This window comes from Shewanella sp. Iso12 (assembly GCF_012030025.1).
Taxonomy (GTDB): Bacteria; Pseudomonadota; Gammaproteobacteria; order Enterobacterales; family Shewanellaceae; genus Shewanella; species Shewanella algae.
In genome coordinates this window covers 1-230,686 of the sequence record NZ_JAAUHW010000004.1, presented here as the reverse complement: position 1 = coordinate 230,686, position 230,686 = coordinate 1, and the positions used below count along the sequence as shown (strand labels likewise).

206 protein-coding genes and 8 tRNA genes (1 of these 214 cut by a window edge) are annotated in these 230,686 nt (G+C 52.5%); 115 read left to right on the top strand and 99 right to left on the bottom strand.

Going from position 1 to position 230,686, the window contains the following annotated elements; genetic code table 11:
* Positions 1 to 640 carry the 5' end (the start) of a CDP-diacylglycerol--serine O-phosphatidyltransferase gene (pssA, locus tag HCX89_RS09815; protein WP_144224234.1) on the bottom strand. It extends 674 nt beyond the left edge of the window, so 640 of the gene's 1,314 nt are visible here — the first part of the coding sequence; its start codon is at positions 638 to 640; the stop codon falls past the left edge of the window.
* Between the two features lie 349 nt (positions 641 to 989).
* Here pssA and HCX89_RS09810 point away from each other — a divergent pair, with 349 nt between their 5' ends.
* Entirely contained in the window at positions 990 to 1,154 is a 165-nt protein-coding gene (locus HCX89_RS09810; protein WP_093982798.1) for a hypothetical protein, read from the top strand.
* A gap of 51 nt (positions 1,155 to 1,205) precedes the next feature.
* Positions 1,206 to 2,744, top strand: coding sequence for a D-alanyl-D-alanine carboxypeptidase/D-alanyl-D-alanine-endopeptidase (gene dacB, locus HCX89_RS09805; RefSeq protein ID WP_167715857.1), 1,539 nt, complete (start codon positions 1,206 to 1,208; stop codon positions 2,742 to 2,744).
* Positions 2,745 to 2,848: 104 nt separating this feature from the next.
* On the opposite strand, the gene HCX89_RS09800 is transcribed toward dacB, so the two are convergent.
* The 3 genes from HCX89_RS09800 to HCX89_RS09790 form a co-directional block, all read right to left on the bottom strand.
* Positions 2,849 to 4,618: an acyl-CoA dehydrogenase family protein gene (locus HCX89_RS09800; protein WP_071238192.1), complete on the bottom strand. Its 1,770-nt coding sequence runs from the start codon at positions 4,616 to 4,618 to the stop codon at positions 2,849 to 2,851.
* Between the two features lie 225 nt (positions 4,619 to 4,843).
* Positions 4,844 to 6,889, bottom strand: a complete 2,046-nt coding sequence (locus tag HCX89_RS09795; protein ID WP_107004849.1) for a S9 family peptidase — start codon at positions 6,887 to 6,889, stop codon at positions 4,844 to 4,846.
* 66 nt (positions 6,890 to 6,955) lie between these two features.
* Positions 6,956 to 8,473: a fumarate hydratase gene (locus tag HCX89_RS09790; protein ID WP_025887332.1), complete on the bottom strand. Its 1,518-nt coding sequence runs from the start codon at positions 8,471 to 8,473 to the stop codon at positions 6,956 to 6,958.
* Between the two features lie 255 nt (positions 8,474 to 8,728).
* On the opposite strand from HCX89_RS09790, the gene pabB reads away from it, so the two are divergent.
* The gene (gene pabB / locus HCX89_RS09785) at positions 8,729 to 10,138 is read left to right on the top strand and encodes an aminodeoxychorismate synthase component 1 (RefSeq protein WP_167715854.1); all 1,410 of its coding nucleotides are present in this window, start codon (positions 8,729 to 8,731) and stop codon (positions 10,136 to 10,138) included.
* A 96-nt stretch (positions 10,139 to 10,234) separates the two neighbouring features.
* Positions 10,235 to 10,804: a CoA pyrophosphatase gene (locus tag HCX89_RS09780; protein WP_025010306.1), complete on the top strand. Its 570-nt coding sequence runs from the start codon at positions 10,235 to 10,237 to the stop codon at positions 10,802 to 10,804.
* 17 nt (positions 10,805 to 10,821) lie between these two features.
* On the opposite strand, the gene HCX89_RS09775 is transcribed toward HCX89_RS09780, so the two are convergent.
* Positions 10,822 to 11,157, bottom strand: a complete 336-nt coding sequence (locus HCX89_RS09775) for a hypothetical protein (protein ID WP_025010305.1) — start codon at positions 11,155 to 11,157, stop codon at positions 10,822 to 10,824.
* 201 nt (positions 11,158 to 11,358) lie between these two features.
* Here HCX89_RS09775 and asnS point away from each other — a divergent pair, with 201 nt between their 5' ends.
* On the top strand, positions 11,359 to 12,759 hold the full coding sequence (gene asnS / locus HCX89_RS09770; RefSeq protein ID WP_025010304.1) for an asparagine--tRNA ligase: 1,401 nt from the start codon (positions 11,359 to 11,361) through the stop codon (positions 12,757 to 12,759).
* Positions 12,760 to 12,831: 72 nt separating this feature from the next.
* Here the strand turns inward: asnS and HCX89_RS09765 are convergent, their stop codons facing one another.
* Genes HCX89_RS09765 through HCX89_RS09750 form a run of 4 tightly spaced genes read right to left on the bottom strand, consistent with a single transcriptional unit; the run spans position 12,832 to position 17,970 of the window.
* The gene (locus tag HCX89_RS09765) at positions 12,832 to 13,539 is read right to left on the bottom strand and encodes an ATP-binding cassette domain-containing protein (RefSeq protein WP_236574409.1); all 708 of its coding nucleotides are present in this window, start codon (positions 13,537 to 13,539) and stop codon (positions 12,832 to 12,834) included.
* Positions 13,536 to 15,377 (bottom strand): ATP-binding cassette domain-containing protein, encoded by a 1,842-nt coding sequence (locus tag HCX89_RS09760; RefSeq protein WP_096141931.1) that lies wholly within the window; start codon positions 15,375 to 15,377, stop codon positions 13,536 to 13,538. Before HCX89_RS09760 ends, HCX89_RS09765 begins: the two co-directional genes overlap by 4 nt.
* A complete protein-coding gene (locus tag HCX89_RS09755) occupies positions 15,374 to 16,435 on the bottom strand; it encodes an ABC transporter permease (RefSeq protein ID WP_146507669.1) in 1,062 nt (353 codons plus the stop codon). Before HCX89_RS09755 ends, HCX89_RS09760 begins: the two co-directional genes overlap by 4 nt.
* Positions 16,426 to 17,970: an ABC transporter substrate-binding protein gene (locus HCX89_RS09750; protein WP_238336453.1), complete on the bottom strand. Its 1,545-nt coding sequence runs from the start codon at positions 17,968 to 17,970 to the stop codon at positions 16,426 to 16,428. The genes HCX89_RS09755 and HCX89_RS09750 overlap by 10 nt, the downstream gene beginning before the upstream one ends.
* Before the next feature lie 306 nt (positions 17,971 to 18,276).
* Here HCX89_RS09750 and HCX89_RS09745 point away from each other — a divergent pair, with 306 nt between their 5' ends.
* From HCX89_RS09745 to HCX89_RS09735, 3 genes are all read left to right on the top strand, one after another.
* The gene (locus tag HCX89_RS09745; RefSeq protein WP_025010298.1) at positions 18,277 to 18,588 is read left to right on the top strand and encodes a hypothetical protein; all 312 of its coding nucleotides are present in this window, start codon (positions 18,277 to 18,279) and stop codon (positions 18,586 to 18,588) included.
* Positions 18,589 to 18,615: 27 nt separating this feature from the next.
* Positions 18,616 to 19,026 carry a nickel-responsive transcriptional regulator NikR gene (nikR, locus tag HCX89_RS09740; protein ID WP_025010297.1) on the top strand — a complete coding sequence of 137 codons (411 nt, stop codon included), beginning with the start codon at positions 18,616 to 18,618 and terminating at the stop codon, positions 19,024 to 19,026.
* Positions 19,027 to 19,411: 385 nt separating this feature from the next.
* Positions 19,412 to 21,361, top strand: coding sequence for a TonB-dependent siderophore receptor (locus tag HCX89_RS09735; protein WP_167715852.1), 1,950 nt, complete (start codon positions 19,412 to 19,414; stop codon positions 21,359 to 21,361).
* A 95-nt stretch (positions 21,362 to 21,456) separates the two neighbouring features.
* Here HCX89_RS09735 and HCX89_RS09730 read toward each other — a convergent pair whose 3' ends face one another.
* The 6 genes from HCX89_RS09730 to HCX89_RS09705 form a co-directional block, all read right to left on the bottom strand.
* On the bottom strand, positions 21,457 to 22,848 hold the full coding sequence (locus tag HCX89_RS09730) for an ATP-binding protein (RefSeq protein ID WP_071238197.1): 1,392 nt from the start codon (positions 22,846 to 22,848) through the stop codon (positions 21,457 to 21,459).
* Positions 22,845 to 23,504 carry a response regulator gene (locus tag HCX89_RS09725; protein WP_025887320.1) on the bottom strand — a complete coding sequence of 220 codons (660 nt, stop codon included), beginning with the start codon at positions 23,502 to 23,504 and terminating at the stop codon, positions 22,845 to 22,847. The genes HCX89_RS09730 and HCX89_RS09725 overlap by 4 nt, the downstream gene beginning before the upstream one ends.
* A 164-nt stretch (positions 23,505 to 23,668) precedes the next feature.
* Complete coding sequence (locus HCX89_RS09720; protein ID WP_254428379.1) at positions 23,669 to 24,601, bottom strand: FAD:protein FMN transferase; 933 nt, start codon at positions 24,599 to 24,601, stop codon at positions 23,669 to 23,671.
* Positions 24,602 to 24,658: 57 nt separating this feature from the next.
* Complete coding sequence (locus HCX89_RS09715) at positions 24,659 to 26,008, bottom strand: DUF3570 domain-containing protein (RefSeq protein WP_167715849.1); 1,350 nt, start codon at positions 26,006 to 26,008, stop codon at positions 24,659 to 24,661.
* Entirely contained in the window at positions 25,999 to 26,223 is a 225-nt protein-coding gene (locus tag HCX89_RS09710; protein ID WP_037436894.1) for a DUF4266 domain-containing protein, read from the bottom strand. Before HCX89_RS09710 ends, HCX89_RS09715 begins: the two co-directional genes overlap by 10 nt.
* Before the next feature lie 3 nt (positions 26,224 to 26,226).
* Positions 26,227 to 26,724 carry a TlpA disulfide reductase family protein gene (locus tag HCX89_RS09705; RefSeq protein WP_243882715.1) on the bottom strand — a complete coding sequence of 166 codons (498 nt, stop codon included), beginning with the start codon at positions 26,722 to 26,724 and terminating at the stop codon, positions 26,227 to 26,229.
* A gap of 320 nt (positions 26,725 to 27,044) precedes the next feature.
* Between HCX89_RS09705 and hyaA the strand changes: the two genes are divergently transcribed.
* The 18 genes from hyaA (at position 27,045) to HCX89_RS09615 (ending at position 46,271) form a co-directional block, all read left to right on the top strand.
* Positions 27,045 to 28,181 carry a nickel-dependent hydrogenase small subunit gene (hyaA, locus tag HCX89_RS09700; protein WP_062793451.1) on the top strand — a complete coding sequence of 379 codons (1,137 nt, stop codon included), beginning with the start codon at positions 27,045 to 27,047 and terminating at the stop codon, positions 28,179 to 28,181.
* 3 nt (positions 28,182 to 28,184) lie between these two features.
* Positions 28,185 to 29,888 (top strand): nickel-dependent hydrogenase large subunit, encoded by a 1,704-nt coding sequence (gene hyaB / locus HCX89_RS09695; RefSeq protein ID WP_044734538.1) that lies wholly within the window; start codon positions 28,185 to 28,187, stop codon positions 29,886 to 29,888.
* A 12-nt stretch (positions 29,889 to 29,900) separates the two neighbouring features.
* A complete protein-coding gene (gene cybH / locus HCX89_RS09690; protein ID WP_044734539.1) occupies positions 29,901 to 30,572 on the top strand; it encodes a Ni/Fe-hydrogenase, b-type cytochrome subunit in 672 nt (223 codons plus the stop codon).
* Positions 30,573 to 30,579: 7 nt separating this feature from the next.
* Entirely contained in the window at positions 30,580 to 31,179 is a 600-nt protein-coding gene (locus HCX89_RS09685) for a HyaD/HybD family hydrogenase maturation endopeptidase (RefSeq protein WP_025887315.1), read from the top strand.
* Positions 31,166 to 33,049: a NiFe hydrogenase gene (locus HCX89_RS09680; protein WP_144224248.1), complete on the top strand. Its 1,884-nt coding sequence runs from the start codon at positions 31,166 to 31,168 to the stop codon at positions 33,047 to 33,049. The genes HCX89_RS09685 and HCX89_RS09680 overlap by 14 nt, the downstream gene beginning before the upstream one ends.
* Complete coding sequence (hypF, locus tag HCX89_RS09675) at positions 33,049 to 35,475, top strand: carbamoyltransferase HypF (protein WP_167715846.1); 2,427 nt, start codon at positions 33,049 to 33,051, stop codon at positions 35,473 to 35,475. The genes HCX89_RS09680 and hypF overlap by 1 nt, the downstream gene beginning before the upstream one ends.
* 75 nt (positions 35,476 to 35,550) lie before the next feature.
* Complete coding sequence (gene hypB, locus HCX89_RS09670; RefSeq protein WP_167715843.1) at positions 35,551 to 36,408, top strand: hydrogenase nickel incorporation protein HypB; 858 nt, start codon at positions 35,551 to 35,553, stop codon at positions 36,406 to 36,408.
* Positions 36,408 to 36,656, top strand: coding sequence for a HypC/HybG/HupF family hydrogenase formation chaperone (locus HCX89_RS09665; protein ID WP_025010286.1), 249 nt, complete (start codon positions 36,408 to 36,410; stop codon positions 36,654 to 36,656). The genes hypB and HCX89_RS09665 overlap by 1 nt, the downstream gene beginning before the upstream one ends.
* Positions 36,643 to 37,767: a hydrogenase formation protein HypD gene (hypD, locus tag HCX89_RS09660; protein WP_025887312.1), complete on the top strand. Its 1,125-nt coding sequence runs from the start codon at positions 36,643 to 36,645 to the stop codon at positions 37,765 to 37,767. The genes HCX89_RS09665 and hypD overlap by 14 nt, the downstream gene beginning before the upstream one ends.
* Positions 37,767 to 38,771 carry a hydrogenase expression/formation protein HypE gene (gene hypE / locus HCX89_RS09655; protein ID WP_062793448.1) on the top strand — a complete coding sequence of 335 codons (1,005 nt, stop codon included), beginning with the start codon at positions 37,767 to 37,769 and terminating at the stop codon, positions 38,769 to 38,771. Before hypD ends, hypE begins: the two co-directional genes overlap by 1 nt.
* Positions 38,771 to 39,118 carry a hydrogenase maturation nickel metallochaperone HypA gene (gene hypA, locus HCX89_RS09650; RefSeq protein ID WP_101096803.1) on the top strand — a complete coding sequence of 116 codons (348 nt, stop codon included), beginning with the start codon at positions 38,771 to 38,773 and terminating at the stop codon, positions 39,116 to 39,118. The genes hypE and hypA overlap by 1 nt, the downstream gene beginning before the upstream one ends.
* Positions 39,119 to 40,487: 1,369 nt before the next feature.
* A complete protein-coding gene (locus HCX89_RS09645) occupies positions 40,488 to 41,117 on the top strand; it encodes a hypothetical protein (RefSeq protein ID WP_167715840.1) in 630 nt (209 codons plus the stop codon).
* A gap of 324 nt (positions 41,118 to 41,441) precedes the next feature.
* Positions 41,442 to 41,819 (top strand): hypothetical protein, encoded by a 378-nt coding sequence (locus HCX89_RS09640; protein ID WP_167715838.1) that lies wholly within the window; start codon positions 41,442 to 41,444, stop codon positions 41,817 to 41,819.
* Positions 41,820 to 42,177: 358 nt separating this feature from the next.
* Entirely contained in the window at positions 42,178 to 42,651 is a 474-nt protein-coding gene (locus HCX89_RS09635; RefSeq protein ID WP_167715835.1) for a hypothetical protein, read from the top strand.
* Positions 42,652 to 42,728: 77 nt separating this feature from the next.
* The gene (locus HCX89_RS09630; RefSeq protein WP_044734545.1) at positions 42,729 to 43,172 is read left to right on the top strand and encodes a DUF2000 domain-containing protein; all 444 of its coding nucleotides are present in this window, start codon (positions 42,729 to 42,731) and stop codon (positions 43,170 to 43,172) included.
* A 384-nt stretch (positions 43,173 to 43,556) separates the two neighbouring features.
* Complete coding sequence (locus HCX89_RS09625; protein ID WP_052658051.1) at positions 43,557 to 44,570, top strand: suppressor of fused domain protein; 1,014 nt, start codon at positions 43,557 to 43,559, stop codon at positions 44,568 to 44,570.
* Positions 44,571 to 44,942: 372 nt separating this feature from the next.
* Positions 44,943 to 45,719 (top strand): hypothetical protein, encoded by a 777-nt coding sequence (locus HCX89_RS09620; protein ID WP_167715832.1) that lies wholly within the window; start codon positions 44,943 to 44,945, stop codon positions 45,717 to 45,719.
* Positions 45,720 to 45,806: 87 nt separating this feature from the next.
* A complete protein-coding gene (locus HCX89_RS09615; RefSeq protein ID WP_025010279.1) occupies positions 45,807 to 46,271 on the top strand; it encodes a hypothetical protein in 465 nt (154 codons plus the stop codon).
* A gap of 106 nt (positions 46,272 to 46,377) precedes the next feature.
* On the opposite strand, the gene HCX89_RS09610 is transcribed toward HCX89_RS09615, so the two are convergent.
* From HCX89_RS09610 to HCX89_RS09580, 7 genes are all read right to left on the bottom strand, one after another.
* Positions 46,378 to 46,689: a hypothetical protein gene (locus HCX89_RS09610; RefSeq protein ID WP_028779971.1), complete on the bottom strand. Its 312-nt coding sequence runs from the start codon at positions 46,687 to 46,689 to the stop codon at positions 46,378 to 46,380.
* Positions 46,690 to 46,878: 189 nt separating this feature from the next.
* The gene (locus HCX89_RS09605) at positions 46,879 to 47,952 is read right to left on the bottom strand and encodes a hypothetical protein (protein ID WP_025010277.1); all 1,074 of its coding nucleotides are present in this window, start codon (positions 47,950 to 47,952) and stop codon (positions 46,879 to 46,881) included.
* A 192-nt stretch (positions 47,953 to 48,144) separates the two neighbouring features.
* Entirely contained in the window at positions 48,145 to 48,966 is an 822-nt protein-coding gene (locus tag HCX89_RS09600; protein WP_071237512.1) for a DUF4198 domain-containing protein, read from the bottom strand.
* A 6-nt stretch (positions 48,967 to 48,972) separates the two neighbouring features.
* Complete coding sequence (locus HCX89_RS09595; RefSeq protein ID WP_025010275.1) at positions 48,973 to 49,506, bottom strand: DUF2271 domain-containing protein; 534 nt, start codon at positions 49,504 to 49,506, stop codon at positions 48,973 to 48,975.
* Between the two features lie 70 nt (positions 49,507 to 49,576).
* Positions 49,577 to 50,173, bottom strand: coding sequence for a PepSY-associated TM helix domain-containing protein (locus HCX89_RS09590; RefSeq protein ID WP_025010274.1), 597 nt, complete (start codon positions 50,171 to 50,173; stop codon positions 49,577 to 49,579).
* A 102-nt stretch (positions 50,174 to 50,275) separates the two neighbouring features.
* Positions 50,276 to 52,144: a VRR-NUC domain-containing protein gene (locus tag HCX89_RS09585; protein ID WP_167715829.1), complete on the bottom strand. Its 1,869-nt coding sequence runs from the start codon at positions 52,142 to 52,144 to the stop codon at positions 50,276 to 50,278.
* The gene (locus tag HCX89_RS09580; RefSeq protein ID WP_167715825.1) at positions 52,144 to 53,652 is read right to left on the bottom strand and encodes an EAL domain-containing protein; all 1,509 of its coding nucleotides are present in this window, start codon (positions 53,650 to 53,652) and stop codon (positions 52,144 to 52,146) included. Before HCX89_RS09580 ends, HCX89_RS09585 begins: the two co-directional genes overlap by 1 nt.
* 276 nt (positions 53,653 to 53,928) lie before the next feature.
* On the opposite strand from HCX89_RS09580, the gene HCX89_RS09575 reads away from it, so the two are divergent.
* Together HCX89_RS09575 and HCX89_RS09570 are read left to right on the top strand one after the other, a co-directional pair.
* Positions 53,929 to 54,402, top strand: coding sequence for a mechanosensitive ion channel family protein (locus HCX89_RS09575; protein WP_025887287.1), 474 nt, complete (start codon positions 53,929 to 53,931; stop codon positions 54,400 to 54,402).
* Positions 54,399 to 55,001 (top strand): class I SAM-dependent methyltransferase, encoded by a 603-nt coding sequence (locus HCX89_RS09570; RefSeq protein ID WP_028779978.1) that lies wholly within the window; start codon positions 54,399 to 54,401, stop codon positions 54,999 to 55,001. The genes HCX89_RS09575 and HCX89_RS09570 overlap by 4 nt, the downstream gene beginning before the upstream one ends.
* Here the strand turns inward: HCX89_RS09570 and HCX89_RS09565 are convergent.
* The gene (locus HCX89_RS09565; RefSeq protein WP_025010268.1) at positions 54,989 to 55,267 is read right to left on the bottom strand and encodes a peptidylprolyl isomerase; all 279 of its coding nucleotides are present in this window, start codon (positions 55,265 to 55,267) and stop codon (positions 54,989 to 54,991) included. The genes HCX89_RS09570 and HCX89_RS09565 overlap by 13 nt on opposite strands.
* A 364-nt stretch (positions 55,268 to 55,631) precedes the next feature.
* Between HCX89_RS09565 and HCX89_RS09560 the strand changes: the two genes are divergently transcribed.
* Entirely contained in the window at positions 55,632 to 56,051 is a 420-nt protein-coding gene (locus tag HCX89_RS09560; RefSeq protein ID WP_028779979.1) for a secondary thiamine-phosphate synthase enzyme YjbQ, read from the top strand.
* 130 nt (positions 56,052 to 56,181) lie between these two features.
* On the opposite strand, the gene HCX89_RS09555 is transcribed toward HCX89_RS09560, so the two are convergent.
* The 6 genes from HCX89_RS09555 to HCX89_RS09530 form a co-directional block, all read right to left on the bottom strand.
* Positions 56,182 to 57,396, bottom strand: a complete 1,215-nt coding sequence (locus HCX89_RS09555) for an RsmB/NOP family class I SAM-dependent RNA methyltransferase (protein ID WP_167715822.1) — start codon at positions 57,394 to 57,396, stop codon at positions 56,182 to 56,184.
* A gap of 162 nt (positions 57,397 to 57,558) precedes the next feature.
* Complete coding sequence (locus HCX89_RS09550; RefSeq protein WP_051472708.1) at positions 57,559 to 58,716, bottom strand: PleD family two-component system response regulator; 1,158 nt, start codon at positions 58,714 to 58,716, stop codon at positions 57,559 to 57,561.
* 25 nt (positions 58,717 to 58,741) lie between these two features.
* The gene (locus HCX89_RS09545; RefSeq protein ID WP_167715820.1) at positions 58,742 to 63,403 is read right to left on the bottom strand and encodes an ATP-binding protein; all 4,662 of its coding nucleotides are present in this window, start codon (positions 63,401 to 63,403) and stop codon (positions 58,742 to 58,744) included.
* Positions 63,404 to 64,122: 719 nt separating this feature from the next.
* On the bottom strand, positions 64,123 to 65,040 hold the full coding sequence (locus HCX89_RS09540; RefSeq protein ID WP_025010261.1) for a pseudouridine-5'-phosphate glycosidase: 918 nt from the start codon (positions 65,038 to 65,040) through the stop codon (positions 64,123 to 64,125).
* Positions 65,034 to 66,125 (bottom strand): PfkB family carbohydrate kinase, encoded by a 1,092-nt coding sequence (locus tag HCX89_RS09535; RefSeq protein WP_071237420.1) that lies wholly within the window; start codon positions 66,123 to 66,125, stop codon positions 65,034 to 65,036. Before HCX89_RS09535 ends, HCX89_RS09540 begins: the two co-directional genes overlap by 7 nt.
* A gap of 589 nt (positions 66,126 to 66,714) precedes the next feature.
* A complete protein-coding gene (locus HCX89_RS09530; RefSeq protein WP_167715817.1) occupies positions 66,715 to 67,413 on the bottom strand; it encodes a DUF3334 family protein in 699 nt (232 codons plus the stop codon).
* Positions 67,414 to 67,729: 316 nt separating this feature from the next.
* Between HCX89_RS09530 and HCX89_RS09525 the strand changes: the two genes are divergently transcribed.
* The 15 genes from HCX89_RS09525 (at position 67,730) to HCX89_RS09455 (ending at position 81,792) form a co-directional block, all read left to right on the top strand.
* Positions 67,730 to 69,364: a methyl-accepting chemotaxis protein gene (locus tag HCX89_RS09525; RefSeq protein ID WP_167715814.1), complete on the top strand. Its 1,635-nt coding sequence runs from the start codon at positions 67,730 to 67,732 to the stop codon at positions 69,362 to 69,364.
* A gap of 392 nt (positions 69,365 to 69,756) precedes the next feature.
* Positions 69,757 to 70,146, top strand: coding sequence for an ACT domain-containing protein (locus tag HCX89_RS09520; RefSeq protein ID WP_025010258.1), 390 nt, complete (start codon positions 69,757 to 69,759; stop codon positions 70,144 to 70,146).
* A gap of 79 nt (positions 70,147 to 70,225) precedes the next feature.
* On the top strand, positions 70,226 to 70,483 hold the full coding sequence (locus HCX89_RS09515; RefSeq protein ID WP_028779985.1) for an HPr family phosphocarrier protein: 258 nt from the start codon (positions 70,226 to 70,228) through the stop codon (positions 70,481 to 70,483).
* A gap of 11 nt (positions 70,484 to 70,494) precedes the next feature.
* The gene (gene ptsP, locus HCX89_RS09510) at positions 70,495 to 72,198 is read left to right on the top strand and encodes a phosphoenolpyruvate--protein phosphotransferase (RefSeq protein WP_028779986.1); all 1,704 of its coding nucleotides are present in this window, start codon (positions 70,495 to 70,497) and stop codon (positions 72,196 to 72,198) included.
* A gap of 121 nt (positions 72,199 to 72,319) precedes the next feature.
* Complete coding sequence (gene crr, locus HCX89_RS09505; RefSeq protein ID WP_144128426.1) at positions 72,320 to 72,829, top strand: PTS glucose transporter subunit IIA; 510 nt, start codon at positions 72,320 to 72,322, stop codon at positions 72,827 to 72,829.
* Positions 72,830 to 73,375: 546 nt separating this feature from the next.
* Positions 73,376 to 73,906 carry a hypothetical protein gene (locus HCX89_RS09500; RefSeq protein WP_096141908.1) on the top strand — a complete coding sequence of 177 codons (531 nt, stop codon included), beginning with the start codon at positions 73,376 to 73,378 and terminating at the stop codon, positions 73,904 to 73,906.
* 444 nt (positions 73,907 to 74,350) lie between these two features.
* Complete coding sequence (locus tag HCX89_RS09495) at positions 74,351 to 74,701, top strand: ArsC family reductase (RefSeq protein WP_025010255.1); 351 nt, start codon at positions 74,351 to 74,353, stop codon at positions 74,699 to 74,701.
* Positions 74,698 to 75,831, top strand: coding sequence for a succinyl-diaminopimelate desuccinylase (gene dapE / locus HCX89_RS09490; RefSeq protein WP_045282876.1), 1,134 nt, complete (start codon positions 74,698 to 74,700; stop codon positions 75,829 to 75,831). Before HCX89_RS09495 ends, dapE begins: the two co-directional genes overlap by 4 nt.
* 3 nt (positions 75,832 to 75,834) lie before the next feature.
* Complete coding sequence (locus HCX89_RS09485) at positions 75,835 to 76,560, top strand: M15 family metallopeptidase (RefSeq protein WP_167715811.1); 726 nt, start codon at positions 75,835 to 75,837, stop codon at positions 76,558 to 76,560.
* Between the two features lie 127 nt (positions 76,561 to 76,687).
* Positions 76,688 to 77,521 (top strand): alpha/beta fold hydrolase, encoded by an 834-nt coding sequence (locus HCX89_RS09480; protein WP_054744438.1) that lies wholly within the window; start codon positions 76,688 to 76,690, stop codon positions 77,519 to 77,521.
* 103 nt (positions 77,522 to 77,624) lie between these two features.
* Positions 77,625 to 78,236: a carbonate dehydratase gene (gene can, locus HCX89_RS09475; protein ID WP_044734561.1), complete on the top strand. Its 612-nt coding sequence runs from the start codon at positions 77,625 to 77,627 to the stop codon at positions 78,234 to 78,236.
* A 237-nt stretch (positions 78,237 to 78,473) separates the two neighbouring features.
* Positions 78,474 to 79,661 carry an 8-amino-3,8-dideoxy-alpha-D-manno-octulosonate transaminase KdnA gene (gene kdnA / locus HCX89_RS09470; protein ID WP_025890027.1) on the top strand — a complete coding sequence of 396 codons (1,188 nt, stop codon included), beginning with the start codon at positions 78,474 to 78,476 and terminating at the stop codon, positions 79,659 to 79,661.
* A 20-nt stretch (positions 79,662 to 79,681) separates the two neighbouring features.
* Positions 79,682 to 80,752 carry a 3-deoxy-alpha-D-manno-octulosonate 8-oxidase KdnB gene (gene kdnB, locus HCX89_RS09465; RefSeq protein ID WP_025890026.1) on the top strand — a complete coding sequence of 357 codons (1,071 nt, stop codon included), beginning with the start codon at positions 79,682 to 79,684 and terminating at the stop codon, positions 80,750 to 80,752.
* Positions 80,753 to 80,820: 68 nt separating this feature from the next.
* Positions 80,821 to 81,558: an 8-amino-3,8-dideoxy-manno-octulosonate cytidylyltransferase KdsB gene (gene kdsB / locus HCX89_RS09460; protein ID WP_025010251.1), complete on the top strand. Its 738-nt coding sequence runs from the start codon at positions 80,821 to 80,823 to the stop codon at positions 81,556 to 81,558.
* A 21-nt stretch (positions 81,559 to 81,579) separates the two neighbouring features.
* Entirely contained in the window at positions 81,580 to 81,792 is a 213-nt protein-coding gene (locus HCX89_RS09455) for a DUF2897 family protein (protein WP_167716025.1), read from the top strand.
* Positions 81,793 to 81,859: 67 nt separating this feature from the next.
* Here the strand turns inward: HCX89_RS09455 and HCX89_RS09450 are convergent, their stop codons facing one another.
* The 6 genes from HCX89_RS09450 to zwf all read right to left on the bottom strand — a co-directional run bounded on the left by HCX89_RS09450 (position 81,860) and on the right by zwf (position 87,459).
* Entirely contained in the window at positions 81,860 to 82,192 is a 333-nt protein-coding gene (locus HCX89_RS09450; protein WP_037436899.1) for a hypothetical protein, read from the bottom strand.
* A gap of 117 nt (positions 82,193 to 82,309) precedes the next feature.
* On the bottom strand, positions 82,310 to 82,546 hold the full coding sequence (locus HCX89_RS09445) for a hypothetical protein (RefSeq protein WP_141250904.1): 237 nt from the start codon (positions 82,544 to 82,546) through the stop codon (positions 82,310 to 82,312).
* A 229-nt stretch (positions 82,547 to 82,775) separates the two neighbouring features.
* Positions 82,776 to 83,417 (bottom strand): bifunctional 4-hydroxy-2-oxoglutarate aldolase/2-dehydro-3-deoxy-phosphogluconate aldolase, encoded by a 642-nt coding sequence (locus HCX89_RS09440; RefSeq protein ID WP_096141904.1) that lies wholly within the window; start codon positions 83,415 to 83,417, stop codon positions 82,776 to 82,778.
* Between the two features lie 19 nt (positions 83,418 to 83,436).
* Positions 83,437 to 85,263 carry a phosphogluconate dehydratase gene (gene edd, locus HCX89_RS09435; RefSeq protein WP_107111540.1) on the bottom strand — a complete coding sequence of 609 codons (1,827 nt, stop codon included), beginning with the start codon at positions 85,261 to 85,263 and terminating at the stop codon, positions 83,437 to 83,439.
* A gap of 9 nt (positions 85,264 to 85,272) precedes the next feature.
* Positions 85,273 to 85,977: a 6-phosphogluconolactonase gene (gene pgl / locus HCX89_RS09430; RefSeq protein ID WP_044734564.1), complete on the bottom strand. Its 705-nt coding sequence runs from the start codon at positions 85,975 to 85,977 to the stop codon at positions 85,273 to 85,275.
* A 9-nt stretch (positions 85,978 to 85,986) separates the two neighbouring features.
* Positions 85,987 to 87,459 carry a glucose-6-phosphate dehydrogenase gene (gene zwf / locus HCX89_RS09425; RefSeq protein WP_025010246.1) on the bottom strand — a complete coding sequence of 491 codons (1,473 nt, stop codon included), beginning with the start codon at positions 87,457 to 87,459 and terminating at the stop codon, positions 85,987 to 85,989.
* 315 nt (positions 87,460 to 87,774) lie between these two features.
* Between zwf and HCX89_RS09420 the strand changes: the two genes are divergently transcribed.
* Both HCX89_RS09420 and pyk read left to right on the top strand, forming a co-directional pair.
* Positions 87,775 to 88,629 carry a MurR/RpiR family transcriptional regulator gene (locus tag HCX89_RS09420; protein WP_028781506.1) on the top strand — a complete coding sequence of 285 codons (855 nt, stop codon included), beginning with the start codon at positions 87,775 to 87,777 and terminating at the stop codon, positions 88,627 to 88,629.
* Positions 88,630 to 88,816: 187 nt separating this feature from the next.
* Positions 88,817 to 90,256 (top strand): pyruvate kinase, encoded by a 1,440-nt coding sequence (pyk, locus tag HCX89_RS09415; RefSeq protein WP_025889941.1) that lies wholly within the window; start codon positions 88,817 to 88,819, stop codon positions 90,254 to 90,256.
* A 174-nt stretch (positions 90,257 to 90,430) separates the two neighbouring features.
* Here pyk and HCX89_RS09410 read toward each other — a convergent pair whose 3' ends face one another.
* The 3 genes from HCX89_RS09410 to smrA form a co-directional block, all read right to left on the bottom strand.
* Positions 90,431 to 92,707, bottom strand: a complete 2,277-nt coding sequence (locus tag HCX89_RS09410; protein WP_167715808.1) for an acyl-CoA dehydrogenase — start codon at positions 92,705 to 92,707, stop codon at positions 90,431 to 90,433.
* Positions 92,708 to 92,717: 10 nt separating this feature from the next.
* The gene (locus HCX89_RS09405; RefSeq protein ID WP_096141902.1) at positions 92,718 to 93,365 is read right to left on the bottom strand and encodes a TetR/AcrR family transcriptional regulator; all 648 of its coding nucleotides are present in this window, start codon (positions 93,363 to 93,365) and stop codon (positions 92,718 to 92,720) included.
* 111 nt (positions 93,366 to 93,476) lie between these two features.
* Entirely contained in the window at positions 93,477 to 94,067 is a 591-nt protein-coding gene (smrA, locus tag HCX89_RS09400; protein ID WP_071237432.1) for a DNA endonuclease SmrA, read from the bottom strand.
* Positions 94,068 to 94,182: 115 nt separating this feature from the next.
* Here smrA and HCX89_RS09395 point away from each other — a divergent pair, with 115 nt between their 5' ends.
* The 3 genes from HCX89_RS09395 (at position 94,183) to HCX89_RS09385 (ending at position 96,221) form a co-directional block, all read left to right on the top strand.
* Complete coding sequence (locus HCX89_RS09395; protein ID WP_025010242.1) at positions 94,183 to 94,785, top strand: hypothetical protein; 603 nt, start codon at positions 94,183 to 94,185, stop codon at positions 94,783 to 94,785.
* Positions 94,786 to 94,905: 120 nt separating this feature from the next.
* A complete protein-coding gene (locus tag HCX89_RS09390; protein WP_167715805.1) occupies positions 94,906 to 95,598 on the top strand; it encodes a hypothetical protein in 693 nt (230 codons plus the stop codon).
* 143 nt (positions 95,599 to 95,741) lie between these two features.
* On the top strand, positions 95,742 to 96,221 hold the full coding sequence (locus HCX89_RS09385) for a YchJ family protein (protein WP_025010240.1): 480 nt from the start codon (positions 95,742 to 95,744) through the stop codon (positions 96,219 to 96,221).
* Positions 96,222 to 96,277: 56 nt separating this feature from the next.
* Here the strand turns inward: HCX89_RS09385 and HCX89_RS09380 are convergent, their stop codons facing one another.
* From HCX89_RS09380 to HCX89_RS09370, 3 genes are all read right to left on the bottom strand, one after another.
* Positions 96,278 to 98,452: an EAL domain-containing protein gene (locus HCX89_RS09380; protein WP_167715802.1), complete on the bottom strand. Its 2,175-nt coding sequence runs from the start codon at positions 98,450 to 98,452 to the stop codon at positions 96,278 to 96,280.
* Positions 98,453 to 98,646: 194 nt separating this feature from the next.
* A complete protein-coding gene (locus tag HCX89_RS09375) occupies positions 98,647 to 98,937 on the bottom strand; it encodes a DUF406 family protein (RefSeq protein WP_028781499.1) in 291 nt (96 codons plus the stop codon).
* 70 nt (positions 98,938 to 99,007) lie between these two features.
* On the bottom strand, positions 99,008 to 99,496 hold the full coding sequence (locus tag HCX89_RS09370; RefSeq protein ID WP_115390304.1) for a VC2046/SO_2500 family protein: 489 nt from the start codon (positions 99,494 to 99,496) through the stop codon (positions 99,008 to 99,010).
* A gap of 125 nt (positions 99,497 to 99,621) precedes the next feature.
* Here HCX89_RS09370 and HCX89_RS09365 point away from each other — a divergent pair.
* From HCX89_RS09365 to HCX89_RS09350, 4 genes are all read left to right on the top strand, one after another.
* Positions 99,622 to 99,706 (top strand) — tRNA-Tyr (locus HCX89_RS09365).
* A 37-nt stretch (positions 99,707 to 99,743) separates the two neighbouring features.
* Positions 99,744 to 99,828, top strand: a tRNA-Tyr gene (locus HCX89_RS09360).
* Between the two features lie 32 nt (positions 99,829 to 99,860).
* A tRNA-Tyr gene (locus tag HCX89_RS09355) sits at positions 99,861 to 99,945 on the top strand.
* A gap of 181 nt (positions 99,946 to 100,126) precedes the next feature.
* Positions 100,127 to 101,191, top strand: a complete 1,065-nt coding sequence (locus HCX89_RS09350) for a PLP-dependent cysteine synthase family protein (protein WP_167715801.1) — start codon at positions 100,127 to 100,129, stop codon at positions 101,189 to 101,191.
* A 62-nt stretch (positions 101,192 to 101,253) separates the two neighbouring features.
* Here the strand turns inward: HCX89_RS09350 and queE are convergent, their stop codons facing one another.
* Complete coding sequence (gene queE / locus HCX89_RS09345) at positions 101,254 to 101,922, bottom strand: 7-carboxy-7-deazaguanine synthase QueE (protein ID WP_144131119.1); 669 nt, start codon at positions 101,920 to 101,922, stop codon at positions 101,254 to 101,256.
* A 180-nt stretch (positions 101,923 to 102,102) separates the two neighbouring features.
* On the opposite strand from queE, the gene queC reads away from it, so the two are divergent.
* Together queC and rrtA are read left to right on the top strand one after the other, a co-directional pair.
* On the top strand, positions 102,103 to 102,855 hold the full coding sequence (gene queC, locus HCX89_RS09340) for a 7-cyano-7-deazaguanine synthase QueC (RefSeq protein ID WP_045282884.1): 753 nt from the start codon (positions 102,103 to 102,105) through the stop codon (positions 102,853 to 102,855).
* Positions 102,856 to 102,884: 29 nt separating this feature from the next.
* A complete protein-coding gene (gene rrtA, locus HCX89_RS09335) occupies positions 102,885 to 103,427 on the top strand; it encodes a rhombosortase (protein ID WP_243757090.1) in 543 nt (180 codons plus the stop codon).
* Positions 103,428 to 103,587: 160 nt separating this feature from the next.
* Here rrtA and uvrB read toward each other — a convergent pair whose 3' ends face one another.
* Entirely contained in the window at positions 103,588 to 105,600 is a 2,013-nt protein-coding gene (gene uvrB / locus HCX89_RS09330) for an excinuclease ABC subunit UvrB (protein WP_071237439.1), read from the bottom strand.
* Positions 105,601 to 106,502: 902 nt separating this feature from the next.
* Here uvrB and HCX89_RS09325 point away from each other — a divergent pair.
* The 14 genes from HCX89_RS09325 to gloA all read left to right on the top strand — a co-directional run bounded on the left by HCX89_RS09325 (position 106,503) and on the right by gloA (position 116,273).
* Positions 106,503 to 106,578, top strand: a tRNA-Asn gene (locus tag HCX89_RS09325).
* Between the two features lie 48 nt (positions 106,579 to 106,626).
* A tRNA-Asn gene (locus HCX89_RS09320) sits at positions 106,627 to 106,702 on the top strand.
* Positions 106,703 to 106,724: 22 nt separating this feature from the next.
* Positions 106,725 to 106,800: transfer RNA gene (locus tag HCX89_RS09315), tRNA-Asn, on the top strand.
* A gap of 28 nt (positions 106,801 to 106,828) precedes the next feature.
* Positions 106,829 to 106,904: transfer RNA gene (locus tag HCX89_RS09310), tRNA-Asn, on the top strand.
* A gap of 30 nt (positions 106,905 to 106,934) precedes the next feature.
* A tRNA-Asn gene (locus HCX89_RS09305) sits at positions 106,935 to 107,010 on the top strand.
* Between the two features lie 87 nt (positions 107,011 to 107,097).
* Positions 107,098 to 109,002, top strand: coding sequence for an EAL domain-containing protein (locus tag HCX89_RS09300; RefSeq protein ID WP_167715797.1), 1,905 nt, complete (start codon positions 107,098 to 107,100; stop codon positions 109,000 to 109,002).
* A 115-nt stretch (positions 109,003 to 109,117) separates the two neighbouring features.
* On the top strand, positions 109,118 to 109,696 hold the full coding sequence (rsxA, locus tag HCX89_RS09295; protein ID WP_025010232.1) for an electron transport complex subunit RsxA: 579 nt from the start codon (positions 109,118 to 109,120) through the stop codon (positions 109,694 to 109,696).
* 4 nt (positions 109,697 to 109,700) lie between these two features.
* On the top strand, positions 109,701 to 110,270 hold the full coding sequence (rsxB, locus tag HCX89_RS09290; protein ID WP_025010231.1) for an electron transport complex subunit RsxB: 570 nt from the start codon (positions 109,701 to 109,703) through the stop codon (positions 110,268 to 110,270).
* Positions 110,264 to 112,447: an electron transport complex subunit RsxC gene (rsxC, locus tag HCX89_RS09285; protein ID WP_167715794.1), complete on the top strand. Its 2,184-nt coding sequence runs from the start codon at positions 110,264 to 110,266 to the stop codon at positions 112,445 to 112,447. The genes rsxB and rsxC overlap by 7 nt, the downstream gene beginning before the upstream one ends.
* A gap of 1 nt (position 112,448) precedes the next feature.
* A complete protein-coding gene (gene rsxD / locus HCX89_RS09280) occupies positions 112,449 to 113,501 on the top strand; it encodes an electron transport complex subunit RsxD (protein ID WP_115390298.1) in 1,053 nt (350 codons plus the stop codon).
* Between the two features lie 18 nt (positions 113,502 to 113,519).
* Positions 113,520 to 114,155: an electron transport complex subunit RsxG gene (gene rsxG / locus HCX89_RS09275; RefSeq protein WP_273643269.1), complete on the top strand. Its 636-nt coding sequence runs from the start codon at positions 113,520 to 113,522 to the stop codon at positions 114,153 to 114,155.
* Entirely contained in the window at positions 114,152 to 114,847 is a 696-nt protein-coding gene (locus HCX89_RS09270; RefSeq protein WP_101060155.1) for an electron transport complex subunit E, read from the top strand. Before rsxG ends, HCX89_RS09270 begins: the two co-directional genes overlap by 4 nt.
* A 9-nt stretch (positions 114,848 to 114,856) precedes the next feature.
* Positions 114,857 to 115,498 carry an endonuclease III gene (nth, locus tag HCX89_RS09265; protein WP_025011616.1) on the top strand — a complete coding sequence of 214 codons (642 nt, stop codon included), beginning with the start codon at positions 114,857 to 114,859 and terminating at the stop codon, positions 115,496 to 115,498.
* 364 nt (positions 115,499 to 115,862) lie between these two features.
* A complete protein-coding gene (gene gloA / locus HCX89_RS09260; protein WP_107111560.1) occupies positions 115,863 to 116,273 on the top strand; it encodes a lactoylglutathione lyase in 411 nt (136 codons plus the stop codon).
* Positions 116,274 to 116,328: 55 nt separating this feature from the next.
* Here gloA and HCX89_RS09255 read toward each other — a convergent pair whose 3' ends face one another.
* A complete protein-coding gene (locus HCX89_RS09255; RefSeq protein WP_107111559.1) occupies positions 116,329 to 118,851 on the bottom strand; it encodes a TonB-dependent siderophore receptor in 2,523 nt (840 codons plus the stop codon).
* A gap of 704 nt (positions 118,852 to 119,555) precedes the next feature.
* Positions 119,556 to 119,891, bottom strand: coding sequence for a Grx4 family monothiol glutaredoxin (locus tag HCX89_RS09250; RefSeq protein ID WP_025011618.1), 336 nt, complete (start codon positions 119,889 to 119,891; stop codon positions 119,556 to 119,558).
* Between the two features lie 221 nt (positions 119,892 to 120,112).
* On the opposite strand from HCX89_RS09250, the gene sodB reads away from it, so the two are divergent.
* The 4 genes from sodB to HCX89_RS09230 all read left to right on the top strand — a co-directional run bounded on the left by sodB (position 120,113) and on the right by HCX89_RS09230 (position 125,750).
* Positions 120,113 to 120,697 (top strand): superoxide dismutase [Fe], encoded by a 585-nt coding sequence (gene sodB / locus HCX89_RS09245; protein WP_025011619.1) that lies wholly within the window; start codon positions 120,113 to 120,115, stop codon positions 120,695 to 120,697.
* A 265-nt stretch (positions 120,698 to 120,962) separates the two neighbouring features.
* Positions 120,963 to 122,897: a PrkA family serine protein kinase gene (locus tag HCX89_RS09240; RefSeq protein ID WP_025011620.1), complete on the top strand. Its 1,935-nt coding sequence runs from the start codon at positions 120,963 to 120,965 to the stop codon at positions 122,895 to 122,897.
* Between the two features lie 51 nt (positions 122,898 to 122,948).
* Entirely contained in the window at positions 122,949 to 124,217 is a 1,269-nt protein-coding gene (locus tag HCX89_RS09235; protein ID WP_025887760.1) for a YeaH/YhbH family protein, read from the top strand.
* A 12-nt stretch (positions 124,218 to 124,229) separates the two neighbouring features.
* Entirely contained in the window at positions 124,230 to 125,750 is a 1,521-nt protein-coding gene (locus tag HCX89_RS09230; protein ID WP_093982920.1) for a SpoVR family protein, read from the top strand.
* Between the two features lie 86 nt (positions 125,751 to 125,836).
* On the opposite strand, the gene fadR is transcribed toward HCX89_RS09230, so the two are convergent.
* Entirely contained in the window at positions 125,837 to 126,556 is a 720-nt protein-coding gene (gene fadR / locus HCX89_RS09225) for a fatty acid metabolism transcriptional regulator FadR (RefSeq protein ID WP_044735831.1), read from the bottom strand.
* Between the two features lie 322 nt (positions 126,557 to 126,878).
* On the opposite strand from fadR, the gene nhaB reads away from it, so the two are divergent.
* Together nhaB and dsbB are read left to right on the top strand one after the other, a co-directional pair.
* Positions 126,879 to 128,468 (top strand): sodium/proton antiporter NhaB, encoded by a 1,590-nt coding sequence (gene nhaB / locus HCX89_RS09220; protein ID WP_025887756.1) that lies wholly within the window; start codon positions 126,879 to 126,881, stop codon positions 128,466 to 128,468.
* 140 nt (positions 128,469 to 128,608) lie between these two features.
* A complete protein-coding gene (dsbB, locus tag HCX89_RS09215; RefSeq protein ID WP_107004895.1) occupies positions 128,609 to 129,121 on the top strand; it encodes a disulfide bond formation protein DsbB in 513 nt (170 codons plus the stop codon).
* Positions 129,122 to 129,209: 88 nt separating this feature from the next.
* On the opposite strand, the gene HCX89_RS09210 is transcribed toward dsbB, so the two are convergent.
* The 3 genes from HCX89_RS09210 to HCX89_RS09200 are packed head-to-tail and all read right to left on the bottom strand — an operon-like array spanning position 129,210 to position 130,978.
* Positions 129,210 to 129,650: a YcgN family cysteine cluster protein gene (locus tag HCX89_RS09210; RefSeq protein WP_167715791.1), complete on the bottom strand. Its 441-nt coding sequence runs from the start codon at positions 129,648 to 129,650 to the stop codon at positions 129,210 to 129,212.
* 47 nt (positions 129,651 to 129,697) lie between these two features.
* On the bottom strand, positions 129,698 to 130,675 hold the full coding sequence (locus HCX89_RS09205; protein ID WP_167715787.1) for a lytic transglycosylase domain-containing protein: 978 nt from the start codon (positions 130,673 to 130,675) through the stop codon (positions 129,698 to 129,700).
* A gap of 15 nt (positions 130,676 to 130,690) precedes the next feature.
* A complete protein-coding gene (locus HCX89_RS09200; RefSeq protein WP_025011626.1) occupies positions 130,691 to 130,978 on the bottom strand; it encodes a YcgL domain-containing protein in 288 nt (95 codons plus the stop codon).
* A 122-nt stretch (positions 130,979 to 131,100) separates the two neighbouring features.
* Between HCX89_RS09200 and minC the strand changes: the two genes are divergently transcribed.
* The 3 genes from minC to minE are packed head-to-tail and all read left to right on the top strand — an operon-like array spanning position 131,101 to position 132,866.
* Entirely contained in the window at positions 131,101 to 131,766 is a 666-nt protein-coding gene (gene minC, locus HCX89_RS09195) for a septum site-determining protein MinC (protein WP_129978633.1), read from the top strand.
* A 26-nt stretch (positions 131,767 to 131,792) separates the two neighbouring features.
* Positions 131,793 to 132,602, top strand: coding sequence for a septum site-determining protein MinD (minD, locus tag HCX89_RS09190; RefSeq protein WP_025011627.1), 810 nt, complete (start codon positions 131,793 to 131,795; stop codon positions 132,600 to 132,602).
* Between the two features lie 3 nt (positions 132,603 to 132,605).
* The gene (minE, locus tag HCX89_RS09185; protein ID WP_028781478.1) at positions 132,606 to 132,866 is read left to right on the top strand and encodes a cell division topological specificity factor MinE; all 261 of its coding nucleotides are present in this window, start codon (positions 132,606 to 132,608) and stop codon (positions 132,864 to 132,866) included.
* 158 nt (positions 132,867 to 133,024) lie between these two features.
* Here the strand turns inward: minE and rnd are convergent, their stop codons facing one another.
* The 7 genes from rnd to tsaB form a co-directional block, all read right to left on the bottom strand.
* Positions 133,025 to 134,134, bottom strand: a complete 1,110-nt coding sequence (rnd, locus tag HCX89_RS09180; protein ID WP_144380403.1) for a ribonuclease D — start codon at positions 134,132 to 134,134, stop codon at positions 133,025 to 133,027.
* A gap of 71 nt (positions 134,135 to 134,205) precedes the next feature.
* A complete protein-coding gene (gene fadD, locus HCX89_RS09175; protein WP_045283830.1) occupies positions 134,206 to 135,879 on the bottom strand; it encodes a long-chain-fatty-acid--CoA ligase FadD in 1,674 nt (557 codons plus the stop codon).
* 204 nt (positions 135,880 to 136,083) lie between these two features.
* Positions 136,084 to 136,977 (bottom strand): alpha/beta fold hydrolase, encoded by an 894-nt coding sequence (locus HCX89_RS09170; RefSeq protein WP_096141885.1) that lies wholly within the window; start codon positions 136,975 to 136,977, stop codon positions 136,084 to 136,086.
* A 21-nt stretch (positions 136,978 to 136,998) separates the two neighbouring features.
* Complete coding sequence (locus tag HCX89_RS09165; protein WP_223828982.1) at positions 136,999 to 137,778, bottom strand: class I SAM-dependent methyltransferase; 780 nt, start codon at positions 137,776 to 137,778, stop codon at positions 136,999 to 137,001.
* A gap of 192 nt (positions 137,779 to 137,970) precedes the next feature.
* Positions 137,971 to 138,678, bottom strand: a complete 708-nt coding sequence (locus HCX89_RS09160; protein WP_101060148.1) for a M50 family metallopeptidase — start codon at positions 138,676 to 138,678, stop codon at positions 137,971 to 137,973.
* The gene (locus HCX89_RS09155) at positions 138,665 to 138,967 is read right to left on the bottom strand and encodes a hypothetical protein (protein ID WP_025887740.1); all 303 of its coding nucleotides are present in this window, start codon (positions 138,965 to 138,967) and stop codon (positions 138,665 to 138,667) included. Before HCX89_RS09155 ends, HCX89_RS09160 begins: the two co-directional genes overlap by 14 nt.
* Before the next feature lie 59 nt (positions 138,968 to 139,026).
* Positions 139,027 to 139,743 (bottom strand): tRNA (adenosine(37)-N6)-threonylcarbamoyltransferase complex dimerization subunit type 1 TsaB, encoded by a 717-nt coding sequence (gene tsaB, locus HCX89_RS09150; protein ID WP_045283834.1) that lies wholly within the window; start codon positions 139,741 to 139,743, stop codon positions 139,027 to 139,029.
* A gap of 169 nt (positions 139,744 to 139,912) precedes the next feature.
* Here tsaB and HCX89_RS09145 point away from each other — a divergent pair, with 169 nt between their 5' ends.
* From HCX89_RS09145 to hemB, 4 genes are all read left to right on the top strand, one after another.
* On the top strand, positions 139,913 to 141,208 hold the full coding sequence (locus tag HCX89_RS09145) for a lipopolysaccharide biosynthesis protein (RefSeq protein WP_167715784.1): 1,296 nt from the start codon (positions 139,913 to 139,915) through the stop codon (positions 141,206 to 141,208).
* Between the two features lie 179 nt (positions 141,209 to 141,387).
* Positions 141,388 to 142,323, top strand: a complete 936-nt coding sequence (locus HCX89_RS09140; RefSeq protein ID WP_167715782.1) for a zinc dependent phospholipase C family protein — start codon at positions 141,388 to 141,390, stop codon at positions 142,321 to 142,323.
* A 44-nt stretch (positions 142,324 to 142,367) separates the two neighbouring features.
* A complete protein-coding gene (locus tag HCX89_RS09135; RefSeq protein WP_052678927.1) occupies positions 142,368 to 142,802 on the top strand; it encodes a hypothetical protein in 435 nt (144 codons plus the stop codon).
* Positions 142,803 to 142,953: 151 nt separating this feature from the next.
* The gene (gene hemB / locus HCX89_RS09130) at positions 142,954 to 143,964 is read left to right on the top strand and encodes a porphobilinogen synthase (RefSeq protein WP_062793790.1); all 1,011 of its coding nucleotides are present in this window, start codon (positions 142,954 to 142,956) and stop codon (positions 143,962 to 143,964) included.
* A gap of 120 nt (positions 143,965 to 144,084) precedes the next feature.
* Here hemB and HCX89_RS09125 read toward each other — a convergent pair whose 3' ends face one another.
* Positions 144,085 to 146,025, bottom strand: a complete 1,941-nt coding sequence (locus HCX89_RS09125) for an ATP-dependent DNA helicase (protein WP_167715780.1) — start codon at positions 146,023 to 146,025, stop codon at positions 144,085 to 144,087.
* Positions 146,026 to 146,576: 551 nt separating this feature from the next.
* On the opposite strand from HCX89_RS09125, the gene hisG reads away from it, so the two are divergent.
* The 8 genes from hisG to hisIE all read left to right on the top strand — a co-directional run bounded on the left by hisG (position 146,577) and on the right by hisIE (position 154,153).
* Complete coding sequence (gene hisG / locus HCX89_RS09120) at positions 146,577 to 147,473, top strand: ATP phosphoribosyltransferase (RefSeq protein WP_025011635.1); 897 nt, start codon at positions 146,577 to 146,579, stop codon at positions 147,471 to 147,473.
* Between the two features lie 3 nt (positions 147,474 to 147,476).
* Positions 147,477 to 148,835, top strand: a complete 1,359-nt coding sequence (hisD, locus tag HCX89_RS09115; RefSeq protein ID WP_167715778.1) for a histidinol dehydrogenase — start codon at positions 147,477 to 147,479, stop codon at positions 148,833 to 148,835.
* Positions 148,836 to 148,840: 5 nt separating this feature from the next.
* Entirely contained in the window at positions 148,841 to 149,944 is a 1,104-nt protein-coding gene (gene hisC / locus HCX89_RS09110) for a histidinol-phosphate transaminase (protein WP_167715776.1), read from the top strand.
* Between the two features lie 43 nt (positions 149,945 to 149,987).
* Positions 149,988 to 151,055 carry a bifunctional histidinol-phosphatase/imidazoleglycerol-phosphate dehydratase HisB gene (hisB, locus tag HCX89_RS09105; protein WP_167715774.1) on the top strand — a complete coding sequence of 356 codons (1,068 nt, stop codon included), beginning with the start codon at positions 149,988 to 149,990 and terminating at the stop codon, positions 151,053 to 151,055.
* A complete protein-coding gene (gene hisH / locus HCX89_RS09100; RefSeq protein ID WP_167715772.1) occupies positions 151,055 to 151,717 on the top strand; it encodes an imidazole glycerol phosphate synthase subunit HisH in 663 nt (220 codons plus the stop codon). The genes hisB and hisH overlap by 1 nt, the downstream gene beginning before the upstream one ends.
* The gene (gene hisA / locus HCX89_RS09095) at positions 151,714 to 152,451 is read left to right on the top strand and encodes a 1-(5-phosphoribosyl)-5-[(5-phosphoribosylamino)methylideneamino]imidazole-4-carboxamide isomerase (protein ID WP_167715770.1); all 738 of its coding nucleotides are present in this window, start codon (positions 151,714 to 151,716) and stop codon (positions 152,449 to 152,451) included. The genes hisH and hisA overlap by 4 nt, the downstream gene beginning before the upstream one ends.
* Positions 152,433 to 153,206 carry an imidazole glycerol phosphate synthase subunit HisF gene (gene hisF, locus HCX89_RS09090; protein ID WP_167715768.1) on the top strand — a complete coding sequence of 258 codons (774 nt, stop codon included), beginning with the start codon at positions 152,433 to 152,435 and terminating at the stop codon, positions 153,204 to 153,206. Before hisA ends, hisF begins: the two co-directional genes overlap by 19 nt.
* A gap of 296 nt (positions 153,207 to 153,502) precedes the next feature.
* A complete protein-coding gene (gene hisIE, locus HCX89_RS09085; RefSeq protein WP_167715766.1) occupies positions 153,503 to 154,153 on the top strand; it encodes a bifunctional phosphoribosyl-AMP cyclohydrolase/phosphoribosyl-ATP diphosphatase HisIE in 651 nt (216 codons plus the stop codon).
* 188 nt (positions 154,154 to 154,341) lie between these two features.
* On the opposite strand, the gene HCX89_RS09080 is transcribed toward hisIE, so the two are convergent.
* Positions 154,342 to 155,088, bottom strand: a complete 747-nt coding sequence (locus tag HCX89_RS09080) for a DsbA family protein (protein WP_167715764.1) — start codon at positions 155,086 to 155,088, stop codon at positions 154,342 to 154,344.
* Positions 155,082 to 155,945, bottom strand: a complete 864-nt coding sequence (locus HCX89_RS09075) for an MBL fold metallo-hydrolase (protein ID WP_167715762.1) — start codon at positions 155,943 to 155,945, stop codon at positions 155,082 to 155,084. Before HCX89_RS09075 ends, HCX89_RS09080 begins: the two co-directional genes overlap by 7 nt.
* 109 nt (positions 155,946 to 156,054) lie before the next feature.
* On the opposite strand from HCX89_RS09075, the gene HCX89_RS09070 reads away from it, so the two are divergent.
* Complete coding sequence (locus tag HCX89_RS09070) at positions 156,055 to 156,936, top strand: LysR family transcriptional regulator (protein WP_167715760.1); 882 nt, start codon at positions 156,055 to 156,057, stop codon at positions 156,934 to 156,936.
* A gap of 54 nt (positions 156,937 to 156,990) precedes the next feature.
* Here the strand turns inward: HCX89_RS09070 and HCX89_RS09065 are convergent, their stop codons facing one another.
* The 13 genes from HCX89_RS09065 to HCX89_RS09005 form a co-directional block, all read right to left on the bottom strand.
* Positions 156,991 to 157,524 carry a cell division protein ZapC gene (locus HCX89_RS09065; RefSeq protein WP_025011151.1) on the bottom strand — a complete coding sequence of 178 codons (534 nt, stop codon included), beginning with the start codon at positions 157,522 to 157,524 and terminating at the stop codon, positions 156,991 to 156,993.
* 185 nt (positions 157,525 to 157,709) lie between these two features.
* Complete coding sequence (pyrD, locus tag HCX89_RS09060) at positions 157,710 to 158,729, bottom strand: quinone-dependent dihydroorotate dehydrogenase (protein WP_044734601.1); 1,020 nt, start codon at positions 158,727 to 158,729, stop codon at positions 157,710 to 157,712.
* 61 nt (positions 158,730 to 158,790) lie between these two features.
* The gene (locus HCX89_RS09055) at positions 158,791 to 163,638 is read right to left on the bottom strand and encodes an NAD-glutamate dehydrogenase (protein ID WP_107004909.1); all 4,848 of its coding nucleotides are present in this window, start codon (positions 163,636 to 163,638) and stop codon (positions 158,791 to 158,793) included.
* A 265-nt stretch (positions 163,639 to 163,903) separates the two neighbouring features.
* On the bottom strand, positions 163,904 to 166,213 hold the full coding sequence (locus HCX89_RS09050) for an RND family transporter (protein WP_144437699.1): 2,310 nt from the start codon (positions 166,211 to 166,213) through the stop codon (positions 163,904 to 163,906).
* A gap of 12 nt (positions 166,214 to 166,225) precedes the next feature.
* Positions 166,226 to 167,266: a YCF48-related protein gene (locus tag HCX89_RS09045; RefSeq protein WP_167715758.1), complete on the bottom strand. Its 1,041-nt coding sequence runs from the start codon at positions 167,264 to 167,266 to the stop codon at positions 166,226 to 166,228.
* An 89-nt stretch (positions 167,267 to 167,355) separates the two neighbouring features.
* Positions 167,356 to 168,723 (bottom strand): DUF1329 domain-containing protein, encoded by a 1,368-nt coding sequence (locus HCX89_RS09040; protein WP_167715756.1) that lies wholly within the window; start codon positions 168,721 to 168,723, stop codon positions 167,356 to 167,358.
* 13 nt (positions 168,724 to 168,736) lie between these two features.
* Positions 168,737 to 170,791: a DUF1302 domain-containing protein gene (locus HCX89_RS09035; protein ID WP_028781454.1), complete on the bottom strand. Its 2,055-nt coding sequence runs from the start codon at positions 170,789 to 170,791 to the stop codon at positions 168,737 to 168,739.
* Positions 170,792 to 171,106: 315 nt separating this feature from the next.
* Positions 171,107 to 171,322 (bottom strand): DUF2835 domain-containing protein, encoded by a 216-nt coding sequence (locus HCX89_RS09030; protein ID WP_025011156.1) that lies wholly within the window; start codon positions 171,320 to 171,322, stop codon positions 171,107 to 171,109.
* An 8-nt stretch (positions 171,323 to 171,330) separates the two neighbouring features.
* Positions 171,331 to 173,916 (bottom strand): aminopeptidase N, encoded by a 2,586-nt coding sequence (gene pepN, locus HCX89_RS09025; RefSeq protein ID WP_167715754.1) that lies wholly within the window; start codon positions 173,914 to 173,916, stop codon positions 171,331 to 171,333.
* A gap of 125 nt (positions 173,917 to 174,041) precedes the next feature.
* Positions 174,042 to 176,105: a carboxy terminal-processing peptidase gene (gene prc, locus HCX89_RS09020; RefSeq protein ID WP_044734607.1), complete on the bottom strand. Its 2,064-nt coding sequence runs from the start codon at positions 176,103 to 176,105 to the stop codon at positions 174,042 to 174,044.
* A 30-nt stretch (positions 176,106 to 176,135) separates the two neighbouring features.
* Positions 176,136 to 176,795: an RNA chaperone ProQ gene (gene proQ / locus HCX89_RS09015; protein WP_071237465.1), complete on the bottom strand. Its 660-nt coding sequence runs from the start codon at positions 176,793 to 176,795 to the stop codon at positions 176,136 to 176,138.
* Between the two features lie 263 nt (positions 176,796 to 177,058).
* Entirely contained in the window at positions 177,059 to 177,517 is a 459-nt protein-coding gene (locus tag HCX89_RS09010) for a GAF domain-containing protein (protein ID WP_025887716.1), read from the bottom strand.
* A 13-nt stretch (positions 177,518 to 177,530) separates the two neighbouring features.
* Positions 177,531 to 177,818 (bottom strand): YebG family protein, encoded by a 288-nt coding sequence (locus HCX89_RS09005; protein ID WP_025011161.1) that lies wholly within the window; start codon positions 177,816 to 177,818, stop codon positions 177,531 to 177,533.
* Between the two features lie 196 nt (positions 177,819 to 178,014).
* Here HCX89_RS09005 and HCX89_RS09000 point away from each other — a divergent pair, with 196 nt between their 5' ends.
* The 3 genes from HCX89_RS09000 to HCX89_RS08990 are packed head-to-tail and all read left to right on the top strand — an operon-like array spanning position 178,015 to position 181,889.
* Entirely contained in the window at positions 178,015 to 178,662 is a 648-nt protein-coding gene (locus HCX89_RS09000) for a paraquat-inducible protein A (protein WP_037437264.1), read from the top strand.
* Positions 178,652 to 179,290 (top strand): paraquat-inducible protein A, encoded by a 639-nt coding sequence (locus HCX89_RS08995; RefSeq protein ID WP_025887715.1) that lies wholly within the window; start codon positions 178,652 to 178,654, stop codon positions 179,288 to 179,290. The genes HCX89_RS09000 and HCX89_RS08995 overlap by 11 nt, the downstream gene beginning before the upstream one ends.
* Positions 179,268 to 181,889 (top strand): PqiB family protein, encoded by a 2,622-nt coding sequence (locus HCX89_RS08990; RefSeq protein WP_167715752.1) that lies wholly within the window; start codon positions 179,268 to 179,270, stop codon positions 181,887 to 181,889. The genes HCX89_RS08995 and HCX89_RS08990 overlap by 23 nt, the downstream gene beginning before the upstream one ends.
* 62 nt (positions 181,890 to 181,951) lie before the next feature.
* Here the strand turns inward: HCX89_RS08990 and HCX89_RS08985 are convergent, their stop codons facing one another.
* Positions 181,952 to 183,178 carry a nucleoside recognition domain-containing protein gene (locus tag HCX89_RS08985; protein WP_071237467.1) on the bottom strand — a complete coding sequence of 409 codons (1,227 nt, stop codon included), beginning with the start codon at positions 183,176 to 183,178 and terminating at the stop codon, positions 181,952 to 181,954.
* Positions 183,179 to 183,249: 71 nt separating this feature from the next.
* On the opposite strand from HCX89_RS08985, the gene rsmF reads away from it, so the two are divergent.
* The gene (rsmF, locus tag HCX89_RS08980) at positions 183,250 to 184,653 is read left to right on the top strand and encodes a 16S rRNA (cytosine(1407)-C(5))-methyltransferase RsmF (protein WP_109247923.1); all 1,404 of its coding nucleotides are present in this window, start codon (positions 183,250 to 183,252) and stop codon (positions 184,651 to 184,653) included.
* A gap of 370 nt (positions 184,654 to 185,023) precedes the next feature.
* On the opposite strand, the gene HCX89_RS08975 is transcribed toward rsmF, so the two are convergent.
* From HCX89_RS08975 to apbC, 9 genes are read right to left on the bottom strand one after another with little or no spacing between them, the layout of a single operon-like run.
* Positions 185,024 to 185,812: a TatD family hydrolase gene (locus tag HCX89_RS08975; RefSeq protein WP_096141864.1), complete on the bottom strand. Its 789-nt coding sequence runs from the start codon at positions 185,810 to 185,812 to the stop codon at positions 185,024 to 185,026.
* A gap of 44 nt (positions 185,813 to 185,856) precedes the next feature.
* Positions 185,857 to 186,183 (bottom strand): PilZ domain-containing protein, encoded by a 327-nt coding sequence (locus tag HCX89_RS08970; protein WP_025011164.1) that lies wholly within the window; start codon positions 186,181 to 186,183, stop codon positions 185,857 to 185,859.
* 10 nt (positions 186,184 to 186,193) lie between these two features.
* The gene (gene holB, locus HCX89_RS08965) at positions 186,194 to 187,105 is read right to left on the bottom strand and encodes a DNA polymerase III subunit delta' (protein ID WP_044734614.1); all 912 of its coding nucleotides are present in this window, start codon (positions 187,103 to 187,105) and stop codon (positions 186,194 to 186,196) included.
* 25 nt (positions 187,106 to 187,130) lie between these two features.
* Positions 187,131 to 187,763, bottom strand: a complete 633-nt coding sequence (gene tmk, locus HCX89_RS08960; RefSeq protein WP_107004914.1) for a dTMP kinase — start codon at positions 187,761 to 187,763, stop codon at positions 187,131 to 187,133.
* Positions 187,763 to 188,770, bottom strand: a complete 1,008-nt coding sequence (gene mltG, locus HCX89_RS08955) for an endolytic transglycosylase MltG (RefSeq protein WP_025011167.1) — start codon at positions 188,768 to 188,770, stop codon at positions 187,763 to 187,765. Before mltG ends, tmk begins: the two co-directional genes overlap by 1 nt.
* Entirely contained in the window at positions 188,767 to 189,600 is an 834-nt protein-coding gene (gene pabC, locus HCX89_RS08950) for an aminodeoxychorismate lyase (protein ID WP_167715750.1), read from the bottom strand. The genes mltG and pabC overlap by 4 nt, the downstream gene beginning before the upstream one ends.
* A gap of 14 nt (positions 189,601 to 189,614) precedes the next feature.
* Positions 189,615 to 190,196: a dCTP deaminase gene (dcd, locus tag HCX89_RS08945; RefSeq protein ID WP_028781440.1), complete on the bottom strand. Its 582-nt coding sequence runs from the start codon at positions 190,194 to 190,196 to the stop codon at positions 189,615 to 189,617.
* Between the two features lie 30 nt (positions 190,197 to 190,226).
* Positions 190,227 to 190,865: a uridine kinase gene (udk, locus tag HCX89_RS08940; protein ID WP_167715747.1), complete on the bottom strand. Its 639-nt coding sequence runs from the start codon at positions 190,863 to 190,865 to the stop codon at positions 190,227 to 190,229.
* A 12-nt stretch (positions 190,866 to 190,877) separates the two neighbouring features.
* Entirely contained in the window at positions 190,878 to 191,993 is a 1,116-nt protein-coding gene (gene apbC / locus HCX89_RS08935) for an iron-sulfur cluster carrier protein ApbC (protein ID WP_167715745.1), read from the bottom strand.
* Positions 191,994 to 192,152: 159 nt separating this feature from the next.
* Between apbC and metG the strand changes: the two genes are divergently transcribed.
* Positions 192,153 to 194,183, top strand: a complete 2,031-nt coding sequence (gene metG / locus HCX89_RS08930; RefSeq protein ID WP_167715743.1) for a methionine--tRNA ligase — start codon at positions 192,153 to 192,155, stop codon at positions 194,181 to 194,183.
* A 68-nt stretch (positions 194,184 to 194,251) separates the two neighbouring features.
* Here metG and HCX89_RS08925 read toward each other — a convergent pair whose 3' ends face one another.
* A complete protein-coding gene (locus HCX89_RS08925) occupies positions 194,252 to 195,004 on the bottom strand; it encodes a Nif3-like dinuclear metal center hexameric protein (RefSeq protein WP_028781437.1) in 753 nt (250 codons plus the stop codon).
* Positions 195,005 to 195,241: 237 nt separating this feature from the next.
* On the opposite strand from HCX89_RS08925, the gene HCX89_RS08920 reads away from it, so the two are divergent.
* Positions 195,242 to 195,595 carry a hypothetical protein gene (locus tag HCX89_RS08920; RefSeq protein ID WP_045283860.1) on the top strand — a complete coding sequence of 118 codons (354 nt, stop codon included), beginning with the start codon at positions 195,242 to 195,244 and terminating at the stop codon, positions 195,593 to 195,595.
* A gap of 76 nt (positions 195,596 to 195,671) precedes the next feature.
* On the opposite strand, the gene HCX89_RS08915 is transcribed toward HCX89_RS08920, so the two are convergent.
* On the bottom strand, positions 195,672 to 196,127 hold the full coding sequence (locus HCX89_RS08915; protein WP_231473632.1) for a glycine zipper 2TM domain-containing protein: 456 nt from the start codon (positions 196,125 to 196,127) through the stop codon (positions 195,672 to 195,674).
* 77 nt (positions 196,128 to 196,204) lie between these two features.
* Here HCX89_RS08915 and aat point away from each other — a divergent pair, with 77 nt between their 5' ends.
* The 3 genes from aat (at position 196,205) to infA (ending at position 197,914) form a co-directional block, all read left to right on the top strand.
* Entirely contained in the window at positions 196,205 to 196,915 is a 711-nt protein-coding gene (gene aat / locus HCX89_RS08910) for a leucyl/phenylalanyl-tRNA--protein transferase (protein WP_167715741.1), read from the top strand.
* A complete protein-coding gene (locus HCX89_RS08905; RefSeq protein WP_025011175.1) occupies positions 196,905 to 197,615 on the top strand; it encodes an arginyltransferase in 711 nt (236 codons plus the stop codon). Before aat ends, HCX89_RS08905 begins: the two co-directional genes overlap by 11 nt.
* A gap of 80 nt (positions 197,616 to 197,695) precedes the next feature.
* Positions 197,696 to 197,914, top strand: a complete 219-nt coding sequence (gene infA / locus HCX89_RS08900) for a translation initiation factor IF-1 (protein WP_005500725.1) — start codon at positions 197,696 to 197,698, stop codon at positions 197,912 to 197,914.
* Positions 197,915 to 198,105: 191 nt separating this feature from the next.
* Here the strand turns inward: infA and clpA are convergent, their stop codons facing one another.
* Together clpA and clpS are read right to left on the bottom strand one after the other, a co-directional pair.
* Positions 198,106 to 200,364, bottom strand: coding sequence for an ATP-dependent Clp protease ATP-binding subunit ClpA (gene clpA, locus HCX89_RS08895; RefSeq protein WP_028781435.1), 2,259 nt, complete (start codon positions 200,362 to 200,364; stop codon positions 198,106 to 198,108).
* Positions 200,365 to 200,398: 34 nt separating this feature from the next.
* The gene (gene clpS / locus HCX89_RS08890; RefSeq protein ID WP_025011177.1) at positions 200,399 to 200,707 is read right to left on the bottom strand and encodes an ATP-dependent Clp protease adapter ClpS; all 309 of its coding nucleotides are present in this window, start codon (positions 200,705 to 200,707) and stop codon (positions 200,399 to 200,401) included.
* A gap of 396 nt (positions 200,708 to 201,103) precedes the next feature.
* On the opposite strand from clpS, the gene cspD reads away from it, so the two are divergent.
* Complete coding sequence (gene cspD / locus HCX89_RS08885; protein ID WP_025011178.1) at positions 201,104 to 201,310, top strand: cold shock domain-containing protein CspD; 207 nt, start codon at positions 201,104 to 201,106, stop codon at positions 201,308 to 201,310.
* Between the two features lie 99 nt (positions 201,311 to 201,409).
* Here cspD and HCX89_RS08880 read toward each other — a convergent pair whose 3' ends face one another.
* Positions 201,410 to 203,635 (bottom strand): NADP-dependent isocitrate dehydrogenase, encoded by a 2,226-nt coding sequence (locus HCX89_RS08880; RefSeq protein ID WP_144190658.1) that lies wholly within the window; start codon positions 203,633 to 203,635, stop codon positions 201,410 to 201,412.
* Positions 203,636 to 203,959: 324 nt separating this feature from the next.
* Here HCX89_RS08880 and HCX89_RS08875 point away from each other — a divergent pair, with 324 nt between their 5' ends.
* The 6 genes from HCX89_RS08875 to HCX89_RS08850 all read left to right on the top strand — a co-directional run bounded on the left by HCX89_RS08875 (position 203,960) and on the right by HCX89_RS08850 (position 209,804).
* Complete coding sequence (locus tag HCX89_RS08875; RefSeq protein WP_144190659.1) at positions 203,960 to 204,790, top strand: pseudouridine synthase; 831 nt, start codon at positions 203,960 to 203,962, stop codon at positions 204,788 to 204,790.
* Entirely contained in the window at positions 204,783 to 205,235 is a 453-nt protein-coding gene (locus HCX89_RS08870; RefSeq protein ID WP_144190660.1) for an NUDIX hydrolase, read from the top strand. Before HCX89_RS08875 ends, HCX89_RS08870 begins: the two co-directional genes overlap by 8 nt.
* 167 nt (positions 205,236 to 205,402) lie before the next feature.
* Positions 205,403 to 206,518 (top strand): tRNA 2-thiouridine(34) synthase MnmA, encoded by a 1,116-nt coding sequence (mnmA, locus tag HCX89_RS08865; protein ID WP_028781431.1) that lies wholly within the window; start codon positions 205,403 to 205,405, stop codon positions 206,516 to 206,518.
* Between the two features lie 3 nt (positions 206,519 to 206,521).
* Positions 206,522 to 207,139: a high frequency lysogenization protein HflD gene (hflD, locus tag HCX89_RS08860; protein ID WP_028781430.1), complete on the top strand. Its 618-nt coding sequence runs from the start codon at positions 206,522 to 206,524 to the stop codon at positions 207,137 to 207,139.
* Between the two features lie 28 nt (positions 207,140 to 207,167).
* Entirely contained in the window at positions 207,168 to 208,538 is a 1,371-nt protein-coding gene (gene purB, locus HCX89_RS08855) for an adenylosuccinate lyase (protein WP_025887690.1), read from the top strand.
* A gap of 123 nt (positions 208,539 to 208,661) precedes the next feature.
* Positions 208,662 to 209,804 (top strand): cupin domain-containing protein, encoded by a 1,143-nt coding sequence (locus HCX89_RS08850; RefSeq protein WP_071237476.1) that lies wholly within the window; start codon positions 208,662 to 208,664, stop codon positions 209,802 to 209,804.
* 128 nt (positions 209,805 to 209,932) lie between these two features.
* Here the strand turns inward: HCX89_RS08850 and HCX89_RS08845 are convergent, their stop codons facing one another.
* Positions 209,933 to 210,367, bottom strand: coding sequence for a DUF4826 family protein (locus tag HCX89_RS08845; protein ID WP_044734627.1), 435 nt, complete (start codon positions 210,365 to 210,367; stop codon positions 209,933 to 209,935).
* A gap of 300 nt (positions 210,368 to 210,667) precedes the next feature.
* Between HCX89_RS08845 and HCX89_RS08840 the strand changes: the two genes are divergently transcribed.
* Both HCX89_RS08840 and HCX89_RS08835 read left to right on the top strand, forming a co-directional pair.
* On the top strand, positions 210,668 to 211,702 hold the full coding sequence (locus HCX89_RS08840; protein WP_044734628.1) for a Glu/Leu/Phe/Val dehydrogenase dimerization domain-containing protein: 1,035 nt from the start codon (positions 210,668 to 210,670) through the stop codon (positions 211,700 to 211,702).
* Between the two features lie 173 nt (positions 211,703 to 211,875).
* Positions 211,876 to 212,214 carry a hypothetical protein gene (locus HCX89_RS08835; RefSeq protein WP_223828833.1) on the top strand — a complete coding sequence of 113 codons (339 nt, stop codon included), beginning with the start codon at positions 211,876 to 211,878 and terminating at the stop codon, positions 212,212 to 212,214.
* Positions 212,215 to 212,242: 28 nt separating this feature from the next.
* Here the strand turns inward: HCX89_RS08835 and HCX89_RS08830 are convergent, their stop codons facing one another.
* The 4 genes from HCX89_RS08830 to ppsA all read right to left on the bottom strand — a co-directional run bounded on the left by HCX89_RS08830 (position 212,243) and on the right by ppsA (position 219,142).
* A complete protein-coding gene (locus HCX89_RS08830; protein ID WP_025011184.1) occupies positions 212,243 to 212,665 on the bottom strand; it encodes a MarR family winged helix-turn-helix transcriptional regulator in 423 nt (140 codons plus the stop codon).
* Between the two features lie 447 nt (positions 212,666 to 213,112).
* Positions 213,113 to 213,562, bottom strand: a complete 450-nt coding sequence (locus tag HCX89_RS08825) for a DUF1285 domain-containing protein (protein WP_025011185.1) — start codon at positions 213,560 to 213,562, stop codon at positions 213,113 to 213,115.
* Positions 213,563 to 213,630: 68 nt separating this feature from the next.
* A complete protein-coding gene (locus HCX89_RS08820; protein ID WP_144190662.1) occupies positions 213,631 to 216,675 on the bottom strand; it encodes an FAD-binding and (Fe-S)-binding domain-containing protein in 3,045 nt (1,014 codons plus the stop codon).
* 97 nt (positions 216,676 to 216,772) lie between these two features.
* Complete coding sequence (ppsA, locus tag HCX89_RS08815; protein ID WP_101055825.1) at positions 216,773 to 219,142, bottom strand: phosphoenolpyruvate synthase; 2,370 nt, start codon at positions 219,140 to 219,142, stop codon at positions 216,773 to 216,775.
* A gap of 124 nt (positions 219,143 to 219,266) precedes the next feature.
* Here ppsA and HCX89_RS08810 point away from each other — a divergent pair, with 124 nt between their 5' ends.
* The 4 genes from HCX89_RS08810 (at position 219,267) to HCX89_RS08795 (ending at position 222,916) form a co-directional block, all read left to right on the top strand.
* Positions 219,267 to 220,079, top strand: coding sequence for a pyruvate, water dikinase regulatory protein (locus HCX89_RS08810; RefSeq protein WP_028781424.1), 813 nt, complete (start codon positions 219,267 to 219,269; stop codon positions 220,077 to 220,079).
* 242 nt (positions 220,080 to 220,321) lie between these two features.
* Entirely contained in the window at positions 220,322 to 221,386 is a 1,065-nt protein-coding gene (locus HCX89_RS08805; RefSeq protein WP_144190663.1) for a 3-deoxy-7-phosphoheptulonate synthase, read from the top strand.
* Positions 221,387 to 221,582: 196 nt separating this feature from the next.
* Positions 221,583 to 222,014, top strand: a complete 432-nt coding sequence (locus HCX89_RS08800; protein ID WP_025011189.1) for an acyl-CoA thioesterase — start codon at positions 221,583 to 221,585, stop codon at positions 222,012 to 222,014.
* A gap of 236 nt (positions 222,015 to 222,250) precedes the next feature.
* The gene (locus HCX89_RS08795) at positions 222,251 to 222,916 is read left to right on the top strand and encodes a response regulator transcription factor (RefSeq protein ID WP_144190664.1); all 666 of its coding nucleotides are present in this window, start codon (positions 222,251 to 222,253) and stop codon (positions 222,914 to 222,916) included.
* A gap of 23 nt (positions 222,917 to 222,939) precedes the next feature.
* On the opposite strand, the gene HCX89_RS08790 is transcribed toward HCX89_RS08795, so the two are convergent.
* From HCX89_RS08790 to HCX89_RS08780, 3 genes are all read right to left on the bottom strand, one after another.
* Positions 222,940 to 223,401, bottom strand: coding sequence for a hypothetical protein (locus HCX89_RS08790; RefSeq protein WP_093983114.1), 462 nt, complete (start codon positions 223,399 to 223,401; stop codon positions 222,940 to 222,942).
* Positions 223,402 to 223,564: 163 nt separating this feature from the next.
* Complete coding sequence (gene fghA / locus HCX89_RS08785; protein ID WP_062793911.1) at positions 223,565 to 224,401, bottom strand: S-formylglutathione hydrolase; 837 nt, start codon at positions 224,399 to 224,401, stop codon at positions 223,565 to 223,567.
* A 10-nt stretch (positions 224,402 to 224,411) separates the two neighbouring features.
* Complete coding sequence (locus HCX89_RS08780; RefSeq protein ID WP_028781420.1) at positions 224,412 to 225,536, bottom strand: S-(hydroxymethyl)glutathione dehydrogenase/class III alcohol dehydrogenase; 1,125 nt, start codon at positions 225,534 to 225,536, stop codon at positions 224,412 to 224,414.
* Between the two features lie 132 nt (positions 225,537 to 225,668).
* Between HCX89_RS08780 and HCX89_RS08775 the strand changes: the two genes are divergently transcribed.
* Positions 225,669 to 226,562 carry a LysR substrate-binding domain-containing protein gene (locus HCX89_RS08775; protein WP_028781419.1) on the top strand — a complete coding sequence of 298 codons (894 nt, stop codon included), beginning with the start codon at positions 225,669 to 225,671 and terminating at the stop codon, positions 226,560 to 226,562.
* A 193-nt stretch (positions 226,563 to 226,755) separates the two neighbouring features.
* Here the strand turns inward: HCX89_RS08775 and HCX89_RS08770 are convergent, their stop codons facing one another.
* The 4 genes from HCX89_RS08770 to HCX89_RS08755 all read right to left on the bottom strand — a co-directional run bounded on the left by HCX89_RS08770 (position 226,756) and on the right by HCX89_RS08755 (position 229,356).
* Positions 226,756 to 227,226 carry a YaiI/YqxD family protein gene (locus tag HCX89_RS08770; RefSeq protein ID WP_082052784.1) on the bottom strand — a complete coding sequence of 157 codons (471 nt, stop codon included), beginning with the start codon at positions 227,224 to 227,226 and terminating at the stop codon, positions 226,756 to 226,758.
* A 181-nt stretch (positions 227,227 to 227,407) separates the two neighbouring features.
* Positions 227,408 to 228,193 (bottom strand): hypothetical protein, encoded by a 786-nt coding sequence (locus HCX89_RS08765; protein ID WP_115390265.1) that lies wholly within the window; start codon positions 228,191 to 228,193, stop codon positions 227,408 to 227,410.
* A gap of 14 nt (positions 228,194 to 228,207) precedes the next feature.
* On the bottom strand, positions 228,208 to 228,687 hold the full coding sequence (locus HCX89_RS08760; RefSeq protein WP_167715739.1) for a hypothetical protein: 480 nt from the start codon (positions 228,685 to 228,687) through the stop codon (positions 228,208 to 228,210).
* 93 nt (positions 228,688 to 228,780) lie between these two features.
* Positions 228,781 to 229,356, bottom strand: coding sequence for a helix-turn-helix domain-containing protein (locus tag HCX89_RS08755; protein WP_025011196.1), 576 nt, complete (start codon positions 229,354 to 229,356; stop codon positions 228,781 to 228,783).
* Between the two features lie 129 nt (positions 229,357 to 229,485).
* Here HCX89_RS08755 and HCX89_RS08750 point away from each other — a divergent pair, with 129 nt between their 5' ends.
* A complete protein-coding gene (locus HCX89_RS08750; protein WP_167716021.1) occupies positions 229,486 to 230,658 on the top strand; it encodes a benzoate/H(+) symporter BenE family transporter in 1,173 nt (390 codons plus the stop codon).
* Positions 230,659 to 230,686 lie beyond the last annotated feature (28 nt).

Below are 230,686 nucleotides of genomic sequence, written 5' to 3'. Positions count from 1 at the left end.
AGCTTGCCGCCGACAGTCGCTGTTTAAAGCTTCTGACATCAATTTTTTCCGGCAGTACTTCCTCTTCTTCCGGACAGCTCAGGCAACTGACCGCTTTGTCGCTCAAAATGGCACTGTCAATCATCTCTCGCATGCTGGCAGCCAGCTCGGCCGACTCCAGCACATGGTAGCGATCGAAACGGTATCTATCTTTCTGCTGCAGGTAGATGTTATTGAGGCTGGCGCCGCTGTATATCACGGCATCATCGACAATAAAGCCCTTGAGGTGCAGTACTCCCATAAACTCGCGGGATTTCACCGGCACACCATAAATGTTGAAACGCTGCTGTGCTTGCGCCATCACCTGACGGTACATCAAGTTGTTGCCGCCATCACCCTTGTGGCCGATAAGGCCGCGACGGGCACGGTGAAAATCCACCAACACCTTGATTTCGAGTTCGGGTCTGGCTGCCTTGGCCGCCAGCAGTTCGGCAAGTATTTCGCGTCCGGCCTCATCGTCTTCCAGATAGAGTGCCGCAATATAGATAGCCTCTTTGGCGCAACGGATCCGCTCAATCAAGGTCTGTTTGAAGTTACTTGGGGTCAGCAACCAGTGCAATGCATCCGGCGCTATGGCAATTCCACCCAGCTTATCCAGCAAGGTATCCTCCTGTCACTGTATGTTCCGGCAATCCACTCGCTCCCTGTGTTTCCCGGCAAGAATGTCCTTCCCCTGTATGGCGAGATCGACAAAGATCCGCTGCGGGGCGAATAAGGCAATAGAAATTACCCACTTGTCCCGGCCCGGGCAAGCCTTTTCTCGCCAACAGTCGCTATTGGTTCACGATTTCGGCGCTATTTAACCCAAAAAGCGCTCTCTATAATGCGGCTTGCACTCTTAAGCCGACCCAGATCACGCTTTTGTGATGGCAGCCCTGTTATCAGCGCATTAGCCTTATACACTAATATGCCCTTGAGCCTCTCACTTACTGAACTCAAACTGGACGACAATGAACAAACAATTCTGGTTCACTCTTATTGGCACCCTGCTCGCGGCCTGGGCCCTGTTTCACTTCAAAACCTATCTCGGCCCTTTGGTACTGCCACTGTTTATCGGTCTGGTGTTGATAGTCACATTGAAACTTTATTCGCTGATGGACAAGGACGACAGCTAAGGCCCTGCAGGTTATACTCTCAAAAGCATTCACGGAACCGGAGGCTTTTCCATGCCACAGCTGTCCTTGCAGGGCTTGGCACGTCCACTGTTATTATTGAGCGCCATGGCGCTGTCTTCCCCTTTGAAGGCCGATAATACCTCTCTCGATGATCTTTTAAATCTGATTACCCCGGCCTCATCGCAAACTGCCGTCTGGATAGAAGATTTGCAAAGCGGCGAGCAACTGCTGAGCCACAACAGTGAAACCCTGATGATCCCGGCCAGTACCCAAAAACTGCTGACCGCGGTAACAGCCACCGAGCTGCTGGGAGAAGAGTTTCGCTATCACACCAGTATTCTCAGTACCGGCTCACCAAAAAGCGGCGTGCTTAAAGGCGATCTCTATTTGCTGTTCAGTGGCGATCCTACCTTAACGCGCCGGGATCTGACTGAGCTGTTCAAGCGTGTCACCGAAGCCGGTATTAGCCAGGTGCAGGGCAATCTTATCTTGATAGGAGAAACCCATGAGCAGCTGCGAGCGCCCGGTTGGGTATGGGATGATTTGGGGATCTGCTACGCGGCGCCCGTCTCCAGCTATGTGATCAACCAAAACTGTGTCCATGGCAAACTCGAGCCCACACTCGCCTCGGACAAAGCCAAAATTTCCGCGCCGGTTTATCTGCCAGTCAAACTGACCACCAACGCCATCTTCGACAAGGGCCACAAGCAGGACTTTTGCGAACTGCAACTCGACCGATTACCCGGCAACCACTTTCATTTCAGTGGCTGTTTCCCGGGATCCCAGGTATTGCCGTTGGCGCTGGCGGTCAACGACCCCGGCCAATATGCCATCGACAGCGTCGCCGGCATTATCAAGGGCAAACTCAGTATCAAAGGCAAGATACTGACCTCCAATCAGCTACCGGCCAGCTCAAGGGTGGTGGCCAGTCATGCCTCGGATGCGCTGCCCGAGCTTTTGGAAACCATGCTGCTGGAATCTGACAACCTGATTGCCGACAGCCTGCTTAAACAGCTGGGTAAACACTATTATGGTGATGGCGCCAGTTTCAGTGCCGGTGCCAAGGCCATCAGGGAAGTGCTGGCCGAAAAAGGCGTAGTGTTGGAAAGAGCCCAACTGATAGACGGCTCTGGGCTGTCACGCTACAACCTGCTCAATGCCAGACAACTGGCGCAGTTGCTGCGATTGATTGCCGATACCCCGGATTACCAGTGGTTGATGCACAAGCTACCGGTTTCCGGCCACAGCGGCACCTTGAAGTACCGCAAGCGCTACGCCAACAAACCGCTCAAGGGCAGAGTCTGGGCCAAGACAGGCAGTATGCAGGGTGTGGTGAATCTGGCCGGTTATGTTACCGATGACAGTGACAAGCAAGTGCCCAGATACCTGTTTGTGATACTGGAAAATGGTTTGAGCCCCCAGAGTAAGGAGCTTGAAGCCGCGCCCTTTGCCACACTTTTGCTGCAGGGGCTGACAGATTACCGTGCAAACAGCCGCACAGAAGGCCAACTGGCGGCAAAAGAGCAAGACAAGCCCAAACCAACACCGCAGGAAAAAGCACAGACAGAGCTTAATGTCAGCGCCCGTTAGTGAAACGCCTTCAAAGCTCTTACCTCCATAAAACAACAATAAAGCCATAAGAAAAGAGCCGCTTATCGCGGCTCTTTCGATTCAGCTTGAATACTTCTGCGTTCTCAGAACAGCTCGGGCGCAAGGGCCATCACACTGTCATCACCACTGACCAGCTGACTCAAGTGGAAATCGGCTTTGGCCAACAACTTGGCAAAGTAGAACTCCTTCAGTTGGCTCTTGACCTCGGCAAAGCCCGGCTCGAGCGTATCGGTTGCAGCAAGTGCCTTATCTGCCATCAACAGCCACAGGTAACCGTAGAGTATGTAACCAAAGGCATCCAAGGCTTCAACCGCCAAGGCGTTAATGAGCGCAGGCTTATCGCCTTTTTGCTCGTTAATGGCGGCAATCGCACTGGCAAACTGGTCAAACAGGCTTTCAATACGCTGTTTCTGCTCATTTGATACTTGTCCAAAAGTCGCCATATCGGCCTTGATATCGGCGATAAACTCATTCAGGGTCGCCAGGCGGTCACCTGTGAGCTTACGTCCCAAAAAGTCGATGGCCTGAATACCATTGGTGCCCTCATAAATCTGGGCGATACGGGTGTCACGTACCAACTGTTCTATGCCTGTCTCACGAATATAGCCGTGACCACCGAATACCTGCTGCGCCAATATGGTGGCGTCCAGACCGCGATCGGTCAGGAACGCCTTGGCGACAGGAGTCAGGAGGCCCACGTAACGACTGGCTTTGGCTTTAACCGCTTCATCTTCGGCAAACTTGGCCAGATCCAGCTGTTTACCTGTGAGCATGGCTAAGGCCCTACCCGCTTCTGTCATGGCGCGAATATTCAGCAGCATGCGCCGCACGTCGCCGTGTACCAATATAGGATCGGAATCGCTGCCGGTTGGTGAGCCGCCGGCAGCAACGCCCTGGAGGCGCTCTTTGGCATAGTCGGCCGCCATTTGATATGCGCCCTGAGCACTGCCAAGCCCCTGAATACCTATGGACAGACGTTCATAATTCATCATGGTGAACATGCACACCAGGCCACGATTGGGCTCGCCGATAAGATAACCCTCGGCATCATCAAAATTCATCACACAAGTCGCCGAGCCCTTGAGGCCCATCTTGTGCTCTATGGCACCGACGGTTACACCGTTGGCTTCGCCCAAACTGCCGTCATCGGCCACCTTGAACTTAGGTACCAGGAACAGCGAGATGCCTTTGCTGCCGCTGATTTTGGCCAGCACCAGATGCACCAGGTTCTCAGTCAAGTCCTGATCGCCACCTGTGATGAAAATTTTTGAACCACTGATAAGGAAACTGCCGCTGTCGGTCGGTTCGGCGCGAGTGCGGATATTACGCAGGTCCGAACCTGCCTGAGGCTCTGTCATATCCATGGCGCCGGCCCATTCGCCTGAGTAGAGTTTTGGCAAATATTTGGCCTTGAGCTCCTCACTGCCGTGGGCATGAATACACAGTGCAGCACCTGCGGTCAGTGCGCTGTAAAGTGTAAAGGCGTTACAGGCGCTGTAACCCATTTCATCGACCATGACACCGAGCATTTTCGGCATCCCCATTCCCCCCAGCTCAGGATCGCCGCACAGCCCTACCCAACCACCGGCGGCAAACTCGGCATAGGCCTCTTTATAGCCATCGGGTGTGATCACCTTGGCAGCCTCGAAACTTACTCCTTGTTCATCACCATTGCGGTTTATAGGATGGATAAGGTCGCGACACAGTTTGGCGCCTTCTTCGAGGATGGCAGCGGCAGTATCGAGATCGACCGCATCGGCCATCGCAGGCAATGAAGACCAGGTTTGTTCGGCATCAAAGACGTGCTCAAGCAAAAAGCGCATATCGGTTAACGGAGCTTGGTAGGGATTCATCAGCAGACTCTTTAAACGTTAGATTTAAACACTTGTTTCAATCTAACCCAGATGTCACCGCAATACAATGCGCCAAAGGTAGAATTAGCAAGACAGCGACCACAAAAAACGCCTTCAGCCAGCCCATTTACGAGTGGGACTCTTCGGCTGCAAAACACCTTTATTCAAGCCATGAAAAAACCGGCCATCAGGCCGGTTTTGTGGACTAAACGCTCCTGCCGCCTTTTATTTGGTCCAGCGGTCCATCCAGCCCAGTACCTTGGCGTACCATTGCTCAAGGTTATTGGGGTTGAGGATCCAGTGGTTCTCGTCCGGATAGATCAGCAACTCCGAAGGGATATTGTTGCGCTGCATATAGCTGAACGCGGCCAAACCCTGACCGTAAGGTACCCGGAAGTCTTTCTCGCCGTGGATCACCAGCATTGGAGTCTTCCAGTTTTCCACATAGTTGGCCGGATTGAACTTCTCATAAAGATCCTTGGCCTGCTCATAGCTGCCGCCAAACTCATGCTCAGGGAACCAGAGTTCCTCGGTTACATGGTACATGGAGCGCATATCAAACAAGCCGGCGTGGTTAACCAGGCATTTGAAACCGTCGTTCCAGTTGCCTTGGATCCAGTTCATCATGTAACCGCCGTAGGAGCCACCAAGGGCACAGGCGTTATCGGCATCGATCCACTTCTGCTGTTTGGCAACCGCAGCCAGACCTTTTTGCAAATCTTCCAAAGGCTTACCGCCCCAGTCCAGGCTGATGGAATCGGTAAAGGCCTGACCATAGCCGGTAGAGCCGTGGAAATCCACCATCACCACGGCATATCCGGCACCGGCCCACAGCTGAGGATTCCAGCGGAAGCTGAAACTGTTGCCGAATGAACCTTGTGGGCCGCCGTGTACCAGGAAGGCCACCGGATACTGCTTGCCTTTCTTGAAGTTGGCCGGCTTGAGCCAGTAACCATAAACCTCTTCGTTGTTCCAGCCCTTGAAGCTGAACTGCTCGAACTCACCGAACTTGACCTTGTCCAGCTTGGCCTTGTTGACTTCAGTCAAACGGGTCAGGTTTTGCCCTTCCATGTTGATGGAGTAGAGATCGCCCGGTTCCACCAAAGACTTATGATTGATGATCAAACGATCGCCCGCCAGACCCACCAGGCTGTTGCTGCCATCGTTGTAAATGGCGCGCACATCACCAAACTGGGTGTTGATGGCAAATACAGACACCTGCCCCAGATCCTGAGCGGTCACATACAGGGTGTTGTTATCTTTACCAAAGCTCAGCGAGGCCGGGCTTCTGTCCCACATGGGCGCCACTTCCTTGCTCTGACCCGTGACTGTGTCTTTGAGCATGATGCGGTATCTGTCGGCCTCGAATCCGGGCTTTTTCATCGCCAGATAGGCCAGATAGCGGCCATCGGCGGAAAACACCGGCTGAGCATCCCAGGCCTGGTTATCTTCGGTGAGATTCTTGGCCTTACCACCTGTGACCGGCACTTGCCAGAGATCGTAGTTGGTGGTCCAGGCCTGATCTTTACTCGGTGCCTTGGCACTGTAGACAATATATTTACCATCCGGGCTGAATGTCACCTCTTCCATGCCGGAAAATGGCTTGGGTGGGGTTTCGGTATCCAGGCCCTTGGTCACATCCACCGGCTTACCTAGCTTGCCGTTTTCAAGCTGCGCCACAAACAGGTGATTACGGGCATGGTCAGACCAGGTGTCCCAGTGACGCACCATCAACTGATCGTATTCACGACCTGTACTCTTGCGCTCGGCTTCTTTATCAAACTTGGCTTTTGAACATTCCAGGGTGTCGCACTCGGGAAAAACACGAATGCTCATCACTACCTGCTTGCCATCGGCCGATAATTTGTAGCCGTCGATACCCAGAGGCAAATCAGATACGGCCTGGGCTTCACCACCATCCAGCGGCAAGCGATACAGTTGGCTGCTGCCATCACGGGCGGCGATAAAATAGACTTGCTTGTCGTCGCTGCTGAAGGCCACATCGTGCTCGGTACCCGGTGCAGAAGTCAGCTGCTTGGGCGCCGCGTTCTTGTCACTGAGATCCAACAGATAAAGATCTGAGCCGCTGCCTTCATCGGTGACCTTCTTCAGGCCATAGATAAGCTTGGTACCGTCATTGGATACAGCGGCAGAATGGAGTTTGTTGAGCTTGACCAGATCCTGGACAGTAAAAGGTGCCTTATCGGCAGCCAGCGCCGGCAGAGCCAGACCTGCGGCGAGCAGCGCCATCAATAGTGGGTTGGTTTTCATTATAAATCTTCTTATTGGTTGTTGATTGCAATGCAAAAGGGGCCAACAGGCCCCTCAAGGTTCAGCTTAAGCCTTGGCGTTCTGGATATTCACCTTCCAGATTGCCGGGCCGGTTTCGTGCGCATTCACCCCGTTGGAGTCAACCGCTACAGTAACAGGCATATCCTTGACGTCAAACTCATAGATGGCTTCCATCCCGAGATCTTCAAACGCCACCACACGGGATTGCTTAATCGCCTTGGACACCAGATAAGCGGCGCCGCCGACGGCCATCAGATATACCGCCTTGTGCTTGCGGATAGATTCAACTGTGGCCGGACCACGTTCGGCCTTGCCTATCATGCCCATCAGACCCGTCTTATCCAGCATAAGATCGGTAAACTTATCCATACGGGTAGCGGTTGTCGGGCCGGCCGGGCCAACCACTTCATCACCTACCGGGTCGACTGGACCTACGTAATAGATGAATTTACCAGTGAAATCAACTCCTTCTGGCAAGCCTTCACCGCTTTCAATCAGGCTCTGGATCCGTTTGTGAGCCGCGTCACGGCCGGTGAGCATCTTACCCGAGAGCAGCAGAGTATCGCCGCTGTTCCAGCTTTCAATCTCTTCCTGGGTAACGGTATCGAGATTGACTCTGCGCACGCTCTCACCCACTTCCCAGGTGATTTCCGGCCAGTCATCAAGGCTTGGCGGAGTCAGCTCGGCAGGGCCGCTGCCATCAAGATGGAAATGCACATGACGGGTGGCGGCGCAGTTGGGGATCATCACCACAGGCTTGGAGGCGGCGTGGGTTGGCGCTGTCTTGATTTTAACGTCCAGCACAGTTGTCAAACCGCCCAGGCCCTGGGCACCAATGCCTAAGTTGTTGGCGCGCTCGAAAATATCCAAACGCAGTTTCTCTTCCGTGGTTTCGGCGCCGCGTTCCATCAACTCGTGAATATCCACGCTCTCCATCAAGGCTTCCTTGGCAAGCACAGCGGCTTTCTCGGCGGTGCCGCCAATACCTATTCCCAGCATACCCGGTGGACACCAGCCGGCGCCCATGGTTGGCAGTGTCTTCTCAACCCAGGCGGCGATATCGTCAGATGGATTGAGCATCACCATCTTGGCCTTGTTTTCACTGCCGCCACCCTTGGCGGCAATGGCCACTTCGATATGATCGCCGGGAACCATCTGAATATGCACCACGGAAGGTGTGTTATCGCGGGTATTCTTGCGACTGCCGGCCGGGTCGGCCACTATTGAGGCACGCAGCGGGTTATCAGGATTGGTATAAGCGCGGCGCACGCCTTCATCCACCATTTGCTGCACTGTCATATCAGTCTTGTCCCACTGCACGCCCATCCCCAGATAGACATAACAGGTCACAATGCCGGTATCCTGACACAGGGGTCTGTGTCCTTCGGCAGACATACGCGAGTTGATCAAAATCTGGGCAATTGCATCCTTGGCAGCCTGGCTCTGCTCACGCTCATAGGCGGCGGCCATGGCGTCGATAAAATCTTTGGGATGGTAATAGGAGATATATTGCAGGGCATCACTGATGCTGTCGATAAAGTCAGCTTGCTTGATTACAGACATGTTTGGCGCTCCATTAGCCTAAGGATCCGCCCCTTCAGCTCAGGATCAACGCTCAACAGAGATTCAAGCCAAAGCCTTGAATTTCAGGCTCCGCTTGTCGGTTTTGCGACACAAAAATGCTCAAAACGACAGCAAAGCCGTGATACAACGCGTTTTCACCAAGGGCCAGGGGTGGTTTTATTAGTTTTTTGTGGCCGTTATGATACTCTTTCGTTCCTTTTTGGGCTACATCACATTTTCAGATAGGGTCGTTCGATGTACCAGCAGGCTATTTGCCCTCCCGCCATTCGCGTTCTTGACTGGCAACTCTCAACCTTAGAGCTGTTTTCCCACTTCAGCGGTGAGCCTTGGGCCATGCTGCTGGATTCGGCCGATGCCCAGCACAATGACGCCAGATACGACATCATAGTTGCCGAGCCAATAGCCAGACTGGTGACCATGGCTGAAACCACCCAAATCTCTGAGGCGAGCGGCGTACGATGCTCAAGTGACGATCCTTTTGCCTTGCTGCAACAACTGCTGCAACAGTATTTTCCCAATGCCATGCAGGTCAATCTGCCTTTCAGCGGCGGCGCGGTGGGCGCCTTCAGCTACGATCTTGGCCGCAGACTGGAAAAACTGCAAAAACTGGCCGCAGCCGATATCGCTCTGCCGGAGATGAATGTCGGTCTTTATGACTGGGCTCTTATTCGCGATAAGCAATTAGAATGCTGGCAATTGGTGCACTACCGCGGCGAAAAGGCGCTGACAGCAACCCTGTCGTGGCTGACGTCCAAAGTCACAAACAGCCCCAATAAGCACCTTGACCAGAAAGCGTTCCGACTCAGCGGTGAGTGGCGCTCGCAGCTCAGCCGCGAGCAATATGGCGACAAGTTTGCCAAAGTGCAGCAATATCTTCACAGCGGCGATTGTTATCAGATCAATCTGACCCAAAGATTCCAGGCCGACTATCAAGGTGATGAGTGGCAAGCCTATCGTAAGCTCAGACAAGCCAATGGCGCGCCCTTTTCTGCCTTTATTCGCCTGGAGCATAACTGTATCCTGTCCATCTCACCCGAGCGTTTTATTGCCCTGGATTCCAATCGCCATATTGAAACCAAGCCCATCAAGGGTACCCTGCCCCGAAGTGCCGATGAACAGCAAGACAGGGAACTTGCCAAACAGCTGGCGGGGTCGGAAAAAGACAGAGCCGAAAACCTGATGATAGTGGATCTGCTGCGCAACGATATTGGCAAGGTCGCCAGCCCAGGTAGTGTGGCCGTACCGCATCTATTTGCCATAGAAAGCTTTCCGGCGGTGCACCATCTGGTCAGCACGGTAACCGCCGAACTGGCAGCGGGTTATCAGGCCACAGACTTGCTGAGGGCCGCCTTCCCCGGCGGCTCTATCACAGGCGCGCCCAAGATCCGCGCCATGGAAATTATCGAAGAGCTGGAACCCAGTCGCCGCTCACTCTACTGCGGCGCCATCGGGTATCTGAGCCAGGATGGTAAAATGGACAGCAGCATCACCATTCGAACCCTGGTTGCCGATTCCGGGCAGCTCTATTGCTGGGCCGGCGGCGGCATAGTAGCCGACTCAGATGTGGATGCCGAATACCAGGAAACCTATGATAAAGTGAGTCGAATACTGCCGCTATTAGCCCCGGAGCCCGACTCACCTTAGCCTGATACCTGCATTCAAGCTGGTTGAGAGTTCTTTGCGAAGACAGGACAATAATGGCTTTGGTTATTGATTACTTCAATCGACTTCAAGGACGCTATGGATAAAGACGAGCTGTTAACCCGTTTTCAACTCAGAGCCCTGAGTCGATACCATTCTAGCCCTTTGACCCCGGCCAAACTCAGAGCCGCGGCGGTACTTATCGCTTTGGAGCCGGGTTTGCAGGGACCGGAGCTTATCCTGACCCAGAGGCCGAAGCATCTTAAGGCTCATCCCGGTCAGGTGAGCTTTCCAGGCGGCAAACCGGAAGCCGAAGATCAGAACCTTATCATGACAGCCCTCAGGGAGGCCGAAGAAGAGATAGGTTTGGCACCGGACAATGTCGAAATCATAGGTCAACTTCCCAATCACCCCACCTTTACCGGCTTTGAGATCACCCCTGTACTTGGCTGGGTAAAGTCACCCTTTGAGGCCAAAATTGACCCGGCCGAAGTGCAGGAGCTGTTTCGGGTGCCGCTGGCTTTTTTACTCGAAGAGGAAAATCGTCACACGGCAATGTTCGAGCGCCGCGGCCATTTCTACCCAGTCACCTTTATTCCCTATCGCAGGCACTTTATTTGGGGCGCCACCGCGGCGATTATCGATATGCTCTGTCGACAACTGCGCTGACAACACAACATGAAGGCTTAGATAAAGAAACGCAGATACAAGCCGGCGGCGGTGGATGAGAGCAGCAACAGTGGAATATTGAACCAGTAACCCAAACGGCTGTGATGGGCCACATACCAGTTAAAAGCCAGACTGAGGAAACTGATGGCGGCGCAAGCCCAGATGATGTATTCCAAGAGCATGGTTTGCTGAGGGTCCCAGTACAAACGCACCGGCGCCCCTTTGCTGAAGAAGTAGCCTACGGCCCTGTCCGGCCTCGCCTTATCGAATACCAGCAGGGCATAAATTGCCAGTGACCAGCCTATAATCGATAGGCTTGCCAACAGATATTGAAAGATTTTCACCTTCTTCATCCGAACTCCTTCCGTCTGAAGGGGGATATTACCCCCAGAATACCTTTTTCAGCTTGAGAAAAGCCACCAGCAAGGTAATATAAACCTCCAAATTTTTTCCTGTGTCATCAATATAGTCAGGGATTTGCCTGATTTCTGCTCTCGAACTATTTTCGGGGCCGAGTTGAAGCATAAAACGTTTCATTGGAGAACTAAGCAATAATGAGCATTGCATCTGTCGCATCTGTATTTAAAGGTGAGCATGCGGTCGGTTCACAGGTCACTGTACGTGGCTGGGTTAGAACCCGTCGTGATTCCAAGGCCGGCATCTCGTTTCTTGCCGTCTATGATGGTTCCTGTTTCGATCCTATCCAGGGCGTGGTGCCAAATAGCTTACCCAATTACAATGACGAAGTGCTGAAGCTCACTGCCGGCTGCTCCGTGATTGTCACAGGTGAAGTGGTTGAAAGCCCAGGCTCAGGCCAGGACTTTGAACTGCAAGTGACCCAAGTGGAAGTCACAGGTTGGGTGGAAGATCCTGATACCTACCCTATGGCCGCCAAGCGTCACTCGGTTGAACACCTGAGGGAACTGGCGCATCTGCGTCCACGTACCAACATCATTGGCGCAGTTGCCCGGGTACGTAACTGCCTGTCACAGGCGATTCACCGTTTCTATCACGAAAACGGCTTTATCTGGGTCTCTACCCCACTGATCACCGCCTCAGACTGTGAAGGCGCCGGTGAAATGTTCCGGGTATCGACGCTGGACATGGAAAACCTGCCACGCACTGCCGATGGCAAGGTGAACTATGACGAAGACTTCTTCGGCAAAGAGGCGTTTCTGACCGTATCCGGCCAGCTCAACGGCGAAACCTACGCCTGTGCCCTATCGAAGATTTACACCTTTGGCCCTACTTTCCGCGCCGAAAACTCCAACACCAGCCGTCATCTGGCTGAGTTCTGGATGGTTGAGCCGGAAGTGGCCTTTGCCGATCTGAACGACATTGCCGGTCTGGCCGAAGCCATGCTCAAGTACGCCTTCAAGGCGGTGCTGGAAGAGCGGATGGACGACCTGCAGTTCTTTGCCCAGCGCGTCGATAAAGGCGTGATTGAGCGTCTGGAGAACTTTGTCAGCAGTGACTTTGCCCAGGTGGATTACACAGATGCCGTTGAGATCCTCAAAAACTGCGGTAAGCAGTTTGAGTACGATGTCGAGTGGGGCATAGATCTGCAATCCGAGCATGAGCGTTATCTGGCCGAAGAGCACTTCAAGGCTCCTGTGGTAGTGAAAAACTATCCTAAAGATATCAAGGCCTTCTACATGCGTCTCAACGAAGATGGCAAGACAGTGGCGGCGATGGACGTATTGGCCCCCGGTATAGGTGAAATTATCGGTGGTTCACAGCGTGAAGAGCGCCTGGATGTGCTGGATATGCGCCTGGCCGAGATGAACCTCAACAAGGAAGATTACTGGTGGTATAGAGATCTGCGCCGTTATGGCACTGTGCCTCACTCAGGTTTCGGTCTGGGCTTCGAGCGTCTGGTGTCTTACGTTACCGGTGTTTCCAACATCCGCGATGTGATCCCCTTCCCTCGCGCCCCAAGAAGCGCCAACTTCTAACGAACTCTTATCCAAAAAACGCGCTTCAGGGCGCGTTTTTTATTGGCTGAATATCAGTTCGGCTGCAGATTTTTACGCCGGCTTAAAGGGCTGCACTCTGTCGCAAACCGCGCCGAGCAAAGGTTTGTCGTGAGAGATCACCAGCAAGGTCAATTGCCTATCATGGGCTATCTGCAATAGTTGCTGCCAAAGCCTTTGCTGACTCACCATATCGAGCTGGGCCGTGATTTCATCACAGATAAGCAGCCTGGTTTCCGGCACCAGTGCCCTTAAAATATTGAGCCTTTGCAGCTCACCGCCGGAAAGGCCGCCGGGGCGAGATGCCAACCAGCGTCTGAGTTCAGACTCGGCCACGCCGAGCATGGGCAAGAGATGAGCATAATCACGCCCCTGCCAACTCTCATTCAAGGATTGCGCCAGGGTCAATCTGGGGTTGAACGCCTGCTCCGGCTGCTGGATAACCCACTGAATGGGTGAAGGGCGACCGCGAACCTGCCTGAGCTGCCGACAGCATTCAAGCTTTCCCGCCGCAAGCGGCATCAAGCCTGTGAGTATCGCCGCCATGGTAGACTTGCCGCAGCCACTGTCACCCCAGATCCCGAGAATTTCGGCGCGATTAATGGCTATCTCAGGCAGCTCAATCACCTTACTGCCCCGGTAAGCCAAGCCATCACTGAGTGAAAGCAGCGGCGATAAGGATGCAGAAGGCAAAGGTGCGCTTTCAAGCTCCAAAGCAGAGCCGGATTGAGCCGGTTTTGTTTGCAAAGAATTTAGACTCATGCGCGCCTCCGACAAGGCGAGTTGCTGAAACTCTCCAGGCTGTCACCATGAGACTTTTGTTGACTAGCGGCTTGACTAGCAGCTTGGTTATAGAGTTGGCTATTGAGTTGACTCTTGGGCTCGCCAGTAGATTCAGCATCAGCCAAGCGACAGCTGCCGGCAGGCCAGTTTTCCGGCAATGCCGCCAGCAAGGTTTGGCTGTAGCAGCCTTCGCGCTCACACTTATCTCCCAACTTATGCCCGGCAAGACTCACCCGCAGACTGGCACTATCCGTCACCTCGGCGAGCCGGCCGCGGCGCAGCAGATACAGCCCGGCATCCAAGGCCAGCACGGCCCTGAGGTTATGACTGATAACCAGCACCGCCTTGGGGCCGGCGTCTAAACCCAGTCGTAGCTGCAAGGCGCCACTGGCAACGTCATTGAGCAAGGCGTAAAGCTCGGTGGCAGCAAGCTCATCCAGGCCGCAACAAGGCTCATCGGCCAGCAGTAGATCCGGCGCCTGCAGCAGGGCCTGCGCCAGCAACACCCGCCGGGCCATACCGCCGGAGAGCATGGGAGGATAAGCCGCCAGGATCTCAGCTGTGATACCCAGCTCACCGTACAGAGCCTGTCGATAAGGACGCATGGCATCATCACAGTACCAGTCGAGCAATTCGCTTATCTTAATGTTGGCGTCCAGTACCTGGGTGCTTTGAGCGCAAAGCGCCGTCTTCTGTGGCCGCATCAAGCCAGAGCATTGCATGACTATCCCCTTTGGCAAACTGCCCATGATAGCCAGCGCCAGCAAGCTCTTACCGGCACCGCTCTCCCCCAGCACTGCGGTAACCTGTCCTGGAACCACCTCAATATTGAGCCCATCCAGCAAGGTTCTGCCATTGCTATCCTTCAGGGTTAAATCTGTCACTTGGGTATGAATAGCGGCGGCGGGGTTAACATGGTTTGAGGAAAATAAATCACTTTTGGACTCCATGGCATTGGTGCCCGGTAACTTAGGCGCAGCCACACCGTTTCTGGCAAACTGGATCAGATTTTCGGCAAGCTTAGACAGCAGCAGAATAAAGCTCAGCAACAAGAGCCCGGGGAACAGCGCCAGCCACCATTGGCCAAGCAACAGATAGCGATTGGCCTCAGCCAGCAGTTCGCCCATGGAGGGCGCGTTGCTGTCGAGGCCAAAGCCAAGAAAGCTCAGCGCCGCGACATGGAGCAAGGCATGCGGAAACAAGTTGAGCCCGCCAATCAGCCACTGTGGCATAATGTGAGGCCATAAGTGGCGCATGCGGGTGCTGAACCTGGAGCCGCCGAAACCCAGAGCCAAACTGACATAGGGCTGAGCCAGGATTTCATCCATTTCCAACAAGAGTAAACGGGTCAGTCTCGGCCAGTGGCTCAAAGCCAGGGCCGCTATCACCCCATATTCCTGGCCGCCAAAGGCCAACGCCAGTAAGATAAGCAGCAACAGATGTGGCAGCGACATACAGAGATCGCAACCGAGCAATACAGCCTGGCGCCATCTGGATCCGGTTTGCGCCAGCAAGGCCAGCAGCAGTGCCAGCGAGCTACTGAGCAATACCGCCAGCGCGCCTATCCACAGACTTTTGAGCATGGCCGCGCCGCTGCGTTCGGCCATATCACGCCCAAGCCAATCCGTTCCCATGGGATGAGCCCAGGATGGCCCCTGACTCTTGGCCAGCAGGTTAAGCTCACTGGCATGGTTGCCAAATAGCACGCAGAGTGCCGTCAGCAACAGAAGTCCGCAAACCGGCCAAATCCAGATGGCGACGCGGCGGCCATCCTTTACCTGAAGGGTTTTCAAATAGAGCGTTAAACCGCCCATCATGCCTGCACCCCAGCGGCATGAGTCGACCCCCCACTGAGCCTGCCGCGCTGCAATCTGGCGCTGATAAGCTCGGCGGCCAGGTTACCGCAAAACACAAACAGCGCCGAAAACAGGGTGATCCCCATCAGCAAGGGCGCATCGTTGCCGAGTCCGGCCTTGACCAAAGCACTACCGAGTCCGGGGAAGTTGAACACGGTTTCGGCGAGAATAGATCCGCCGAAAAGCTCGGCAAAAGAAGCAAAGTGCAGCACAATCGCAGGTTTCAAACTATTGGCAAAGATATGCTTCTTGAATATCGCAAGACGACCTTTGCCGTGACTTTGGGCATATCCCACATATTCGCTGTGGTAGAGATCCAGTACCTTTTCCCGGGTGTGCAGCACCAAGGGCGATAGCTGGCTCAGCGTCAGGACAGTCAACGGCAAAGCAAGATGCAACAACATGCTGCCAAGGCTCTGCTCGGTAAAACTCAGCCCAAGCGGCGCAGCGCAGCACACTGGCGTCCAGGCCAGAGTGACAGAGAACAGGCTTATCATGATCATCGCCAACCAAAATGACGGAATGCTCGAAAGCAGCCAGGCAAAGCGTCTCAGCCAGCGATCGCAGAGACTCCCTTCGGTGATTGCACACAGCAGCCCCAAGCCATAACCGAGCAGCAGAGCCAATCCCCAGGAAAGCGCCATCAACAGCAGGGACAGCGGCAAGCGCTCGGCAATCACCTCGGAAACGCTCTGGCGAAACACCAGGCTCTGGCCCATATCGCCACTCAGCAGCGCGGAAAAGTAGCTGGTGATCTGCTGCCAGAGTCCGGTGTCCAACCCCAGCTCGCGGATCATCTGGGTGCGCTGGGCATCGGATACCGCCAGCAGGTTACCGCCAAGGTAGTGGATTAAGGGATCGAGCGGCGATAATGACAAGAGCACAAACGCCAACAAACAAGCAAACAGTAACAGCAGCGCAAGCCGTATTGAACGCAGTAAGGCGCCACAACAGCAGACTGACGACCACTTTTGAGGCGCTATCGGCTTGCAGGCTGACGCTGGTGATTTCACGGACATTGCCAGCGCCACTGGTTGATATTATTGGTGATCGGCCAGCCATGGCCATGGGGCTCAACCAAGGGCTGCCCAAGGTACAAACACGGATTGGCGGCATACAGATGCTGCAGATTCACCAACCAGCTCCAGGGCACATCCTGGCTTATCTGCTGCTGCGCCTGCTGCCAGAATGCAATTGCGCTATCAACAGAATCTGCCTCGCGAGCCTTTTCCAGCGCCTTATCGACCAGCGGGTTTTGATAGTAGCCTGAATTGAAATAGCCTTTGCCGGCATTGCGACTGTCGTAGATAAGCGCCATCTCATTGGCAGAAAGGCTACCAAAGCCAAAGAGTACCGGCGCCTGATGCATCACTCGATAGATGTTTTCCCAGCTGTCCGCCTTGGGCTCCACCTCGAACCCGGCCATTCTGGCCATCTGGGCACTGGTCAGCGCCAACTGCTCACGTATGCTGTCACCGGCCAGATAGTAGAGCGGGAATGTCAGCCGTCGCCCATTCTTTTCGCGAATGCCGTCTGCTCCCGGTAACCAACCGGCATTGGCCAAGAGTTCAGACGCTTTGAGTAAACGCTGTTTCAAGTCCCAGTCGGCCCAACCTGGAACCGCGCCGCCCCATGGCAAGTCATCGGCAATTGACCAGGCAGGTCTTGCATACCCTCCCAGCAAGCCATCGACAAGTTGCTGGCGGTCGATCACCATATCGAAGGCTTGGCGCACCGCCAATTCACTGGTGACAGGGTTATCTTCTGCTCGCATCGGCCAGGCAATGCCGCGGTTATCGACGCTGGTTTGTGACCACAGGCGATAATTGCCCTGCTCCATCAGGGCATCGGCATATCTGGGTGCCAGTGCCGAGAGTTGCAACTGTCCGGTTCTGAGCATGGCAAAGCGGCTGTCTTCGTCGGCAAAGACGATGACCAATTTGTCGAAAAAGGGCTTTTTCAGCAATGGGTTGTCGGGATCGGCACTCTGATATTTGGGGTTGGCTTCCAGGATCAACTGCTGCCCCTTATCCCAGCGGCGCATTTTATAGGGCCCCGAGCCTATGGGATGCTGACCATAATCCGGGCCGTAACTGTCGCTTGGCACTATCGCCAACTCTGCCAAGGTATCGATAAAGCCAATATCTGCCTGCTTGAGGGTGAATTCGACTTGCAGTTCAGACTTTTGCTCCACCCAGGCAAGATTGGACAAGTCCTGCATGCCGGCCCCTTTTCTGGCGAGCTCAAAGGTAAAGGCGACATCCTCTGCATTAAGCGGACTGCCGTCACTGAACACCAGATTGGGCCTCAGCGTCACTGTCCATTTGAGCCTGTCCGGGCTCAGGGTCCAATCACTGGCGAGATCGCCGATAAACTCACCACCGCCGGCGCGGCGCAGCAAGGCAGATTGAATAAGCGGATTATTGTAACGCCCCCAGCCAAGGATGGGGTCAAAGCCACCATCGGGCTCGGCGCCCAGCACCATAACCAAAGGCTTTGGGCTATTGGAAGCATCTACAGAGGAAGGCAATACAGCAAGCAGCGAAGTGCACAATAAAGCGCCCAAACCAAGTAAACGACCAGGCTTTGACAATGGCTGCCCGTGCCATAGAGGAGGCTTGCCTTGATTGCGTTGGGAATTGCTTGAAAGAGATGAAAACAACACCTGAGACTCCCCGAAAATGGTGAAACCCTGCCAGTGACGCTTGTTGATTGGCTGGAGCCTTGGTTTGTTGTTATCACCCAAACCGGTAAAACCGGCTTGTTGTTACTCAATCATATAGGTGTAACAAAGGTTAAGGCTGGCAGCCTGGACACGGCCCAAGCCGAATTTGCACGACCGTAAGTTGGATAAGCTGCGATGACCTTGCTCAAAAGTACCTTTTTATTAGAGTCTCTTTATCAAGAAGGTTTGCTCACATACAAGACAGCCGGTGACTGTGCGGGTTATGTGCAACTTCAACTCCGGGTACCATGGGCTTTTGGCTATCAGGATCTGGAGATTACGGTCTGGATCCGGCCAAATATTACGAATAATTTTTTCGTAACACTACTCCCATTCCCCCCGGTGCAACAGCATAAAAAAACGCCAAAAGCAAAAAGTTTGCTTCAGATCACACCCGCCGAGAAGGAAAAAGACATTTTGTGGCAAAGCTTGTGTAAGCTCTATTGATTAAAGGTGTTTTTCAAAGAGACAGCCATGACAGATGAAACCCAACGCTTTACCGTTTCCCTCCCCCAGTCGTTATTTGAAGAGATAGAAACTGACAGCCGCGAGCGTGGCTATCAATCCCGCTCCGAGTATATCCGCGATCTGTTTCGCGACAGGATAGTCGATAAGCAGTGGAACAACAGCGTGGAAGACGTTGTCGGCGTACTGACTCTGGTGTTTGACCATCACCAAAGAGGCCTGACTGAAAAACTGATTGAGATCCAACACCACCATCTGGTGCATGTGCTCTGCAGCACCCATGTCCATATAGATCACCACAGATGTTTGGAAACCATTATCCTCAAAGGGCAAGCCTCTGAGGTGAATAAACTGGTCAACCAAATCGCCGCCCTGAAAGGCGTTAACCTTGCCCGTTTGAGCCGCGCGGGCATCATCTAGTTTCACCTCTTGGACCTTCTCCAGACACTTTTCCCTAACGCCGGGCAAAACTTCATGCCCGGCAGAAACGTCAGCGACACTGAAAACCCAACCCTTTCCACCCGTTAAACCATAAGCCTGACATGGCAGCAACTTGCAACCGAATCTTGCAACGCTGACGGCAAGGTCTGAGTATTACGAATATAAAATTTTTCATACTCATTGTTGAGAATTTGATCTGCCTCAACAAATCCCTTGGCTGAGTTTCTATAATCATCGCCGTATTAATAAGCGATGTAACTTAGCGCACTCATACAAATCACACCTTTTTGAATGCGCGGCAATGGAAAGTTAACCCTGTTAACTGTTGCCAAATCTTCACTCAGTCTTTTTAGGGACTATTGAGATGTTTATAAGTTACTCTTTTAAGCGGGCACTGCCTTGGTTGCCCTTTGGTATTATTGCCGCCAATACACTGCTGGTGCCGGTTGGCCAGGCCGATGAAGCCATGGAGATCATCGCCGTCAACGGCACCCGCTATCAGGATGATTCTGTGTTGGCCCTCAGCCATACAGGCCAGAGCCTGACGGTTATCAGCCGCGACATGATAGTGTCGGCCGGTGCGGTGGACATCAACGAAATCCTCAACCAGTTTGTGCCAGGGCTCTTTGCCAACGGTCGCAATGGCCGCCACACCGATACCGACTACTCGCTTCAGGGCAGTCGCCCTGTGGATATACTCTGGCTATTGGACGGCAACCGCCTCAATAACCGCCTCTATGGCTCCACCTATACCGACAGCATTAACCCCATGATGATAGAACGTATTGAGGTGATCAAAGGCGCTCAGGGTTTGATCTACGGCTCGGATGCCATCGCCGGAGTGGTCAACATCATCACCCGCGACAGTCATGGCGAGCAAGGTGGCGAAGTCAACTTGAGCGCCGATACCCTCACCAGCTATGATCTCGGCGCTTATGTCAGTGGCGGCAGCGATACTCTAAGCTACAGCCTCAGCGGCAGCTCCAGTCAATCGGACGGTTACGCATTCTGGGAAGATGACGAGTACTCGCCGGTAGCCGCAGAGGATAAAGACCGGGGTTATCGCATGATGAATATAGGCGGCAAGCTCAATTGGCAACCTTCTGCCCAGCACAAAATCACCCTGTTCGGCCAATACAATGATGGCGTGCTGGAGCGGCCTTTGGCCTACAGTGCCATCGTCTCGGAGAACGAGCGCAAACAGACACTGGCCTGGCTCGGTTGGCAATATCAGGCAACTGATAAGCTGAGCCTGGAGACCCGGCTTCACTATCAAAACTGGGACTCCTATTACTCTGAAATCACCCTGGAGCCGGATGGCAGCATGACTATCCCTTACCGGGATGCCTACTGGGGCTTTACCGACAAGGGCGCCAAGGTCAGCGGTCGTTATCAGGCAGATTCGGGGGACAGCTGGCTCGGCGGCATCGAGTGGCAAAGCTATTATGGCGCCGATGAAGTGATGGAGCTGCAAGCGCCCACCGACGATACCAAGGCCGCCTTTTTGCAATACAAGCCGCATTTTTCCGCCCTGCCCGGCACAGTGCTGGCGTTGGGGCTCAGGTATAACCGCCTGGCCAACAATGAAGATAAATGGGTGGCTTCACTGGGACTTGAACAGGAGCTTGGACAAAATTGGCAACTGAAAGCCGCCGTGGGCAATGGTTTTCGGCAACCCACTTCATCTGAGCTCTGGGCCAAGGTCGGTACCCTGGGCAACCCTGAACTTGAGAGTGAAGAGAGTATCAACACCAATCTGACCTTGGTCTATCAAGGCAACTTTACTTTCAGTGTCGAGGCTTACTGGCGCGAAACCGACAACCTGGTGGATAAACGGGAAATCGCCACCAATGTCTGGCAGTACGCCAACCTGGATGGCAAGGTTCGGGGTCAGGGGGTGGATATTCAATACATCATGAACCCGGCACAGGGCTGGCAACTTGAGCTATCCGGCAGTTATAACCGTGCCCGCGAGCGCGGCAAGGATCAGCAGATAGAGCGGATCCCGCAATACATGGGCTTTGCCCGCCTCAGTTGGGATGCCACTGATTCACTGAATCTTTATCTGCAGGGACGTTATGTCGGCGAGTTTACCGATTATGGCCTCAAGGCCGGCGACTATCTGCTGACAGGCATAGGCGCCGACTGGTGGTTGACCGCCAGCCAAAACCAGCAGTTAACACTGCGGATAGATAACCTGTTTGATGAGGACAACACCAGCGCTATTTTCAAACATGGGCACAAGGCCGAGTACCCTATCCCCACTCTGGGCGCACCGCGTACGGCGCAGCTAATCTACCGTTATCTGTTCTGATGTGTTGCCTTCTTTAAAAGCGAGCCGCAGCCCCGTTGGAGGCTGCGGCTTTCTCTTTCTGCTCGGCTTATTACTTGTTTTTGCTCGACTAACTCTTAGCCAGGCAAAATGATCCGCACATCCAAGCCACGTTCAGTGCCCGGTTGAATACTCAACTTACCCTTATGCAACTCGACAATTTGAGCACTGATAGACAGGCCAAGACCCGCGCCAGGAACTGACTCATCGGCAATCCGGAAAAAGCGCTCAGTCAACTGCCGACACTGCTCCAATGGTAGGCCTGGTCCTGAGTCCAGCACCTGGATAACCACTTGTTTGCTCTCTTGGCGCCCCTCTTGCCAGCAACTGACTTTGATTGGCTGATCTTTGCCCGAATACTTACAGGCATTTTCCAGCAGGTTTTTCAGCACCAGTTTCATATAGAAGGGGTCGACACTGACACTCACCTCTTCCGGCAATTCCAGCTGCCAACTGTAATCGGCAATCAGCGGCAGCAGTTGATCCAGCACTTCCTGCACCATTACCGCCACCGGCGTTTGCGCCACTTCCAGCTCGGACAGGGATTCCACCCGAGACAGCAACAGCAACTGCTCTACCATATGGGTCATCTGGCCAATGCCTGTGTCTATGGCATTGAGGTGCAGCTGCTGCTCGGCCTCAGTCTTGGCCTGTTGCCAGCCCTGACGGTGCAGTTTAATGACCGCCAGCGGGGTTTTGAGTTCATGCGCCGCATCAGCGCTGAAACGCCGCTCCCGCGCCAGATTATCGCTGATGCGGGTGATATAGGTATTGAGCGCGTCCTGCACAGGTACCAACTCTTTGGGCAGTTGCAACGCCAGCGGCCGCATATCCGCAGGGCTGCGGAGTTTGAGCCGGGCCGCCAGGCTCTCAAGCGGTTGCAGCAACCAATAGGAGAGAAACACCATCAGCAACGCCACTGCAGGTACCACCAACGCCGGGCCGATAAAGCTGTTGCCCATGATCTGCTCCACCAGCTCACCGCGCACATCGTCTCTTTGGCCGGTAATGATCCATACGCCAAGATCATCGGAGAAATAGCTGAGCAGATGCCAAAGCTCACCCTGGTAATAACGCTTGTGGTAACCACGCTCAAATGGCGCCATGGGCTCAATGTCGCTGTTATCCGACCTTGCCATCAGTTGTTTGGCCGGGGTCCACATCTGATAGGCGAGTTTCAGCTCATAACTCAGCTCAGTGGCATCGGCCTGCTCAGTAAAGGTATTAACCTTGCCCGGGTTTACACTCAGGATCAGTGGGTTTTCCAACATGTCCAGGCGATGATCCCGCCCCTGGGCACCATAGAACATCTCCAGCATCTTGGCACTTTGCAGCATCTGGGCATCGAACAGCTCTTCTATCTGACGGCGAGAGTCCTGGGTGTTGAGGTAACTGCTGATGCCTACCGAGAGACAGATGCCAAGCAGCATCAATGCCATCATCACCAGACGCAGGGATACCCGGCTCATTCTACTGCCACCAAGGTATAACCTATGCCGCGCACTGTCTTGATAAGCTCATTGGCGGTTTTTTTACGCAGGTGATGAATATGCACCTCGATGGAATTACTGCCAACCTCGTCCCAACCATAAGTCAGCTGCTCAAGCTGATTACGGCTGAGCACCCTGCCACTGGACTGGGCCAGTTCAAGCAGTAATTGATATTCGCGCCGCGACACCTGAATATGATGGCCGCGAAACAGCACCTGATGAGCATCCATATCGATAACCAGTGCCCCCACTTCCAAACGGTTTTGATTCAGACCGTGTTGCCGCCTGACGATCGCCTTGATTCTGGCCACCAGCTCCCGCACATCAAAGGGTTTGGCCAGATAATCATCGGCGCCGAGATCCAAGCAGGCAAGCTTGGTATCAAAGTCGGTGTTGGCGGTCAGCACTATAGTCGGGGTATCTATGCCGCGGCGGCGCCATTGGGTCAATAGTTGGCGGCCGTTACCGTCAGGCAAGCCCAAATCCAGCACTATGGCGCTGAAGGTTTCATTAATCACAGCCGCCTCGGCTTGTTTGATACTGGTGACGTGATCCACCTGCATATCCAACTTGGCAAGGCTAAGCAATATCCCCTGAGCCAACAACTCATTGTCTTCTATCAGCAATATTCTCATGGGTATAACATCCGGTTTAGGTTGCCCCTATTTCGCAGCAGCGGCGCGCCTGTGTCAAGCTGAAGGCATGAATCAAGCGGCCCGGAAAATCTCAAATGGCAGCATAGTTACAAATAGTCAAAGAGGAGGCTGCTGATTTCGGCAATCGCGCCTCATTGAAGCGGTTATCTGATGACGCTGTACTCCAGCTGCTGCGCCTTGAGAAAATCTTCTGCCGCCGCGCCCTTTAATATGGCGAGGGTCGCCAACATGCCTGCCGTGATGCAGCTCGCGGCCTGAACCGTCACACTACGGGGCGCGCCCTGCACAGGGTAACCGCTGCGGGGATCCAGGATATGGCCATAGCGGCGCCCCTGATGTTCAATAAAGCGGCGACTGTCACCACTGGTGGCCAATGCACCCATGTTGAGCGATATCAGTTCAGCTGCCCGGTCAAGATTGGCAGGGTCTTCAATCCCCACCTGCCAACATCTGTTACCACTGACGGCGATATCGCCACCGAGATTGACCAGCACCTCGGTGGTTGCGGCCCGGGTCATACACAGCCCGGCAACCCTATCGGCGGCATATTCTTTTACCAGGCCGCCGAAGTCCAACGCCATGGCCTCTGGCAGCATGATCCAGGGTGGCTCTGTTATTTCTGGGACGCTTTTGTCTTCGACCTTGTCGTCAAAATGGGGACTGAACTTGAGGTGTTGAAAGCCCACCCGGGACAAGGCATTTTTGATATCAGTCGAGCTCGGCAACGAAGTTTCTGACCTATTTCCCTTTTCAAAACACCAGAGCGCGAGCAGTGGGCCGGCGGTGATATCAAATAAGCCCTCACTCAGTTGCCAGCAGCGTTTGGCAAACTGCAGCAACGCCGCCGCCTCGCTGTCCAGCATAAAAGGCGCTCCGGCTGAATGATTGAGCCGCCATAGCCAGTTGCCTTCTAAAAAACGGCTGTACTTCTGCTCAAGCCTTTGGCATTCCTTGATAGCGACTTGAGTGAGGCTGAGCGCCAAACGCTCGTCACCGCTTGCAATAAGCAGCTCGCAGGGGCTGGCCATGGCGCGAAAACGACCACGGAAACCAAAGTCGGTACGGCTAAGGCTCATCTCTGGCGCTGAGGAGTGACTCTTGGTCAAAGGCTGCTTCCCTCTACTTTCTGTTGATTAAAAGCGGTAGCTGAGCTGGGCAATCACCGCCCTGAGCCTTGGAAACAGCTGCATATTGCCAAGCTCACCGGGCAATAAGGTGCCGTTGTTTTCACTCTGCTGCTGATAATATTCCAGGCGGTAGCTGAGCTCGCGACCCTCGCCGAGCTTATGCCCGAGCTTAACTCCGACAGTATAGGCTTGCAGCTCACCAAGGCGGTGGTCTGCGCTGGCGAATTCAGCTGAATAGCCGGAGATTGAGCCCTCATTCTGGAGCAACAAGGGCCGATAAAAGGATGCCGCACTCTGGCGGTAATAGCGCAGATGCAATTGGCCATAAAAGCCATCAGAGAAATAGTGCCTGAAGTGACTTTCCAGCGTATGGGAATCCAGCTGCCAATCATCAAAAGTGTAGCGCCAGGAAAGGTCCAGCACGCCCCTATCGAGCGCTCCCTTGAGCAGCAAAAACAGGCTCTGCTTTTGCCGTGAGTCCGGCCTGGATTCATAAAGGTAACTCTGGGTGACACCCAGATTGTCCACCAGGCTCAGCACCTTGTAGGGGTCAGTCTGGTACCCCTTAACCAGGGAAAAACCATAGTTGCCCTGCAGTAGCCAGCGACGGTTGAGCACCTGGGTAAAACCCAGCAGCAGATCCAGGGTTTGCTTATGATCCGAGCCGCCTTCTCTACTGGCCTCAAAGGCTTGTCTGAAGGCCGTTTCCGAGTCGTAGTCCACTCTTCTTGCCATGGTTGCAAGCGGCAAAGGTCGGCCGCCGACCGCATCTATGGTATCCAGGCCATAAGCCAACGCCAGGGATGCGGTACTGTTGTTCTTGTTGAAGCTATGCTCCAGCGCGCCATTGACGCCGAGCGAAGTGTAATCATATTCCCGTGAGCCATAAACGCCGCCGGCCAGCTGCCAGCTATTTTCGAAGAGCTTGTACCAATCGGCACTCAGTTGCAGCCGCTTATCATCAAAGCTGTCATCCAACACCTGCTCACCGGCGGCTATCTGATATTCGCCGTTACCGGAAGGCCGGGTCAGAGTTTGGCTCTGTTGCTGCATTACGGCGCCCGTGGCTGATGCGCCGCTCAGGCTGTCGAACACCAATTTGATATCCAGGCCGCTGCTATCATCAAATTCGCCTTTGGCCAGCAGTACCCCTTCAAGAGTCGTCACCCTGTCCTGCTCGCCGTAAAACATCAACGCGGCTTCCAACTGCCAATCGGTAGCCTTGTCAGCACTTTTATCCGGGAAGCTGAGGTTATTGTCTGCGGCATACGCCGCACCACTGGCAAGCAGTGAGCTGCTGGCCAGTGTCAGCGCTGCGGCAATATTGGTTTCACCATTTTGCCGCTTCAATTGCATCCGCAGCCTCCTCCGGCGAATGCGCGGCCGCCACTGGCTCCCTCTTTACTGAAGTAGATATGATCGTCCAGCGCCAAGTCCAGCCTTTCGTGTGCCAGCGACATATCCTCTCTCGCCAACTGATCCCTCTCCCAAGGTTCAACCCCGAGTTGAGCACAAGCTGTCAACCCAAGAGTGGCAATAAGCGATAAGCCCAATAAACGCATCCTACGCATCTGTTACTCCTTTAACGCACGCTTGAGTTCAGCCTCATACTGGCTTTGTCGCTCGGTGAAAAAACCAACATGGCTACCGAGCAGTTTTCCATCCCGGTCAAATAGAAAACTTGAGGGCATCCCCTGTAAATCCAGTCTGCGCGCCAGTCGCCCTTCAGGGTCATAAAGCACATCAAAGTCGGCATCCAGTTGCTGGAGAAACTCTCTACCTAATTGGGAGTCAGTGTCCAGATTCACCGCGATTATGGCGAGGTCCGTCTCTCGGTATTTGTGATGCATCTGCTGCATCCAGGGGAACGATTTGCGACATGGCGCACACCACGAGGCCCAGAAGTCCAAATAAATCACCTTACCCTTGTAGTCATTGAGGCTGACTTGAGTACCATCATCACGGCTTAACGCCAGCGCCAATGGGGACTGCAGCGTTTCTGCCTGTCCCAAACCACAAATAAGCAACATGAGCATCACAAATGGCAGTTGCGACAGTTTTTTGGCCTTCATCAGTTGGTTCCTCGACGTAAGCTTGCAGTCTGTGGCTGCTACTTTTAAAAAACAGCCATAAAACGGATAGATAAGGATTTTAAGTTTGCCAATCAGTAAATCTTAAATGCTCAAAAAGAGATAGTTGGACAATTTGTCCACTATTAACAATAGCCATTTTGATCCCGATCATGTAATGAAAAAGTAAACATATCAAAAATCACACCCAGACAGAAATCTTGATGCATATCAACTTTAATGAGTCAGTTGCGACCTACACTCATAGGCGTGATTTGTGTGAGTTAAAAGCTATTACATTCTTATAAATAAAAGGTTCAACCATGGACACACATGCAGCCCTTTACGAGCAAGGACGGCAACGGCTGGAGAAATTGCGTCAGCTGCCCGCCCGCCAGGACAAATCTTTACAGGAACGTATGCTGGATCACGGCCTGACCCGCCGTGACTTTATGAAGTGGAGTGCATCGGTTACCGCCATGCTGGCGTTGCCCTTGCCCTTCTCCAACCTGGTGGCCGAAGCTGCCGAACTGGCCGATCGGGTACCTCTGATTTGGTTGCATCTGGCCGAGTGCACAGGTTGCTCCGAATCTCTGGTGCGTGCCGACACGCCGAATCTGGATTCGTTGATCTTCGATCATATCTCGCTGGAATACCACGAGACCCTGATGGCTGCCGCCGGCTGGCAAGCAGAAGAGAATCTGGAGCACGCCCTTGAAGCCTACAAAGGCAACTACCTGCTGGCGGTTGAAGGGGCTGTGCCAACGGCCAACAACGGCGCCTTCTTAACGGTCGGCTGTAAGGGCCACACCGGGCTTGAAATCATCAAGCACGCCGCCGAAGGTGCTGCCGCGATAATTTCTGTGGGTACCTGTGCCTCCTTCGGCGGGGTTCAGGCGGCAGCGCCCAACCCAACCGGTGCCAAGGGCGTCCATGAAGTGGTCAACAAGACGGTCATCAACCTGGGTGGCTGCCCACCGAGTGAAAAGAATATTGTCGGCACCCTGATGTACTTCATCATGTTTGGCAAGCTCCCTGCCCTGGACATGTTCAATCGGCCCAAGTGGGCCTATGGTGCCAGGGTGCACGACAATTGCGAGCGCCGTGGCCGTTTCGACGCCGGTGAATTTGTCGAGGAATTCGGCGATACTGGTGCCAAAGAGGGCTATTGCCTCTACAAGGTAGGCTGTAAGGGCCCTTACACCTACAACAACTGCCCGACCGAGCGCTTCAATCACCATACCAGTTGGCCTGTGCTGGCCGGTCATGGCTGCATGGGCTGCTCTGAGCCCAACTTCTGGGATGACATGGCTGACTTTGAAAAACCTCTTGGCAGACAACTGCTGCATGGCCTGGATGCCACCGCCGATACCATAGGCGCTGTCATTCTCGGTGCCACTGTGGTGGGTATCGGCGCCCATGCGGTTGCCAGTCTGTTTGCCGGTTCGAAGGAGGATTAATCAATGAACCAACGTGTAGTCATAGATCCCATTACCCGTATCGAAGGCCACCTGCGTGTTGAGGTGGAAGTCGATGAAAACAATGTGGTGCAAAAAGCCTGGTCCTCCTCCACCCTGTGGCGCGGTATTGAGGTGATCCTCAAGGGCCGTACGCCTATGGATGTGGGCCTTATCGTGCAGCGGATCTGCGGTGTGTGTACCTATTCCCACTATCGCTGCGGCACCGAAGCGGTGGAAAATGCTCTGGGGATGAAAATTCCGCTCAACGCCCGCTATCTGCGCTCCTTGATGCACACTTCACTGTTTATGCACGACCATATAGTGCATTTCTATCATCTGCATGGTCTGGACTGGGTGGATGTGGTTTCCGCTCTTAGTGCCGATCCCGCCAAGGCGGCTCAAGTAGCACTCAAGTACACAGACAAGCCGATTGCCGCCGGTGAAGGTGAACTCAGGGCCGTTCAGGAGAGAGTCAAAGGCTTTGTCGAAACCGGTAAGCTTGGGCCTTTCGCCAACGCCTATTGGGGTAACGGTACCTATAAATTCACCCCAGAGCAGAACCTGATTGCCCTGTCGCACTATCTCAAGGCACTGGAAGTACAGCGGGTTGCGGCAGAGATGATGGCGATTTTCGGCGGCAAGCAGCCTCACCCTCAGTCTCTGGTCGTCGGCGGTGTTACCTCGGTGCGTGATATGCTGAGCCCGGCAAGATTACAGGAGTGGAAACAAAAACATGCCATTGTGGCTGACTTTATCGAGCGTGGTTACAAGGCCGATATCGTGATGGCGGCCGAAGCCTTCGGCGGCGAAGCCTCTGTACTGGGCGGCGTTAACATCAAGAGCTTTATGGCTACCAACGACTTTGTCACAGCCGATGGTGAGTATCTGTTTGAACAAGGGGTTATCCTCAAGGGCGACCTGGCCGGTGTCAGCGATATCAACCCGGACCTGATTGCCGAAGATGTCACCCACGCCTGGTACAAGGCCGACAAGCCGCAACACCCTTACGATGGCACCACAATTCCGGATTACACCGGCTTTGTAGAGCGCGACACGGTTTACGGCAAACTGCCGACCCTGGATGGTGACAACAAATACAGCTGGGTGAAATCCCCCCGTTACCAAGGTGAACCTGTGGAAGTGGGCCCACTCGCCTGCCTGCTGGTGAACTATGCCAGAGGCAATCAAGTGGTAGTCGATGCCGTCAATGGTTTGCTGCAACGTACCGGCTTGCCGATTGAAGCCCTGTTCACCACCCTTGGCCGCACCGCGGCGCGTATGTTGCAAACCTCGATTGTGGCCAAAGAGGGATTGCGCACCTTCGACGCCCTGCTGACCAATATCCAGAGTGACGACAGCACTTATATCAAGCCTGAGCTCGACAGCAACAAAGAGTATGTCGGCCACGCCATGATTGAAGCACCCCGCGGTATGCTGAGTCACTGGATCCGCATCAAGGGGGGACTGGTGGAAAACTATCAGGCCGTGGTGCCCACCACCTGGAACGCAGGGCCTGTGGATGCCAAGGGACAGATGGGGCCTTATGAGGCATCACTGATAGGCTTGAAACTTGAAGATCCCGCCAAGCCACTGGAAGTGATCCGCATTATTCACTCTTTCGATCCCTGTATGGCCTGCGCCGTACACGTGATGGATTACAAGGGGCAATCCTTGGGCGAATTCCGTATCGATCCCAATGCCCGCTAAGGAGGAAGCGTCATGGCTACATCGAGTGTTTCCTATAAACAGGAGATAGTATTCAGCGCCGCGATCCGGATATTTCACTGGCTCAGAGCGCTGGCGATTTTGGTACTTGTGATGACAGGCTTTTATATCGCCTGGCCATTTCTGGTGGCGCCCGAGTCCAGTGATGTGTTGGTGCAAGGCTGGATCCGCTTTGCCCACCTGATCTTCGGCTTTATCCTCTGTGCCATTACCCTGGCCCGAGCTTATCTGTTCTTCTTCAGCAAGAGCGATATTGAGCGGCGCTCGTTTCGGGATGTGATGAGCTTGAAGAGTTGGATAGTTCAGCTCAAGTCCTATCTGTGGATGGGTAAGCTGAACAAGGCCGGTGTCTATGGCCCACTGCAGTTTATGACCTATCTGGCAGTGTCTGTAATGGCTGCGGTGATCTGTATTACCGGGCTGGTACTCTATGCCAACGTCTACCATCAAGGTATGGGCGGCTGGCTGTGGGATATCTCCGGCTGGATCACGGCGCAGATGGGTGGCCTGGCCATGGTCAGGATCTGGCACCATTATCTGACCTGGGCCTTTGTCATCTTCGTGGTTATCCACGTTTATATGGCAGTCTGGACAGGTATCCGCTTCAAACATAACTCAGTGGACTCTATTGTCTCAGGTTATGACTATCACCCGGACAAGCACTAGAGGTCAGATGAAGATATTGCTGCTGGGTATTGGCAATGTCCTGTACGCCGATGAAGGTATCGGCGTACATTTTGTCAATTACCTCAATGAAAACTATCAATTTACTCACCCAAGCGACCAGCTCGATCTCCTCGACGGCGGCACCTTGGCACAGGGGCTTACCCCCATCATTGCCAAGTACGACGCTTTGCTCTTGGTCGATACAGTCAATGCCGCAGGCGCCAAACCCGGCGAAGTCTATTTCTTCGACTTCGATAAGGCTCCGCCTGAAATCGATTGGCAAGGCAGCGCCCATGAAGTGGAAATGCTGCAAACCCTGATCATGATGGAGATGCTTGGCGACAGGCCCCACACCATGGTGCTTGGGATCACCCCAACCGTGATTGAACCCATGACGCTTGGGCTCACACCGCAAATTGCCGCCGCCGTGCCCTTGATGGAAACCACGCTTATCAACTATCTGCAGCACCTTGGCTGGCAATGCCAAAAAACCGGTAACACTGACATAGAAGCCCTTATTCCCCACTCCTATCGCCCAAAGCTATCTGTAGCAGCAAAGGTCGATGAAGAAGACAAACTGCCGGAAACATCCCATGAAACTCGTTAGATTCGAATTTGACTGCGCCTCGCAGCAGCCTTGGTATGGGCATTTATGTAACCAATATCTTAATTACGATAAGCTGAATATCACTGTCGCCCTGTTGCCGTTGAAATCCGCGGCCAAGCAAAGCACTGCTGCCGCCCTGGAGCACAATCATCAGGCGCCCAGGATCCTCTGGCGATATATTCTCGAAGCCGAGGGGAGCCAGAGTGAGCTTGAGCAGCTCGCCGATGAGATTGCGGGTGATTTTCTCTTGAGCACCAGCTTGCTGGACTCACGTATTTTACTGGCAGAGGAAAGACTCGGCGCCGCCACGCCACTGGCTTTAGCCGACGTACTTCCCAATTCAACCACTCGGCCGAGCCTGGCGTTTTGTCAGTACTGCCAGCCTCGTTTGGGCGATAACCAACACCCTGATTTTGCCAATATCCGTTTGCCCTGCCCCCACTGCCTTGGCGAAGAGGCGGTATTGGCTGAGCCGGAGCTCTGCGCCCTGCAACCAAGCGATATCCGCGCCATGGCCGAGCAACTGCTTGAGGGCAAATCGCTCACGCTCACCGACAGCGGCAATCGGCGCCTAAAACTGAGTCGCAAACAAGATGATATGCCTCAGGGCATACCCAGCGGCCAAACACTTATCTGCTGCAATCCCAATAGCCTCAACGCCCACTTCCTGCTGACCGATGCCGAAGTGCTGGCGCTTTCTTCGATGGAAAAACCTGCGCTGCAATTAAGACCCTGCTCGCAGCACCCCAGGCTCACACAGCCCTTGTACTCAGTGGCGTTTGCCGATAGCAGACTGCTGCTGATCATCTGCGAGTATTTGCGTATCAAGGGCTGCGATTATCTGTTTGCGGTCGAGTTATCCCAGCCTTCCCGTGTAGAGCTATGCTGGATAGCCGGTCACTATCTGCCGCTCTATGCTCACCAGGCGCGGCTGAGTAAGGCAAGCTCAGGCCATGCCTTGCCGGAAACCCTGCACGATGAGGCAAGGTTCGGCAAATCAGTGGCGACCGTTCAAAGCCCAGGCAACCCAAAAGAGCCGCAAATTGTATTGAGAGCGGCCACGGAGAATGACGCGAATATCTGGCAAGTGGCCACCGATCACGGCGCCGAATGCGCCTTCAACGCGCTGCTGGCCGAATTCTCAGGTATAAAAAAAGCCGCACTGCTCTATTTCAGTGGCTCGAATCCCTCACAAATACGCTATCTGGATAAGGACGGCAAACAAGAGTGCTTCTTTGAGCTGACTCAACTGCCCGCCAGCGGCTATGAGATAGTACACGCACTGGAGCAAAGCCCGCAGCGCACTGTGGTGCAAAAATTCAAAAGCCAATTCCCCGAGTGTTATAACCGCCTGCTGGATTTTGGCAGTCAGCAGCCATCCGCCTTCCCCGGGTTGGATGCGCTATGGGCCGTTATCGCCATCATCAGTGGGCTTGGTCAGCAGGGTCAGTCGGCCACTGAGCTTAAAGATGCCTTTATCGCCGCCGCCATGAGTTACAAGGGCGCCAACGCACCGCGAATCGATTACCCCTTGGCCAAGGGCGAAGCGGTGCGCGGCCTTAACTGGTGCAAAACGCTGGGCACTGTCATGAGTTTCCGCCTCGCCGGTGACACAGATGCCGCCAAGCTCTGCTTCGCCGCCCAGGATTCACTGGCTGACTATCTGGCCAACTGGGTCGAGCATCTGGATCTCAGCGTTGGTATAGATTGTGTGTTTCTGGCCGGCAGCGCCATGGCCAACCCGGTTCTGAGCAAGAGAATCGCCATCCGCATCGGCAAAAACTTCCCGCTGGCGGCCAGTCAACTGCTCGATCTCGATGGCGCCCTGCTCGCCGCCGGCGCACTTTGGCTCAGGCAAAGGAGGCGCTGATGACAGCGCTTGTTGCCCAAAGCTTCAATATCAAAGGCATAGTCCAGGGGGTGGGTTTTCGCCCCTGGATTTTCCAGTTGGCAAAACGCTTTCAGCTCACGGGCCATGTGCTCAACGATGGCCAGGGCGTCAGCATATTGGTGCAAGGTCCGGAGATGGCGCTGGCAGGATTTCGAGCCGCGCTCGATACCGAGCGCCCGCCGCTGTGCCGCATTGATGAGCTCACCGTCAGCCATGCCCAAGTGCAGGACTTGCAAGATTTCACCATAGCGCACAGCAGTGCGGGGCAAGCGGCGGCCATAGTCACTGTGGGCAGCGACAAGAGCAGCTGCGATGCCTGCTTGGCCGAGATTCGCGATCCCAACAATCGCCACTTCGGTTACCCCTTCACCAACTGCACCCACTGCGGCCCCAGATACACCATTATCCGCAACCTGCCCTACGACAGACACAATACCGCCATGGCGGGCTTTGCCCTTTGTGATGCCTGCCGCCAGGCCTATGAAGACCCTATGGACAGGCGCTATCACGCCCAGCCGGTCAGTTGCCCCAAATGTGGCCCCGAGCTGACACTGCGTGGCGCAGGCGGCGAAATCCTCGCCAAGAGAGAGCAAGCGCTGGCGCAAACCATTGCCCTTATCGAACAGGGCAAAATCCTCGCCATCAAGGGCCTAGGGGGCTTTCATCTGATCTGCGATGCCGGTAATCATGACGCAGTCACTGAACTTAGGCGCCGCAAGTGCCGCCCGGCCAAGCCGCTGGCACTGATGATGCCCTCAATCGAGTTCGCCAAACAATATGCCGAAGGCTCGAGCGCCGAATGGCAACTGCTCAGTAGTCAGGAGCGGCCGATTGTGCTTATGGCCAAGAAGCAACACCAGACTGACGCTCCGGCACTCAGCAGCGCCATAGCGCCGGATATCGATCGGCTGGGTTTGTTCCTGCCTTATACGCCGCTGCATACCCTGCTGCTCGATGGCCTGCAGCGGCCGCTGGTGGCCACCAGTGCCAACCGCTCCGGCGAACCGATTATCACAGACGGCGACGAGGTGCTACGGCAACTCGGCAAACCACCTCTGGCTGTGGTCGATGCAATACTGGATCATAACCGCCCCATCATCAACGGCTGTGACGACTCTGTGGTGCAGATGCTGGATAATGAACTGCAAGTACTGCGTCTCGCCCGCGGTTATGCACCGCTGAGCCTGCCAAGCAAGAGCTTGGCGAGTAAGGACTCTGGAGACAACAGCTCCAACAAGCTGCCGTCACTGCTGGCCGTGGGCCCACAACAGAAAAACACCCTGGCGCTCAATATCGGTAATCAGCTCTATCTCAGCCCCCATATAGGCGATCTTTTCAGTGTTGAGGCAGAAGGCTATTTCGAGCGCACTTTGCAGAATTTCCATCGCCTGTACCGCTTTGAGCCCGAGGCCATCATCCGCGATAAACACCCCGACTACGCGTCCAGCCGCTGGGCCGAGCGTCAAAGTACTCGGCAGCTTGAGGTGCAGCATCACTTCGCCCATCTGCTGGCGGTGATGGCAGCCAATGATTACAGCGGCAAGGTGCTGGGCTTCAGCTTTGATGGCACAGGGCTTGGAGATGACAACCAGCTCTGGGGCGGCGAACTGCTGCTGGCCGACTGTCAGGGATTTCAGCGTCTGGCAACCCTGAGCCCGATGACACTGCTCGGAGGCGAGCAGGCCATTCGCGAGCCTTGGCGCCTGCTCTATAGCCTGCTGTTGCAAAACCATGACATTGAAGAGTTGCAGCAATTGGCGGTCTTTGCTGCCGAGCCTGCTGCCAAGCTGGCCAACCTTGGCAAGCTCGCCAACTGTGGCATAGGTCCCAAGAGCCACTCCATCGGCCGTTTATTCGATGCCGCCGCCGCGCTGCTGGCGAACTTGAGACTCAGCCAATATGAAGGCCAAGCCGGGATTATCCTGGAAACCCTTGCCCGCCGAGCCATTGCCGCCGGGAAACAGCAAAGCGCCGAGAAGCTAGGCTTAGAGCTGAAGCTTGAACATGAGCTCGAACCGACAAACACTCGCGCCGAGCTGGTGCTTGGGCATTGGCAAAGCGCGCCGTTATTTTCGGCGCTGCTGCAAGCCTGGCGCACCGAGCCGGACAGTGAACTGCTGGCGCTGGCCTTTATTCAGGCCATAGGCAAAGGGATTATCACCGCGGCGCTCAAAGCCCGTAACTGGCTCAAGGCCGAAGGAATAGACGAGCTGCCGCTGGTACTGAGCGGCGGCGTGTTTCAAAGTAGGCTTCTCAGTGAATACTGCCACCGGGAACTCGCCCGGCTTGAATTTCACCGCTTGAAACCCGGCCTGGTGCCGGTCAATGATGGCGGTATCGCCCTCGGGCAGCTCTGGTATGGATTACATCAACCCGGGCTCACACAGAGCCTGACCGAACGTTGAAATTACTGATTGATATCAAGGCATCTGCCGCCAAAGCGGCGCATGCTCAGATTAAGGAACCAAAGGGAGTTCATTATGTGTAAAGATTGCGGATGTTCACTGCCCAGGGGCAACGGCGGGCATCATTCTCACGAGCATGGTCATTCTCACAGTCACGATCACAAGCACGGTCACAGTCACTCTCATGGCCATTCCCATGAGCACTCTCACAGCCATTCTCATAGCCAAGGCACAGTACACACCAACCCGCAGCTGAACGACAGCAAGACACTGTCGGTGATCCACAAGATCCTCGACAAAAACGATATCGAAGCCCAGCACAACCGTGAACACTTCGAATCCCACGGGGTGATGGCCTTCAATATCATGAGTAGCCCCGGCAGTGGCAAAACCAGCCTGCTGGAGCATCTCGGTGCCTATACAGACAAAAAATACTGCGTCATTGAAGGCGATCTGGAAACCTCGCGGGATGCCGACCGCCTCAAGGCCAAGGGCATAGAAGCGATTCAGATCCAAACCGGCAGCGCCTGCCACCTGGATGCCTTTATGGTGCACGGTGCCCTGCACCAGCAAGCGCTCGACAACATGGATATCTGCTTTGTCGAGAACGTCGGCAACCTGGTGTGCCCGGCCAGTTATGATGTGGGCACCCACATGAATATTGTGCTGGTTTCCATCCCCGAGGGCGACGACAAGATTGAAAAATATCCTGTGATATTCCACCGCGCCGATCTGGTGCTGCTGACCAAGTGCGATCTGCTGCCCTACTTTGACTTTGATGTCGCCGAGGCCCGCGCCCAGGTGAGTAAACTCAACCCCAAGGCCGAGGTATTGGAAGTCTCTACCAAAGATCCCGCCAGTTTGACCCGGGTCGCCCAGTGGCTGGATAAGCAGCTCGCCGCCTTTACCGAGCGCACTTCGGAGGCTTGCTGATGTGTTTGTCTATCCCATCCCAGGTAGTGGAGCTGCACCCCGAAAGCCAGAGCGTTACCGTGGAAACCCTGGGGGTTAAACGCACTGTGAGCTGTCATCTGTTGGATGAACCGCTTGCCATTGGCGACTATGTGCTTATCCATATCGGCTTTGTGATGAACAAGATAGATGCCGAATCTGCCGCCGAGAGCCTGGCGCTGTACCGTGAGATAGCGGCCAAACTGGAGGCGGAAGATGGCAGAGCTTGAACTCAGGCAACTGTACGACGGCTTTCGCTGCCCGGCCACGATCCGTAATCTGGCCGAGGAAATCACCGCACTGGCTCCCAAGCTGGCCGAGCCACTCAATATCATGGAGGTCTGCGGCGGCCACACCCACACCATAATGAAATATGGCCTGCTGCAGCTGCTGCCGGAAAATATCCATTTCATTCATGGCCCGGGTTGCCCGGTATGTGTCATGCCCAAGGAGCGGATAGATCAGGCCGCCGCCCTCGCCCGCCTCGATGATGTGATCTTGGTGACCCTGGGCGATATGATCCGGGTTCCCGGCTCCAAGGGTTCACTCGCCTCTGTGCGCGCCGAAGGCCATGATATCCGCGCCGTCTATGCCCCGCTCGATGCGCTGAAAATCGCCGCAGAAAACCCGGACAAGACCATAGTCTATTTTGCCATCGGCTTTGAAACCTCCACGCCGATGACGGCGATACTGCTGGAGCAAGCCGAAGCCAAGGGCCTTAGTAACCTCTTGTTTCATATCAACCATGTGCTGGTACCACCGGCAATAGATGCGGTAATGAGCCACCCCGAGACCAAGGTCAACGCCTTTATCGGCCCGGCCCACGTCAGCGTTATCAGCGGCGCCCGCATCTATCGTCCGGCGGTGGAACGTTATCACACCCCTGTGGTGGTCTCGGGCTTCGAGCCGGTGGATGTCATGCAATCCATTCTCGCGCTGGTCAAACAGAAAGTCAGCGGCCGCTGTGAACTGGAAAACCAGTATCAACGCGCCGTCAGCGAACAGGGCAATCTATTAGCGCAGCAAAAGGTAGAGCAGTTCTTTAAGGTACGCCCCAGTTTTCGTTGGCGCGGCCTTGGCCCCATTGCCGACTCGGCACTGATGCTGAAACCCGAATACAGTCACAGGGATGCCGAACGCCGCTTTGCCGAGCGCTTGCCGGTGAAACAGATAGACGATCACAAAGCCTGCCAATGCGGCGATATTCTGCGCGGCATGGCCAATCCCAAGGATTGCAAAGTATTTGGCCGCGGCTGCACCCCGCAAACACCGCTCGGCAGTTGCATGGTCAGCTCTGAAGGCGCCTGCAATGCCTATTACAGATATGCCGGAGTAAACTGATGTCCGATAAACGAGTACAACTGAGCCATGGCGGCGGTGGCCGGGAAATGGCTGAGCTTATCAACAAGCTGTTTTTCGATGCCTTCGACAACCCCATTCTCAGACGCGAAGAAGACGCCGCCTGTTTGCATCTTGGCGGCGATTGCGCCTTTACTACAGACTCATTTACCGTGGCGCCGCTGTTCTTCAAAGGCGGCGACATCGGCAAGCTGGCCATTGCCGGCACAGTCAACGACTTAGCTATGATGGGCGCCGAGCCGCAATATTTAAGCTGCGGTTTTATCATAGAGGAAGGCTTTGAAATCAGCCGCCTGAAACAAATAGTGGCCAGCATGGCCGATGCCCTGTCTCAATGCGGAGCCCGCATCGTCTGCGGCGATACCAAGGTAGTGCCCAAAGGCTGCGCCGACGGCATTTTCATCAATACCTCAGGGGTAGGCCGCATTCTCAAGCCGGGCATTTCGGCTCATGCGCTAAGAAACGGCGATGCCATCTTGCTTTCGCGGGACATAGGCCGTCACGGCGCCGCCATCCTGAGTGCCCGTGAAGGGCTGGAGCTGGAGTCTGAACTCAGCTCCGACTGCGCCGTGCTCTGGAATGTGGTGGAGCAACTGATCGCCGCCAATCTTGAGATCCACGCCATGCGTGACGCCACCCGCGGCGGCTTGTCGGCCGTGCTCAACGAGTGGGCCAAGGCCTCTAACAAGGGCATTACCCTCAGAGAAACCGCCATTCCCGTCTGTGATGAGGTACGTGGCGTCTGTGAACTCTACGGTTTTGAGCCCTGGGATCTCGCCAACGAAGGCAGCTTTGTCGTCGCCCTGCCCCGCGAACTCGCCGAAGGCGCGGTCGAAATCATGCGCCGCTTCGGCCATTGCGACCAGGCCTGCATTATAGGCGAAGTAGGCGAACAACATCCGGGTAAAGTGGTACTGGAATCGGCCTGGGGCAGTCGCCGTTATTTGGATCTGCCACAGGGCGAACTGTTGCCGAGGATCTGTTGATGCACGAGTATTCTATCGTCAGCGCCCTGATGGAGCAGTGCCAGCAACTCGCCGCCGAGCACGGCGCCAAGGGCATTGCCCGGGTCGCCATCAAGATAGGCGCCATGAGCGGCGTCGAGCCTGAGTTGGTTCGCACCGCCTTCAACACCTTTCGTGAACACAGCGTCTGCCACAATGCCGTGCTCGATATCGACATAGCGCCGCTGACGCTCTCCTGCAATCAGTGCCGGCAGCAAAGTACCCCAGAGGAACGTACCGTCATCTGCCCCCACTGCCACAGCCAGGATACCCGGGTCATAGACGGTGAAGATATGCTATTGATGCAACTCGAGTTAATCACAGATTAATCCTGCCCAGGCAAAGCGGCGCCGCTATCTGTGTTGAGCTACACACTGTAAAACTTAGGGCCAAAGGCTATCGCGTTCGGTAATGCCTTTGGCCATATCTCTTTGGCCTTTCATCACTCCTTCCCCCATTACTGTCTTACCGTCAGTAAAAGCCTTTAGAGTCTCATTTCTAAACCATGGCTGCACTTGCGGCTTGTTTCGCCAAGCCAACTTGGTTATTCTAACGATAATTCAATTAGTTATAAAAACAGCCAATACAGGGATGGCTGGCATCATTTCGCCTTCAGGCAAATTCAGGGACGAAGTCAGTTTCGTGCCCGTGCGGTAGCTATGGCGGAAACTTTATGATAGATAATTATTTAAGCGCAGACGCGACGTCCTTAATCTACACGATTAAACTCATCCTGTGCCGGCCAACTTAACTTGACCAATACACAACAAACAGCGGGGCTCTGGTTTAACTAATCCACGAGACGACACGGTGGTCAATACCTGCACGGGAAATCATTATGTGTAGGCACAATCAGGGTTGCCATCTGTAAACCATAAGGCACTTAATTATGTCAAAAAGGATAAACAAGACTTATACAAAGGAAATTTGAATCGATTAACGAGAATCTAGATGCTCCTATATGTTCTACCCTTCAATATTCGAATGTGACATCTCGTACACAAGCCAAGAAATGATGATATACAGTTAAAAGTTGAAGATGAATATGAATATGAATATGAGATTTTATGGTAGTTGGTAGAGACTATTTAATCAATAAAGATAATTTTTCTAAATTTCCAGCGCCTGAAAAACTAGCTCACAAGTTAATTGGTGTGAAACTGGACCTAGTTATAGACTTTACTCTTGTTATACCGAGAGTCTTTATAAGATTAGATTTATATAAAAGTGTTTTTGGAGAATTTGTTAATTTTTAGCCGATGTGGATTATATAAATCATCTGATGATAATTTTTTGTCTTTTCTTTGTACGCATACTGAAGGTTTGATTTGATTGATATGGGCAATAAAAGCAAATTGCCATTATCGTTCTATAACCATGGGGCTTTATGTATTTAAAAATAAATTTTTCAAGAAAAATAGATAGTTCTGACATAGTAGATATTGAATATAAGGTTTAACATGAGTTTATTAACTTACGAAGATATTGATTCTTTAGTGCATGGTAAAGCTACCGACGATATAAATTCCTTGTTTTTTTAAAAACAAGGACCATTACATCAGAAAAATATGGAATGATAAGGACAATATAGAGAGATTACGTTCTCTTAGAAGTCAAAAAATTATTTCTGATTATGATTTGTATAAGCTCGCATACTATAAAATAAGCTCATTTAACCCTTTACAATCTGAAAATCCATTGTTTAAACTTATTGCAGAGCAAGGTTCTGATGGAACTTTATTGATATCTGATGAAAGTGAAATTCATTACTTATGTCTTGATGCTCATTTTAATTTTATAAAGGGGATTTTGGATGTCGACGGTAAAATAGATCAAAATAAGTTCTTGACTAGTGCTTTTTCTGGCTATAAAGAGGAATATAAGATCTTTGATTATTTGCTTGGTAATTTTGATTTTGATTCTTCTGCTTTATCCGAGGCGGCGGCATGGCTTGTATACAACGAGCACTATGAAGAAGAGTTAGGTAAAGCTGCATTTAAAAAAATTGTAGATAAAGGCTTGGATATCAATCAAAAATTTTCAAATGAAAGTGAGCTTTCCGAATATGACTATTTACTGAGTCTTGTTTTTTCAGAGCAACCTATTGTTTTTATTTCTTGGTTGGATGGTACTCCGTCGCAAAATACTATATCCGACTTTCCTTGGGAATTTATAATTTTTGAACATGATATAAATGAAGAACATGTGGAGGCTATTCGGTCTTTAATTCAAAAAGGTTATGAGTTACCCCTGCAAGAAATCGCTACATTCTTAAGAGATAAAGATGAAGAAGACTTTGCTGAGTCTGTTGAACATATATCTGTTTGATTTGAATTTTTATGTGACTTTATGACATTTAAGTACTGATATCATATGGTTTCTGTAACTTGATGTCAGCATGTTGTTTTGTTCAAGCCGAATGTATGGTTAGACATTGTCGCAACCCAACCTCACACTGTCTTAAAAAACCATTAAGAAACTACTCATCAGTTTGCACTATGCTGACCTTTCCCCCGAATTTAAGGCCATGACATTAATTTTTCTTATCATTTAGCGTAAGAAAACAATTAAGTAATGCATTTATAAGCAAGTTCAGGTAAATAAGAGTTTTGAGAGTCACACATGCGCACTATACAACAATTAGGCTAAAATATGTTCGTACGATATGAAACTAACCTTACGTTTCGTGGTACTCAGCACAGGAAAGGTATTTTTGCAGCTATGGGTGACCTTAAACGCATGAAGGTAATGTCAGAACAGGAATACTATTGGTATAAATCTACAGCAGCTTGGTTTAACAGCAATTTGGAAAATCCGAAATGTTTTAAAGAACCGATAGCGCCTGATGTACGATTCGTTGCACAAAGTTGGTTTTTTAACGTCCCTTCACTGTACCTGGAAAAATCAAATGAAGTAGCCGAGTTACTTAAAAAGTATGGTATAACTGTAACGATTAGACTGTCAATTAAACCTGGTAAGATTATTTATAGTGACAACATTCAGCTTGTAGTAGTTCCAAACGATAGCTAAATCTCATCAATAGCAGAATGAAGGATCTGGCCGGCGGTGTTTCTAAGTGTTTATTTTTAACAGCGTGGATTATAATATCCTCTGTACGTAAAACTCGATAAGAAAGCGTGTTAGCTTTAGACATGTCGGCCTCCTATAATTGTTCGCCTATTGGGTCAACAAATAGTATGGCTCTGACTTAATTCATCCGTAAGAAACACGGCAACTGACACTTGCCTGCATAGGGAATCATTATATTTATTGCTATTAAGGAATAGTTTTGAGTATATAATCAACACCTTAAAACCGTTATTTACTGAATTAGTAAGCTATATATTTAAAGCGCGTATACACATTTCAACTGCCAAAAGTAGAAATTATGCAATGGTCAAAACTTAAAAAGCGAGTTGAAGAAAATTTTGCTGAATCCATCAAAGGCAGAATTGAAATATTTACAACTTCTTATCGACGACAAGGTGAAATTGCTCGAAGTTGGGTTGTCATTGATGGCAAGCAAGGCATAAGTCTTACTGATTATGAGTCTTGGTCGGAACAAGGGGCATATTTTCATGAGTTAACCCCAACAGATTGCCTGAAACATAAATCAGTAGATGGCTTAGAAAGAACTGTGGGGAGTTTATATGAAGCAGGTGAGTTCAGCAGTTATGACTTCAAAATTATATGTTTCGAGTCATTGAGCCTATCCGCTCATGATTGTATTAAATCTGAACATCCGCTATTGCGTGTCATAGGTGTTCTTCATCGTAAACTAGGTAAGGCTAAGGTCAATGAAATGCTAAAGGACCCTCATCCAATGGTTGTTTACTTTGCAGATTTTCGTATAAAGGCATAGGCAGATGACCTTTCCCAATGTTTAAAACCATTTCCGGATAACAAGCTAGATACCGCCATTAAAAACCAGGAAATTCCATGATAGATTTCACCTCTCTACCAGATGAAAACACAAAACGATTTGTCGCCGTACTAAATAAAAAAGTTGATATGGGGCGCCTGTACAATGCCCTGGGTCACATGACGGCCGGACTGGTCGCTGAAGTAAATGACTTAGACAGACTCTGTTTTCTGCAATATCGGGATAAGGAAGAAGGTATTCATCCATCAATATCCCATTATCCATTTATCGTTCTTAAAGCTGACAACTCGAACAAGATCAGAAAAGTCCGTGAAGAACTCCTGCAACGAAATATCCCATTCACTGACTTTACAAACACCATGATAGTAGGAACATCCGCCGAGCAGGTAAAAGCAACGGCTGAAACATCCGAGCAAGATCTGGAATACTTTGGTATTTGTATGTTCGGTGATACGACTGTGCTTAAAGAATTTACCGGTAAGTTCAGTTTATTCAAATAGTAGGACCGCAGATATGGAGCACTACACTACAATCTTCAGATTCCGAGGCAGATAGAATCAATGAATTAGCCGAGAACGAGGGCGACTTTCATCGGGAATACTGTGTTTGGATTGCCCTATATGAGGCCGCAAGCGAGAGCATAGAAAACAAAACAGCAATATATTTCTGCTAAGTTTAGTATTTCATCTAAGAGATAATCCCCCACAACCCTATTGAGCTATTTTTGATAGTGATCGATTGCAAATAGATGTTCAAATTAAGACGGCAGGTTAAATATAAACATCTATTTGAACATATAAAAGTAAAAGATAATAAGATACATTTTTTGGACTGATATTTTCGATAACAAATGAAGTCAAAATTTATTAAAAGGAGGTAATATAGTGACAGAAGTAAACCAAGAGATATTATGGGATAACGTATATGACGCTAGAACGGCTGTATTCGAAAAGAAATTCGGTCTGTTCCCAGATGAGATCCTTAAACTGGGTCATATGACAGGTGTATGGCCAGGTGGTGGCTTGTTTAAGTCTAAAGCCAGCGAATTGGGTGACGACCTATGGCTTTACACCACTTTTGGTTTAACCAACCCGGATATGCCAACCCAGTACTTGCCCCAAAACATTAATCAAACAGATGGTAACATTGAGCTGACTCTGACAAAAAAAGAAACAGTTCCTGTCTATCCTGAGCGGCCGGGTTATGGATACGAAATTATAGTAATTACCCAAGGCGAGGCAGATTGGCCACTAGGTTTGTTGCAATGGGCCGTCAATGCGGAAATGCTTAACGATGCAGACCTTTTGGGAAGAGTCAAAAAGTACAACGGCCTAACTATTGAAGATGTCATGGTGGGAGACGGCGATTACGTCAATGTACTTATTACCCAGGCACACAGTCCGCTGCCAGGTAGCTTCACATTACCTAATGGTGAAGGCCAACTACTGATAGCGACTGTGATTACTGACGATGAGATGGCCTGGTCAATGAAAAACGGTCGAGACAAGCTGTTAGCCAAACTCCTTGCATCGAGCGATAAGCAAGTCAGTGTCATTAACAGACCTTCGGTGTTAAATCCCGCTTCCATTAACTACTCGGACATAGACAATCGAGAACAGGCAGAAGAGCTCGCAGCTCAAGGTATGTTGCGAAAAACCTATCTCTTCCCATTGGAGTTTGGTGGTCAGGACGACCCAATGAATGTGGTCTATCTACCAAAGACGGCCTCACTGAGCAAAAAAGTGTTCGATCAACAGGTCATGGAGCTGGCCCAGCAAGGAAACATAAGTAACTACTCGGCCTCACCGAATTATCAAGCAGATAGTTTTATACCGGAAAGTATCGACATTGTAGCTGATGGCGAAGCCGGGATATCAACTAGAATTGAAGTGTGGTAATAGGTAGCTCTGGCTTTATTTGACTCTTGACACAAGTCGGTTAACAGCCCAGCTACCCGCACTGAAAGTAATTAAGGTGTTCTCATTGAGATACATTGAGGACACCTTATTAACAGCCTGTGCTTGTTGTCAGTGTACCTACTGCGAATGAAGCTTGAGCCTTGAGCCCCGAGGCGCTTGCAGAAGCACAGATGACTGTATCATTGAAATCCAAAGTTAGAATAATTTAGCATTGCCACCAATAGTTGCCAAGTTAAAGATGCTGCTATATTTCACTATCCATATATCATAAAGAAAAACCATGAATAACGAACAATTAATTAACGCTATCAGAAAGAAGCTGATAAATTAAAGTGCTATAGCTATGATGACATGTGGTACGATGTTATTTCCACGCAAGTACTAGCTGACTTTGAGTATTTACTAAACAACTACCCGTTTAAAAACAATGAAGAAAAGAAAGTTATCTTTCTTCAACTATTGATGAGTGATATAGAACATTATTTAAAGGAAGACTGCATTGGAGCATTCCTGAATCATTTCCACCCTGAACAGCTCAAAGTTGATTTCCCTGAAGGGATATTCACAATAACACAGTATGAGAACAGTTTTTATGTTTTCAAAAAAATCGTTGAGAATAAATTTCCGCTAGATCACAACATGTTCCTACTTATGGGCTGCCGAAATAATCAGAAAGAGTATCTAGAATTTATCACTCAGCATTTTACTGTAACTGATGAGATCTTGGAGCAAGCGCTAGATCAGATCATAAACTCAGATTCTTTTGGTGAATCCAGCACAGATGCAACTCAAATTTACTTGATAAAGTACCTGCTAGAAATGTTGAATGTAAATTGTAAGCTACCAGGAACGTCCGACCATGATTGGTTATATCAAGAGTGCTTCGAAAATGTTCCTCCTGCAGCTAAATACTTCTACACTGATGATTTTGATATAGCAATTCTTTATGATCAAGAGTATTGGGAATATATCTCTGAAAACTACCTGGAAGATGAAGACTATGAAAGCCTCTACCTTGCAGCTCTTGATGATATAAAAAACAGTAACCTGGATATAGATTTTAAGCAGATGCAAGCTATATTCATCGATTTGAACATGCCGGCTGCGGCGCAAATATTTTCTCATTAGACAATTGTCAAAGAAGCGCTCATATCAGTAAGCAGAGAGCCATTGTCTATTTGGCTCAATTAGATCTATCTTGGAAACGAACTCAACATGAACAACAAGTATAGAGCTCCAGCGAGCAAGTGCAATGGCTTCCCCAAAGGTCTGAAGCTGCTAGTTCCTTTTATGCTCCTTATATCGACTCCCTGTACCAAAGCACATGCCACTGATTGGTATTGCTTCGTGTCTCAAGATGAAGCCCATCCAATATACTTGGCTTTTTCCTTTGGCAATGAAGAGAGCAAAGAGTCCCTGGTTTGGTATAAAAATGGCTCAGATGTCATCAAGCTTGAGCAAACGAGTCTTGAAGGCATAGAAATCACTGAAGGGAGACCCTACGAATATACCTATAAATACCTGGAAAAGGTCGATGGAATGACATCTGGAAACTATACCATTGTTGTTCAAGGGGCAAATTTTTACCGTTTTGAATATAAACCGAAAAATAAAAATAAGGTTTATGAATTCAACATGGACCCTGAATCCCAGTTGGACGATACTTGCGTCTGGCAATGACCCTGCCTTCAGGTTTCTTTGGCCGTAACAGTAAAATCAAGTCAAAGGTTGTGCTTACTAGCTATCCTATCAAGCCAACCTATTGCTGCTGAGATTCTAACCTCTTCTAATGCAACACCAGGAACAACAATAATATCGCTCCGGCACTAAATAGATTGGTTTTCCAGAACGAATCTTTGGCAAGAGTGTGCCTAATCAGTACACCACTCCCCCTCAGCCAACCTGCCCAGCAACCGGCTATCAGTGCTTGTAGCATTAAAATAGTCCCCACCACCATATAGGTCAGATCCAACCAACTCTTGGATGGAAACATGGAAGGCAACAGGAGTAATCCAACAATGCCCGCCAAGGCAGCCCAACTGCAACCCACCAGCAATGCCAACAGAGAAGATAATAAAAATCCCTTTAATCCTTGCATCACACTCTCCTTGTTTTCGATGAAATGGCTTCCCTACCCGTAAACCTTTACTATTTTTTATCTATCCCTATGGTCAGAGTCAAGGTGAGTGACGACGTTAAACCTCAGCACAGTTTGCCCGCCTATGGAAAAGCTGGTCTGAACAATACCTGAAAAAACATCAGAGAAATTACGCTTTGACTCACGCAGTTACTTCAATCCCAGTTGCTGGCGACCAGTTTGATTGAGATAAGGCGCCACGTCACTCAAAGGTAAAAAGAATTCATTTTCGCAGCCGTTACCGCGAGGATATTCCCAGAATCTGAGCCCATCCAGCCCATCCTGGGTTTCCAGAGTTAAGTGGTAATAGCCCTTTGCACCATATTCTGTACTACCACAATCGAACTCGGGATCTTCCTCTTGTTCACCAGTTGGGAACCATTTGGCCTGCAGCCCAGATGGCAACTGATGTGTCTGCTTATCGGGGTCAGTATCGTAAAACCATTGCCAAGGGTGAAAACGCTCACCTGTATTAAGATCAAAATTGGTATAGTTAATCGATATTCCGCTGGCGCCATGCCCTGCGGCCCAACGGTAGAATCTGACACTGAGCCAGGTGTCGTTAGCAAAACTCAGCTCTACACCGGTTTCGTCGCTGAAAGCTGTGCCCATGCGCCCGAGAAAGTCTCTGCGAGTTTCGTAATAGAGTTCAAGCAACTCAACGCTGGTAAGGCGTTGTTTAAGCCAATGATTGATTTTATTCAGCCCGGCTTGCGCGCCCCGAAGTTCAAGCCCCATCTCACCACCGTAGGTAAGCTCACGAAATTCCAAGGCGTTGTTGAAACTTTGCCAGGCACCGCGCTTTATTTGGGGCCGGGTTTCCAAGGCCTGATTATAGGCTTCGCTGCTGCAGTCTGTTGCGCCATCGGCGGCAGTGACTCGGCTGAGGCTGATAGGTAAGGTTTTATCCCTTTGCGCCAGATACCAAGTGCCCTGTAACTGATCATCTTGAAGAGAGAGTCGCCAACGACCGCTGTCATCTTGCTCCTGGAAATGGTTGTCTTTGAATTCCAGGCTGATAGGCGTCAAGTATTTCAAATAATAATAGCTACCTGAATCGCCATATTCGTTAATGCAGGCGCGGATCTGCGTCTTTCCCAAAGTGCCCTGCCATACACCGGCCATAAGCCTGCTCTCTTGCTTGGTCATGCCATCTTGACTGGCATAGGCGCAGGTGCTGGCCATTAACAACGCAGAAGCATAAACAAAGGTTTTGACTGCCATCCCTGTTTCCTTATCCTGATGATCGAAAGCTGGCAGCCTAGGGGATGATTCGATGAAAAGCAATGGCCTGCACCTGGCATTCAAGCAAAATGCGAACCCGGGCAAGCGGCGCACGCTTGCGCTTAACTCCCCGTGCTGACAGGCACTCACAAGGTGATAGGACTTGAAAGTGCCTGCTTCGAACTATTTAGGTTATTGCAGACCGGCCTCGAAAGTGAGGAAAATTTCACTGACTGTCTTATCCGCAAGACGAGTGTCGGCGTTAGGTTGCTCGAATGATGCATGCAACATATAGCGGCCGGCGCTGGGCAGTTCAAAACTCACCTTGCCTTCTTTGTCTGAGGTCAGCGTCAATTCCTGTTTCTGGTTACGGTAAAGCGTGCCTTCCTTCACAATCGCAACTTCCACACCGGCAATCACTTTACCCTGGAAATAGAATTGCAGCTCAGTGGGTTCCTGCTCGACTATGTCAGCCGGATGGGTCAAGGGTTTGAGTTCCAGGTATTCCCCTTTCACTTCAAAAGCCTTGTCACTTGGCTTGTTGAGGGTGACATAGGACTCGACCCGTGAGAAATACAGCGCCCCTTCGAGATCGTACGCCCCTTTTGGCATCATCGCCTTGGTGGTTTGCTTGTCAGTACGGCTACGGACGCTGTCTTGCTGGCCCTTGAGCTTATAGCGCGACATATATCTTGGCTGGGTCTCTTTCTCGAATCTGTAGGTGCCGTCTTCGGTCAGGCGATAGTCAAACACAGACTTACGGCTGCCGCGATAGCTCGAGGATGGTCGCTCCTTGGTGCCGGACGGAGTAACGATTTGCACATCTTCAGAGCCAAAAGGTTTGTCAAACAGGAAGACTTCGTTACTGGCGCTGACATCTGAAGTGATCCACACACCTTTGCCGGGATCGGCAGAGACATTAAACTGGCTGGGCAGTATAAATCTGTCATGGGCCTGCGCCGTTTGTGCCAACAGACAGGCCCCCAGGGCCAACAAGAGTTTGCTTGTTTTCATCATCTTTTACTCCACTAGGTATTGAAGGCTAATCGTGCCGGTTTCTATGGTGGGCGCTATTTCAGCTTTGAAAGGCTTGCCGTCGAGCTGAAATTTGTGTCGTACCAAATCCCGGCCACCGTGCTCTCGTACCACTTCCACCAGCAAGGTATATTTGCCGTTGGCAACCTGGCCCCCTTGGTCATCTTTGAGGTCCCAGCTGATGGGATACTTGCCCGCAGGCCGTGTTGCCGACGCAATGGCATCGACAAAGTTCATGTCATCCCGCCCGGCCTTGCGCCACCAGCGACGAATGTCTTTCAGCCACTTGTACCCCTCGCCTTCCTGCATAACCCAAAGGCTCAAAGTTCGCACGCTCTGCCCTTTGGCATCTTCCACCCACACGGCTGTGTAAGGCCTGTGGTATTGGCCCGTGGTGATTTCCGGCAGTGTCAGATTAATCTCCAGCGAATCGGCTTGGGCCTGCCCCAGGGTTAAGCTGCTACTCAGTAATACCGCCAAGGACAGAGACAATCTGGTTTTCAAAGGTTTGCCACTCATACATTCTCCATTCACAACACACCAAAGGTAGGGGGTACTAATTCATGCTTTGCCGTCTGTCACTTTGAACTCAGGGAACAAACAGCAGATAGATAAGGGCACAGGCACTGCTGACACCGACCATGGCCAGTAAGGATTTTTTCAATCTACGGCTCTGAGGCAACAGCAGGAAAGCACCGGTCAGGGAAAACAGGATGATGAGAATTGAACAAAGATCCAGCAGCCAGACCCACAGGGTGCCGCTGTTACGCCCCTTATGCAGATCATTGAGTACTGCGATAAGACCATAATCTATCTGCTCGACATAGGCTTTCCCGTCCAGCAGATCCAGGGTAATGCTCTGATAGCGCCCCGGCCCCTTGTGCACCAGCGCCACTTCATCTTCACTGAACTCGGCACTGTGACCATCCACTCCCCAGTGGCTACTGAGCCAATGCGCAGTGGCTTCGCGCCAATCCGGGTCTTCACTATTCACCGGCAACAAAAATCCCGGCAGGGCTTCTTCCGATGCCAGGCTTTCTCCGCCCTGGCGGATAAACCAGTCCGGATGATTGAGAGTAATACCGGTAAAGGCAAAGAACAGCATCAACAGCAGCAGTGCCATGGAAACATAGATATGAACGACGCGGGCGAAATGGAGCGATGACTTGCTGACTCTGAACTTCAATTAAGGTTCCCACATAGCGCAGGCCGCCAGTGGGCTGCCTGTTAATTGACTGTTATTGGCCAATACTAAATAACAATCATTCTTGCCTTAATGCTATTTACCTTATTTACACTCGCCGGCCGTTGCCCAGTCGACATAGCAAACCCGTGCCTCTCCCAAGTCACTGAGGAAGTTGAGCCAGTATATTTGATGATCGGCCAACTTATCGCCCGGGCCTTTGACTTCAAGCCAACTAATGCGCCCTTCGGCGTCAAATAACACAAGATCCGGATGGCCACTGCGGTAATGCTTGAGATCGCCAAGCATACGTTCAAATACCTGAGCGAGCCTGGCGCCGGAAAGTGCCGCCAGCGTCAGTTCCAGCGCCTGTTGCGGCAGGTTTTCCCAGTAAACCCAATCATTTGCCAGTCCTTGCTTTTGCTGAAAATGGCGCCAAATAACAGCGCCGTGCTCCCGAGCGATTTCATCAAGACGCGCCGTGATGGCCTCTTGACGCCGACTAACAAACTCCTCGGTGAACATATCCCGTGGGCTGCGCTGAAATGGATTATCGAATACCGCCTTAACGGGGGCAAAAATAATGTCCCAAAAGGCGAGTCCAAAGAGGCCACAAAGCAAGGCATTCTCGAGAAAAAACGCCCGGTAACCGAGCGCTTCAAAGTGCGCAGCGACACGCATTTCAACTCGTTCACCATTGGGAGTGAGTTGCAGAGCTATCGCTGGCAGCGCACCCAGTCTACCCGGTACATTTTCTTTCAGCGCTTGCAGTCTTAACATCAAAGAATCAAGCGCCAAGGAATCAGGCGCTTCACTATGGCCTGATGGTGAGGCAAACTTGCTGTCTTTGCCATTTGGCAATTTTTTAAGCAGGCGTTTGCCAATACGTTCTATGATTTGCCACTGACTCTCATTACCGGCAAGGTCGCAAAGGTGCAGCAGCGCATGAGTCAGAGCCCGCCACTGAGCCTGTTTTTCCAGGCAGCGGCACAGGCGTTCCCTTGCTAGCCAATGTTCGCACTGCGAATAGACACTGATGGCAAGAGTAGTTTGCCCTTGCCTTTCGGCTTCGCGGCCTATCAGAGTCAGTAGTTTTTGCCGGCGCCGCTCGAGTAAGGGGTTAGCCTCGGGCATCGCTGAAATGGCATTAATCTGTTCAAGCAGCAATGGAATATCCAGCGGCTGTTTGGCTAGTATCGCCTCTTCTATCTGCTGACTCATATGGCCAAATGCCAACGCGGCGTTAAGCTGCTCTGGGCTGTCATAGGCGCGGTGGGCCTTGTCCAGCACAGTGACTTCAAAGCGCTGCAAGCCCAGATCGCTGAGCACAAACTGGCTCAGATCCTGATAACGGTTGCCAAAATAGAGCAGCAATAGGCCATCGAGAAGCCGCTGGCATTTAAGCTCAATCCATTCTATGCCCAGCTCAGAGTTCAGTTCGCCAATCAATAACTGTGAGTCTTGGGGCCCGAGCGCCAGCATGGTACGTTTCAGTGTCTCCTTTGAGGCACCATTTACGCTTTTACCTAGATGCAGCGCAATATCGACCAGGCCCCCAAGACTATTCTCGCCCTCCGAGGCTCGACTCTGTTGCAGTTTGAGAAGCGCCCGGCGCAGCTCTGTGAGGGTGACGCCTTTGAGCCAGGTTTCAGTGTTTGGCAATGATGAAGTGCTGATGAGCTCCGCGTGCTCAAGCCCCTTTATCGCAGGTTCAAGGGCCCCTATTTCCGGGTAGTTAAGCTTATCGGTGCGAAACCACTCGCCCTTGCGGGACAAGAGACGCACCAGCAACATCCGCGAAGGCTTGGTGCAGGCAAGGTACGCCGCGCGTAACCTGGCAAGCTCGCTTGGCAAAATATCCAGATAGCGGCGGCTACCCTCCAGCAAGAGTTCAAAATTGCTCAGGTAATAATCGCTTGCAAGTTCAAGAGTGGCCGGTTTCACTAAGGTTTTTGCCGCTAAGGTTTCTGCCATTAGGGAACTTCGTCTGATTTCACGGTTTTCAGTTCTTCAACCAGCATGGGGCGGGCAAAATAGTATCCCTGCAGCAGGAATATACCGCGCTTTTTGAGGTACTCCACCTGCTCCGCCGTCTCCACGCCTTCGACTATCATCTCAAGCTCTGACTCCATACCAAAGGCGATAATGGCATCCAGCACACCACGCTTGAGATCATTGGTGCCTATGGTATCGGTAAACATCTTATCTATCTTGATGCTGTCGATCCCCAAGGCTTGAATATACTTAAAGCCGCCATATCCGGTGCCGAAGTCATCAATTTTAAAGCTGTATCCCCTCTCTGTCAGCTTGGCGATTTCCTGCTTGGCGGCGTCAATGTCTGCAATGGGCAAGCGTTCGGTGATCTCAAATTTAAGTCTGTCCGGCTCCGGCCAATTATGCTGTTGCAGCACACGACTGACATGAGCCTGCTCCAGATGTTCTGCCACCAGGTTGATACTTACCCAAGTGCCGCTCTCAAGCTCCGGCAGTTGTTGCAGTACCTGCTGCAGCAAAGATTCGGTAATGGGAATGATCAGGCCACAGGCTTCGGCATGCTCTACAAAGGCGGCCGGGGGGATAAACTCCTTGCCCTTCTTCCAGCGCACCAGGACTTCATAACCGACAATTTTGCCCTGATTAATATCGACTATGGGTTGATAGAAAGGGATAAACTCCTGCCGGGCAATTCCCCTTTGGAGCATACTCTTGAGCGAACTGTGGTAACTCAGATAAAGCCAATAAGCCCCGGCCAGCAGCACTCCGAGCAAAATGCTCAAGGGTAAACCGTAAACCAAGATCTTTTCTCTGGCGTAATCATCGAGTTTCTTTCCAAACCAGAGTTTTTGCTCCACCTGATGCTGCGTGTCCATCACACTGAGAAAATGCACATGGGATTCTTTGGGTACCGAGGGATTGCCGCGCTCAAATACCAGCCCTTCGGAGCCTGGAGCATGATGCAGAAACTCTATGTAAAAACAATCGCGGCAGGGAAGATTGATAATTTCACGGATCCAACTGCTGTCCAAAATCCAGTAAGCGGTATTGCCATTACTTCTGAAATAAACCAAGAGTTCCTGCTCGGTGTCATGCATGGCACCTGTAGTGGTTAGGCCAAAGCCCTGCCCTATAGGGGTGTCACTGGGAAGATCCGGCAATAGTAAATCCGAGCCAAGCGAACTGCAGCCCATGCCGGTTTTGGTTTTTATCCCCATCACCCGAAAATAGCGATTATAGTTTTCAGGTGCCCGCAATAATTTTGCGTCTTGCGGGCCACAATCAAAATGAAACTCAGGTACTTGATGGAGAATAATGTCATTGATGGAACGCTGTCTCTGGCTAAGATACTCTTCCATGAGTTTGAACTGATTTTTGACTATTACTGAGGTCACTGGCCTTAGCAATAACTCCGATGACAACAGCAAGAGAACTATAGGTAACAGCAACAGCAGCAAAACCCGTTTGTTCTCGGATACAGCCTTCATGATTATCGTCCTTGTAGAATGTCACTTCCCTTATACCCAGCCAGAGCGCCAGATACAATGTCGCAGGCAGCAAATACCCTATTCTACGGCAAAACCTTTTGCAGCCTGAGTAGGCAAAAACGGCCTTGGGCAATTTAGGTAAGCCACTGAAATTTATTGATTGACTCTTGTCTCTATCTCAACCTTTGGTTAACTTGGGCGCCTTTGAGTTTGGCATGCCTTTGTGCGCCAAGCCGAACATTTCAGCGACTAAGACTTTATTATTCGGAGCAGAAAATGAATGAAAATGTCATTCAGGCAATCCTGGTGTTTGCCGCATTTGTGGTAGTCAGCCTGATTATCGACCGTTTCCTGAAACAAGTGGCCGCCCGCTTTGACTCGGCGGCCAGCGAATCGTTTCGCTTGATCTCCAACTCCCAGCGCGTGGTACTGATATTTATTGGTGCCGTCTTGGCTTTATCCAAGTTGGGCTTTGATGTTGGCGCCTTGGTTGCCGGACTCGGGCTCACCGGCTTTGCTCTGGGTTTTGCCCTCAAAGACGCCATATCCAACCTGATTGCCGGCATTATGATAGTGCTCTATAAACCAATAAAGCTGGGCAATAAAATCGATATTACCGGCTCCAAGGGGACAGTGGTGGATCTCAACCTGCGTTATATCACGGTAAAGGATGAAGGCGTGACACATCTGGTGCCCAACTCTTTGTTCCTCAACAATAAAGTTTCCATTATTGATGAGGATAAGCAATGACGGTGCAGCTTTGGGATAAGGTTGCCAACCAGGTCAATTTCAATCTGGAAATCGATGTGCAGCGCTTCTGCCAGTTGGTGAAACCCGATGCCAGAATACTGGACTTTGGATGCGGTTATGGCCGGATAACCAAGCAGCTGAAACAGTTAGGCTATCCTGAGGTGCTGGGGGTCGATCCCTCAGCCGCCATGATAAAGCGCGGCCTCAGTCTGTACCCGGACATCGATTTAATTCAGCTGCCACAACTTCCATTGCCTTTTGCCGATGAAACATTCGATGTGGTGCTGAGCTGCGCCGTTTTAACCTGCATGCCATCTGAAATGGCGCAAAAAGCCGCCATATTGGAGCTTAAACGCGTGCTTAAGCCTGGAGGCTTGTTCCACCTGAGTGAGTTTTGCGCCCCCATGACGAAACGTTTCACCTCAGGGCTGGGTACTCCTATGTGTTACCACACGCCCATGCAGTTGCAGGAGCTGCTGGAAGACTTTGTCGACCTGGAGGATGAAGTCACGGCCTGTAGAACTTTGGCCGGCGATCCGGCTCAATGCTATCGAGCCTTTGCCAGAAAACCGCAGCAGGCTTTAGCTCAATTACGATAAATAGTCTGGATCAGATGAAAACCAAACTGGGTTTTGACCGGGCCATGCACTTCGAGCACCGGCTTTTTGAACACCACTTGATCGAACGCCTTGACCATCTGCCCAGGGCCAAACTCCCCGAGATCGCCGCCGCGTTTTTTTGAAGGACACTGAGAGTATTGTTTCGCCAGCTTGCCAAAATCTTCCCCTTTGGCGATACGGGCCTTGAGTTTTTCCGCCTCTTCACGGGTTTTAACCAAAATGTGTCTGGCGCAAGCTCTGGCCATGGGGTGTTTCTCCTGGGTCTATAGGGGTAAATTCGCGGCCGGTATTTTAGCAAACAATCTGTGTTTTATCTGCAATCACTCTCTCTAATCCCCCTCATTCATCACTCTCACTAATGAGATGGTCATGGCGGCGATGCAGGCTTTATCATCAAACTTGATAATTGAATCGCCCACTATCTCTTCAGCTAATGATGGGCTGTCCGCTGGGTAAGTACCGCCTTGCATCTTGGGGAGCCCCCATAAAGACGATAGAATGTTTCGCCGGGCGCTCACCTAAAAATCAGAGGCCCGGCTTTTAAATTCGCGGTGATTTAATGGCAAGCTTTCAGATGGCGGCCAGTCTCACCCACATTAAGGAATATCTATGTGGCATCAGCAACAACTGACCTTAAACGCCAAGCGGCGCGGTTTTCATTTAATAAGCGATGATATTGCCAAGGCTCTTGATGATATGCCTTACGTCAGTTGCGGCCTGTTGCACCTGCAACTACTGCACACCTCTGCCTCGCTGACGCTCAACGAAAACGCCGATCCCACAGTGCGGCAGGATTTTGAGGCCTGGTTCAATCGCGCAGTGGCCGAAGATACCCCTTACTTTCGCCACACCTATGAGGGCGCCGATGATATGCCGGCCCATATTAAATCCAGCCTGCTGGGCACCAGTTTGCTGCTGCCTGTCAGCGCCGGACAGCTGGCACTGGGCACATGGCAAGGGATCTATCTTGGCGAGCACAGAGACAATGGCGGTCGGCGCCGCCTGCTGTTGACCCTGCAGGGGGAATAAAGCGGCAATACTTGGCAAACCGGTAAGAGTGAGTGGCACTGTTTTTGTTGAGATGCTTTTGTTGAGATGCTTTTTGAAGCGGGTGTGAAACCGCCTGTTTAAGTCAATATGACTCAAACAGGCCTGATTGTTACTCGGCTATCCGCTCAAGCCTTGCCAGATAGAAGCCATCGAAACCGGTTTTGGCCGGGCTGATGGTTTCCTCATCGAGTAAGCGGAAATGGCTTTGCTGCTTCAGAAAACGCGCTACCTGCTGCTCGTTTTCCTGCGGCATGATCGAGCAAGTGGCGTAAACCAGGATCCCGCCCACCTTCACCATGCGGCTGTAACTGCCGAGAATATGCTCCTGCAGTTCCATCAGCACCGGCAAGCGCTCAGGGGTATCACGCCATTTGGTGTCCGGGTTGCGTTTCAGCACCCCAAGCCCTGAGCAAGGCACATCCAAAAGTACCCTGTCGGCACTGAGTTTCAAACGTTTGATGGTCTTGCTGGATGCAATAAGCCGGGTTTCCACATTGTGGGCGCCGGCGCGGCGAGCCCGCTGTTTGAGGTTATCCAGCTTCCACTGCTCAACATCCATCGCCAGCAGTCGTCCCTTGCCCTGCATTTTGGCGGCTAGGTGCAGCGTCTTGCCGCCGGCACCGGCGCAGGCATCAATGACCCGCATCCCTGGTTCAACCCCAAGAGCTTCGGCGACATGTTGCGAGCCGGCATCCTGCTGCTCGAACCAGCCCGACTTGAAGCATTCGGTGCGAAACAGCGCTGAATCTGAAATCACTTCAAGAGCGCTGGCAACCTCGGGGACTTCACAAGTCTCGACCCCTTCCTTGGCAAGACGAGCCTTGAGTTTTTCCCGGCTGCACTTAAGCAAATTGGTGCGCAGATAACGTTTGGGGGCCTGAGTCAAGGCATGGCGCTCGGCCGGCCAGTTATCGCCCAGTTGTTCACTCCCTAGCGCTTCGAGCCACTGTGGGCAACCATCGAGCAGCGCAGGCATAGCCTGGGCCTCAGCCATCCGCTGCTCAAGCAGCTCACTGTCCATCTGCAGCGCGTAGCGCATTTTCGGCAGCTCAAGGCCATTGGCCATATGCCAGGCGTTGATGAGTCTCGTGCCTTCACGCTCAATTTGATCCGCTGCAACATCGGCCAGAAAGCTGTAATAACTTAAACGGCGCAAAATATCACCGGTGACCAGAGCAATTCTGGCTTGCTCCCAAGGCTTGAGGCGCTCAGGTGCAAACTGCTTTGAGTAGGCGCGATCCAGCGGCGCACCTTGGGTCAGTACCTGATTGAGAATCGCAATGACCAGCTCACTGGCGTGTTCGCTAAGCGGGGAGTTAAGCATATTTGGGCCTCGGGATGGAAAACCGCTGGATCATAGGAGTTCGCCCCCAGCTCTGCAAGGGGCTTGAGTGGCTTTGGCGGGATTAATCGGTTTTTAACTGAAAGTTTGCTGTATTTGCGCACCGTCTGTAGCGCTCCCCTAGGGCGAGGTAAAAAAGCCAGCTCAATTAAGCACGCTGCGAATTTTCTTCAGCAAGGTGTCGGCATTGGTGGGTTTGATAATGTAATCCTCTGCGCCCAACAATAGGGAGTTTTGGAAATGATCCACATCGGCATAGCTGGTGAGCATGATCAGCGGGATTTCCTGCAGCATGGGGGTTTTCTTGCAGACTTTGAGGGTTTCAATGCCGTCAAGTATCGGCATGTCTATGTCCAATAAGATGAGATCCGGCTTGAGGATCTTGGCCTTTAACAGCACTTCTACCCCATTGGTGGCCCTCTCAGCCCGATAACCATGCTGTTCCAGGATAGTAACTATGATTTTCAACACCACATCCTGATCGTCGGCCACCACTATGGTAGCCTTCTTGCCGCTGTCTTTTTTCTCCAATGCCGCCTTTTGCTGCAGCATCTGGTTTGAGAGCTCGTTGAACAATGACTCGCTCTTTTCCTTGAGGCGATTGAGTTGCGGGTTGATGGAGTAACGTTTCAGCTCCTCAATAAACTTGTTGATCTCTTCATCCGGCAGCGAGTGAAATACCCGCCTGAAAGCCTGCATGAAAGCACTTTCAGAGATGGAACTGAGTATTCCGTCAACATCTTGCATTATGCTGGTGATCAGCGACGACTGTTGCTTGCTGGCCACTTTGACTGACTCGTTGAGTCCTTCCAGGCAATCGGCAGTGTTTTGCAGCTCATACTGCATATCCAGATCCTGTTGATCGAAACGCTTGAGCTCGGATTTAAGCGCTATGATCTCAAGCAACTTGTATAGGGTGAGGATGATTTTATTATTGTCATAGATGGGCCGAATGGTGTCGTAACTGTCAAAAGCTTCGCGGCGACACAGTTCAAACGCCTGAGCCCGACAACTTTTTTCACACAACAACATACTCGCCTGTGGCACTGTTCTCAGGGCATTGAAGTGTTCATTGCCCTGGAGAAAACGCTTCAGACTCTCGGCATGGGCCACATCCTGAAAACAATAGACCAATAGCATTCGGGTATGTTTCTCTTTTGAAAGACTCGCCAGTTCCTTGTTCTCCACCCGGATATCCACTCTGAGAACCCGCTCGAAGTAGACATTGACTATGGCTTCCACGGGCTCGACCAGATCCTGATCATCAAAAAACAGTATCAGGCTAGTTACGCTGTCTCTCATCCTTGTTCTCCCGACATACAGGCATTCAGGCCTGGGTAGCTTGTGATTGCGGCATGGCCCGCTTGACCAACGCCGCCTCGTGCTCAATCTGCTGGCGATATTGTGTTGAAGATGTCAATTGCCCTTCGGCGGCCTGTTGCTCCAACTCGGCAAACAGTTTGCCAAGACGCACTGCGCCGGATGAGTTGGCGGCGCCCTTGAGCGCGTGAGCCCGGCGTCTCAGCTCCTGGGCTTCCAGGCTCTCCAGCGCCTCAAACAGCGGCGGCAGTTCCCGCTCAAGTGAAGTAAGAAAGTACTGCACTATGGATTGGATTATCTCGTCATCCTCTGTCCCCAAGATCTCAGCTAACTTGTTGAGATCCAAAGGCGCCTCGGTATGAGCCGAGGGAGAATCGCCGATCATTTCATTCTGGCGGAACTGATTTTGGCCATGCCAGGCCAGTAGTTTGCTTTTGAGGGACTTGAATTCCACCGGCTTGGCCAGATAATCATCCATGCCAGCCGACAGGCAATTTTGCAGTTCGCCGGACATGGCATCTGCAGTGACGGCGATGATCAGGGTATGAGGCAAGTCCTGCTCTTGTTCAAGGCGGCGAATTTCGGCTGTCAGTTCAAAGCCGTCCATTCCAGGCATATGGCAATCGGTAAGCAGCACACTAAAGCCGCCACTCTGCCACATCTTCAATGCTTCGAGGCCATCTTCTGCCAATTCAAAACGGCAGCCCAGCTTCTTCAACTGTAATGAGATCACTTCTCTGTTGGTCTGGTGATCTTCGGCCACCAAGATGGTAAAACCGGCGTCGGTCGCAATATCTGTCTCTGAGACGCTACGGCCAATCCGCGTGGTTTCACCGGGAGCAAACATTTGCCATAACGCTGGATTCTGCCCGCTCAGCATCGCCAGAGCCGCAAGCACAGCCGTGGGTTTGAGCGGATGACAAGAAAGCATACAGACCCTCATATCCGCTTCAACCTTAGAGGTAATCGAGTCTTCATCGAGTAATAACAAGGCACATGGCAGCCCCTTTTCCCCCCGATTGCGATACTGTTTGTAAGCTTGGTAACTGTCGCTGATAAGCAGCTCGGATTCTGCCAAGCAGGCTTGTTCAAATAGGCTGCCTTCAAGTTGCCCGGAATCGAGGCACTGATACTCCAGTTCGAGTTGTTCAACAAGGTGCAACACGGCCACCAGATGTTGTTTGTTGTCGATACAGATAAGCAGTTTGATATTAAGCTCGCTGTAGCGCTGCAGCTCGGTTTCCCGGTATTCATCGGCCGCTTCACAGGGAAGACGGAGCCTGAAGGTACTGCCGGCATCCGGTTGGCTTTCCACCTCGATTTTGCCGCCCATCAAATCAACAAAAGACTTGGTGATACTGAGCCCAAGTCCCGTTCCGCCATATTTACGGGTGGTTGAAGAATCTGCTTGGGTAAAGGGCTCAAATAATTGTCTGAGCTGGGCCTTGGTCATTCCAACCCCATTGTCTATCACCTCGAGGATCATCTCACTGTGGTTGTCATGGCTTTGACGACACTCAGTTCGCAACATAACCAGTCCCTGCTGGCGATTGCTGTGGGTAAACTTGATGGCGTTGCCCACCAAATTGAGCACTATCTGGCGGATACGCACAGGATCCAGGCGGATAAGCACCGGAAGATTCAGATCCGGCAGAATATTGAGAAACACGTTCTTGCTGGCGGCATTGAACCAGAGCACTTCTATGGTCTTCTCCAGAATAGACAGCAAGGAGACAGATTCTATCTCCAGTTCCATCTTGCCGGCTTCTATCTTGGAGAAGTCGAGAATGTCGTTGATGATCTCCAGCAGCGAGAAAGCCGAATCCCGGATGGTGCCTATCATCCGCTGCTGCTCGGCACTGAGACCGGTATCGCGCAGCAAATCTATCATGCCCACGACACCATTCATGGGAGTGCGGATCTCATGGCTCATCACCGCCAGAAAGCGGGACTTGGCCTGGCTCGCCTGATTAGCTTCGGCGCTCTCTCTCGCCAGTGACTGCTGCAGCGCTTTTTCATCGCTAATGTCCTGATTAATACCGAAGAGTTTCACCGCCACACCGTTGCGACGTATGGTGTCACCGGCAGCCTTAACCCAATGGGTCGCCCCGGTGCGCTGATTGATAACCCGAAACTCGGCCCGAAACGGCACCTTGTGATTGATGCAGGCGTTGACATTCGCCTCGGCGTCGGCGATATCTTCGGGATGTACCCGGGCACGCCAATCTCTGAAGGTCAGTTTCTCTGAATTCAGGCCATAGATGCTGCGCATCCTGTTATCCCAGATAAGCTCTCCGGACTCTATGTCCCAGGACCAGTTACCTATTCCACCTGCCTCGGAAGCCAGATCCCGCCCCTTAAGCAACTCCTCCCTTTGTTGCTTGGCCTCCATCAGACCGATTTCAAACTGCTTGCGCTGACTGATATCCTCAAACGCCATTAAAAAATATCTGGGCTGCTCGTGGCTGTCGCGGATGAGGCACACGGAAACATTCAACCAAAGGACACTGTCATCAAGGCGCAAATAGCGTTTTTCATCGCCGTGAAACTTAAGTTCATTGTTGAGCATTTTTTCACTGAAGCGCAGCCATCCATCAAACTGCTTGAGATTGAGCGCCACTTCGGGATCCATACGCGCTATCTGCTCACGGTCACAGCCTGAGATGTCACAGAACTTGTCGTTGACCTCAAGCCACTCGCCACTCATACCTATGCGGGCAAAACCCACTGAAGCCTGCAAAAAGGCCGCCCTATAACCCAGCTCCTGTGCCTGCAAGATGCGATGCTCTGGCCGCTGGATTAATGGACTGGGCCAGAGCCAGTAGAGCTTTGGCGTCAGGCCATGGCTGGCACGCCATTGCAGATGAAACTCCAGTAAGCGGCCATCTTGATGCTTGAGGATCAAAAGCTGTGGCAAATGTTGTCCTGGAGTCCAAAACGGAGAGATAGAGCCAAAACCCAGTTGCAGCAATTCCTCAGGGCTATAGCCCAGTAGCCCGGCAAACGCCTGGCTCACCTCAAGAATATGATGGTCGTCTTTGAGTAACAGGAAAAGCCCTGAGTAAGGCTCTATATTATTGCCGGTATCCACGCCATTGATGCCTGGGATATTGTCGACGAAGCAACCACTGTCCGAGTCCAATGACACCCTTGGCGCCAAGGCACCCGTAACTGTTATCGCTTCAAGTTCCAATAGGCGAAATCGCACTTCCCCAGCGTCATTCTTAATGGGATAACTGCAAACCCTGGTAAAACGGCCATGGCTCCCCGGCATTCGTACCACAGTCGCGCCCCGACTCCATTTTGGCAGCGACATAAAACCGCCGGGGCTGTCGGCCCTGTCGAGAACAGCAGCCATCGTGAGCCTGGTTTCCGCAGAGTCAAAATCACAGATTTCTGCCAGGTTTTTACTGGCATAAATAATGGTACCCGCATCGTCCAGTTCCGTAATAACAAGCGTTCTTGGCAATTGTTCAAGACTGGATTGCCATAATTGCAACTGTTGATTTTGCCGCTCAATCACCATCCAATGCTGCAAACGATTACCCAGATATTCACGAAGTTCGCTAATTTCGCGGCGCATGCCTGACAATGAAACAGCGACAAGATTGAAGCTTTCCATTCCCTGTTCGCGCCCAAGGGCAGTCAGTGTTCTTGCCAGCTTTTCCAGCGGTCTCACAAGGTCGATATAAAGCCAGACAAGGGCGAGCAATAATAGTGTTGTCAGCAGCGCGGCGGGCAAAAGCACTGGATTGGCACTAGGAGGCGGCGTGGCAACAATACTCAGTTGCCAGTCCTGACCATGAAGACCCGTAGCATTGACCGCACGGCTTAACTGCAAGGTTTTTAGCGTTTCATACCCTCTGGCCGGTTGGTTGCCTGCTTCCTCGCCCACCTGAGCAAGCCTCTTCCCTTGAGCGTCCGTAAGCATCACTTCAACCCGGGTAAAACCGGCTGTTTGTAAACGCATGGCTGTAGTATCCAGCAGGGACTCGAAAACTTTGTAATCCAGCGTCGCCAGCCAGTAATAGTTACCGGCTTCCTTGGCTGCTGGAGCATTGCCTTCCTGCTCTTTGAGTCGCAAGCCATCGCCTGAAATCCGGGCAAGGAAGGATACTTGTCTGCCCAATACCGTGTCCTGAGCCAGCAGTGCCACCTGAGGCAGTAACGACAACACAGGTTCGGCCTGTGGCTGCAGTTCGCGCTGAAGTTGCCTCAGGACTGGAGGGGCATTTTCATGTTCCTGGCCGGTTTGCCTATTGGCGGAAGCAAAAATGGGAGTTGAAAGCGCTTGGGATGACAATGCGTATCCCTGGTTATCTATGCTGGTACGGGCAAATATTTGCCCTTGTTCCGACAGGAGCACCAAACGGGTAAAGGCCGGTGTTAGCAGCAGTTGTTCGTCGAGATATTGGGGCAGCTTTTTCTCTTCAGCTTCTGGATGGTTTAAGTAACTCGATAACTGCACAGCCTGGCTTTGGGCAGTTAAGGCGGCGCGCCCCAACAATAATTCAAGTTCCAATTCAGTGGCAGAGGTTTGCTGCTTGAGCTGTTGAAACTGATTGGAATGATGGCGTTCCTGCTGCCCATTTTGGTAGAGGATTAAAATTACGGCCATAGCCAAACAAGCCAGCAGCGCGGCCAGCAGTTGCCGTTTGAACAGACTCACGCCCATCTCCCGCTGTTCCTGGAAATAGGTAATAACCAATAAGCCTGGTACAAATACAAAACCCGGCAGAAACTACTGAGCGGATCATCCTTGAAGTCAGCCATAGCCATCCCTTGGGCATTGAGCCAGAAGCAGAACATCCCCTTTTGCTTTGAATAGCCGTCACTATTGCCGCTATTGCAAAGTCTTGAAGGTAAAATGACCTTAAAGACTATGGCGTGCGACAACTGCAAGCTATTTAGGATAAGCATAGACAATGGATTGAAAAAAAGCGGGAAACTCTTGCCCTATGAGGAGATGGCGATTGAGCTGGCTTTGAATTATATGGATAGTCTAAGGGCCGGGACAATTGCAGAGTAGAAGGGGATAGCCAAGGAAAGAAGCACAACTGAAATGGTTTGGAACCAGCATACCTGAGTCAGCCTGAGGCTTTCGTTACCTAGCATTTCAAGCAATGGGATCAAATTATTTGATCTAAAAATGCTCACTATCCACATGTTTTTAAATGTTAAAACCGCAAATCTCACACAGATAACTGATTTTTTATTGAAATTGATTCACATCAGTTTAGCGCTGTTTATTTGAACGTAACCCTAAGACAAGGGAAGATACTCAGCCTGGACGTCACGCTATACCATAGCTCCCGTGCCTGAGTTCCAAAAAGAAACCCGACGAGTGTCGGGTTTCTTGAGATAGCTTAATGGTTCAAAAACAGCTGATTAGCGGGCCACGTACTCGCGGGCAATCTCAGCCGCCAACTTGGCATTGTTGTAAACCAGCTCTATGTTGGCGGTCAGGCTGTGACCTTCGGTAATTTCGGCAACTTTGGCCAACAGAAACGGCGTTGAAGCCTTACCGCCTATGCCTTTCTCATCCATTTCAGCCACTGCGCGGGCGATGGCGCCATCGATCAGTGCTTTATCCAAAGCATGCTCGTGAGGAATTGGGTTGGCAATCACCATACCGCCCTTGAGCCCCATGTCCCACTTGGCTTTCATGGCGGCAGCCACTTCTACCGGCTGCTCCAAGCGATAGTCGACACCGAAGTCACTCTCGCGGGTATAGAAAGCCGGCAGTTTATCAGTTTGGAAACCAACGACAGGCACGCCTTGCGTTTCCAGATATTCACGGGTCAGGCCCAGATCCAGAATAGACTTGGCACCGGCGCAAACCACGGCCACATCTGTGTTGGCCAGCTCCTGCAAATCGGCAGAGATATCGAAAGTTTGCTGAGCGCCGCGGTGCACACCGCCGATACCACCGGTAGCAAACACCTTAATACCGGCCATTGCCGCCAGGATCATGGTAGAAGCAACTGTGGTGGCACCGTCTGCACCTTTGGCAACAATAAAGGGAATGTCACGGCGACTGGTTTTGATAACGGCTTCACCGGCCTTGCCCAAGTAATTGATCTCTTCCTGGCTCATGCCCACTTTGAGGCGGCCCTTGAGAATGGCGATGGTTGCGGGTACAGCGCCGTTATCACGGATGATCTGCTCCACCTTGAGCGCTGTCTCAACGTTCTGCGGATACGGCATACCATGGGAAATAATGGTCGATTCCAGAGCGACCACCGGCTTGCCTTGTTCCAGGGCTGCTTGAACTTCAGGATGAATATCCAGATACTGCTTCAGCATAACGACTCCTTGATAATACGGTTTACAGAGATTTCAGACATATTGGGGTTGATAGTTGCGATATGAGACAGCGCCAACCGGGCCGCGGCCATCGCAAATTCTGTGGTTTCCAGCAATGGCCACTGCTTGAGCCAACCGTGAGCCAATCCGGCCAGGAAGGCATCTCCGGCGCCATTGGCGTTGACCATTTCCACCTGCTTGGCGCTCACCATCTGTGACTCACCGCCATCGCTGACAAATACACCTTCACTGCCCATACTGAGGAAGATCCGCTTGACGCCCTGGTCATGGAACCAGTTAGCGATAGCGCTTAAGTCTTCTTTGCTGCGCATTTCGATGCCGGAGAGGTGCTCGGCTTCTTTGAGGTTGGGTTTGAGGGTGTGGATGGCGTTGAGGTAAGGCTTGATTTTCATCGCCTTGACACAGGAAACCGTGTCAATAAATACCGGAACTTGAGGGAAGTTGCTCAGCAGATAGGATAAAGCGGCTTCGGAAAGGTTGGTATCCAACACCAGCAGTTCAGCGCGGCGCAGCATATCTTCCAGCCCCTTGAGCACTTCAGGGCCCAATCTTTCCAAAATGGCCATGTCGTTGATGGCTACATGCATATCGGCGTCACCATCCAGTACCGAAAGATAGGTGGAGGTCACCGCGTCTTCGAACTGCAAACTGTTGCCCATATCGACTCCGGCCTGACGACACTGGGCGGTGATCATTTCACCATAGGCGTCTTTGCCTACCGCCGTCACCAGTCGGGTATCTGAACCCAGACGAGCCAGGTTTTCAGCGATGTTGCGCCCAACACCGCCGGGTGAACAACTGACGCTGCCGGGATTGGAATCCCCTACCCTGAGCTTGGAAGCCGGCCGGCCAAGAATATCCATATTGGCGCCGCCTATCACGACCGCAAAGGGATTCTCCGCCAAGATATACCCCTTGCCACGGATCACGCCTTTGTGAGTCAAGTTCATGATATGACCTGCGACTGCAGAGCGGGTTATGCCCAGCTGATCAGCAAGTTTTTGCTGCGGTATCAAAGGGTCAGCTTTAATAAGGGCCAGAATTTCGAGTTCACGTTCTGTCATTGGCGCTTTCCTGTGCAAACATTTGTTCTTGTAACAAACTTTTGTTTGCACAATAAACACTATGTCCGAGGCTGGCAAGCGGAATTTAACCCCTAATTACAACTTCGTGATCTACTCAGCAATTTTTAACAAGTCGAAGTTTTTATAAAAAACCCATCAATTCATATAGATACACTAAATCAATCAGGACATGTCCTGTCATAAAAACAATAAAAGTGGTTGAAGTTAACCGCGGCAAGTTTGAGTGCAACATCTGTTGTATTGTCGTAAACGGCAGGGCTCAGTGTTGCTGAATAGCAGCCCTGCTTGTGCCACGTCTGTGCTAGTGATTGCAACGTCACCCACAAAGACAGGCTGCTCCGCTATTCGCCTGATGGCTTAAATGATAAGTAACTCAAAGGATTGAGTAGCTATAGGGACAAAGTTAATAGAGAAATACTGACCTGGAAAGCGAGAATGAAAGCGCCCTTGACTGAGCGCCTTACAGTGTGTGGAGAGCAGTCGTTATTGCACTGTTCAAAAGCAGGGCCGCGGACAAGCTAACGCCGCCCGCTGACAAAAGGACTGATAACATCACGCCTGCAAAATGTCAGATGCCCAGCTCTTTGAACAGATCGTCTGTGTCATCATCGGCATTGGCGGCCTTAACCCAAGGCGATTCCGGCGCTTTGCCCTGCACCTGTTGATTGCCGTGACGGGCCAGCAACAAATCCGGATCAAACTCTTCATCGGTTTCAAACTCGGCCAAGCGGATAAACTCTGTCTTGTCCATGGCAAACTCAAGATAGAAGATATGGTTGTTTTCTGTCTTGAACGACACCCGGCGGGCTATAGGATCATCCAGGTTGGCATCGATAGAGATAGTCAGCTCCTTGTTGATGGTCAACATCTTTGGCTGGCTCTGACTGATGGACGTTTGCAGCTCCTTGGACACCTTACCGATAAAGTCCCCCAGCATCTGATTCATCAATTCGCCCATCACATTGCCCACCTCGTCTGAGGTATGAGAGAAAGCCAACTCCTCCTCCGGCATGCCCATATGCAGCATGTAGCGGCGATAGATTTCCAACGCGGCGGCCGCTGAAAAGTTGATCACCACCAGGCCTGAGAAGCCACCATCAAAAATAGAGAAACACCCAACGTCCGGCTTGAGTCGGGTACGGGTTATCTTTTGCACTATACCTGCGTGGGACAGAGTGCTGGCGGTGGTAGCCGACAAGACATGGGTCACAGAGTGACAGAGTTTCAGCAAAATATCGTCCGAGCTAATGACTTGAGGTGTATTCATGAAGAGAGACCAATAATAGACATAAGGTTAATTCTGAGCCGATTTTGTTTAAAAATCAAAGTGAAAACAACAAATTAGCCCTTTACTTATGACATGTGTGATCCAACACATCTTAAGCTTTTGATATTAGAGCCGATATCCAGAATGCAGCCTCAAAGGCATGAGGCCTGTTTTCCCCTCTGTTGGCAAGATTTAACGCGAACAATGAGCGCGATCAACAAAGCAATACACGCAAGGTAAAAAGGTTTCACTTGGTTTTTCCATCGCGTTATAGTCGCTGCCAACTACCTAATAAGAAATAACAAAGGAGTACAAAATGGCATTACTCAGGAAGCTCACCATTCTTCAGCGCCTTATCCTTATGTTGGTTCTGGCCGCGATAGGCACCCTGTGTTTCGCCAGTTTTTCCATCAAAGAACAGTATGACAATCTGATAACCCAGAAATGGCTGCAAAATGATGCCCAGTTGAACACGGCCCTGTCTGTAGTTGCCGCACATCGCACTCAGGCAAAGGCGGGTAAACTGACTCTCGAAGAGGCGCAACAGGAGTCGGCCGCCTTGATCGGTCAGATGCGTTATGGCCGTGAAGGCTACTTTATTCTGTTGTCGGATCAGGGCAAGATCATCGCTCACGGCGCCGAGCCTTCGCTGGTGGGTCAAGCCATTGCCGGTTATCGCATCAAAGACGGCAGCAATCCGCTGGCCCAACTACAACAACAAGCCAAGGCCAATGGCACAGGCAAACTCAGCTATGAGATCCGAAACCCGGCCAGTGGCAATAGCGAAGAAAAGCTCACCGAATCCAGATATGACAAAGATTGGGGCTGGACCCTGCTGACCGGCACATATATCAGCGATGTCAACGCCACCATGAAGTCAGTCTCAATCGATTATCTGATCATTATGATGTTGATTTCAGCGCCGATTTTCATCTTCTTCCTGGTGCTCAATCAATCCATTACCGCACCGCTCAAGACCGCCATCGCCGCAATGGAGGATATTGCCCAAGGTGAAGGCGACCTCAGTAAAAGGCTCGAGGGTCAAGGCCGTGATGAAGTGGCTGCACTCGCCCGTGCCTTTAACAGTTTTGTAGAGAAGATAGGTAGAACCGTCAGCGAACTGCAGCCACTTGGTGCATCGCTGGGCGAGGACGCCGAGCACCTGACAGTCGCAGTCAAAGAGTCCAACCACAGCGCCGATAACATCCACAGAGAAACCGCCAGCGTGGCTACCGCCGTGAATCAGATGCTGGCAACCACACAGGAGATGGCCAACAATACCCAGCAGGCTGCCGATGCCGCTTCCAGCGTCAAACAACAAGCCCTCAGCGGTAAAGAGACCATGGATGCAACACTGGCAAACTGCCAGGAGCTGGTGCGCGAACTGCAGGCTGCAGAAAATCTTACCGAAACCCTGGGTCAGGCTTCAGGCAGAATTGGCGGCATTCTCGACGTTATCCGCACCATTGCCGAACAAACCAACCTTTTGGCACTCAACGCCGCCATCGAAGCCGCCCGCGCAGGTACTCACGGCCGCGGCTTTGCGGTAGTGGCCGATGAAGTGCGCGCCCTTGCCAACCGCACTCAGGACTCCACCAACGAAATACACAAGCTGATCAGTGAAATTCAATCCGGTGTCAGCGCCGTTATGGAGAGTAACAGCCAAACACAGAGCCAATCCTCCGAGCTGCAAAAACAGGCCGAAGCGGCAGGCTCTGCCATGGATCAAATCCTTTCCCTGGTCGCGCAGATAAGCGATATGAATACCCAACTTGCCAGCGCTACCGAAGAGCAATCTTTGGTGACCGAAGAGATCAATCGCAATGTCAGCACCATTTCTGAGCTGACTCAAGTTTCAGTGCAAGCCAATGCCAGCAACCAAAGCGCGGCGATGTCGCTTGAGCAGATCAGCCTGAACATGCGCCGCACTCTGGGGCAATTCAAGATCTAACATCTCGAGGGGCAGAACGTATTCTGCCCCTTTCTTATTGTGATAAGCTAAGGAAGGTGCAAATGAGTCCTCGTGGCACTCTGGTTTGCACAGCAATTGGCGTTCAAGGCATCTGACTGAAGGCATGCCGGGGCCTGTCGAAGTCGGATAACGCAGAGAGCCGGTTGCTGTGAAAACCCCGAAGGGCGTGGCTTACAGACCTGCCTGCTGTGTTGTGCTTCTTGCAAAGGACTAGGGCCATATGCGGCGAACCACGCCTTGCATCCAGGCCTGTAAGCCGACGCAGAGCACACATGGGACTTGTTCGCACCTTCCCGGAGTTTGCCGTACCCGGCAGGTGATACCGCAGCGGCGGCCATTAGGTCGCCCGGGCGAGAAAAGAGGTATTGGCTTTGCGCATGACATTGGCGGTCTATCCGCAGCTATTCACTATCCACAGTTTCAGCTCAGATACTCAGGTTCCGGCCGAGGTACTCAGCCAGCCGCTGTTTTTTATCGCCAAAACCCGCGAGGAACTTTCAGTAGTCGTCGATTGTAAACTGGAGCTCGATAGCCTGGAGCAGGAAGAAGACTGGCGTTGTCTTGAGCTTTTAGGGCCACTCGGCTTTTCCATGACGGGTATCATGGCCAGAGTCTCGGCGACTCTCGCCGATGCCCATGTGAGTATTTTTACTGTTTCAACCTTCGATACCGACTATATACTGCTGAAGAAAGATAAGTTGGATACCGCCATTCGCGCCCTCAGAAAGCAGCAATATCAGGTTATTGAATATGGCAATTGACGGCTTGTTCGCCGGAGTATTGCAAAACGTCAGCCGTTACCGGATATTATTCAGTTAATTACATGAGTCAAAGAAGTCTATGTACGAAAAAACCGTCACTATTACCGCCAAACACGGGATCCATACCCGCCCTGCCGCACTGCTGGTAAAAGAGGCGAAACAGTACGATTGTGATGTGATGGTTGAGTGCCAGGGCAAACAAGCCAGTGCCAAGAGTCTGTTCAAGTTGCAGACACTGGGGCTCTATCAAGGCGTGTCTGTCAGAGTATTTGCCGAAGGTGAACAAGCTCGCGAAGCCGTTGAACGGGTGTCGGAACTGTTGATCACCTTAAGTTGAGAGGAACACAGATGCGCCTCGCCGGAATTGCAGTCTCATCGGGTATCGCCTTCGGAGAAGCGGTAGTCTACAACCCCTTTGACAACAGCATGGATTACCGCCTGCTGCCACTTGCCAAAATCCCTCAAGAGCTGAATAAGCTCACCCAGGCACTGCAGCGCTTGTGCCAGCAGTTACAGACCAGCCTGGATAAACTGACCGAAGATTCAGACAACTTCCAATTGGTGGAAGCCGATCTGCTGCTACTGGAAGATGCCGAACTTATTCAACAAATTCGCGAGTCCATCAGTGGGCTGCAGTTTTCAGCCACAGCGGCGGTAGAGCGGGTCTTTGCCCACCAGGCCAGTGAACTTGAAGCGTTGGAAGACCCTTACCTTGCAAACCGGGCCCAGGACGTACGCTGCCTCGGCAGACGACTTATCAGCAGTATCAACGGCGCCGATGCCGATGGCCTGGATAAACTCAAACATGACTCCATCTTGTTGGCCCAGGATCTGACACCGGCGGAATTTGCCCTGCTGCCCCTTGAACATATCAAAGGCATCATACTGAAGACCGGTGGCCTCACCAGCCACACGGCTATCCTGGCCCGTGCCGCCGGCATCCCCGCCCTGCTTTCCTGCAACTATCAAACAGGCAATATCAATGCCGGCGATCCGCTCATTCTGGATGCCAACCAAGGTGCCTTATTTGTTCGCCCGGAGCAAACCGAAGTCACAGAGCTTAAGCAGAGATTTGAGCGCGAGCAGGCAAGACGCAGCGCACTGGAGCAATACCGGGACAGGCAGACCCAGACCCAGGACGGCAAACGTATCAGCCTAATGGCCAACGTGGGTAACCTCAATGAGATCTCCCGTCTGCCCCAGGTCGGCGCGGAAGGAATAGGCCTGTTTCGTACCGAATTCATGCTGATGGATGTCAGTTGCATTCCAGATGAAAAGGCTCAGTACAACCTTTATTGCGATGCCCTGCAGCTGCTCAACGGCCAGCCCTTCACCATACGCACTCTGGATATAGGTGCAGACAAGGAACTGCCTTGCCTGGATCAGGCAATAGAAGACAATCCTGCGCTTGGCATGCGCGGCGTGCGCTACACCCTTAAACATCCTGAAATTCTGCAGACACAACTACGGGCCGTATTGCGCGCCGCCAATCATGGTCCGGTTCGGTTGATGCTGCCCATGGTTAATCAGGTTGAAGAGTTGGACGCCGTACTGGATATGCTGGAGCACTGCAAACAGCAGCTCAGCGAGGCCGAGAAAGGCTATGGAGAAATCACCCTTGGCATAGTGGTGGAAACCCCTGCCGCGGTTATGAACCTGCCAACGCTGCTGCCAAAGCTGGACTTTATCAGCATAGGTACCAATGACTTGACGCAATATGCCATGGCGGCGGACAGGACCAACCCTGAATTAACCCGGGATTATCCCTCATTTTCACCGGCGATCCTCAGGCTGATTGCCATGACAATAGCAGACGCCAAAGCGGCCAACATCAGGGTGTCTTTGTGCGGAGAGCTGGCAGGTGATCCGCGCATTGCGCCAATACTGATGGGCATGGGGCTGGACGAGTTGTCGGTCAACCCCGGCTCTGTGCTGGAAGTCAAAGCGGCGCTGTGCGAGGGTAACTTCAGTCAATTTGCAGACCAGGCCAAAAAAGCACTCGCCTGCACTCGATTGTCTGAATTGACATCCTTGATCTCCCTCTGTCATTAAGGCTGTTAATTCAGTATGCTAAGCAAAAATCCCCTTCCCCAACCTGAACGTTGTCGAGGGACTGTTTAACCGGAAACCAGAAGTCATCCGGAAACCAAAAACAAAAAGGACAAAACAACCCATGGGATTTTTAAGCCGGATCCGCCGCATGGTATCGGGGCAGCCCAACATAGAAGGCGGCATAAAAGTTTATGCCCCTATCAGTGGCGATATTGTTGCCATTGAAAAAGTCCCGGATGTGGTCTTCGCCGAAAAGATTGTCGGCGATGGCATCGCCATAGAGCCCAAAGGCCAGTTTATGCTGGCGCCGATTGACGGCACTATAGGCAAAATTTTTGAGACCAACCATGCTTTCAGCATAGAGTCGCCCCAAGGGTTGGAGCTGTTTGTTCACTTTGGCGTTGGTACCATAGAACTTAGAGGAAAAGGCTTCAAACGCCTGGCCCAGGAAGGCCAGGACGTTAAAGCCGGCGAACCTATACTGGAGTTTGACCTCAATTTTCTCAAAGATCAGGTCAACAGCCTGCTCACCCCTGTGGTGCTGGCTAATATGGAAGACGTTAAGTATCTGGAAAAACGCCAGGGTAGCGTCAGCGCCGGCAAAGATGTGATATTTACAGTTCAGGTTTAGATGGCTGGCAAACGGATAACGCTCAAGTGCATTATTTGTCCGAGTGCATTTGAGCTTCTCCAAGGCCACAAAAGCGCATCTGCCCCTTCCAGTACTGATAACCAAGTCTGCAGGCCATGGTAGAGCCACCATGAGACTTATTCAAACCAATCCTGAAGGCTCAACATTGCATCATCTTTCCGCTTATCTCACCTTTTAGTGATTGATTAACCCGAAAATGCTATTTATTGTCTATAAAACTCAGTATGTTAGACATAACAAATTCAAAGGTGGACGCTTGAGCTATTGAACTTGAGCTGAAAAGATTGGAGTCTTTCTCAAATAATACAGAAAAGGTGAACAGGCCATGGGTGAACTGAATGCATTATTCCATAAAGTACTGGGTTGACTCGTCAATGTTAGCTATCGAGTGAATTGCAGCCTGTCTCCCCCAGGTTAGAATCCCATATACCGTAAATTTGCGGGCTCACCTGCAAATTCAGCACAATACCCAGTACAAAACTTGACCGCCCACTATCTGTAAAATTGACAGTTTAGGACTTGAACATGACAGCAATCAGTGAAGAATACTATGTTTTATCAAATAACTATTCAAAGGTGAACTTCGTTGTCAATATGGAAGATGATCGAGAGTTTAGCTTGTTGATGGACAAGGAAATATCAACATCTACCCCAGTGAACTTTGAATGCGTTAGTTTAAAGAGTTTTGAAAGCATTGCGGCTCCATTTGATGTATCTGTCAATACAGAGATATTATTTGACTTGGACTTTCTTTCCACTTTATCTGGGTTGGAACTATATCAGACCTCTCTCATTCCCGCTAAAATTATTAACAAAGACTATATATACCTTCACTGTTACAACATCATAAATATAGAAGAAGAATGTATAGGCTTCGATTTTAGCAAGTTATCCAATATACCGTTAGAGAAAAGGTTAGCCTTTAAACCTTCTTTGGGCGCTATTGTTGTTTTCTTTCACAAATCAATAATAGATAAGCTTAATAGCGTTAAGGAAATGCAATACGTTAAACATAAGAAAGCTTCCGATTGGTCTATAGAATGGGAAATGTCCTGATTCGTAGCGAGTTTACAACTGGCGATATAACTCATCTGGTTTACCATTGACCAAAAACTGATTTAATTTAAAGCAGAATTTAAAAGAATAAGTTGTATAGATACGTTTCTATTATCTGAAGGGTTCTCACCCTAAACTGCCCGCTTCAAGTGGTGCTTCCACGACAGCCTAGTCAGCTTATTGGTGACAGACTCAGGTTTGGGATCTGAATTCGGGGGAAAGGTCAAAGTCATCCAGTTGACATACAGACATCAGGTTGGTTTTTCTCTTTTGTGGAAAGCCAAACCTCTTCCACTGACCCCGGTGGTCACTATGCCTTGGTCACACAAAGCGCCGGCGAGACGTATGAATTGCCCCATCAAGATAGCCCTTTTCATCGGTTTTGCCTTTGTTATACTCGCTGACAATCACGAACTATAAGCAATACAGAGAAACGGACTCGTCATGACAGATAGACTCTATGGGATTAAGAACTGCGACACGGTAAAAAAAGCACGAAAATGGTTGGAGGCCAAGGGCCAGCAAGTGACTTTTGTAGATTTTCGTGAGCAGGAACTTTCACAAGACACACTCAAGGCCTGGGTCGAGCGCATCGGCTGGGAGGCGGTGCTGAACAAACGCTCCACCAGTTTCCGTGCGCTGGATGACGCCGATAAGCAGGATATTGATAGTGCCAAGGCGATATCCCTGATGCTGGCCAATCCAACCCTTATCAAACGCCCTGTATTGACCCGGGGCCAAGATGTGATGACCGGTTTTAAAGAAGCCGACTACCAAGCGTGGTTCGGCCTATGAGTCAGCAAGTGCTTGAGCTTGCCAAGGAGTTGATCTCCAGGGCATCTGTTACCCCTCTGGATGAAGGCTGTCAGGCATTGATGGCCGAGCGACTCGCCAAACTGGGCTTTGCCAACGAGTCCATGGTGTTTGAAGATACCACCAATCTCTGGTCTCGCCGCGGTACTGAAGGACCGGTATTTTGTTTTGCCGGCCATACAGATGTGGTACCGCCGGGGGACTTGGCCAATTGGCATACTCCGCCCTTCGAGCCAGTGGTTATCGACGACTATCTTCACGGCCGCGGCGCCGCAGATATGAAAGGCTCGCTGGCGGCCATGGTGGTGGCCACCGAGCGTTTTGTGACCGCCCATCCGCACCATCAAGGCTCTATCGCTTTTCTGATCACTAGCGATGAAGAAGGCCCCTTTATCAACGGCACCACCCGGGTGATAGACACCCTGGAAGCGCGCAATGAAAAGATCACCTGGGCCTTGGTCGGTGAGCCATCCAGTACCCTCAAACTGGGCGATGTGGTCAAAAATGGCCGCCGCGGCAGCCTCACCGGCAATCTCGTCGTCAAGGGTATTCAAGGACATGTGGCCTACCCTCACCTGGCGGATAACCCAGTGCACAAGGCTGCGCCGGCGTTGGCCGAACTTGCCGCCATGCAGTGGGACAAAGGCAATGAGTTTTTCCCGCCGACCAGTTTTCAGATAGCCAATATCAACGGCGGCACAGGGGCATCCAACGTGATCCCGGGTGAGCTCAAGGTAATGTTCAACTTCCGTTACTCCACCGAAGTCACCGCCGAAGAGCTGATTAAGCGAGTCGAGAATATCCTCGATGCCCATGGACTGAATTATGAGCTTGGCTGGATCTTTAATGGCCTGCCATTTTTGACCGGCGATGGCCCGTTGCTTGAAGCGACCCGCCAAGCGATTAAAGAAGTAACAGGCTCAGATACCGACCCGCAAACCTCGGGCGGCACTTCAGATGGGCGCTTTATTGCCCCTACCGGTGCTCAGGTAATAGAGCTGGGGCCGGTAAATGCCACCATTCACAAGGTTAATGAGTGCGTTAAAGTCGCGGATCTCGAGCTGTTGGCCCAGTGTTATCAGCGTATCCTGGAAAAACTGTTGTTGGAGTAAGTGATGGCAAGGGGCGATTTTCTCTATGGCCTTGAGGCTGAAGCAGAGCCGCAAAGGACACTGGTTAGTCTAAGCGGCAGTGAAAGCGGTTCAGGCGCCGAAGTTTGGCTGGAAGTCGAGACGGCCAAGGCCTTTCTTGAGATGCAGGCCGCCGCCGAGCAAGATGGCATCGCCCTAGCCATCTGCTCGGGTTATCGCAGCTTTGAGCGTCAACTCGCGATTTGGAATGCCAAAGCCTCAGGGAAGCGCACTCTACTGGATAAAGACTCACTCCCAGTGGATGACATCGGCGCGCTCAGTGATGATGAGTTAGTAGCGCTTATTTTGCTTTGGTCGGCGCTGCCTGGCGCCTCTCGCCACCACTGGGGGACTGACTTGGATCTGTTCGACAGCGCCCAAATCAGCAAGCATGAACTCAAGTTGGTTAACGCCGAGTATGAACCCCTGGGCCCTTGCTATAAATTGGATCTGTGGCTGGACGAGCGCGCCCTGGATTTTGGCTTCTACCGCCCTTTTCAGGCGGGACTCAGTGGCGTTAGCCCGGAGCGTTGGCATTTGAGTTTCCTGCCAAAGGCCAAAGGGTTTCTCGAGCAGTTTGATAGCGAGCGTCTGCGGCAAATACTCGACCACAGTGACGTCACACTCAAGCAAGGTCTGCTTCGGCGTTTGTCGGAACTGGTCGAGACTTATGTCAGGCACGTTGCCCCCTATCCGGTTGGATTCAAATAAGTACTTTTGAAGTACGTTTGAAAAAGCGAGTTTAAATAAACATCATGCGATTTCGCGCTCAGATCCTTAGCCGGCAAACTTGGGGTATCCTGTGTCCCAAACAATAAATCCGGGATACCTTTCAACAATGACTGACTTCAATCAATATCGGCAGCAAATCGAGCTCAGAGGCGAAATCCTCAGCTATTTGGATATAGGCCAGGGCCCTGTGCTACTGCTCGGCCACAGCTACCTTTGGGACGCCACCATGTGGCAACAGCAACTGCCTGTACTGGCGAAGCACTACCGCTGCATAGTGCCGGATCTCTGGGGCCATGGGCAGTCAGGCGCGATTCCAGCGCATACCGAGAGCCTGGCGGATATCGCCGCCGATATGTTGACCTTGATGGATAAACTCAGCGTCGATGAATTCACTGTCATCGGCTTGTCGGTCGGCGCCATGTGGGGGGCCGAGCTGGTTCTGAAGGCGCCTTCAAGAGTCAAGGCGTTGGTGATGATGGGCAGCTTCCTCGGCTTTGAGCCCGAAGTTACCCGCAACAAATATATGGCCATGTTGGATGGCATCAGCCAATTGGGGCAAATTCCTGCGCCCATGGCCGAGCAGATAGCACCTATGTTTTTTGCCGTAACCACAGCAAGTCTACGGCCGCAACTGCTGAGTGATTTCGCCAGCGCCCTGCAAAGTATTTCACCAGAGCGGATCCCTGATACCGTCGCCATGGGCAAACTGATTTTCAATCGCCGCGACGCCATGGAAGATGCCGATAACTTGACCCTGCCCTGTTTAATTATGTCAGGAGTAGAAGACACGGCGCGCACTGTACTGGAATCCTTTCTGATGGTCGATGCCATAGACGGCGCCGAGATGGTGCAGATACCGGCGGCTGGCCATATTTCTGTGTTGGAACAGGGCGATTTTATCAACCAAGCCCTGCTGACGTTTCTTGAAAAGCATCACTGAAATCCGGCCGCGATGGATAGACCAGCGCGGCTTTATTTTCTGATACACTGCCGGAAATAAACCGGACACTGTGGTGTTCCCATAAGCTATTTTGTGAGCCTGAATGAAAATACTGAAACCGCTTTTTGAAAACAACCGCCGCTGGGCAGCCAGAATAAGCACAGAAAACCCACAGTTTTTCGAGCAACTGGCCAAACAGCAAAACCCCGAATATCTCTGGATAGGTTGTTCCGACAGCCGGGTACCCTCCAACCAGATCATAGATCTGATGCCGGGAGAAGTATTTGTACATCGCAATATCGCCAACATGGTGATCCACACAGATCTCAACTGTTTGTCTGTTCTGCAATATGCGGTCGATGTCCTCAAGGTGAAACATATCATGGTGGTGGGCCACTACGGCTGCGGCGGCGTCAGGGCCGCCATGGGTACCGACAGACTCGGGCTTATCGACAACTGGCTGGGGCATCTCAGGGATATCTACCGCCTGCACCATCAGGAGCTTGAACACCTCAATGACAAGCAGAAGTTTGACCGCCTCTGTGAGCTCAATGTGATTGAGCAGGTCGCCAATGTCACCAGCAGCAACATAGTCCAGGAAGCCTGGGCCAAGGGACAAAATCTGTCGATACACGGCTGGATATATGGAATAGACAATGGGCTTTTGACCGATCTTGACGTCACAGTGGATGGCGGACATCAAAGGGTGGAATGATCCAAACAGACAAGGGGCGCAGCAGCGCCCCTTGCTTTATCGGTGAAATTTTACGCAGTTGGATTTTTTCCGAAAGAAAGCATCGCAGTATGTTGGCCACCCCGTTATAATTCTGCAGTTAACACGGGTGCTCAGTCATCCGGTCACCCGGCGCATTTCGCGTGACAGCCTTATGGCATAAGGCCTTTTCTGGCGTGACCCTCCCAGAGCACAACACTATCTAAGGAGACACCTTCCATGCCCGGTTTTGAATTGTTTGGTCCTGAAGAAAAACAGGAAGTAGCAGACGTCATGGAGAACGGATTCACCTTCCGTTACAACTTTGATGCCATGCGTAATGATCGCTGGAAAACCCGCGATATGGAGCAGCTCTTATGTGACAAGATGAATGTCAAGCATGCTCACCTGCTCTCCAGCGGTACTGCCGCCCTGCAAACCGCGCTGGCCGCCGCCGGTATCGGCGCCGGGGATGAAGTGATTGTTCCTCCTTTCACCTTTGTCGCTTCTGTTGAGGCAGTATTCATGGCCGGCGCCATTCCGGTATTTGCCGAAATCGATGAGACTCTGTGTCTGTCACCAGAAGGAATTGAAGCCGCCATCACTCCACGCACCAAGGCGGTAAACCTGGTACACATGTGCGGTTCCATGGCCAAGATGGACGAAATCAAAGCCATCTGTGAAAAACACAATCTGGTACTGCTGGAAGATGCCTGTCAGGCTATCGGCGGCAGCTACAAAGGTCAGGCACTGGGCACCATAGGCGCTGTAGGTTGTTTCTCTTTCGACTCGGTTAAAACCATCACCTGTGGTGAAGGTGGCGCAGTGATCACCAATGATGAAACCATCTACAACCACGCCCACATGTTCTCTGACCACGGCCATGATCATATAGGTAATGACCGCGGCGCCGAGTCTCACCCTATTATGGGTCTCAACTTCCGTATCAGCGAAATGAACGCCGCCCTGGGTCTGGCTCAGCTGCGCAAACTGGACACCATCGTGGAGATCCAGCGTCGCAACAAAAAGCTTATCAAAGACGCCATGGCCGATATTGAAGAAGTTACTTTCCGCGAAATTCCGGATCCTGAAGGCGACAGCGCCGGTTTCCTCAGCTTTATGCTGCCAACCGAGCAGCGCACTCAGGAAGTCAGCAAGGCGCTCTCCGCCAACGGTGTAGATGGTTGCTTCTACTGGTATGTCAACAACTGGCACTACCTGAAGAACTGGCATCACATTCAGCAGCTCAAGAGCCCTGCTGCCCTGCCGATCACATTAATCGAAGATCGTCCGGATTATACTAAGGTTTCTGTGCCCAAATCTGACGCTATCATGAGCCGGACCATTTCCATGCTGATCAAGCTGTCCTGGACTGAAGAACAGATTGCCGAGCGCATTGCCAACATCAAGAAAGCATTTGCCCAATAACCTAAAGGGAGCTGGTTGCTATGAGTTTCAAGAATTTTAAAGTCGTCCCCAAAATGATCTTTGGTCGCGGTTCTTTTGTCCAACTGGACGAAGTGCTGGCCGCCGAGCGCAAAGAAGCCAACGATTTCGTGGTTTTCGTAGTGGATGACGTTCACAAGGGCAAGCCACTGGAAGGCCGTTTGCCTTTGAAAGAGCAAGATTTCTTGCTGTGGGTCAATGTCGATGACGAGCCAACCACAGAGCAGGTTGACAGCCTTACCGAACAGGTTCAGGCATTCAACAGCAAACTGCCTGTGAGCGTAGTCGGTCTTGGCGGCGGCGCCACCATGGATCTGGCCAAAGCCGTATCTTTGATGCTGACCAACCCAGGCGGTTCTGCCAAGTATCAAGGCTGGGATCTGATCAAGAACCCTGCGATTCACCATATCGGTATCCCTACCATTTCCGGCACAGGTGCCGAAGCTTCACGTACTGCGGTGCTGTGCGGCCCTGAGCGTAAACTGGGTCTGAACTCTGACTACACAGTATTCGATCAGATCATCATGGACTCCGAGCTGATTGCCGGCGTACCCACAGACCAATGGTTCTACACAGGTATGGACTGCTATATCCACTGTGTTGAGTCTCTGCAAGGTACCTTCCTGAACGAGTTCTCACGCGCCTACGCCGAGAAGTCCATGGATATGTGCCGTGAAGTCTTCCTGGGCGATCACCCTGAGAAAGATGACAAGCTGATGATGGCCTCTTTCATGGGCGGTATGAGTATCGCCTATAGCCAGGTAGGTGCCTGTCATGCGGTTTCTTACGGTCTGTCTTATATCCTGGGTTATCACCACGGTATTGGTAACTGTATCGCCTTCGACGTACTGGAAGAATTCTACCCTGAAGGGGTTGAAGAGTTTCGCGCCATGATGAAGAAGCACAACATCCAGTTGCCTAAAAACATCTGTAAAGATCTGCCGGACGAAACCATTGCCGCCATGGTTAAAGTCACCAAGAGCATGGGTCCTTTGTGGGCCAACGTCTATGGTGACAGCTGGCAGGAAAAAGTCACAGATGAGATGCTGACCAAGCTGTTCCGTCGTATCTAAGCCGGTAAATGACTGCTATGATTAGGGCTCTTTATGAGCCCTTTCTTCTTGAATACTAGGAAAATTGAATGAAAGTCACCCTGTTGATCCCTGCACGCTATGGTTCCAGCCGCTTTCCCGGCAAACCTCTGGCACCGATTAACGGTAAACCTATGATCCAGCACGTTTATGAGCGCGCCGGACTGGCCAAAGGGTTGGATAACATCTATGTGGCAACCGATGATGTACGCATCAAGGACGCTGTAGAGGCCTTTGGCGGCAATGTTGTGATGACCGGCGCCGAAGCGGCCTCCGGCACCGACAGGATTAACGATGCCATTACCCAATTGGGGTTGGCGGATGACGATCTGGTGATCAACCTGCAAGGGGATCAACCCCTGATTGATCCCATCTCCATAGAGCAGATCATCAGTCTGTTCCAGCGTCATCCCGGTGAGTTTGAAATGGCCACCCTCGGCTATCAGATCACCGAAGAGGAAGAGCTGGACGATCCCAAGCATGTGAAGATGGTGTTCGACAACGAATTCTATGCGCTTTATTTCTCCCGCGCCCGGATCCCATTCGGCCGTGATGTCAGCGACTACCCTGTCTATAAGCATCTTGGGGTTTATGCCTACACCCGTCGTTTTGTCGAAACCTTTGCCAAGCTGCCTTTGGGCAGACTGGAAGATCTGGAAAAACTGGAGCAACTGCGGGCCCTGGAATATGGTCACAAGATCAAGGTCGCCATCAGCGCATTTGACTCGCCAGAGGTAGATACACCTGAAGATATCCGCCGCTGTGAACAGCGCCTGGCCGTAGACTGAAGCAGGTAGCAAGAGATGGAAATGTCATCTTTGGAAGTCTGGTTGATTATCATTTTGGTGATAGGCGTTATTGCCAGCAACCTGGCAGTGCTCAAGTACAGTGCCAAGTTCAAAATGCCGCAATTTGGCCAGCACAGTAAAGACAAGCAGATAAAGCGTAAGGGTGAAGCCGCTGGCAACACGGATAAAGCCCCGAGCACCCAGACTGATGGAAAACATCAGGACAAAGACTGACACAAAAAAGGCGCCATTGGCGCCTTTTCCATCTCTACTTGAACCTAGACTTGAACAGGGCTTAGGCTCAATAAAACTGCACATCGGAAACCCGGGTCAACCGGACACCATCAACCACCATCTGCCAGTCGCTTCCGACCCTGTGTGGCGGCTCTGACACTTCAAAACGACTGGAGATAAAACCGATCCCCACTTCAAAGTCGTTACCATCAAACTTCTGGATACCACCACTGATCGAGGTACGGCTGTTGCCATCATAACGCTGATACTCCACAGAGCCATCGTGCTGAATAAGCAGATACATGTCAGCACTCTGCCATTCACCGGCATATTCGGCCTTGTCCAGCGGCAAGGGCTGGCCGCAACCGCCAAGGAGCCAGGCAAAAGCCAAAACCAGCATATATCTGAGACCAGAACATAGCCCGCTCAGTTTGCTGGCTTTAGATGAGTAAATAGATGAAGGAATTACCGCTGAGTCGTACATGACAAAACTCCTTTTAATCAGATCCTGAAACGATTAGTGACGAAAGCCGCTGGCGAAAAAGGTGTTTCCACAGGCAGGGCAAGACATTTTAATGGGTAACGGCTGAAATCCAAGTAAAACCATGATGCAGAGTCCAACTGGTACTGCTAACCAGTTGCCGGCAAAATGAGAAATGATCTTGGCTTCAGTGATATGGTCGGTTTGGGGCTGAAACGAACATGCCTGACAATGACAGGCGTTGTAATGCTTGATGATGCGCTCAAGTCTCACAAAAGGCTCCTCCCTGAGTCATACGGCTTATTTATCGGCAGCCGTTGCAGCAGCAACAGAACTGACCAATAAAAACCAACAGCTTACCCTTTTCAAATCAAGCTACCCTAAAGCCAATAACAGTGCAAGCCAGCCTAAAGGACTAAAATTGTTGATTTTGTTATCTATAAAAACACTGGAGCAAAGAAAAGGCTACCTCAGGTAGCCTTATTCATTCACTGCCTGATGCTCACAACGCCGCGATGGCTTCCTGGCATAGCCTGGTGATCCTGGCCCAGTCGCCTTGCTCCATCGCTTCTACCGGGGCAATCCAGCTGCCGCCAATACAATCGACATTTCCCAGCGCCAGGTAGTCTTTGTAGCTGCTCGGGGTGATCCCGCCGGTTGGGCAGAAACGGACATCGGCCAGTGGACCACTGAAAGCCTTGAGCGCATTGACCCCGCCTGAAGCCTCTGCCGGGAAGAACTTGAAGTGGGTATAGCCCAGACCCAACCCCACCATGACTTCGGAGATACTGGCCACCCCCGGAATAAGCGGGATCTTACCGGCTTTACCTGCCTTGAGCAGTTCCACAGTCGCCCCCGGGGTGATGGCAAACTGAGCGCCGGCCTCTGCCGCCTGCGCCAATTGCGCTTCATTCAGTATGGTGCCGGCGCCGACCAAGGCTTCCGGTACCTCGGCAGCTATCCGCCCTATGGCCTCGAGGGCACAATCGGTACGCAGCGTCACTTCCAGTACCCGAATGCCACCGGCAACCAGGGCCTTGGCTAGGGGCACCGCATGTTCAATCTTGTTGATAACCATTACCGGAATGATCGGGCTCAGTTTAAATATGTCCTGAGGTTGCAAGGACCAGTTATTCTCAAGCATGTACTTTATTCCTTAATGATTAGTAATAGTCATCTATGGCACTGGTACTGCGAGCACCGGTTTCAGGGCTGCTGAGATTGGCGCGCAGCGCACTGAACAGCTCACGGCCCATGCCGTAACGCACACTTCTCAATTCCACTTTATCGGCACTTCTTGCGGCCAGTTGCTGCTCATCGACCAGCAGACTGAGTTCGCCCTTTTCGGCATCGACCCGCACCAAATCACCGCTGTGCACCTTGGCTATCATACCGCCATCGAGCGCTTCCGGCGTCAGGTGAATGGCTGCAGGCACCTTGCCTGAGGCTCCTGACATACGGCCATCGGTCACCAGGGCAACTTTAAAGCCCCTGTCCTGCAAAGTCCCGAGAATAGGCGTCAGCTTATGCAGCTCAGGCATGCCGTTGGCCTTGGGGCCTTGCCCCTTGACCACCACCACACAGTCCTTATCCAGTTGACCACTGGTAAAGAGCTCATTGAGTTGGTTCTGATCGTCGATAACCACAGCAGGTGCTTCCACCACTCTGTGTTGCTCCTGCACCGCAGAAACCTTAATAACCGCCCGGCCCAGATTGCCCTTGAGCAGCTTAAGACCGCCGTTGCTCTGAAACGGCTTGGCCACTGAAGTCAGCACTTCGCTGTCCAGACTTTCGGTCGGGCCATCCACCCAGCTGAGCTCGCCATTAAGCAACTTGGGCTCCTTGGTGTAACGCTCAAGACCAAAGCCGGCCACTGTGTTGACGTCTTGGTGCAGTAAACCGGCATCCAGCAGCTGCCGCACCAGATAAGCCATCCCACCGGCAGCATGAAAATGGTTGATGTCGGCATGGCCGTTGGGATAAACCCTGGCCAGCAGCGGCACCACATCCGACAGTTCAGAGAAGTCGTCCCAGTTGACTATGATGCCGGCCGCACGGGCCGCCGCTACTATGTGCATGGTGAGATTGGTCGAACCACCGGTGGCCAGCAGAGCCACTATGCCGTTGACTATCGACTTTTCACACACCAGCTCGCCTATGGGGCTGTATTGGCTGCCAAGTTCGGTCAGACGGCACACCTGTTTGGCGGCCGCTTTATTGAGCGCCTCACGCAAAGGGTCGTCCGGATTGACAAATGAGGAGCCGGGTAACTGCAGCCCCATGACTTCCAGCATCAACTGGTTGCTGTTGGCCGTACCGTAGAAGGTACAGGTTCCCGCGCTGTGATAGGACTTGGACTCGGCTTCGAGCAAGGCGGCTCTATCGACCTTGCCTTCAGCAAACTGTTGGCGAATACGGGCTTTTTCCTTGTTGGGGATCCCTGACTTCATCGGTCCCGCCGGCACAAACAGCATGGGCAGATGACCAAAACTCAGGGCGCCTATCAGTAGCCCAGGGACTATCTTGTCACAAATACCCAGCAGCAAGGCACCATCAAACATATTGTGGGACAGGCCAACAGCGGTAGCCATGGCAATCACTTCACGGCTCAGCAGGCTGAGCTCCATTCCGGGTTGGCCCTGGGTAACACCGTCACACATGGCCGGGACACCGCCTGCCACCTGAGCAACGCTGCCCACTTCATTGCAGGCCTGTTTCAGCAATTCAGGATAGTGTTCATAGGGTTGGTGCGCCGAAAGCATGTCATTGAATGCTGTTACTATGCCTATGTTGGCCTTGGTCAGCTGGCGCAGGCTGTCTTTATCGGCCGGCTGACAAGCGGCAAACCCATGGGCCAGATTGCCGCAGCTCAAGCTGCTACGGTGCACGCCCTTGGCTCTGGCTTCAGCCAATGCCGCCAGGTACTTACCCCTGTGCTCTTGGCTGCGGGCAATAATCCTGTCTGTTACGGCTTGAACTCTTGGGTGCATCTTGCCTCCTTAAGCGCTCCAGAACACATCGACCGGGGTCTTGCGCTGCGCCAACACGGCGCGGATCGGCATTTCCCTGGGATCGTCACTCTCGAGAGCTTGGTGATATACGGAAAGTTTGGTTTCACCGACCAGATGCAGATAGATCTGGCGGCTGCCGAGCACGGCTTTACGGCTCAGGCTGATCCTGGCGTGAGGCGCATTGCCCGGATGCACGGCGCACAGCAGTGCATCGGTTTCCAGCGCCTCGGTCAGTTGCGCTTCGGGGGCGCAGGGAAACCAGGAGCAGGTATGACCATCATTGCCCATTCCCAACACGACCACATCGAAAGGCCGTGGGAAGTTGGCCAACTGCTCTGTGGCCATACTCAAACCCGCTTCCGGGCTGGCAAACATATTCTTCAGGCCACGAAACTTGGCACTGGCGGCGCGATTTTGCAGTAGATGCTCGCGCACCAGGCGCTCGTTGGAGTCCTTGTCTTCGGCATCCACCCAGCGCTCGTCGGCGAGCGTTATGTAAACATCGCTCCAGTCGATCATCTTGTGGCTGAGCTCGGCAAACAGTTTCAGTGGCGTCGAACCACCGGAAACCACCAGGCTAGCCTTGCCGCGGCTATCTATCGCGTTTTGCAGCGCGCCGGCAATACGCTCGGCCAACTGGGCTTCCAGCGCAGTTGGGTTGTCGAACGATTTGAATACGGTTTCTTTAATCATGCTGTCTCCTTATTCATCCCAGGAGCGGCCGTCTTTGGTGATCAAGGCCACTGAGGCCACAGGCCCCCAGGTACCGGCAGGATAAGGCTTGGGCTTTTCGTTGCTCATCTCCCAGGATTGAATAATGCCATCTACCCAGGTCCAGGCCTGCTCCACTTCGTCGCGGCGCACAAACAATGCCTGATTACCCAGCATAGCTTCGAGCAACAAACGTTCATAAGCATCGGCGATACGTTCGTTCTTGAAGGTGTCTGAGAAGCTCAAATCCAGCTTGGTGGTTTGCAATCGCTGTTTCTGCTCAAGCCCGGGCACCTTGTTCATCATCTGGATCTCCACCCCTTCATGTGGTTGCAGACGAATGGTCAGCTTATTGGGAGGCAGGTTACGATGGCTTGAACGATACAGGTTATGGGGTGGATTCTTGAAATAGATGACAATTTCAGAACTCTTGAACGGCATACGTTTACCGCTGCGCAGATAGAAAGGCACCCCGGCCCAGCGCCAGTTGTCAATATCGACACGCAAGGCGACAAAGGTCTCTGTGTTGGAATCCACGTTGGCGCCCTCTTCCTCCAGGTAACCGGGAACCGGCGATCCTTTGAGGAATCCGGCCGAATACTGGCCGCGCACAGTGTTTTCAAATACATTGTCCTGATTGATGGGACGCAGCGACTTGAGCACCTTCACCTTCTCATCGCGAATGCTATCGGCATCCAGGTTCACAGGGGGGTCCATGGCAATCAAGGTCAACACCTGCAACAGGTGGTTCTGGATCATGTCTCGCATCTGGCCGGCTTTGTCGAAATAGCCCCAGCGCCCTTCAATGCCCACCTCTTCGGCCACTGTGATCTGTACATGATCTATGGTGCGGTTATCCCACTTGGAGGCAAACAGTGAATTGGCAAAACGCAAAGCAATCAGGTTCTGTACTGTTTCTTTACCCAGATAATGGTCAATACGATAGACCTGACTCTCACTGAAGTAGGCAGAAACCTGATCGTTAATCACTCTGGATGACTGCAGATCTGAGCCTATGGGCTTTTCCAGCACCACTCGGGTATCGGGATGGATCAGTTGTTGTTCATGCAGGCAACGGCAGATATCACCGAAGATGGCTGGAGGCGTAGCAAAATAGTTGACCATCACCCGCTTTGCAGGCTCGAGCAATTGGTGGAAGGCTTTGTATCCTTCAGATTCGGTAAAATTGGTGCCGACATAATGGCAACGTTCGAGGAAGCGGGAAAGCGTGGTGTCACACAGGGGTTCTTTAACAAAGGTGCTCAGGGCTGTTTTAACCAGTTCGCGAAAATCTTCGGCAGAGAATTCGTCTTTGGCAACACCTATGACCTTGGTGTCCCGATTGAGCAGGCCAGCCTTATCCAGCTGGTAGAGCGAAGGCAACAATTTGCGCCTTGCCAAGTCGCCCTTGGTACCAAAGAGTACAAAATCACAAGCTTTGGCCTCTGATGTTGTTTTGCCCATTGCTTAATGCTCTCCTTTTGTCGGTGGTGGTTCCGCTATGCGATGAAGAATTCCACACTTTTGTTGTAATATAACAACAGTATTTATTAAATGCATCTATAATTTGCAAATAAAGCCGTGAGGCCAGTCTAGGCAGGTTTGGCAATAATCTGGTATGCTTTTCCTGCTTAAAACCTTCTTATCTCGGAAGTTAGCCTGTTTTCATTCCGGTATATACAGGACTTACGTCAAGATTGGTTTGCACCCTACTTTGTAGTGCTCATGCCTCAAAGAAATAATAAAATTACATAATTTCAACCCAGCGGACGTACGCGTATGAATACCCTAGAAAAGGTTCAAAAAAACCTCCCCCATTTCAGCAAGTCAGAACGCAAAGTAGCCGAAGTTATCCTGGCATCCCCCCAGACAGCTATTCACTCAAGCATAGCAACTCTGGCCAAGATGGCGGATGTCAGCGAGCCTACAGTCAACCGCTTCTGTCGTCGTTTGGATACCAAAGGTTTCCCGGATTTTAAATTACATCTGGCCCAAAGTCTCGCGAATGGTACCCCTTACGTCAGTCGTCACGTTGAGGAAGATGATACACCCGAGTCTTATACCACCAAGATCTTCGAATCTTCCATGGCTTCTCTGGATACAGCACGCCAGAGCATAGATACCACGGCCATCAACAAGGCGGTAGACATACTGACTCAAGCGAAAAAGATCTCTTTCTTCGGTCTTGGCGCCTCGGCCTCAGTAGCACACGATGCCCAGAACAAGTTCTTTCGCTTTAATGTACCGGTTTTATGTTTCGATGATGTGTTGATGCAACGCATGAGCTGTATCAATAGTGATGAAGGCGATGTAGTGGTGCTGATTTCCCACACAGGCCGCACCAAGTCTTTGATCGATATAGCAAGATTGGCCAGAGAAAACGGCGCTGCCGTGATTGGTATAACAGCGCGCCACTCGCCGCTGTCGCAGGAATGTACCCTGCCGGTTACCATGGAGGTGCCGGAGGACACTGATATGTACCTGCCTATGGCGTCACGTTTGGCTCAGTTGGTGATTATTGATGTGCTGGCGACCGGATTCACGCTACGTCGGGGCCCACGCTTCAGGGAAAGTCTCAAGCGGGTCAAAGAGGTATTGAAAGAATCCCGCATCGATAAGAGCGAGCCGCTGTAATCCCCTTTCCCGTAAGCTCCAGGGCAGTTACCAAAATTGGCAACTGCCCATGCCCCGCCTAAAATTAGCCGTAACTCACAAAAATAAAACTTTGAGTTAGATCATTTTGTCTGTAAGTTTCCTACATATTGAGCCGATGTCTGTTAATATAGCGTAAGATTTTTTTAAAACTTAAACGGAGTATATTATGTTCCGCAGAACCAAGATCGTTACCACGCTGGGCCCAGCCACAGATCGTGATGATAACCTGCGTCGTATCATAGCAGCAGGTGCCAACGTTGTTCGCCTCAACTTCTCCCACGGTTCCCCCGAAGATCACCTCAAACGCGCCAGCCAGGCCCGCAGTATTGCGAAAGAGCTTGGTGTACACGTTGCCATCCTCGGCGATCTCCAGGGTCCGAAAATCCGTGTTTCCACCTTCAAGGACAATAAGAAAGTCCAACTCAAGCTCGGCCAGCCATTCATTCTGGATGCCGAACTGGGTAAAGGCGAAGGCGATGAAACTCAGGTGGGTATCGATTACAAGGAACTGCCGGACGATGTGGTTGTCGGTGATATCCTGATGCTGGACGATGGCCGGGTACAACTGAAAGTCGAAAAGGTAGAAGGCCGTAAGGTACATACCAGCGTGACAGTTGCCGGTCCCCTGTCCAACAACAAGGGGATCAACAAGAAAGGCGGCGGTCTGTCTGCCGCTGCGCTGACAGATAAAGACAAGCAGGACATTGTCACTGCGGCACAAATTCAGGTGGACTACCTGGCGGTATCCTTCCCCCGCAGCGGCGCCGATCTTAACTATGCCCGCGAACTGGCGCAAAAGGCCGGCAGCAATGCCCTGATAGTATCCAAGGTAGAGCGCGCCGAAGCTGTGGCTTCCGATGAAGCGATGGACGATGTGATCCTCGCCTCCGATGCCGTCATGGTTGCCCGCGGTGACCTGGGGGTTGAAATCGGCGATCCGGCTCTGGTTGCCGTGCAGAAGAAACTGATCAGCCGCTCGCGTCAGCTCAACAAGGTGGTGATCACCGCGACCCAGATGATGGAGTCTATGATCAGCAGCCCTATGCCTACCCGCGCCGAAGTCATGGACGTAGCCAACGCCGTACTCGATGGTACAGACGCAGTGATGCTCTCTGCCGAGACCGCTGCCGGGGATTATCCGGAAGAAACGGTTCAGGCCATGGCCAGGGTTTGTCTCGGCGCCGAAGCACATCCCAGTGTGCGGGTATCCAAGCACCGTCTGGATGAAAGCTTCAGCTCCATAGAAGAAACCATAGCACTGTCTACCATGTATGCCGCCAACCATATGCAGGGTGTGAAGGCGATTATCGCCCTGACCGAATCCGGTGCAACGCCCAAGTTGATGTCACGGATAAGCTCGGCGCTGCCTATCTTCGCCCTCGCCCGTCATCAACCTACTTTGGCCAAGATGGCGCTCTATCGTGGTGTCTATCCGGTTGAGTTTGACTCCACCGTTTATGCCGCCGATGAGCTGGCGAAAAAGGCCCTTGAAAGCCTCAAGGCCAAGGGGTATCTGGAGAGTGGTGACATGGTGCTCATGACCAAGGGTGATGCCATGGAAACCGTAGGTGGCACCAACACCTGTAAGGTGTTGATCGTAGCCTAATGGCTTGCCAATACCGCTAAGCTGATAACAAAACAGAAAAGGTACGCCGAGGCGTACCTTTTTTATTTCTGCTGCTTTTGTTCTGTTTCAGGCTTGGTGATTTTGTTTACATCAGAGCTAAGCCCGCCCGGGACAGGCTTACCAAACTGAAATTCACATACCAATCAATCTCAATTACAGAGTTTCAAAGTCATCGACATTGATTGCCGCCAACCTCAGCTTATCGGCCTCAAGCAACTGCTCATACTCGGCTTTACTGATAACCTCAGCGTCCAATGCCGCCTGATACAGAGATAAAGGCGCCAGTTTGGCAGGCAAACGGCCATCTTTTTGAGCCTTTCTCAGTTTGCCGTGCAGTTCACGGCACTGATATTGAGCCTTGAATGCCGCTTCCACCTCGGCAATACCACTGGTGTCGCCGTCAAACTCAGGACAGAGGAAGGTCAGCCTGTCACGGGCCGGACCCGGTTTAAGCATGCTCTTGACCAGCTCAATGGACTGACTGTCTTTCGGGCCGTTGAAGTGGTTCCCCAGTGGGAATACCAGCACACGCATGACCCAGGCAACCGGACGATTGGGGAAGTTGGCTATCGCCTGCTCAAGCGCCTTGGCAGCCAGTTGCAATCGGGTATCCATCACATGTTTGACTATCGGCAGATCGTCAAACTGGCGGCCATTGTCTTCAAACAGTTTCAATGTGGCCGAGCCCAGATACAGCTGACTGAGAACGTCACCGAGTCTGGCCGAAATCATCTCCTTGCGCTTGAGATCGCCGCCCAAGATAAGCATCGATAAGTCGGTCACCAGCGCCAGCGCCTTGGACAGACGGGCCATCTGCTTGTAATAGTCGCGGGTATCGCCACTTACGGGTGAGCGCTCAAAATAGCTACGGCTGAGGGCGTTACCCAAAGAGCCGAAGGCGTTACGCAGCGCATAACCTATGTGGCCCATCAGCAAGGAGTCGAAACGCTCCAGCGCTTCACTGTTGTCTTCCATGCCGGCAGCTTCCATCTCGGCCAGCACATAAGGATGACAGCGGGTCGCACCCTGACCGAAGATCATCAAACTACGAGTCAGGATGTTGGCCCCTTCCACTGTGATGGAGATTGGGTTGGCCATATAGCCATGAGCCAGATAATTTTTTGGCCCCATCTGAATACCCTTGCCGGACTGAATATCCATGGCATCGTTCATCACCTGACGGCCAAGCTCTGTCATGTGATATTTGGCAATCGCGGTCACCACAGATGGCTTAACCTTAAGATCTATGCCTGTGGTTGTCAGACGACGAGCCGCTTCCAGCTGATAGGTGTTGGCGATGATCCTTGCCAGCGCCTCTTGAACTCCTTCAAACTGACCTATAGCCATGCCGAACTGTTTACGCACATAACTGTAAGCGGTTGTCGTCTTGGTCGCCATATGCCCTGACGCCGTCGCCAGCGCCGGCAGTGAAATACCACGCCCGGCAGAGAGACACTCCACCAGCATACGCCAGCCGCTACCGGCGTATTGCGGGCCACCTATGATCCAATCCAGCGGAATAAATACCTCTTCCCCTTGAGTGGTACCATTCATAAAGGCCATATTGAGCGGATTGTGACGGCGGCCAATTTTCACGCCGGGATGATCGGTTGGGATCAGGGCGCAGGTGATCCCCAAGTTAACCTTGTCCCCCAACAGCCCGTCTGGGTCACGCATCTGAAATGCCAGCCCCAGCACAGTGGCCACAGGTGCCAGCGTGATGTAACGCTTATTCCAGCTCAGCTTCAGCCCCAGAGTTTCCTCGCCCTGGAACTCACCGCGGCAGACTATCCCTTCATCGGGAATGGCACCAGCATCTGAGCCGGCTTCGGGGCCGGTCAGGGCGAAACAAGGGATCTCTTCACCTTTGGCCAAGGCCGGTAACCAGTGCTCTTTCTGCTCCTTGGTACCATAGTGAGTCAGCAGCTCACCCGGACCGAGTGAGTTGGGTACCATCACAGTCACGGCGGCGCTGACACTGCGGCTCGCCAACTTACTGACTATGGTGGAGTTGGCATAGGCAGAAAACTCACGGCCACCGTATTTTTTGGGGATGATCAGCGCAAAGAAGCCTTCTTTCTTGAAGTACTCCCACAGCTCAGGCGGTAAGTCCTTGCGGTTGTTGACTATGTCATAGTCATCAATCATTTTTAGCGCCGTCATCACCTGATGGTCGATAAAGTCTTTCTCTTCGGCGCTCAGTGCCGGCTTGCCATAGGCGTGCAGGCTTTCCCAGTTGGGTTTACCACGAAACAGCTCGGCTTCCCACCAGACATCACCGGCCTCCATCGCTTCACGCTCTGTATCAGAAAGCGGCGGTAACACCTTACGAAAGAAGGCCAATACCGGCCTTGTCACGAACTGCAGGCGTATATTGCGCACGAAGAACAGCGCTATCAGGACAACAATTATTAGAAGGATAATACTCATAACCAGACCTTTATTCTGCTTGAGAAACCAGCGGCACAGCCACACCGGCGGCCATGTAGGGGATCACCTTGCGGATGACCGCCTCTATATCATTATGTTCACCAAAGTCGGCTTCGGCTATCTCGTTGAGCGCATCGGCCGAGGCCATGGTGAAAACTATGGTTCCCAGGGTAAAGTGCAAGCGCCAGAACATCTCTGCCGGCGGAATGTGAGGTGCACTGCCGGACACAGCCTGAACAAACTGATCAAGATGCTCACCATAGTGGGTGGTAATAAACCAGCGCAAGTGCCCCTGGCTTTCGATGTAGCCGCGACCGAGTAGTTGCAGGAAGATACTGGTTCCTTCGTTGCGGACTTTGTTGAGTTCCAGCAGCGGCCCCACCAGGGAGGAAAAAATGGCATCCAAAGAAGCCTGTTTATCCTGGCCGATAAGCTCATTGATGGCGTTGGACGCCGACGGCATAAACACGTCCAGGTAACGTGCCAAAACCGCCCGAATGAGCTCTTTTTTGGAACCAAAATGGTAGTTTACAGATGCAAGATTCACTTCTGCTTTGCTGGTGATAAGCCTGAGGGAGGTTTCTGAAAACCCCCGTTCGGCAAACAGCTTCTCCGCGGCATCAAGAATTCTTGTCTTGGTATCAGATCGACTTGCCATTCCGTGACCTTAGTTAATTTAAAACACTCGTTTAAATTAAACATTGGTTACACTTATGTCAAACTAAATCTCGGCCTCTTGCAAGGCCTGCAAACCGCCGTTAAAGACAGCTCAGCGAAAGCCTGCTCCTTTGTGGTTGGTCTCGCGGGATTCAAGCCGTTTGGCTTCTGATTTAGGCAACATCACATAGAGGGCCCCATAGCCGCCGTGTTCGCGCTGAGCGCTGTGAAACGCTTGCACTTCATCCATCTGCGACAACCAGAAGTTAACACAGGTTTTGATAAGCCCAGGAAACGGCTTACGATTCTGCCCTTTGCCATGGATCACCAGCACGCAGCGGTGGCCCAAAGCCACCTGAGCTTGAATGAAACCGAGCAGATAATCTCTGGCTTGGCGCACCGACATGGCATGAATATCCAGCTCGGCGGCTATCTTGTATTTGCCGAGACGTAAATTCTTGAATACCGCCTCCTGGATCCCCTGCTGCTTGTAGCTGAGCATATCATCGGGTTTCACTCTGGGGATCAGCGCTAAATCCAAGGTCAGGCGCTGCAGGTACTCATGGGCCTCGGCGGCGGCTTTGCGTGCCTGTTTTGACTCGCTAGAAAGAGGTTTCGCTCTGGTCTGGGCCTGGGTTTGTTGCTTGAGCGGCACCACATCGGCCATTTCTTGCATAAAAAGTGTCAGATCATCTGCTTTCATGATGCGACTCCTCCAACTTATGACGAGGTTTACACACTTTGTAAAGAAATCAATCTTCTGTTACCAAGGGGCTTCTATTATAGTGAGGTCAGATGAGCCTGCTTAGATGATTTTAATGAAATTCCTGACCCTATTGTTCTTTTGCCTGATTTCTGTGCTTCAGCCCCTCAAGGCCGCCGAATTGCAGGATAAAGACCAAGCAGCCCTTAATCGTGTCTATGTCATGTTCAACCGGGCATTTAATGAACTCGACTCAGCTCCTTTGGAGGATATATACGCCGAGGATGCCACTTATATTCCTGAACAGCAAAGCCTTGCCATAGTTCAGGGGCGTGAAAACGTACTCAAACTGTATCAAAAGTTCTTTGACCGCATTCGCCATAAACAAGCCAGAATAGATGTGGATTTTAGGGTTGTTCAGCGTCAGGCACACGGCAAGAGCGCCACTGACATAGGCTATTATCTGGTGCGTTTTCACCCGCCGAAAGACACTGAAGAACCCATGAGCGAGTTTGCCGGTAAAATCGTTATCGTCAGCCATAAAGATAAAAAAGGTAACTGGTTAGTGGATGTTGATACCAGCAACCGCGCCGAGCCTGAGCATTATTTCAACGCCAAACCCCAACCTAACCTGTATTATGGCGAGCAGTTTGCCCCCGTGCCCCCTGCCAGCGATCTCCCACCCAGTGTTGAAATTGAAATCGTTCATGCCAAGTAATTGGCAGTACTTGAGCGTGTGCCCTACGGATATAAGAGCGCTATCGTTTTTGCTGCAATTACAATGACGGATTACCTTGTTCACTTCTCTTGCTGAAGTTCACGACAAATAAAAGGAATTATGAGTCAGATGACGCTCAAAGCCTTATTGAACGATTGCAAATGGTTCGATCGCACCTTTACCGGCAAATACGCTAACCTGGATTTGGTGAGCGAAATCACTTTGCCCATCTCTTTGAGCTTTTTCACTTTGCCCTGGAGAAAAGAGCTACCGCTGCTTTTGAGTCTAGTTCCCGTTATTGTGCTGGCCACTCTGCTGGCACCTTTTATGGGAAAGGTTCAGTTGCTGTTGCTCCCTGCCTGTAGCGTCATCTGGTTTTTGATATATATCCAGGTACGCAAAGGCCGGATACTGACTCAGTTAGGCGTGAAAAGCAGTGCCAAAGACGAGCGGCAGATAAGGATAAACCAAACCCGTATTCTCCTGCCTCAATATCTCACGGGAGCAACGACCGCTGTCGCCAAAGAGGATATTGCGAGTCTGGTGTTCCACTGGGTGGGCTATCATGACAATCATCAGCTTGAGCGCAAGCGAGCTCACACCTTGACAGTTAAGCTGAAAAACGGCCGCGAGTATCGGCTCTCTGGTACGGCCTATCCCTTACGAAGCCTGCTTTATCTGGCTATTTTCTTTGACTACCCGCTGCAGCTGATAGAGGCTTTACCTGCCAAAGAACGCCTTATCCAATTTGCCATAGGGCTTGCGTTCAGTGTTTTGATGCTCAATCTGGTAATGATTTTCATCATCCACTAACCAAAGCTTCCAAGGCCTGGCAATATAGCCGCTTTTCAATGCAAGGCTGCCGTCAAAGCGCTATTATGAGCGCAACTCAAGCCGGGATGCCGGCGCCTTTTTACCATTCACTATTGAAACAGAGATTGAAACAGAAAATCCCGATGCCAACCAATACCCTTTGCCCTTGCCACTCCAAGCTCCCCTACTGCGAATGCTGTCAGCCGCTGCACACTAAGCAGCACACAGCTGCTACTCCAGAGCAGTTGATGCGCTCCCGCTATGCCGCCTTTGTCAAACAGGAGTTTGACTATCTTATCGATACCCATCACCAGGACTATCGACAGGGACTCACGACGCAAATCCTGGCACAAATGCCAAAGACTCAGTGGCTGGGACTGCAGATTGTCGAGCGGGAACCTTTGACTCCGGGGCAAACCCAGGCCAGAGTCACTTTCAAGGCCTGGTATTTGGCCGATGGCCAGTTGGACGCTATTTTTGAAGAATCGAAATTTATACTTGAGGCCGGCAACTGGTTTTACACCGAGGGCAAGCAGTTCGCCGTCAGCTATCCCAAACGCAATGAACCCTGCATTTGCAACAGCGGTCACAAGTTCAAACACTGCTGTCTGAAACGGATTTAGCTAGGAGTTATTTAAGTTCGGCCCCAAGTTGGCCAGAGTGAGCTTGGGCTGGCTAATCAGTGCAGCAACAGCGGTTGACTCTGCTGCAAGAAAGCGCTGAATTCAGCTTCTCTGAGTGCCGGGCTGTACAGGAATCCCTGGGCCTGATGACACATGCAGGATGTGAGAAAACGTTCCTGCTCGGCGGTTTCAACTCCCTCTGCTGTCAGAGAGATATTCAGCGCCTTGGCCATGGCGATAATCGCGCTGACGATTTCGCGACTCTCGCGGCTAATATTGAGATCTGAGATAAAAGACCTGTCTATCTTGAGCTTGCTGATGGGAAACTGTTTCAAATAGCGCATTGAACTGTAACCCGTACCGAAATCATCAATGGCAAGCCCTACCCCCAAATCTGCCAACTCCTGGCATAGATTGGTGGCATAGCGTATATCTTCCATCAACTCGGTTTCGGTGATCTCCAGAATAAGCGTACCTGGCTTCAAGCGGTAACGATTGAGCAGTTGCCACACCTGCTCATAGAGATTGCTGCCGAAAAACTGCCGCGCCGACACATTCACATGCATGGCGATATTAATATTGTGGTGCTGCCACAAATTAAGCTGGCGACAGGCGGCCTCCAGCACCCAGGTACCTATGGCATTGATAAGCCCAGACTGTTCGGCAATATCGATAAAGGCGCCGGGATACAGTACTCCCCGCTTGGGATGGTGCCAGCGGATCAGTGCTTCGGCACCTATGTAACTACAGCTTTGCAAATCTTTAAGCGGCTGATAATAAAGTTCAAACTGTCTGCCCCGAATGGCGGCGTGCAGATCTCTTTCTATCTGGGCGTCATCCTTGAACGCCTTGAGCAACGCGCTGTTGAAAAACTGGATTGCCGTACCCTGCTTCTTCTTGGCGTATTGCAGCGCAATATCGGCACAAGTCAGCGGCGCTACCAATTCGGCGACTTCGGCAATGTCCACCGCCGCCAGTGCCGGCTTGGGATCCACTTGCTCACGGCCGATATTGATGGGATTGCACAATTGTTGATAGAGGCGATGACAACAAACATCGATATCAAGCTCGTTGTTATCATCGAGCAGGAGGGCAAACTCATCACTGCCTACCCTGGCAATATTGCAGCCGGGATAAAGAGAGGCAAAGTGTTTCAAACGGCGGGCCACTTCAATCAGCAAGGCATCACCCTGTTCATGCCCATAGGTATCATTGAAGCGTTTAAAACCAATCAAATCGATCAGCAGCAACTGCCCGCTATAGGTTCTATCGAGTAAACGATTAAAATGGGTGCGGTTGTATAGTCCGGTCAGGCTGCAACGCCAGGCCAAGCGCTCAAGTTCGGCCTGATAATTATGCTGCTCGGTACAATCTTCACTGGAGACCAAGACATAATGGTTACCGCGCTGAGTGATAAATTGACTGGCATGGTATCTGAGCCAATACTCCTGGCCCTGCTCACGATTGAGCATCACTTCACCGGTCGCCACTTCACCGCGCAGCACTTTGGCCAGGGTCATTTCAGCCTGTTTGGGTTGCTGATGAAAAAAGGCCAATTGCTTCAGGCTGGCACCAAGCATTTTTTCTTTCGGGATACCGGTGATCTGTTCATGGGCGCTGTTGATGTATTCAATCGCTTCTGTGTGCAGATTGATTAACATGGTGACCTGGGCCGACTGCTCCGCGGCCGACTGAAACAGCGTCAGTAGTTCATCTTTACGGTAGGCATCATAGGTCGCCAGAGTCAGCGCCAGTTGATCAGCGACTTGCGATGCCAGATGGATCTCCAAATCGCTCCAGAGTTCGCCGGCAATGGTTCGCTCCAGGCTCAATACGCCTTCAATGTGGCCATTGATCCTGATAGCGATATCCAGGGCACTGGCAATACCGTTGGCGTTAAAGTAGACCTCGGCAAGCTCGCTCATCCGCCAATCCGCTAGCGCGTCATTGGCGTCAATGTGGCGTCTTTGTTTGAGTTGATCTATATAGGCGGGTATTTGACTGAGGTGTTGCGGTCTGGGCGTCTGAATAGGTCGCCCTGAGCCAAAGCGGGCAACTTCAAACTGCACATGTTGATCCTTGGACCAGGACCAGACACTGGCGTGTTGCACATCAAGGTACTGACACAAGAGCTCAGTAGCCAGTTCAGCCGTCTTGGCGAAATCGCCCTGCTGCTTGGCAACCGAGTTGGTCAACAACTCCAGCAATCGCTGATACCTACGTCGCTTCACACATGTCCTCAGGTTCCCTTTCGGGCTTAAAGAAACCCGCGCCGAATGCGCGGGCCTGTTATCACTTCTCTGCGCGAGATTACACTTTTACATAATATCCAGCAAGATAACTCATACTTTCTTACATTTACCCTGCCATGGCCGGCCTCACAAGCTTTCGGATCTGGCCACCTTTGACCATTTACTTAAGTCACTTATGCCAAGCCGTTTTCCAACTGAAAAATCATTTTCTCGGCACTACAGGAAAAAGTCAGCGCCAGGGTGACAGCCTGTTCATCGTTGCAGAGCTCAGCCTTGACATCGGCGAAGCGGCCTTCGGCCAATTGCTTTAGCGCCTCGGCATCGGCTACTGCCGACTCACCTTGAAAAGTCAACGAAAGCAAGGTGTCTCCTTCTTCGACCACTGTCCCTATATCCACATAGCTGCCACACTCAGCACAAGTGTCCTGCACATTGGCGGCCTGAGCCTGTTCAATACTCTTCATCTATATGTCTCCGATGCTGATAAGCACTCACCATTATACGACATAGACAAGACCCGGACTGAGGCAAGACTCACGCAGTTTGATAAAGACCGGCCAACCTGCGCTGCTCCGAGAGTTGGTCCACAAACTCCATCGATGCCACCTTGGGTTGGTTCAAGACACCTTCCGTGCGCAGCCTTGTGTGCCAATCGCAGTTATCCAGCGCCTCCTGCATTCCGCTATCTCTCTTTCCCCTGATAACCAAAGGTTCGGGCATCAGGGCCTGGGCCAGTTGAAAGCTGCGCTCACCCTCACTGATAAAATGATAACTGTTGTCTACCGGGGAAGGTTCTTGACTCAAGTCCCCAACCAAAGGTTGAGGCGCAGGCAGATCAAATTGCTGCCGCAGGACAGTGTCCTTTTCAACATCGTCATGCAGGTGAAACTGGGGCCAATCGCGCACATCCTGAGACAGCAACGCCAAAAGCAGGGCAAACTCCCCCCGGCGATGGGACTCAACAGCCAGATTAAGCCGTTCGCCCAATTGCAGTTCATTGATTAAGGAAACATCAGTGCGCATAAAAAAACATCAACAAAACAACTCGTTGTTAGTTAATCGACCAAATGACCACGAACTTTAGCCCTTTTTTTAAAATCGGGCTTTACATGAAAAAGGTTTCTGACTACTATGGCGGCCGCAATTGAGGAGGGGTTCCCGAGTGGCCAAAGGGATCAGACTGTAAATCTGACGGCTCCGCCTTCGAAGGTTCGAATCCTTCTCCCTCCACCATTTGCCTACAATTTAAAAGACACGAAAGTGAAATCGTGGAGGGGTTCCCGAGTGGCCAAAGGGATCAGACTGTAAATCTGACGGCTCCGCCTTCGAAGGTTCGAATCCTTCTCCCTCCACCATCTTTCACTCTAATGTCTGGCTCCAAATATGTGGAGGGGTTCCCGAGTGGCCAAAGGGATCAGACTGTAAATCTGACGGCTCCGCCTTCGAAGGTTCGAATCCTTCTCCCTCCACCATTTCTTTTATATTCCTTTAGTCAATCTTACAAGTTTTTTATCTACGCCCACTGCGTTTAATTCCTTAACAATCAATCATCTAGCCTGTCGCTGTGCCTGAATACGCCTGAGTTTTCGCTATCCATTGTCATTACCTTTGGTTATGATTAAGACCATCCTGTTATAAGAAAGAAGAACAACAATGGCTGATCTCTGGGTAAACGAAGCAATTGCCAAAATCGAAGCCGATTTTCAGCGCAGTGCCGACACGCATTTGATTAAACTGGAACTGCCGGCGGTCGCCGGAGTGGATATCTATCTTAAAGACGAAAGCACCCATCCAACCGGAAGCCTCAAGCACCGTTTGGCAAGATCACTGTTTCTGTACGCCTTGTGTAACGGCTGGATCAAACAGGATACTCCTGTCATTGAATCCTCATCCGGCAGCACAGCTGTCTCCGAGGCCTACTTTGCCCGCCTGCTGGGGCTACCCTTTATTGCGGTTATGCCGGCCTCCACCGCCCGCAAGAAGATACAGCAGATAGAGTTTTATGGCGGCCGGTGTCACTTTGTCAATCACTCCAGCGAAATCTACGCTGAGTCTGAGCGGCTGGCGCGGGAGCTGAATGGCCATTATATGGATCAGTTCACCTATGCCGAGCGGGCCACCGACTGGCGCGGCAACAATAATATTGCCAATGCCATTTTCGATCAGATGCAGCGCGAGCCCTTCCCTATTCCCGAGTGGATTGTGATGAGCCCGGGTACCGGCGGCACTTCGGCCACCATTGGCCGTTATATCCGCTATCAACAGCTTTGCACCAAGCTGTGTGTGGTCGACCCGGATAACTCAGTGTTCTATGACTATTTTCAACAAAGAGATGCGGCCATCACCTGTGAGCAAGGCAGCAAGATTGAAGGTATAGGCCGACCCAGAGTCGAGCCGTCCTTTATCCCGGGGATTGTCGACTCCATGTTGAAGATCCCTGATGCCGCCTCTGTGGCGACAATCCATTGGCTGGAACAGATCATCGGCCGCAAGACAGGGGCCTCGACCGGCACCAACCTCTATGGTGCCCTGATGCTGGCGGCCGAAATGAAACGCGACAACCGCCAGGGCTCAATAGTGACCCTGATCTGCGATCCCGGGGAGCGCTATCTGGACACTTATTACAACCCCGAGTGGATAGCCGCCAACATAGGGGATATCAGCCAGTATCAAAACAAACTGAAGCTGTTTGAAACCACGGGTGAACTCTGCTGCTAACAACGCGCTTCAGATAACAAAAAGCCGCATTAATGCGGCTTTTTGTCGATTACCACTGCGGATCAATCGATATCCAGATACTTGTGAGTCTGAATAGACAAGCGCCAGTTGCGTTCGATACAGACTTTCATCGCCAGTGCCGTCGCCCGGCTCTTCTGGCTGATGGGCTGCAGGCAGATAGTCTTGTCTTTGAGATCCAATCCCCGCAGCAGTTTATCCAGCTCCTCAATATGAGCCTCGGTCGCCACCGGATGCTTAATCTCATTTGCCCGCTCCAGCGCCTGACGCAGCACCGGCATCCCACCCTTCATACCGACCTTAGGCGAGACTGTGACCCAGGTATCTGCGCTGCAATTCACCTCAAAGGTGCCACTGGTTTCAATTTGAGTGCGAAAGCCTGCGGCATTAAATGCTTCTGTCATTTCAGTGAGCGGATAGAGACAAGGCTCACCCCCTGTGATCACTATATGCCTGGCATTGAATCCCTGCTGTTTGAACGCCTCCAGTAAAGACTTGGCATCATGCTCTGCCCAGCGACCGATACTGCCATCGGTGCGGATCACATCGGCAGGTTTCACCTGATTATGCTCAAGCTTGTCCCAGGTCTGGCGGGTATCACACCAAGGACACCCCACAGGGCACCCCTGCAAACGCACAAAAATGGCCGGAACGCCGGTAAACACACCTTCTCCCTGCAGGGTTTCAAAGACTTCGTTGACGGGGTAGTACATCGGGGTTCCTCATATTTGCCGGGGCGGCATTTATAGAGGAATTTGGCCCCAAGCGCAAGGATGAGCGAATTTTCCGTTCTTTACCCCGCCGGTGCTGACAGCCGGCCAAATTAGGGTAAACTGTGACGATTGAGTCATCCCTTTGAATAGACACTTATGTCTTCATCCAATCAATCGCTTATGTCATCAGAATCAAACGCACCGCAAACCCAAACCGCAGAGTCGCCCCGGAGCACTAAGCCAGCTATTTCCAAGGCGATAGTCGTTTTCAGCGGCGGTCAGGACTCCACCACCTGCCTTATTCAGGCCTTGGCCCAGTATGATGAAGTACATGCCATCACCTTCGACTATGGCCAGCGCCACAGCCAGGAGATTGAAGTTGCCAAACAACTGGCGCAAAAACTCGGCGCCGCCAGTCACAAGGTGCTGGATGTTACTCTGCTCAATGAGTTGGCCATCTCGGCCCTCACCCGCGACAATATCCCGGTATCAAACGACTTGATGGACAATGGTCTGCCCAATACTTTTGTTCCCGGACGCAATATTCTGTTTCTGACCCTGGCGGGGATCTACGCCTATCAAATAGGCGCCGATGCCGTCATCACAGGTGTCTGCGAGACCGACTTCTCCGGCTACCCGGACTGCCGTAATGACTTTATCAAGGCGATGGAGTCTGCGCTGGTACAAGGCATGGACAGACAGCTGCGTTTGGTTACGCCACTCATGTGGCTCAACAAGGCCGAAACCTGGGCACTGGCAGATAAATACCAGCAACTGCCACTGGTAAGGGATGAAACCCTTACCTGCTATAACGGCATTCTTGGCAAAGGCTGTGGCACCTGCCCCGCCTGCTTACTGCGCCAAAAAGGGCTGGATGAGTATCTAGCAACACCGGACAGCATCCAGGCAATACTGGCGGCCAAGACAGCGTGAAGCCGAGCTCCGCTTATTTTTCAGGTGTTGTGTTAACAGCCCTGGCGCTGCTGCTGTATTCTCTGCCGCTCACTGAGCTGTTGGCATTTCGCCGCAGCGCCATAGAACAAGGTGAGCTGTGGCGGCTTGTCAGCGGCAATCTGCTGCACACCAACTTCTGGCATCTGCTGATGAACCTCGCCGGGTTTTGGGTGATCCTTTATCTGCATAAGGAACACTATAACGCCCTGGGTGTATTGATATTGACCCTGGCACTCTGTCTGTTTGAAGGTGTAGGGCTATATCTTTGCTACCCGAAGCTTATGGGTTATGTTGGGCTAAGTGGCATACTGCACGGCCTGTTTGCCTTCGGCGCCCTGGCCGATATTCGCCGAGGTCGCAGTTCAGGTTACCTGCTGCTTGCTGGCGTTATCGCCAAAGTCGGCTGGGAGCAATGGCAAGGGGCGGCCGCTGAAGTCAGCGCACTGATTGGCGCCAGAGTCGCGGTTGAAGCACATCTTGTTGGCCTGATTGGCGGTATCGCACTGTTTGGTTTGTGGCGACTGAGTGCTTATAAAGCGCCGAAACTTTGATACCAAGCCTAAGCATTTAAATAGGGGTTTTTAAATTAGGCTTTTAAATCAAGCTCTTTAAAGTCGTTGACAGATGAACAGCACAAAGAACCCGGCTTTTGCCGGGTTCTTTGTCAATGGATCAATTTTAGGGAAGGTGTGAACAAGCCCCATGTGTGCTTTAGGCCTTGATAAGCTCCTCTCTGAGCCTTGCCACTTCATCACGCAGCGCAGCGGCCTGCTCAAACTCCAGATCCCTGGCATGCTGGTGCATCTGTTTTTCCAGCCTGTCGATTTCATGCGCCAGATTGGCAGCGTCCACCTGATAAGCCGACTTGCGCTCCGCCACCTTGCGAGCACCCGGCTGGGGTGCTGCCGACGAGGGGGAATCTCCCACATCCATAACATCTGTGATCTTCTTCACCAAGCCCTTGGGCACTATGCCATTGGCCAGGTTGAAGGCGTGCTGTTTCTCGCGGCGACGATTGGTTTCATCCATGGCCTTTGCCATTGAAGGGGTCACCTTATCGGCGTAAAGGATCACCTTGCCGTTAATGTTACGGGCTGCGCGGCCTATGGTCTGGATAAGCGAGCGCTCGGAGCGCAGGAAGCCCTCTTTATCGGCGTCGAGTATGCACACCAGAGACACTTCCGGCATGTCCAGCCCTTCCCTGAGCAAGTTGATGCCGACCAGCACGTCGAATACCCCCTTACGTAAATCGCGAATGATCTCTACCCGCTCCACGGTATCCACGTCCGAGTGCAAATAACGCACCTTAACGCCGTGTTCATCGAGATATTCGGTGAGATCTTCCGCCATCCGCTTGGTCAGCGTGGTCACCAGCACACGTTCGTTGACGGCAATGCGCTTGTTGGCCTCAGACAGCAGATCATCCACTTGAATCGCCACCGGCCGCACTTCCAGCTCGGGATCCAACAAACCAGTAGGCCTGACCACTTGCTCGGCCACATCGCCGCCGCTGCGTTCAAGTTCATAACTGCCCGGTGTAGCCGACACATAAATCGTCTGCGGCATCAAGGACTCGAACTCTTCAAACTTGAGCGGTCTGTTATCCAGTGCCGATGGCAGGCGGAAACCGTACTCCACCAGGGTGGTTTTCCTCGAACGGTCACCCTTGTACATGGCACCTATCTGCGGCACAGTCACATGGGACTCGTCGATGATCAGCAGACCATCCGGCGGCAGATAATCCAGCAAAGTTGGCGGCCCTTCTCCCGGTGCACGCCCGGAGAGATAACGGGAGTAGTTTTCGATACCGGAGCAATAACCCAGCTCTGTCATCATCTCCACATCGTACTGCACCCGCTCGCTGATCCTTTGTGCCTCAATCAGCTTATTGGCATCCAGCAACTGCTGACGGCGCTCTCTGAGCTCGGCCTTTATCTGCTCTGTGGCCGCCAATATTTTTTCTCTCGGGGTCACGTAGTGAGTCTTGGGGTAAACCGTGGCCCGGGCAATGCGTTTACGTACCTGGCCGGTCAAAGGGTCAAACAGCGACAGCTGCTCTATTTCATCATCGAACAACTCGACCCTAATAGCATCCCGGTCCGATTCGGCCGGGAAGATATCTATTACCTCACCGCGCACCCTGAAGGTACCGCGCTGCAGTTCAATATCGTTGCGGCTGTATTGCAACTCGCTGAGCCGCTGCAATATATCCCGCTGGCCCATGATGTCGCCCTGGCGCAAGTGCAGCAGCATCTTCATGTAAGAGTCGGGATCGCCAAGACCATAAATGGCTGAAACCGAGGCCACCAACACCACATCACGCCGCTCCAGCAAGGCCTTGGTGGCCGAGAGTCGCATCTGCTCGATATGAGCGTTGACCGAAGCATCCTTCTCAATAAAGGTGTTGGTCGAAGGCACATAGGCTTCCGGTTGGTAGTAGTCATAGTAGGAAACGAAGTATTCCACCGCGTTATGGGGGAAAAACTCTTTCATCTCACCGTAGAGTTGCGCCGCCAACGTTTTATTGGGCGCCATAATGATGGTTGGCCGCCCTTGATTGGCAATCACATTGGCAATGGTGAAAGTTTTTCCTGAGCCGGTAACCCCCAGCAAAGTTTGGTTGGCGAGCCCGGATTCCAGGCCATCAACCAGTTTGGCAATGGCGGAGGGCTGATCTCCGGCAGGAGAATACTGAGACTCCAAACGAAACGGCGTAGCTGACACTTTAATGCTCCTTCGGTTAAGCCTTTCATTTTACTCATTGGGCCGAATTACGCCAAGCCAAAAGCCGCATTACTCCTGCCAACATGATGTCAGCAGCAGCTTGTGCTGAAACTCAGCAACGAGACGGCAGATGTGGCGGCCAAATATAAAAAATCCATCCGAATGAATCACTGAGATGGATTTAATGCACAAGGATTGGCAGATACTTCCTTACAGCTTTGTTACAAAAATCACCAAGCAAACCAAAGCGGCTTGACTTTTATATCTTGCTGTTTTTGTTATGTTTATATTTTAGCCTCCCAAATTGACCATTTTAAGTTCAATGCTGATGCCACAAGGGTTTGCAGCCCATAAAGCGGGGAAGCTCACAGGTTTATCCACAGATTTAGTGGATAAGTCAGTGTAACCCTTTAGCCATGGGGGCTTGAGGCATCCAGTTCCATTTATCCTACCCTGGTGGGTATTTTGTAATAAAAGAACATATGAAAGTGTGGTACTCACAAAGCGGATTAAGCTGCACCAAAAATGAACACAAAATGATTGTGCTGCCCTTTTTTGAGCGGTGTTCTATCTTGCTTGAAGCGCTCAGTTTGATGCCCCTTTCATAATCCCCCATGGTATTTATCTATGGCATGGCAGCTCAATCGCTAGAAAAGGGCTCATTAAGGTCGATATCCTTGTTGCAAATGGCAAGAGGTCTGAGTCAAACGCCTGGCACATAAGTGTTTAGCCGTTATTTTTTAAGCAAAAAATATCCATAAAGCAGTTTTATCCATCACTGTGAGCATTAGATAAGCAATTAACAGCTTAATGACACTTTTTTTGGGGATGCGAGTTGACTCCACCCACAGAGCGATTTACTATGCGCTCCGTTCTCAGCGAGACAAGCGAGAAATTGCGATTCCCCTGTAGTTCAGTCGGTAGAACGGCGGACTGTTAATCCGTATGTCACTGGTTCAAGTCCAGTCAGGGGAGCCACTTCAAGCAAGTCTTATGAAAACAATAGGTTAATCCTAGCTAAATTATTCCCCTGTAGTTCAGTCGGTAGAACGGCGGACTGTTAATCCGTATGTCACTGGTTCGAATCCAGTCAGGGGAGCCAATTTAGTTAGCTTGAAATCTGTTCCCCTGTAGTTCAGTCGGTAGAACGGCGGACTGTTAATCCGTATGTCACTGGTTCAAGTCCAGTCAGGGGAGCCACTTCAAGTTTGACCTAAGCGAAATCTGTTCCCCTGTAGTTCAGTCGGTAGAACGGCGGACTGTTAATCCGTATGTCACTGGTTCAAGTCCAGTCAGGGGAGCCACTTCGATTTCCGCTCAGCATCATATTCTATTCCCCTGTAGTTCAGTTGGTAGAACGGCGGACTGTTAATCCGTATGTCACTGGTTCGAGTCCAGTCAGGGGAGCCACCTCACCTCTTTCTGCGTTTTGTATTTATAACAAATACGTATACAATTTCGACAATCGTCTCGACATTGGTCTGAACTCAGATAAAGATGGGCATTTCGCGCTTTTTTCAACTGTTACTATTATTGGGGTTTCTGGCTACCGGCATGGTGCTGCTACAGCAGGAGCGGCAGATTCTGGAGCAGGAAGGTAATGCCCTGTTGCAGCGATTACAACAAGCGCAGGAGCAAGCCCAGGACGCAGATGATGCCGCAATCCTTTACCGGCAGCTGCAGGACACTGCTCCACTGCAGTTTTTCCAATATACAGATGACGCCGACGGCCAAAATAATCTTACCAGAGGCAGTTTCCTGCCTGAGATGAACTGGCAATATTATTTGTTGCCGTTGCAACTCGAATCCCAATACCGCTTCGCTTCCGGGCGGGTTTTACTTAAGCCCGACCTCAGCCCTCTTAGAGATCAAGGGATCCATACACTCTGGCTAGCAGGATTACGCTTACTGCCTCTTTATCTGGCCCTGGCGTTAATCTTTGCCTTGATGATGGGCCGTCATAAACGCGTCCTCAAATATGCGGCAGAGTATTTAACCAAGATGTCCCAAGGCCAGTTTGATTCTCTGGCACAGAGCCGCTTTCGGGGTGAACTCAAGCCCTTGGGGCAAGCATTGGAGCAAAGTCGGCAGCTGTTCAAGCTGCAGTTTGACAAACTTGAGTCGGAAAATCTGGCACTGAAGAAGCTCGCCTATGAAGATCCGGTAACCGGCTTTGGCACCCGCCAGCACTTCACCGAAAAACTGCAGCAACTGTCTCTTTCCGGCAAATCACAAATTGGAGTGTTAATCCTGGTAAAAGCCACTGAGCTTGGTCATATCAATCAACTACACGGCCGTCAGGGCGGCGATGACTATCTTGCCCGTGTCGCGGTTTGTATTCGCCGGGCACTCCAGGGCTACAAAAACAGCGAAAGCTTTCGTATTGCCAGTACTGACTTTGCCATCTTTATCCCCTCAATTGTGCTGAAAGACGCGCAAACCTTTGCCACCCAGCTCAAGCGTGAGCTGGAAGAGCATCAAGCAGAACTGCAAACAGACTCCATTGCCCATACAGGTATAGTGGCCTACGCCAGCGACAAAGATCCCATGGGTATTCTCGCCATGGCCGATACCGCCGCCAACGTCGCGCAAACCTTGGGCCCTAATGCGGTGCAGTTCCAGGATAAGAATATGCTGGATGAAAAACTCGGGGATAACCGCTGGAAACTGGCCATTGAAGACTTGCTGAAGCGCCGGGCGCTCAAGTTTTACCAGCAACCCATTCAGCCCTGTCGCAGCGAGGTAGATGGCTACCGGGAGTTGTTGGCACGCTTTTACAACAGTGAAGGCAAGTTTCTACCTACAGCCACGGTGATCGCCATGGCCGAACGTCACGGCATGAGTCAGGAACTGGATAAACTGGTACTGCTCAGCGCCTTGAAACTACTGCAGAGCCTGCCAAACCTCAGCGGTAATATCGGCGTCAATCTGAGCCCGGGTTCAGCCTCCAAAGAAAGCTTTATAGCCTGGGCCCGAGATCTGCTTTCCAAACACCCGAGATTGGCCTCAAGGCTGGTGTTTGAGATCAATGAAGCAGGTATGCAGGGCAATCTGGCTGCCAGTCACAAGTTCGTTCGCGCCATGCACAGCGTCGGCTGCAGGGTATCGGTAGAACGCTTCGGCATGGGCTTTACCTCATTCAAATTCTTCCGAGAGGTGCGCCCCGACTATATCAAACTGGATCCCAGCTATACCCAGGCAATAGATGAAGACACCAATAACCAGTTCTTTGTCCGTATGTTGGTCGATGTGGCTCGCCGCAGTGGTGTCAGGGTGATAGCCTGCGGCATCGAGCGGCAGGAAGAGAAGATGGTGGTGGAGAAATTGCTGGTCGATGGCATGCAGGGCTTCTACATCGCCAAGCCACAACAGCTGGATCCCGCCGAAATGAACAGAAATTAATGCCATTTATGGCCAAATACGGGCGCAAAGAAGGTAAACCCTGCTTTCTATATGTTGTTTATGACCACTGAAACACTGATAATAACCGCTAAGAAATCACAACGCCTGTAATGAGATGAGTGAGTATCTCCTGTTGTTGATTGGCACTGTGCTGGTCAACAATTTTGTATTAGTGAAATTCCTTGGCTTATGCCCGTTTATGGGGGTGTCCAGCAAGCTGGAATCTGCCATAGGTATGTCCATGGCAACCACCTTTGTCATGACCTTGGCTGCCATTCTCAGCTATCTGGTCAACCAGTATCTGCTGCTGCCATTCGATCTGGGCTACCTGCGCACCATGAGCTTTATTCTGGTTATCGCCGTGGTGGTACAGTTCACCGAAATGGTGGTACAGAAAACCAGTGCGACTCTGCATAGGGCGCTGGGGATTTACCTGCCGCTTATCACCACCAACTGTGCCGTGTTGGGTGTAGCCCTGCTGAACATCAATGAAAACCACGATTTTATGCAGAGTGCCATCTATGGTTTTGGCGCTGCCGCCGGGTTTTCACTGGTGCTTATCCTGTTTTCGGCGATGCGCGAACGTCTGGCGGCGGCCGATGTCCCAGCGCCTTTCAAAGGCAGTGCTATCGCCATGATCACCGCCGGCCTGATGTCGCTGGCCTTCATGGGCTTTACCGGTTTAGTCAAATAGAGTTATGTCTTCCATGCTAATTGCAGTCATTTTATTGTCTCTGCTGGCGCTGGTATTCGGCGTTTTACTCGGCTTCGCCGCCGAGAAGTTTAAAGTTCAGGGCAATCCGATAGTGGATCAGGTCGAAGCCCTGTTGCCACAAACCCAGTGTGGTCAATGCGGCTACCCTGGTTGCCGCCCCTATGCCGAGGCCATAGCCAACGGCGAGAAGATCAATCGCTGCCCTCCGGGCGGTACCGCCACCATGGAGAAACTGGCCGATCTTATGGGGGTCGATCCCGAGCCTCTCGATGCCAGTGTTGAAACCCAGGTCAAAAAGGTCGCCTACATTCGTGAAGAGGAATGTATCGGCTGTACCAAGTGTATTCAGGCCTGTCCGGTAGACGCCATTATAGGAACGGGCAAGCTGATGCACACAGTCCTGACCAGCAACTGCACCGGCTGCGATCTCTGTGTTGAACCCTGCCCTGTGGATTGTATCGATATGATCCCGGTGAAACAGGATCTGAAAACCTGGGACTGGCAGCTTAACGCAATTCCAGTGAAGTTGGTGGAAGAGGACAAGCCGTGCTGACATTACTCGAACAGTTGGATAAAGGAACTCAGTGGCGCCTGACCGGCGGAATTCATCCGCCGCAGATGAAAGACCTCTCCAATGGCAGTTCTATCGGGCGTCTACCGCTTGCCAGTGAATTCTTATTGCCCGTACCTCAGGTTGGTGACAGCGCCGTGCTCGAAGTCAAAGTAGGCGACAGAGTGCTCAAGGGCCAAGCGCTGACCCGTGGACTGAGCGCCATGTATCTGGCGGTGCATGCCCCCACCTCAGGCATCATTCGCGCCATAGAGCAAAGACCGAGCAACCACCCTTCTGCCCTGCCGGTATTGACCTGTGTGCTGGAAGCCGATGGCCAGGATCAAGCCATAGATTTTGATCAGCAAGACATCGCAGCATTAAGCCGCGAGCAGATCCTCAGCCGCATTCGCCAGGCCGGGATAGCCGGATTGGGCGGAGCCATGTTTCCGGCCCACATCAAACTCAACCCCGCCAGTGAGATTGAACTGCTGTTGATCAACGGCGTGGAATGCGAGCCTTATATCAGCGCCGATGACAGATTGATGCGCGAACACGCCAGGGAAATTCTGGATGGCATTGAAATTGTTCACGGGCTGCTAAATCCCAAACGGGTAATTATCGCCATCGAGGATAACAAGCCCGAAGCCGTACAGGCGATGCAGCAGGCGCTTGATAGCTGCCACCTGCCCAAGGGAAGTATCAGGATCACTGTGATCCCGACCAAATACCCTTCCGGCGGTGAAAAGCAGCTGATCCAGATCATTACCGGGCAGGAAGTGCCTTCCGGCGCCATTCCGGCGCAACTTGGGATAGTAGTGCACAACGTAGGCACCGCCTTCGCCATTCGTGAAGCCGTTTGCCTGGGTAAGCCTCTCATAGAGCGGGTCGTCACAGTGACCGGCGGCAATATTCCAAAGCCGGGTAATTACTGGGTGCCACTGGGCACGCCCATAGCCCATATACTTGAGCAAAGTGGCTTCACCCCCAGCGGTCAGGATACCGTCATCATAGGCGGCCCCATGATGGGCCACACCTTACCCCTTATTAAGGTGCCGCTGCTCAAAGGCAGTAACTGTATTCTGGTGCCATCTGCCAGCGAGATCAGCCCTCCAGCCGAGGAGAAGGCCTGCATTCGCTGCGGTGAATGTGCTCAGGTGTGCCCGGCATCTCTATTGCCCCAGCAACTCTACTGGCACAGTAAAGCCGAGGAATATGACAAGGCCAGCGCCTACAACCTCAGAGACTGCATCGAATGTGGCTGCTGTAGTTATGTTTGTCCATCGGATATTCCTCTGGTGGAGTATTACCGAGTTGCCAAGGCGGCCATTAAGCGTAATCAAGAAGAGAAACAGCTGGCCGAGCAGGCCAAGCAAAGATTCGATGCCAGGCTCAAACGGCTGGAGGCCGAGAAACAGGCCCGGGAAGCCAAAGCCAAGGCCGCAGCCGATAAGCGCCGCGCCGCCATGGGCAGTGGTGAGAAAGACGCCGTTGCCGAAGCCATGGCCAGGATCAAGGCGAAAAAAGCCGCAGAAGCCTCTGTGGTGGCCACCGAAAGCCCGGTAGAAAAAGCCGTGGAAACTGACTCGGCAGTTATCCAGCCAAAGGCGGACAAGAGAAAGAGCGATGTCGCGGCAGCGATTGCCAGGGCCAAGGCCAAAAAGGCCGCTGCACAAGGCACTGTTCCTGCTGAAGAAGTTGCTGATGCGACTACAGATAATGCAGCTGAAGGCACAACACCTAGCTCGGACAAGAAAGCTCAGGTCGCAGCCGCTATCGCCCGCGCCAAGGCGAAAAAGGCCGCTGCAGCCTCAGGGCAGGCCGAAACTGGCACTTGCGAAACTCAAGATGCACAGGCCAGCAGCACTCAAGCGACAGCCTCCGAAGCAAGCCAAACCGTAAGCGATGATAGCAAGCAGGCTCGTATCGCGGCAGCGGTTGCCAAAGCCAAGGCCAAGAAAGCCGCGGCGGCAAGTGAACAACCACAGGACAAAGGCGCGGCAAATACGCCTGTTTCGGCTGAAAGTCGGCCTCCAAGCGAGTCGACAACCGCTACCGAGCCCTCGTCCGCTGGTAGTACCCCGTCTGATGACAGTAAACAGGCGCGTATTGCCAGGGCAGTAGCCAAAGCCAAACAAAAGGCCAAAGAGAAGGCGCTCAGCGCACAGGAGAAAGATTGATATGGCGTTTAAAATAGCCTCCTCCCCCCATGTCAGCCGGCCGCTGCAAACCAGCACTGTGATGCAAAGGGTGCTGCTCTGCGCCCTGCCCGGCCTGGTAGTGCAGTGTGTATTTTTTGGTTGGGGCAGCCTTATTCAGGTACTGCTGGCTGTGACGGTCGCTTTGATTTCAGAGGCCGCCATCCTCAAGTTGCGTAAGCGCAAGGTACTTTCGACTTTGTCGGATAACAGCGCGGCTCTGACAGCAGTTCTTATCGGTATTGCCGTACCGCCACTCGCCCCTTGGTGGATGGTGGTGATAGGTACAAGTTTTGCCATCATCATGGTCAAACAGCTGTATGGCGGTTTGGGAAACAACCTGTTCAATCCGGCCATGGCCGCCTATGTACTGCTGTTGGTGGCCTTCCCGGTACAGATGACCAGTTGGGTCGCACCGGCGACTGTTGCCCAGCACTCTCCGGATTTTCTCACCAGTTTGCAGGTGATTTTCGGCGCCAGCCAAGGCAGCGTTGCCGAGTACTTCCAGCTCGGTATCGATGGCGTCACCATGGCGACACCACTCGATACGCTGAAAACGGATCTATCTATGGGAATGACCACTACCGAGAGCCTGCAAAAACCAATTTTTGCCGGCACTATCAACAGTGGCTGGTTTTGGGTCAACCTGGCCTACCTGTGCGGTGGTCTGGCGCTGTTGAAGATGAAGCTTATCCGCTGGCATATCAGTGTCGGTGTACTGGCCTCGCTGTTTATCTGCAGCGGCTTTGCCTATGCGCTTGGGCCAGATACCCATGTCAGCCCGCTTATTCACCTGTTTAGTGGCGCCACCATGCTGGCGGCTTTCTTTATTGCCACGGATCCTGTAACCGCGCCGGCCAGCAATCGGGGCCGATTGATCTTCGGCGCCCTAATCGGCTTGGTGGTGTACCTTATCAGAAGCTTTGGGGGTTACCCTGACGCCTTTGCTTTTGCAGTGTTACTGGCCAACCTGTGCGCCCCTTTGATCGACTACTATGTCAAACCCCGAGCCTATGGCCATCGCGCCGGACATTGATAGCAAGAGAGATAGACAGTGCAAAAATCCATGTTGAAAAATGGTCTACTTTTGGGCCTGTTTGCCCTGATATGCACCGCGGTGGTGGCGGTTGTCAATGACAGTACCCGAGATGCGATCCTGGCGCAGCAAAAGTTGGAGCTCAGGCGCACTCTGGAGCAGATCATTCCCAATGAACTGCACGACAATCCGCTCGAGGAAAGCTGCATTCTATTGCAGGATAAAGACGCCCTGGGCACAACTCAGCCCATGCCGGCTTATATCGCCACCCAAGATGCCCAGCCGGTCGCTATTGCCATCGAAACCATAGCGCCGGATGGCTACAATGGTGAAATACGCTTGATCATAGGTATCAAGACAGATGGCACTGTGCTTGGTGTTCGCACTCTGTCGCATCAGGAAACCCCTGGGCTGGGTGACAAGATTGAGCGCAAGAAATCTGATTGGGTGGACGGCTTTATCGGCAGAAAGCTTCAAGGCAGTGATGACAAGGCCTGGTATGTGAAGAAAGACGGCGGCGAAATTGACCAGTTTACCGGGGCGACCATTACCCCCAGGGCCTACGTCAAGTCGATGAGAAACACCCTGGCCTTCTTTGAAGCCAATAAGAAGACCATTTTTTCCCAATCACAGACATGTGAGGCAAGCCAATGAGTTTATATCGCGATATCGCCTGGCAAGGCTTGTGGAAAAATAACCCCGGACTGGTGCAGATGTTGGGACTCTGTCCCCTGCTGGCAGTGACCTCCACCTTTACCAACGCCTTGGGGCTTGGGCTCGCAACTGCGTTGGTGTTGATAGGTTCCAACACCACTGTATCCCTGGTGCGCAATTTTGTGCCCAAAGAGATCCGCATTCCCGTATTCGTAATGATTATTGCCGCACTGGTAACCGCAGTGCAGTTGCTGGTTAACGCATACGCCTATGGCCTATACGTTTCTCTCGGTATTTTCCTGCCACTCATAGTGACCAACTGTGTCATCATAGGCCGCGCCGAAGCCTTTGCCTCACGCAACTCACCAATGAGCGCCGCCTTTGATGGCTTAATGATGGGTATTGGCTTTACCTTGGTATTGATGGTGCTCGGCGGAGGCAGGGAAATACTGGGGCAAGGTACCCTATTTGACGGTGCAGAGCAGCTGCTGGGACCTTGGGCTGCGAGCCTGCTCATTGAAGTCTGGCAAGTAGACACTCCCTTCCTGCTGGCGATGTTACCGCCCGGCGCCTTTTTGGGAATGGGTTTGCTGATTGCGCTGAAAAACGTGATCGACAAGAAATTCGCTGAGCGCCAACCCAGAGTGCAAACTGCCCCAGTGGAGCGCGCCAGGATCACCAAAGTCAACTGAGGTCATTGAGTGAACAAAGACAAGAGACGGGCGATACTCGAACGCCTGCGGGACAACAATCCTCATCCCCAGACAGAGCTGAATTATTCCAGCCCTTTTGAACTATTGGTTGCAGTAACGCTATCGGCGCAGGCAACCGATGTCAGCGTCAACAAGGCCACTGACAAGCTGTTTCCGGTGGCTAATACCCCACAGGCGATTGCCGATCTCGGGGTTGAAGGGCTGAAGGAATATATCAAGACCATAGGGCTTTATAACAATAAGGCCATCAATGTGGTGGCACTGTCCAAGATCCTTGTAGAGAAGTACAACGGCGAAGTCCCCGAAAACCGCGAGGCGCTGGAGTCACTGCCCGGGGTTGGTCGCAAGACCGCCAATGTGGTGCTCAACACCGCCTTTGGTTGGCCAACCATAGCCGTGGACACTCACATTTTTCGGGTCAGCAACCGCACCCGCTTTGCACCGGGGAAAAATGTTCAGGAAGTGGAAGATAAACTGCTCAAAGTGGTGCCGGCCGAGTTCAAAGTTGACGTCCACCACTGGCTTATTCTTCACGGGCGCTATACCTGCATCGCCAGAAAGCCCCGCTGCGGCAGTTGTCTGATTGAAGATCTGTGTGAATTCAAAGAAAAAATCTATCCGGAAGATTAATCCAGAAACGACAATGCCGCCCTAAGGCGGCATTGGCTTACATATTCTTGCTCAGCGCCAATCAAAAAATCTGTACAATCATAGCGGCGAAAACGATTGCAATTACCAAGGTAGATCCAATAGCCATTTTCAATTCTGTAGTCATGCTTGTCTCCTGCATCCAGCTAAGATAGGGTTGACACCATTATTAATGAAGCAGACACAAATACCATGTTTATTTCATGGATTTGTGAACTGGCTATCAAGTTAACGGCGGCCGGAACCACTCTATTTGGGAGTGATTCTCACCTCCCCGGATCTCGCTTGATCATCCACGCTACGGAAGCTCAACTGGGTTTCCGTTTTAGAACCAAAAGAGGTAGCAATGTCACAAGTTCTCCATACCATGCTCAGGGTCGGTAACCTTGAACGCAGCATCCACTTCTACACAGAAATCATGGGAATGAAGCTGCTGCGTCAATCGGAAAACCCTGAATATAAATATACCCTCGCCTTCGTCGGCTATGGCGAAGAATCAACCGGCCAGGCAGTCATAGAGCTCACCTACAACTGGGGAACAGAGCATTATGATATGGGTAATGCCTTTGGTCATATTGCCATAGGTGAAGAAGATATCTACGCCCGTTGTGAAGCCATCAGCGCCGCCGGTGGCAAGGTTATCCGCGCCCCAGGCCCTGTTGCCGGCGGAACCACTGAAATCGCTTTTGTTGAAGATCCTGACGGTTACAAAATCGAGCTCATTCAAATGAGCTCGGCTGAGCACGGCTTGGGTTAAACAATCAGACATTAAAAAAGCGCCCGAAGGCGCTTTTTTCATTCCATGATATGGCTTAGAACTTGTAAGTCACACCACCGTAGATTTGACGACCAACTGTGTCAAACACTTGCGGAATAGTACCGGCATCGCTGCCGTTTGGTACGTATGATGGCTCTTCGTCGGTGAAGTTTTTCACACCCAAAGACACTGTCAGTGCATCATTGACAAAATAACTGCCCACAATGTTGTGGTACATCACTGAATCAACTTCAACGCTGGCGTCGTTCAACCAATCGGTTTCACCAATAAAGCGGTTGTAATACATCAGGCTCCAATCGCCTTGACCGGCTTGGATACTGAAGTTGTTACGTATCTTGGCATAACCACCGAAGTTACCATCACTGGTGCCTTCATAGGAAACACCATCCTGCTCAAACTCCAGCAGATAGGTCAGGTCATTGTTGATCTTCCAATCCAGCCCCAGACCTTCGAAGCTGTAAGCCAGGTTGAAATCGATACCACTGGTATTCTGGCTACCCACGTTGGTCAGAGGGTTGGTGAAGTTGGACAGATCGCCATTCATAGTGATCTTGAAGGTATCACAGGCAACCTGGTTACCAGCGTGACAGTCATTCAGACCTTTCTGGGCATCCAGACGGGTAATGGCATTGGTCACCCGGAAGCGCCAATAGTCCAGTGTCAGAGACATGCCATCGATAAAGCGTGGCGAATATACCAGACCGGCAGTGTAAGACTCAGACTCTTCCGGTTTCAGATCCGGATCTGAGGTGTAGTTAACCAGGATCTGTGGATCTTGTTCATTACCCCATGGATCATCCAGGTAGTCATAAGACCCTGTGTTACCACCGTAGAGCTCGCTGACGTTTGGCGCCCGGAAACCGGTAGCCGCAACGGCGCGCAGCATCAGATCATCTGTGGCTTCATAGGTCAGACCTATCTTCCAGGTCGATGCTTTACCAAAAGTTGAGTAATCGTCGAAACGCAGGGCAAACTCACCGGTCAGCTTTTCAGTGAAAGGTACACTGACTTCCTGATAGATAGAGATAACGTCGTAATTACCGTCAGTTGGGTCTTGCTGGGCGGCAGTACCTTCACCGGCAACAATCACAGGATCAGGGTTGTAATAACCGCTGTCGTAACGGTATTCGGCACCGATAGCGAAGCTGACTGGGCCGGCACTCAGATCAAACAGCTCACCACTCAATACGCCGGCAACCACGTGTTGCTCGTTACCACCATCATTGCGCTCGGTGAAGCCGATGTCATTGATGATCTCTTGAGTCAGCGGGGCACCACTGAGCCAAGCATCCAGATTGTTGTAGACAGAGTTTTCCATCTTGACGGCATTGATGGAGTTCTCAACCCAGGTATCGGCCTTGTTTTTGCCATAAGTGTATGAAAGATCCCAAGTCATACCCGTGTTGACATCGAGTGTGCCCTGCAAACCAATCGAGGCGCGCAGAGTATCGACGTCCTGGTTGTAGATACGAGGGCCGACATCGTTAGTACGGCGACGATAGTTAACACGGCCGGTGTCATCGGGCTTAATGCCGGCGTCCAGCATGGACTGATCCAGGGTGATACAACGGGTAGGATCTATCCCTGTTTGGCCACAAACACCCAGCATAATATCGGCAGGCTGAGCGGCCATTTGCTGATCTGACTTACGCTTGGTGTACAGAATGTCACCTGTCAGTACCAATTCATTGCCCAGCTCCTGGATCATGTTGGCAAACAGACTATAGCGTTTGCTAGGCGTCTGGAACCAGCTGTCTTGGGTGTAGTCGTAACCTGTGCTGCGCTCAACCCAGTTGCCGTTGGCATCTTTGACCATACCTTCCAGAGAGCCGGTTGGAATGAAGGAACTGGCACCTGGTTCGGTCCAGTCACGGTCGCCCTGAATAACACCGCGACGGTCAGAGTAAGCGGCACCAAAGGTGTAGTTACCGCCGTTGTCTGTGTTGAAACCGTACAGCAGGCTCAGTTCGCCGTTTTCACCGTCGCCCTTATCGGTTCCGCTGCCGTTGAAATCCAGCTGGAAGCCTTCAAAATCTTTCTTGGTGATGATGTTGACCACACCGGCAATAGCATCTGAGCCGTATACCGCCGAGGCACCATCCTTAAGAATCTCTACCCGGGCAATCATCGCCACCGGGATTGAGTTCAAGTCCACTGCACTGTCTGCACCTGAGCCTGAGTTCACCATACGGCGGCCATTGAGCAGTACCAGAGTACGTTCGGCACCCATACCTCGCAGATCAACCTGAGCCACGCCATCGGCACCATTGTTGGTGGTTGAACCAACAGCCGCACCGGCCATAGAGGTCTGAGCCTGCAGCAGTTGGTCAACAGAAGTGAAGCCTTCTGCACGAATAGCATCGGCACTGATCACTGTCACTGGAGAAGCGGTTTCCATATCCTGACGCTGGATACGTGAACCTGTTACTTCGATACGTTCTACCTTGGCACCGTCTTCTGCGGCGTAAGCCACCTGAGACACAGATGCAGCTCCCGTTGAAACCGCAGCAAACAGAGCCAGTCTGACTGCGCCAGTCAGCTTATTGGTTCTTGTCATTTTAAACTCCCTTACTTCCTGGTTTGTTTTTATTTTCACCGCGCTTATTAACACGGCGTTGCCAAGATACTGTCGCCTCGTTTCAACATCGTCAATAACAGGATTTTAATCTGACAAATCCGCCAATGTTTAATTTATGTTTGTTTTTTGTTTTATTTAATGACAAATAGAACCCGCCAATCCTACAGCGAATAGATATGCAGCCAATTACCGGGAGTTGTTAAAAAATAAACTTTGATTTTTTGTTAATTCTCAACATATTGATTAACATTGCTCATCTCGCAAAGTGTGACATCGGTCACACTTTTAATTGTTTCCACACTGATACATCACAGTAAATAGTCGAAATTTTTCTCAATACAATTCCCTACCTTGAATCACTGTAAAAGCCTTAATTGCATATGCAACAAGCCTGACCAGTCACATTTGGTAAGTAATAAAGCGATACAGATAATACATTTGTTGCAACATTGTTTTATTTTGAGATTACCCCAAACTGCTTTGGTAGTCTTTTATGCTGCAAACAACAGGATTTAATCGGCAGATAAATGGTCAATAAAACAAAAATCAGAGTAGATTGTTAAAATGAAAGGTAATTTAAGATGATGACACCTATCGAAGATAGGCGCGCAAAAGCGGGCAGAAAAAAGGCCGGAATATATCCGGCCTCATCTTTTAAATGCTTAAAGGTGCTGAAATTAACCTTAGGCTTCATCCTGCTTGTACTTGGCAGCAGTGTCCTTGATCAAGGTCTGTAACTCACCTTTTTGGTACATCTCGGTCAGGATATCGCAACCACCGACCAGCTCTCCTTCAACCCACAACTGAGGGAACGTTGGCCAATTGGCATACTTGGGCAGTTCAGCACGGATATCAGGATGCTGCAAAATATCAACAAACGCGAACTGCTCGCCGATATTGATCATGATTTGAGCCACCTGAGAGGAAAAACCACAGCTGGGTAATTTGGGCGAACCTTTCATGTAAAGGATGATGGGGTTTTCAGCGATTTGCTGCTTAATTTTTTCAACAGTTTCCATTTACGTTCCTGAGTACGACACTATATTTGATTCACTATTGTACGCGAGAGAAACGCAGAACAAAATCACACTATTTGTAAGGTTATTTAGTCATTTGATTTTTCAATGATGTCAATCTGCTCAATCACTCAAACAATGATTCACTTCACAAATTTTATCGGTACAATAGGTGGCAGTGAGCAAGTCTGAAAATGATAAACCAAGTCCATGGAGAGATACTAATGGCTTTCGAATTACCTGCATTACCATATGCCAAGAACGCACTGGAACCCCACATTTCTCAGGAAACCATCGAATACCACTACGGTAAGCACCACAACACTTACGTGGTTAAGCTGAACGGTCTGATCGAAGGCACTGAATTTGCCGGCAAGACCCTGGAAGAGATCGTAAAAACCTCCAGCGGCGGTATTTTCAACAACGCCGCTCAGGTTTGGAACCACACTTTTTACTGGAATTGTCTGGCGCCTAACGGCGGCGGCGAAGCCACTGGTGCTGTAGCCGAAGCTATCAATGCTGCTTTCGGTTCTTTTGAAGCCTTCAAGACTCAGTTCACTGAGTCTGCTGTCAACAACTTTGGTAGCGGCTGGACCTGGCTGGTTAAAAAGGCTGATGGCACTGTCGCTATCGTTAACACCAGCAACGCGGCCACTCCGCTGACTGATGCTTCAGTGACCCCACTGCTGACCGTTGACGTTTGGGAGCACGCTTACTACATCGACTACCGTAATGTTCGCCCTGACTACATGGCGCACTTCTGGCAGTTGCTGAACTGGGACTTTGTTAACCAAAACTTCGCCGGTTAATAATACTCAAACTGAGTGCCTGAAAAGGAGCCTTATGGCTCCTTTTTTATTGCCCATAAGCACTCTCCCGCAAGCCGACCGCACATCAACAAGCTCACCCTCCGGCAGCAATTCACAAGTGCAACTATTGCTTTTGCAACTATTTGCCTTTGTTTTTATTTATGTTTTTTGACATGAAGCATGAATTAGTGTCTAAGATTAATGGTAGGCAACTGCTAAAGACAGTTCCCTTCCCAGACATATTTGGCGTTTCAGGGGGTTTAAAATGGGCATATTTGAGCACTACCAACAGCGCTATGAGAAGAAACTCGATGAAGAATACACATTACAGGAGTTTCTTGATATCTGTAAGCAAGATCGCAGCGCCTACGCTTCGGCTGCAGAAAGACTGCTTATCGCCATCGGCGAGCCGGAAGTGGTCGACACTTCCAAGAATCAGGTTCTGAGCCGGATATTTTCCAACCGCTTAATCTCTCGCTATCCTGCGTTTAAAGACTTCTACGGTATGGAAGATGCCATAGAGCAGATAGTCTCTTACCTTAAACACTCGGCCCAAGGGCTGGAAGAATCCAAGCAGATCCTCTATCTGCTGGGACCTGTCGGTGGCGGTAAATCTTCGCTGGCAGAGAAGCTCAAGGCATTGATGCAGCAAGTCCCCATCTATATTCTTAGCGCCGATGGAGTCAGAAGTCCGGTCAACGACCACCCTTTCTGCCTGTTTGATGCCGAGGAAGATGGCAAGTTGCTGCAGGAAGAATACCAAATCCCGACCCGTTACCTGCGCAGTATAATGTCGCCCTGGGCGGTCAAGCGCTTGCATGACTTTGGCGGCGATATCTCCCGCTTCCGGGTCGTTAAGGTATTCCCTTCGGTGCTGGATCAAATTGCCATCGCCAAGACTGAACCCGGTGATGACAACAACCAGGATATCTCTTCTCTGGTGGGCAAAGTCGACATTCGCCAACTGGAGCACTTTGCCCAGAATGATGCCGATGCCTACTCCTATTCAGGAGCACTGTGCCGTGCCAACCAAGGCTTGATGGAGTTTGTGGAGATGTTCAAGGCGCCGATCAAGGTGCTGCACCCACTGCTGACCGCCACTCAGGAAGGTAACTACAACGGTACCGAAGGCTTATCGGCCCTGCCCTTTAACGGCATTATTCTGGCTCACTCCAACGAGTCTGAATGGAGCAGCTTTAAAAATAATAAAAACAATGAAGCCTTCCTCGACCGTGTTTATATCGTTAAGGTGCCCTACTGCCTGCGCGTGTCGGAAGAGATCCAGATTTACCGCAAGCTTATCGCCAATTCAGAGCTGACCAAGGCGCCCTGTGCCCCAGGCACACTGGAGACCTTGGCTCAATTCAGCGTGCTCTCAAGGATCAAAACCCCGGAGAACTCCTCTGTCTACTCCAAGATGCGGGTCTATGACGGTGAAAGCCTCAAGGATACCGATCCCAAGGCCAAGTCTTACCAGGAATATCGAGACTATGCCGGGGTCGATGAGGGGATGCACGGACTGTCGACCCGCTTCGCGTTCAAAATCCTCTCCAAGGTCTTTAACTTCGACCACTCTGAAATTGCCGCCAACCCAGTGCATCTCTTCTATGTACTGGAGCGGCAGATAGAGCAAGAGCAGTTCCCTTCCGATACCGCAGAAAGGTATATGGAGTTTCTGAAGGGCTATCTGATCCCTAAATATGTTGAGTTTATCGGTAAGGAGATCCAGACCGCTTATCTGGAATCTTACTCGGAATATGGTCAGAACATCTTCGACCGCTATGTCACCTATGCCGACTTCTGGATCCAGGATCAGGAATACAGAGACCCGGAAACCGGCCAACTGTTTGACCGGGCCGCACTCAACGCCGAATTGGAGAAAATTGAAAAGCCGGCCGGGATAAGTAATCCCAAAGACTTCCGCAATGAGATAGTCAACTTTGTGCTCAGGGCAAGGGCCAATAATGATGGCAACAACCCGCAATGGACCAGCTATGAGAAACTCAGAACCGTGATAGAGAAGAAGATGTTCTCAAATACGGAAGATCTCCTGCCGGTCATTTCTTTCAACGCCAAGACCTCCACAGACGATCAGCGCAAACATGATGATTTTGTCAATCGTATGATGGAGAAAGGCTACACCAAGAAACAGGTACGCCTGTTGTCCGAGTGGTACTTACGGGTACGTAAGTCCTCATAGCTGTGCCCTTTCGGGGCTCTCGGGCCCCGGTATTTGCTTTGGGAGGTGCGTATGGCGAACTTTATCGACAGGCGGTTGAATGCCAAAGGAAAGAGCACGGTTAACCGTCAGCGGTTTATTAACCGTTATAAACAACAAATTAAAAAAGCGGTTAGTGATGCCGTCACTCACCGTAGCGTCACAGATGTCGACAAGGGAGAAAAAATCAGTATCCCCACCAAGGACATCAGCGAACCCGTATTCCATCAGGGTCGCGGCGGCGTCCGTGAGCGAGTGCATCCGGGCAACGACCAGTTTACCCGCGGCGACAAGATAGACAGGCCTCAGGGAGGCGGCGGTGGTGGCAGCGGCAAGGGCGATGCCTCGGACTCAGGCGAGGGTCAGGATGACTTTGTATTTCAAATCTCCAAAGATGAGTACCTCGAGCTCTTGTTTGAAGATCTTGAGTTGCCCAACCTGCAGAAAAACCGCCTGAACAAACTGGTGGAATATCAAACTTACCGAGCCGGTTATACCAATGATGGTGTGCCCTCAAATATCAATATCGTCCGCTCTTTGAGATCCTCTCTGGCGCGGCGCACCGCCATGTCCGCAGACAAGAAACGGCGACTGCATGAACTGGAAAACGAACTGGCAGAGTTGGAAAACACTCCGGGTGCCAGTGCCGAGCGGATATTGCAGCTCAAAGAGGAGATTGAAGAGCTTAAACAGCGCATCGCCAAGGTGCCCTTTATCGACACTTTCGATCTGCGCTACAACAACTTTGCCAAGCGGGAAGTGCCCACCAGTCAGGCGGTGATGTTCTGTCTTATGGATGTCTCCGGCTCCATGGATCAGGCCACCAAGGATATGGCCAAACGCTTTTATATATTGCTGTACCTGTTTCTGACCCGCACTTACAAGAATCTTGAGGTCGTTTATATCCGTCATCATACCCAGGCAAAAGAAGTGGATGAACACGAGTTCTTCTACTCCCAGGAAACGGGCGGCACCATAGTCTCCAGTGCACTGAAACTGATGCACGAAATTCAACAGGAGCGTTATCCGGCCAATGAATGGAATATCTATGCCGCCCAGGCATCCGATGGTGACAACTGGGCCGATGATTCGCCCACCTGTTATCAGATCCTCGAAACACAACTGCTGCCCGTAGTGCGCTATTTCAGCTACATAGAAATCACCAACAGGGCGCATCAGACGCTCTGGCGTGAATATGAAACCCTGCAAAAACAATTCGACAATATGGCGGTACAACATATTCGTCAGGCAGAGGATATCTATCCCGTATTCAGAGAGTTGTTCAAGAAGCAGGCGGTTTAGGGGGAAGCGATTATGAGCAAAAAGAAAACACGCCAGCCACTGAGCGACGGGCCTGAATGGACTTTTGAGCTGCTGGAAACCTATGAAAAGGAAATCGCCCGAGTCGCGGAGCATTATCGTCTGGGGACCTATCCCAATCAGATAGAGGTGATCACCGCCGAGCAGATGATGGACGCCTACGCCAGCATAGGCATGCCCATAGGATATACTCACTGGTCCTTCGGTAAGCGTTTTATCGAAACCGAGCAGGGTTACAAGCGCGGCCAGATGGGGCTGGCCTATGAGATAGTCATCAACTCCAACCCCTGTATCGCCTATCTGATGGAGGAAAACACCCTCACCATGCAAGCCTTGGTGATAGCTCACGCCTGCTTTGGCCACAACAGTTTCTTCAAAAACAACTACCTGTTCCGCACCTGGACAGATGCCGGCTCCATCATTGATTACCTGGTCTTTGCCAAGCAATACATCAGTGAATGCGAGCGTAAATATGGCATAGATGAGGTGGAAAACCTGTTGGACTCCTGCCACGCCTTGATGAATTATGGCGTCGACCGCTACAAGCGGCCAACAGAAATTTCGTTTCGTGAAGAGCAGGCACGCCAGAAAGAGCGCGAGGCCTATCTGCAAACCCAGGTCAACGATCTCTGGCGCACCGTCCCCTCACAGCAGACCAAGGAGGAAGCCAAACAGCAAAAACGTTTTCCGTCAGAGCCACAGGAAAACATTCTCTACTTTATCGAGAAGCACGCTCCGCTGCTGGAGCCCTGGCAACGGGAGTTGGTGCGTATCGTACGCAAGATGGGGCAGTATTTTTACCCGCAACGCCAGACCCAGGTGATGAACGAGGGCTGGGCCACCTTCTGGCATTACACCCTGCTCAACCACCTCTATGACGAAGGTCTGGTTACCGACAGATTTATGTTGGAGTTTTTACAGAGTCACACCAATGTGGTGGCGCAGCCCCCCTACAACAGTCCTTATTACAACGGCATTAACCCCTATGCCCTGGGGTTCAATATGTTCTGCGACATTCGCCGTATCTGCGAACAGCCAACAGACGAGGATAGATATTGGTTCCCGGATATCGCCGGCAGCGATTGGTTGAAAACGCTGCATTTCGCCATGGAAAACTTCAAGGATGAAAGCTTCATCAGCCAGTATCTTTCCCCCACCATCATCCGCAAGTTCAAGCTGTTTGGTGTGCTCGATGATGAAAGCAAAAACTATCTGTCGGTATCTGCCATTCATGATGAACAGGGATACCGGGAGATCAGGCAAATTTTGTCTTCACAATATAACCTGTCCAATAATGAACCCAATATTCAGGTTCATAATGTTATGGTCAATGGCGATCGCTCGCTGACACTGAGGTATATCCCCAGCAAGGGCATCCCTCTGGCAGACAGTTGCCGGGAAGTACTCAAACACCTGCACCGTCTTTGGGGCTTTGATGTCACTCTGGAGCAGAAAGAAGATGATGGCGAGATAAGAGTACTGGCCTCGTGTCCGGACAGAAGCGAATTGATCTAGGCAGCTTTGGTCATAGAAAGCCCTGGATAATAAAAAAGACCGCTAATAGCGGTCTTTTTTATTATGTGCCAACGGCTCATCGACAACTATTGATTGTCCTGGGCCATCTCCAGCGGCATGGCATCGCGCAGCTTCTGCCACATAATGCCACTGTCGATACCGTAAGCGCGCATCAAAGCAGGCACCTGGGTATAGTTTTTATCTTTAGCCAGGATTTCAAGCTTTTGATAGAAGGCCAGTGCCAAGGCTCTCGCTTCCTGACTACTGAAGTAGTAGCGCCCGACTCTGGCATACAGTCCCTTGAAACCATTGAGGATCAGCACGTACAGCGGGTTACCTGATGAAAACGCCAAGGTGTGATGCAACTGGTAATCAAATTCGGCATAGGCCTCGGCATCATCTTCCAGCTCGTGAATTTTTGACAGCACTTCCACCGCCGTCTCTGGATTATGCCGCAGTGCGCCACGGAAGTAGATGGCACTGACATTGGTTCTGGCCGACAGCAGTTGGTCAACCAATACCGGGAAACCTTCGGGATTCAGATCGGCAATGGTCTCCAAAATATTCAGGCCAGAGGTTTCCCAGAAATTATTCACCCGGGTGGGTTTGCCATGTTGAATCGTCAACCAACCGTCACGGGCCAAACGCTGCAGCACTTCCCTGAGTGTTGTACGGGTCACACCTATCAGCTCTGATAATTCCCGCTCCGCAGGAAGTATGGAGCCGGGGGGAAATTTATTTTCCCAGATTGAACGCACTATATATTTCTCTGCAAAACTTGCAGGTCCTTTGGCATTGATTATCATCAGCCCGGTTTTCCGATTGTTAGCATTATTCTGGCCACAGATCATACCAGAGCGACGAAAAATGAAAACCACCAGATCACTGATGAAAAATTCTACCCTGCCAAGCTCTCAATAACTGCTATAAAAGTGACCAGGTTCAAATCAGTTGTCACTGAATTTTGCGTTAGAGATCCGCTTTTTGAAATCCCTGTATACCCTAATCATTACATTGAGTTTATCTTTAGGCTAGACTGAACTACGCAAATTTTACCGTTCGTCAACCCAAAGACGTAACTACCACACTTAATAACAGATTCACTTATAACAGATTAGAGAGGAAGACATGCCTGCTACACCGATTCAGGCTTTTATGAGTAACTTCTTGGGCAACTCGCCCAAGTGGTACAAGCTTGCGATACTGATTTTTCTTATCATCAACCCGATACTCTTCAGTATCAACCCCTTTGTTGCGGGCTGGTTTTTGGTCGTGCAGTTTATCTTCACTCTGGCCATGGCGCTTAAATGCTATCCTCTGCAACCCGGTGGTTTATTGGCGATTGAGGCCGTGTTTATCGGTATGACCAGTCCCAGCCAGGTACTGCACGAGATTGAAGCCAACCTCGAAGTACTGCTGCTATTGGTATTCATGGTGGCCGGTATCTACTTTATGAAGCAATTGCTGCTTTATGTATTTACCAAGATGATCACCAAGGTGCGTTCCAAAATGGTCGTATCCCTGATGTTCTGTGTTGCCTCAGCCTTCCTGTCTGCGTTCCTTGATGCCTTGACAGTTATTGCGGTTATCATCGCTGTAGCAGTCGGTTTCTACTCCATCTATCATAAGGTCGCATCCGGTAAAGATTTCAGCGCCGATCATGACCATACCTCTGACGGGAATGACCAGCTTAACGCCCAAGAGTTGGAAGACTTCCGGGGCTTCCTGCGTAACCTGTTGATGCACGCCGGTGTCGGTACCGCCCTCGGTGGTGTGTGCACCATGGTAGGTGAGCCGCAAAACCTGATCATCGCCGCCCAGGCTAACTGGCAGTTCTCTGAATTCGCCTTGCGGATGTCACCTGTGACTGTACCCGTATTCTTTGCCGGTATCCTCACCTGTGTCTTGGTGGAAAAATTCCGTATCTGTGGTTATGGCGCCCAACTGCCAGACGCTGTACACAAAATTCTGGTGGAATTTGCCGCCCATGAAGATGCCCACAGAACCAGCAAAGATAAGATGAAGCTGGTTATCCAGGCTCTGGTCGGTGTATGGCTGATTGTCGGTCTAGCCTTCCACCTGGCATCGGTTGGTCTTATCGGTCTTTCAGTTATCATCCTGACCACAGCCTTCAACGGTATTACCGATGAGCACGCTCTGGGTAAAGCCTTCGAAGAAGCCCTGCCCTTTACCGCTCTGCTGGCAGTATTCTTCGCCGTGGTGGGTGTGATTATTGACCAAGGCCTGTTTGCTCCTGTTATTCAATGGGCTCTCGGCTTTGAAGGCAATATGCAGTTGGTTATCTTCTATGTTGCCAACGGCCTGTTGTCCATGGTCAGTGATAACGTGTTTGTGGGTACCGTTTATATCAACGAGGTGAAAGCCGCGCTGATTGATGGCCAGATCACCCGCGATCAGTTTGACCTGCTTGCCGTTGCCATCAACACGGGAACCAACCTGCCATCAGTGGCTACCCCTAACGGTCAGGCGGCCTTCCTGTTCCTGCTGACTTCCGCTCTGGCTCCCCTCATCCGTCTCTCTTATGGCCGCATGGTATGGATGGCACTGCCTTACACTATCGTGTTGTCCATTGTTGGTGTACTGGCAATTGAGACCGGTTTCCTGGAGCAGATGACCCAATACTTCTACGACTCAGGCATGATCCTGCACCACAGTGCCCAGGAAGTGCTGGGTAAAGGTGCTGCCGTAGGCCATTAGTCTATGTATTGACTGAACCTTTTGGTTTCAGTAGAGTCCAAAAAACGCCCCTCTAAGGGCGTTTTTTTATGGGTGTCATATCCATCTGAGGAGTTACCCCACCTCGCCTTGGACTGATGGGTAATCAATGGAGAATAGTTTTGACAGCAATGATACGTTTCGCCCACTCTCGCATGGCCTGGGGAATTCTGGCGCTCAGCGCCCTGTCTCTGGAGCTGGCTGCGTTGTACTTTCAACATGTGATGCAGCTCGAGCCTTGCGTCATGTGTATCTACCAGCGTTTGGCCGTATTGGGATTGCTGCTGGCCGGCATCATAGGCTTTCTTGCGCCGAGTGTACGTCCAGTGCGACTTGTGGCAGCCTTGCTGTGGGGGATAAGCGCCAGTTGGGGGCTGAGATTGGCCATTGAACTCAACGATATGCAGCAAAACCCTTCGCCTTTTTCCACCTGTTCATTCCTGCCGGACTTCCCCTCCTGGATGCCACTGCATGAATGGCTGCCTTCGATATTTATGCCAACAGGCATGTGCACTGATATTCCCTGGAGCTTTATCGGCATCACTATGTCGCAGTGGATGATTGTTGCTTTTGCCACATATCTGGTAGCACTGCTGCTCTATGTTGTACCTATTCTGAGCAAGGGCCGTAACTAGGTATTCAATTCAAGCTAGCGGGTTTCCTATGAGCATAAAAAAGCCAAACAATCGTGTTTGGCTTTTTACTCTTGATGCCTGGATGACATCAATCCAAGTCCTTCAGTGGCCAGAGTACAATATGATCTTCAAGATCGCGCACTTTACTCTCGCAAAGCGTCTTGCCCTTCACCGACATCCCTACTTCGTGCATCGCATCCTTGGAGCCGGTCAAAAGTGGGTGCCAGGAAGGCAATGGCCGCCCCAGATACAGACGCCGATAAGCACAACTATCCGGCAGCCAGTCCAGCTCACAGATATTCGTCGCCGTCACCGCGGTGCACAGAGGCACAAATTCAAAGCGTTTTTCATAGTGAATGCAGCTGCAGTCTTTATCAGACAACAATTTGCAGGCCGCATTGGTATAGTAAAGCTCATCGGTTTCATCATCGATGAGCTTATTGAGACAGCATTTCCCACAGCCATCACAGAGAGACTCCCACTCATCCGGAGTCATTTCGGCCAGGGTCTTGGTTAACCAGAAGGACATAAATTTGTTGGTTCGTTCTTGAAAGCTTGCGTGATGGCTATTTTACACTATTTCCGGGGTGGATACTTGATCCGCTCGGAAAGATAAGCCGCCGCCAAAGCGAAATAGTCTGAATTTTGCCAGCTTCGCAAGGCGCGGTAGTTCTGGTATACCAGATAGTGCCTTCCGGTGACACCATCTGGCATGATCAATGAAACTTGCATATCGGTCCGGCCAGGCAGATCGCCGCCATCGTAACGACGAACGCCCAACTGCTGCCAATGGCTGAAACTCGCCTGATAATCCACTCCGAGTTGGCTGTTCTCTATGGACTCGGGCGCTTTGACCTGGCGTCCCCAGGTTTGGGTGTCATCCCAGCCCGTTTGCTGCAGGTAGTTGGCCACAGATGCCAAGCCATCGGCAAAGCTGTTCCAGATATCGATCTTGCCATCACCGTCGCCGTCGCTGCCGTATTGCAGATAGGCGCTTGGCCTCAATCCTAAAGGCCCCATGGCACCGGTACTCGAGCCCTTGAGCTCGTTAAAGTCGAGCGATTGTGACGCGAGAATTTTCAGCGCCGCAAAAAACTCATCGCGGTAAACCTCTTGTCCCTCATAGGCCAGTGACGCCGTCACGGAAAGCACAGGATAACCGCCCTGCTGATTGCCAAAATCTGACTCGAGCCCCCAAAGGGCCAGAATAAACCTGGGCTGCACCCGATATTGTTTACCAAGTTTGACCAGCAGCGGTCGATATTCTTCGGCCAGTACCCGACCCTTTACCACCATCTCCTCACTGATCGCCTTGGGGATATAGTGCTCCAGATCCTTTGGCGGTTCGGGGGCTGCCTTGTCATCATTGGAGGCTTTTTTAAACAGTTTTATCTGGCTGAAGGCCTTATCCAATATGAGTTGATCTATCCCTTGCGTTGCTGCGTCTTGTTTTAATTTATCAAGATACTGCTCAAAACTGCCTTCGGTCGCTGCACAGACATTGGTCAGCGACGCGCCCAGCAGCGAAATAAACACCAGGGAAAGTCTATCCATAAAACGCGTTATTCCTTAAGCAGAATGATCATCCAGGCCCTTGCTGCGTCTCAGCTCCTTCAGCATATCCACCTGCGGTGGCGGCAATTGCAAATAATAGCCCTTTTCCGCCAGTTCTGCTTTGACCTTGTTGATATCGGCGATACCCAGTTGCTGCCTTTTCTGCAGCGGCAACAGCATTACCAGTTGTGGTGGCCCAAATACCTGCATCAAGGGAGCAGGTACATCATCAAACTGGCCTTTCTTGTTGACGAATAAATAGGTGTCGGCTTTTTTCAGGCTCTTATAGACAGCACAGATCATAATTGTATCAATTTCCATGGGTTCAAACTTGCCACTCATCGGGGCACACTATAACATGGACGCCTTGGAATATAACGCTGTCACGCAATCTGACTGCTCATTTTCTGGAGAATGACGCCGGGATGCCAAAACCTAGTCTAGAGCTAAAGGGCTCTTCTTTTACGCTCTCTGTACTTCATATCAATACCCCAGATCTGGACGCCCTTTTCAAAGAGCTCGATGGCAAGCTCGCCCAGGCTCCCCAGTTTTTCCTCAATGCTCCACTGGTGCTCAACTTAAGTCAGGTCAACGGCACAGACATAGATCTCAAAGGGCTGCGCCACGGACTGACCGAAAGACAACTGGTGATAGTCGGTGTGACTGCCGCCGATAAGGCACTCAATGAAGCCGCCAAGGCGCAGGGATTGGCCAGCATCAAAGCCGGGAAACAGTCGGAATTACCACCGCCGTCCCCGAGAGTCACCAAGATAGTCAAACAAAACGTGCGCTCCGGGCAACAAATCTATGCCAAAGACGGTGATTTAATCGTTTTTGGTGCAGTAGGGAATGGCGCAGAAGTCATTGCAGATGGTAGCATTCATGTATACGGGGCACTGCGTGGTAAGGCAATGGCGGGAGCCAGCGGTGATAAACATGCCGTGATCCTGGCCCAGTCCATGGAAGCTGAACTGGTTTCGATTGCGGGACAGTACTGGTTGACTGAAAACCTGCAGCAACACTGTACCGCCAAGAGTGGTTGTATCAGGCTCAGCGGTGAGTCATTAATCGTTGAATCGCTGCCCGGATAAGGCAGATGGAAAGGATAAAATAGAACATGGCACAAATTATTGTTGTCACCTCAGGTAAAGGCGGTGTGGGCAAAACCACATCGAGCGCGGCTATCGCTACCGGCTTGGCGCTTAAAGGACACAAGACTGTTGTTATCGATTTTGATATCGGCCTGCGTAATCTGGATTTGGTCATGGGCTGTGAGCGTCGGGTTGTTTACGACTTTGTCAATGTCATCAACGGCGAGTCCAATCTGAACCAAACGCTGATCAAAGATAAACGCTGCGATAAACTGTTCGTTTTACCGGCTTCCCAAACCAGGGACAAAGATGCCCTGACCAAAGAAGGTGTCGGCAAGGTACTTGATGATTTGAGCAAAGACTTTGACTACATCATCTGTGACTCTCCGGCAGGTATTGAAACCGGCGCCATGATGGCACTTTATTTTGCCGATATCGCCATAGTGACAACCAACCCTGAGGTCAGCTCGGTCAGAGACTCAGACAGGATCCTTGGCATGCTGCAAAGCCGTAGCCGTCGTGCCGAGCAAGGGCTTGAGCCCATCAAGGAATATCTGCTGCTGACTCGCTACTCTCCTGCCAGAGTGAAAACCGGCGAAATGCTCAGTGTGGAGGATGTGCAGGAAATTCTCGCAATACAACTGCTCGGAGTTATTCCTGAGTCTCAGGCAGTGCTCAAGGCTTCCAACTCAGGGGTGCCGGTGATCATAGATCACGACAGCGATGCCGGACAGGCCTACGAGGACACTGTGGCTCGTCTGCTGGGTGAAGAGCTTCCGCTGCGTTTCGTCGCGGAAGAGAAGAAGGGATTCCTTAAACGAATATTTGGTAGCTAAATTATGTCATTACTCGATTATTTCAGAAGCAGCAAGAAAAGCAGCACTGCGGCAACCGCCAAGGAACGTTTGCAGATCATCGTTGCCCATCAACGCGGCGAGCGCGGGGCACCGGATTACTTTCCGCAGATGAAGCAGGAGATAATTGAAGTGATCCGCAAGTATGTGCACATCTCCGAAGAGCAGGTATCTGTGCAGTTGGATCAAAACGATGACAACCTGTCGGTACTCGAGCTCAATGTAACTCTGCCCGATCGCCCTTGAGGCAAGCTTTTTCGGTAAAAAGCAAAGGGCATCAAGATGCATACATTTGAAGCCAAAGTATGAATAAAGCATCTATGTAAAATAAAGCATCTATGTAAAGTACTGCTGCAGTCACAAAAAGGCGCCCAAGAGCGCCTTTTTACTTTTATCAACCAGGTTCAGAGTGCCAGCTTGGCCAATTTGTCAGCCACCAGTTGGCCACGCCAGCCCAGCAACACCAAGGGCGTAGGCCCCTGTTTGCCGTCCCATACCCACTCAAGATATTCGTGAATATGACGCTTGGATCCAAGCAACTCCATAGGCACACTTTCGGATTCAGCAATCTCGGTCAAGCACTGCTTAATGCTCTTGAAGGCGCTCTTATATCCCGGCTTGAGAGCCAACACATCCAAGGGCTCCGGCAGATTGCTCATATCCGCCTTTGCCATGACCTTGAGCACATCTTTGGCGTAGAGACGCTTTTCATGATCCGTCAGCTCTTTCATGGAAAGCACATCATTGATCCCTCTTGGCTGACGCTTAGCCAAGCCGATAAGGGCATGATCTTTCATGACAAAACCCAGCGCCATGTCCTTTGCCAACGCTTTACGCAAACGCCAGGCCGCCAGCACCTTGAGCACAGCCAATTGTGGTGTACTCAACTGAAAGGCGTTCTTGACCCTAAGATAGGCTGTATCTTCATCCGGCGCGTCCAGACGCCCTTCTGTCATGCGCTGGCTTTCTTCCAATGCCCACTCAAGCCTGCCCTGCTGCTCCAGTTTCTGCAGTAGCTGAGGATAGAGCTGGTATAAATAGTAAACGTCATTGGCCGCATAACTGAGCTGCGCTTTAGAAAGTGGTCGTTTCAACCAGTCGGTGCGAGACTCTCCCTTGTCGAGCTCCACTCCCAGGCACTCATGCACCAGCTTGGCATAACCCAAGCCATGGCCCATGCCGGCAATGGCTGCCGCCAGTTGACTGTCGAACAAAGGCTTGGGCTGACATTGGCCTTGGCGGGCAAACACTTCCAAGTCTTCACTGCAGGAGTGCAACAACTTGGTGATCTTCTCATCGGTCAGCAAGGCCCAAAAGCCCGACAGATCCGAGATGGCCAAGGGATCTATCAGAGCCAGGGTCTTGCCGTCATAGGCCTGAATGAGCCCTAAACAAGCATAGTAAGTGCGGGTGCGTACAAATTCGGTATCCAGTACCAGCAATTTAGCCTCGCGATACTGCTCCACCAGCTGTGCCAGAGTGGCGTCATCTTTTACATACAGGTAATCTTGCAAATTCAACTCCCATCCTGCGCGAGTTTCCAGGTCCCGGAAACACAAGAGCCGGCTGGCGCCGGCTCTTTATATTATGCAGATTTGGCCTCATCTCTGAGTTCTCTGCGCAGGATCTTTCCTACGTTGGTTTTCGGCAATTCGTCCCTGAATTCTACCAGCTTCGGCACCTTATATCCTGTTAAATGATGGCGACAGTGCTTGATAAGCTCCTTCTCGGTCAAAGATTTGTCTTTTGCCACCACAAAAATCTTCACCAGTTCACCACTGACCTCATGCGGCACGCCCACAGCGGCCACTTCAACCACCTTGGGATGCAAGGCCACCACCTCTTCCACTTCATTGGGGAAGACGTTGAAGCCGGAAACCAGGATCATATCCTTCTTGCGATCGACAATATAGAAAAAGCCTTTTTCATCCATATAGCCGATATCGCCTGTGGCCAGCCAACCGTCTTTGTCGATCACTTTGGCGGTTTCTTCCGGACGTTGCCAGTAGCCCATCATCACCTGAGGCCCCTTGGCAAAAAGTTCGCCCGTCTCTCCCTGAGGCAATACCTGACCGTCGTCACCCCGCACTTGAATTTGCGTCGAAGGTGCAGGTAAACCGATAGAGCCGTTGTAACCGGCCAGATCGTAAGGGCAGCAAGCTACCAGAGGTGAAGCTTCGGTCAGGCCATAGCCTTCGAGCAAGCGAGTCTTGGTGATGCTCTGCCATTTGTCAGCCACGGCGCGCTGCACCGCCATACCGCCACCAATAGAGAGTTTGAGGCGGGAGAAGTCCAGAGCGGCAAACTCTTCGCTGTTGACCAGGGCGTTAAACAGGGTGTTCACCCCAGTGAGAGCAGTGAAAGGTGTTTTCCTGAGTTCAGCCACAAATCCCGGGATATCCCTTGGATTGGTGATCAGCAAATTGTTGGCGCCTTTATGCAGGAACAACAAACAGTTCACCGTTAAAGCAAAAATATGGTAAAGCGGCAAGGCGGTTACCACAAACTCTTTGCCGTCGTTGAGCAAAGGGGCATAAGCACCGTTGGCCTGCAATACGTTGGCGACTATGTTGCCATGGCTTAGCATGGCGCCCTTGGAAACGCCAGTGGTACCGCCGGTATACTGCAAAAAGGCGATATCATCACTCTTGACCACAGGCTTGACGTACTGTGCCTTTTTACCGGCCCGAAGCGCCCGGCGCATAGAGATGGCGTGTGGCAGAGAGTATTTGGGCACCAGGCGTTTGATGTACTTCACCACAAAATTAACCAGGGTACGCTTAGGCGCACTCAAGAGATCGCCAAGCCCTGTGATAATCACGTTTTTGACCGGAGTTTGATCGACCACTTGCTCCAGTGTGCTGGCAAAGTTGGACACCACCACTATCGCCTTGGCGCCGGAGTCGACCAACTGGTGCTTGAGCTCTCTTGGGGTATAGAGCGGATTGACATTGACCACTACCATGCCGGCCCGCAACACACCAAACAGGGCGATGGGATATTGCAGCAGGTTCGGCATCATGATCGCCACCCGATCGCCCTTTTGCAATTTGAGATCATTTTGCAAATAAGCGGCGAAGGCACGGCTGCGCTCTTCCAGTTTTCGGTACGTCAGGGTTGCGCCCATATTGACGAATGCGGGTTGGTCGGCATAGGTATTGACCGCTGATTCCAACATCTCCAGCAAGGAAGCATAGCGGCTGGCATCAATTTCGGCAGGCACGTCGGCAGGCAAACTGTTAATCCAGGGCTGGTCCACAAATCTCTCCTAAAATTCCGTCTTCAGCGGAAACGACTCTCTCTGTCGTTAAAGCCCGCAGCGTCTGCGGGCAAAGCACTGAGTATTTTTATAAAGTTCTTATTAAGGCCTTTGGCCTCGACTCTTGGTAGTTAACTTTCGCGCCGCAAAAATCATACGGGCGTTTAAAATTTTGATCATCATCACATAAAAGCTTTTATTTGCCTAGTCCCCCGGATTGGATTTTCTACCTTGGAGAAATCCGGCCAGAGTTTGCGCTACCTCATCGGCGTTCCCCATATGTAGATGGTGATCCCCTGGTAGTTGTACTATCTGCAAATCCCTGTACCAGGCGCGGGCCTGAGGTAAACTCTGCACCAGTCCAGGAAATCCCTGTTCACCCGTGATAAGTAAGCTGGGGATGGCGATCCCCTGCATCAGGGATGCTACCTGCTCAAAACAAAGTCGCATCGGCGAGTCGAGTCGTAGCCTTGGGTCACTGCGCCAACTGGCACTCTGCGCATCAATTTGCATATTGCGCGTCACCAATAATCTGGACCAGGGCTCGGCCAATCCGGTCAACTGCACTCTGGCTTTGATGGCCGGCTCGATACTGTCATAAACCACTTGGCTACGTTTGCTGCCGAGCATACGCTTGTGGGCAGCAAAGCTTTTTCTCAGCCTGGGTTTGGCCTGCTCCACCGCCTCATAGAGAGGAGCGAAGGCTTCAATCAACAGCAACTTATCGACTCGTTCAGGAAACGCTGCAGCATAAGCACTGGCAACGATCCCCCCAAGGGAGTGCCCCAACAGAGTGACTGGTGCATCGCCGGCCAAGTGGTCCAGCAGCAGCTCAAGATCATACAGATAATCAATCCAGTGCAGCGGATAACGCCCTGGCCTGTGACCCGATAAACCATGTCCCGGCCAATCAATGGCAAGAATACGATAATCATTCATCAGCTTCTCGGCCAAAGGGGCAAAGCTGTTGCTGTTATCCAGCCATCCATGCAATGCCAGTAACAGCGGCTTATCTTCCGCTCCCCAGCATTGGGCCGCCAGAGTGAGGTGCGGCAGCGGGATCTTCAGTGCTTTTACGGGGGCGGAAGGTTGCCACATAATGCCTCTGTTGTCAGTGTATCAGTTCGCTTTTTTGATAAATTTGAGTGTCATACGGTCACTTTCTCCTATCTTGAGATAAGTGTCCCTGTCCTGCTCACCCAGCCGCAATGTCGGCGGCAAGGTCCAGACGCCTTTGGGGTAATCCTTACTGTCCTTGGCATTGGCGTTGATCTCACTGCTGGCTTCCAAGGTGAAGCCGACCTTTTCTGCCAGTGCTATCATCTCATCCTGCATCATGTAGCCGCTGTCAGGGCCGTTACCGGCTTTGCCCCTGTGCTCAACCACACCAAAGACGCCGCCATCTTTAAGCACATTAAAGGCAGCCTGAAACACGGTTTGCAGTTGCCCCTGACTGGCCCAGTTATGCAGGTTTCTGAAAGTGAGTACAGCATCGGCGCTGGCATCTTCTCCCAGTTTTACCTGTGCGGGAGGATCCAAAACCACCAGTTCGATTTTGCCAAGCTCTTTGGGGTGGGCTTGCAGCCATTCTAGATAACGCTTGCCCGCTTTGGCCCGATAACGGCTGCCCGGGGTGTCTTCTTGCGGCGCTGTGTTGAAACCGGCGGCAATATACTGCCCCTTGTCCGCCAACATAGGCGCCAGGATTTCTGTGTACCAGCCGCCGCCTGGCCAGAGCTCAATCACGGTTTGCTCCGCAGTGATCCCGAAAAAAGCCAGTGTCTGCTCTGGATGACGATATTGGTCGCGCTCGACATTGGCTTCCCGGCGAAAGTCACTGTTAACCGCCTCCAGCAAAGCCGGTTCGCCAGCCTGCACCGCACCGCTGCCAAGCAGCATGCCAGCCACCAACAAAGCCTTGCCAAGCGGCGTTGCCAGCTTGCGATTGAATTGCTTGTATTCCATTTCCCTTCTCCTTTGAATGTGGATTTATGCTGCGGCAACAGACCCGCCGAAACGACTTTTTGGCACGCACTGGTGCCAAATAAGATTGCAGTTCAAGCTAACAGTGAGCGGCAGACTTGCCAAGGATCAGTTTGATTTTCCATCTATGCGGCGCCAGCAAAGCAGTAGCGCCAATAAGCCGGAAGCGAACCACAGCAATACCCAGACGAACGCAGGCACCCAGCTGTACTCAGCCAGCAATACCGCATCCCCCCTATCGTCCAACCCCAGCAACACAGCAGGACTGGCAAGCGCATTGAGCATCACCATCAAGGCCACTAGGCGCAGGCTGCCGCTGAGCAGTCGATTGCCGCCAAATTTCAGCGGCAGCAGAAACAATACACTCAGACTAATGAGGATACTCAGGGTCAGTAAGTCCCGCCCCCACAGCAGTATGGTGAGCAGCACCAAGGCGCCGATAAAGGCAAAACTTATACGGATCCCCCGCGGCCAAGTGGCCAGGTGGTAAAGCAGGCAGCCCCAAAAAGCCGCCCCCAAATAACCGCTGAATCCGATAAGGAGCGGCCAGCCGCCCTGACTGAAGCAGAAACCGGCGCCATTGGGAAAGAGTTGGATATGGCTGACAATCCCGCCGCTTAACAGCGTTGCCAGCGCATGGGACAATTCATGGAAATAGCTTTCCAACCATTTGAAGGGTACAGAGACATAGGGCAGATGAGTCAACATCAAGGCCAGCAAAAGTTCCAGCAGAAACTGGCCTCTTCCCGGTAACGGCAGAGAACGGGAAGGTTTTACAAAAGCGTTATCGGCTGCGGGACTGTCAGGCGTAGACATCTATGCCCACCATGGCTGAGATAGCGTCCCGCTGCGCGGCGTGTTGGGTATTCAGATAGAGGGCGATAGCATCAGAATGACCTGCGGTTTCCCGCTTCAGCTGCTCTCTTTGTTGGTATTTGTCGTTAAGGGCTTGGCTGTCAAACTCGACCAACTGCCTGGATGGGCTGACAAGGATTTCATCTTGAGTCTCAACGGTTTGCTGGGCACGCTCAGGAGGCCTGTTGCCGGCTACCGCCTGCGACAGACTTTGAACTGCACCCGGATGTCCCGTCTGCTTGATCATCATGATACTGGTTTGATCCCCGTTTGCCCCAAGCCCTTGAGGCAGTTAACCCGCCTGAAGCCCTATTCCCTTCCCGGCAGTTTCTTCCAGGCAACTGTATCTCGCAAATACACAGGCGCCAGCTCATCGACCGAGGTGGCCTGCCCTTGTTGCCAACCTAGGCTTGCCAAAGCAAGCATAGCACTGGCTTGAGGATATTTCACCGCATCCAGCAAGGTCAAGTTTTCGGCATGTTGTAAAAGTGCCGGGTAGGCATCAAACCCGGTGCCGCAGCAATACACCTTGTCCGTATTGGCAAAGGGCGAGGTCATTGTCTCAGGGGCGCTCACTTGCTCTATGCCAACCAGTTTGGCCATACCGGATTCCTGTTCAAACGCCGCCCAATAGATTTCGCCCATGCGGGCATCTATGGCACAAATCACCTGCTGCGCACCATGTTCAGTTATCGCTTGCTGCGCCATGGCGGCCAAGGTAGAGATGCCGATTACAGGTACATCCAGCCCCAGCGCCAACCCTTGAGTCATAGAGGTGCAGATACGGATACCGGTGAAACTCCCCGGCCCACGGCCATAGGCGATAAGGCCGATATCCTGCATCTTGAGCCCGGATTGGCTCAGCAAGTTCTCTATCATGGGCAGCAATCTTTGGCTGTGTTCACGGGGCGCATCGACAGATTCCGCAATACTGCCATCTTGCCATGCCAGCGCCGCTGAGCAGAGTTCGGTACAGGTATCCAGAGCCAGAATAACAGGAGAATTGGCAAGTGTAGTCGATGTCATGGGTTCAACCTTGATGGGCGAAGGTATGGCCTTCGGCAAGTTAATAGCGGCGGGATCATACCATCAAATACGCCGAAACCAAGCCCGGATCTGCCCTTGTGATCCTTATCATGGACAATGAGAACAGTTCTCAACTAATATGGAGTCCCCTTTTCGGTTAGCGTCTGTTATGTCCAGCCTCTCTCAGTCTTCCAATGAAACCGCAGTTTCGCGGTTGAAACGTGCCTTTGTCGCCGGTATTTGGGCCACGCTCATCAGCATAGCCATCGGGTTTTCCTTTAAAGTCTGGCTCGCAAGCTGGGTTCCCAAGGCGGATCTGGCTATCTACCACACGGTTATCGATATCATCTCGCTGTCACTGATCCTGATGACAGGCTTTCGCTCGTCTATGGTGGTGTCCTACAGCCAGACCCGCAACGACAGGGATATCATCAATATTTTCCGCTATGTGCTGATCCTTGTAGTGCTGCTGACCTGGGGCATCATACTGCCCTATATCAAGCACAAACTCGCCATAGATGTGGAGTACCTGCAACTGGTGGGCATCATAGTCAGCATGGGGCTCAAGGTGTACTTTACCAACCTGGTTGCCATGTATCGTCTCTATGAAATCAGTAACAAGGTAACCTGGATGGAGCCGCTGTCTTTGGTGCTGGCCTTTGCCCTGTGTTACTACGGGCTGAGTATGGCGCCACTGGGGGCACTCTTTTACGCTACGACGCTGTCGTCTCTGATTATCGCGGCCTTTATGTATCTGAGAAGGCGGCGTCAAATCGCCACCGCGCCGCTCGCCAAGGTCAATCTGGAGCCGGCGCTGAAGAGCTTTATGAAGCGCAGTGTCACCGCCTCGCTCGAGGCAGGCTCCAGCATTCTGATGATCTATATTACCGTACTGCTGACCATACGTTATTTCAGTGTCGAAGAGCTGGGGGATTTCCAAGTGGTGGTCAGGCCGGTATTTACTTACATGACCTTGCTGTTTGTATTCCCTATCTACCGCTTCGTATTGCCGGAATTGGCGGTCTGTGTTCGCACTAGAGACAATGAACAGATCCGCGCCATCAAACACTGGCTCTACAAGCTGGCGCTGATTGTCAGCATCAGTTTCTTTGTTGTCATGCTGTTGGGCGGCGAGAGTCTATTCAGAATGCTGTTTCCGCCCCAGTATCACGGCGCCGTGCCGGTACTGCTGCACTATGCCATTTTCTTCATTTTTCTGATGCTCAACGGTTATCAACTGGCCTATATCAAAGCCGAAGGCTACTTCAATGCCAGTTTGCTGATCCGCCTGGCCGGCATCATTACTCTGGTAGGCGCCTTCTTCCTGCTCAGGCAACTGACGGCCAATGTGGTGGCGGTGATCCTCGCCCTCGGCTGCGGTTACTTGATGATGTACCTGATAGGCGCTCTGGTGGAGCGCCATATCCGCCACAGTAAAGCCCAGGCTTCACCGGCCGTTTCCTAGCTGTTTTCGGGCGGTGACATGGTGGTTTCTAGGCCTCAACCAAGGAAAGCGGCCAGTCTGATTTACTCTTGAGTGAATTGCGCTTGATAGTAGCTTCGGGCTATGGCCGTTTTCACCTTCAGCGGCTAAGGTTAACCTCAAGGAACAGCACGCAACAGCAAAGGATTGGAGGCCAGGGAATGCCAGGCGCCTATGCACACCTCACACTGGTCAATAGCCTCAGACAGCCACTTGAGCTGGAGGCGGTTACCCATATGCCCAAGGACGCTATTCGCGCCTTACTGAAGCACTTCAAGTACTGCGAGCTCGGGGCTGTCAGCCCGGATTATCCCTATCTCGCTCTCAATGACCGCCAACAGGCCAAAAGTTGGGCCGACAAGATGCATTACCAGCATAGCGGCGAAATGCTCAAAGCCGGCGTTCGTCACCTGGCCTGCAGTGAAGGGGAAGAACGCGACAAGGGCCTGGCCTGGTTGCTGGGCTATTGTGCCCATGTGATCGCAGATGTCACTGTCCATCCGGTTATTGAGATGAAAGTAGGCCCCTACAAAGAAAACGCCGATGCCCACAGGTATTGTGAAATGCATCAGGATGCCTACATCTATCCCAAGCTCAATCTCGGGGCAATAGGTCTATCCGAACACTTGGATTCCGGTATTGCCGCCTGCTGCGATGCCACAGGTCAGAAACTGGATCCTGTCATAGAGAGATTGTGGGACAACTGCTTCAAAGATGTATATATAGAGGAATGGGCCAATAATCCGCCAGCCATCAATGACTGGCATAAAGGCTTTATCACTGTGGTGGACAAGATTGCCGAGGAAGGCAACAGACTGCTGCCGTTTGCCCGCCACCTGGGCGTCAAGTTCGCCGTCCTATATCCGGAGCAGGAGCAGATTGAAAAAACGTATTTAACCCTGACCACCCCTGAAGGCGATATGCACTATGACGCGATTTTTCTGCGCGCCAGAGAAAACGTCAAACACTTTTGGCAACTTATCGCCAGCGGTGTGCTGGAGCAAGACAGCGCCTATCTGGAAAGTATCAAAGATTGGAATTTGGACACGGGCCGGGATGCCGCAGGTAAACTGGCCTTTTGGCAGGAACAGACCTAACAGGAACTAGCACCGACCTACTATTTGTAGATAAGGATTCAAGGATGAAATCAATTTTCCATCAAGGCCCAATCGTCTGCCTGCTGCTGGCGCTGCTACCGACACTTGGTGGCTGCGGTCTCGGTGACAGGCATGATCAGGAATACCAACAACTGGCACCGGCACTGACCAAGGTGACCAGCGCGGCCGAAGCCACCATACGTTATGAAAATCATCCGGCCAACCTCGACGGCCAAACTTTATTGGCGTTGGCCACAGCCCATGACGCCTCCCTGCTCGAGCCATTCAGTCAATACCAACTGCACCTGTTTCGTATCGAGGATCATGCCCTCTTGTTGCTTTGCAGCGCAGACGGTGAGCGGGCCCTGATGGAAGACAGTGGCTGCACCGCAAAGCTCGACAAACAACATTGGCAACAGGGAACACATCCCTGTGAGACCAGTATTGCACCTGCCAACATCTGCCTGGATGAACTGTGATCCCTGTCATAGTATCGCGTTTCCTGCAAAGGGTATCCTAGGCGCACTTGGGCGCTCGCGCCCCTTTAACCTCAATAGCTTAGTGCTGGTTACCGGGTCTTGAGACAATATTCGGCAAACAGGCACCCGCCATAGCAGTAAAGGAAATCTCATGTCAGACAGTCATTGCCGTCACGGCAGCTTCACCAAACCTCTTCGTCGCCTTCGCCGTCTTCGCAGCTCAGAAGCCATGCGGGATCTGGTTCGCGAGCAGCAAGTTTCCCTGACAGATCTGGTACACCCACTTTTCATCGAAGAAGGCATTACTGAGCCTGTGGCCATCAGCACCCTTCCCGGGATCAGCAGATTGCCCGAGAGCATGCTGGCAGCTGAGATCCGTGAGCTGAAGGCCCTCGGGATCCGCTATGTGATGCCCTTTGGTATTTCACACCATAAAGATGCCATCGGCAGCGATACCTGGAACGATGACGGCCTGTTGGCACGGATGATCCGCACCATCAAGCAGGAAGCGCCCGAGATGCTGGTGATCCCGGATATCTGTTTCTGCGAGTACACAGATCACGGCCACTGCGGTGTGGTTGAGCACAATGAAGTTTGTAATGACGCGACTGTGGAAAACCTGGTCAAGCAGTCTGTCTGCGCTGCCCGCGCCGGTGCCGACATGCTGGCCCCTTCGGCCATGATGGACGGCCAAATCCGGGCTATACGCGAGGGCCTGGATGCGGCCGGTTTTGAAAATGTTGCCATTTTGGCCCACTCGGCCAAGTTTGCCTCCTCTTTCTACGGTCCATTCCGGGCGGCGGTAGATTGTGAACTCAGCGGCAATCGTAAAGGTTATCAACTGGATAGCGCCAATGGCCGGCAAGCGCTGTTAGAGGCCCTGCTCGATGAAGAGGAAGGTGCCGATATTCTGATGGTTAAACCAGGTACGCCTTATCTGGATGTGTTGTCACAATTGAGAGAGCGTACCGAGTTGCCTTTGGCGGCTTATCATGTGGGCGGTGAATATGCCGGGATCAAGTTCGCGGCTCTGGCCGGCGCTCTGGACGAAAGAGCCGTGGTTACCGAAAGCTTTGTCGGCTTCAAACGCGCCGGTGCCAGCTTGATTGTCAGCTACTACACCAAGCAATTTGCTTCTTGGCTGGCCGCAGATCGCGACTAATAGCTAGTACAGAGAGACAGAGAGCAAAAGGCGCCTGGTTTTAGGCGCCTTTTTACTATCAATTTATTTGTTCCAAAAATTGAATTAATACTCTCAAATACAGTATCTAACTGTTTTTAATCAATCTATCCCTTCAAGAAAAGACAAGGCAGATTGCAAATTGCGGGTCCTGTACATGGGAGGCAAGGAGTTGAGAAATGCCTGACCATAGCTGCGATTGACGATGCGATTATCACAGAGAATTAGCACACCGCGGTCGCTCTCGTCACGAATGAGCCGTCCAACACCCTGTTTGAGTGCTATCACAGCCTGGGGCAAGGCCAACTCCACAAAGGGGTCACCCTGTCGCTTACTGATCTCTGCGGCTCTGGCGCGATAGAGATTATCGTCCGGAGACACAAAGGGCAGTTTGTCGATTATCACGCAAGAGAGTAACTTGCCGCGCACATCCACGCCTTCCCAAAAACTGCCGGTGCCCAGCAGCACGGCATTACCCAGCTGACGAAACTTTTTCAGCAAGGTCTGCTTGCCGGCGCTGCCTTGCACCAAGAGTGGATAACGGCTGCGACCATGAAGCGCCTGCGCCACCCGTTGGAGCATCCTGTGACTGGTAAACAAAATAAAGGTTCGGCCCTTGGCCGCATTAATCGCCTGCTCACACACCTCAAGCAGGCGCCGAAACTGATAATCCCCTTCAGAGCGCACATCCCCAAGCTCCCTGGGGACACACAAAATCGCCTGGCGCCGATAGTCAAAGGGGCTGTCGAGAATAAGCTCCCTGGCCCCCTTAAGCCCTAATGTCCGGCAAAAATGGTTCAGACTGCGATTCACCTGTAGCGTTGCCGAGGTAAATAGCCATCGGGTTTGCACCTCAAACAGCGCCTGACACGCCTTGGCAACATCAATAGGCGCCATTCTCAGCGTCGGCAGGCGACTGCCCTGCTCTATACTGTAAGCCGCACTTTGATCTTCACAGTTGAAAAACTGCTCCAGCTGCCTACAGTAATCGAGCCATTTTTCCAGGCAATCATCCAGTTCATCACTGCGACCGATATTGGCCAGCATCACCCGCTCCAGCGCCCGAAACTCTTCGAGCAGCTGCCAGCATTGCCTCGCGAGTTCTTTATCGGCCAACAAGGGGCGCCAGTCGCTTTGCCCGGACGCCTGGGTCATCTGCGCCCAATCCGCCAGGCGGGAGCCGCAGCGTCTGGCGAGATCGCTCAGTTGTGAAGTATCCCTGAGTTCCTGTTGATATACCGCTTCCACCCGCTCCAGCACTCGCTGCATGGCCGCGAGCGACAATTGGCGACCAAAGTAGGTTACGGCAATATCGGCAAGCAGGTGAGCCTCATCGAAAATCACCGCATCGGCATCGGGCAACAACTCGGCAAAGCCGGTATCCTTGAGGATCCTGTCGGCAAAAAACAGATGATGGTTAACCACGATAATCCTGGCTTCCAGGCTCTTCTGTCTGGCCTTGCGGGTAAAGCAGCTGTCATAGAAGGCGCAGCGCTTGCCGCTGCAGCGCTCTTTCGAAGAAGCCACCAGCGCCAGTGCCGGCGACTGTTCGGAAACCGTGGCCAGAGTGCCGAGATCGCCATCTGTGCTGGCCGCGGCCCATTGATTTATCCTGAGCAGATCATCGAGCACTTCCGGGCTACGGCTCTGGGCGCCATCCAACTGCTGCTCCAGCAACAACTGACACAAATAATTGTTGCGCCCTTTGAGCAGCGCCACCCGAACTTGCAGATCCAGCATCTGCAGCAAGGCCGGCAGATCTTTATAAAACAGCTGTTCTTGCAGGTTCTTTGAGCCGGTGGAGACAATCACCTGCTTGCCGGAGAGCAGCGCCGGGATCAGATAACCGAAGGTCTTGCCAACCCCTGTGCCGGCTTCGAGCACCAAAGGCACTGCAGCGCCGCTTGAGCCATGGAGTAACTGGGCCACTTCGCGGGCCATCTCCAGTTGTTGCTCTCTAGGCTTGAAGCCCCTGATATTGGAGGCCAAAGGGCCGCCCGGGGCGAAGGCCAGTGCCGTTTCGCTGACGAGTCGATTACGCATTGTGCTCCATTTTGCCCTGGGGTATGGCGTGCATTATCGCTATTTGAGTGACGGATACAAGGGACAAACCTTATCGCCAAGCCGCTCTACCCGACAGAGTTGGCATTGGCATAGTTGGCATTGATATAGCTGACATAGTTAACATAGCCACTTACACCAACTCTTTAGCTAACGATTCGCAAACTTATGCCCAAGCGGGCCGCTTGATGAATCCTTTTCAAGCAGCAGACATTTTTTGATTTTGGGTGTTGCAAATTCCAGCCAAAGGGATTAGCTTAAAAACACACCAGCCGAATTGGCTCAGAATTGAATGTTTATGCGCTGCAAAATTACAGCGTGAAATCACAGGATTTATTACATGACACAGCTTCGCAACGCTATCCATCATCATCACCACGAGCGGTAGCCTTCGGAGCTGACTGCCGAAGGTTCATTCCTTCTGGCGGTTGATTCATAAGATCTGAAAACCCCTGGAAGGAATTCCGGGGGTTTTTCGTTTCCGGATTTGAGTTTTTTAACCAAGATTGAATTGACCAACAGGAATGACCACTATGACTTCAAATCGACTGCGCATCGCTATCCAGAAATCGGGCCGGCTTTCGAAAGAATCACAACAACTGCTGAAAAACTGCGGCGTAAAATTCACCGTTAACGAACAACGTCTGATAGCCCACGCCGACAATATGCCGCTGGATCTGCTGCGGGTGCGTGATGATGACATTCCCGGCCTGGTCATGGATGGCGTGGTCGATTTGGGGATCATTGGCGAGAATGTGCTGGAAGAGGAGCAGATAGAACGGCAAACACTGGGCAAACCTTCGGCCTGCAACAAACTCAGACAACTGGACTTCGGCGCCTGCCGTTTATCACTGGCGGTACCCAGTGAGTTCCCTTATCAGGATGCCGCCTCACTGGAAGGCTTGCGAATTGCCACTTCCTACCCCAACCTGCTGCGCCGTTTTATGCAAAATAAAGGCATAAGTTATCGCGACTGTATGCTCAAGGGCTCGGTAGAGGTCGCTCCCCGCGCCGGACTCGCCGACGGGATCTGCGATCTGGTTTCCACCGGCGCTACTCTGGAAGCCAATGGCTTGTACGAGACCGAAGTGATCTTTCGCTCCATGGCCTGTGTCATCCAATCACAGCAAACCCAAACCCCGGCCAAACAGGCCTTGATCGACAAGCTAATGAGCCGGGTCAACGGCGTCATCCGTGCCCGTGAAAGCAAATATATCCTGCTGCACGCTCCCACTGAAACCCTGGAGCAGATTGTTGCCCTGCTGCCCGGCGCCGAGAACCCTACAGTGTTGCCGCTCAACGATGACAGCAACCGGGTCGCCATCCACGCGGTCAGCACAGAAGATCTATTCTGGGACACAATGGAAGAGCTGACCAAGCTCGGCGCCAGCTCGATTCTGGTGATGCCAATTGAAAAGATGATGGGGTGAAGCATGCAGTATCTGGTATGGGACAAACTGAGCGAAAGCGAACAGGCCGCCGCGCTCCAGCGCTCCTCTCTGGTAAGCAGCGAAGCGCTCGAGCAGAGCGTCGGCGAGATCATTGAGGCCGTCGCCGCCAAGGGGGACCAAGCCCTCAGGGAGTACAGCGAGCGCTTTGATAATATCCCCCTTGAGAATATCGCCCTCAGTCAGGCGCAGATAAAAGCCGCTGCCCAGGACGTTAGCCCTGAGCTCAAAGACGCCATCAAGACCGCCATGGCCAACATAGATGTGTTCCACAGCGCGCAGCAACCCCTGGCTTTGGATATCAATACCCAGGCCGGAGTGCGCTGTGAGCTCCGAAGTGAGCCCATAGACAGCGTCGGCCTCTACATACCGGGCGGCAGCGCGCCGCTAATCTCCACTGTGTTGATGCTGGCGCTGCCGGCACGAATCGCCGGTTGTCGCCGCCGGGTCTTGATAAGCCCGGCACCGATAGACAGCGCCATCATCTACGCCGCCAGCGAATGCGGCATCGAAGATATTTACCAATCCGGTGGCGCCCAAGCCATTGCCGCGCTGGCATTGGGCACGGAAACCATAGCGCCGGTGGACAAGATATTTGGCCCCGGCAACCGTTACGTCACCGAAGCCAAGCGCCAGTTGTCCCAGGATCCCAGGGCGCGAGTCAGTATCGACATGCCGGCGGGGCCATCCGAAGTGCTGGTCATCGCCGATGAGACTGCCAATCCAGCCTTTGTGGCGGCCGATCTCCTGTCACAGGCCGAGCACGGCCCCGACTCTCAGGTGATATTGCTCTCTAGCTGTGAATCGCTGGCAAAAGCCGTCATCCAAGAGCTGGACAAGCAGCTTGCGGCCCTGCCCCGCGCCGATATTGCCCGCCAGGCATTGGCCGAAAGCCGTATTTTACTGCTCGATTCACTGGATAAGGCTGCAGCCGTTTCCAACCGCTATGGCCCCGAGCACCTTATCATCCAGACCCGCAGCCCAAGAGCGCTGCTGGCACAAATTCGCGCCGCCGGCTCTGTATTTCTCGGCCCCTACACCCCGGAATCTGTGGGTGATTACGCCAGCGGAACCAACCATGTGCTGCCCACTTACGGCTACAGCCGCTCGGTATCCAGCCTGTCACTGGCGGAATTCTGCCGCCGCTTTACCGTGCAGGAGCTGAGTGCCGAAGGTCTTTGCGCCTTGGGGCCCTCGGTAATGACCCTGGCCCAGGCGGAGCAACTTGACGCTCACAGCAATGCCGTTGCCCTGCGTCTGGCCTCTCTTGGGGTATCCGGAGCGGAAGCTTCAACCGAGAGTGTTTCATCACTGAGCGCGCCGTCGGCGAGTGTAGAGGAATAACAACCATGCCTGCAGCCATTAATACCGCCACTGCGGATGCCAAGAAAGGAACAATAGCCGTTACCCGCCAAAGCCGCGAGCTGGCCGCCGCTCTGGCTCGCCCCGAGCTTTTGGCGCTCGAGCCCTATCAAAGCGCCAGGCGCCTTGGCGGCCAGGGGGAAGTCTGGATCAACGCCAACGAATCCCCCTTCAACCACACTGATATCGACCGGGTCAACCGCTACCCCGAGTGCCAGCCGCCAGAGGTGATAGCCGCCTATGCCGCCTATGCCGGAGTCTCAGATTTGCAGCTCATCTGCAGCCGCGGCGCCGATGAAGCGATAGAGTTGTTGATCCGCACCTTTTGCACCCCGGGGGCAGACAGCATCGCCCTCTTTGGCCCCACCTACGGCATGTACGCCATCAGCGCCGCGACCTTCAATGTCGAGGTCAAGACACTGTCGTTGGATGACAACTTTCAGTTGCCCAAAGCGTTAACCCAGGCCCAAGGCGCCAAACTGCTGTTTATCTGCAACCCCAACAACCCCACAGGCACCTGGGTAAGCCAGGGTGAAATTCTGCGGGTGCTCGAGGCCATGCCAGACACGCTAGTGGTAGTGGATGAAGCCTATATTGAATTCAGTCCCGAGCTGAGCGCCGTCTCTTTGCTCAAGGAGTATCCCAACTTAGTCGTGCTGCGCACCCTCTCCAAAGCGTTTGCCCTGGCCGGAGCCCGCTGCGGCTTTATGCTGGCCAATGAAGGCATTATCGAGATGGTAAAACAGGTGCTGGCCCCCTACCCGGTACCTGTCCCTGTGGCACGCTTGGCGGCTTTGGCATTAAGCCCTGAGGGCATAGCCAGAATGCAGGCCGATGTGGCGCTGCTCAAGACTCAGGGGCAAAGAGTGGCTGCGGCGCTGGAAAGACTCGGTGCCCGGGTACTGCCAAGTGGCGGCAACTATCTGCTGGCGTATTTCGCCGATGCCCCCAAGGTGCGTGAGCAGTTGCAGCGCTTTGGCATAGTCGCCCGCAGCTACCGGGATCCGCGTCTTGTCGACGCCATACGTTTCAGTTTCAGCGATGACTCAGATACCGAGCGGCTGCTAGCCGCCCTGAGCCAGGTGCAATAACGATAATAATCAGCCCGGCAGCGGCCGGCACAAGGAAACATCAATGAGCCAGAAAATACTCTTTATCGACCGCGACGGCACCCTTATTGAAGAGCCGCAAACCGACAAACAGGTGGACAGACTGGATAAGCTGGTGTTTGAACCCGGCGTTATTCCGGCACTGCTCAAACTGCAAAGCGCCGGTTACCGCTTGGTGATGGTCTCCAATCAGGATGGCCTGGGCACCCCCTCCTTCCCGAAAGAAGACTTCGATGCGCCCCACAATCTGATGATGCAGATTTTTTCAAGCCAGGGGGTCAACTTCAGCGAGGTGTTGATTTGCCCTCACTTCAACGATGAAAACTGCAGTTGCCGCAAACCCAAACTCGGGTTGGTAAAAGAGTTTCTGACCCAGGGCCTGGTGGATTTCACCCGCTCGGCAGTTATTGGTGATCGGGAAACCGATATTGCCCTGGCCGAGGCCATGGGCTTGACCGGCTATCGCTATGACAGGGAAAAGCTCAACTGGGACGATATCTGTGATGCCCTCTTGAGCCGGGGTCGCCAGGCAACTGTGGTGCGCACCACCAAAGAGACCGACATTCGGGTCGAGGTGGATCTCGACCGCGCCGGCAACAGCGACATCAATACCGGCATAGGCTTTTTCGATCACATGCTGGATCAGATTGCCACCCACGGCAATTTCAAACTGGCAGTCAAGGTTGACGGTGATCTTGAGATAGACGATCACCACAGTGTGGAAGATACCGCGCTGGCGCTGGGCGATGCTTTGCGTCAGGCGCTGGGCGATAAACGCGGCATTGCCCGTTTCGGCTTTTCCCTGCCAATGGATGAAGCCCGCGGCGACTGCCTGCTGGATCTCTCCGGCCGTCCCTTCCTCAAGTTCAACGCCGAATTTGAGCGGGAAAAGGTCGGGGAGCTGGCCACAGAGATGGTTGCGCACTTCTTTCGCTCCTTTGCTGACGGCCTGCGCTGCACCCTGCACCTTGGCTGCGAGGGTGATAACGACCACCACAAGGTAGAGGCACTGTTCAAGGTGCTGGGGCGCACTCTGCGCCAGGCCATCAAGGTTGAAGGTGATGCCTTGCCTTCCAGTAAGGGAGTGTTGTAATGACCCAAGCCGTTGCCAAGACAGTGATAATAGATACCGGCTGCGCCAACTTAAGCTCGGTGAAATACGCTTTTGAGCGCCTCGGCGCCGAAGTCTGTATCAGTGATGATGCCGAGGTTATCCGCAGCGCCGAAAGAGTGGTGCTTCCCGGTGTGGGCACAGCCAGAGCCGCCATGGCGGCGCTCACTGAAAAGCAGTTAATTCCTGTTATCAAGGCGCTGAAACAGCCGGTGCTGGGAGTGTGTCTCGGTATGCAGCTCATGTGTGACAGCTCGCAGGAAAGTGGCGAGAATACCGATGAATGCCAGTGTCTTGGGCTGATCCCCGGCACTATACGCCAGCTCGACTGCAAGGGGTTGCCCAGTCCGCATATGGGCTGGGATCAACTGAGCCCCATACTTGATGCAAACGGCCAGGCGCACCCGCTTTTTGCCGGTATCGATGAAGGCAGCTACTGCTATTTCGTCCATTCCTTTTGCGCCGCGCCTTCGGCGGCCACCATAGCCGAATGCTGTTACGGCGAGCGTTTCAGCGCCGCCATTGCCAAAGACAACTTTATGGGAGTGCAGTTTCACCCGGAAAAGAGCGCCGCTATCGGCAGCCTTATCCTGGCTAACTTTCTCACTCTGACCCAGGATGATTTTAACGGAGCTGCAGCATGATCATACCGGCAATCGATCTTATAGAAGGTCAGGTAGTGCGCCTGTTTCAGGGCGATTACCAACAGGAGACCCGCTTCAATCTGCAACCTGAGGCTCAACTGCTCGCTTATCAGGCTCAGGGCGCTTCGCTCTTGCATCTGGTGGACTTGACCGGCGCCAAAGACCCTGACCGCTGCCAGAGCAGCCTGATAGCTTCGCTCGCGGCCGCCCTGAATACACCACTGCAAGTAGGCGGCGGCGTGCGCAGCCAGCGTCAGCTCGATGAACTGTTCAAGGCCGGGGTTTCCCGGGTAGTGATAGGTTCATTGGCGGTGCGTGAGCCCAAACTGGTTGGCGCCTGGCTCGAGCAATACGGCCCGGATGCCATCTGTCTGGCGCTGGATGTCAATATCAATGCCGCGGGCGAGAAAATAGTGGCGGTTCACGGCTGGCAGAGTGGCGGTGGTAAAACCCTGGAATCTCTGGTGGCCCAGTTTGCCCCTTTGGGTCTTAAACATGCCTTGGTCACCGACATCAGTCGTGATGGCACCATGACGGGCGCCAACACGGCCCTGTACCGCGAGTTGGCGCAGACCTTTCCCGATATCGCCTGGCAGGCCTCCGGCGGTATCGCCAGTCTGGATGATGTGGCCGCAGTCAGGGATTCCGGCGCCAGCGGCCTGATTATCGGCAAGGCCTTGCTCACCGGCGAATTCAGCGTAGAGGAGGCGATCGCATGCTGGCAAAACGTATAGTCCCTTGTCTCGATGTACGGGACGGTAAGGTGGTCAAAGGCGTGCAGTTTCGTAACCACGAAACCATAGGCGATATCGTGCCGCTGGCGGCCAGATATGCTGCCGAAGGCGCCGATGAACTGGTGTTCTATGATATCACCGCCAGCGCCCACTCGCGGGTGGTGGATAAGTCCTGGGTCAGCCGGGTGGCGCAGCAGATAGACATACCCTTCTGCGTGGCCGGCGGCATCAAGACCCTGGCCCAGGCACGCGAGCTGCTGGCATTCGGTGCCGACAAGATCTCCATCAATTCACCGGCACTGTCGGATCCCAGCCTTATTCGCAGGCTGCAGGATGAATTCGGCCGCCAGTGCATAGTGGTGGGTATAGACTCTTTCTTCGATGCCAATGACAACAGCTATAAGGTGAAACAGTTTACCGGCGATGAAGCGGCGACCCGCGACACCCAATGGCACACTCTGGATTGGGTCGAAGAGGTGCAGCGCCAGGGCTGCGGCGAAATCGTCCTCAATGTGATGAACCAGGATGGGGTGCGTCAGGGTTATGATATCGATCAGCTCGCCAAAGTGAGAGCCGTCTGCGATGTGCCGCTTATCGCCTCCGGCGGCGCCGGTACCATGGCGCACTTTCTCGAAGTTTTCGACAAGGCCAAGGTCGATGCCGCTTTGGCCGCCAGCGTATTTCACAAGGGGATCATAGAGATCCAGGCGCTGAAAGCCTTTCTCAAGCAAAGCGGCGTCGCCATTCGCAGCTAAGGAAGGTGCGAATAAGTCCTCGTGGCACTCTGGCTTGCACAGCAATTGGCGTTCAAGACATCTGACTGAAGGCATGCCTGGGCCTGTCAAAGTCGGATAACGCAGAGAGCCGGTTGCTGTGAAAGCCCCGAAGGGCGTGGCTTACAGGCCTGCCTGCTGTGTTGTGCTTCTTGCAAAGGACTAGGGCCATTTGCTGCGAACCACGCCTTGCATCCAGGCCTGTAAGCCGACGCAGAGCACACATGGGACTTGTTCGCACCTTCCATAAGCCCCATAACCCAATACAGGTATTTGATATGACAACCGAGACAAACAATGCCGACTGGCTCAAACAGTTGGACTGGGATAAACAACAGGGATTACTGCCGGCCGTAGTGCAGGACTTTCACAGCGGCAAGGTGTTGATGCTGGGTTATATGAACCGCGAAGCCCTGAATGTCACCCTGAGCAAAGGCCTGGTGACCTTTTACAGCCGCAGCAAACAGCGGCTGTGGACCAAGGGTGAAAGCTCGGGCAATCTACTGCAATTGGTCAGCATAGGAGTGGACTGTGACAACGACAGCCTGCTGCTGCAGGCCAACCCCATAGGCCCCACCTGCCACAAGGGGACTGACAGCTGCTGGGATAATCCAGCCTGCGGCGAAGTGCACCCCTTTATCAATCGCCTGCAAAGCCTTATAGCCTCCCGAAAGGAAGAAGACCCCAACGAGAGCTACACCGCTTCGCTGTTTCAGCGCGGTACCAAGCGCATTGCCCAGAAGGTGGGCGAAGAGGGATTGGAAACCGCGCTGGCGGCGGCCACTCATGATCGCGAAGAGTTGGTGAATGAAGCCTCGGATCTCCTCTACCACCTCTTGGTACTGCTGGAAGATCAACAACTGTCCCTCTATGATATCCATGCCAACCTGGCCAAACGCCACACCCAGGCCAAAGCGGCACAGGATTAAAGCAAAGCCTACATAAGGCAGTGGCACAGCACCAACGAACAAAGGCAAAAAGAGAAAGGGATGAATGCAACCAATAGGTATTCATCCCCTTCTGCTGTCAGCTTTTATCGCAAGCTTACACTGCTTCTACTTAAGCCAAGAGTAAGATTGCAGCCACCTTTAAGCCCTCTCTAATCCATGCGGAAAGCTTAATCGCAGCCGCCTCCCAGGATACAAGCCGCCGGAGCGCTTGGCGCGGCTTTCGGATTATCTCTCTTGGCGTCAATCCCAGAGAGCTGTCTGGCAAAACTTGAGTCAAACCAACCCAGCATTGCCTCTGTCTGGCCGTAGAAGCGGTTCAAAGGCACAGGGTGCCACTCACCGATTTCGCTTTCCAAAACCAGCGACGGAAAGCCTGCCAATCCGAGCTTTGCCATCATGGCTCGGCTTTGGGCGATATGGCTCGCCAGCGGCGAAATCTGCCCGGCTGAGTTTGCTTCCATAACCGCCGTCAGATCGCTAGCCAATTTCTCGCGCCCCAGTGCCTGGAGACTCGGCAGCTCCTTCAGCAGTTGCAGTAACACTTCAGGCTCGGCAAGCCTTAAACCCTGAACATAATGACCACGCTGCAATATCTCCAGCAGCGCCAATCCCTGCCCTGCCGCCTTTTCGGCGAGCAGGATGGCGGCAATGGCCGGTCCCGAGTCCAACACGGCGTCAGGACATTGAAGCAAACCCTGAGTGTAATCGTCGCCAAAGGGCTGCCCGGTCAGCTTGGCAATTTTGCTGTCGTGGCTGAGGATATGTTGCCTGAGACCGGGCGTTATTCTTGTTGCCTCCATCAGGCCGCCAGCGTGCAATACTATCGGGAGTCTGGCACTCAGGGCATGAATGAGGGGCGCCGCACCATGGCACCAGCCACACAAGGGGTCAAAAAAGTAGTGCAGCCTCACCATTTCATCTCGCCCTTGCTGACCTTGGCACCTATCTCCAATGCCATACCCAGCCCGGCATTCGGGTACAAACGCTGCATGGTGTCAATAAGCTCAGCGCTGGTTTGCGTGTCGGCTTCGGCTTGTTCGAAATCCTGCAGGTACTTGAGTGTCGCGGCAATATTGTCCTGCTCGAGAAAAGATTCAGACAACATGTGCCCGGGGATCACCTTGGCAGGTTTAAGCGCCGCCATTTCCGCAAGCTGCGTCTTCCAGGCCGCTCGCTCACTCTGGCTCTGACTATCAGCCATCCACAGGTGCAAGCCTCCGGAGACGGCCACATTGCCGAGTATGGTTTTACTCGAAGGTACCCAGAGGTATGGCCTGTCAGCCAGCATTCCCTGGTCACCTTTTATCTCAATCGCCTTGCCTTCAAGCATTAATTGACGGCCTTTAAATATCTCTGGCAGCTGCGCCTTGAGGGGGGCATTGCTACCCATTCTGGGGATCCAAAAGCTCAGCTTGTCTTCCAGCTTGGCCGAAATTTGTGCATGCACTGCCGGGGTCGTCAGGTATTTTGCTTTAGGGAAAAACTGCTTGAGTGTGGCAACCCCGAAGTAATAGTCAGGATCCGCCTGGCTGACGAATACAGTGGTCAACTGCTTGCCACTGTCCAGAACCTCGGCGGCCAGTCGCAAGGCATCGGCGCGGGTGAAGCCTGTGTCGACCAAAATGGCTTCCTTGTCACCGCTTATCAGGGTGGCGTTGACATGAAAGCTGTTACCGTCGGCGTTATAGACTTTGAAGTCGAGGGCGTCCGATTCGGCGTGTAAAGAAAATGGCAACACTAAACTGGCAGCCAATACGAGTGATTTAAGCATGGTTTTACTCCGGTGAATTTCAACGTTGGCCAGTTTATGATTTCAATTAATGCAGATATACGGCTAAAATTGCGCAATATTGTTGCATAATCCGGACAAGTAATCGCAGATGGACAGATTAACCGCCGCCGAAGTTTTTGTGGATCTGGCCGCCAGTGGCAGCTTTACCGCTACCGCCGAGCGGCTTGAGATGTCGCGCGCCATGGTAACCCGCCATATCAAGGCGCTTGAGGATTGGTTGGGCGCCAGATTACTCAATCGCACCACCCGCAGTGTAACCCTTACAGATGCCGGGAATCAGTGCCTGACATATTGTCGCCAGTTACTCTCGACCCGTGAGGCATTGGAAATCAGCCTAAGCGAGAGACGCAGACAATTGACCGGCAAACTGAGAATAAGCAGTAGCATGTCATTCGCACACGCACGACTGGCAGCGAGCCTCGCGCAATTCATCAGGCTTAATCCCGGGGTGGAAATCGAGTTGGATGTGAGCGATCGCGCTGTGGATCTGGTGGCGGAAAGGGTCGATCTGGTGATCCGTATTGCTTCAAGCCCGGATCCCTTGTTGATTGGCAAGCCGCTTATCAAGGTGAATTCGCAGCTGGTAGCTTCTCCTGAATACCTCAAACAGTATTCGGCGCCGCAGCACCCCAGGGATCTTCGCCGGCACCTGTGCCTTGGCTACCGCCATTTCAATCGCAATCTTTGGCATCTTTCCAAGGGAGAGCAGAACGAATCTGTGGCGGTCAACTGCCAACTAGTGGCCAATGAAGCGACAGTGTTACTCAGGGCGGCTCAGGCCGGCAGCGGTATCGCCCAACTGCCCGATTATTTGCTGGCTGAAGCACTCAAAGATGGCAGCTTGCAATGCTTGCTGCCGGATTGGACACCGAGAGTCATGACGGCCTACGCTCTCTATAGCTCAAGAGAACATATGCCGGTGGCACTGAGAGCCTTGATTGACCACTTGAGCCAGGCATTCTCAGGCTGAAGACAAACCAAAAACGGGGCCATAGGCCCCGTTCATACTCGCTGACAAGCTTTGTCAGGCAGCAACTATCTGCTGCTGTGCCCTGAGCGGATGCAGACGATCGTGCATCACCTTGATGGTTTCAAAACGGGTCAGGGTTTTGACATCGCTGAGTCGACATTCGTTGGCCAACATCATTACCAAAGAAGCCTGCAGCCCGGTCTCAACCACCATCACCAGCACACGCTCTCCACGACATTTGAGATCAAACATCTTTCCCGGCTCACTGTAAACACAGACAGCACTGGTGTCGAAGAACCATGACTTGGGCATCTGCGGTTTTTGCATAAAGTGAGCAGCGGTAGCATTCAATGCCAGTTGAACCACTTGTGCATCCGTCAATGACAGTGATTTGGTTAGACGATCAAGCAGGTCAATATAGAACTTGGCGTGCTCGACGCTAAATTCTGCTTCTTTCATTGCATCCGGTATCAAAGTCTTGGCTTTATAAGGAGTCAGAAATTCCATTTCCGAACCTAACGATACGCTAAGGACACCATACGAATCGTTATATCTCCATTGCCAATCTCTGTTTGGCATTAATAACATAACGCAATCCAATAAGACCTGTGATTTATTACAAACGGAATAATAGATGATATTTTACCCAATATCAAAAAAAGTTTTAGATATTAGATTGAGATAACAATATCTTAGACAGATCCTTTAGATCAAAAAACGATCGATTCAAATAAAAAGGATCGCAGTTGCGATCCCTTTGAGTGTTTTTTAACTTATTTGGATCTATAAGCGTCAACAATATCTTTAATTAATTTTGGCCCTTGATAGATAAAGCCGGAATAGATCTGCACCATGCTTGCTCCTGCATCCAATTTATCCAGAGCATCCTCGGCAGTATTAATACCGCCTACCCCCAGGATCGGGATCTCACCTTTCAAACACTGCGCCAGATATTTGATCACCTTGGTCGACAACTTGTTCAGCGGCTTACCGCTGAGGCCACCTGTCTCGTTGGAGTTGGCCAGGCCACTGACCCCATCACGGGTCAAAGTGGTATTGGTCGCTATGGCACCATCAAACTTATGTTTCAATAATGACTCGGCGATCTTTTCGATCTCTTCTTCGGTTAGATCCGGCGCTATTTTTAATGCTATGGGTACATACTTGCCATGCTTTTCTGCCAGTTCTGTTTGTTTGTTTTTTAAGCTCGCCAGCAAGTCGTCCAATAATTCGCCATATTGCATGGTACGCAGGCCGGGTGTATTGGGAGAAGAAATATTAACCGCGATGTAATCGGCATAGGCATAAACCTTGTCCATACAGATCAGATAGTCATCTTTCCCCTGCTCTACCGGTGTATCTTTATTTTTACCTATATTGACACCGACCATAGCATTGGATTTTTTAGCCTTGAGATTAGCCACCAGATTATCCACGCCGAGATTATTAAAGCCCATGCGATTGATAATAGCCTTGGCTGGCTTAATCCGGAAAAGCCGAGGTTTATCGTTACCGGGTTGCGGTCTTGGGGTCACAGTTCCCACTTCAATATGACCAAATCCCATGGCATGAAAGGCATCGATACATTCACCGTCTTTATCCATACCGGCGGCCAAACCGACGGGATTAGGGAATGTCAGCCCCATGAATTCGACCGGGGCCGGGGCAAGATGCTGCGCATAAAAGCAGTTCAGCGGTGAGTTACCTGTGGTTCTGAGACTACTGATGGCAAAGTTGTGGGCGCGCTCAGGATCCATCTGAAACATGACTTTTTGTGCGAGTTTGTAAAACATGGTTTCTCCTAGACCTAAAAAAAGCCCCGGCGTTTGCCAGGGCTCTTATTGTTATAATAGCTTACTTCTGCCCTTCGCAGTGCAGGATCAGCAGATTCAGTTCACGTAGCGCTACTGAGAACTTCGCAAATTCATGGGTTTGCGATGTCTTGAAGTCAGCCAGCATGTGGAACCAGCGCTCCAGCAAGCCCTGATTGAGTTCGACCCATTGTTCGATAATGGCATCGGACTCACAGCTGTCGGTACAGCTGCGCAGTACCGCCGACGTCAGTGCTCTTTGCTGCCAATCCAGCTCCTCACGGAAGGCTGCTCTGGCCAGTGCCTGCCAGTGGTTGGCCACCGGCTGACCACCGATCTGCTCCAGGAACCAGTGCAGATCGATTCTGGCGCCCAACTTGAAGTAAGTTTCTGCCACCAGTGAAACCGGCTTGGACTCCAGCTGAGCTATCTGGGCGATATCCAGTGCCGAGAACAGCGTACTCATGTTGGCAACCAGACTGGCCACCTCATGAGGCACGGCTTCTTTTTCCAGTGCGGCGATATCCTCTTCAATACCCGCCAGCTCATCGGCTACCAGATAAGAGCGGATATTGGCTTTCAGCTCGTCGAACACCGGCTTATAGAAGGCAACAACCTGCTCTATGCTCATGGCGCGGCTACGGTTACGCAGGAACCAGCGACAGGCACGGCGCATGTTACGGCGCAGCTGATGCAGCATCTCGCCCTGAACAACCGCGGGTACTATGCCGTTCAAGTCAGTAATGGCTTTGGTTAAATCTGCCAAACCAAACACTTCGCGAGCCATAGTGTAACAAATAGCGGCATCGGCAACTGAGGCGCCTGTCTCATCCTGCATACGCTGAACGAAATTAAGCCCCATATCGTTAACCAGTTCATTGGCCAGCGAGGTAGCAATGATCTCACCGCGCAGCGGATGCTGAGTCATCTTGTCGGCATACTTCTGCTGCAGCTTGCCAGGGAAGTAATCCACCAGCAGTTGGCTCAACCAGGCGTCATCTGTGATCACAGGTGTCAGCAGTTGCTCCTTGAGCACCATCTTGGCGTAAGCCACCAATACCGACAGCTCAGGACGGGTCAAACCACGGCCGCTGGCCAGACGCTCGGACAGCTCCTCTTCTGTAGGCAGGAATTCCAGTGCCCGGTCCAACTTACCTTCTTTTTCCAGGTAGTTGATGAAGCGGATCTGCTCTTTGAGCTGCTCGGCGCCGCGCACCTGAGTCACAGAGATGGTGCGAGTCTGATCTTTACAGTCCTGCAGCACTATCTGAGCGACTTCATCTGTCATCTCTTCCAGCAAGCGGTTACGCTGCTTGAGAGTCATCTCGCCTTCGGCCACCAGGGCGTTGAGCAGAATTTTGATGTTAACTTCGTTATCCGAACAGTCCACACCACCCACGTTATCGACAAAGTCGGTGTTGATACGGCCACCATTGGCAGCGTATTCGATACGGCCGAGCTGAGTACAACCCAGGTTACCGCCTTCACCTATGATCTTGGCCTTAAGCTCGCCACCGTTGACCCTCAAACCGTCGTTGGCGCGGTCGCCGACTTCGGCATGGGTTTCACTGCTCGCTTTGACATAAGTACCGATACCGCCGTTCCAGATCAGGTCTACCGGCATTTTCAGCAGGCACTTGATCAGCTCAGTCGGCGTCATAGCATCCTTGTCGGTCGCCAGCATCTTCTTGATTTCCGGCGTCAAACTGATGGATTTTGCGCTACGGGCAAAGATACCACCGCCTTTGGAGATCAGCTCCTTGTTATAGTCTTCCCAGCTGGAGCGAGGCAGATTAAACAGACGCTGACGCTCGACAAAGCTGGTCGCTGAGTCCGGCGTTGGGTCAATAAAGATATGCATGTGGTTGAAAGCCGCCACCAGTTGGGTGTGCTCAGACAAGAGCATGCCGTTACCGAATACGTCACCGGCCATGTCACCTATACCCACACAGGTGAAATCTGTGGTCTGGCAATCGATACCTACTTCGCGGAAGTGACGTTTCACCGACTCCCAGGCGCCGCGGGCGGTGATGCCCATCTTCTTGTGGTCATAACCGTTGGAACCACCGGACGCGAAGGCATCACCCAGCCAGAAGCCATATTCGATGGCAATGGCGTTGGCGGTGTCAGAGAAGGTCGCCGTGCCCTTATCGGCGGCAACCACCAGGTAAGGGTCGTCTTCATCGTGACGCACCACATCCACAGGAGGAACCAGGTCGCCGTTGACGATATTGTCTGTGATATCCAGCAGACCACGGATAAAGATCCGGTAGCATTCCTGACCTTCGGTGAAGAAGGCTTCACGGCCGCCTTCGGTCGGCAGTTGTTTACAAACAAAGCCACCCTTGGCACCTACGGGCACAATCACAGTGTTCTTAACCTGCTGTGCCTTCACCAGACCCAGCACTTCGGTACGGAAGTCCTCGCGGCGATCAGACCAGCGCAGACCACCACGGGCCACTTTACCACCACGCAGATGCACACCTTCAACCCTTGGGCTGTAGACGAAGATTTCAAACTTCGGCAGCGGCTTGGGCATTTCAGGGATCTGGTTGGGGGCAAACTTGAAGGAGATATAATCCTTCGGCTGGCCGGCGGCATCTTGCTGATAGAAGTTGGTTCTCAACGTGGCGTTGATAAGATCCAGATAGCGGCGAATGATACGGTCATCATCCAGGCTGGATACGTCATCGAGACGCAGATTGATCTGCTCGATAAACTTATCCAGCGTGCGGGTCTTCAGCTTGGGATTGAACTTACGAATAAACATCTTCACCAGCGAATCGGCAATCTGCGGATAACGGCTGAAGGTTTCTTCGATGTAAGCCTGGCTGAAGGTCGCATCTATTTGGCGCATATACTTGGCATAAGCGCGCAGCACTGACACTTCGCGGCCGGAAAGCCCGGTAGCCAGCACCATACGGTTGAAGCCGTCGTCTTCCAGTTTTTTCTGCCAAACCTGAGCCAGCGCGGTCTGGAATCTGTCCTGGCTGTCTGCCAGGTTTTCAGTGGCGCCGCCCTGTACTGTCATCAGGAAGTCGAGGATCCAGAAGGTTGCACCATCTGTGCTCTTCACTTCATAGGGACGCTCATTGATCACCCTAAGACCGAAGTTTTCCAGCATAGGCAGCACATCCGAGAGATGGATAGGCTCATCCTTGTGGAACAGCTTCAAACGTACCTTGTTGCTGCCGGGCGCCGCTTCCTGTGGCTGATAGAACAACATGCCCAGCTTATGGTCATCGTCCAGCGCTTCAAGTTGCTGCAGATCCACCACTGCCGAAGTCGGCAGCACATCGTCTTTGTAACTCTGCGGGAATGCGGTCAGATAACGCTTGAACAGGCGAGTACCCTGTTCTTCACCCAGTGAATTGTTGAGCGCGCTCTGAAGTTTATCTTCCCATGAGCGAGCGGCTTCAATCAGATTGTTTTCTATGGCAGCCACATCGAGTTCCAAATTATTGTTGTTGTCGACTTTAACTATGTAGTGGGTACGGGCCAAGCTCGACTCGGAGAAGTAAGTGGTAAACTCCACCTCTTCATTACTGTTAAAGGTTTGGGCGAAGATCCTTTGAGTATCTTCACGCAGACGGGTGTTGTATCTGTCTTTGGAGACATACACCAAACAGGACAGGAAGCGGCCGAAACCGTCTTTACGGACAAACAGCTTGAGTTTATCTCTATCCTGCATCTCCAACACGCCATGTGCCATGTGCGACAACTCTTCGACGCTTGCCTGAATAATCTCGTCCCTTGGCAGATTTTCCAGAATATTCATCAACGCTTTATAGTCGTGGGAGCGCGGTGCCAGTCCTGACTTGTCCATCACCCGCTGGACTTTCTCGGCCAGCAGGGGGATCTCTTTCGGGCTGCGGTTGTACAGATTGGAGGCATACAGGCCGATGAATCTGTCTTCACCGACGACATTACCGGTCTCATCGAAACGTTTGACGCCGATATAGTCGACATAGGCGGGTCTGTGAACCCGGCTCTTCGCACTGCTCTTGGTCAGGATCAGCAAACTGTTGTCCAGCGCTTCGCGGCGAGCCGATTCAGAGAAAGAAGACAGCATCAAACCGTGCTCTGGCTGCGCCTTGCCGGGTTTGTTCATCAAGCCCAGGCTGCTTGCCATATCCGGCACCAGCTCAACGTCACCCTCGACTTTTCGCAGGTCGTAGCGACGATAACCCATCAGAGTAAAATGATGGTTGTTCAAATAGTTAAGGAAGCGAGTCGCTTCTTCAAGTTCGGCTTTCTCACCGGGGAATGGGCGCTTTGGTAGCTCTTCAGCCACTTCTGCCAGCTTGTCGGACATGGCGCGCCAGTCATTGACGGCAGCGGCGACATCACCGAGCACGGACTCTATCTCTTTTTCGAGTTGTTTTATGTCCTTGTCGCTGCTTTGACGGTCGATTTCGATCAGGAATACCGCCACCTTATCGCTGTCTTCCTTGCTGTCGTTAACAAAGCTGACCCGCTTGATGTCTGTGCCCTGGCGCTCAATGGCCAGTGGCGTATGCAACATCATATGAGCTGTGATCCCCAAACGGTTGAGGGCCATACCCACAGAATCCACCAGGAAGGGCATATCGGGCTGCACAACTTCTATGATGGAGTGGGTTGATTGCCAGCCGTGCTTGGCCTGGCTTGGGTTAAATACCCTTAAGTGAGTTTCCCCACAAGGCGTGCTGTTCAGGGCATTCCAAAGACTCAGGACGGCACCGTAGAGATCGCTATCGTTACGGGCCAGGAGATCGTCCTTGGACATGTGAGCGTAGAGGCAGGTGGCGAACTGTTCCACCTGATTTGCTTGTGCTTTAGGGACTTTGGAGTGGATTAAACTGACTACCTTTTCAAGCAGTACTGAAGGCATTGCATCTTTCAAGGCCATTTTGCTGTTTCCTTAAGCGTCTATGGCAGCGCTTTTTTCATTATATGGATGCTTCGACGAATGACCCGGGCCTGAATTTTTTGTGACCGAGGTCATGCCGCGCAGTGTATTACTAAACACACCATAATTCGAGCAAAATTTTAGTGGTACATCCTGTACAAATCCAGCAATGACGGGATATTGAAGGGAGTGGTGAAGAAGTAATCGGAATAACAGACTAACTATGCAGCAAGGGCAGGAGAAACTTCTTCCCCTGCCCCCATCACTAACTGTGTTTGCGCCAGAAAAGTGCCGCCAGCGCAGGCAGGATAATTATGGCCCCGAGCATGTTGACCACAAACATGAAGGTAAGCAAAATTCCCATATCCATCTGGAACTTAAGTGCAGAGAAGAACCAGGTGCTCACCCCAATAGCCAAGGTCAGGCCAGTGAAGATGACCGCACTGCCCCGCTCCATCAAGGCTTCGAAATAGGCCTGCTGCACCGCCATACCATCGCGCAGTTTCACGGCCATGGTCGACAGGATATAGATGCCATAGTCCACCCCAATACCCACCCCGAGGGCAATAACCGGCAAGGTGCTCACCGTCAGGCCTATATCCAGCCAGGTCATCAGTGCCTGCGCCAGTGTCGATACCACATACAGAGGCAGAATCACTGCAACCGTGGCTTTCAGTGAGCGGAAGCTTATCAGGCAGAGGATAAACACCGCGCCATAGACATACAGCATCATAGGCAGCTGCGCCTCGGCCACGGCCTCGTTGGTTGCCGCCATCACCCCGACCGGGCCGGAAGCGAGTTTAAAGCTCAGCTTGTCGTCGTCCATTTCGGCGGCCAGCAGCTTCACCTTGTTCACCACCTGCTCTATGGTTTCCGCCTTATGATCCTTAAGAAACAGATAAACAGGCATCACAGAGCAATCGCCGTTCAGCAGGCCTGTGCTGGTAGGAATTTGTGACACCAACTGTGCCAGGCTGGCCGGGCTCCTGGGCAATACCTGCCACTTGGGGCTACCCTCGTTGAAACCGGCATTCACCTGGCGTGCCACCGAGGCGATACTGGCGGTAAACTCAACCCCTGGGGTGTTGCGCGCCAACCATTCGAACCTGTCAATCTTCTCCAGCGCCGAGTGATAGGTACAGGCCTCGGGATAGGCTTCCACTATCACACTCATCACGTCTGTGGTGATAGAGAAATGATCGGTAATAAAGAAGGTGTCCTGGTTATAGCGGGAGTCCTGATGCAGCGCCGGTGCTCCGCCCTGAAGATCGCCGATTTGCATCTTGCCGGCTTGCTGCAACCCGCCCAGATAAAGCAGCGCAGTGGCAGCTACCACCACCACAGCATATTTTGGAGTGGCAAAACAGGTGAGCTTTTGCCAAAAGGCCGCTGTCTTGGCCTCGGTGACAACGTCCGCTTTCTCGGCCTTTATCTGGAAGAAGGAGATCACCAAAGGCAAGAGCACCAGGTTGGTCAGGATGATCACCGCCACCCCAAGCGATGCGGAAATAGCCAGCTCGCGAATAATGCCGATATCGATTGCCAGCAAGGTCATAAACCCTATGGTATCCGACAGCAAGGCGACCCCGCCCGGTACCAAGAGGCTACGAAACGCCGAAGCCGCCGCCACCTTGGTACTCTGACCATCGGCGACCCGCTTGCGGATGGCGTTGATCATCTGTACCCCGTGGCTGACACCTATGGCAAATACCAAAAACGGCACCAGAATCGACATGGGATCCAAGCCAAAGCCCACCACGGTCAAGAGACCAAGCTGCCAGACCACGGCAATCAAGCTGCACACCAAAGGCAGCAGGGTCAACACCATAGAGCGGGAGAAGAGATACACCATCAGGGCCGTGACTAAAATGGCTATCAGGAAAAACAGCAGTACCCCTTTGGCCCCATCTGCCACATCGCCGGCCATCTTGGCAAAACCTATGATGTGAATCTTGATGCCATCTTTTTCAAACTGACCTCTGAGCTGCTCTTCCAGTTGGGCAGCAAACGCCAAAGTGTCCAATGGCTCGCCGGTTTGCGGATCAAAGTCCATCAGCTGCGCCGTCACCATGGCAGCGCTGTAGTCCTCTGCCACCAGACGGCCGACTATGCCGGCCTTTTCGATATTGCCTCTGACCCGCTCAAGCCCGGCTTCTGTCGTACTGAAATCCGCCGGGATCACTGGCCCTCCGGCAAAGCCGTCTTCCACCACTTCGGTAAAACGTGTCGACGGCGAAAACAGGGATTTCACCTGAGAGCGCTCTACCCCGGGAATAAAGAACAGTTGATCATGCACATTCTTCAGGGTGTCGAAAAACGCCGGATTGAAAATATTACCGCTGCTGTCTTCTACCGCCACCATGATGGAGTTGGCACCGCCAAACTGCTTCTGGTGTTTGAGGTAGGTCTGCATATAGGGATGATGCAGCGGAATGTTTTTGACAAATGCCGCATCCATTTTCAGCTGACTGGCCTGAAAGCCCAGAAATACCGTGGTCAGCGCAAACAGCAGTATCACTCCGATACGATTGCGAAAGAGAAAACTCTCAATCCCATTGACCAGTCTGTCTAACATAATAATGGCCCTTTATTGTTGTTTTAGTTCGAAAAGCCCTTTGGTTCCGGCTATCCATAACCGGCCCTTGGGGTCAACGGCAACTGCCGATAAGTTTTCCCCTCTGCGCTGGGTTACCAGCTCAGCGTGTAAGTTGTTATCCAAACGAATCACAGCGCCGCCATTGCCGACCAGCAGCAGGCTCCCTTTGACCGGCGCTGCCGCATTGAGGGTCGACTCAAGCGGCATCTTTATCTCCTGCCACTGACTCATATCTTCCGGTGCGCTGAAGGCATGCCCTCGCAGACCAAACACATAGAGCTGTTTATCCCTTTCTATGGCATTGAACAAAGAGCCGTCATAAATAAACTCCAGTCGCTGCCACAAACGGCCGCCATCTTCGGAAATAGCTACCATTCCCAGCTCCCCGACCATAAGCAAGCGCTTATCTTCAAGGGCGATGACCCGATTGAAATGGGGCAGAATAGAGTCAGACTCGGCCTGATAGGCCTCTTCATCCTGCTGTTTGAGATCCGCCAGATAATAGGCGTCATCTTGGCTCAAGAGCTCGGGATGAAATTCTTTCTGCCAGCTTTGGCCACCATCTGTGGTGCGCAGAAATAGACCATAGGCGCCAACGGCTATTCCGTTTTGCGAGTCGGCAAACCAAACATCCAACAAGGGCCGGGCAAGCTCTGGCGAACTGAACTGTTGCAGCCAGGAGAGCCCGCCATCTTGGGTGGCAAGAATGGTGGCATCATGGCCCACGGCCCAGCCATGATTGGCATCGAGAAAAAATACCTTGGTCAACTGCGCCTGACTCGGTGTCGCCACCTGTTGCCACTGATTGGCATCGGCGCTGAGCCTTAAGATATGACCCCGCTCACCGACCGCCACCATAGTGCTGTCGGCCTGAGCAATATCCAACATCAAAGAATGAACGGCCAAAGGCTGCAGCTGGCCGGTCAGAGCCCCGGTTGCAGATTGCGTTTCGGCGTGAAGGGGCGAAATCGCGCCCTGGAATGTGAGTATGCCAAGGCCCAGAGCCGCTGCTTGAAGCATGCGATACGACATTACAGACTTCCTTAGGGTTGAAAGGGGCGCACGCGCCCCTGGAATTTCCAACTGGGTGACCTCAGCCACCCATTACAGATGCCACAGGCTTAACGTATCCCTTCGCGGCGCAGCGCTGCCGGGGTGAAGTTGGCCTCGGACAACTTGGCATCGAAGTCATACATACGGCCTTCGTTATCCAAACCTATGGCGATATAGCGACGGGACTGCAGATCGTGATACACCTCGAGGGTACTCCAGTGAGTCGGCACCTCGTAGTAGTTCAGGCCATGAGCCATGGCAACCCGATACAGCTCGTCACGGTTGTCGTACAGATCGGCGATTGATACCTGCCAGGAATCCTCATCCAGATAGAAGACCCGGGTCTTGTAGATGTGGCGCATTCCCTCTTTCAAGCTGGCCTTGACCACCCAGACTCTGTGCTTTTCATAACGCACATAGTCAGGGTTCAGGTGACCTGACTTGAGTAGCTCACTGTACTTGACCTTATCCGAGTGCAGACGGTAGTCGTTATAAGGAATGAAGATCTCTTTCTTGCCAAGCAGTTCCCAGTTGTAACGGGAAGGCGAACCATTGAACATATCGAAATCATCCGTGGTGCGCAGGCCATCGGAAACCGTACCTGGAGTGTCGAAGGCCACGTTGGGCGCCTTTCTCACCCGGCGCTGCCCTGTGTTGTAAGTCCAGGCTTGGCGGGGTTCCTTTTCCTGATCCATGGTTTCCTTCACCAATAGCGCGGTACCGGCAAGACGCGCAGGCTGGGTAACTACCTGTTTGAATTCAAACAAGATATTGTTCTTTTTCAACTCTTCGAGACTGGCATCCGGGCGTGAGTATTCGAAGCGTATCTCTTCGGCCATTTCCACCAGAGTATAATCGCCGCTGGCGGTAGGCGCGGCTTGGCTACGCTCGGTTTCGATATCAATACCGCGGAATCTGAGGATATGGTTCCAGATGGCTTCAAGGCCATTGGCCGGCTCAGGGAAAGGAATACCTATGGAAGCGCCATCGACACCATTGCCCTCGGCTACCAGAGTTGCACGGGTAGCATTGGCCTTGGTGGCATCATAGACAAACTGAGGCACAGAAGCGGTACGCCGGGTCTGGTAGATGTTCATCTTAAAGCTGTCGGGATAGGTTTCGAACATCTTCAGCTGGCCAGGCGTCAAAAACTCCTTGTATTGATCCTTGTTGGCCGCGGTAACCGTCGCCAGCGGCTTGTCATCCGGGAAAGGATCGGGATGGTGCATGCCCTTTTGATAGCCCGCTGGAGGTGTGGTAATACCGCCGTCCCAAGCCGGAATACTGCCATCGGCATTGGGGCCCTTCTCAGCCCCGAGTGGAGTCAGACTGGTACCCAATTTTGCCGCATCGGCCTCGGAAATCTTGGCTTCTACAGCTGTGGTGGCCCCCAAAGCCAGGATCACAGCAGCAGACAATATAGCTATAGTTCTCATTTTATTGTCCTTATCAGATCGAAAACTTAACGTTGAAAGACACATAATCGCGATCGGCCATCGCGTTGGTTGTGCCTACCCCACCGAAGAAACTGTTATAGGAAAGATCCGCGCCCCAGCGGCTCTGGTAGTCAAAACTGAGTCCCAGTGCCACGGACTTGCGACCTTCGGTAAACAGGAACATAGGATCCGGGGTGATACCCTCAACGTCATGGGAGAAAATCACTCGAGGTGACATATTGATGCCGGAGAACACATTGTTGAAATCGGCCTTGGCGACAATCCGGTAACCCCAGGCGAAATCTGTAGGGAACGGATTGGTTTCAGGACCGTTGTGCAACGCCTCTATGATGCCAGGCATATCCGGATTGCCGCCGCTGCGACCTGTGCCTGGGCCATTGAGCCTGAGTTCATCAAAACTTGGCATATCGTGGATCCATACCCCACCGACTTCGGCGAGCATGGTCAGGTTATCAGTCCCCAAAGTGGGACCGAACAAATGGGTAAAGGTCATCTGCGCTTGAGTGGTATCGAGACGAATATAACCTTCGGCGTATTCACCCGGACCGACATCCTTGACATAGGAAGTGTACTGGGACAAACCATCAAGATCCGGCCTCAGCCCTGCGTTGGCCAGCTGTTGTGGCATAGCGGCAAATAGCAGTTCCACATCATCAATCTGCAGTGGCTCATCCTGGCGGTGTGCGATTTCACCGGCTACAGAGGTATCGCCAAGCAAGGTGTTGAAGCTAAAGCCATAGAGCTTGATATCTTCAGGATAAACCACCTGGGCCTTGGAGAAGCTGTCCAGGCTCAGCAGCACTTCACGGTTAATATTGCCGGCGTTTTGCCCAAGCACCGCCATATCAGACAGCAGCGCGCCTGTACTGAAGTCCGCCGTGGTACCACTGATGAGTGGGCGACGGCTATGGTAGTTCATGTAGTACAAGCCAAACTCGGTTTCACCCAGCTCCGGAGCGTAATAACCCAGTTTGATACCGTACTGACCGGAATCGCTGGGAGCGGCTTCATCTTCCACCAATGTCACCTTGGTGGGATAAGCCAGTGCCATCTGCACCAACTGCTCGGTCGGAATATTCTGTCCGGAGGCTATCATGTTGGACAGACGGTTATATTCCTGGGTCAGGAAGTCGAGATTGATATCCGGGTTGGCGTTGAAGCCGAGCTGTGCGTTTTGGTTGTAGCCACCGTAACCGACAAAGTCGTTGGTGCCGAAAATCGACCCGGGAGTCGGAACCCAGATAGGCTCCCAGTCATACTGATAAAAAGCTTCCAGCGACAGGTTTTCGGTCACCCCAAAAGAGGCCCACACCATACCCTGTGGCCTGAAGGCTTCCTTCAATTCTGCGCCCGGCGCGTTGAGTATGTTCAAATCAACCGGATTGATCACCGCAATACCATGGGAAATCAGCGTGCTTTCCCCCCATGACACCACTTGATTACCCACACGGATAGTCAGTGGATTGGCACCATCGTTGAAATCGAAGTTGGCATAGACGAAGGCATCCAGCAGACGGATATCCTTACACTGCACCTCCTCGGCGCGCTTGTCGGCGCAAGGGTCGTAGCGGTTGCCGGTCAGAGGATCATTGAAATCGTAAATTCTGTCGTTCAGCTTACGATCGTAGAAATACATGCCGCGGGCGAAAATACCGAAATTCTCATACTTGAGCGACAACTCGTGCAGCCCCTTGAAGATTTCCGAGGTGGTATCGCCCTTGGAATAGAGGAGATTACTCAAGTCATTGTTGCTGGAATAGGAACCGGGCTGCGCCCAGATCTCGGCAGCCGTGTACTTGGTATCAGTAAAAGCGGAATAGCCACTCCAGTCGAATCTGGGATGGTTAACCTTACCTATCTGACCATCCCAGTCACGTCCTTCCACGCGCCAACTGGCGCCCAAGGTCCAGGTCGAATCAAAGGAGCCATCCACATCGCCCCATTTGAAAGACACCGCTTCGACACTGGGGATCATCCCTAAACTCAGTGCCGACGCCACCCCCAAAGCGAGCGCCGACTTGTTAAAACGGTTTATCACTGTTTTCATTTATCGCTTCTCCGTAACCTGCTGGATTAATTGTTATAGGAGTCTCAACCAACATCTTGTTAGCTCACAGGTAACACCATTGTTACAGCAATTAATGCTGATGAGCAAGGCGGATACTGAGAAATTTATTGTGCAGATTTGAGGACTTAAGACGGATCCGTCATTCAGGAAAGGCGCAGGGATTTAAATTTTTGTTGAGTATGCAAACGACAGTGAAGGTTAACAGCTATAACCCAATTAATTTCAATGAATTAACCTTTGTTACAGCTGTAAAAAACGGCCGACTGATTTAGTCGACCGTTTTAAGTAATTACTCTAAAGTTGTTTCAGGGAAATGAACTTTCCATCCCGGTCCAATCTGAGATGGAATTCACCGTGAATACCATCGGCGGTCAGAAAAGGACGTAGACGACGGCCGTTGATCCAGAGGATCTTGCCACCCTTTTCCCTGACCTCAACATTTTCAGCAATACCTTGATAGTAAGGTAAAAAGTCCTGATAACTCAGATTGAGGCGAAAGTAAAATTCCATCTTTAAGCTCAGTCTTCCAGTGCGCGGCTGACCTTCTCATAAAGATCCCGTGACAGCTCAGGCATAGCCAACAACTCCTGCAGGCAAGCCTTCATTTTGGCCTGACGCCCGGCGTCAAACTTGGCAAACTGGATCAGCGGAGTAATGATCCGTGCTGCCACTTGCGGGTTGAGGCGATTGAGCTGTTTGAGCATGGCGGTAAGGAAAGCATATCCCTTGCCGTCCCGGCGGTGGAATTGGCGCACATTGGCCGCGGCAAAACTGCCCACCAAGGAACGAACCCGGTTGGGATTATTCAGACTGAAGGCCGGATGTTGCAACAGGGTCTCGAGTCTGGCGATCACCTCATCATCTTCGGCCATCGCCTGCAGGCTGAACCACTTGTCCATCACCAGAGGGGTCTTGTTCCAGCGCTGCTCGAATGCCTGCATCAGGGCATCGCGGCAATCACAATCGGCATCGTTGGCGGCAAGCAGCGCGCCCAGCGCATCTGTCATACCTGAGGCCGATGCAAACTGCTGTTCAATCAAAGACTCATGCTCATCAGAGACTTTGGCCAGCAGCCAAAGCAGGGTGTTTTTCAAACTGCGGGCGGCGGCATCATCCAGTGGCAGCAATTGACGATAACGGGCCAGCAGCTCATCTTCACAGCCAGTGGCGATGGCTTCAATCACAAAGTCGCGAGCCAGCAACAGGGCATCCAACTCCACCTTATCGGCCTGCTCAATCAAGGAAGACACTGAAAGCAGCTTTAGAATTTCGGCCGCAAGGCCCTTATCCAAAGCTTCGTCCAGTATCACACCTCTGAAGCCGTCGACAACCCGAGGATCCAGATGCATCCCCTGCCCTTGTTCAAGTAAGGCAACGTTGGCCCAAACAGCGCGGCTGAAGAGACTCATCGCCGCTTCCCAGCGGGCCACTTCACTGCCGGCATGGCGCAGTAAGCAGAGCAGCTGCACTGTGCTGTAGTCATACTTGAGCTTCACCGGCGCCGAAAAGTCCTGCAACAGCGAAGGGATCGGACGGGCACTGATATCCTTGAACTCCAGAGTCTGCTCGGCCTGGGTAAAATCAAACACTTGGTTGACCAAGGCGTTGCCGTCATTGCCCAGCAGTTCCAGGCTGAAAGGAATATGCAACGCTGCCTTGGCCGCTTCACCGGCGCGCACTGGGGTGAACTGTTTGAGGTGCAGGCGGTAAGTCGCTGTGCTTGCATCATACTCATCGGTCACTGTCACTTGAGGGGTGCCCGCCTGGCTATACCAAAGGCGGAATTGAGTCAGATCTTTACCTGAGGCATCTTCCATAGCGGCGACAAAGTCGTCACAGGTAACCGCCTGGCCGTCGTGGCGCTCGAAATACAGCTTCATCCCCGCCTGGAAGGCCTGCTCACCCAGCAGGGTGTGCATCATGCGGATCACTTCGGCGCCCTTGTTGTAAACAGTGACTGTGTAGAAATTATTCATCTCTATCACGCTTTCGGGACGAATAGGATGCGACATCGGGCCAGAATCCTCGGCGAACTGCTGGTTCTTGATGACCTTGATGGCATGAATACGGTTGACGGCCCGGGAGCCGAGATCTGAGCTGAATTCCTGATCGCGAAATACGGTCAGGCCCTCTTTCAGGCTCAATTGGAACCAATCGCGGCAAGTTACCCGGTTGCCGGTCCAGTTGTGGAAATATTCGTGGCCAATCACAGATTCTATACCGTGAAAGTCATCATCGGTCGCCGTGTCTTTATCCGCCAACACATACTTGGTGTTGAAGATATTCAGGCCCTTGTTTTCCATGGCGCCCATGTTGAAGAAGTCCACAGCCACCACCATGTAGATATCGAGATCGTACTCGAGATCAAAGCGTGACTCGTCCCAGGCCATCGCCTTTTTAAGTGAAGCCATGGCGTGTCCGGCCTTGTGCAGGTTGCCCTTGTCGACAAACACCTGCAGTTTGACCTCTCTGCCGGAGCGGGTGGTAAAGCTGTCTTCCAGCAGGTCAAAGTCACCGGCAACCAAGGCAAACAGGTAAGCGGGTTTAGGGAAAGGGTCTTGCCAGACGGCGAAATGACGACCATCGGCCATCTCCCCTTTCTCCAGCAAGTTGCCGTTGGAGAGCAGGAAAGGAAATGCCTTGTCGGCTTCGATACGTACCTGGTATTTGGCCAGCACATCGGGACGGTCGAGAAAATAAGTGATGCGCCTGAAACCTTCCGCCTCGCACTGAGTGCAATAGGCGCCATCGGACATGTACAGGCCTTCCAGTGCCGAGTTATCGGCCGGGCTGATGTGAGTCACCAGAGTCAATTCAAATTCGTTGAGTTCGGTTTCAAGCAGTAGTTTACCCGGCTCGAGGCGATAGTCGGCCGGTTCACCATTGACCAATAGCTGCTCCAGCTCCAGCTCGTCACCGTCAAGCTGCAGAGGTTCATTGTGACTGCCGTTGCGCTTTACCCGGCTGACGGCCGTCACTCGGGTTTGCTTGGGTTCAAGCTGAAATGAGAGTGACAGTTCGGGGATCAAAAACGCCGGTGGACGATAATCGGCCAGGTGCTTGGCCTGCAGTTGTTGCGGGGAAATGGTTTGTGCTTCAGACATAGGTCATCCTTAATTCGTTGGGCACTGGCAGTCGCTGAGTTCGTTGACTGATCTTGCCTCTGTTCACGCTGGGAGCAAACAAAAAACGCGCAATCAGCGCGTTTTTATGTTTCCTGGAGCCAGCATCAATTTGCGCTGTTTTTTGCCAATCTCTGATAGTCCACCATATCCAGAGTGATATAGACGGCTTCATCGAGGAAGGCATCCGGAGTCTCGATTTTCTTCTCGTCTTCGGAGACATTTTCATCGTCATCCAGAGACTTCAAGGGTTCGAGACCATGGTCAACCCGACGTTCGTTGAGGCGGGCCAACTGTTTCTGATCGTCCTTATCCCGCTCGGCCAAGCGCTCACTTTCCACCAGAGAAACACTCTTCTCTTTATGGTGTTTCTTGAACTCGCCTATGTCCTGCAGTATATAACCGAACTCGACGTCCTGCTTAATCCGACTCTCGTGGCGTTTCGCAAGATTGCTGACCATCTCTGCGCCGATTTCACCCAAAGGCTGGTACTTGGCTACAGGCACCTTATCCCATGGCAGTGCATTGTCTTCTTCCGCCTCACCATATTCCCCCGGCTCCAACGCACTGGGGAACGGAATATCCGGAGTCACACCTTTCAACTGAGTGCTGCCACCATTAATACGGTAGAACTTGGCTATAGTGTACTGCACATGGCCAACCGGCTTTTCATACAGGTCGTAGATACGGCCAAGGCTCTTGTGCTGCTGCACTGTGCCTTTACCGAAGGTAGACTCACCGATAATCAAGGCGCGGCCATAATCCTGCAGCGCAGCGGCAAAAATTTCCGATGCCGAGGCCGAGTAACGGTCAACCATCACTGTGAGCGGACCGTCATAATAGCTCTTGCCATCGTTGTCACGGTTTTCGCTGATGCGACCGTTGGCGTCACGAATTTGCACCACAGGCCCCTGATCGATAAACAGCCCGGTAAGCAAAGTCGCTTCGGTCAAGGCGCCACCACCGTTACCACGCAGGTCAATAATCACACCTTCAACCTTGGCTTCATTGAGTGTTTGCAACTCCTTGGCCACATCCCGGGATAAGTCCATATAGAAGCCGGGGATCTGGATAACACCAATTTTACGCTGAGCGTAAGGACCGGTTTCCGGCTCGACTATCTTGGAAGTCGCCGCCCTGTCTTCGAGACGAATTTTGTCCCGCACCACAGTCACATTGATGGGTTTGGCATTGGAGCCGCCTTTTTTGGGCAGCACCTGCAGAGTCACCTTGCTACCTTTAGGGCCTTTGATCAGGTCGACTACATCATCCAGACGCCAGCCGATAACATCGACCATCTCCTTGCCTTCCTGACCTACACCGACAATTCTGTCTTCAGGCGCCAGCTTCTCACTCAGCGCAGCAGGACCACCGGCCACCAGACTCTTGATAACTGTGTAGTCATCTTCCATCTGCAATACGGCGCCTATCCCTTCCAGGCTAAGGTTCATCTCCATCTGGAAACGTTCGGCATTACGGGGAGACAGGTAACTGGTGTGCGGTTCGACACTGCGGGCAAAGGCATTCATCAGCCCCTGGAACACGTCTTCACTGTTGGTTTGCTTCAAGCGTTTGATGGCGTTGTTGTAGCGCTTACCCAGCACATCAACAATCTCCGGCCACTCTTTACCGGTCAGCTTGAGGTTGAGGGCATCGTACTTGACCCGCTGACGCCACAGCTCGTTGAGCTCGGCCTCGTCTTTGGGCCAGGCGGCATCTTTACGATCAAAGACATAAGCATCGCCGGCCTGATTAAAGTCCATCTCTTTGTCGAGCAGACTCAAGGCATAGGCAAAACGCTCGTAACGGCGCTGCTGCACCAGATCGTACATCTTGTACGCCGGTTCCAGATCGCCGCTGCGTACCATATCGTCAAACTGATTGGCATAAACCTTAAAACTGTCGATATCGCTCTGCAACAATACATTGCGGCGGTAGTCGAGTTGTTCAAGAAAGCGTTTGAAGATCTGCTGCGAGAAGGCATCATCCAGATCGAATCTGTGATAATGGGAGCGACTGAACAGGCCGGTTATCCGTTTACTGGCAACCTTGTGTTGCGGCTCCTGTTGCAAATGGGGTAACTCGCTGACCGGGACTGCCGGTGAGATAGCCAGCGCCTGGGATCCCATAAAGACACTGGCGATCGATGCAGCAAGAATAAATTTTCGCATCAGCAAGTTACTCCTTTCTATTTGATGATTTTACAGCAGAATATGTTCCACGCGGACCTTAACTGACAGGCCGGAATCCAGTTGGACGTGAACATCTTCTTTATTGATGTCGAGGATCACACCGGCTACCGGTGTCATACCCAATTTGACATTCACTCGCTGTGAAGGTTTCAGCTCTTCCAATACGGCTGGTACCAATTCCACGGCTGGAGCGGCAGGCTTGCTAGGCTTACGGGCCGCCTTTTTATCGCTGCGTGGGCGCTCGTTGCGGGGCTTGTCCCCTTGAGGACGAGGCTTACGCGCAGGCTTGGCTTTTTTGGCTTCACCTTCTTTGGCTGGCTCGGCAGCACGGCGGGCCTTGGCTTTTTCCTGACTCTCTTTCAGCGTCGCCTTGGCATGTTCAATATGCTCTGGGTCCAGTTCGCCGCAAGGGTTACCATCGAGATCCACCCTCTGAGCGCCTTCCTTGATGCACTTCAGATAGCGCCAACTGTTGGTGTAGCGTCTCAGGGCGACCCTAAGTTGGGTCTTACTGACTTTGGAATCATCAGCCAACCTTTCAGCCAAATCCTGAAACAGTCCTATCTTCAGTGGTTTGGTTTCTCCTTCGGCAATAAAGCACAAAGGGAATGTTTCATACAAATACGCCAGAATAGCGTTGGTGTCGGTCAACTTTTCTGTTGATTCCATCATTACTTCCACAGTTAACAGGGGACGTCAGTGGTCAGTTAGGTCTGCTGTACTCACGGCGTCGTTCATCTTCGTTAACCCCTTGGGGGATAACGTACAAATTAGCATGCATTCGGCCATTGCCAAAGGCATTACACAAAACTTAACATTTCAGCCTGATACGGCCAAGCACCACAAACGGTCATTTGGCCCTCAAAGCGGCCGCCTATTATAAGCTGCACGCGCCTTAAAGCGACCACCAATTGTGGCAGATTGTACGGGAATTAACCAAATAAGCACTTTTCCAGACTCTGCACCAGGGTCTCCAGCCCGGTTTGATCCTCTTTATCGAAGCGCGACAGGCTGGGACTGTCGATATCCAGCACGGCAATCAGTTCGCCCTTTTGGTAAACAGGGATCACAATTTCCGAGTTGCTGGCGGCATCACAGGCGATATGTCCGGCAAACTGATGTACATCCTCAACCAACTGAGTCTCGCCCTTGGCGGCCGCGGTGCCACAGACCCCCTTGCCCATTGGAATTCGGGTACAGGCCAGTTTCCCTTGAAAGGGCCCAAGCACCAGTTGCTCACCCTTGAGCAGATAGAAGCCCACCCAATTGATGTCTTCAAGGTGTTCATTCAGCAAAGCTGAGAAATTGGCCATGGCACAAATGACATCGTCTTCACCGGCAAACAGTGCCTGTACCTGACGGTTGAGCGTATCGTAAAACTGAGCTTTCATCTGTATTCCCGGGTTATGCCTTTTCTGGTTCTGTCTTCTTCTTACTGCTCTTGGCGGGGGCCGGTGCTTTTACCGGGGCGCCCTTGAGCAGATTCGCCAGTGTATCTTTATGAGAAGCTAAATAAAAAGCAAGTTTTTCCGCTGTATTATCATCCAGTTCCAATTCACTGGCTTGAATAAAGGGGATTAAGTTATCCGCGATGTCGAGCATCTTATCGTAGGCGTCTGCCTCCTTCTTAGATGTAAATGTCATCTTCTCAACCCCTTCTCTGACCACAACGTACTGAGTTATAACGGCCATGACCTTCCTCACACTGTTTAAATATACAGTACATAGAGTGACATAAAATGCGCTATAGATGCAAGAGACGCGCTCTTTCTGATAGTATTTGCGAGTTTGTTTTGTCGATTAACTCCAATGGACCCACGCGCAACGCAGTTAGTGTGTTGACGACTAAGTTTGGGTCACCATGGCCAGAACAGGACATATCCAGCATTTGAAAGCTTATACTCCAAGCGACAACAAACCGGACTGCAGCATAGTGCTCTGTCGCGCCTGTGATTTGGCTGTGAGTAAACGCGCCTTGCCCTCCGGTGTCAGAGCGCTTTGTCCCAGATGCCATACAGCGCTTTATGATGCGCCCTATTGTTCTATCAATGGCATGCTGGCGTTATGTATCAGTGCCCTGCTGTTTTATCTGCCCGCCATGCTGCTGCCAGTATTGGAAATGCACTTTCTCGGCAGTGTCAGAACCACGACCGCATACCAAGGTGCCCTGGCGGTAATTGACCAAGGTTATTGGATAGTGGGAATTGCCGTATTGGTGGCGGCGGTAATAGCCCCAGGAGTACTCAATCTGTCGATTTTTGTTCAGGTACTGATCATCAAGACAGGTCTGGTGCAGCATCACTTCTGGCGAGGGGTTCTCACCTGGCTGCTCAAGAAGCAAGGCCTGCTGTCGCAAATGACCATGCTGGAAATTTATGTGATCAGTTTCCTGGTTTCCGCCTTTCAGTTGTCCGACTTCTCCGATGTTTACTTTGGCATGGGAACCTTTTGTTTTACCATGCTGTTTTTGGTGACTCTCTTCCTGCAGCGCGAATATAACCTGGAGCATATGTGGAGTTTTCTCGATGAAAGCTAGAAAGCAGATCCAGGGCAAAGACATGGGCCTGTGCACCTGCCCTGCCTGCAAGAAACTCAACCTGATAGAGGATGAGTACTGCAGCCGCTGCCAAAACCCACTCAGGCTAAGGGACGAAACCAGTCTGCAAAAAAGCTGGGCCTTGCTGATCACTGCAGCCATCTTGTTGATCCCAGCCAACATCTATCCCATTACCATGCTCACCAAACAGGGCAAGGTCACCTACGACACCATTTTTTCCGGCATCACCCATCTGGTACAGTCGGACATGTTACCCATCGCCATCATAGTCTTTACCGCCAGTATTCTGGTGCCCTGGCTGAAGATTATCGGCCTGGCTTTCTATCTGACGGCGATCAGTTTCAACCTGCCTATCCCCAAACGGCCACTGATGGCCGGGTTTCATATCATAGAATGGATTGGACGCTGGTCTATGCTGGATCTGTTTGTCATATCCATTACCGTTGCCCTGGTTAATATGGGGCAATTGCTGGACGCCAAGCCGGCGCCGGCAGCAACTGCGTTTGCCTTGGTCATCCTCTTTACCCAACTTGCGGCCAAGGTGTTGGACACACGTTTACTTTGGGATCAACTGGACACAGAAGATGACGCAAATCGAAAAGCCTAAAATAGTCAAAAAGAAGCTTTTTTCCCCCATCTGGCTGTTACCTATAGTGGCGTTGGCCTTGGGCGCTTGGCTGGGGCTGAAGAGCATCAAGGAATCCGGCATTGAGGTGCGGATCCACTTCCCCAGTGCCAGTGGTATGGATGTAGGCAAGACACTGGTGCGCTATCAGGGCCTGACCGTCGGCAAGGTGGTGGATATCTCCATCGATGAAGAGCTGCAGGGCGTTAACGTCGATGTATTGATGGACTACCGCGCCGAGCCTTTCCTCAGGGATGAAACCAAGTTCTGGCTGGTGACCCCCAAGGCATCCATCACAGGTGTCGAAGGTTTGGATGCCTTGTTCTCGGGAAACTATATAGGTATTCAACCCGGAGACGGCGATTCACGTTACAGCTACGAGGCCGAGCGCTCTGCCCCGGCCGTGCTGCCCAGTAATGATGGCTTAGTGGTTGAACTGAGCGCCGATCGCCTCGGCTCACTGGATGTGGGCTCTCCGGTATTCTATCGCCAGGTACCGGTTGGCAGTGTGGTCAGCTATCGACTCGACAACAGTGACAAGCTGCAGCTGAGTGCCTTTATTCAGGAGCAATATGCCTATCTGGTCAAGAAAGATTCCCGCTTTTGGAATGTCTCCGGCATAGAGATCAACGCCTCACTTTCCGGCGTTAAGGTCAGCGCAGAGAGCCTGGCGGCGATACTCGCCGGCGGCATCAACTTTGATTCCCCCGAAAGCTCAAAGAACGCAGTAAACGGCGATAGTTTCACCCTATATGACAATGAAACAGAAGCCAGTGGCGGCGCCAGCTTTATTCTGTCGGCAAAAAACGCCGATGGCCTCAACAAGGGCAGCCCCATTCTCTACCGCGGTTTGCCTATAGGGGAAATCGAAGAAATAGTGCTGGCCGATGACGGCGTGGCGCTGCATGCCCGCCTGGACGCCCCCTACTCGAGTCTTTTGACCGGCACGGCGCAGTTTTGGCGTGAAGGCGCCGAGCTGTCACTGTCCGGCATAAAACACCCGGGCCGATTGCTGAGCGGCGATGCCATCGCCTTTCTCCCGGGTACGGGCGAGGCCCAAACCCGTTACGCCTTGGCCGAGCAGGCGCCAGATCTCAGCAAGGCCAAGGCGCTAAAGATAACGCTTAGAGCCGATGAAAACCCCGGCATCAGCCCAGATGCCGAGCTGAGGTACAAGAAGATCGCCATAGGCAAGGTCACTTCAGTTGCCCTGAGTCAGGACTTTAACTCGGTAGAATACCAGGCCGAGGTGTTGCCCGAGTTTGCCTCGTTGCTGACCCAAGGCAGTGACTTCATCGCCGAAGCCGCGCTGGACTTCAACGCCTCACTGGACGGAGTCAGCCTCAAGAGCGGCGATTTTACGACCCTGACCAAGGGCAGTGTCAGCTTAAGACGCGGCCAAAGCCGCAAGGGCGCCGATCTTTCCAAGCCGTTGCCGCTGTTTGCCTCGAGTGCCGAGGCCGGCCACTATTACCAAGGCATGGAGCAGCTCAACTGGCAGCTCTACAGCGATGATGGCGCCGACTTGAGCCCAGGCGCACCTGTCTACTACAAGAAGATGCAGATAGGACAGGTGAAACAGGTCAGCTGGCAGAGCCAGGATGACAGATTTGCCATTGCGCTCGCCATAGACCATACCTTTGCGCCCCTGCTCAAACCCAATGCCGTGTTTTGGCGCAACCAGGCGGTGTCAATCGATGCCGGGCTTTCGGGAGTCAAGCTGGATGTCGCGCCGCTGGCCGGTGCCATCAAGGGCAGTATCAGTTTGGGCTTTTTGGAGCAAGGCGAGCCCAACAATAAGCAGCTTTATGCTTCCGAGTCACTGGCGCGCAATCAAGCCGTTGCCATTGGGCTGAGTTTCCCGGCCAGTGCCACTATCAAACCAGGTGCCGCTATCCGCTATCAGGGTCATCAGATAGGTGAAGTCACCCGGGTAACCTTGAGTGACGATCTCAACAGCCAGCAACTCAGTGCCTTCCTCTATGGCCGCTATGCCGAGCCGTTTCTCAAAAGCGACAGTCGCTTCAGCCTGGTCAATGCCGAAATATCCCTTAAGGGCATAAAGGCACCGGAAACCCTGCTGACCGGCGCCTATATCAGCGCTCTTCCCGGCCAAGCCGCCGAAGTAAGCCAACAGTTCAATGGCCAAGTACACACGGCGGTTGCCCCAGAGGCCGATGCGCTGCAACTGGTGCTGAGCAAGGCCAGCCTGGGCTCGGTCAACATAGGCACAGGGATCTTCTTTCGCGGCATTCAAATTGGCGATGTAACCAGCTATCGACTGGCGCCCAAGGGCGATGAAGTCTGGATCCAGACCCAGATTGCTGCGCCTTATCGGCATCTTATCAACCAGAGCAGCAGGTTCTACGACTTGTCCGGTATTCGGGTCGATTTGGGGCTTTTTTCCGGAGCCCAAATCGAAACCGGCTCATTGGAAACCATACTCGCCGGCGGCATAGGAGTGGTCACTGAGCTCGACAATCAAAGCAGCAAACCGCTTGAAAACCAGAGTCTGATGCCACTTCATGACAAACCCGAGCGCGACTGGCTCAACTGGCGCCCAAGACTCAGCCAGCCATAAAACCCAAACGGGGCTCGTCTGAGCCCCGTTTTTTAACTCTGTAATCCTACCTATGTATCGCCTCAGCCATAAAACCAATAGCACACGGCGATAGCAGTGCAGATACCCGCCAGATCGGCAAACAAGCCACAAGCCAGTGCGTGGCGGCCATTGCGGATACCGACGGCACCAAAATACACTGCCAGCACGTAAAAAGTGGTTTCAGTACTACCCTGGAAAATGGCCGCCAGCCTACCGGCAAAAGAATCGACGCCGTAATGGGCCATGGTTTCCAGCATCATGGCTCTGGCGCCTGAGCCGCTTAAAGGCTTCATCAGGGCGGTTGGCAAGGCATCGATAAAGCGGCCATCCATCCCCATATGGCTCACCAAAGCGGCAATAACACCGAGTAGATAATCCAGCGCGCCGGAGGCGCGCAGTAAGGCTATCGCCAGCAGCATGGCCAGCAGATAAGGAATGAGCCGCACCGACTGTTCAAACCCCGACTTGGCGCCTTCGATAAATTCATCGTAAACCGCCACCCGCCGCAGCAGCGCCACCAACACAAAGGCAAAGATGATCCCCAGCAGCAAACCGTTCCCCAGCATGGCGGAGACTTCGCCGATCCGCTCGGCTCCCAGGGTCAACAGGTACATCACTCCGGCGCTGAGACCGCCGAGCAGTATTGCGCCATAACTCAGCACCACCCAATCCAGCAAGCGTATCCTTTGCACCAGCGCCACCACACTCAAACCCGCCAGGGTCGAGCCCAGGGTAGAGAGTAAAATAGGCAGGAAAATGTCGGCAGGATCAGCCGCCCCTTGCTGCGCCCGGTACAGAAAAACCGTCACGGGTACCAAAGTCACAGAAGAGGTATTGAGCACCAAAAACAGGATCTGGGCATTGGTGGCGGTCTTCTTGTCGGGGTTCAGGCTTTGCAGATCCGCCATCGCCTTAAGTCCCAATGGTGTGGCGGCATTGTCCAACCCCAGCATATTGGCGGTCAGGTTCATGGTGACGCTGCCATAGGCGGGATGGCCTCTTGGCACTTCCGGCATCAACTTGCTGAGCAGCGGCTCAAATACCCAGGCGATGGCTGCAATCACTCCGGCTTTTTCCCCGAGACGCATCAGCCCCATCCACAGGGTCAACACCCCAATCAATCCCAGGGCTATTTCCGCGGCCAATTTGGCGCTGTCAAACATCGCCGTGACAGACTCATTGAGAACGGTCGCATCACCACTCATCAAACGCAGCAAAATCGCTCCCAGCGCGATAATAAAGAACAGACTCCAAACCCGGTTCAACACCTAAAACACCCCACAGTCGCCGCGCCCGAGTGTGCTATACTGCCGCCATCCCGGGGTCACCCTTTTTATTTATGGTTCAATTAAATCAGAATTTTATCAACAGTATCGCCAAGGATCTGCCAGAACATCTCAAGCTCGAGGATTTTATTCACTTTTGCAGCTTACCACTGAGAGCCGCCTTGCGGGTCAACACCCTCAAAATCAGCGTCGATGAATTCCTCTCGAGAATGCGGGCCAAAGGCTGGCAGTTCGAAACCATTCCCTGGTGCCCTGAGGGATTTTGGTATCAGGCGGGCGATAGCCAACCCGGAAATTGTATCGAACATCAGCAAGGGCTGTTTTACATTCAGGAGGCCAGCTCCATGCTGCCGCCCATGGCGCTGCTGGAGCCGGGAATGGAGCGGGTGCTAGATATGGCCTCGGCGCCGGGATCCAAGACCACACAAATGGCGGCCATGATGGCCAATGGTGGTGTGCTGATCGCCAACGAATACTCCTCCAGCCGCGTCAAAGTGCTGCATGCCAATCTGCAGAGAATGGGGGTCAGCAATACGGCCCTGACCCACTTCGATGCCAGGGTGTTCGGCCAATACCAGTATGAATCCATGGATGCCGTGTTGCTAGATGCCCCCTGTAGCGGTGAAGGCACGGTACGTAAGGATCCGGATGCCCTCAAACACTGGGATCCACAGGAGATAGCCGACATTGCCGCCACTCAAAGGGATTTGATAGATTCCGCCTTTCTGGCACTTAAGCCAGGCGGGGTAATGGTGTACTCCACCTGTACCCTCAACAGCCAGGAAAACCAGGCCGTACTGCAATACCTCAAGCAAAAATATGGCGCTGCCGTGGCTTTTGAGTCACTTGAGTCACTGTTTGCCGGGGCGGAAAAAGCCTGCACTGCCGAGGGCTTCTTGCATATTTGGCCGCAAATCTATGACAGCGAAGGTTTCTTTGTTGCCAAGGTGCGTAAACTGAGTTCTGTGGCGCGCGAAAGCGATGAACCCAAACAACAAAAGCAGTTTCCTTTCAGTCCCGCCAGTGCCAAACAGCAACAGGCCATCGCCGCCGAGCTGCAGCGGTTGCTCGGCAAAACACTTCCCGAAGGCAGCCTCTGGATCCGGGATCAGGAGTACTGGCTGTTTCCCAGCGGCTTTGAGCCCTTTATCGGCAAGATGCGTTATCAACGTATCGGTCTTAAGCTCGCCGATGACAGTAAGCATGGGTTGAAACTGCGCCATGAAGCCTTAATGGCCTTGGGAGTAACCGCCGACAAGGGTTATGAAGTTACAGAGCCTGAGGCTCAGGCTTATCTGATGGGCCGGGATATCGCGCTGGATGGCAGTGAAAAGGCCCGTGGTGAGCTGGTATTGACCTGGGGCGGGCAAGTGCTGGGGTTGGGTAAACATCTGGGAAACCGGCTGAAGAACAACCTGCCGCGGGAGCTGGTCAAAGACAAGATCTGCCTATCCTGAAAGCCTTGGCCGTCCTGAAAGCATTAGGTAAACGCCGCTGCAGACACGCCTTCGATTAAACTTGCCTGAATGCTTAAAAGAGTGGCTTGTTAAGTCATTCTTTTAAGTGCCCTTACTTAAATCGACCTCTATTTTTGTTATATCTTATATCAATTGGTGCTAACAAATCTGCCGGCCAAATACCTCTTTTAGCGGCGTTCGGCTAATATTTAGTCAGAGATAGCCAATCCTGTCGGATCTCAACATTAGCGCACGGCTCAACCATGAGCCATTCCCCTAGGCCCAAAACAATTGGAATAGTTTTGGGCCTTTTTTTATCTGCCGCTTTTATGGCAGACGACCAGTGGTTGGATATCCCTAAGCCTCCACCCTATCTTGCCGCCAGTTTGGCCGCATCCTTGAACAGGGTAAAAAAGTTGTCTGTGGTGTACTGGGCCAACTCTTCAAAGGACTCACCTCTGAGTTCGGCAACAAACTCGGCGACATCACGAACAAAGGCCGGCTGATTCTCTTTTCCCCGATGAGGCACGGGTGCCAGATAAGGCGAATCGGTTTCGACCAGCAACCTGTCTTTGGGGATTTTACGGATAACACTTCTTAGCTCACCGGCATTTTTAAAGCTGACGATACCAGAAACCGAAATATAAAAGCCCAGATCCATAGCCGCCTTGGCCATTTCCCAGTTCTCGGTAAAGCAGTGCAGTACCCCGCCGCACTGTTCGGCGCCACCGTTCTTCAGTATGGCTATGGTGTCTTCTCTGGCATCCCGGGTGTGAACAATCAAAGGCTTGGCCACTTCTCTGGCCAGTGCCACTTGCTGCTCAAAGCATTGTTGCTGCAATGCCTTGGTATCATCGGCATAGAAATAATCCAGCCCTGTCTCGCCAATGGCCACGACTTTCGGGTCGGCGGCATAACGCTTGAGTTCATTGAGATCCAATCCCTCTTTCACATCCAAAGGATGCACCCCGGATGACAGGAACACCTGCTCAAACCCGACGACTTTGGCCTTCATCTCGGCAAAACCTTTTTGCCGGACATTGACACAAAGAAAATAGTCTACCCCCCGAGCCTTGGCGGCATCGAGCAACTGACTGAGGCTTTCGGGATCCGGCGCGGCTTTGAGGCGATCGAGATGGCAATGGGAATCAACTAACACTTGGAAATCCACCCACAATTGAAAAGGACGGCAAGGATAGCGCCCTACATAGTGCAGGTCAAATCACCCGAGGCCAGCTCTCTGGAGAGGAGTTTTTCGATATGATGCTTGTGGGATTCGGGATCCGAGAGAATTTTAACCCCTATACCGGCCGGGCGTCCTCCGGAAGCACCGAGCGGGTTGATCCACACCACGACCCCCTGAAACTCATTGACATGAGTCGAGCCCGGCAAACGATAACCTATCTGTATCTCCTGACCGAGAAAATGTCCCTCGGTAGTTGCCACAAACAGGCCCGCTGGCTGAATAAAAGGCATGTAAGCACGATACAACTGGTGCAGGGTGTCAAAATTCACTGTCAGATCGACCATAGGATACTTTTTAAGTTTTCAGTCTCTTATATTCTAAGACATAATTCTGGCAAAGCGCCAAGTAGTTGACACTCGGCATCTGGCTCAGACGATTACAGGTATCCATCACCTTGGCAGCCAGGGTCGCTATTCGCGCCCGCAGCAAGGGGTCCTCCCCTTCGGTGGTTAACAGCTCTCTATGTAACACCAAGTATAAAACTCTAAGTACATCAGAGATTTGTTCTTCACCTACTGTTAACAAACTAGCACACAGATGGCCCGTTAACAAACTGGCGCGCCAATCGCGGCGATAATCCAATAAGGTCTGGTATCTGTCAGACTGCAAAACCTCTGCCAACTTTAGCGGCCCGCCGACGACGGGCAAACACCAGGTAACATCGGCCGGCAGCGGCAATTGCTGCGCCAGCCAGGACTGAATGGCACTATTGTCCGGCAGTTTTACCTGCACTCTCTGACAACGACTGGATATGGTCGGCAGCAGCCCGGCGGTGCTGTCGGTCTGTAGAATAATCAGCGTCCCCTGCCCCGGCTCTTCCAGGGTTTTCAGCAGGGCATTGGCCGCAGCTTGATTGAGGCGCTCACTTTGGGCGATAAGCGCCACACGCCGCCCACCTTGCTGGGCCGTGGAGGTGAGGTCCTGACAAAGCGCCCGCACCTGATCCACTTTTATCTGTTTACCATCGGCTTCGAGAAGATGAAAATCGGGATGGTTACCGGCGAGCACCAGCTGGCAGCTCTTGCAATGACCGCACTCTCCCCGAGCTGTGGGTTCGCTGCACAGGGCCGCCGCGGCTATCTCTTCGGCTAGCTTCATGCCGCCATAGCCTTGGGAAAGTCCCAGCAGCAACGCATGAGGCATCTGAGCCGAGTGCAGTTGCTGCATAAAACGGGCTTTGGCGTCACTCAACCAGGGCATGTCCATCTTCATCACTCCTTATGCCGCGTGCTTACCAATCTTTGGTTTGCAACACAGCCAGAATATCTTTATGCACTTCGGCCATGCTCTGACTGGCGTCGATAACCGCTATGCTGTCGTCCTGTTGTGCCAAGCTCAGATAGGTGGCGCGGGTGCGTTCAAAGAATGCCAGTTCCTGCTGCTCGATTCGATCCAGCTCACCACGGTTGGCGGCGCGGGTTAGCCCAAGGCTTGGCTCTATATCAAGATACAGGGTCAAGTCTGGTTTAAAGTCCCCAAGGGTGGCGGCGCTGACCGCGCTGACCAAGGGCATCAACCCCCGACCACCGCCCTGATAAGCCAGGGACGACAGGTTGTGTCTGTCGCCGAGCACCCAACTGCCCTCGGCCAGCGCCGGCTTGATCACTCGGGCCACCAGTTGCGCCCTGGCGGCATACAGCAGCAGGCATTCAGATTCGTCACATAGAGGGTCGCTTGCATCGGCCACCTTCACCAAGTCGCGGATCTTCTCCGCCAACGGGGTGCCACCCGGCTCACGGGTACAGACAGGTGCCCTGCCGGTATGTTTTTCGATAAAGTCTCGCACCAATGCGATGGCACTGGACTTACCGGCGCCTTCCAGGCCCTCGATAACGATAAATTTTGCAGTGGCTTTTTGTGGCATTATCTCTTTCTCTGATACTGGTTCACGGCGCGGTTATGTTCGGCCAGTGTACGGGAAAATACATGACTGCCGTCATTGCGGGAAACGAAGTAGAGATACTCCACGGCTTCCGGGTGTGCGGCCGCCAGCAAGGCTTCCCGCCCGGGCGCGGCAATAGGTGTCGGCGGCAGTCCAAAAATACGGTAGGTGTTGAATGGCGTTTCTTCGCGCAGATCTTTACGGGTGATATTGCCATCAAAGCGCTCACCCATGCCGTAAATTACGGTGGGATCTGTCTGCAAGCGCATGCGTTTTTTCAAGCGATTGACAAATACTGCCGCTATCTTGCCGCGCTCCTCTGCCAGGCCGGTTTCCTTTTCTATGATGGAGGCCAGGATCAAGAGTTCATAAGGACTCTTGAGCGGAATGCTCTGGTCCCGCTGCTGCCAGATACTCTCCAGTTGTTGCTGCATCTTGATAAAGCTTTGGGTCAACAACGTATTGAGCTCAGTGCCGGCACGATACTGATAGGTATCCGGGAAAAACTTGCCTTCAGGCAAGCCGCTGCTATCCCCTTGGGCTTCGAGCACATCGATAAACGGCTTGTCGCTGACCTTGAGATGCGCCAAGGTCTGCAGATACGCTTGCCACTCGCGAATAGTCTTGCCCTCTACCAGCGTCAGGGTGAATGTCTTCTCGTCACCGGCCACCAGCCGCTCCAGCAAAGACACAGGTGTGTCGCCGGGTTCAATCTGGTAGAGACCGCTGCGAATAGCAGTCATCTGCGGGTAAAGCTTACCCCAGAGCTTCCAGTGCCAGTCAAACTCCAACAGCTGCTGATTTTGCAGCTCTTGCCCCAACTGGTAAAAGGAGGTGCCTCGTTTCAGCAACAGCTCTCTGGGTTCATCCAGTTTCAGCTTGGTGGCCGCAAAGCGGTTGAGTTCGTTGTAACCCCAAAAACCGACGCCCAGCGCCAGAGTCATCAGGGTAAATACAAAGGCCAGGGCCGCAACTAAGCATTTTTTCATAATTGGATAGCAAGTGCCTTGCGAAGAGGTGTGCTGCCGGGCCAGAGTTCAAAGCTGCGCTGATCCACAGCAATAACATCGACCAAACCCAACAGGCTGTTACTGATAAAGAGGTGCCGCGCCCGTTGCAGCATCTCTGTTTTGATAGGGCACAGCTGCACGTCAATACCCTGGTCGAGCAAGGCCACGATCAACTGCTGTCGCATCACTCCGGAGACACCGCAGTAATTCATGGCCGGTGAATACGCCGTCAGTTTACCTTGTTCATTAGGTAATAGCAGAAACAGATTGGCCATCGAGGACTCGAGCAGTAAATCGTCGCAATCCAGTACCAACCAATCATCAAAGCCTTCAGGCAATGGCTGCGCCTTGATAAGCACCTGTTCCAGACGGTTGAGATGTTTAATACCGGCAAGCCTAGGCTGTTTGCCAAGCCGGATGGCCGAGGTCTTGAGGGCAATCCCTTTTTGCTGCCAATCTGGGTAATGCGCCGGCAATGGCGCCAGGCTGATGACTTCGGTGATTAAAGCGTCTGCCGGCGGCGTATAACCACGGCCGCCCTCTCCCCGGGTGAGCTGCAACTTAAGGCAGCTATGGGGATTGGCGACGGCGATGCGCTTGAGGCTTAAGTGCAAGGCATCCGATGCCTGCCAGACAAAACCCAAGCGCAGCGCTCCCTGAGTCAAGCGGGCAAGATGTTCAGTCAGAAAGGCTATTTGCCCCCTGGCATCCACCGCCATGGTTGCAAACAGGCCATCACCATAGGTAAAGCCCCGATCGCGAACGCAAACGCTATCCTGCTCTTTGCCCTGAACCCAGACGCCTGTCATGCGCAGCCCAGGGCTCAGTCCTGGCTGATCCGACTGGCGACCGCGTCCTGCTGATCGCGATACTTGGCATTCTTGCGGGTGTTGTAGGGTCTGGCCACAGGGCGGGCCAGACGCTCAAAGTTCAGTGCCCCTATGGTCATCATGGGACGAAGTGCCAGCGGTAATTTACCACTGTTGTAAAACTCGAGCACAATCCGCCCCTGCCAGCCCGGATCGATACGATGCGCGGTCACGTGCACCATCAAGCCCAGACGTGCCAGTGATGAGCGGCCATCGAGCCAGCCGACTATGTCGGAAGGCAGATGAACACTCTCATAGGTCACCGCCAGCGCCAGCTCGCCCGGATGCAGAAAGAAGGCTTCGCCATCGGCAATATCAATCTGCTCGCTCATCACTCTATCCAGTGCAGCCTGCACTTCGGCCTTGGGGCCACTGAGATCTATATAAGGCGCAGTGTGATCCTTGAACACCCGAAACTGGTGACCCAGACGCACATCAACACTCACGCCACTGATGGCCTCTATGCCGGGACGGGGATCTATGACTATGCTGCCCTCGTCCAGACATTGTTCAATTTCGATATCAGTTAATCGCATCTCGCCTTCTAGCTCCCTGGATACTTGTAGTTATTTCGCCAGCAAATGCTGGATTCTGGCCTTGAGAATATCGGTGGCAATCCGGTTCTTGCCGCCCCTTGGCACTATGATGTCGGCATACTGCTTTGAGGGTTCGATAAACTGCAGAAACATGGGTCTTACCGTTTTCTGATACTGGCTGATAACAGATTCCATGGTGCGGCCACGCTCGGCCACATCACGGGTCAGACGCCGCAGCAGACAGATATCCAGCGGCGTGTCCATAAACACGCTGGCATCCATCAGTTCACGCAGCTTAGGGTCGGTCAGCAGCAAAATACCTTCGAGAATAATGACCTTTTTAGGGGTCATCTTCAAGGTATCACTGGTGCGGGTATGCTCGGCGTAGCTATAGCAGGGAATATCCACTGCCTGCCCCTGCTTGAGCGCTACCAGGTGAATACCGAGCAGTTCATGGTCCAACGCCTTGGGATGGTCATAGTTGGTCTTGACCCTCTCGTCCATGGACATATGGCTCTGATCCCGATAGTAGGCATCTTCGTTGATAACCCCTATCTGATCTGTCCCTAAGTCTCGGCATAGCTCTTCAAATATGGTCTTGGCGATCAAACTTTTACCTGACGCCGAAGCCCCTGCTATCCCGATAACGACACACTGTGGCGAATTCATGCTGCTAAAACCTTACTCATCATCTGCTATTGCGATTGAAATACTGCTGTGATTCTTTTGTTTTGCCAGTTGGGCACCCACACGGCGGGCGATATCCCGGTAAATGGCGGCGACTTCACCCTCAGGCGCGGCCACCACAGTCGGCTCACCGTTATCCATATCCTCACGGATATTGATATGCAGGGGTAAGGCGCCCAGCAAAGGCACCTGATAACGCTCGGCTATCTTGCTGCCGCCGTGAGTACCGAAAGGATGCTCTTTATGGCCACAGGCAGGACAGAGATGGAAGCTCATGTTCTCCACAATACCCACGACTGGGATGTTCACCTTCTGGAACATGGTGATGCCTTTCTTGGCATCGGCCAGGGCGATATCCTGAGGCGTAGTGACTATCACGGCGCCGCTGACCGGCACTTTTTGTGACAGGGTCAGTTGGATATCCCCCGTGCCAGGAGGCATGTCAATCATCAGGTAATCCAGCTCAGGCCACTGGGTTTCGTTGAGCAGTTGCGCCAAAGCGCCGGCGGCCATGGGGCCACGCCATACCGCGGCCTGATCATCGGTCAGCATGAAACCTATGCTCTGGGCGCTGATACCGTGAGCCGTGGCGGCTGTCATATGCACACCATCAGGGGAAACGGGTCTGAATGTCGGGATCCCCAGCATCAGAGGAATGGAAGGGCCATAGATATCGGCATCCAGAATACCCACCCGGGCGCCTTCGGCCGCCAGGGCCAAGGCCAGGTTAACCGCTGTGGTTGACTTGCCCACGCCGCCCTTGCCGGAAGCAACGGCAATCACCTGCTTCACATTGGGAATAGGCGTAATATTGCCTAGCGCCGAGTAACTGAAAGGCTCAAAGCCAATCTCACACTCCACCTCGTCGATGGCATCGAGCTTGGACAATTCATTGGTCAGCGCGATCACTGTGTCGCGATATTGGGTCTGACAAGGATATGGATACAAGATGGTCAGCAGCAGCCTTTTACCATCCAAATCCAACTTACGAATACAACCGGCATCGACTAAACCCTGGGCCAGGTATGGATCCTGAAACGCATTGAGAATGGCAAGAACCGGACCGAGCAGATCGTCACTGAGACGATAGTCCTGAGAAGCAGAAGACAAAACGCAATCCCCTTTTGATAAATTTGGCCAAGTGTATCAGATAATGCCGTAAATATTAGAGTAGAATTAACACTCTCATGTCAGGTTTTGATGAAAAAGCCGGATTAATCGGTTAGTATCTATGCCATTCTTTCAGGGCCTAGATTTAACAGAGAAAAGATGGCAACTACACAACGTAAAATCCTTGTTACCAGCGCGCTTCCATATGCCAACGGTCCCATTCACCTGGGCCACATGCTCGAGTACATACAGACAGATATCTGGTCCCGCTTCCAAAAACTTCGTGGCCATGAGTGTCATTATATCTGTGCCGATGATGCCCACGGTACACCTATCATGCTCAAGGCTCAGCAGATGGGGATCCAACCCGAAGAGATGATCGCCAAGGTCAATCAAGAGCATCAGCAGGATTTTGCCGAGTTCAATATTGCCTTTGACAATTATCACAGCACCCACAGCGAAGAGAACCGCCAGTTGGCCAGTGAGATCTACCTCAAACTGCGCGACAACGGTTATATCAAGAGCAAGACGATTTCCCAGCTGTTCGATCCGGAAAAGTCCATGTTCCTGCCGGACAGATTCGTCAAGGGCACCTGCCCCAAGTGTAAGTCTGAAGACCAATACGGCGACAACTGCGACGCCTGTGGCGCCACCTACAGCCCAACCGAGCTGATCAATCCGCGCTCGGCAGTCTCCGGTGCCACTCCGGTCATGAAAGAGACAGAGCACTTCTTCTTCGATCTGCCCGCCTTTGAAACCATGCTCAAAGAGTGGACCCATTCAGGTTCACTGCAGAGTGAAATGGCCAACAAGCTGGATGAATGGTTCGAGCAAGGCCTGCAGCAGTGGGATATCACCCGTGATGCGCCCTACTTTGGCTTTGAAATCCCCGATGCGCCGGGCAAATACTTCTATGTTTGGCTCGATGCGCCTGTGGGCTACATGGGTTCATTCAAGAACCTCTGCGACAAGCGCCCGGAGCTGAACTTTGACGAGTTCTGGAATGCCGACTCAAAGGCCGAGGTGTATCACTTCATCGGCAAAGACATTGTCTATTTCCACAGCCTATTCTGGCCAGCCATGCTCAAAGGCGCCGGCTACCGTCAGCCAAGCAGTGTCTATGCCCACGGTTATGTCACTGTCAACGGCGCCAAAATGTCCAAGTCCAAGGGCACCTTTATCAAGGCCCGTACTTACCTGGATCATCTGGATCCTGAATATCTGCGCTACTACTACGCCGCCAAGCTCTCCAGCCGCATTGACGATCTGGACTTGAACCTGGAAGACTTTGCCGCCAGAGTCAACTCAGATCTGGTCGGTAAGCTGGTTAACCTGGCGAGCCGCACCGCCGGCTTTATCGTCAAGCGTTTTGACGCCAAACTGGCTAAAGTAGAAGACAACAGCCTGGCCGAGTCCTTCCTGGCCAAGCAGGAGCTGATCGCCGAGCTTTATGAAGGCCGCGAATACGGCAAGGCGATGCGTGAAATCATGGCGCTGGCCGATATCGCCAACGCTTACGTTGCCGATGAAGCTCCTTGGCAGTTGGTGAAAAACGAAGAAACCCTGGCCCGCGCCCACCAGGTATGCTCAGTGGCGCTGAATTTGTTCCGTATTCTGGTGACTTATCTCAAGCCGGTACTGCCACGCCTGGCCGCCGATGTTGAGGCCTTCCTCAAGCTGGAGCTCAGCTGGAGCGGCTTGGCACTGGATATGGCCGGTCACCAAATCAACCCGTTCAAGCCTATGATGCAACGCATTGAGCTCGATAAGGTGAATGCCATGGTGGAAGCCTCCAAGGAAAGCCTCAAGGCAACCGAGGATACGCCCAAGGCAAGCGGCCCATTGGCGGATGACCCTATCAGCCCAACCATAGAGTTTGACGACTTTGCCAAGCTGGATCTGCGGATTGCACTTATCAAGAAGGCCGAGCATGTCCCTGAAGCCAACAAGCTGCTGAAGTTACAGCTGGATCTCGGCGGCGAAACCCGTCAGGTATTTGCCGGTATCAAGTCGGCTTATGCGCCGGAAGATCTCGAAGGCAAACTGACAGTAATGGTGGCCAACCTTGCTCCTCGCAAGATGCGCTTTGGCTTGTCTGAAGGTATGGTGCTGGCCGCAGGCCCGGGTGGCAAGGATCTCTGGGTTCTCGAGCCCCATGAAGGCGCTCAACCCGGAATGAGAGTCAAATAAGACTCTTGTAGCATCTATCCCATATCAAAAAGGCCGCAATCGCGGCCTTTTTCCTATTCCCTTGATAGTTATACCGGATTGGGAATATCAATGAACTCGTGCTCCAGCTCAAACTCCCGTGCCAGATGCTCCCCCAGCGCCTTGATGCCAAACCGCTCGGTGGCATGGTGACCGGCGCCGAAATAATGGATCCCCTGCTCGACCGCGCTGTGAAAGGTACGCTCTGAGGCTTCACCGCTGATAAAGGCATCAACCCCCAAGGCCGCTGCGGCATCGATATAATCCTGGGCGCCGCCCGTACACCAGGCCAGTTTTTGTATGCTTCTTTCACCGCCATCCAGATGCAGAGGCGCCTGCCCCAAACGCTGCTCAAGCAAGGCACTCAAGTCTTTGGCTGTCATGGGTGAGTCAAGCACTCCTTGCCAAAGCAAACCCTGGGCGACGGTTTCTACCGCCTCCGGCTCAATGACCCCAAGCACCCGACCCAATTCGGCGTTATTGCCAAGCATCGGATGGGCATCAAGCGGCAAGTGATAGCCGAACAGGTTAATGTCGTTAAGCAGCAAGCTCTTGATCCTGCGCTGTTTCATTCCGGTCAACACTTCGGGCTCATTCTTCCAGAAGAAACCATGGTGCACCAATAAGGCATCGGCTCCGGCTTCCACAGCCCGGTCAATCAATGCCTGACACGCGGTTACACCTGTGACTATTTTGCGAATTTCGGCCTTGCCCTCGACCTGCAGACCGTTGGGGGCATAATCACGAAACTTGTCCAGTTGTAAAAACTCGCCCAGATATTGTCTGAGTTCCTCTCTTTTCATAGGGTTCCCTGTCGATTCAGTTGCAGATATATGGCGCCATTCTAGCACAGCGAGCCCAAGGATTGAGGTCACAACATTTAAGCCTAATTGCCGGTTTCAGCGCCCAAAGCGGCCAAAAGCTGCGCCCTTGGGCACAAGTTTGCTGCTTTTTGGCCGGTAAATTGGACATTTCCGGCCTTTGACTTATAAAATTATCGCAAACCTTCAAGTAACTCTAAAAATAAACAGGTTATGATTATGGCAAAACTGACCAAAGAAGAAGTTATCAGCACACTGCAGCAAGCTCTCAGTGAACAACAGGGCAAAGCAGTGACCATTGAACAAAATGGCAGCTGGTACAAAATCGATGGCGGTAAATCACTTCGTTTCGCTGAACTGGAACAGATGTTGGCAGATAGCGCCAAACCGGCCAAGACTGAAGCCAAGCAGGAAAAACCCAAGGCGGCCAAGCCTGCAGCAAAGCCAGCCGCAAAGGCAAAACCCAAACAGGTTGCGCCTGCCAAAGCCGGTAGCCAAGGGGGCAAGACTCCCAAAGAGCTGTGGCGTGAAAAACTGGCAGCCGGTAATCACAAACTGCCTCGCGGTTTTTAATTGCTCCATCCAAAACAAAGGCGCCTCTCGGCGCCTTTGTTTTATCTATTATTGGCTCAAAGCTTACATAGTCAAATCACATAGCCAGGTCGACCCGGACGCTACCCTGCAGATAAACCACCCGCACTTCATCGCCTACCTTGAAGGTCATGCCGGGATCTTCATCCTGTATGATCATCACCTGGGTTTCATCTTCCTGACGTATCATCAACTCCACCAACTTGAGTTCACGATAGTAACTGCTGTCACCATATTGATGACCAATGCCGGCGCCGAGCAGAGCACCCAGTACAGTCGCCACATCCTGACCACTACCGCCACCGAACTGATGACCAATCACGCCACCGAGCAAGGCACCACCGAAGGTTTTCCAGCCGCGATTTCTGTCTTCCATCAGCTGTTTCTCGGTGATTTTTCGTACCGACTCCACCTGACCGTAGAGCACTTTTTCAACCGGCTGAGCCTGGTTTCTGTCATAACCGGCATAGAGGGTATGGGTTCCCGCTGCGAGGGACAATGAGAGCAGCAGCATTGCATTCAGTATCAGTTTCCACATAGCTGTTTTTCCGCTAACTTATAAGAAGGCCCTGAGCAGAATCATACGCAATTGTGAACCTACTGTCTTTCTTAAATCATGAGTTGGATCCTTTCCCGTCGCCTGAGCTGGCGTTGACGGATCCCAACGGCCTATTGGCCATTGGCGGCGACCTGCATCCCAGGCGGTTACTCAACGCCTATTACGAGGGCATTTTCCCCTGGTTCAATACCCATGACCCCATTCTCTGGTGGTCTCCGGATCCCCGCGCCGTCTTTGTTCCTGGCAGCATCAATATCTCTCGTAGTCTACGCAAGTATTTGAAAAAACAGGATTGGACTTTCAGCATCGACCGAGCCTTTGCCGATGTGATGGCCGGTTGCGCCATGCCGCGAAAAGATCAGCCCGGCACCTGGATAACCGGAGAGATACGTCTGGCCTACCAGGAGCTGCACCACCTGGGTCATGCCCACTCCTTCGAGGTCTGGGACAATGGTCGCCTGATAGGTGGCCTGTATGGCCTGGCCGTGGGTCAGGTGTTCTGTGGCGAGTCCATGTTCCACCGTAAAACCAACGCCTCCAAGGCGGCCTTTATCGCCCTGCACCAATATGCACTCAAGCAGGGTTTCAGGCTTATCGATGCCCAGGTGATGAATCCGCACCTTGAGAGCCTCGGAGCCAAAAGTTTAAAGCGTAAAGATTTTCTCGCACTCTTGAAGCAATTCAGGGACGGTAGTCTTGCCAGGGATTGCTGGCAAAGCGACGAGGTCAAACTTGAACTCTGATAACCATGCCATTGCCATAGGCCTCAGCCAACCCTTTGCCTGCAGCTACCTGAGCGGACAACAGGAGCAGTTATTGGTGATCCAGGAAGATGAGCTGGACTTGTCACTGTTTGAGCGCCTGTTGGCACTGGGGTTTCGCCGCAGTGGCAGCGCCATCTACAAGCCCCGTTGTCCCCACTGCAACGCTTGTCAGCCCATCCGAGTTCCCCTGGATGAATTTCGCCTGTCCAAAAGACAAAAACGCACCCTGGCCAAAAACCGTGACCTGCACTTTAGGATTGTGACCGAGGAAACCCCGGCTCACTATCCCCTCTATGAGCGTTATATCTGTGCCCGCCACAGTGACGGCCCCATGTATCCTCCGAGCGAAGAGCAGTACCGTCATTTTCTCGCCTGTGAGTGGCTCAGCCCGGTGTTTATCGAACTTTGGCATGGTCAGCGACTGGTTGCCGTGGCGGTGACAGATCTCCTGCCCCAGAGCCTGTCAGCCATCTACAGCTACTTTGACCCGGACTACAGCGACCGCTCCCTCGGGATCTTACTGGTACTGCTGCAATGCCGCCTGGGCAAATTGATGTCGAAATCGTTTCTCTATTTGGGATATCAAATAGATAACCACGACAAAATGGGTTACAAGCGACTCTACCGCCCCTATGAGATCCTCGGCGTTCAGGGCTGGCAGAAAAGCGACAATCACTGAGGCCTCCCCTTTACAGCCGCTGTAATTTGCGGCATGATACGGCGGTTTTTTACATTCGAGGCTAACGGGATAACTGATTAATGGCGAAAGAAGACAACATTGAGATGCAAGGGACTATCCTTGAAACCTTGCCAAATACAATGTTTCGGGTTGAACTGGAAAATGGTCACGTTGTGACTGCTCACATTTCCGGTAAAATGCGTAAAAACTACATCCGAATCCTGACCGGTGACAAGGTCACTGTGCAGCTGACTCCATACGACTTGAGCAAAGGCCGCATCGTCTTCCGCTCACGCTAAGATCCCAGTTATTTCTCAAAAGCCGGCTGTGCCGGTTTTTTTGCTGGTGAGCCCATGGGGGCGACCCACTGCGCAGCAGGCGCACCTGGCCTGCCGTTGTCTATCCAGGCATCAATGTGTCGGATAAGGGTCAGGATTCAGAATAAAAATGGCTGCCAGTGGCAGCCATTTTTTTGTTTCGACTTAGCTTCTCAGGAGATCTTCTCCGGCGCTTCCGTGTTGATTTCCAGTTCGCCATCTTTGACATCCACATGGGCGATGCCACCGGACTCAAGTTTACCAAACAGGATTTCATCGGCCAGCGGCCGTTTCAGCAGATCCTTGACCACTCTGGCCATAGGTCTGGCCCCCATGGTCTTGTCGTAACCCTTCTCGGCCAGCAAGGTTCTGGCTTCATCACTGACTTCCAGCGTCACCCCTTTCTGATCCAACTGTGCCTGCAGCTCGACCAGGAACTTGTCCACCACCTTGGCGATAATGGTCATATCCAGATGGTTGAACCAGATAATGGAGTCGAGTCGGTTGCGAAACTCGGGCGAGAACACCTTATTGATCTCCGACATCGCATCCTGGCTGTGATCCTGCTGTTTGAAGCCAATGGACTTACGCACAGTTTCCTGCACCCCGGCGTTGGTGGTCATCACCAGGGTCACGTTGCGGAAATCCGCCTTGCGCCCATTGTTATCGGTCAAAGTACCGTGATCCATTACCTGCAGCAGCAGGTTATAGATATCCGGATGCGCCTTTTCGATTTCATCGAGCAGCACCACACAGTGAGGCGTCTTGATCACGGCATCGGTCAGCAAACCACCCTGATCGTAGCCGACATAACCCGGAGGTGCGCCAATCAAACGCGACACAGTATGGCTTTCCATATATTCGGACATATCGAAGCGGATAAGCTTGAGCCCGAGGCAAGCCGCCAACTGATTGGTCACCTCTGTCTTACCCACCCCGGTTGGGCCGGCAAACAGGAAGCTCCCCACAGGTTTATTTTCATTGCCAAGACCACTGCGTGCCAGCCGAATCGCCGCGCTGAGACTCTCTATCGCCTTGTCCTGACCGAACACCACCATCTTCAGGTTGCGTTCCAGGTTTTTCAGCAAGTCCTTCTCGGAAGACGTCACTGTTTTTTCCGGGATCCTGGCCATCTTGGCGATGATGGTTTCAATCTCGCTCTGACCCACGGTTTTCTTGCGTTTGCTCTGAGGCATCATCGCCATCCGCGCCCCCGCTTCGTCGATCACATCGATGGCCTTGTCCGGCAGATGTCTGTCGTTGATATGCTTATCCGACAGGCTGGCAGCGCTGGCCAAGGCCGCCAGGGTATAACGCACCCCATGATGTTCTTCGTAACGGCTCTTGAGCCCCTGAAGTATCTTGGTGGTTTCGGCCACCGAAGGCTCGTGAATGTCCACCTTCTGGAAGCGCCGCGCCAGTGCCCTATCCTTCTCAAAAATACTTTGATATTCCTGAAAAGTAGTGGAGCCCATACAGCGCAGATTACCGCTGGAGAGCAAGGGCTTGAGCAGGTTGGATGCATCCATCACCCCACCGGATGCCGCGCCGGCACCGATAATGGTGTGGATTTCATCGATGAACAGAATCGCATTCTGATCCGCTGTTAACTCCTTGAGCAGGCTCTTGAAGCGTTTCTCGAAGTCGCCGCGATACTTGGTGCCGGCCAACAGCGCACCGAGATCCAGAGAGTAGACGGTCGCTTCGCTTATCACCTCAGGCACAGACTCATTGACTATCCGATAGGCCAAACCTTCGGCGATGGCGGTCTTTCCGACGCCGGCCTCGCCCACCAGCAGCGGGTTATTCTTGCGGCGACGGCAAAGAATTTGAATCGAGCGTTCAATTTCGTTATCGCGGCCGATAAGCGGATCTATCTTGCCCTGCTTGGCCATCTCATTGAGATTACTGGCAAACTGAGCCAGCATGCTGCGCTCTTCTGTGGCTTCGGATTGATCTTCCAGGCTTTCCTGCGACCCCGGAGCATCGGCCTCATCGTTCTTGGCAAAGCCGTGAGAAATATAATTCACCACATCTAGGCGGGTAATATCGTAACGACGCAGCAGATAAACCGCCTGGGACTCCTGCTCACTGAAAATGGCTACCAGCACGTTGGCGCCGGTCACCTCATTGCGGCCTGAAGACTGCACATGAAACACTGCCCGTTGCAGCACCCGCTGGAAACCCAGTGTCGGCTGAGTCTCACGTTCATCATCGGGATCGCTGATAATGGGTGTGGTCTGGGTAATAAAGTTGGCGACCTCCTCCTTGAGTCGGTCGATATTGGCGCCACAGGCGAGCAAGGCATCCCTTGCGGCGGGGTTATCGGTCAGCGCCAGCAGTAGGTGCTCAACCGTCATATATTCGTGACGGGCATCTCTGGCTTGTTGGAATGCCAGGTTCAAGGTCACTTCAAGATCTTTGTTCAGCATACGCACCCCCTAAAAAACTACAGAGACAGGCTGGTTAAGCTTCCTCTAACGAACACAGTAACGGATGTTGGTTTTGTCTTGCAAACTGATTCACCTGAACCACTTTGGTTTCGGCTATCCCGAACGGGTAAACGCCGCAAACCGCTTTTCCCTGATGATGTATGGTCAACATAATGTCTGTGGCTTCCTGTTCATTCTTGCGAAAGAACAGCTGCAGTACCTCCACAACAAAGTCCATTGGGGTATAGTCATCGTTGTTCAGAATCACTTTATACATTGGAGGTGGTTGCAGTTCCTGCTCAACCCCTTCCTCCACACGTTCTATCTGTCCAGTCTTACCCATGATTCAATATTAGCCTCTCAACTTGGCTTCTACCAACACTATGCCCGGCCATGTCTCAAAGTACCGCTTGGCGGGCCCAGGGCGGTATTGCCCTTTGTCACACTATACTCTGGCGCGGCGGCGCTTGTCTAAGGCGTTTCTAACTCATGCTTATTTTTCAATCGGTTAAAACGTATACGCCGAAAATAAGCCTAAGATGCTCCAGGTAGGCATTACCGATAAAGTGCCACCATGGCAAAACCGTATACGCACAGCAACAAATGCAATGTTGTTTTTTTGTTAACTTAGGCTTGACATCCAGCAACACTGCTTACATTCTGTTATCTGAGCGCCTGCTAAAGCGCTCAAAAGTTTTACTATCTTACTGGGAAGCAGACAATAGAAGGAAGTGGAAGTATGGCAAGCGGAACTGTTAAATGGTTCAACAACGCCAAAGGATTCGGGTTTATCTGCCCTGATGAAGGTGGTGAGGATGTTTTTGCGCACTATTCAACCATTGAAATGGAAGGCTACAGAACTCTAAAAGCAGGCCAACCTGTTGAATTTCAAGTTGAGAAGGGCCCAAAAGGTATGCATGCCTCGGCTATCTCTCCAGTTAAATAACCGGGTGAACAGAGATGAAAAAAGGCGGGGTTATCCCCGCCTTTTTAATGCCTGTTTAGCAATTGAATGAGGGAGAACTCCCTCATTCAGCTTTCAGTATCAAGCGCTCAGAAGACGATTCAGGCTGGCACTCGGGCGCATAGCCTGCTCGGCTTTAACAGGATCCAGCTTGTAGTAGCCACCCAGTTCAACGGCACCACCCTGGGCACCATTGAGTTCCGCCACTATCTGCTCTTCTGCAGCCACCAGGCCTTCGGCCAGAGGTGCAAAATAAGCTTTCAGCTCGGCATCCTTGTCCTGCTTGGCCAGCGCGCTGGCCCAGTACTGTGCCAGGAAGTAATGACTGCCGCGGTTATCCAGCTGCCCCACCTTACGGGATGGTGATTTGTTGTTATCCAGGAACTGCCCTATCGCCTGATCCAGGCAATCAGCCATCACCTGTGCCTTGGCATTGGCTGTCGTCTGGCTTAGGTGCTCGAGTGAGGCTCCCAACGCCAGGAACTCACCCAGAGAATCCCAACGCAGGTGGTTTTCCTCTTCAAACTGCTGTACATGCTTGGGCGCGCTGCCACCGGCACCCGTTTCGAACAGACCGCCACCGTTCATCAGCGGGACGATTGACAGCATCTTGGCACTGGTACCCAACTCAAGGATAGGGAACAAGTCGGTAAGGTAGTCACGCAGCACGTTGCCTGTTACCGAAATCGTGTCCTTACCGGCTTTAATACGCTCAAGGGAGAAACGGGCCGCCTTTTCAGGTGACATGATGTGCAGCTCAAGCCCATCGGTATCGTGCTCAGGCAGGTAGGCCTTCACTTTGGCAATCACTTGGGCATCGTGGGCACGGTTTTCATCCAGCCAGAATACCGCCGGGGTGTTGGTCAGTCTTGCACGGCGTACGGCCAGCTTGACCCAGTCACGGATAGGAGCGTCTTTTACCTGGCACATGCGCCAGATATCACCGGCTTCAACGGCATGGGACATAAGCAGATTGCCGTCCTTGTCCAGTACTTTGACCGTACCGGCCGCAGGGATTTCAAAGGTCTTGTCATGGCTGCCGTACTCTTCGGCCTTCTGCGCCATCAGACCCACGTTTGGCACACTGCCCATGGTCGCAGGATCGAAGGCGCCATGCTCTTTACAGAAACTAATGGTTTCCTGGTAAACACCGGCATAGCAACGATCCGGGATCAGCGCCTTGGTATCTTTCAGCTGGCCATCCGGGCCCCACATCTGGCCGCTGGAGCGGATAGCGGCAGGCATGGAAGCATCGATAATCACATCGCTTGGCACGTGAAGGTTGGTGATGCCCTTGTCTGAGTTCACCATCGCCAGCTCAGGGCGGCTCTGGTAGACGGCGGCGATATCGGCTTCAATGGCCGCTTTCTGTTCGGCCGGCAACTTGGCTATCTTGGCATAGACATCACCCAGACCATTGTTGACGTCCACACCCAGCTCACGCAAAGTTTCACCGTGTTTGGCGAATACATCTTTGTAGAAAACCTTCACCGCATGGCCGAACATAATAGGATCGGACACTTTCATCATGGTGGCTTTCAGGTGCAATGACAGCAGTACATCTTCCTTGCGGGCCGCTTCAATTTCGCGCTCGAAGAAGGCGGTCAGTTCACGCTTGCTCATAACGGCCGCATCTATGATTTCACCGGCCAGCAACTTAAGCCCTTGCTTGAGCACCAGTTGGCCGCCATCATTTTGTTCCAGCACTATGCTGACAGTATCGGCCTCTTTGAGGGTAACGGACTGCTCGCTGCCGTAGAAATCCCCTTGTTGCATGTGAGCCACATGAGATTTGGAGTCCTTGCTCCAGGCCCCCATTGAATGCGGGTGCTTACGGGCATAGTTCTTGACCGAAGTCGGGGCGCGGCGATCTGAGTTCCCTTCACGCAGCACAGGGTTTACCGCACTGCCTTTGATCTTGTCATAACGGGCCTTGATTTCCCGCTCTTCATCGCTTTTGGCTTCGGCCGGATAATCAGGCAGATCATAGCCCTTGGCCTGCAGCTCTTTGATACAAGCCTGCAGCTGAGGAATGGACGCACTGATATTGGGCAGTTTGATAATATTGGCTTCGGGCTGGGTTGCCAGCTCACCAAGCTCAGCCAGGTGATCGCCGATACGCTGCGCTTCGGTCAGACGCTCGGGGAAGGCGGCAATCACACGGCCGGAGAGAGAAATATCACGGGTTTCGACATTGATGCCGGCTGCCTGAGTAAAGGTTTTGATGATAGGCAGTAGAGATAAGGTCGCCAGAGCCGGCGCTTCATCTGTCTGCGTATAGATGATAGTGGGGGTTTTATCAGTCATTTTCAGTCCTACGCTTTTTATAAAAATGAGTTGTTATAAGTGTTGTTATTCTTTAATTTCCTTGCCTCTTTCGCCCTGGATACCGCTACCGTCGGTAATCTATGTCTATCGTGTTATGGGCGTAAAAATTGGTTGTAGATCACAATTTGGCGAACATCATAGAGCATTCCAGCCAAGATTCAAATTCCACTATAGGCGAGTGGCAGGTACACTCTGCCAAAAGTCACAAACCCGTGTCGCCGCCAAACCGGACATAGGTGTTACACTCAGGCATATCACTCCCAAATGGTCAGAGCACGCGGCTCAAGCAGCCAGGATATCTCAATGAATTCGCCTACCTCCCAACCAAGACGTAAACCCAAACGCCAGCCCAGTCACCCCAAGGGCCCTGACGGTAAAGAGTTTGGCCGAGAGAAGAGTCAGCGCTCCACCAAACCAAGCCCCAACAGCAAGAGTTCCAGTAGCAAGAGTCCTAATAACAAAAGCCCCAATAACAAGAGACAGGGCCTGAATAAAAAGCGCCCTGGTCCTCAAAAACCCCGGCCAAAAGTACCACCACTCTCGGTTGCAGAAACCCAGGTGGTGCTGCTCAACAAACCCTTCGATGTGTTATGCCAGTTTACCGATGAAGGCGGACGACGCACGCTCAAAGATCTACTGCCCATCGCCGGTATCTATGCCGCCGGCCGCCTGGACAGAGACAGCGAGGGTCTGTTACTGCTCACCAATAACGGTCAGTTGCAGGCCAAGCTGACCCAACCCAACAAGCACACCTTCAAGACCTACTGGGTACAGGTGGAAGGCGATGTCGATGACACCGCGATTCAAGCCTTACGTGAGGGAATTGAGTTGAAAGATGGCCCCACCCTGCCTGCAAAAGTCCGGCTACTGCAACAACCCGAATCTTTGTGGCCACGTAATCCGCCCATTCGTGAGCGGCGCAATATCCCCACCACTTGGCTGGAGATCTGTATCCGCGAAGGGCGCAATCGTCAGGTACGAAGGATGACAGCCCATGTCGGGTTTCCCACTTTAAGATTGATACGTTATGCCATAGGCGATCTCAGCCTGGATACCGAGCAAGGGCAATGCCTGCAACCCGGTGAATATCGTACTCTTTCTGAGGCGGCGATTAAGGAGCTTCTCCATGACTGAACGTTATCGCCCCAATGTAACAGTGGCCTGCATTATTGAGGCAGAGAAGCGTTTTCTGCTGGTCGAGGAATTGATAGACGGCCAACAGAAATTCAACCAACCGGCCGGTCACCTGGAAGCAAATGAAAGCCTTATCGACGCCTGTCGCCGCGAGGTGCTCGAAGAAACCGGCCTGACTGTCACCCCTGAAGCCCTGGTGCGGATAGATCAGTTCAGTGCTTCCAAGGAGCTGGCCTTTTTACGTTTCACCTTCTGTGCTCGCCTGGCCAAGTGCCAGAGTGCCAAGCCGTTGGACGTCGCCATCAAGGCCGCCCATTGGTTGAGCATGGATGAAATCACGGCCTTGGGATCCAAGCTTCGCAGCCCCTTGGTCAGCGCCACACTGGAGAGCTATTTGCAGGGACAACGGCTGCCGTTATCTTTGCTCAATAGCGCGCTGTTGTGATTAGCTCTGGGCACCAAGGCGTGATAGAATACGCCCCCGCAGAAACTGAGCGCCTTATGGCTGTTTGTCCACCCCCGCGTCGCGCCAATAACGGCCTGCCACAACCGGGCACAAGCAGCAGTTCTCTTTTCGGGCGTTCATGAATGAATTCAACGGTTTTAGGATCTATGACAGCTAACACTCCCAATGCATCAGGAAAAAAAGTCATTGTCGGCATGTCCGGCGGTGTCGACTCATCTGTTTCAGCCTATCTGCTGCTCCAGCAGGGCTATCAGGTAGAAGGCCTGTTCATGAAGAACTGGGAAGAAGATGACACCGACGAATATTGCTCTGCCGCCGAAGATTTAAAAGATGCCCAGGCTGTCTGTGACAAGCTGGGGATCAAGTTGCACACGGTCAACTTTGCCGCCGAATACTGGGACAATGTGTTCGAGTATTTTCTGGCCGAGTACAAGGCGGGACGCACGCCTAACCCGGACATCATGTGCAACAAGGAGATCAAGTTCAAAGCCTTCCTTGAGTTTGCCGATGACATTCTCGATGCCGACTATATCGCCATGGGCCACTATGTGCGCCGCCGTGATACCGACGGTAAAACCCAGCTGCTTCGCGGCATAGATGGCAACAAAGATCAGAGCTACTTCCTCTACACCTTGAGTCACCAACAGGTGGCTCGCAGCCTGTTCCCTGTGGGTGAACTGGAAAAACCCGAAGTTCGCCGCATCGCCGAAGAGCAAGGGCTGGTCACCTTCAACAAGAAAGACAGCACCGGCATCTGTTTTATCGGTGAACGCAAATTTACTGAATTCCTTGGCACTTATCTGCCCGCGCAACCGGGCAAAATCGAGAGTGTCGACGGTGAAGTGATAGGCGAGCATCAAGGGCTGATGTACCACACTCTGGGCCAGCGCAAAGGCCTTGGGATTGGCGGCATGAAAAACAGCAACGACAATCCTTGGTATGTGGTCGACAAAGATCTGAAACGTAATGTATTGGTTGTCGCCCAAGGCGGCCAACACCCAAGACTCATGTCGGTTGGCCTCACGGCCAGGCAGCTGCACTGGGTAGACAGACAAGGCCCGGCCGATGGCGCCAAGATCACGGTCAAGACCCGTTATCGCCAGCAGGATATCCCCTGCACTGTTTATGTCCAGGGTGACGATGAACTGAGAGTGATCTTCGACGAACCTGTGGCGGCAGTCACGCCAGGGCAGTCGGCAGTATTCTACGACGGTGAAGTCTGCCTGGGTGGCGGCATCATAGAAACCCTGATTAGGGAGTAATCATTGAGCGAGCAATTGCATGACCGCACTATGGCATTTGCCGGCATATTGCAGGCTATCGCCCAGGTGCAATACATAGCCCGCCACGGGGAAAGCGATCCGCAGCAGTTGGCTGCGGCACTCGATGGCATTATGGTGACAGATCCCGAGAATATCGATGAGATCTATCCCGACAAAGTCGTGCTGGCTAACGGCTACAAGTGGATTATCAACCAACTGGGTGACAGCGCCCAGAAAGATGTGGAAATCACCCGCTATCTGGTTGGCATTCTGGCGCTGGAGCGCAAGCTGAGCCGCAACCAGGCGGCTCTGGGGATGCTGTCTGAGCGCATCAATCAGGTGCATCGCCAATTGAGCCACTTTGCCATAACCGACGAGCAGGTTATCGCCAACCTGGCCAGCATCTACAGCGATATCATCAGTAATTTGGGGCCCAAGATCCAGATTTCGGGCAACCCCAACATACTGCAGCGGCCACTGGTCCAACATAAAATACGCGCCTTGTTGCTGGCAGCAATGCGCAGTGCCGTACTCTGGCGTCAACTCGGCGGCAAACGCAGACATCTGGTGTTTGCCCGCAAGGCGATCGTCGATACAGCTAAAAAAAGCCTCACCCTATAATAAAGCCAAGTTCATCAAGGAGCTTATAATGGATCTTTCCGCACTGACTGCTATCTCACCGGTAGACGGGCGTTATGGTAGTAAAACCGCCGAACTTCGGGGGATATTCAGCGAGTACGGTCTTACCAAGTATCGTGTTCAGGTCGAAATCAACTGGCTGAAACTGCTTTCCAGCTGCCCTGAAATCGAAGAAGTCCCCCCCTTCAGTGAAGAAGCTCTGGCATTGCTGGACAATATTCGCGATAACTTCAGCGAAGCCGATGCCCTGAGAGTCAAAACCATCGAAGCCACCACCAACCATGACGTTAAGGCGGTGGAATACTTCATCAAGGAAAAAATCGCCGACAATGCCGAGCTGGCCGCCATAGGCGAGTTCGTGCACTTTGCCTGCACCAGTGAGGACATCAACAACCTGTCCCACGGCCTGATGCTGACCGAAGCCCGTGAACAGGTACTGCTGCCATACTGCCAGAAGCTGGTCGATGCCGTTAAAGAGCTGGCCAGACGTTACAAGACTGTGCCTCTGATGTCCCGTACTCATGGCCAACCCGCCTCGCCTTCGACTCTGGGTAAAGAGATGGCCAACGTTGCCGTACGTCTCGAACGCCAACTCAAACAAATTGAAGCGGTTGAGATCATGGGTAAGATCAACGGCGCCGTGGGTAACTACAACGCTCACCTGTCGGCCTACCCAGAAGTTAACTGGCATGAGCTGTCACAGCGCTTTGTCACCAGCCTGGGGCTGAACTGGAACCCCTACACCACTCAGATTGAACCGCACGACTATATTGCCGAGCTGTTCGATGCCGTGGCCCGTTTCAATACCGTGCTGATTGATTTTGACCGTGATATCTGGGGTTATATCGCCCTGGGTCACTTCAAGCAGAAGACTGTGGCCGGTGAAATCGGCTCATCCACCATGCCGCACAAGGTTAACCCTATCGACTTTGAAAACTCGGAAGGTAACCTGGGCATAGCCAACGCCCTGATGCAGCATCTGGCCAGTAAACTGCCGGTTTCCCGCTGGCAGCGCGATCTGACCGACTCCACAGTACTGCGTAACCTGGGTGTGGGTATCGCCCACTCGCTGATCGCCTACCAGGCCACACTCAAGGGTGTCAGTAAGCTGGAAGTCAACGAGGCGCACCTACGCGATGAACTGGATCACAACTGGGAAGTGCTGGCCGAGCCGGTACAGACAGTCATGCGCCGCTATGGCATCGAAAAGCCTTACGAGAAGCTCAAGGAGCTGACCCGTGGCAAGCGTATCGATGGTCAGCAGCTGGCAGCCTTTATCGACGGTCTGGAGCTGCCTGAGAACGTGAAACACGAACTCAAGCAACTGACGCCGGCCAACTACATAGGCCGCGCCGAAGCCTTTGTCGATGATTTGAACTGATAGCCTCTTGGCTGTCACGGGCGGTACTGGTTTCCAGTACCGCCTTTTTTCTCCCCGGGGTTTATGCCGTTGCAAGCGGGATAACTGACTGGCCATTGAAACAGTTTATGGATTGGATAACAGATGACGAACACTTACCAGCTGACTCTGGACAGCAATGCCTTTGTTAAAGAGGTGTGGCAGCAACAACCCAAGGTGATCAGACAAGCCTTCAAGGACTTTGTCGATCCTATCGCCGCCGATGAGCTGGCGGGCCTCGCCTGTGAAGAGGAGATTTCCTCACGGGTGGTAATCACCAGGGGGCAGGACTGGGAAGTGATCTCAGGCCCATTTGAAGACTATGACAAGTTCGGTGAAGAAAACTGGCAACTGCTGGTACAGGCCGTCAACCACTGGTATCCGGACTCACAGGGTCTGGTGGAAGCCTTCCGTTTCCTGCCGGACTGGCGCTTTGATGACCTAATGGTGTCCTTTGCCACGCCGGGTGGCGGTGTCGGCCCCCATATCGACAACTATGATGTCTTTATCATTCAAGGCGAAGGGCGCAGGCGCTGGACAGTGGGTGCCAAGGGTCAATACGCCAAGCGTGGCAACAATCCCAATACCCCTTTGATTGAAGACTTTGAGCCCATCATAGATACAGTGCTGGAGCCCGGCGACATGCTGTATATTCCGCCCGGTTTCCCCCACAGGGGCGAAACCCTGACCCTGGCACTGTCCTACTCAATAGGCTTCCGGGCACCGAGTCAGCAAGAACTTATCAGCGAAATGGCCGACTTTATGCTTGATCAGGATCTCGGCCACAAACGCTTCACTTCGAGTGAAGAAGCCGGGCAACCTGCGCTGATCGCCAAGAGCCAGCAACAGGGGATGATGGCGCTGCTGAAAGAGCTGACTGAAAACCCTGACTATTATCAGGGCGTGCTTGGCAAGTTGCTGAGTCAGAACCGCTTTGAACTGGATATTTGCCAGGGTGAGCCTATGAGTACCGAGGAACTCATTGAAGCCGCGGCCGAAGGCGCTGTATTCAAGCGCATAGGTGGGCTTAAAATTCTCATGCTGGAAGACGATCCCAACTGCCGACTGTTCATCAATGGTGAAGCTTTTGAATTGCCGCAAGGCAGTGAAAAGCAGGCGCAGCTTATTGCCAATCACACCAGCATCAGCGGCGAAGATCTTGAGTCACTGCTTCAGGATGATGCCGTGGCATTGCTGCTGTGCGAACTTTTGGAAAAGGGTTATTGCTATCTCAGTGACGAGGAATGAGCCGACTACCCTACTGCTAAAGCCGAGGTTTGAGAACCCTTATTCAGACTCTCACTTGGCTTGGCCAGACACAGCTCAGACACTAAAAAAGCAGCCTACGGCTGCTTTTTTTGTTTGCTCTAGGGTTATCAGCCCCAGAGTTTATCGTCTTCCTGGATCTTGTATAGGCTCTCGGCTCTGGAAACCAGCAACTGGGCGAACTTGGCCTGGGTAGGGTCTTTGGTCGCCCCAGATTGCACCAGGTTCTCGGCCTTGAGCTGCCAGGTCAGCGAAAAGTGACGCAAGGCTTCGCGAGCAGTGGCTGCTACGCTGACATCAACATAGTCGGAAGGCAAGTCACCGGACATCACCCAATAGGTCTTGTGGCTGGGCTGTTTGGATTCGATTTTCCACATGGCTACATAAGGCGCCAGATAACGGCTTTCCGCCGGTACCACTTTGCTGGGGATCACCCCTTTCTCTGCAAGAAATTTATTGGCTTTCTGGAACTGTTCACGCACCCAAGCCTGGCGCAAGGCTTCCTGCTGTTCGGCGTTGGGCGGTGTACTTGTCTGTTCAGTCATAAACTTTCCTTTCTTCTTGTTTGTTTTTATTGTGTTTTTATATTCTGTATCTGTTCAACTAAGCCTCTGGCCGGCTTTTTCAGTACCACCCCATAATGAGACGACTATGGGTGGCTGACTTCAGTTTTCAACCAGCTTTACGTTAACGTAAGGTGGAAAGCAAAATTGCCAGATAGATCACAAATATTCTGCTCATCAGCTTTGTTGAGAGTATCGCTAAATGCTATGGTTCTGCAATAAATATAACAAGCGGTCGGCGGCCGCTAAGCGCCGCCCCAATAAGCACAGCGGAGAACAGACGTGGCTGTATTTAATCATGTATCATTCGACGAACATGAACAGGTAGTATTCTGTCATGACAAGGAAAGTGGCCTGCGCGCCATCATCGCCATCCACAACACCAACTTGGGCCCTGCCGTAGGCGGTTGCCGTATGTGGAACTATCAATCAGATGATGAAGCTCTCACTGACGTGTTGCGCCTCTCCCGCGGTATGACTTACAAGAACGCGCTGGCCGGTCTGGCCATGGGTGGCGGTAAGTCGGTGATCATAGCCGATCCCAAGACAGAGAATCGTGAGCAGCTGTTCCGCGCCTTTGGCCGTTTTGTTCACAGCCTGGGCGGCCGCTACTACTCGGCCGAAGATGTGGGTACCACCCCTGCCGACATCATGATTGCCCATGATGAAACCCCTTATGTGCTTGGCCTGGAAGGAATGAGCGGCGATCCCTCTCCTTTTACCGCCATGGGAACTTACCTAGGTATCAAGGCTGCCGTTAAACACAAGCTGGACAAAGATAGCCTCAAAGGCCTCAAGATAGCCGTTCAGGGTGTAGGCCATGTGGGCTATTATCTGTGCAAGCACCTGCATGAAGAAGGCGCCGAGCTGTTTGTAACCGATATTCATCAAGCATCACTGGACAAGGTCGCCACCGACTTTGGCGCCGTGGTGGTTGCCCCTCAGGACATCTATGCTCTGGACGTCGATGTCTATGCCCCTTGCGCCCTGGGTGCCACACTTAACGACACCACACTGCCACAGCTGAAAGCGAGCATAGTCGCAGGCTGCGCCAACAACCAGTTGGCCGAGCCACGCCATGGTGAGCAGCTCAAGCAGATGGGCATCCTCTATGCCCCAGACTATGTGATCAACGCCGGTGGTATCATCAACGTGTCTTTCGAAAAAGACTATGATGCCACCAAGTCTACCGCCAAGGTTGAAGAGATCTACAACACCCTGTTGTCCATCTTCAAGCAGGCCGATGAGCAAAACCGCACCACGGCTGAAGTAGCAGATGAGATGGCCCGCGCCATCATCAATGGTACCCAAGCCTAAGCTCGCTCATATTCCATAAAGGGGCCTTCGGGCCCTTTTTTATTACTGAAAAAATTTTCCTCCTGCCGGCAAATAGATAAGCACCAGAAACAGAAAATTCATTTTTACGGACTGGCAAGCGTCATCTGCCTCTGCTTGACTTAGCATTCGTCATCTCGAAGGTCAGGGAGTCAATGATGCTCAGATTCGGCTATGAAGTGGAACAGCAAAAGGTTGAATTACAGGCCAGCAACTGGAATGGATTTGAGCGTTTGTTTGTCGACGGTAAAGTGGTATCCAGCAAATTCAACCTGGGGCTGCACAGCGAGCACAGCTTCAAGTTGCGTAACGGTGTACGTTGCCGAATGCAACTCCTGGTTGACCCCACCACAGAGCTGACTATCTGTCGCATCTACAAGTGTAACCGCCTGCTGGCGAGCCTCAAACAGGGGAAACAGCAGTCAAGCAGCTCACATCTGCAACACTGGTTGCTACTGGGGGGATTGGTGTGCGTGCTATTGGTTTATCTTTGATTTACCGAGCACACATTCAACCATAGGGTTAACGCTTGTCAGTATGATTTATCTTGTTGAGCAGCATGAGCAGCTGCCCTCTTTCCGGCTCATCCAAGGCTGCCATAAACTTCTCGTTGACCCGCTCGGCCTCGCGAATTAAGTCCTGCTCCATCGCCTTGGCCTGATCGGTCAGAAAAATTTGAAACGCACGCCGGTTGTCTTCTTCCTGATGGCGATAGATTAAGCCTTGTACCTGCAGTTGATCCAGCAGGCGTGTCATGGTGTAGTTGGCCACATCACAGCGACGTGACAACTCGGTTTGGCTGATCCCTTCCTCTTGCCAGAGCGCAAACAACACAGGCCAGAGTTTAATATCCAGCTGATAACGCTTCAGGCGGCTATCCAGTTCATGTTGCAGTTCCACGTTCAGATGGGATACCAGATAACCGAGACTCTCTTTGCGGTTCAAGCAACACCTCCTGTACTTCAGGGCTTGTCTGTTCGCTATCGGCAGGGCTTCGCCCCATTCAGCAAAATCGCTTATTCTGCTTCATTGACGCCGGGCCATGCCGCTGCCGAGTTTAACTATACCACTGTGCCAAATGATTGACCTACTCAGGGGCATGAAAGCAGCGCAAGGTAGGGCATCTCCAGCGGAATAAATCTGCATTGACCGCCCTATACGCAGCTTTTTAACTCGCCTTTTGGGGCATATCTACCAGTCCAGTATCCGCTTTAAACTTGAGTGGCGGCCTTGATTCTGAGTCAATCAAACTTCTATACGAATGGTATTAATACTACCACCTGCTGAATATTTCACTAACACAAGAAAGGAGAATAATGGGGCATTTACAGTCAGGCTACTGTAAATAAAGGTTTTATATCTGCCTGAATGGCAAAGCGATTCCTTTGACTTTTAACTCAGTAAATAGGTTTCGGCAAAGCGATAGAAACAGGCACGCCCAAGCCTGGCCTTTAGACCTCGAGGCAAGCTTACCAATAGCCCGGATTCGGCGCTCTCAAAGGCATTGAGCCCCAGCACCTCGAACTCATTACCCTGGGAGCAAACTAGGGCAAAACGGCTGCTCTCGGCCTCGATATCCAGCTGCTTGTAATCAACTATGATGAGCGGTGTGTCGGCCACCGCTACCTTCAAACGCTCTGCCGGGGTAATCAACAGATGTTCACCCTCGATGCAGTGCAAAATACTACTGAAGAGCCTGGCAAACTTGGCTGGCAGCGGTGAGTTGAGATAATACCAGTCGCCTTTAACGTCTATCTCAAACAGGGCTTGCTGCTGACACAAGTCCGGCCTTGCCCCAAGCCCTTTCAGAGCGTCACTCACCTTGTCTGCCGACTGTTTCATCCTGACTTCCTATTCTTGGGTTCCCTATTCATGGGCTCCACACTTTTGGAGCCCTATTCTTGGCGCTCTCAGGCTTGCGTTTGAGTCAGCTCCAGCAAGGCTTCGATGGGGTGCCTGGGCCTAAAGCCACCAAAGCGTTTGACCTGGCTGCGACAGGAGTAGCCGGACACCAGTATCTGCTCCTGCGGCAGCGACTTTATCGCCTCGTCCCAGGACATCTCATACAGAGCCTTGGAGCGTGGCAGGTTTTCCAGCTCATGGCCATAGGTACCGGCCATGCCGCAACAACCCAGATTCACGGTTCCCAACTTGGCACCAAAACGGGCAAAGATGGTTTGCCATTCTTTGGCAGTGCCGGGGCGAGCACTGGATTCAGTGCAGTGGCTGAACCAGGTGAACTCGCGCCCGCTTGCAGGCAGTTGCGGTAACTGCTCGAGCATGGCACTGAGCCACTCGCTGGCTAGCTGGACATTGAATTGGCCGCGCTTGGCGCCGAGCGCCTCACGGTATTCGTCGCGATAAACCAGCACCAAGGCCGGATCTACCCCCACCATGGGCATGCCAAGGGCATGCACCTGATTGAGAAAATCGGCGGCGGTCTGTGCCGTCTTGGCAAACTGCTCCAGAAACCCCTTGATATGAGCCGGTTTACCGTTGGGCTTGAACGGCAGCAATACCGGCTTGAGTCCAAGCGCTTCGATCAGGCGAATAAAGCGATAAACCAGTTCGGCATCGTAGAAGCTGTTGAAAGGATCCTGCACTACCAACACATAGTTTTGTCGCTCAGCGGCGGGGATAGCGCTCAAGGCGTTGAGATCATAACCACGGCTGGGGTGAGCATCCAGGCGCTGTTTCAGCGTAGGAACAGACAGCGCAGGCGCATCCACATACCCCAGAGCCTTCTTAATCACCCACTTGGATAGAGGATTCTGCGCCGCAAAGTTACTCAGCCGGGGCGCCTTGGCCATCAGCTGCACCGAATCCTCGACACCGGCCACCAGATAATCCTTGGCGGGACGCTGATAACGGCGGTAATAGATACTGAAAAACTGTGCCCGGAACTTGGGGACATCCACCTTCACCGGACACTGGCCGGAGCACGCCTTACAGGCGAGACAGCCCTTGAGCGACTCCATCACCTCGTGGGAATAGTCGTATTCTTTCTTGGCGTTGAGGCTGTTCTGCAGCCGCTGCAATAAGCCCATGGGTTTGGACTTGGCCAGCAGATTGACGTCAACGCCTTCAGATTCCAGCAGTCGCAGCCACTCACGCATTAATCCGGCGCGGCCCTTGGGCGAATGGATCCTGTCTCCAGTCACCTTGAAAGAGGGGCACATGGGCGAAAAGCGGCTGTAGTTGAAACACAGGCCGTTGCCGTTACAGTTCATCACATCCGGGAAGGCATCGCGGACACTGACAGGTATTTGCCTATCGAAACTGCCGCGCTTGGTACTGTCGACATTGTAGATAAGCTGTTGGCCTTTGGGCGCCACCAGCTTACCCGGGTTGAGTTTATTCTGGGGGTCGAACAGCGTCTTAACTTCTTCAAGCTCACTCCAAAGCTGCTCGCCAAATACCTGGGGGCCATACTCACCACGCACGCCTTTACCGTGCTCGCCCCACATTAGGCCGCCGTATTTCTGCGTCAGTGCTGCCACTTGATCCGAGACGGTGCGCAGCAAGGCTTCATCCTTGGGATCGCACATATCCAGCGCCGGACGCACGTGCAGCACCCCGGCATCCACATGGCCGAACATGCCGTATTGCAGTTGATGGCTATCCAACAGGGCTCGGAACTCCATGATATAGTCGGCGAGCTTTTCCGGTGGTACGGCGGTATCTTCGGCGAAGGCTATCGGTTTGCGGCGGCCTTTGGTGGCCCCGAGCAGCCCGACCGCCTTCTTGCGCATGGCATAAATCTTATTGATGGAACCGGCATCCCGGGTGAGCTGATACCCAAGCACCCCTTTTTCACCGGCAGCAATCTGTGCATCCAGCGCCGCGGCCAGACGCTCTGCCCGCTCATCGACCTGGGCTTGTTCTCCGGCAAACTCCACCATGTTAAGGCCATCGATTACCTTGCCAGGCACTTCCTGAATAAGCTCGGATACCGAGTGCCAGATAATGTCTTCCCGCGCCAGATTCAGCACTTTGGAATCGACGGTTTCCACCACAGTGGCATTGGCGAGCACCAAGTCGGGCGCATGGCGCAGTGCCGATTCAAAAGAGTCATACTTGATGTTGACCATAAGGCGGCTGGCCGGCAAGGGGGTGATATCCAGTTTGGCCTCAGTGACCACCGCCAGCGTTCCCTCAGAGCCCGTGAGGATCCGCGACAGATTGAATTCGCTGAGCTGTTGATCCCAGACATTTTTCAAATCGTAACCGGTCAAAAAACGGTTCAGCTTGGGAAAGCGCTGTTCAATCAGCTCTCGCTGCTCACGGCAGCGACGGGCCACCTCGGTAATCAGCTTGTTGCCGAGCGGGTTATCAGTGACCTGCTCACCCGATTCCAGTGCCTCGCGGCTCACCGGAGCCGTGTGCAGCACACTGCCATCCACCAACACACTGGTAAGCTCCAGTACATGATCCGAAGTCTTGCCATATACCAGCGAGCCGGCGCCGGAGGCATCGGTATTGATCATGCCGCCCAGAGTGGCACGGTTGGAGGTGGAAAGATCCGGACTGAAGAAAAAGCCGTGCGGCCGCAACGCATCATTGAGCGCATCCTTGACTACACCGGCCTCGACTCTGACCCAACCTTCCTCTGGATTAACTTCCAGCACCCGGTTCATATGGCGCGAGAGGTCCAGCACTATCCCATGGGTCAGCGCCTGGCCATTGGTTCCTGTACCACCGCCGCGGGCACTGAAGACCACCTTGGCAAAAGCCTCTTCACAGGCGAGCTGCAACGCCATGGCAATATCTGCGCTGTCTCTGGGATAGAGCACCGCCTGCGGCAGGAACTGATAGACAGAGTTATCCGTCGCTTGAGCCAAGCGGGCACTGTAGCGCCTGTCGATATCGCCGCGAAAGCCTCGCTGCTCAAGCGCATCCAGATAATCCAGATACAGGGGTTCCAGAGTTTGTTGGTGTGATAATAGGGGTAACATCTTATTGCTCGGCTCAATTATTGTTATCGGGCCATTATAAACAAAAAGAAGCCGCTAAAAAGCGGCTTCTTTCATAACTTACTGAGTTGTTTCAAGCTTAGCCGTGGGCTTCAGCCAGGTACAACCAGGTGTCGATCACAGTGTCGGGGTTCAGAGACACTGTGTCTATGCCCTGCTCCACCAACCAGGCGGCGAAGTCGGCGTGATCCGAAGGACCCTGACCACAGATACCCACGTAAGCCCCCTTGGCCTTGGCGGACTTGATAGCCATCGCCAGCAACGCCTTAACGGCTTCGTTACGTTCGTCGAACAGGTGACTGATGATGCCCGAGTCGCGGTCCAGACCCAGAGTCAGCTGAGTCAGGTCGTTGGAGCCGATGGAGAAACCATCAAACATCTCCAGGAACTGATCCGCCAGCAGGGCGTTGGATGGCAGTTCACACATCATGATGACGCGCAGACCATCTTTACCGCGCTCCAGACCTTGCTCTTTCAGCAGTTCGATAACCTGACGGCCTTCTTCAAGAGTACGAACGAACGGGATCATGATCTCTACGTTCTTCAGCCCCATGTCGTTACGAACCCGCTTGATGGCTTCACACTCGAGGGCGAAACAATCACGGAACGACTCGGAGATATAGCGGCTGGCGCCACGGAAGCCCAGCATTGGGTTCTCTTCCTCTGGCTCGTACTTGTCACCGCCGATCAGGTTGGCATATTCGTTTGACTTGAAGTCAGACATACGCACGATGGCCTTCTTGGGGTGGAATGCTGCAGCGATAGAAGAGATACCTTCCACCAGACGGGCAACATAGTATTCAACCGGAGATTCATAACCGGCAATCATCTCGGTGATCTCGGCTTTCAGCTCATCGGATTGCTGATCAAATTCCAGCAGAGCCTTGGGGTGAATACCTATCATGCGGTTGATGATGAACTCGAGACGGGCCAGACCCACACCTTCGTTAGGCAGACGGGCAAAGTCGAAGGCGCGGTCAGGGTTACCCACGTTCATCATTATCTTCATCGGCAGATCAGGCATGGAATCAACGCGGCTGGAAATCACATCAAACTCCAGCTTGCCTTGATAGATATAACCTGTGTCGCCTTCGGCGCAGGATACCGTCACTTCCTGACCGTTTTGAATTTTGTCGGTCACGTCACCACAACCCACTACCGCAGGCACGCCCAGTTCACGGGCAATAATGGCAGCGTGACAAGTACGACCACCACGGTTGGTGACAATGGCGCTGGCACGCTTCATGATAGGTTCCCAATCAGGGTCGGTCATATCGGTAACCAGTACATCGCCTGGCTGGATCTTGTCCATTTCGTCGATAGATTTGAGCACCTTGGCAACACCTGAGCCCACCTTGTGGCCAATGGCGCGACCCTCACAGATCACTTCGCCACGGCTCTTGAGGTGATAACGCTCAATCAGCTGCACATCTTCACGGGAGCGTACGGTTTCAGGGCGAGCCTGAACTATGTAGAGACGACCGTCGTTACCGTCTTTGGCCCATTCGATATCCATCGGACGGCCATAATGCTTTTCAATGATCATCGCCTGCTTGGCCAGCTCCATCACTTCTTCATCATTGATGGAGAAAGTCATGCGCTGTTCTTTGGCGACATCTTCAATTTTCACCTGCTTGCCGTGAGATGCATCATCCGAGTACACCATCTGGATCAGCTTGCTGCCGATGTTACGACGAACAACGGCCTTGTGACCGGCAGTCAGGGTTGGCTTGTGTACGTAGAACTCGTCTGGGTTAACCGCACCTTGTACTACCATTTCGCCCAAACCGAAGGAAGAAGTGATAAATACCACGTCCTTGTTACCGGACTCGGTATCCATGGTGAACATCACGCCTGAAGCCGCCTTGTCGGAACGTACCATGCGCTGAACACCGGCTGACAGCGCCACACCGCGATGGTCGTAACCCTGATGCACACGATAGGAGATAGCGCGATCATTGAACAGGGAGGCAAACACATGCTTGATGGCAACCAATACAGCTTCGAAGCCCTTCACGTTGAGGAAGGTTTCTTGCTGACCGGCAAATGAAGCGTCGGGCATATCTTCTGCAGTGGCAGAGGAACGCACGGCGAATGAGGCGTCTTGGGTTTCAGAGGCTAATTTTTCGTAGGCTTCCCGAATCGCTTGTTCGAGTTCTGGCTGAAATGGGGTTTCGATAACCCACTGTCTGATCTGTGCACCAACTTTAGCCAGTGCGTTGACATCATCTACATCCAATGTGTCAAGAATGTCGTATATCTTCTGGTTTACTCCACTTTGCTCAAGAAACTCATTGAACGCGTGGGATGTGGTCGCAAAGCCGCCAGGTACTTGAACACCGGCATTGGCCAGATTACTGATCATTTCACCAAGGGAAGCGTTTTTACCGCCGACCTTGTTGACGTCACCCATGCCTAATTCCTGATACCAGAGTACGTATTGCTGCACAGTTCTATCTCCGCAAGTTTATTTCAGTGGCCCCTTCACACGAGGGCAGCGGCATTTTACACTCCGTGGCAACAAGCGTAAATCTATAATTTTATTTGTAATTTTATTACTACACGAGGTCGGCATGGCACGTAAAGTATTCTACATTTCTGATGGAACAGCGATCACGGCCGAAGTGTTTGGTCACGCAGTACTTTCTCAATTTCCATTGGAATTTGACTCACTTACCATTCCTTTTGTGGAAAATACTGCTAAGGCAGAAGCCGTTAAAAAGCAGATTAATGATAGTTTTATTACAACAGGGGAACGGCCTCTGGTGTTTCATTCCATCGTCAAACCGGAAATTCGCGACATCATTTATTCCAGTGAAGGCCTGGACTACGACTTTCTCAACACTTTTGTCGCGCCACTGGAGCAACAATTGGGGGTACCGGCCAGCCCGGCACTGCATCGCACCCATGGTATGGCCAACGCAGGTTACGATGCCCGTATCGACGCCATTAACTTTGCCATGGAAAACGACGACGGCCAGACCATGAAGCATATGGACAAGGCCGACATTATCCTGCTTGGGGTTTCCCGCTGCGGCAAGACGCCATCAAGCCTCTATCTGTCGATGCAGTTTGGTATCAAGGCCGCCAACTATCCTTTTATTCAGGATGATATGGACAACCTCAAGCTGCCCGAGGTGCTGAAACGCAACAAATCCAAACTGTTTGGGCTGACCATTGAACCCGTACGCCTGCATGAGATACGTCAGAGCCGAATGGAGAACAGTCGCTATTCCTCCTTGCGCCAATGCCGCCTCGAAGTCAAAGAGGTGGAGATGATGTTCAAGAAAGAGCGCATCCCTTATATAGACACCACCAACCAATCGGTCGAGGAAATTGCCACCAAGATCCTCGATGCCACGGGTCTTGAGCGCCATATGTTCTGAAAATCCCCCCAGGCGGCAGACAAAACCTGCCCGAGTTGAAACTGAGTTACAGAATGGTATTTTCTGGCTAACTACTTGTTACCACAGTGCGAACCCTGAATGGCTCAAGTGGGACTTGACACTTTTTCAAGGCCCACTTGGGCAATTATCGGACAATTGCCACTTTGCAGCTCGGCTCGATTGGTTATAATCCGACACAAGATAAGCGCAAAGCGCTCAAGAAATTTCCCCCGGTATCATGAATGACCATTAAAACAGACGAATTACGCACCTCTCTCTTATGTAAAGTGATCTCACCTGCCCAACTCGCATCTGAGTATCCATTGACTCAGGAAGCCGCAGACTACCTGGTTGAACAACGCCGCGAAGTCGAAGCCATTATTCAGGGTGACGATCCGCGTTTGTTGGTCATCATAGGACCCTGCTCCATCCATGACACAGAAGCGGCCCTGGAGTATGCCGGTCGCTTGGCCAAGCTGCACCATGAACTCAAAGACGATCTCTGCATTCTGATGCGGGTCTATTTTGAGAAGCCCCGCACCATAGTCGGCTGGAAAGGCCTGATTTCCGATCCTGACTTGGACGGCAGCTTCAGCCCCAATAAAGGCCTGCGCCTTGCCCGCAAGTTACTGCAGCAGATCACCGAGCTGAAACTGCCTATCGCCACCGAGTTTTTGGATATGGTGAATGGTCAGTATATTGCCGATCTCATCACTTGGGGCGCCATCGGGGCCCGCACCACAGAAAGCCAAATTCACCGCGAAATGGCCTCGGCACTCTCCTGCCCGGTAGGCTTCAAGAACGGTACCGACGGCAACATCAATATCGCCGTCGATGCAGTGCGCGCCGCCAGAGAACCACATATCTTCTACTCTCCGGACAAAGACGGCTCACTGGCGGTCTACCGCACCCATGGTAATCCGTACGGGCATATCATTCTGCGCGGCGGTAAAACTCCCAACTACAGTGAGCAACATGTGACCAAAGCCAGAGAGCAGATGGACTCGGTTGGGATCCACTCCGGCATAGTGGTCGACTTCAGCCATGGTAACAGCCAGAAGCAGCACAAGAAGCAGCTGGAAGTCGCCGAAGATATCATGACGCAGCTGCGCAGCGGCTCCACCGCCATTGCCGGTATCATGGCCGAGAGTTTTATTGTGGAAGGCAATCAGAAAGTGGTTGCCGGTGAGCCACTCACTTACGGCAAAAGCATCACAGATGCCTGCCTGCACTGGGAAGACTCGGAAAAGCTGCTCAGAGATCTGGCCGCTGCTGCCAAGGAAAGACGCCGCCTGCAGGGCAAATGAGTCGCCCAGATACGGACCACTGAAATGGAATCGCCCCGGTATCTCCACGCTGGAGATGTCGGGGCTTTTTCATGCCCGGATACATTTGAACATCCAATATTTTTCATGCAGGGCTTTCTGGCCCAGGCTGTCAATCCGCCTTTGGTCGAACTATAATACCGCCCCTGATTTTCCAGCATAACCTTGAGGTTGCCGTATGCCAGAAACGACACAGAGCCAATATGAAGTGGCCGTAGCACGCCGAATTGAACAAGCCGAGGCTCGGGTGATCAAGGCGGTTTTCCCGTCCATTACCAATCATCACAACACACTGTTTGGCGGTGAAGCCCTCGCCTGGATGGATGAAACCGCCTTTATCGCCGCCACCCGCTTTTGTCGCAAGACACTGGTCACCGTCAGCTCTGACAGAATCGATTTCAAAAAACCGATCCCCGCCGGTAGCCTGGCAGAATTGATCGCCCGGGTGATCCATGTGGGCAACACCTCGATGAAAGTCGAAGTGAACATTTTTGTAGAAGATATGTATCAGGATAAGCGCGAGCACGCTATCCGCGGTGTCTTCACCTTCGTGGCTGTCGATGAAGACAGAAAGCCGACCCAGATCTGGAGTGATGATCTGGCCAACTAGGCCCTGGTCGCTTATTCGCATCATCCTGGCCTGTATCTGGCTACAGGCTTTTTAGGTTTCATTCTGCAACAGTCTTTACCGCTGAAAAGGCTTTTATTGGCCGTCGTTCTCGACTAAAGTCTAAAAGCGACAGTAACAAAAAGTCACTTAAACCCTGATAAAGCCATAGGATTATTTGTCACTTTTCTGTTACATTGACCCTTCTTCAGCGTGCAGAGCCATAATCATAACAAGCCATGAAGCCAGAAAACTTAAATATTATCATCGCCGATGATCACCCTTTATTTCGCAATGCCCTGCGCCAGGCGCTTAACAGCGGTTTATCCAATACCCGCTGGTTTGAGGCCGACAGTGCCGATGCGCTGCAAAAACTGCTTGAGCAAACTCATCAGGGATATGATCTGGTACTACTGGATCTGCAGATGCCGGGTTCCCATGGCTACTCCACCCTTATCCATCTGCGCGCCCACTTCCCCGAACTGCCGGTGATAGTGATTTCAGCCCACGAAGATGCCGCCACCATCAGTCGTGCCCTGCACTATGGCGGCGCCGGTTTTATTCCCAAATCGGCTTCGATGGAAACCTTTGTCGAAGCAATCACCGCAGTAATGTTCGGCGATATCTGGCTGCCTCAAGGCATAGAGTTGGTTGAAATCAATGAAGAGGATGAAACCGACAAGGTCGCCGGCAAGCTCTCTGAGCTGACGCCGCAGCAATACAAGGTGTTGCAGATGTTTGCCGAAGGCCTGCTCAACAAGCAGATAGCCTACGACCTGGGCGTATCCGAGGCGACCATCAAGGCCCACGCCACCGCTATCTTCCGTAAGTTGGGGGTTCGCAACCGCACCCAGGCCGTGATAGCGCTGCAACAACTGGGGATGGAAAAGGTCGAGATCAACTGATCTCACCGCTTCCCAACGATTTTTCAGTCCTCCATGGCGGCACACTTGCCAAGATAGATGATTTCCGGCGCACTCGGGCACAACACTTCGACACACTCATCGCCGGTGCAGATAAGATGTGACCAGCCTTCGCTGTGTCCATGGAAGAAACTGATTGGGCTTTCCTGCGACCAGGCGTGATCTTTAATCAGGCGGCTGTTGTAACCCTGTTCGTCCCCAAGCTCGCTCAGCGCCTGCCAAAGCTCCAGCAATCCATGTTCATCCAACATACGAAACGCAGTGACCGAGTGGTAATGCAGCCGATAGCGCCCTTCACTCGGTAAATGAAACAGCTCCAGGCTGAGATCGACTCCGGGATGGGGCGTATTTTTGATTTGATAGCGTTTGCCGCCGGGAAGCTGCAACATGAAATCACCGCCCCAGAAGAGCCCGGTGATAAAAAGATCCCCCTGCTCGAAGGGTGTCTGCCATCTGCCTATTTTCATGCTCCCTCCCATTAATCCCTACGCTCGTTAATCCCCCCCAGACAAAAGTGGGGTAAACAAGAAAGTACTCAACAAGCGGATACCGGGCAATGGCCGCTATAACGCATAAAAAAGCGCCGCCGGGGCAAACCCTCGGCGGCGCTGCATTTGAGAGGCTCAGCGTTTACAAGCCCAGATGGCCGGCATGAAACTTAAGCTGCTCGTCGATAAATGAGGCGATAAAATAGTAGCTGTGATCATAGCCGGGGTGGCTGTGAAAACTCAGCGCAATTCCAGCATCAGTGGCTGCGGCCTGCAAGGCCTGTGGCAGTAACTGCTCGGCCAGAAACAGATCACTCTCGCCCTGATCAACCCGCATCGGTAGCCCTTTGGCACCACTTTTTATCAGCTCTACCGTGTCATAAGCCTTCCAAGCCTCCCTGTCGCTGCCAAGATAGGCAGCAAACGCCTTCTGGCCCCAAGGGCACTGGCTAGGATGACTGATGGGGGCAAAGGCACTGGCGCTGAGATAACGGCCCGGATTTTTAAGGGCTATCATCAGCGCACCGTGGCCGCCCATGGAGTGACCGGCAATGGCGCGCTTATCCGATACCGGAAAGTGCTGTTCTATCAATGCCGGCAACTCATCTACCACATAGTCATACATACGATAGTGGCTGCTCCAGGGGGCTTGGGTAGCATTGACATAAAAACCGGCCCCCAACCCCAGATCGTAGGCGGCATCATCGGCATCGGCCACGCCTTCTCCGCGCGGACTGGTATCCGGGCAAACAATGGCCAGCCCCAGCTGAGACGCGAGGCGCTGGGCCCCGGCCTTTTGCATAAAGTTTTCATCCGTACAGGTCAACCCGGAGAGCCAATACAACACAGGTACCTTTTGGCTATTGGCCTGCTCCGGCAGATAGATGGCGAAACGCATCTCGCAGTTCAGACTGCTGGAGTGATGACGATACTGCTTGTGCCAGCCTCCAAACGACCTGTTGTTACTGATATTTTCCATCAGAAGGTCCTCAGAAGTGGATCACGCTGCGAATGCTCTTGCCTTCATGCATCAGCTCGAAGGCTTCATTGATATCTTCAAGCCCCATGGTGTGGGTGATAAAGTCATCCAGCTTGAATTTACCGGCCAGATAATCTTCCACTATGCCAGGCAATTGTGAGCGTCCTTTGACACCACCGAAAGCCGAGCCTTTCCACACCCGGCCGGTCACCAGTTGGAAAGGTCTGGTGGAGATCTCCTGTCCGGCACCGGCAACCCCGATGATCACCGATTCGCCCCAGCCCTTGTGGCAACACTCGAGCGCCGAGCGCATCACATCCACATTGCCGATACACTCGAACGAATAATCGACGCCGCCGTCGGTCAAATCCACAATCACCTGTTGAATAGGCTTGTCATAGTCCTTGGGGTTGATGCACTCGGTTGCCCCCAGCTTCTTTGCCAGTTCAAACTTGGATTCATTGACATCTATGCCTATGATGCGACCGGCCTTGGCCATCACAGCGCCAATCACCGCCGACAACCCTATGCCGCCGAGCCCGAAGATGGCCACGGTGGCGCCCTCTTCCACCTTGGCAGTGTTCATTACAGCGCCCATGCCGGTAGTGACACCGCAGCCCAGAAGGCAGATCTCTTCCAGCGGTGCCGACTTGTTGACTTTGGCCAGGGAGATCTCAGGCAATACCGTATATTCAGAGAAAGTCGAGCAGCCCATGTAGTGGAAAATCGGCTTGCCGTCTTTGAAGAAGCGGGTGGTACCATCCGGCATCAGGCCCTTGCCCTGGGTCTCACGGATCTTCTGACACAGGTTAGTCTTGCCGGAGCGGCAGAACTTACACTCACCGCATTCAGGCGTGTAAAGAGGAATAACATGATCGCCCACCGCCACACTGGTGACGCCTTCGCCGACCATCTCCACTATACCGCCGCCCTCATGGCCGAGAATGGCCGGAAACACGCCTTCTGGGTCGTCGCCGCTCAAAGTAAAGGCATCGGTATGACACACACCACTGGCAACAATGCGCACCAATACCTCACCGGCCTTGGGCAACATCACATCCACCTCTTCCATCTTCAACGGCTCGCCGGCAGCCCAGGCTACGGCGGCTCGGGACTTGATAAATTTGTCTGTCATTGTCGCTTCCTTCTGTTGTGATTGATTCGGTAACGAACCTCTTGGCTCATAAACCGGATGCCAACATTGTATTTATTCCCAAATAAAAGATAATCAGCCAAATATACAAATCACTTTTACTGAGAAGTAATAATGAACCACTGGGAAGGGATCAGCGAATTTATCGCCGTGGCCGAGAGCCAGAGCTTTACCCGCGCCGCCGAGCGGCTCAACTTGTCTGTGGCGCAGATAAGCCGCCAAATCGCCGCGCTGGAGAAACGCCTGGCAAGCAAACTCTTCTATCGCACTACCCGTAAGGTGTCGCTCAGTGAAGAGGGCCAGCTTTATTATCGCCACTGCCGCTTGCTGCAAGATGGCATAGAAGAAGCCGAGCGCGCCCTTGGAAGTTTGAAACAAACCCCGCAGGGCTTGCTGCGGGTGACGGCGCCGGTCACTTACGGCGAACAGTTTATTCTGCCGCTGCTGAATGACTTTCTCTGCCTGCACCCCAAGCTTGATCTGCAACTTGATCTCAACAACAAGACGCTGGATCTGATTGATGGCGGTTATGATTTGGCGATTCGGCTGGGTAAGCTGGCGGACTCCAGCTTGATGGCGCGGCGTCTTGGCAGTCGCCGCAATTATGTCTGTGCCAGCCCGGAGTATCTGGCCAACCACGGCGTGCCCCACACTCTGGGCGAGCTGCATCGGCATCAATGTTTACTGGGTAACCACCCTTACTGGCGTTTTATCGAGCAGGGCCAGGAACGTCAATGGCGTTTGAGTGGCCGCTTGGTGTGTAATTCTGGCCCTGGGTTATTGGATGCTGCCCGCAAAGGGCTCGGGCTGGTGCAACTGCCCGATTATTATGTCGGTGAGGATCTCGCCAGCGGTGCCCTGGTATCAGTGCTCGAGGCTTACCAGGCGGCGCCGGAGGGTATTTGGGCCTTATACCCACAGAACCGCCATCTGTCGCCCAAGGTCAGCCTATTGCTGGACTTTCTGCAGCAGGCGCTGCCGGAGGCGCCGGATCTGGGCAAGTCTTGAATGGATGCCCTGTCTTGAATGGAGCGTTAAGTCTTTAATGGGTGACAGGTCTTGAGCTGCAGCCAGATCTTAAATAGGAACTGAATTCTGCGTAGGCTCTGAATCCTGCATAGCTGCTAAAATTTCAAGTCTCTGAGCTTTCGAGTCTCTGTGATTTCGAATCTCTGTGATTTCAAATCTAGGCTTGGCAGGCTTACCCCTGACGCGTCTTAGCGCGCTGCCAGTGCAGCAGATATTTATCCAGCTCATTGGCAAAGGCCTGTCTATCTGCCTGGCTCAACTTGGGACTGCCACCGGTATCTATGCCGCTGGCACGCAGGGTATCGAGAAAATCCCGCATATTGAGGCGGGCACGCACATTGTCGCGATTCAGCAGCTCGCCGCGGCTATTGAGCGCCTTGGCGCCCTTGTCTATCACCTCGGCCGCCAGCGGAATATCATTGCTGATCACCAAATCGCCGGCCTGACACAGGCGCACGATTTCGTTATCGGCCACATCAAACCCCTTGGGAACTTGTAAGGTTTTGACACTGGCAGCACCTGTTATCCTGAGCGCCTGATTGGCGACAAAAGTGACATTGATGCCGGTACGCGCCGCCGCCCGCACCAACATTTCGCGGATAACTACCGGGCAGGCATCGGCATCGACCCAGATTTGTGCCAGGTCTGATGCCTGCTCATTTTGATTCTGCTGCACTCGCGCTCCTTTAGTTTGCAATAAAATTTGCACGCCATTTTATATCATGCCGTGTATCTGTGCGCGCTAAATCCCCATGCCTACAATCAAGCGTTTTGCCCGGGAGCGTATCAATACTTCGCCCTCCTGAGCGTCAACTCAAACGCTTTCAATCGTGCTCTTCTGCCAGTTTGGCACACCAGTCATCATACTCAAGCGGCTCGTGCCCACGCGCACCTTGCTCTTCCGTGTAATCACAATAGTTACACCACAGCGTCAATGCCCGGCGATAAGCCTCACCACTCAAATTAAAGCGGGATAACGGCACAACCGGTAAAATAGTGGCCAACTCATCAAGCTCATCCAGCATCTGCCAACAGATATCGGCCCGAATACACAAACAATACGGCACTTCATGCAACGCAAAATCCAGGCTGTCCAACAGACTGCGGGCCAAATGCAATGCTGCTTGCTGGCGCAGGAAGTCTGTAACCCCGCTATCGGCCAGTATTTGCTGCAGCAAAATCTCGGGAGACGGATTATCAATGCCTTCTGCGGCACCCAGTAGCGGCCGCATTTTGATATAAGTATCCTGCAGCCCATAAGCACAGTAGAGCCAAAGTTTTACTCTGGGCTCATCAAAACGTGCCAGCCAAAACGCCTGCAACTTTGGCAGTAATCCGGGGTGGGCCAAGGGCAGTGCCAGTGAAGGACTGTCCAGCTCAAGTTGGCTAACCTCCTCGCTCGCGGCCTGCGGGGCGTTCCTATCCGGCTGTGAACGGCAGAGAGCCAACTCACATAGCGACTCAAGGTAAGATGCCAGCGTCTCACCCTCGAGCGCGTCTATGCGCTCAAGCACGGCTGCCAACTCTTTTTTCCATAAAGACTTAATTCCGCTCGCCCTGGCCTCGAGGTAAGCTCGCCAATCGCCGGCAATATCCAAGTTAGGGATCATTTTCCAACCATAAATTATCTATCACTCTTTGTATAAAAGGCCTGTAGCTCGCTTGAAATCGCATCCTGATAGCTGGAGCTCAAAAACTGGCCCCAGGTTCTGCCCTCTTTGAAAACCTTATTGACTGTATCGACCAAGAAAACGCTTTGCACTATGGCCCATTGATTATCCAATTTGGCTACATAATCTGCCGGGGAGAGTGCTTCTTCACTGATTTTGGGGCAAAAGATAATAACCTGAAGATACAAGCCCCAAACTAGCGGCAAGAATCCCACCTTAAACGCGACTCTGTTCCTTAACTGGCTGATGTAAGTATCCATATCTGAAGGAAACGCAGCCAGACAAACCATAGCTACGGCTCTATTGCTGGCCCAGGTTTGCCTTTTCAAAAGCGCGACGCACCCGGGGATCTTTGCTTCACATTCCTGAACCGGCTTGAAGCCCTGTGCCTTCAAAGCCAGCGCCATGGATTTGCCTACAGCTTTTATCGTCATACTTGACTCTCCGGACAACCACTAGCAGCTAATACTGGGAGAGCTAATACTGGGTGTCTCAATTATTTTTGTTGGGTGTTTGGCTTGTCGGCGTTACTCAGTGGCAGGCGCTTCCCTGTGGTAGTGGATAAGATCATGAAACACTGCGGGTTGATCTCTTAAGTTGCGGTAACCATGGGGTTTATCTGCGGCAAAGCGCACGGCCTCACCCTGCTGTAATGGCTGCCACTGACCATCGACTAACACTTCCATAGTGCCGCTCAACACGATCACATGCTCGGTCACACCCGCCTCATGGGGCTCGGAGAGACGCTCATAGTGCGGCAATAGGGTAAGTTCAAACATTTCAAAACCAAAGCGAGGCTCAAAGGGAAATAGCGACGCCACTAACATGCCATCGGTTGCAGGCTTTTGGCGTAATGCATCGGCGTTACGAAAGACGGCGCCTTGGCTCTCGGGCATTGGCTCCAGAAAGGTCGAGAGGGAGGTATTAAAACCGCTGGCGATTTTCCACAGAGTAGCAATAGTGGGGCTAGATTCGCCGCGCTCAATCTGGCCTATCATGGCCTTGCTTACGCCTGTCTCGAGTGCCGCTTTATCTAAACTCCAACCCTTTTGGCTGCGCAGTTGCTTTAGGGTCGCGGCAAGATAGCTATTGATGGTCTGCATTAGGTTCTGACGCTTAAAAAATTATTTGTACGTTATAACGCACAGGTGCTATCTTGTCTATCTCGTGCGTTATAGCGCACAAAAAATGGTTCGACGATCAAGGCTAAGGTAGGTAGAGGAGTAAGGATGATGTGGCGCGAGGCTTTAGGACTATCAAAAATATCGGCGGGCTTTATTGCCGTGCTGGTGGGCTACAGCAGTTCGGCGGTGATTATCCTGCAGGCGGCGGATGCCGTGGGCGCGACATCGGCACAAATGAGTTCATGGCTGTGGGCCTTGGGTGTCGGCATGGGGCTCACCAGTATTGGCCTGTCTCTCTACTATAAAAATCCGGTGCTTACGGCATGGTCGACCCCAGGGGCGGCGCTGATGGTCACCAGCCTTGCGGGATTAAGTATCCACGAAGCCGTTGGTGCCTTCCTGGTGAGTTCGTTACTGATCACGCTTTGCGGCTTGGCTGGATGGATGGACAAGCTTATTCGTATTATGCCGTCTTCGGTGGCGGCGGCCATGTTAGCGGGGATTTTACTGCAGTTTGGCTTAGGGCTGTTTCAAGCCATGCAGACTCAACTGAGTTTAATCCTATTGATGTTATTGGTGTTTGTTGTGCTTAAGCCCTGGGCGCCGCGCTACATTATGTTGCTTACCCTTGTCGCGGGGATAGGGATGAGTTATCAATTGGATCTACTGAAACTCGATAAGCTTGAGCTGCAATTCGCCGCCCCTGTATGGATAGCGCCAGCGTTTTCTATAACCAACGTGGTGGGTGTGGCGCTGCCCTTATTTGTAGTGACTATGGCCTCACAAAATATGCCAGGGGTAGCAGCGCTTCACGGCCATGGTTATCGCCCGCCTATCTCGCCACTAATTACCGTGACGGGTCTGATGGGCGTACTGTTTGCCCCCTTTGGCGGCTTTGCCTTTAATCTCTCGGCCATTACGGCAGCGATTTGCATGGGTAAAGAGGCAGACCCTAACCCCGCAAGCCGTTACTGGGCGGCGGTGTGGAGCGGAGTATTTTATTTGATAACAGGTCTACTCGGCGCAACAGTAGTTGGGCTATTCGCCGCATTTCCGAAGGAATTGGTGCTCGCGATTGCAGGATTGGCGTTGCTTGGCACCATAGGTAACAGTCTAACCGCAGCGCTCGCGGATAACGACGAACATGAAGTGGTGGTAATTACGTTTCTCGTCACCGCATCTGGCGTGAGTGTATTGGGGATCTGCAGCGCCTTCTGGGGATTATTGCTCGGATTTTTAATGCATTACTGGCACAAGCATCGCGCCTTAACCACAACTTAAACGGGCAAAAGCTTAGCTGTGGTTAGGT

Excerpts from the sequence above, each read along its gene's own strand:
- HCX89_RS09810 (WP_093982798.1), top strand. The coding sequence starts at position 990 with ATGAACAAACAATTCTGGTTCACTCTTATTGGCACCCTGCTCGCGGCC.
- dacB (WP_167715857.1), top strand. The coding sequence starts at position 1,206 with ATGCCACAGCTGTCCTTGCAGGGCTTGGCACGTCCACTGTTATTATTG.
- HCX89_RS09800 (WP_071238192.1), bottom strand. The coding sequence starts at position 4,618 with ATGAATCCCTACCAAGCTCCGTTAACCGATATGCGCTTTTTGCTTGAG.
- HCX89_RS09795 (WP_107004849.1), bottom strand. The coding sequence starts at position 6,889 with ATGAAAACCAACCCACTATTGATGGCGCTGCTCGCCGCAGGTCTGGCT.
- HCX89_RS09790 (WP_025887332.1), bottom strand. The coding sequence starts at position 8,473 with ATGTCTGTAATCAAGCAAGCTGACTTTATCGACAGCATCAGTGATGCC.
- pabB (WP_167715854.1), top strand. The coding sequence starts at position 8,729 with ATGTACCAGCAGGCTATTTGCCCTCCCGCCATTCGCGTTCTTGACTGG.
- HCX89_RS09780 (WP_025010306.1), top strand. The coding sequence starts at position 10,235 with ATGGATAAAGACGAGCTGTTAACCCGTTTTCAACTCAGAGCCCTGAGT.
- HCX89_RS09775 (WP_025010305.1), bottom strand. The coding sequence starts at position 11,157 with ATGAAGAAGGTGAAAATCTTTCAATATCTGTTGGCAAGCCTATCGATT.
- asnS (WP_025010304.1), top strand. The coding sequence starts at position 11,359 with ATGAGCATTGCATCTGTCGCATCTGTATTTAAAGGTGAGCATGCGGTC.
- HCX89_RS09765 (WP_236574409.1), bottom strand. The coding sequence starts at position 13,539 with ATGAGTCTAAATTCTTTGCAAACAAAACCGGCTCAATCCGGCTCTGCT.
- HCX89_RS09760 (WP_096141931.1), bottom strand. The coding sequence starts at position 15,377 with ATGATGGGCGGTTTAACGCTCTATTTGAAAACCCTTCAGGTAAAGGAT.
- HCX89_RS09755 (WP_146507669.1), bottom strand. The coding sequence starts at position 16,435 with ATGTCCGTGAAATCACCAGCGTCAGCCTGCAAGCCGATAGCGCCTCAA.
- HCX89_RS09745 (WP_025010298.1), top strand. The coding sequence starts at position 18,277 with ATGACCTTGCTCAAAAGTACCTTTTTATTAGAGTCTCTTTATCAAGAA.
- nikR (WP_025010297.1), top strand. The coding sequence starts at position 18,616 with ATGACAGATGAAACCCAACGCTTTACCGTTTCCCTCCCCCAGTCGTTA.
- HCX89_RS09735 (WP_167715852.1), top strand. The coding sequence starts at position 19,412 with ATGTTTATAAGTTACTCTTTTAAGCGGGCACTGCCTTGGTTGCCCTTT.
- HCX89_RS09730 (WP_071238197.1), bottom strand. The coding sequence starts at position 22,848 with ATGAGCCGGGTATCCCTGCGTCTGGTGATGATGGCATTGATGCTGCTT.
- HCX89_RS09725 (WP_025887320.1), bottom strand. The coding sequence starts at position 23,504 with ATGAGAATATTGCTGATAGAAGACAATGAGTTGTTGGCTCAGGGGATA.
- HCX89_RS09720 (WP_254428379.1), bottom strand. The coding sequence starts at position 24,601 with ATGAGCCTTAGCCGTACCGACTTTGGTTTCCGTGGTCGTTTTCGCGCC.
- HCX89_RS09715 (WP_167715849.1), bottom strand. The coding sequence starts at position 26,008 with ATGCAATTGAAGCGGCAAAATGGTGAAACCAATATTGCCGCAGCGCTG.
- HCX89_RS09710 (WP_037436894.1), bottom strand. The coding sequence starts at position 26,223 with ATGCGTAGGATGCGTTTATTGGGCTTATCGCTTATTGCCACTCTTGGG.
- HCX89_RS09705 (WP_243882715.1), bottom strand. The coding sequence starts at position 26,724 with ATGAAGGCCAAAAAACTGTCGCAACTGCCATTTGTGATGCTCATGTTG.
- hyaA (WP_062793451.1), top strand. The coding sequence starts at position 27,045 with ATGGACACACATGCAGCCCTTTACGAGCAAGGACGGCAACGGCTGGAG.
- hyaB (WP_044734538.1), top strand. The coding sequence starts at position 28,185 with ATGAACCAACGTGTAGTCATAGATCCCATTACCCGTATCGAAGGCCAC.
- cybH (WP_044734539.1), top strand. The coding sequence starts at position 29,901 with ATGGCTACATCGAGTGTTTCCTATAAACAGGAGATAGTATTCAGCGCC.
- HCX89_RS09685 (WP_025887315.1), top strand. The coding sequence starts at position 30,580 with ATGAAGATATTGCTGCTGGGTATTGGCAATGTCCTGTACGCCGATGAA.
- HCX89_RS09680 (WP_144224248.1), top strand. The coding sequence starts at position 31,166 with ATGAAACTCGTTAGATTCGAATTTGACTGCGCCTCGCAGCAGCCTTGG.
- hypF (WP_167715846.1), top strand. The coding sequence starts at position 33,049 with ATGACAGCGCTTGTTGCCCAAAGCTTCAATATCAAAGGCATAGTCCAG.
- hypB (WP_167715843.1), top strand. The coding sequence starts at position 35,551 with ATGTGTAAAGATTGCGGATGTTCACTGCCCAGGGGCAACGGCGGGCAT.
- HCX89_RS09665 (WP_025010286.1), top strand. The coding sequence starts at position 36,408 with ATGTGTTTGTCTATCCCATCCCAGGTAGTGGAGCTGCACCCCGAAAGC.
- hypD (WP_025887312.1), top strand. The coding sequence starts at position 36,643 with ATGGCAGAGCTTGAACTCAGGCAACTGTACGACGGCTTTCGCTGCCCG.
- hypE (WP_062793448.1), top strand. The coding sequence starts at position 37,767 with ATGTCCGATAAACGAGTACAACTGAGCCATGGCGGCGGTGGCCGGGAA.
- hypA (WP_101096803.1), top strand. The coding sequence starts at position 38,771 with ATGCACGAGTATTCTATCGTCAGCGCCCTGATGGAGCAGTGCCAGCAA.
- HCX89_RS09640 (WP_167715838.1), top strand. The coding sequence starts at position 41,442 with ATGTTCGTACGATATGAAACTAACCTTACGTTTCGTGGTACTCAGCAC.
- HCX89_RS09635 (WP_167715835.1), top strand. The coding sequence starts at position 42,178 with ATGCAATGGTCAAAACTTAAAAAGCGAGTTGAAGAAAATTTTGCTGAA.
- HCX89_RS09630 (WP_044734545.1), top strand. The coding sequence starts at position 42,729 with ATGATAGATTTCACCTCTCTACCAGATGAAAACACAAAACGATTTGTC.
- HCX89_RS09620 (WP_167715832.1), top strand. The coding sequence starts at position 44,943 with ATGTGGTACGATGTTATTTCCACGCAAGTACTAGCTGACTTTGAGTAT.
- HCX89_RS09615 (WP_025010279.1), top strand. The coding sequence starts at position 45,807 with ATGAACAACAAGTATAGAGCTCCAGCGAGCAAGTGCAATGGCTTCCCC.
- HCX89_RS09610 (WP_028779971.1), bottom strand. The coding sequence starts at position 46,689 with ATGCAAGGATTAAAGGGATTTTTATTATCTTCTCTGTTGGCATTGCTG.
- HCX89_RS09605 (WP_025010277.1), bottom strand. The coding sequence starts at position 47,952 with ATGGCAGTCAAAACCTTTGTTTATGCTTCTGCGTTGTTAATGGCCAGC.
- HCX89_RS09600 (WP_071237512.1), bottom strand. The coding sequence starts at position 48,966 with ATGAAAACAAGCAAACTCTTGTTGGCCCTGGGGGCCTGTCTGTTGGCA.
- HCX89_RS09595 (WP_025010275.1), bottom strand. The coding sequence starts at position 49,506 with ATGAGTGGCAAACCTTTGAAAACCAGATTGTCTCTGTCCTTGGCGGTA.
- HCX89_RS09585 (WP_167715829.1), bottom strand. The coding sequence starts at position 52,144 with ATGGCAGAAACCTTAGCGGCAAAAACCTTAGTGAAACCGGCCACTCTT.
- HCX89_RS09580 (WP_167715825.1), bottom strand. The coding sequence starts at position 53,652 with ATGAAGGCTGTATCCGAGAACAAACGGGTTTTGCTGCTGTTGCTGTTA.
- HCX89_RS09575 (WP_025887287.1), top strand. The coding sequence starts at position 53,929 with ATGAATGAAAATGTCATTCAGGCAATCCTGGTGTTTGCCGCATTTGTG.
- HCX89_RS09570 (WP_028779978.1), top strand. The coding sequence starts at position 54,399 with ATGACGGTGCAGCTTTGGGATAAGGTTGCCAACCAGGTCAATTTCAAT.
- HCX89_RS09565 (WP_025010268.1), bottom strand. The coding sequence starts at position 55,267 with ATGGCCAGAGCTTGCGCCAGACACATTTTGGTTAAAACCCGTGAAGAG.
- HCX89_RS09560 (WP_028779979.1), top strand. The coding sequence starts at position 55,632 with ATGTGGCATCAGCAACAACTGACCTTAAACGCCAAGCGGCGCGGTTTT.
- HCX89_RS09555 (WP_167715822.1), bottom strand. The coding sequence starts at position 57,396 with ATGCTTAACTCCCCGCTTAGCGAACACGCCAGTGAGCTGGTCATTGCG.
- HCX89_RS09550 (WP_051472708.1), bottom strand. The coding sequence starts at position 58,716 with ATGAGAGACAGCGTAACTAGCCTGATACTGTTTTTTGATGATCAGGAT.
- HCX89_RS09540 (WP_025010261.1), bottom strand. The coding sequence starts at position 65,040 with ATGCTGAAGCAGTATCTGGATATTCATCCTGAAGTTCAAGCAGCCCTG.
- HCX89_RS09535 (WP_071237420.1), bottom strand. The coding sequence starts at position 66,125 with ATGACAGAACGTGAACTCGAAATTCTGGCCCTTATTAAAGCTGACCCT.
- HCX89_RS09530 (WP_167715817.1), bottom strand. The coding sequence starts at position 67,413 with ATGAATACACCTCAAGTCATTAGCTCGGACGATATTTTGCTGAAACTC.
- HCX89_RS09525 (WP_167715814.1), top strand. The coding sequence starts at position 67,730 with ATGGCATTACTCAGGAAGCTCACCATTCTTCAGCGCCTTATCCTTATG.
- HCX89_RS09515 (WP_028779985.1), top strand. The coding sequence starts at position 70,226 with ATGTACGAAAAAACCGTCACTATTACCGCCAAACACGGGATCCATACC.
- ptsP (WP_028779986.1), top strand. The coding sequence starts at position 70,495 with ATGCGCCTCGCCGGAATTGCAGTCTCATCGGGTATCGCCTTCGGAGAA.
- crr (WP_144128426.1), top strand. The coding sequence starts at position 72,320 with ATGGGATTTTTAAGCCGGATCCGCCGCATGGTATCGGGGCAGCCCAAC.
- HCX89_RS09500 (WP_096141908.1), top strand. The coding sequence starts at position 73,376 with ATGACAGCAATCAGTGAAGAATACTATGTTTTATCAAATAACTATTCA.
- HCX89_RS09495 (WP_025010255.1), top strand. The coding sequence starts at position 74,351 with ATGACAGATAGACTCTATGGGATTAAGAACTGCGACACGGTAAAAAAA.
- dapE (WP_045282876.1), top strand. The coding sequence starts at position 74,698 with ATGAGTCAGCAAGTGCTTGAGCTTGCCAAGGAGTTGATCTCCAGGGCA.
- HCX89_RS09485 (WP_167715811.1), top strand. The coding sequence starts at position 75,835 with ATGGCAAGGGGCGATTTTCTCTATGGCCTTGAGGCTGAAGCAGAGCCG.
- HCX89_RS09480 (WP_054744438.1), top strand. The coding sequence starts at position 76,688 with ATGACTGACTTCAATCAATATCGGCAGCAAATCGAGCTCAGAGGCGAA.
- can (WP_044734561.1), top strand. The coding sequence starts at position 77,625 with ATGAAAATACTGAAACCGCTTTTTGAAAACAACCGCCGCTGGGCAGCC.
- kdnA (WP_025890027.1), top strand. The coding sequence starts at position 78,474 with ATGCCCGGTTTTGAATTGTTTGGTCCTGAAGAAAAACAGGAAGTAGCA.
- kdnB (WP_025890026.1), top strand. The coding sequence starts at position 79,682 with ATGAGTTTCAAGAATTTTAAAGTCGTCCCCAAAATGATCTTTGGTCGC.
- kdsB (WP_025010251.1), top strand. The coding sequence starts at position 80,821 with ATGAAAGTCACCCTGTTGATCCCTGCACGCTATGGTTCCAGCCGCTTT.
- HCX89_RS09455 (WP_167716025.1), top strand. The coding sequence starts at position 81,580 with ATGTCATCTTTGGAAGTCTGGTTGATTATCATTTTGGTGATAGGCGTT.
- HCX89_RS09450 (WP_037436899.1), bottom strand. The coding sequence starts at position 82,192 with ATGCTGGTTTTGGCTTTTGCCTGGCTCCTTGGCGGTTGCGGCCAGCCC.
- HCX89_RS09440 (WP_096141904.1), bottom strand. The coding sequence starts at position 83,417 with ATGCTTGAGAATAACTGGTCCTTGCAACCTCAGGACATATTTAAACTG.
- edd (WP_107111540.1), bottom strand. The coding sequence starts at position 85,263 with ATGCACCCAAGAGTTCAAGCCGTAACAGACAGGATTATTGCCCGCAGC.
- pgl (WP_044734564.1), bottom strand. The coding sequence starts at position 85,977 with ATGATTAAAGAAACCGTATTCAAATCGTTCGACAACCCAACTGCGCTG.
- zwf (WP_025010246.1), bottom strand. The coding sequence starts at position 87,459 with ATGGGCAAAACAACATCAGAGGCCAAAGCTTGTGATTTTGTACTCTTT.
- HCX89_RS09420 (WP_028781506.1), top strand. The coding sequence starts at position 87,775 with ATGAATACCCTAGAAAAGGTTCAAAAAAACCTCCCCCATTTCAGCAAG.
- pyk (WP_025889941.1), top strand. The coding sequence starts at position 88,817 with ATGTTCCGCAGAACCAAGATCGTTACCACGCTGGGCCCAGCCACAGAT.
- HCX89_RS09410 (WP_167715808.1), bottom strand. The coding sequence starts at position 92,707 with ATGAGTATTATCCTTCTAATAATTGTTGTCCTGATAGCGCTGTTCTTC.
- HCX89_RS09405 (WP_096141902.1), bottom strand. The coding sequence starts at position 93,365 with ATGGCAAGTCGATCTGATACCAAGACAAGAATTCTTGATGCCGCGGAG.
- smrA (WP_071237432.1), bottom strand. The coding sequence starts at position 94,067 with ATGAAAGCAGATGATCTGACACTTTTTATGCAAGAAATGGCCGATGTG.
- HCX89_RS09395 (WP_025010242.1), top strand. The coding sequence starts at position 94,183 with ATGAAATTCCTGACCCTATTGTTCTTTTGCCTGATTTCTGTGCTTCAG.
- HCX89_RS09390 (WP_167715805.1), top strand. The coding sequence starts at position 94,906 with ATGAGTCAGATGACGCTCAAAGCCTTATTGAACGATTGCAAATGGTTC.
- HCX89_RS09385 (WP_025010240.1), top strand. The coding sequence starts at position 95,742 with ATGCCAACCAATACCCTTTGCCCTTGCCACTCCAAGCTCCCCTACTGC.
- HCX89_RS09375 (WP_028781499.1), bottom strand. The coding sequence starts at position 98,937 with ATGAAGAGTATTGAACAGGCTCAGGCCGCCAATGTGCAGGACACTTGT.
- HCX89_RS09370 (WP_115390304.1), bottom strand. The coding sequence starts at position 99,496 with ATGCGCACTGATGTTTCCTTAATCAATGAACTGCAATTGGGCGAACGG.
- HCX89_RS09350 (WP_167715801.1), top strand. The coding sequence starts at position 100,127 with ATGGCTGATCTCTGGGTAAACGAAGCAATTGCCAAAATCGAAGCCGAT.
- queE (WP_144131119.1), bottom strand. The coding sequence starts at position 101,922 with ATGTACTACCCCGTCAACGAAGTCTTTGAAACCCTGCAGGGAGAAGGT.
- queC (WP_045282884.1), top strand. The coding sequence starts at position 102,103 with ATGTCATCAGAATCAAACGCACCGCAAACCCAAACCGCAGAGTCGCCC.
- HCX89_RS09300 (WP_167715797.1), top strand. The coding sequence starts at position 107,098 with ATGGGCATTTCGCGCTTTTTTCAACTGTTACTATTATTGGGGTTTCTG.
- rsxA (WP_025010232.1), top strand. The coding sequence starts at position 109,118 with ATGAGTGAGTATCTCCTGTTGTTGATTGGCACTGTGCTGGTCAACAAT.
- rsxB (WP_025010231.1), top strand. The coding sequence starts at position 109,701 with ATGTCTTCCATGCTAATTGCAGTCATTTTATTGTCTCTGCTGGCGCTG.
- rsxD (WP_115390298.1), top strand. The coding sequence starts at position 112,449 with ATGGCGTTTAAAATAGCCTCCTCCCCCCATGTCAGCCGGCCGCTGCAA.
- HCX89_RS09270 (WP_101060155.1), top strand. The coding sequence starts at position 114,152 with ATGAGTTTATATCGCGATATCGCCTGGCAAGGCTTGTGGAAAAATAAC.
- gloA (WP_107111560.1), top strand. The coding sequence starts at position 115,863 with ATGTCACAAGTTCTCCATACCATGCTCAGGGTCGGTAACCTTGAACGC.
- HCX89_RS09255 (WP_107111559.1), bottom strand. The coding sequence starts at position 118,851 with ATGACAAGAACCAATAAGCTGACTGGCGCAGTCAGACTGGCTCTGTTT.
- HCX89_RS09250 (WP_025011618.1), bottom strand. The coding sequence starts at position 119,891 with ATGGAAACTGTTGAAAAAATTAAGCAGCAAATCGCTGAAAACCCCATC.
- sodB (WP_025011619.1), top strand. The coding sequence starts at position 120,113 with ATGGCTTTCGAATTACCTGCATTACCATATGCCAAGAACGCACTGGAA.
- HCX89_RS09240 (WP_025011620.1), top strand. The coding sequence starts at position 120,963 with ATGGGCATATTTGAGCACTACCAACAGCGCTATGAGAAGAAACTCGAT.
- HCX89_RS09235 (WP_025887760.1), top strand. The coding sequence starts at position 122,949 with ATGGCGAACTTTATCGACAGGCGGTTGAATGCCAAAGGAAAGAGCACG.
- HCX89_RS09230 (WP_093982920.1), top strand. The coding sequence starts at position 124,230 with ATGAGCAAAAAGAAAACACGCCAGCCACTGAGCGACGGGCCTGAATGG.
- fadR (WP_044735831.1), bottom strand. The coding sequence starts at position 126,556 with ATGATAATCAATGCCAAAGGACCTGCAAGTTTTGCAGAGAAATATATA.
- nhaB (WP_025887756.1), top strand. The coding sequence starts at position 126,879 with ATGCCTGCTACACCGATTCAGGCTTTTATGAGTAACTTCTTGGGCAAC.
- HCX89_RS09210 (WP_167715791.1), bottom strand. The coding sequence starts at position 129,650 with ATGTCCTTCTGGTTAACCAAGACCCTGGCCGAAATGACTCCGGATGAG.
- HCX89_RS09205 (WP_167715787.1), bottom strand. The coding sequence starts at position 130,675 with ATGGATAGACTTTCCCTGGTGTTTATTTCGCTGCTGGGCGCGTCGCTG.
- HCX89_RS09200 (WP_025011626.1), bottom strand. The coding sequence starts at position 130,978 with ATGATCTGTGCTGTCTATAAGAGCCTGAAAAAAGCCGACACCTATTTA.
- minC (WP_129978633.1), top strand. The coding sequence starts at position 131,101 with ATGCCAAAACCTAGTCTAGAGCTAAAGGGCTCTTCTTTTACGCTCTCT.
- minD (WP_025011627.1), top strand. The coding sequence starts at position 131,793 with ATGGCACAAATTATTGTTGTCACCTCAGGTAAAGGCGGTGTGGGCAAA.
- minE (WP_028781478.1), top strand. The coding sequence starts at position 132,606 with ATGTCATTACTCGATTATTTCAGAAGCAGCAAGAAAAGCAGCACTGCG.
- HCX89_RS09170 (WP_096141885.1), bottom strand. The coding sequence starts at position 136,977 with ATGTGGCAACCTTCCGCCCCCGTAAAAGCACTGAAGATCCCGCTGCCG.
- HCX89_RS09165 (WP_223828982.1), bottom strand. The coding sequence starts at position 137,778 with ATGCTGCTTGGCAGCGGTGCGGTGCAGGCTGGCGAACCGGCTTTGCTG.
- HCX89_RS09160 (WP_101060148.1), bottom strand. The coding sequence starts at position 138,678 with ATGTCTACGCCTGACAGTCCCGCAGCCGATAACGCTTTTGTAAAACCT.
- HCX89_RS09155 (WP_025887740.1), bottom strand. The coding sequence starts at position 138,967 with ATGATGATCAAGCAGACGGGACATCCGGGTGCAGTTCAAAGTCTGTCG.
- tsaB (WP_045283834.1), bottom strand. The coding sequence starts at position 139,743 with ATGACATCGACTACACTTGCCAATTCTCCTGTTATTCTGGCTCTGGAT.
- HCX89_RS09145 (WP_167715784.1), top strand. The coding sequence starts at position 139,913 with ATGTCCAGCCTCTCTCAGTCTTCCAATGAAACCGCAGTTTCGCGGTTG.
- HCX89_RS09140 (WP_167715782.1), top strand. The coding sequence starts at position 141,388 with ATGCCAGGCGCCTATGCACACCTCACACTGGTCAATAGCCTCAGACAG.
- HCX89_RS09135 (WP_052678927.1), top strand. The coding sequence starts at position 142,368 with ATGAAATCAATTTTCCATCAAGGCCCAATCGTCTGCCTGCTGCTGGCG.
- hemB (WP_062793790.1), top strand. The coding sequence starts at position 142,954 with ATGTCAGACAGTCATTGCCGTCACGGCAGCTTCACCAAACCTCTTCGT.
- HCX89_RS09125 (WP_167715780.1), bottom strand. The coding sequence starts at position 146,025 with ATGCGTAATCGACTCGTCAGCGAAACGGCACTGGCCTTCGCCCCGGGC.
- hisG (WP_025011635.1), top strand. The coding sequence starts at position 146,577 with ATGACTTCAAATCGACTGCGCATCGCTATCCAGAAATCGGGCCGGCTT.
- hisD (WP_167715778.1), top strand. The coding sequence starts at position 147,477 with ATGCAGTATCTGGTATGGGACAAACTGAGCGAAAGCGAACAGGCCGCC.
- hisC (WP_167715776.1), top strand. The coding sequence starts at position 148,841 with ATGCCTGCAGCCATTAATACCGCCACTGCGGATGCCAAGAAAGGAACA.
- hisB (WP_167715774.1), top strand. The coding sequence starts at position 149,988 with ATGAGCCAGAAAATACTCTTTATCGACCGCGACGGCACCCTTATTGAA.
- hisH (WP_167715772.1), top strand. The coding sequence starts at position 151,055 with ATGACCCAAGCCGTTGCCAAGACAGTGATAATAGATACCGGCTGCGCC.
- hisA (WP_167715770.1), top strand. The coding sequence starts at position 151,714 with ATGATCATACCGGCAATCGATCTTATAGAAGGTCAGGTAGTGCGCCTG.
- hisF (WP_167715768.1), top strand. The coding sequence starts at position 152,433 with ATGCTGGCAAAACGTATAGTCCCTTGTCTCGATGTACGGGACGGTAAG.
- hisIE (WP_167715766.1), top strand. The coding sequence starts at position 153,503 with ATGACAACCGAGACAAACAATGCCGACTGGCTCAAACAGTTGGACTGG.
- HCX89_RS09080 (WP_167715764.1), bottom strand. The coding sequence starts at position 155,088 with ATGGTGAGGCTGCACTACTTTTTTGACCCCTTGTGTGGCTGGTGCCAT.
- HCX89_RS09075 (WP_167715762.1), bottom strand. The coding sequence starts at position 155,945 with ATGCTTAAATCACTCGTATTGGCTGCCAGTTTAGTGTTGCCATTTTCT.
- HCX89_RS09070 (WP_167715760.1), top strand. The coding sequence starts at position 156,055 with ATGGACAGATTAACCGCCGCCGAAGTTTTTGTGGATCTGGCCGCCAGT.
- HCX89_RS09065 (WP_025011151.1), bottom strand. The coding sequence starts at position 157,524 with ATGTTATTAATGCCAAACAGAGATTGGCAATGGAGATATAACGATTCG.
- pyrD (WP_044734601.1), bottom strand. The coding sequence starts at position 158,729 with ATGTTTTACAAACTCGCACAAAAAGTCATGTTTCAGATGGATCCTGAG.
- HCX89_RS09055 (WP_107004909.1), bottom strand. The coding sequence starts at position 163,638 with ATGGCCTTGAAAGATGCAATGCCTTCAGTACTGCTTGAAAAGGTAGTC.
- HCX89_RS09050 (WP_144437699.1), bottom strand. The coding sequence starts at position 166,213 with ATGTTAGACAGACTGGTCAATGGGATTGAGAGTTTTCTCTTTCGCAAT.
- HCX89_RS09045 (WP_167715758.1), bottom strand. The coding sequence starts at position 167,266 with ATGTCGTATCGCATGCTTCAAGCAGCGGCTCTGGGCCTTGGCATACTC.
- HCX89_RS09040 (WP_167715756.1), bottom strand. The coding sequence starts at position 168,723 with ATGAGAACTATAGCTATATTGTCTGCTGCTGTGATCCTGGCTTTGGGG.
- HCX89_RS09035 (WP_028781454.1), bottom strand. The coding sequence starts at position 170,791 with ATGAAAACAGTGATAAACCGTTTTAACAAGTCGGCGCTCGCTTTGGGG.
- HCX89_RS09030 (WP_025011156.1), bottom strand. The coding sequence starts at position 171,322 with ATGGAATTTTACTTTCGCCTCAATCTGAGTTATCAGGACTTTTTACCT.
- pepN (WP_167715754.1), bottom strand. The coding sequence starts at position 173,916 with ATGTCTGAAGCACAAACCATTTCCCCGCAACAACTGCAGGCCAAGCAC.
- prc (WP_044734607.1), bottom strand. The coding sequence starts at position 176,105 with ATGCGAAAATTTATTCTTGCTGCATCGATCGCCAGTGTCTTTATGGGA.
- proQ (WP_071237465.1), bottom strand. The coding sequence starts at position 176,795 with ATGGAATCAACAGAAAAGTTGACCGACACCAACGCTATTCTGGCGTAT.
- HCX89_RS09010 (WP_025887716.1), bottom strand. The coding sequence starts at position 177,517 with ATGAAAGCTCAGTTTTACGATACGCTCAACCGTCAGGTACAGGCACTG.
- HCX89_RS09005 (WP_025011161.1), bottom strand. The coding sequence starts at position 177,818 with ATGGCCGTTATAACTCAGTACGTTGTGGTCAGAGAAGGGGTTGAGAAG.
- HCX89_RS08995 (WP_025887715.1), top strand. The coding sequence starts at position 178,652 with ATGAAAGCTAGAAAGCAGATCCAGGGCAAAGACATGGGCCTGTGCACC.
- HCX89_RS08990 (WP_167715752.1), top strand. The coding sequence starts at position 179,268 with ATGACGCAAATCGAAAAGCCTAAAATAGTCAAAAAGAAGCTTTTTTCC.
- rsmF (WP_109247923.1), top strand. The coding sequence starts at position 183,250 with ATGGTTCAATTAAATCAGAATTTTATCAACAGTATCGCCAAGGATCTG.
- HCX89_RS08970 (WP_025011164.1), bottom strand. The coding sequence starts at position 186,183 with ATGGTCGATCTGACAGTGAATTTTGACACCCTGCACCAGTTGTATCGT.
- holB (WP_044734614.1), bottom strand. The coding sequence starts at position 187,105 with ATGGACATGCCCTGGTTGAGTGACGCCAAAGCCCGTTTTATGCAGCAA.
- tmk (WP_107004914.1), bottom strand. The coding sequence starts at position 187,763 with ATGCCACAAAAAGCCACTGCAAAATTTATCGTTATCGAGGGCCTGGAA.
- mltG (WP_025011167.1), bottom strand. The coding sequence starts at position 188,770 with ATGAAAAAATGCTTAGTTGCGGCCCTGGCCTTTGTATTTACCCTGATG.
- pabC (WP_167715750.1), bottom strand. The coding sequence starts at position 189,600 with ATGACAGGCGTCTGGGTTCAGGGCAAAGAGCAGGATAGCGTTTGCGTT.
- dcd (WP_028781440.1), bottom strand. The coding sequence starts at position 190,196 with ATGCGATTAACTGATATCGAAATTGAACAATGTCTGGACGAGGGCAGC.
- udk (WP_167715747.1), bottom strand. The coding sequence starts at position 190,865 with ATGAATTCGCCACAGTGTGTCGTTATCGGGATAGCAGGGGCTTCGGCG.
- metG (WP_167715743.1), top strand. The coding sequence starts at position 192,153 with ATGGCAACTACACAACGTAAAATCCTTGTTACCAGCGCGCTTCCATAT.
- HCX89_RS08925 (WP_028781437.1), bottom strand. The coding sequence starts at position 195,004 with ATGAAAAGAGAGGAACTCAGACAATATCTGGGCGAGTTTTTACAACTG.
- HCX89_RS08920 (WP_045283860.1), top strand. The coding sequence starts at position 195,242 with ATGGCAAAACTGACCAAAGAAGAAGTTATCAGCACACTGCAGCAAGCT.
- HCX89_RS08915 (WP_231473632.1), bottom strand. The coding sequence starts at position 196,127 with ATGCTGCTGCTCTCATTGTCCCTCGCAGCGGGAACCCATACCCTCTAT.
- infA (WP_005500725.1), top strand. The coding sequence starts at position 197,696 with ATGGCGAAAGAAGACAACATTGAGATGCAAGGGACTATCCTTGAAACC.
- clpA (WP_028781435.1), bottom strand. The coding sequence starts at position 200,364 with ATGCTGAACAAAGATCTTGAAGTGACCTTGAACCTGGCATTCCAACAA.
- clpS (WP_025011177.1), bottom strand. The coding sequence starts at position 200,707 with ATGGGTAAGACTGGACAGATAGAACGTGTGGAGGAAGGGGTTGAGCAG.
- cspD (WP_025011178.1), top strand. The coding sequence starts at position 201,104 with ATGGCAAGCGGAACTGTTAAATGGTTCAACAACGCCAAAGGATTCGGG.
- HCX89_RS08880 (WP_144190658.1), bottom strand. The coding sequence starts at position 203,635 with ATGACTGATAAAACCCCCACTATCATCTATACGCAGACAGATGAAGCG.
- HCX89_RS08875 (WP_144190659.1), top strand. The coding sequence starts at position 203,960 with ATGAATTCGCCTACCTCCCAACCAAGACGTAAACCCAAACGCCAGCCC.
- HCX89_RS08870 (WP_144190660.1), top strand. The coding sequence starts at position 204,783 with ATGACTGAACGTTATCGCCCCAATGTAACAGTGGCCTGCATTATTGAG.
- mnmA (WP_028781431.1), top strand. The coding sequence starts at position 205,403 with ATGACAGCTAACACTCCCAATGCATCAGGAAAAAAAGTCATTGTCGGC.
- purB (WP_025887690.1), top strand. The coding sequence starts at position 207,168 with ATGGATCTTTCCGCACTGACTGCTATCTCACCGGTAGACGGGCGTTAT.
- HCX89_RS08850 (WP_071237476.1), top strand. The coding sequence starts at position 208,662 with ATGACGAACACTTACCAGCTGACTCTGGACAGCAATGCCTTTGTTAAA.
- HCX89_RS08845 (WP_044734627.1), bottom strand. The coding sequence starts at position 210,367 with ATGACTGAACAGACAAGTACACCGCCCAACGCCGAACAGCAGGAAGCC.
- HCX89_RS08835 (WP_223828833.1), top strand. The coding sequence starts at position 211,876 with ATGATGCTCAGATTCGGCTATGAAGTGGAACAGCAAAAGGTTGAATTA.
- HCX89_RS08825 (WP_025011185.1), bottom strand. The coding sequence starts at position 213,562 with ATGAAACAGTCGGCAGACAAGGTGAGTGACGCTCTGAAAGGGCTTGGG.
- HCX89_RS08820 (WP_144190662.1), bottom strand. The coding sequence starts at position 216,675 with ATGTTACCCCTATTATCACACCAACAAACTCTGGAACCCCTGTATCTG.
- HCX89_RS08810 (WP_028781424.1), top strand. The coding sequence starts at position 219,267 with ATGGCACGTAAAGTATTCTACATTTCTGATGGAACAGCGATCACGGCC.
- HCX89_RS08805 (WP_144190663.1), top strand. The coding sequence starts at position 220,322 with ATGACCATTAAAACAGACGAATTACGCACCTCTCTCTTATGTAAAGTG.
- HCX89_RS08800 (WP_025011189.1), top strand. The coding sequence starts at position 221,583 with ATGCCAGAAACGACACAGAGCCAATATGAAGTGGCCGTAGCACGCCGA.
- HCX89_RS08795 (WP_144190664.1), top strand. The coding sequence starts at position 222,251 with ATGAAGCCAGAAAACTTAAATATTATCATCGCCGATGATCACCCTTTA.
- HCX89_RS08790 (WP_093983114.1), bottom strand. The coding sequence starts at position 223,401 with ATGAAAATAGGCAGATGGCAGACACCCTTCGAGCAGGGGGATCTTTTT.
- fghA (WP_062793911.1), bottom strand. The coding sequence starts at position 224,401 with ATGGAAAATATCAGTAACAACAGGTCGTTTGGAGGCTGGCACAAGCAG.
- HCX89_RS08780 (WP_028781420.1), bottom strand. The coding sequence starts at position 225,536 with ATGACAGACAAATTTATCAAGTCCCGAGCCGCCGTAGCCTGGGCTGCC.
- HCX89_RS08775 (WP_028781419.1), top strand. The coding sequence starts at position 225,669 with ATGAACCACTGGGAAGGGATCAGCGAATTTATCGCCGTGGCCGAGAGC.
- HCX89_RS08765 (WP_115390265.1), bottom strand. The coding sequence starts at position 228,193 with ATGATCCCTAACTTGGATATTGCCGGCGATTGGCGAGCTTACCTCGAG.
- HCX89_RS08760 (WP_167715739.1), bottom strand. The coding sequence starts at position 228,687 with ATGACGATAAAAGCTGTAGGCAAATCCATGGCGCTGGCTTTGAAGGCA.
- HCX89_RS08755 (WP_025011196.1), bottom strand. The coding sequence starts at position 229,356 with ATGCAGACCATCAATAGCTATCTTGCCGCGACCCTAAAGCAACTGCGC.
- HCX89_RS08750 (WP_167716021.1), top strand. The coding sequence starts at position 229,486 with ATGTGGCGCGAGGCTTTAGGACTATCAAAAATATCGGCGGGCTTTATT.